This is a genomic window from Enterococcus sp. AZ063 (genome assembly GCF_051715045.1).
GTDB lineage: Bacteria > Bacillota > Bacilli > Lactobacillales > Enterococcaceae > Enterococcus_D > Enterococcus_D casseliflavus.
Map to the genome: position 1 here is coordinate 57672 of NZ_JBIOTA010000001.1, position 230686 is coordinate 288357.

The following is a 230686-nucleotide window of genomic DNA, read 5'->3' on the forward strand; positions in this document are numbered from 1 at the left end:
GGGAACTGGTCCGCTGTCAAAAAGTGTTATTTTTTGCTGAAACTGCTCGGAAAAATAGGTAGTCAAGTTGTTTTTTCGCTCCTCGATTTCCCTTTTTGGCAAAGGTTCGTTAAAAAAGAGCAGTTGTGCTGGAGCTAAAAACAAACTGAACATTTCAGGAAATGCAGCAGACAGTGAAGGGACGAAATCCGGCGCATTCCAAGAATCCAGCGGCCAAGTAACGAGAAAAAAAGAGGGATGAGTCTTAAAAAAATCTTGTGCAACCGATTGCTCTTCCTTCGGCAGTGAATGCCAAGGATAGCCATAAAAAAGTTTACTCAAAATCTCTTTCAAATAATGGGTTTGTGCGATTGTTTTTGTGTAAGAGCGCTGCTTTTGTTGATCAATAAAAAGAATGATTTTATTTATTTGTTCATAAAAATCATCAGGGTCGATTGGTTTTAAGAGGTAGTCAACCGCTTGTAACTGTATGGCTTTTTTTACATAATGAAAATCTTCAAAGCCGCTGATAAACATCACAGGAATTTCAGGAGCTGCTTCTTTGATTCTCGCTACGAGGGCATGTCCATCCATAAAGGGCATCTTTACGTCGGTAATTATCAAGTCAAAGGGCTGTTTCTGAAAAAGTTGCCAGGCTTCGCGGCCATTTTTGGCTTCTTCGATCAGCCATTCTTTTTCATGCTGACTCAAGAAGTATTTGATCACTTCTCTTTGATCGTAGCTGTCATCAGCAATCAGCAGTCGGTACATGGTTTTCGCCGTCCTTTCGTATAGAGAAAATTACACAGTCGCTTCTTCTTTCTATAGTAAGCGATAAACAAAAAAAGCAACAGAACAAATTTGTAAACGTTTTATTTTCTGGAAATCGTGCTATAAATCTGAAAAAAGTGCTATATTTTCTATGGAAGCGATTGCGTATAATAAGGATATCAAAAAAGTTTGAGGAGGAAAACAATGAAATTCAGGCGGGGAACAGCAATTTTAACAGCCATGGCTTCAGCACTTATTATGACAGGATGCAGTTCAGAAGAAGCAAAGACCAATGAAAATGGGGATACCGTGATTACGATCGGACGCCAAACCGCACCGAACTCAAAACTGCCGGAGGGGGACTCTTACAGCAACAACGCGTATACTCGATTGATTCAAGAACGTTTGGGCATCGAACTGGAGAGTGCCTTTGAAGCCCACGGGGAAGATTACGATCGGCAAGTATCGCTAGCGATCGCTTCAGGGGAACTACCGGATACAATGATCGTCGGATCAAGAGATGAATTGGAAGAATTAGTTAACAATGATTTAGTGGAAGACTTGACCGAAGTATTTGAGGAGCATGCCGACGATTTTCTAAAAGACATCTATGATTCGTTTGATGGGATTCAGTTAGAAGCAGCTACGTTTGATGATCGCTTGATGGCGATCCCATCTACTAGCGATGACTTCGGGCCCAATCTTGTCTGGTTGCGCCAGGACTGGCTAGATGAGCTGGGTATTGAACTGGATAAAGATGGCAATCGCTCAATTACATTGGAAGAGTTGAAGGAAACAGCGATTGCTTTTCAAGAAAATGATTTAGCCAACACCGGAAAAGCGGTTGGTTTGCCATTGGCCTTCTGGTTGTCCTCGCCAAATCATGGCGGCACGGCATATACAGGGACAGCCATTATGAATGCGTTTGGAGCCTACCCAAAATCGTATCTCCAAGATGAGAATGGACAGATGTTTTATGGATCCAATACGCCAGAAATGAAAGAAGCACTAACGCTGCTGAAGGAATGGCAAGATGAAGGGTTCATGGATCCGCAATTTGGTACCCGGACGTATGACGATATCCATGCCATGATGGTTAATGGAGAAACGGGCATCGCTTTTGGTCCTTGGCACATGCCTGACTGGGGGTTAGTACAAGCTAAACAAAATGATCCGAATGCTGAATTTGTTCCTTATGCCCTTGAAAATGCTAACGGCGATGGCGAGGTCAATGCCGTGGCTAACCGCGGCACTGGGCAATACATCGTGGTGCGCAAAGGTTTTTCTGAGCCGGAAAAAATCATGGAGATGATCAATCTGATTTATGGTGAAGTTGCCAACTCGGAAGATATTGAAACCGAGTTTCCAGAAATTTATGACTATGCGAAAGTGGATGTCGATGGGACGGTTCGTCCATGGAATGTTGTTTTCTTAAAAGCCTATAGTGAGATTGATGATGCAGTAGAAGCTTCCAAGGCGGCGGTTGGCGAAACATCTATCGATGATATCTCCAACTTCTTCATCAAAGAAAACGCCGAAAAAATCAAGCAATATCTGGATAGCCCTGAAGAAACCGATCCGGTGGACTGGACCCGCTATGCTTCCCGCTATTTAGCCGTCAATAATGTGATGGGCGGTATCAGAGAGCAAGGACGTTTGAATGAAGTGAAACCACCGCGTTTTGATTCGATCAAAGCCAATGAACGAAACGGCGCACAAGTAGGGAAACTGGAGGAAGAGACCTTCATTAAGTTTATCACTGGAGAAGAACCTCTGGAAAACTTCGATAACTATGTTGAAACCTGGAATAGCCAAGGTGGGACAGCCATACTTGAAGAAATGCAAGAAGTAGTAGATCAGCGAGCAGATAATTAAGCGGCCACTCCAGCGGTTCTGACACTCGTCTTTCGAACAAAGAAAAGCAAGATTGTATGCAGGGAAATCGACTGCAGGTGCCTTTTCTTTGTTCGAATTTTTTCATCAAGCGGCTGGTGAGGCAAAAAATTTATGGAGGAGTAAGTAAATGGAACTTTCTGTTGAAAAAGAAAGCAAAAAAGAAAAGAAAAAGTGGTTTTCTCGAGACCAGCTTTTCTTTTTAGGCATGATTTTACCAGGCATCATTTTTATTTTAATTTTTTCTTATGGTCCTATGTTTGGGTTGTTGATGGCATTTCAAGATTATGTGCCAGCGAAAGGTGTATTAGGTTCTGAATTTGTGGGATTCGAGCACTTTCGCTATTTGTTCAGTTTACCGGATATTTTCTTAGTGACTAAAAACACGATTTTTATCGCTTTTTGGAAAATTATCTTTAATACGATCGTACCGATTCTTTTTGCGATTCTATTAAATGAAGTACGTGTAAAGTGGATGAAACGTTCCATTCAGACCATCGTTTATTTGCCCCATTTTCTTTCATGGGTCATACTGGCTTCAGTAGTGGTCAATTTATTCAGCCTTGATGGAACGGTGAATCAGATTTTACAAAACTTTGGTGTAGAACCATTAAACTTTTTGGGTAGTAATCAGTTGTTTCCGCGTTTGCTGATCGGGACCGATGTTTGGAAAAGTTTCGGTTACAGTTCGATCGTGTACCTTGCTGCCATTACCTCGATTGATCCAGGGTTATATGAAGCAGCCACGATGGATGGTGCTTCTTGGTCAAAAAAAGTCTGGCACGTAACCCTGCCTGGGATGATGCCTTTTATTTTGCTGATGACGATTTTGTCGCTGCCTAATATCTTAAATGCCGGCTTCGACCAAATTTATAACCTGTATTCTCCGGTTGTGTATCAAAGCGGTGATATTATCGATACCTATGTCTACCGAATCGGTCTGATCGGTAGAGACTACAGCTTAGGGACTGCCGTTGGTCTGGTTAAATCGGTGATCGGTCTATTCTTGATTTGGTCTTCCAACAAAATTGCGGAGAAGAAGACTGACAGAGTGATGTTTTAAGGAAAGGAAAAAAGAGATGAAAGAAAAATTTAGTATACGGCATGCAGTAATTTATTTGATCGTCATTGTTTTAGCTCTTTCTTGTTTAGTACCGATGTTGAATGTCGTGGCACTTTCTTTAAGCAGCAGCAGTGCGGTCGCGGCAAATGCTGTGGGGCTATGGCCAGTGGATCTGACCTTAGCAGCTTATGAGCGCATCATGAGCGATCAGCAATTTTGGCGTTCCTTTGGGATCTCGGTCATTCGTGTGATCGTTTCGCTGCTGTTGAACCTCTTGATGATCGTAACGATGGCTTACCCGCTGTCTAAATCAAAAAAAGTATTTCGAACGAGAAAATTATTCATGGGCGTGATGGTTTTTGCTATGCTCTTCAGCGGCGGCATGATCCCAACGTATTTAGTCGTTCGCAATCTAGGGTTATTGAATACGATTTGGTCCCTGATTTTACCTAGTGCAGTCCCTATCGGCAGTGTGATCTTGGTGATGAATTTCTTTCGGGGAATCCCCAAATCATTGGAAGAATCTGCTCGGATCGATGGTGCCAACCCACTGCAGATTTTGGGACGAATCTATATCCCAATGTCATTGCCTTGTTTGGCAACAGTTTCTCTATTCAGTATTGTCGGCAGTTGGAATGATTTTTTCAGTGGACTGATCTATATGACCAAGACTGAAAACTATCCTTTAATGACCTATATCCAAACACTATCAGTCAACATTGCTGAAACAATGCAACAAGCCGGAAATTTGACTTCCGAGCAGCTACAAAGTCTACTAGCGGTCTCTGATCGAAACTTGAATGCAGCGAAGATCGTGGTGGCAGTGGTGCCGTTATTGATTATTTATCCGCTTCTACAAAAATATTTCGTTCAAGGAATCGTTGTCGGATCAGTAAAGGAGTAAACCCACATGATACACTTTTTTCATTCAGAAAACTTCTTCGCACGAATCGCTTGGAAATTCAGCCAGTTGCTCCTATTGAATGTACTGCTCTTGTTTTTTAGTTTGCCGCTCTTCACGATCGGCGCAGCCATCACTGCGGGTTCTAAAGTGGCGACTGATCTGATAGAAGGAAAAGCACCGACTGTTGTTCAGCAGTTTTGGTCGGTCTTTTGCCAAAGCTTTCGAAAGAGCACTCTCATCTGGCTTAGTCTACTTTTTTCTTTGTGGCTTTTGACTGCTGATTGGTTGTATTATTTCCAACTAAAAGGGACTCCTGATCTTTTTACCGTAGGCTTAGTAATTTGTACGTTCATGTGGCTTCAGTTTTTCCAAGTTTCGTTTTTCTTACTCGCACGTTACGATAGCGAAATCAAAACGATCCTTTTGAACAGCATCAAAGTCGCCGCAAAGCACCCTTTTAAAATACTTAGTCTTCATCTTCTGACTGCAGCCCCTATTGTCATCATGCTTCTTTCACCCTATGCGCTGGTTTTCAGCATGTACATTGCCTGCTTTTTTGGTCTTAGCTGTTTTTTGTATGTACGCTGTCAGTTATTGTTGGCAATTTTCAAGAAATATGAGAAGGTAGAAATAGCAGAAAAGTAACTGGGTTTTATAGTTAGCAACGTTGAATGGAGGAATTTTGATGGGACAAAACACGCAGTATGGAGAAAAAAAGATTGCGATCGATCGCAGGATCGGTTTTTTAGAAGAACATACGTACCACGGGAATGATCTTGGTGTGACTTTTCAAGGACAGCAAACCACGTTCAAATGCTGGTCACCAGAAGCAGAGGCCGTTTCAGTATTGATTTATCAAAGCGGTGTCGCTGGGGCTGATGATCGCCTGCTGACGCTGCCAATGGTCCAAGAAGACAACTGTTGGCAAGTCACGACGGAAGAAAACGTCAAGGAGCTGTTTTATACCTTTGAGTTTCAACGAGACGGTCAAAAAGTCGAAGCGGTGGATCTTTATGCCAAGGCAGTAGGGATCAACGGAAACCGTGGGGCCATCATTGATTTAAAGGAAACAGATCCTGAAGGCTGGCAGGAGACTCACGGCGTCGGTCAGCAATCGATCACCGATGCCTATATTTGGGAATTGCATGTCGAAGATTTCAGCGGCGCCGAAAACAGCGGGATTTCGCCAGAAAATCGCGGAAAATATTTAGCCTTCACTGAAAAAAAGACCCATCTGGTGGGAGATGAAAGTCAACCAACTGGCATGGCCTATTTAAAAGAGTTGGGGATCAATTATGTTCATCTGCTGCCGATCTTCGATTTTGACAATGATGAAACTTCTTCTGCCTACAACTGGGGCTATGATCCAAAGAATTACAATGTCCCTGAAGGACGATACGCTTCTGATCCTAGTGATCCCAAGGCGCGGATTCGTGAATGCAAGCAAATGATCCAATCGCTGCATGAAGAAGCCATCGGCGTTGTGATGGATGTGGTCTTCAATCACACTGCGATCACAGAAGAATCATGGTTTAATTTGACGGTGCCTGATTATTACTATCGCCAAGATGATGTGGGGAATTTTGCGGACGGTTCTGCTTGCGGCAATGAAGTGGCTTCTGAACGGAAAATGATGCGCAAATTTATCATTGATTCAGTTTTATATTGGGCGCAAGAATACAAAATCGACGGCTTTCGTTTTGATTTGATGGGCTTGATCGATGTGGAAACCATGAACCAATTGCGGCAACGCCTAGATGCTGCCGGCTTCAGCCATGTGATTTTATATGGCGAGCCATGGGATGCCGGTAGCAATCAAATTATTCAGCCGAATATCCCAGCGAATAAAAGCAATGTTTGGGCACTGTCAGAAGGCGTTGCGGTTTTTAGCAATGATTTAAGAGACAGTATCAAAGGCGATGTCTTTGAAGAAACAGACGGCGCGTTTATTCAAGGAATGAATGGTCAACCGCAAGTCAAGCAAACCTTTTATGCAGCAAATTTGGCAACGGCGATTCAAGGAAATACGAAAGTTGCTGGGCAAGAAGGCGCCGAGCACTGGGCAAAATCGCCCCGTCAAGTGATCGCCTATGCGTCAGTCCATGATAATTTGACCTTATGGGACAAACTGGTGGCAACCATGCAGGCTTCAGCGAAGGAAAGAAATTATGATTTTGATCCTGAGCTTTTAGCTCGTAACAAACTAGCAGCAGCCATTTTGTTTACTAGCCAAGGAGCCGTGCTGACCCAAGCTGGGGAAGAATTTGGCCGTACCAAAGAAGGCGATGAAAATTCCTTCCGTTCGCCACTGGCAGTCAATCAGCTGGATTGGGCACGTGCCAAAACCTTCAAAGAATTGCGCGAGCTGTATCGGGGCTTGTGGGCATTGCGGCAGTCCTATGCACCATTGAGAGATGCCACGACCCAAACGGCTGGAAGCATGGTCTTTTATGAGACAAAGGATGAAAATCGCTTGGCGTATCAAGTACCCAATCGTGACGAACAGCATCCATGGCGTTCCTTGTTCGTTTTACTCAACAGCACGGAAGAAAGCTGGTCCTTTGACTTACCGACGGCAACAGAAAATACTTCTTGGCACCTCGTTGCTGACCCCAAAGGAGCTGGGATCGCTTCTCGCGGCGTAGCAGCGTCAAGGATAACCATCGCCCCATTGTCCTTCTGCATTTTGGCGGAACAAAGTAACTAATTAAAGTAGAAGCTAAAACAAACTAAAAATTTTAGTTTGTTTTAGCTTTTTTGGTAGTAAAAAAACAATTCTTTTGCTATACTTTTAACAGAATGAGAAGCAGAAAGCGGTGAGCAAATGAAAGTTGTGATCTCTGATATTGCCCGAAAAGCTGGCGTTTCCAGCGGAACAGTCTCTAATGCGATCAACAATCGTAAGGGGATCAGTGAACAAAAACGGCAAGCGATCTTGAAGATCGCTCGTGAGATGGGGTATTTTGATCAGCGAGAAATTAAAAAAACGGAAAGCCAAAAAATCAAATTTGTCGTAATGAACAAGCAAGGAAATGTCGTAGGGGATACGCCTTTCTTTTCTGAATTGATCCGAGGAATCGAAATGGAGTGCAGTACGTTAGGCTATGAACTGGTCATTTCCCATATCACATTGGCGCCAGAGGAAGACCCGATCGAAAAGATCCGTCCAGAATTAGCAGATGGTTTGCTATTGTTAGGAACGGAATTGGAAAAACAAGATTTAGCAGTCTTTCGCCATTTGGAAGTACCGTTAGTGATTTTAGATACGGTGTTTAATTCGCAGGACTTTGATTTTGTCGCCATCAATAATCGTGACAGTGCCTATGAGATCGTTGAAAAGATGATCGAAAAAGGCCACCGAGACATTGGCATCATCAATTCAACCTTTCAAATCAACAACTTCCGTGAACGCAAGCAAGGGTTCATCCAAGCGATCCAAGAGCATGATCTGATCCATTATGAAGAGACGGAAGCCTTAGTAGAACCCACCTTGGAAGGCTCCTATCAAGACATGAAGGTCTATTTGGAATCCTTGCGTGCCGATCAGCGACCGTTGCCAAGCGCTTTTTTTGCGGTCAATGACAATATCGCCATCGGTGCCATGAAAGCCATTCGCGAAGTGTTTCCCGATCATCCGTTGACCATTGTTGGGTTCGATGATATTCCTTTGGCGGAATTTTGCAACCCACCACTGACCACCGTCAAAGTAGATAAAGTGTACCTTGGTCGCCAAGCCGTGCGACGCTTGATCGAGAAAATCACGAGTGAAGATGAAAACCATCTGAAAATGCTGGTCGCCACGACGATCGTCGAACGCGAAAGCATCAATTAAGAAAAAAAATAAGAAGAAGGACAAAACGTTTAGCAAGCGTTTTGTCCTTTTTTAGTTATTTAACAAAAATATTTATCTAAAACTATTGCAAAATATTTAGCTTGTGCTATATTTAAGGTGTAAAAAGTAAGGGATTACATTTTGAGGAAGTGAATAGATGACACAGATCGGTCTCTTTTGTGCCACTGGGCTCTCCAGCGCACTGCTCGTCAAAGCGATCAAAGAACAACTAGCGGATGATCAGCATTACCAAGTCAATTCCGCGCCTTTTTCAGAAATATTTATGGTGGGGAATGACTATGATTTTTTGATTTTAGCTCCTCAAACCCGCTTCAATCAAGCGAAAGTCGCAGCAGCCTTTCCTGATAAAAAAATCGTTTTACTGACGGATGAGGAATTTCTGAGCAAAAATGTAGCACGAATCGTCGAAGAAATAAAAATTTAGCTAAATATACTAAAACGCAAAGGGTGGTTTTATGGATAAAGTAACCATCGGGTTCGCCCCGACTAGAAGAAATTTGTTTAGTGCAGAAGCAGCCATTGAGTACGCCAATCTGACACGACAAAAAATGGACGAACTGGCCATTGATTATGTAGATATTTTAGATATCAACGAAGACGGCTTGCTATACGATGATGAAGGGGTTGAAAAAATCGCCGAAAAATTCAAAGCAGCAAAGATCGACGGTCTTTTTCTAGCCAATGAAAACTTTGGTACGGAATATGCCTGTGCTCGTTTAGCCAAAAAACTAGATGTCCCCGTCTTACTGTGGGGACCTAAAGATGAGACGCCAGCCGCCGACGGTTCACGTTTGCGGGATACGCAATGCGGTCTTTTCGCTATCGGGAAAGTCTTGCGCCGTTTCAAGGTACCTTTCACCTATGTCAAAAATTCTGATATTGATTCACCAGAATTTACCCGCGGCTTGCAAGACTTTATCAAAGTCTGCAATGTCGTCAAGACCTTCAAACAAACACGAATCTTGCAAGTAGGCCCACGCCCCTTTGATTTTTGGACCGTGATCTGCAACGAAGGCGAACTATTGGAGCGTTTCAATATCTCGCTATCACCAGTACCGATCCAAGAAGTGGTGCAAGAAATCAAGAAAGTCAAAGAACAACAGCCAGATAGATTGCAAGCAGTCATTGATTATTTCGAAACCAATACGGAAGTCCAAATTTCGGCGAAAGATTTGGAGATGGTGGCAGCCCTTAAAGTGGCCTTGCAAAACTTATGTGAAAGCTACGGCTGCAATGCAGGGGTCATCCAGTGTTGGACGGCCTTACAAGACGAAATCGGTATTTTACCGTATGCCTCCTTGTCGCTGTTACAAGAAGAAGGCTTACCTTTTGTCTGTGAGACGGATGTCCATGGGGCGATCTCGGAACTGTTGGTCGAAGCCGCTTCGTTGGGGGAACACCGTGCGATCTTTGCGGATGTCAACTGCCGCCATCCAGAAAATGAGAATGGCGAATTGCTGCAGCACTTAGGAGTTTTTGCTTATTCCACCGCAGAGACCAAACCGATCTTGCCGCAACGACATTTTGTTTTTGACTATCCAGGATCAGTCGCTTTTCGGGCAATCAAAGACGAGTATACGCTGTGTCGCTTTGATGGGGACAACGGCGAGTACTCACTGCTGATGGGTACTGGTAAAGGGATCGATGGACCATACAATCAAGGAACCTATCTCTATCTGGAATTTGCGAATTTGAATCGCTTGGAATTCAAACTCGTTGAGGGCCCTTATATTCATCACGTTGCGGCGGTCAGAAAAAATGTGGTGCCGATCTTGTACGAAGCGTGCAAATACATCGGTGTGCAGCCAGATTTTTATGATCCAATCGAAGAAGACGTCAAAGCATACTTGAGAGGGGATCAATCATGGAAATAAACGAGCTAGAGATGAAGGCTTTAACGATTCGAAAATCCGTGTTAGAGCTGATCTATCAAGCAAAAACGGGTCATACTGGTTCGGATCTTTCTTGTACCGATATTTTAGTGGCCTTGTATTATCGGATAATGAATGTCGATGCGAAAGATCCTCAAAAGCAAGATCGTGACCAGTATATCCAAAGTAAAGGACATGCTGCAGAAGTATTATGGGCCGTTTTAGCGGACAAAGGTTTTTTGCCGAAAGAAGAATTAGCCACCTTTTCGCAATTTGGTTCAAGACTGATCGGTCATCCAAACAATAAAGTAGCTGGTGTTGAGATGAATACTGGTTCGCTAGGTCACGGCTTACCCGTCGCAGTAGGGATCGCTTTGGCAGGCAAACTGGATCACCGCACGTATCAAACCTATACGTTGTTAGGAGATGGCGAATTAGCAGAAGGCTCGGTATGGGAAGGAGCCATGGCGGCTGCCAACTACCAGCTGGACAATTTGACCGCCATCATTGATCGCAACGGCTTGCAGATCACTGGAGCCTCGGAAGATGTGATGGCAGTGGAGCCGCTAGATGAAAAATGGCGTGCCTTTGGTTGGGATGTGCATATCGTTGATGGCAATGATATGGCTGCCTTGGTGGCTGCATTAGAAAAACCGCATCAGCCCAATCAACCGAAGCTGATCATTGCTAAAACCATCAAAGGCAAAGGCTATTCTGCAGCCGAAAATCAAGCGCAATGGCATCATAAAGTGCCAACGGCAGAAGAGCTTGCACAAGCCATTGCCGAACTTGATCAGCAAATGGAGGTTTTGACTCATGGGAAAAAATAATATTGCCAATCGCCAAGCAATGTGCGACGTATTGATTGAAGAAGGAAAAAAGAATCCTGCGATCACGGTGTTGACCAGTGATTCTCGTGGTTCCGCTTCGTTAGCACCTTTTGCCAAGGAATTACCGACACAATTGGTGGAAGTAGGGATCGCAGAGCAAAACATCGTCAGTATTGCGGCTGGCTTAGCCCATATGGGCAAACGCCCTTTCGTTGCCTCTCCAGCTTGTTTTCTCAGCATGCGCAGTATCGAGCAGATCAAAGTCGATGTCGCGTATTCGAATAAAAATGTCAAACTCGTAGGCATCAGCGGCGGTGTCAGCTATGGGGCATTAGGCATGAGTCATCATTCCTTGCAAGACATCGCAGTGGCACGAGCGATCCCTAATTTGCAAGTGCTGTTGCCAGCAGATCGCTTTGAAACGATCCAAATGTTTAAAGCCTTAGCGGCATCAAATGAACCAGCCTATATCCGTCTCGGTCGCAATCCTGTTGAAGATTGTTATGATTCTGCAGATTATCCTTTTGAGATCGGCAAAGCCATTGAGCTGAGAAGCGGCCAAGATGTCGCATTGATCGCCACCGGCGAAACCGTGCGCCAAGCGTTGGATGCTGCTGAGCTATTGGAAAAACAAGGTATCACTGCTGCCGTTTTAAATGTTCATTCCTTGAAGCCCTTTGATTCAGAAACGGTCAAACGAGTGGCGAAAGAAACAGGCACCGTGATCACTGTGGAAGAACATAGCCGATACAACGGCTTAGGAGCTGCCGTGGCGGAAACACTGACAGAAGAAACGGACATTCGACAAAAAATCATTGCTTTTCCGGATGAAGCCTTGATTACTGGTTCTTCGTCAGAACTGTTTGCCCATTATGGATTAGACGGTGCCTCCATAGCGAAAACAGCGGTTGCGTTTCTAGGAGCTTAAGATGGACAAGACCTATCAGCTGGTTTTAGATCAGAGTACATCCGGTACCAAGCTCTTACTGTTTCAAGAAGGGAAAATCCTGCAGCGTTACGATAAAAAACACCGCCAAATTTATCCAAAAGTCGGGTGGGTCGAACATGATCCCCTCGAGATTTGGCAAAATGTCCAAGAATTGCTGGCACAAGTGTTTCAAGAACAAGCGATCACTGCAGGTCAAATCGTTTCCTTGTCCTTGACCAATCAGCGAGAAACGATCGTTGCATGGGACCGATTGACTGGTAATCCCTTGTACAATGCGATCGTGTGGCAATGCAACCGCAGCGCCGCGATTTGTGAAGAATTGACGGCACAAGGCTGGGAAAGGACGATCAATCAAAAGACCGGTTTACGCTTAGACCCGTATTTTTCTGGCACCAAAGTGAAATGGCTGGCACAAGAATTATCGGCTATCAAGGAAAAGTCGGGAACTGGCGAGTTGGCGATCGGTACGATGGACAGCTGGCTGTTGTGGAATTTAACGCAAGGGAAGGTATTTGCGACAGAAGCCAGCAACGCTTGCCGAACATTGTTTTACAATATTGAAGAGGACCGTTGGGATGCAGAACTCGTCAAACTTTTTGGCATCCATTTAGCAGACTTGCCAGCGATCAAACCTGCTGATACGGTTTTCGGTAACTATCACGGAATCCCTATCAAAGGAATCTTAGCCGATTCACAAGCGGCATTATTCGGGGAAGGTTGTCAAAGCCTTGGGGATGTAAAAATCACGATGGGTACCGGTTGTTCGATCATGATGCAAGTGCAGCAGGAGCAGACGTTGCGAGATCGCCGCATTTTGACGACGGTCGGCTGGCAAACTAGCCAGGAAACAGCGTTTGCGCTAGAAGGCATCATCCGTTCCTGTGGTGACGCCATCAACTGGTTCAGTGAGCAAGTGGCTCCGCTACCAGATGTAGCTGAGATCTGTCAAGAAGTGCTGACCAATGACAGTCAAGAAGACATCTATTTTATCCCAGCATTGCAAGGAATGGGTGCCCCTTTTTGGGATAATACGATGACTGCCAGCTTTGTCGGCATGAAACGCACGACGACGACTCATGAGCTGTTGAAAGCCGTTTTAGAAAGCATCATTTTTCAAATCAAAGCAGTGATCGATGTGATGGAAGAAGTCGCTGAACGACTGATCAATCAGGTAATGATCGATGGCGGTGTTTCGAAAAACCGCGCCTTGATGAGCTTATTGGCGACTTTGATCAATAAACCCGTCATCGTCAGCGAAGTCGAAGAATTTTCAGCCATCGGCACGATGCTTGTTGCCAATCCAACCATGAATGAACCAGCTATTCAGCAAACCACGATCGTTCCGCAAGCCGAACAGGCCGTGATCCGTTTGAAATATGAAAAATGGAAACGGTTCATTGAGAAGTCAGCTGCTTTTAGTGAAGGATAAAGGAGGAACTATATGGAGACCCAACGAATCCAATTGAATCAAACGGCTTACGTGGATACCTATTTATTGCACCAATCCAAAGAGTACAATGTCGGCAAGAAACGACCGCTAGTGATCGTCTGTCCAGGCGGCGGCTACGCATTTACCAGTGATCGAGAGGCGGAAGTCATTGCCTTGAAATTCAATAGTATCGGGCTAAATAGCGTTGTTTTATGGTACACCACCGGTGACCAAGTGAAAAACGTTCCCCATAATGCTTTGATGGAAGCCGCCCAAACCGTCAAAATCATTCGTGCGCATGCCCAAGAATGGTTGGTGGATGAGGAGCAAATCATCGTTTGCGGTTTTTCAGCAGGCGGACATCTAGCGTTGCAGTTAGCGACGCGCTGGCACGATGCTGAGCTGGCAGAAGCGTTGGGCGTTAGCAGTGACTTACTGAAAGTGAATCTGGCGATCGCCGGCTACCCATTGGTTTATCAAGAGCACGCCTTCCCAATCGATGAGCTAGGCTTTGCCGCTAGTCTGATCGAAGCACCTTTAACTGCCAACGAACGCTTTTTTGGGAGTAAACAACCGACGGAAGAAGCCATTCAATCCATGAACATTTTGCATCATGTCGATCAGTGGACACCTCCGATGTTTCTCTGGCATACGACGGAAGACGTCTTAGTTGATGTGGCACACTCGTTGAAGCTGGCGGTCAAATTAAGAGAAGCAGAGATTCCATTTGAACTGCATATTTTTGAAAAAGGCGAACACGGACTGGCATTAGCGGATCGAACAACGGCACGCAAGCCAAGTCACCTCAATACCCATGTCGCCAAATGGTTTGAGCTGTGCGAAGGCTGGCTCAGCAGTTATATTGATTAAAAAACCGCCAGTGCACAACTTGTGCCGATGAAAGGAGAGCACCACCGTGAAAATCACCGTAAGCCAAAATAAACGCACCTTATTGCGAGACGGCCAGCATTTCTTTTATTTAGCTGACACTTGTTGGAGTGCCTTTACTAGTATTCAAGAAAATGACTGGATCACTTACTTAGACAAACGCAAAGAGCAGGGCTTCAATACCCTTCAAATCAATGTGTTACCGCAATGGGATCGCAGCCGTGGTCAATTTGACTGCTTGCCGTTTCCTCTTGATGCGGGCGTCTTTGATTTTACTGTTTGGGAGGATGCCTATTTCGAACGGGCTCAGCGTCTTTGTAAAATTGCCGATGAGAAAGGCTTTACTTTAGCGTTGGTCGTCTTGTGGTCAAACTATGTCGCCGGCACGTGGGCTAGCCAGTTGGACAAAGAACGCAACGTGTTGCCGGAGGATTGCCGCCAGGCCTACTATCAAAAAGTGATTGCGACTTTTGATGCCTTCCATCCGATCTACTTTATTGGTGGCGATACGGATTTCCCGACACAGCCAACCATCGATACGTATCTAGAAGCCTTTGCTTTCTTTGAAAAGCATTCGCCCAATACCCTGAAAACGATTCATATCAAGGGACGTTTTGAAGAAATCCCTGAACCTATCGTCGAACAGTTGGACTTATTTTTATACCAATCAGGTCATAACAGCGCCTTTTTGAATATGCCTTATTATTTGGCAGAGCGTTTTTATCAAAGACAACCGCAGCTGCCGATCATCAACTCAGAACCTTGCTATGAACAAATGGGCTATGCCCGTCACGTATACGGCCGATTTGGTCAAAAGGATGTCCGCAAAGCGGCATGGCAATCACTGTTAGCCGGCGGCGCGGCTGGGATCACGTACGGTGCCCACGGCATCTGGAGTTGGCAAACCCCGACGGCAACCTTTGCGGAAGAAATCGGGGAAGCGTTTGATCGTCCGATGATTTGGCCAGAAGCTTTATCTTTTCCTGGGGCAGATGACTATGGCTTTATCAAGCAATTATTCGAATTATTAAATATTCAGGAGCTTGTGCCTTGCCAAGAGCGCTTGATCGATGCAGATGAACAGATTCGTATGGCAGCCATCGCAGGATCGAATGATGCCTTGCTTTACTTGCCAAGCAATACAACAGTTCGCCTGCAAGGAGATCTTTCTACAGCGACCGTCACATTGATCGATTTGAATACCAATCGTTTCTTGAAACCAAAACTGACAGTTACCGATGGTATCACTGTTTTCCATCCCCACAATTGTCATGAAGATGTATTGTTTGTCATCCAAATAAAGGAGTGAAAAGAAAATGGATAAGTATATGGATAAGGTGTTAGTATTTGCAGATAAAATCTCCAACAATCGGTATTTAAAGGCAATTTCAAACGGGTTGATGGCGACGCTGCCGATCAACATTATTGGTTCGATCGCCTTATTGTTAGCAGTTTTGCCGATTCAAGGATGGACAGACTTTATCAATTCGATCAATATTGGCGGCTATTTTTCCGTCGGTTACAGTATGACCGTCGGGGTTATCTCAGTGTACGCTTCCTTTCTGGTCGGTCACCGTTTAGCGACAGAATTTAAGCAATCGGCGGTTCCTGCCGGCATCGTTTCACTGTTTGCCTTTTTGATGATGACGCCAATGGTTACCTTAGAGGAAACAACGACCCTCGACATGAGCAAACTCGGCGCTCAAGGCTTGTTTACCGCTATGATCTGTGGCTTAGTCTTTGCTCGTTTGTACTGCTTTATTTTAGAAAAAAATATCGCCATCAAAATGCCAGCAGGCGTGCCGCAATTTGTGACGGATACCTTCGCCGGTTTGATTCCAGCAATTATTTCTGGGTTTACCGCGATTGTCATTAGCTGGGCATTCAGTTTTACTTCTTATGGCTCATTCTCAGATTTCATCTATCGAATCTTGGCAATGCCGCTGCAAAGCTTGTCTTCTAGTGTAGGTTCGTTGTTATTTATTGTACTGATCCAAATGGTGCTATGGTTCTTCGGTATCCATGGTTCGTTGGTGGTGGGTAGCTTTGTCACCGCTTTGTACTTACCAATGGATGTGGAAAATATGGATGCTTTAGCTAGCGGTGTTGCGCGTTCCGAACTGCCGAATATTTTGAGCAAGTCGTTTTATGATTTGTTTGCTGGTATTGGTGGGGCTGGAGGAACATTGTCATTGATTATCGTTATTTTGCTGTTGGCGAAATCAAAACAATCACGGACAGTCGCTAACCTGAGTGCCGTTCCTGGATTGTTCACCATTAATGAGCCGGTGATTTTTGGCTTACCGCTGATTTTGAATCCAATCATGGCGATTCCGTTCATATTAACACCATTGGTTCAAGTGCTTGTAGCATACCTAGCGATCTGGAGTGGGATCGTCCCACGACTTAGTGGCGTACAAGTTCCCTTTGGCACACCGATTTTTCTAAATGGGTTTCTAGCTGGAGGCTGGCAGGTCGCAGTTTTACAAGTCGTTTGCGTTTTGGCAGGCTGCTTGCTGTACATTCCTTTTGTCAAAATATTAGATAAAGGAAAATTAAAAACAGAAGCAGAAGCAGCGCAAGCAGAGGTTCAAACTGAAAGTATCGATCCAGCTGGAGAAACCGTCTGACTTCAGGGGAACAATGCGTAAAAGGCAGGCCCTTGTTCTTCTTCAACAAGGGACAAGGTGAATTTTTGCACACTTGATTTCTTAAGACGGTGAATCCAGTCAATGATCGGCCATTCCCGAAAGCAGATAGGCTCTGATTGATCTACTTAGTAATCGAATGGTTCGGGGAAACGCCGATGATCCTAATGCAAATGTGACACAAATAGATTTTCTGATTTTTGATTTTACTCAGTATGGGTCTTTTTAAAAAAGATACAAGCTGCTCCCCCACAATTGCTATCAAGACGTTTTGTTTCTCGGACACAGATTAAAAAGGAGTGTATTATATGACTTTCGCAGAGAAGTTCACCGAAAAAGGCCAGTACTACGCAAGTAAGATTCAGCAAAATAAGTATATGCAAGCAATCTCAATTGGATTGATGACCCTACTGCCAATCATGATCATCGGCGCATTCAGTACACTGTTGTCTTCTATGCAAATCGGGGTTTATCAATCAATGATTGCCCCGTTTCGCGATATTATCGCCTTACCGGCTCAATTTACGACAAATGCATTGGCTATTTATGCCGCTTTTTCCATCGCTTACAAATTGGCAGGCTTGTATGGAAAAGAAGGCTTGATCCCTGGTTTTGTTTCCTTGTTCTCCTTTTTAGTCTTAACACCAATCAGTGTTTTTGATGATGGAGAGCTTGTAATCAATGCCTTGACCTTTGACTGGCTGGGGGCTAGAGGGTTGTTTGCGGCGATGATCGTGGGTGTCTTAACTGCCCGTTTGTATGTGTTTTTTGTCGATAAAAACTTGGTTATCACGATGCCGGAGGGTGTACCACCAACGATTGCCAAAACATTTTCGGGACTGGTTCCAGCAGTGTTAGTAGCAGTCTTATTTACGATAACAGCCGGTTTGTGGAAGATGACGGAATTCGGTAGTTTCCATCAATTTGTATACACGATTCTACAAATTCCACTGCAAAGTCTTGGAGGTTCGATTTGGTCGATTTGTATCGCCTTATTGATCATGCAGTTGTTGTGGGTCTTTGGGATTCACGGAGCAATCGTTGTATTAGCGGTTATTCGTCCAATAATGACTGCTCTGGATCTTGAGAATTTGGCTGCTTATCAAGCAGGAGAACCGATGCCTAACTTAGTGACTGGTTCTTTTTGGAGTATTTATGCTAATTTTTCCGCCATGCTTGGTCTAGTAGTAGTTTTACTCTTTTTATCAAAGAGTAAACAATTCAAAATTATCGGGAAGCTGGGAGCACCAGGAGCACTTTTCGGGATTCATGAACCGCTGATCTTCGGATTACCGATCGTAATGAACCCGATTCTGGCGATTCCCTACATTTTAAGCCCAGTTGTTTGCGTGGTGATTGGCTATATCTTAACCATCACGAATATTTTACCAATTCCTATCGGGATGCAAGTGCCTTTTGGTGCCCCGATCGTTCTCTCAGGTATTCTGCAAGGAAGTTGGAAACTCGGGGTAGCTCAGTTACTGATGATTCCTTTGTGTGCCTTGATCTATTACCCATTTGTCCGCATTTTGGATAAGAAAAATGCCGAACAAGAATTGGCGCAAGAAACGCAAGAAAAAGCAGCAGAACAAAGCATGGATCGAGTGATTTCTTGATGGTTGAAGATCAAAGGGAGTTGCTTAAACGTATAGAAAGGGTCAACAGTAATTGTTAGGAAATTGTTTAATGGCTACTCATAAAAAACTCTTTAAAAGAAGCTAATTTGACAGGGTTTACTGGTTAAATTTCCCCTTTTTTCAAAAGATCGCTGGTTAAAAGAAACCGATTTTATGATGACAAGCCAACGAGTTAGTGCTATAGTTAAAGAAAGAAAACCCACGTGGATTGTTACTGACTCGATCAGGCAAGACCTAAATAAGAAAGCGCTCTTCTCGTTTTAGCAGCGGCTCTTATTTAGGTTTTTTGTTTTTTATCGGGGATTTTTCAGTAATCAGATAGGTAGGTTTATCAAAAGAAAACAAAAGGAGAACGAGCAAATGGCAAAATTTCCAGAAAATTTCTTATGGGGCGGCGCGACCGCAGCGAATCAATTAGAAGGGGCGTTCGATCGCGATGGCAAAGGCTTGTCAGTGGCGGATGCAATGCCTGGCGGCAAACAGCGTTTAGCGATTTTAGGCAGTGATACGTTTGATTGGACGATCGATGAGGACAAATACACCTACCCAAATCATCGCGGGATCGACCATTATGACCGTTTCAAAGAAGACATTGCGTTGTTTGCAGAAATGGGCTTCAAGAGCTATCGTTTTTCCATCGCATGGACACGTATTTTTCCAAAAGGCGATGAAACGACACCAAACGAAGCTGGGCTAGCATTTTACGATGCGCTGATCGATGAATGTTTGAAATACGGGATCGAGCCAGTGGTTACGATCTCCCACTATGAAATGCCCTTGCATTTAGCCAAAGAATATGGTGGCTGGAAAAATCGAGCATTGATCGATTTCTATGAACGTTTTGCAAAAGTCGTCTTGGAACGTTTCCACAGTAAAGTCAAATACTGGATGACCTTCAATGAGATCAACTCTGCGTTCCATTTCTCCGCATTGAGTCAAGGAATGGTCAACAGCACGGGTGCCAGCGACTTTACAAACGTGATCCAAGCGTGGCACAACCAATTTGTTGCCAGCAGTAAAGCAGTCAAAATCGGCCATGAATTAAACCCAGAGTTACAGATCGGTTGTATGATCATTTATGCAACGACTTACAGCATTGATGCGAACCCAGTCAACCAAGTGGCGACGATGATTCATAATCAAGCCTTCAACTACTACTGTGCCGACGTGCAAGTACGTGGAAAATACCCATCCTTTACGGATCGTTTGTACAAAGAACACGGCGTCAATAAAGAGGATCTTGAGATTACTGAAGAAGACTTAGCCTTGATCGCTGAACATACTGTTGACTATGTTGGCTTCAGCTATTACATGTCTTCTGCCGTGGATATCACCACAGAAGAAGCCGATGAAGTGCAAGGAAACTTGTTGGGCGGCGTCCGCAATCCATTCTTAGAAGCAAGTGAATGGGGCTGGCAAATCGACCCAGAAGGGCTGCGCATCGCGTTGAATGAATTGTATGATCGTTATCAAAAACCGTTGTTTATCGTGGAAAACGGCTTAGGAGCCATTGATACCTTTAACGAAGAAGGTAAGATCGAAGATGACTATCGTATCGATTACTTGCGCCGCCACATTGAAGCAATGGGGGAAGCGATCGCTGATGGCGTAGACTTGATCGGTTACACGCCATGGGGCTGTATCGACCTTGTCAGTGCTTCAACAGGCGAAATGAGCAAACGCTATGGCTTTATTTATGTTGACTTTGATGACGAAGGCAACGGCACGATGGATCGTTCCAAGAAAAAATCCTTCGATTGGTACAAACAAGTCATTGCAACAAACGGAGAAGAGTTGGCCTAAGTGTTTCGTTAGACTCACGGATGACACAGGATCCGTTATAAAAGAAAACCGATCAACGGTGCTCCTATACAGGCGCATCGTTGATCGGTTTTTTTGATATTTGGTTTTAACGGGTACGTTCATAGCTGTCTCGTAACAAAGATTGGAGTTGTTTTTCTGATACAGAGCCATCTAGTAATGCGGTGAGCCAATGGTTTTTATTCATGTGATAAGCGGGTAAATAGCCGCGACTTTGATTGATGATCGAAACCATTTCGGGCGCTACTTTGACATCTAAAATTTCGATCATTTCCGTTCCTTCCAAGCCTAATTTTTGCTTTTCTACAGTCATCAGCAAGCCAAACCATTTACCGCTTTTACGGTGCCGCAAGACTTGGTACTCGGGAAACTTTGCAAATGGATGGTCGACCTGAACATCATTGAAGGTCTGAGCGAAGGCGATCAGCCGATTTTTAAGATCCATGGGTATCCCTGCCTTTTTATAATAGAAAACTACTTATATTATACCACTGATTCCTTTTACCTAGCGTAACCGTTTCTGATAAAGCATTCGTGCCAAGAACCAGCTCACCACTACGATACCGCCGCACCAGCTAAAGGCACTGATCAAGGTGGTATCTTTTAAGTTTAACAAAAGCCCGCGCAAAGAATGGATGATCGGCGACATTGGTTGGTATTCAGCAAAAATGGCTAACGGACGCGGCATGGTTTCCGTAGGGACGAAACCAGAGCTTAAGTAGGGCAAAAGGGTGATCAAGACAGTAAACAAGGTCGCTGTCTCGGGGCTTTTGGCGATGAGACCAACCAGAACGGAGACCCAAGTAAAAGCAAAGGTGAAGCAAAAGATCAATAGGAAAGCGAGTCCCCAGCCAGCAACTGTGGCTTGGGGGCGAAAACCGATGACCATGGCGACGATCAACACGACCAAGGTGCTGATCAAGCTCCGAAGGGTCGCGGCGAAGACATGCCCGTTTAAAAAGGCTGAGTTAGAGATGTTCAAGGTCATCAGCCGTTCCACCATGCCGGATTTCAAATCTTCCGTCACCGTTACCCCAACGGAGGAGGCGCTTTGGGCGATACATTGGACGAGAACACCAGGAACGACAAAATCGACATAAGAGGTATCGCCGACGTTCATGGCTCCCCCAAAAACATAGACGAAGAGGATCATTAAAATCGCTGGGGTCAAAATCCCACTTAGCAAAGTCTCCATACTGCGAATCGATAGCAAGAGATTGCGTTTGAATAAGGTGTTGGTTTCTATAATTGCTTTCATTGGTTTCCTCCTTGGACAAGTGTTAGAAAAATATCTTCTAACGAAGCATTCTTTTGATTAAAACTAGTGATAGTGATCGGTAGTTGATTAAGTTCCTGCAACAGCGTGAAGGAATGCTGGAAGTCTTGACTGACGGGAAATGCCAGAGAGAGACTGGACTCATTGACTTGCAGCGGAAAATCAGACAGATGCTGACGCACCGTTTGCAAGTGTTCTTTCGTCAATACGCTGATTTCCATCGTTTGCGAAGGGTGCAGTGCTTTGACTTCCGTTGGTGTTCCTTGCAAGATGATTTTCCCTTCATGCAAGATGGCGACTTGGTCTGCTAAAAATTCAGCTTCTTCGAGGTATTGGGTCGTCAGGAAAATCGTTCGTCCTTGAGCGGCGATCTCTTTGATCATGTGCCATGTGGCTAAGCGATTTTGCGGGTCTAACCCGGTCGTTGGTTCATCCAAAAAGAGCAGGTCAGGTTCGCCGATAAAACTCATGGCGATGTCTAAGCGTCGTCGCATGCCACCAGAATAATTTTTGACTAGTCGGTTGCTGGCATCCACCAAATCAAAACGCTCTAACAAATGTTGGACGATAAACTGTTTGTTTTTGACATGGCGCAAGGCAGCAATCATCAGCAAGTTTTCTCGACCGGTCAGTTCTTGATCGACGGCGGAAAATTGTCCCGTCAGACTGATTTTCTCGCGAATCGCTGCTGGATCTTTGGTCAAGTCGATCCCGTCGATCAGCGCGGTTCCTTGGTCAAAAGGTAGGATAGTGGACAAAATTTTGACTAAAGTGGTTTTTCCAGCGCCGTTTGATCCTAGTAAGACAAATACTTCGCCAGGAGTGACGTCAAAAGTGACCTCTTTCAAAACGGTTTTGTCTTTGAAGCTTTTTTGTAAATGTTTCACGTGAAGCATTTTCTTTTTTATATGGGTATCCATAGCTTTTCCCTCGTTTCTATAAGATAATTCAACTATAAAGGCTCTTCGGGAAAAGCAACTGCTTATTTCAATATATTGAAAAAGAAGGTGAAAAAATGAACAATTATGGTGCGACAGTGAAAGAGCTTCGCAAAAGCAAAGGCTTACTATTGAAGGAATTAGTGGATGATCAATTGTCGATGTCTTTGTTATCGCAATTTGAAAATGGCAAAACGACGATCTCCTGCGAACGATTTCATCGCTTGCTAGATAAATTGGAAGTGAGTTTTGCCGAATTTCAGCTGCTACATACGGGGGAGCATCATTCGGAGGCTCAAAAGCTAATGGTTGACTATGTCCGTTCGATGGGGATCGAATCCATTGATGAAGTACCTAAATTAAAAAAGAAATATCAAAAGCTGACCACGTACTTTCAACAGCATTACTCCTTGGAGCTGGACCACTTCTTACAACTGATCCGTTTTGACTACTTGATGAAAGAGGAGCTTTTTAAAGGGGTGCCCATCGAGGAGGCTTACCTGAAACACAATTACTGTTTGGACTCTGCCAAGCATTACTTGCTGAATACCGATACATGGGGTGTTTATGAGCTGCGGCTGTTTGCCCGCGTAGCAATTTCGATGGAGCCAGCTTTGCTTTGGCGCTGCTTGACGATCGCCATCAAAAAGAGTCAGCGCTTTGCAAAAATTCCTGGCAATGAAGATATTTTGTACAACACGTTTGAGACGGTATTTTCTGTCTTTGCTGTTTTCGACGAGGCGAATTATGCGGAAAAGACCTTTCATTTATGGCGAGATCATGTTTATGAAAAAGAACACATTGAACAAGCGATCTTTATGCCGTTTTTTGAAGGCTGGACGCATCTATTAAAACAAAATAAGGCACAAGCGGCGGACTTGATGCAGCAAACGTTAGATCAGCTGGAAAGATTAGGGATGAAGAACACGTTTGCTATGTATCAATTATTAAGCACATCTGTATTGAAAGAAGAGTTTCCAGGGATTTTATTGAGTGATCCATTGCTTTCTGAAGGAACCCGTTTTGGCTGGGAGTAGCTAGAATAAGCTGTATTCCGCTGATGAAAGCGCCTTATGTTTAAGAATCGGAGAGGAAGTGATTAAAAATCAGTAAATGCAAGCAATTTGCTTCTTTTTTACTGATTAGAGGAGTATATTCGAAGTTGGAATTTTTCTTTATTTAGAATTATTTTAATGTACTTTTTTATGAAATAGGAGGATGTAGGATGGATATTGTGACACTAGCGCGAATCCAGTTTGCGATGACGACGATTTTTCACTTTTTCTTTGTACCGTTTTCGATCGGAACTGGTGTCGTCGTTGCAATTATGGAGACACTTTATGTGATCAAAAAAGATGAAAAATATCGCCGAATGACGAAGTTTTGGGGGAATATTTTTCTATTGAGTTTTGCTGTCGGGGTCGTGACAGGGATCATTCAAGAATTTCAATTTGGGATGAACTGGTCAGACTATTCTCGTTTTGTCGGGGATATTTTTGGTGCGCCCTTAGCTTTAGAAGCTTTGTTGGCGTTCTTCTTAGAATCGACGTTCTTAGGACTGTGGATCTTTACATGGGATCGGGTCAGTCCCAAGCTGCACGCCACCTTTTTCTGGTTGGTGACGCTTGGTTCGATGCTATCGGCGTTTTGGATCTTAGCTGCCAATAGTTTTATGCAGCATCCAGTGGGGTATACCTTGAACAATGGCCGGGCAGAAATGACTGACTTCGGTGCATTATTGGCAAATCCACAAGTATGGTATGAGTTTTTACACGTGATCACCGCAGCCATCACGATGGGCGGGATCATTGTTGCTGGTTTATCAGCCTTTCGTCTATTGAAGAAAGACAAAGACATTGACCGCGACTTCTTCAAAAAATCAATGCGGATCGGTTTTGCGGTGGCATTGTTCGGTTCATTCACCGTCTTGCTAGCTGGGGATGAACAAATGAAATACTTGGTTGAAGAACAACCAATGAAATTTGCCGCAATGGAAGGAACTTATGAAGATACCGGGAGTCCTGCGGCTTGGACTGTCGTTGCTTGGGCGAATGAAGCGGAACATCACCAAGTCTTCGGTATTTCGATTCCATATATGTTGAGTATCTTAGCCTTCAATGAACCCTTCGGCTCCATCGATGGGATGGATACGGTCAATCAGCAATTGATTGAAACCTACGGCGACCGCAATTACTACCCGCCGGTCAACACACTCTTTTGGAGCTTCCGAATCATGGCTGGTTTTGGTGCCTTGATGCTGTTGGTTTCTGGTCTGGGGTTGTATTTTACGCGTAAGAAGAAACCGTGGCTCTTTGAAAAACGCTGGCTGCTTTGGGTAGTGGCGATCACTTTGTTCACCCCATTTATTGCCAATACAGCTGGTTGGTTAATCACGGAGTTAGGACGTTACCCATGGACGGTTTACGGTTTGTTTACGATCGAAGATAGTGTGTCACCAAACGTTTCCGTGACCTCACTCTTGATCTCAAACATCGTTTACTTCCTCTTGTTCTCTGGCTTAGGCGGAACGATGGTCTATCTGGTGAAACGGGAAATGGATCATGGACCTGAAAAAGAAGCCTTTGGTGAAATCAGCCAAGGAGACAACCAAGATGGGTACGAAGACCCATTTGATAAGGAGGCGTTTGAAGGATGACCGGTCTGCAATTACTATGGTTCACGTTGATTGGGCTTTTATTTTCCGGATTCTTCTTCTTAGAAGGGTTTGACTTTGGTGTGGGGATGTCCGTGCAGACATTGGCCCACAATGAAGAGGAAAAAGACCAGATCGTCAAAACGATCGGGCCTGTCTGGGATGGCAATGAAGTGTGGCTATTGACCGCCGGTGGAGCGATGTTCGCCTCGTTTCCATACTGGTATGCTTCTTTGTTCAGCGGTTTTTATTTGATTTTGTTATTGATCTTAGTCGGGTTGATCATTCGTGGTGTTTCCTTTGAGTTTCGAGCGAACTTCCCGAAAGAGCACAAAAATATTTGGAATTGGACGTTGACGATCGGCAGTACGATCGTGCCATTTTTCTTCGGTCTGATGTTTGTCAGCATGATCCAAGGAATGCCTTTGGGTGAAGATGGCAACATGACGGCAACCTTTACGGATTACGTCAATCCCTTTTCAATCGTTGGCGGAATCGCGTTGACCTTGTTGTGCTACTTGCACGGATTAAACTATATCGCTTTGAAAACGGAAGGTCCGATTCGGGCACGCGCACGCAACTATGCAAGTATTTTTTATGGCATCTTATATGCAGGCTTAATCGTCTTTGCTGTGATGCTTTACTTCCAAACGGATTTCTTTGAGAATCATTTTGCGACAACGCTTGGTTTGTTGCTGGTGATCGTTGTCCTGACACTGATTGCAAATATCGGCGTCTTTAAAGGCAAAGAAATGATGGCTTTCATTGCGAGCGGCTTGACGTTGATCGCTTTGGTGGCATTGATCTTCACAGGGTTATTCCCAAGAGTCTTGATCAGTTCGATCGATTCAAGCTATGACCTGTTGATCGCTGATGCGTCTTCAAGCCGCTACACATTGAAGATCATGAGTTATCTTTCACTGACGATCTTGCCTTTCGTCTTGGCCTATACGGCTTGGAGTTACTATATCTTCCGTAAACGGATCAGTCATACGGAGGCGTTGGAGGGGTATAAATGATTGATAAACAAATCATGAAGCTCCCAGGAATGAAACAACTTTTAGGGCTGCTTGCGGGACTTTCGTTCCTGCAGGCGCTCTTCATTATTGGGCAGGCGTATGGATTGGCACGTGCCATCACTGGCTTATGGGAAGGACGACCATTAGAGGAACAGTGGGGCTGGATTCTGCTGTTCTTTTGTTCGTTTATCGCCCGACAAGCCGTTATCTATTTCCGTTCCAAAAGACTCGATGATTACAGTTACCAGCAAGCCGCCGATCTGCGGGATCAATTGTTGGAGAAATTGTTTCGGGTCGGTCCTCAGATCGCACAACAGCAAGGGACGGGAAATGTAACAACGATGGTCTTGGAAGGGATCAATCAAGTCGAAAACTACTTGAAATTGATTCTTGCCAAAATCATGAATATGTCGATCATTCCTTGGGTCATTTTGGCACTCGTTTTTTATCTGGATTGGGAATCCGGCTTGGTCTTGCTGTTGGTGTTCCCCTTGATCATCATTTTTATGATCATCTTGGGCTATGCAGCGCAAAGCAAAGCGGAAAAACAATACCGGACGTTTCAATTACTGTCCAATCATTTCATCGATTCCCTGCGTGGGATCGACACGCTGAAATTGTTTGGGGTCAGTAAAAAATATGGCAAAAGTATCTTTGCTTCCAGCGAACGGTTTCGGAAAGCGACGATGGCTTCCTTAAAAGTCGGTATTTTATCGACCTTCGCCTTAGACTTTTTCACGACCTTATCGATTGCCGTCGTGGCAGTCTTGCTAGGCTTGCGGCTGATCAATGAAGGGATCTTGTTGTTTCCAGCGTTAACCATCTTGATTTTAGCACCAGAATACTTCTTGCCGATCCGCGACTTTTCCAGTGATTACCATGCAACCTTAGACGGGAAAAATGCGATGACTGCGGTGACGGAGATCTTGCATCAGCCCGAAGCCCAAGTACCGGCAGTAACGGTGCCTCGTTGGCAGGAAGACGCCCAGTTAACGATCGATCAGCTGACATTTTCCTACGAGGAAAAAGCGGCTTTGACGGATATCAATTTGAACGTGACTGGCTTCAAAAAGATCGGGATCATCGGTCTGAGCGGTTCTGGCAAGTCTACCTTGATCAATACCTTGAGTGGCTTTCTCGTGCCAGACAGTGGCGAGATCACTCTCGGAGGGGCCAAAACCACGGCCTTTCGCCAAGCAAGCTGGCAAGAACAGCTGATTTATATTCCGCAAAATCCTTATATCTATCGGTTGACCTTGCAGGAAAATGTCGCGTTTTATCAGCCGACAGCTACCAAAGAAGCCGTACTGAAAGCCATTGAAGTGGCAGGCTTGACTGAGCTTTTAGCGGAGCTGCCGCAAGGGTTGGACACGATGTTAGGAGAAGGGGAACGGCATCTAAGTGGTGGACAAGCCCAACGGATCGCGTTAGCCCGTGCCTTTTTAGACCAGCAACGAAAGATTCTTTTGTTTGATGAACCAACGGCTCATTTGGATATTGAAACCGAAGTGGCCTTAAAGGAACGGATGCTGCCGCTGATGGAAAACCGGTTAGTTTTTTTTGCAACCCATCGCTTGCACTGGATGGAAGAAATGGATGAAATCATCGTGATGGATCAAGGAAGAATCGTGGAACAAGGAACCTTGGCACAACTGCAGCAAAAGCAAGGTGCTTTTACAGAACTAGTCAATGGAATGAGGAGGGAACAGCTTGAATAAAATCGGCTTATTGCGCTCATTGAAAACTGATACGTGGGTCAAGCCTTTCTTGTCAAAATACAAAAACGTTTTGGCGCTGGCCTTATTCCTAGGCTTCTTGACCTTTTTCTGTGGTGGGGCACTGATGTTTAATTCTGGGTACCTGATTAGCCGCTCGGCATCGATCCCAGAAAACATTCTATTGGTTTACATCCCCATCGTACTGACCCGAGCGTTTGGGATCGGCCGTCCAGTTTTTCGCTATTTGGAACGGTTGACCAGTCATAGCTGGGTCTTGCGCATGACTTCTAATTTACGATTGAAACTGTACAACGTAGTAGAAAAAGATGCGATCTTCTTTAAGCAAGCGCATCGCACGGGGGATATCTTGGGCTTATTGGCAGAAGATATCAACCATATTCAAAACCTGTATTTGCGGACGATCTTTCCTACCGTGATCGCTTGGATCTTGTATGCGTTCTTGATCATTGGACTCGGCTATTTTTCTTGGTGGTTTGCTTTGGTGATGCTGCTGCTATTAGGGATCATCGTCTTTGTCTTGCCGCTTTGGTCGGTGATCATCAACGGCGCGCGGCAAGAAAAGCAAAAACACATGAAAAACAACTTGTATACGACACTGACGGATAATGTATTAGGGGTTTCTGATTGGGTCTTCTCTCAAAGAGGCAGCGAGTACGTGGCTGCCCATAAGGAACTGGAAACACAGTTGCGGGCGGTGGATGAACAGATGCTGTCCTTTGATCGCCGGCGTGATTTTCTTTTACAAAGCATCTTTGGAGTGATCGCTGTCGCATTGCTGCTTTGGACCAGCATTCGCTTTCCAGGTAACCACGGAGGAGCAGCCAACTGGATCGCTGCCTTTGTCCTGTGTGTCTTTCCTTTAGTTGATGCATTTGCGCCATTACCGTCTGCTGCTCAAGAAACCAATCGCTACAAAGACTCCATCGATCGCTTCAATGCATTGCCAGAAGAAAATCGCCAAGTCTCCATGGAGCAACCGTCAGTACCTGAAGTGACGGGCCTCGTGTCGATCACAGTCAAGGACTTGCATTTTCAGTATCCTGAAGGCAAAGAAGTGCTTCATGGGCTGGATCTAACGATTCCTGCGCATCAAAAACTAGCGATCCTTGGTCGCAGCGGTTCTGGGAAAAGTACATTTGCCTCCTTGTTGCGAGGCGATCTGCAACCGACGCAAGGGTCGATCACCTTAAACGACGTGCCTGTGACGGCATTGAGTGAGTCGATCAGTGACTTGATCGGTGTCATCAATCAAAGTCCCTATCTTTTCCATACGACCGTCTTGAATAATATTCGGCTAGGCAATGAGTCGGCTTCGGAAGAAGAAGTCTGGCGCGTACTGGAGCAAGTCGGGTTGAAAGAAATGGTGGCAGCTTTGCCTAACGGCTTGGCGACGATGGTGGATGAAGCCGGCTTGCGTTTTTCTGGTGGAGAACGGCATCGTTTGGCATTGGCGCGGATCTTGCTAAAAGACACCCCGATCATCTTATTGGATGAGCCAACCGTCGGCTTAGACCCGATCACGGAGCAAGGCGTGCTCGAAACCTTTTTCCAAGTGCTGGAGAACAAAACAATCATTTGGATCACCCACCACTTGCAAGGAATTTCGATGATGGACCGTGTGCTCTTTATTGAAGATGGTCAGTTGACCATGAGCGGAACACCTGCCGAATTGGCAGCAGAAAACAAACATTTTCAACACTTATTGGCCATTGACCAAGGACGACGATAAAAAAAGAGCGTCCATCAATCAGTGATGGACGCTTTTCTTCTCATTGCTCTATGGCTCAGTAATTGCGCTGCAAGAGCAGTTCAGTTAATGAACGAATTTTGGCTTTGCTAGGTGCTTCGGGCAGCAGATCGATGTCGTCTAAGGCTTTTTGCGTGTAGGTGACCGCGAAAGCGCGCGCTTTTTCAACACCGCCGTAACGGACGACAAGATCCGCAACTTCTTGGGCTTCTGCCAAGGAGAGTGCTGCTTTTTTATTCAAATAAGGAGCGAATGCTGCAGGTGCCTGTTCTTTGGCAAATAGCAGCGGTAAGGTATAGACTCCTTGTGCCAAATCTTCTAGAATCGGTTTTTTCAAAGTGCCGCTATCAGAGGTGTAGTCGAGAATATCGTCGAATACTTGAAAGGCGATCCCGATGTTGCGACCGATCTCACCCGCCCGCTCTTGGTTTTCTGTGTCGAGGCCGCCAAAATGAGCGCCTTCGAGACAAGCGAGCCAAAACAGTTCAGCGGTTTTGCCGTTGATGCTTTGCAGATAGTCGTCAATCGATTCATGGATGTTGTAGCGAGTGTGCATTTGATCAAGTTCACCTAAAAGGAGTCGTTTCATGGCTTGTGCGTTGGTTTTTAAAAACGGGGAGCCATTCATACTTTCGATCAAAAGCTCAAAAAATTGGGTGAACAAAAGATCACCCGTGTAGACCGCGATATCCTTGCCATATTTGGCTTGAACAGTGACTTGACTACGCCGCAACGGCGAATCGTCAATGATGTCGTCATGGATCAAAGTGGCCATGTGTAAAATTTCTAGAGAAGCAGCAATTTTTGTTAATTGGTCGGTTTTTTTATAATGGGGATCGCCTAAGTCAGCAAACAAAAAAAAGAGCGCTGGCCGCAGCATTTTTCCACCTGAATAAGTAAAGTCGATCAAAACATCTTGTATCTCTTTGTTACGAACAGTAACGTGTTCTTCAATGATGGAACATACGGTTTTCAATCGTTGTTCGATCGTCGGATAATCGATCCAAAAGTCAAACATAGTATAACCCTTTCTAACAGTCATTCAGCCCTTATTCTAGCGTAAAGGGGCGTGATTGACTAGTTTAATGCACTCACTAAAGGAGGTGAAGTTGTGACGCTACCTGTATTTTTAGAACTTGTCGAATTTAAAGCAAAAACCGCCAGTATTTTGCCATTTTTTATTGGTGTCTGCTACAGCTGGTACAATTATCAAACGATTCATCTTGGCTATGTCCTATTGTATTTCATTGCCATGCTGATCTTCAATATGGCGGTGGATATTTTAGATAACTACAACGATTACCATCATGCCACAGAAGGGCATGATTACAAAGAAAAAACCAATATCATTGGTCGGGAACAGTTGTCTGTCAAATTGGTTTTTTGGTTGATGGTCTCCATGATCATCGTTTCCGCCGCCATGGGAATCGCCTTGGCAATGGTGGTTGGTTGGCCGCTCTTTTGGATGGGACTTTATTGTTACCTAGTCGGGATCTTTTATTCCTCTGGTCCACGGCCGCTTTCTAGTTTGCCTTTAGGCGAGTTCTTTTCTGGCTTTACGATGGGCTTTATGATCTCATTGATCTGTGTCTACCTTAATGCCTATCAAACCTTTGAATGGAATATTGCCACGATTGGCAGTATTTTCTTGATCTCATTACCCAACACATTATGGATCGCCAACTTGATGCTGGCAAACAACATTTGTGATCTGGAAGAGGATGAAAAAAATGAGCGCTATACGCTGGTGCATTACCTTGGTAAAGCCCGTGCGTTGAAATTATTTATCGCGATGAACGTCTTGGCGTTTGTTGCGATCATTGCCTCAGTTGCCCTCAACATTGCGCCTTGGTCACTGGTTCTGACCTTTTTCGCGGCGCCCTTTGTCTGGCAACAGACAAAACGATTTATGCAAAAACAAATCAAAAGAGAGACCTTCATTTGTGCCGTTCGGATCCTTGCGGTCGGAGCATGCGTACAAGTGCTGAGTTTTGCGATTGGTTTGATTTTATAATTTTTACAGCAAAGAAAGGAAGTAAGGAAACATGAAGGAAGTTGTCATTTTAGGAGCAGGGTATGCTGGATTGCGAGCATTGCACGTACTGCAAGGAGCAAAAGAAGCGTTTCACATCACATTGATCGACAAAAACGATTATCATTATGAGGCAACCGATCTTCATGAAGTTGCGGCCGGTACGCAACCAAGAGACCGCATTTGCTATCCCATCAATGATGTCGTTCGTCCCCAAAAGACGAGCTTTGTTCAAAAGGAAGTGGCGTCGATCGATCGTAACCAGCAAGTGATCGTTTTTAAAGATCAATCCACGTGCACCTATGATTATTTGATCGTGGCATTAGGCTTTGAATCAGAATCATTTGGGATCCCTGGTGTCGAGGAGCATGCGTTGGAAATGGTGGATGTCGACTCCGCAGAAAACATCTATCATCATTTGTTGAAACAAATGAAGGCATACAAAGAAACACAAAATCCTGACTACCTAAAAATCGTTGTCTGCGGTGCTGGTTTCACTGGAATCGAATTGCTAGGTTCATTGGTGGAAAACCGTAAAACCTTCGCGAAAGCAGCAGGTGTCAAACCAGAAGACATCAAACTGTACTGTGTCGAAGCAGTGACTCGTTTATTACCGATGTTTGATGAAAAACTATCGGATTACGGGATCAAAAATCTCGTTAAATGGGGCGTAAACTTCCTGACTGGTAAACCCATCAAAGCAATCAAACCAGGTGTCGTTGTCTATCAAAATGATGCCGATACAGGAGCAACAGCAGAATTATCAGCCAAAACCATCGTTTGGACAACAGGCGTCAGCGGCAGCCATGTGATGGCTGAATCAGACTTTTCTGCTCGTCGGGGTCGCGTGATGGTCAATCAAGACCTAACAGACCCTGATCATAGTAACGTCTATGTTGTCGGTGATGTTTCAGCAGTCATGGACCCAGCGACCAATCGCCCGTATCCAACAACGGCTCAAATCGCTTTGAAGATGGGGCAGCATGCGGGTAAAAACATCTTACGTCAAATGAACGGGGAAAAACCAGCAGATTTCCACTTTGAATCATTAGGTTCAGTGGCATCGATCGGCAATACCCATGCCTTTGGCTTAGTAGGGAAAATGGGCATCAAAGGCTATCCCGCTTCCGTGGTGAAAAAAGCCATTATGGACCGTTCCTTGTACCAAACCGGTGGGGTCAAAGAAGTATTGGCGAAAGGCCGCTTCGACTTTTATCATTGAGCAATAGAAACAGCAGACTGCGAGGGTGACCTCGCAGTTTTTTTTCAAAAAAAGCAGCAGTGGTATCCCGCAGACTACTTTTTTCTCCCAGAAACTGCTATGATAGCCAAAAGAACAGGACAAAGGAGCAAGGACAATGCCAGAAGGCCAACGAGTGTTACAGGGAATGGGAACGGTGATCACGATTTGGGTGCAGCATGAAACCCCAGAAGTGATCTTAGAGGAAGCAGTCAAAAGAGCTGCGGCCTTTGAACAGCGTTTTAGTGCCAATGACCCGACGTCTGAGTTGATGCAGATCAATCAGCAGGCAGGACAAGGAGCGATCGCTGCCACACAGGAATTGTTTGAATTGATCGCACTAGGGAAAGCCCATAGCGTACCCAAAGATAGCTACTTAAATATTGCCATCGGTCCTTTGGTGCAGGAATGGCGGATCGGGTTCCAAGATGCCCATCTACCAACGCCTGAGAAAATCGCGGAGCTGCTGCCAAAGACTGATCCTGCCAAAATCGTTTTGGATGAAATGCTGCAGACCGTCGAGTTAGCTGCTGGCATGAAGCTTGATCTAGGGGCTGTGGCAAAAGGATATTTTGCTGATTTGTTGATGACCTATTTCAAACAGGTTGGTGTCACAGCCGCTTTGATCGATCTTGGAGGCAATGTGGTGACTTACGGCGATGCCCCGAGCCACCAAGATGGCTATTGGCGGATCGGGATCCAAAACCCTTTCTTACCAAGAGGGAATTTTGTTGCTGCGTTGAAGGTGCATAATCAATCAGTCGTTACATCAGGGATCTATGAACGAACCTATCAGGTAGCGGGCAAGACCTATCATCATATTTTTGATCGAGAAACGGGCTATCCGTTAGAGTCAGCCATTGCCAGTGTCACGATTCTCTCCGACAAATCGGTTGATGGAGAGATTTGGACGACCCGCTTGTTCGGCAAAGAGCCACAAGCCATCTTGCAGGAGCTGGCGCCGTTAGAAGGGATCACTGGATTAGTCATTACAAAACAAGGAGAGCTGATCTATCCGCAAGAATTAGCCCGTTTGATCGAAACGCCAACAGCAGAATGAAAACAAGCAGCGATCACCTAGGAATATAGGTGGTGGCTGCTTGTTTTTTTGTAAAAAGAAAGCTAGACGTGTTGCAAAAAGGTCTCGATCAAGTCGGCTTCGCTGTTTGACAATGCCCGTTCGGCTTGATGGGCAATAAAATAGGTGAGGGACAAGAGTTCCTCTGGCATCGGATAAAGATTAAAAGGAGTCGCAGTCGCTGCTTGTAGCACGCTTTCGGGTACGATCGCAATCCCAAGGTTGTTTTCTGCCAATGCTGCTGCTGTATAAATATTGCTGCTTTCTATGAGAACCGTCGCCTCTACTTTGTATTTTTGCAGCAATTGATCGATTTGGCGCCGAATCGCCGAGCCGCTGGCAGTCAAAATCAACGGACTTTGCAACAAGTCTTTGACTGCCAATGAATCAGGTGCTAAATACCGCTTCTCTGGTTGATACAGGGGAGAACAAGGCGGAATGATCGCTAGATACCGTTCTTGATTGGTACTGTGGACTGTTAGATTCGGTGCGATCGTCTCAGGATTTTGTCCGATAAAAAAGTCCAGCTGCCCATTCAACAGTCGTTTTTCATTGTGCTTCGGCAGGTCTTCCCGCAAGAAAAAGTGCACGTTGGGATAGTGTTCATAATATGCAGGCAAAAAGAGTGGCAGCAGATAGGAACCAAGGCTGGGCAAGATGCCTAAGCGCAAAGAACGCTTCTCGGTCGCGGTATACCAAGACAGCCGACTTTTCAATTTGGCAGACTCTGTTTCCAAGGTTTCCAGATATTGATAATAGATTTTACCAGCTTCCGTCAGTTGAAAATGACCCGGCTGCCGATTGATGATGGGGGTCCCTAGCTCTTGTTCGGCACGTTTCACGGTTTGTGTCAAGTAAGGCTGTGAGATGTAGAGGTCTTTGGCGGCTTTGGTATAGTTGCTATGTTTTAGCAAGGTATCGAGGTATTGCAGCATCAGATGGGAATCTTTAAGTGCCATTGCGTGGTCCTCCTAGTCATTTTTCTTATTATAACAAATTTGTTATCGATGGATAATTAAATAAATATTTCACAAATAAAGAATTCGGTCGTACACTAAATGGGTACTTGGGGAAGATTTTTTTGTTTAGGAAGAAGCCTTTCATCTCAGTAGGTCGTAAAAATCAACTTGAGAAACGATTGAAAAAAGAAATCAAAGCCAATGGTCAAAAACTTTTTATTTTTTGTTAAATGTTAAATTATTCACAATTAGGAGAGATGATAATGAAATTGATTGGAATCGTAGGAACCAACTCGACGCGTTCGACCAACCGTCGCTTACTGCAATTTATTCAAAGCCATTTTAGTGACCAAGTGGAGATCGAACTTTGCGAAATCAGTGATCTGCCGGCATTTAATGAACCAGAAGATCGGACGGCACCAGCGGCAGTCCAAGCCTTGTCAGAGAAGATCGAAGCAGCAGATGGGGTAATCATCAGTACACCAGAATACGACCACTCGATCCCAGCGGTGTTAAAAAGCATGATCGAATGGCTTTCTTATACGACGCGGCCTTTGATCGATAAACCAGTGATGATCACGGGTGCTTCTCTTGGTGCATTAGGTTCATCGAGAGCCCAAGCCCACTTGCGTCAGATCTTAGATGCGCCTGAAGTAAAAGCCCGAATCATGCCGAGTGCGGAATTTTTGTTAGGGCATTCCATGCAAGCCTTCGATGAACAAGGAAACTTGATCGATAACGAAAAAGTTGCCGAACTAGAAGACTGTTTCAATGAATTTGTCTTGTTCGTCGAAATCACGAACCGTCTGGTCAGTGAATATTCAACGGCTAAAGAACGAGCAAAGAAATTTTCGTGGGAACAAGCATAAGAAAGAGAGGAACTAGTCATGAAATTTGTCGGCCTAATCGGAACGAACGCCAAAAAATCGACCAATCGCCAATTAGTAGCGTTTATGCAGCGAGAATTTGCTGCCCTAGCAGAAATTGAACTGCTGGAAATCAAGGATGTTCCAATGTTCAATGAAACACAAGATCAAACCAATAGTGAAGTGATCCAACGGTTAAATAGCAAGATTTTAGCAGCCGATGGAGTGATTATCGCAACACCAGAGCATAACCATTCGATTCCTTCCGCATTGAAAAGCGTCTTGGAATGGCTCTCCTTCAATCTCCATCCCTTTGATGGCAAACCAGTGATGATCGTCGGCGCATCCTACGATGTGCAAGGCTCCTCCCGAGCACAGCTTCATTTGCGCCAAATCCTTGACGCTCCAGGTGTCAATGCGACAGTCATGCCAGGAAATGAGTTCTTGCTGGGGCGTGCGCATCAAGCCTTTGATGAACAAGGCAATTTAAAAGATCAACGAACGATCGACTTTTTGGAAAGCTGTTTCCGCAAGTTCGTTCGGTTTACGGAAGTCGCTAATTTGTTGAACGTACCAGAAGAAGTCGTTTATGAGCCTGGTGAATACACCGTCACAGCACCAGGACATAACGGGGATCTACCAATGGTCGTCAAATTGAGCGAAGAACGGATCGAAGCCATCGATATCGATACGTCTGGTGAATCAGAAGGGATCGCTGATGTCGTTTTCGTACGGATCCCTCAAGAGATTATTGAAGGGCAAACCTTAAATGTCGATGCGATCTCTGGTGCTTCGGTTACTAGTAACGGTGTCGTCGATGGGGTAGCAAAAGCCGTGAAAATGGCTGGTGCGAACCCAGATGTCTTGCGCAAACGTCCAAAAGCCGCCAGTGCTTTACAAACAGAAGATGAAACGTATACTACCGATGTCGTTGTCGTAGGTGGCGGCGGCGCAGGTCTGAGTGCAGCTGCCAGTGTGCTGCAAGCCAATAAAGACGTGATCTTAGTAGAAAAATTCCCAGCGATCGGCGGCAATACCGTACGTACTGGCGGACCGATGAATGCTGCGGATCCAAAATGGCAAAATGGCTTCTCCGCATTGCCTGGCGAACGCAGTGCTTTAGAAGAAGTGCTGACGATCGATGAACAAGACATCGATGCAGAATACTTGCCAGACTTCAAAGCTTTGAAGGCACAAATCACTGCGTATCTTTCAGAAACGACGCCAGAAAAAGAATACTTGTTTGATTCTGCTTTGTGGCATCGAATCCAAACTTATCTAGGCGGAAAACGCAAAGATTTGAATGGGCAACCGATCTATGGGAAGTACGAGCTAGTGAAAATCTTGACGGATCAAGCATTGGCCTCAGTGAAATGGTTAGAAGAAATCGGCGTAGAATTTGATATGAACAATGTCGATATGCCAGTAGGAGCGAAATGGCGCCGTGGGCATAAACCAGTCAAAAACGAAGGGTATGCCTTTGTATCGGCTTTGCATCAATTCGTGAAAGAACATGGCGGAACGATCTTAACCGATACGCCTGTCAAAGAATTATTGATCGAAGATGGTAAGGTTACTGGAATCATCGGGGAAGGCCGTAACGGTCAAAAAATCACAATCCATGCCAAAGCAGTGATTTTGGCTTCCGGCGGGTTCGGAGCGAACACCAAAATGTTGAAACAATACAATACCTATTGGACAGAGATCGAAGACGATATCAAAACGTCAAATTCACCAGCGATCACTGGTGACGGGATCAAACTAGGGGAAAGTGCTGGCGCGGACCTTGTTGGCATGGGCTTTTCACAAATGATGCCCGTATCTGATCCGAACACAGGGGCTTTATTCAGTGGGCTGCAAGTGCCGCCAGCTAACTTTGTGATGGTCAATCAAAAGGGTGAGCGCTTTGTTAATGAGTACGAAAGCCGCGATGTATTGACCCAAGCGGCGATCGATAATGGCGGATTGTTCTATTTGATCGCGGATGAAGAGATCAAGAAAACCGCTTATAATACGAGCCAAGAAAAAATCGATAAGCAAGTAGCTGCTGGTACGCTGTTCCGCAGTGAGACCTTGGCTGGCCTGGCAGAGCAGATCAATGTTGATCCAGCCGTCTTAGAGGCGACCGTTGCGAAATACAACAGCTATGTGGATGCTGGGAAAGACCCAGAGTTTGGCAAAGATGTTTTCGACTTGAAAGTGGAAAAAGCGCCTTTCTATGCCACACCAAGAAAACCAGCGGTTCACCACACGATGGGAGGATTGAAGATCGATCCGCAAACCCATGTGTTGACGAAGGAAGATCAAATCATTGAAGGACTGTATGCAGCAGGAGAAGTTGCTGGGGGGATCCATGCCGGCAATCGCTTAGGCGGCAATTCGTTGACAGACATCTTTACTTTTGGCCGGATTGCTGGAAAGACAGCAGTCGCAGAACATCTCGAATAAAAAGCCTTGCGCGTTGTGACTTGTCACGCGCGCTAGCTTTTGAAAAAACATGTGAATAAAGTAACATGCTTAAAATAAAGGAGAGAAAAAATGGAAACAAAAATCAATCGCTGGCTGATTCTGATCGCTTCGACCGCAGTGTTGCTGTGTACGGGCGCTGTATACGCCTTTAGTGTCTTTGCAGGACCTCTTAGTCAATTAAAAGGTTGGTCCATGGAAGAGATCATGCTAGCCTTTACCATCAATGCCGCAGTTGGCCCGATTACCATGATTTTGGGTGGTTTGCTGACAGACCGAGGAGCCGCTAGATGGGTCATCGCTGGTGGAGGCGTGTTGTTCGGAGCAGGTTTCTTCCTGACGGGTTTGGTCAACTCACCCGCTATGCTGTACCTGACTTATGGAGTCTTTGCTGGTTTAGGGCAAGGCTTTGCCTATTCGGCTTGTTTAAGCAATACGATTCGGTTATTCCCGGATAAACGGGGACTGGCTTCGGGCTTGATCACAGCAGGTATGGGTGGGGCAGCGATTATTGCCGCACCGATTGCGAATCGTTTGATCGAATCACAAGATGTCTTAGCGGCGTTTCGGATTTTAGGAATTGCCTATATCGTGATCGTCTTGGTGGCTAGTCTATTTATTCGTAAAGCACCAGAAAATTACCGTCCAGCAGGTTGGCAACCAGCGGATCAAGGAAAAAATGGTCCTCAAATCAATCTAAATTGGTTGGACATGCTGAAGACACCAACTTTTTACTTGATTATTGTTATGTTAGGGGTAGGGGCTTTCTCAGGTTTGATGATTGCTTCCAACGCCTCAGTGATCGGGCAAAGTATGTTTGGTTTGACGGCAGCGGCCGCTGCCTTTTATGTCAGCTTGTACTCATTGAGCAACTGTTTTGGTCGTGTCCTTTGGGGCACCGTTTCTGATAAAATTGGTCGGACGAATACGTTGATGATCATCTATGGCGTGGTGGCATTGTCCTTATTCTTATTGACGCTTGGTCAAACAACTGTGATCTTCACTGTCGGGATCATCGGTTTAGGACTGTGCTTCGGGGGCGTGATGGGGGTATTCCCATCGATCGTTATGGAAAATTACGGACCGATCAATCAAGGGGTCAACTATGGAATCGTCTTTATTGGTTATTCTACGGCGGCATTCTTTGGCCCCAGAGTGGCAGCAGCAATCGCAGAAAGTAACCAAGGAGATTATACAAAAGCCTTCTATACGGCAATTTTCTTGGCCGTTTTTGGGCTTGTTCTCAACATAGGCTATGCGATGCTAAAAAAAGCCAAAAAGCCCGCACCTGTTATTAAATAACAATTCACCAAAAGTAGTCTTTTTGATAAAGGCTGCTTTTTTGGTGCTAAAACAACTCTTTTTTCTTTTTTTAGAACAGAGTATTGGCTGATGAAGCAAAAGAGAAAACTGTTTCATAGCAAGAATTTATCTCGTTGATTTCACTGTTTTTTCATCTTAACCCCCCATTTTTTAATAAATCGTGTTACAATAAAAAAAGGCTAATACGACGGAGGGATTAAATGACAATTCGTAAAGAACGACGCCGCTTAGAAAAGCGCTTGAAGCGCACGCAATATACCCAAAAAAGTATTACGATGGCTACTACTTTAGTAGCGGGATCAACGTTTATCCCGACCTTAGGGCATGCGGCTGAAACGGCAACGACAGAGACCAGCAATGACCTTAAGGTCGTTGAACAAACAACAAACACTACACCAGAAACCGACAGCACGCCGGTTGAGGAAACGACAGAATCGACGACAGCACCTGTTGTGACCGAAGAAACTTCGGAAATAACGGAGGAGTCAGGAGCTGAAGCAGTTACTGAGGGATCAGAAACAGCGACGACAGAAAGCACAACAGTCGCTAGTGATGAAGTCTTAGAAGCAGATGAAGTACCATCAGCCCTTTCTGATTTGACTAGTCGGGCATTATTTTCACGGGCAACGATCGATCCGGCTGCCTTTATCAGTCAGATTTGCGGCTATGCAACGGAAGTGGCGGCAGCAAACGATCTGTATGCCTCTGTTATGATGGCACAAGCGATTTTGGAATCAGGTTGGGGCGCCTCGACTTTGACGACCACAGCCAACAATATGTTTGGGATCAAAGGCAGCTACAACGGCCAATACGTGACGATGGATACCTATGAAGATGATGGTTCCGGCAATTATTATTTGATCAGCGCTAAGTTTCGGAAATACCCATCATTAAAAGAGTCTTTTGAAGACAATGCATATGTGTTGCGCAACACGAGTTTTTCTAGCGGCAACTACTATTACAGCGGTGCATGGAAAAGCAATACGACCTCTTACACGCAAGCAACCGCTTGGCTACAAGGGCGGTATGCAACCGATACTTCTTATGCCAGCAAATTAAACAATTTGATCAGTACGTATAATTTAACGCAATATGATACTGGCAGCTCAAACACAGGTGGCGGCAATAGCAATGAAACGATCGTCAGTGATGAAACAGCGATCAATCAGCAGATGAAAACCACGTCATCTATGAATATTCGTTCCGATGCTTCCACCAGTGCCTCTATTACTGGTTCGTTAGCAGCTAATACGACGTTTACGGCAACGGCGACCAAAACCGGCACCAGCGTCAATGGCAACACCACGTGGTATAAGATTTCTGGCAAAGGTTGGGTCAGCGGCGCGTATTTGACGAAGGTTTCGACCGACTCTTCAAACAACAATAGCGGATCAGGCAACACCGGTTCTGACAATGGCAATTCCGGTACGACGATCAACAAGCAAATGAAGACGACGGAAGCGATGAATATTCGTTCTAGCGCGTCCACTAGCGGATCAGTGGTAGGGTCACTTAGCAAAGGCACGACCTTTACTGCCACTTCCATGAAAACCGGCACATCAGTCAATGGCAACAAAAATTGGTATTATGTCTCTGGCAAAGGTTGGGTCAGCGGTGCCTACCTTACTGAAGTGACCAACAATAATTCTTCTGAAGCGGAAAAAGAAGACAATGGTTCAAGTATCAATCAACAAATGAAAACGACGGCCGCATTGAATGTCCGCTCCGATGCTTCTACCAGCAGCCGTGTCGTGACAACGCTTGGTCAAGGGGTGACCGTTACCGTGACAGCGAAAAAGAACGGCACTTCAGTGGAAGGCAATAAAACGTGGTACTACGTTTCTGGCAAAGGTTGGGTCAGTGGTGCCTACTTGACAACAACCAGCAGCTCTTCCAATAATAACGGTTCAACAACCACAAATCAGCAAATGAAAACCACCGAGATTTTAAATGTTCGTTCCGATGCTTCTACCAGCAGTAGTATTACTGGTTCTTTAAGTAAAGGAGCAACCGTCACGGTTACCGCAACAAAAACCGGGACGACCGTCAATGGCACGAACAAATGGTATTATGTTTCTGGCAAAGGCTGGGTCAGTGGTGCCTACTTGACGTCTGCTAGCAGTGGGTCTTCTAATACGAATACCAGCAGCAGTTCAACGAAGACGCACACGGTGAAATCAGGGGACAGCTTATGGTCACTGGCACAAAAATATAACACCAGCATCAGCCAACTCGCATCATGGAACAACATCAACAGCAGCTATACGATCTTTGTCGGTCAAAAACTGATCGTTTCCAAGTAACAAGCAAAAAAACCGCGTGCAAGCCATTGGCTCACGCGGTTTTTTTATGATGGATCAAGCTTTTACTAAGCTATTAGCGGTTTTTCAAGAAACTACTTTTTTTTCGTAAGCGCAATCAAACTATTTGGTCAATCATAGAACCCTGCGTTAGAATGAAAGAAGCAATAGAAATTGCTAGTTTTAAAAGAATTGCTTCAGAACCAGAACGATCGAAGCGTACACAAAATAAGGAGGATTTCACATGCACAACAGAAACCTAACGATTATTGGCAGTTACGACACTCGAACAGAAGTATTACCGGTTATTGAGCAATTGACAAACGAAGGCTATGGCAAAGAGGATATCGTGCTGTTTGCGAATCAAACAGTCATCGATCAATTTGGGTTAGAATCCATCGATGATGTGGAAGTGGAGCAGGCAGCTAGTGAGGATGAAGATCGTTCGCTTTGGGAAAAAATCAAAGATGCTTTTTCTTTCGGCGATTCCGATCATAGGCATGATGAGCATGATCCGTTATATGGTTATCGTGATGACCTTGAACGAGACAAACTCGTTGTCGGCGTCTACGATTATCAGCCGATGGACAAAATAACCGATCGTGATGCAGATACTGGTCCGATCATCGATCAACCGTTACCAGGCGAAACAGCAATGCCAGATGAGTCCGTCCATCCAACGCCCCGCATGGGAGACAGCGATATTGAAGCACCGATCCATGACCCCAACCATCTGCGTAACTTATAAATAGAAGGGGTTAAACAATAAAGGAATCATTAAAGCCAGAGGAACAAGCATCCGTCGCCCTCGGGCTTTTTTTGTTGCGCAACGGGCATTCATGTCTTTGTCATCTTTGAAAATAAAACTTAATTTGTTGACGATTGCTTTTTTTTGTATAATATAAGAATGAGATAGAGCGTTATCGGAAGGTCCAACCACATTTTTGGGGAAAGGATGGGGAGTGCGATGAAATTCAAGTTCAATATGCAGTCGGCATTAGTCAGTTGTTTTGTTGCGGTTTTTTTGAGTGTGGCGATCAATCAAGATGCCAATGCCTTTGTGGCCGCGCCCTTTGTACGAGATTCTTCCAGTAGTTCCTCTGAGCCACCTTACCAGACAGCAAGCAGCAGTATCGAAGAAACCTCTGATTCCAGTCAGATTTTTTATGAAGCCAGTGTTAGTTCTTACACACCGTCTTCAACGACTAGTCGCTCGATCGAAGCGTCGACAAATGAAGGCACGTCTGTTTCCGTAAGTGAAGCAGAGACAGAGCCTAGCGTCAGCACTTCTGCAAGTAGCGAAAGCAGTTCGAGTACCGCGCCGAGTGGCGGATCAACCACCACCAGCGATACGTCTAGCAGTAGCGCTAGCAGCAGTTCTTCAAGCTCTTCCAGTACGAGTTCGACCAGTACTACAACAAGCAGCTCCAGCAGTGAAACGACTGAACCGTCTTCGGAAACCTCCAATAGCGATGACGAAGCTGCGGAAGATACGAGTGAAAACGTTGATCTAACAGTCGAAGGGGTCAACTGATCCCAGTTTATAAGGAAAACCAGTCCAATCCAAAGGCACCATTTCAGCTAGGCTTTATGCCTAGCTTTTTTATTTGCTTGTGTGAAGGAGTCCCGCCCCTCCATTGCTATAAACAGGCTTTTTCGTGGCTGCGTCCCCATAAAGCAGCTATCCCTTTTGACTAGTGAAAAAAGCGACTACCCTCAGTCCTGCGTGTTTATTTCCTTCCTTCCTAAAAAAAGCTGCACTTGCAAGCATATCGTAAAGTGATTTTGAACAGTTTCGCTATAATAAGTGCGAGGAGGGGTGTTATGGGAAAGTATTTTAAGCACTTCGAAAAAATGATTAGTGTGATTGTTGATATTATGTTAGGACTGTTGGTTCTTTTGGTTTTGGTGGTGATGGCGGAAGCGATCTACAAAATCGTTGTCCATGTGATCCCACTGCATGAAGTTAGTGATCTTTCCTTATTGATCGAAGAGATCGCGACATTGTTTATTTTACTGGAAATTATTTTGATGTTATTGCGTTACGTAAAAGAAGGTCACCATATTCCGGTGCGCTACTTGATTTTGATCAGTATCACAGCAATTTTAAGAGAGCTGCTTTTGGCACAAGGAAAAGGGTTAGAAACGCTCTTTTTGGCCTTAGCGATCTTGGTCTTGATCATTGTGCTGCAGGCGTTGGAAAAACTCAAAGCCTTTCATAGTTCTAAAGGACTGTAAAAAAAATCATCCGATTGGTTGACGAATGACTCGTCAAGGGATCGGATGATTTTTTAATTCTTCAAAAAGCACTCGGCTTTCTTGCTGCAGCCGCTTGCCGATATCTGTTTGCCCTACCGTTGTTCTTTCGGTTTGCCGCACGACGATTTTTTTCTGAGTGACGATGTCACGTCGCTGATGGATGGCTTGCTGGCGATCTGTAAAGGGTTGATGGGCTGCTAAGGTCATGCCGAAGGAATTTGACAACAGCGTGTAACCGGCAATGCCTGTGACGGATTGGTAGGAGCGAGAGAGTCCGCCATCGATCACCAATAAACGACCATTTGCCTTGATGGGCGTCTCACCTTTACGCACTTTGACAGGGGTGTGGCCATTGATGATGTGGCCTGTCGGCGGCAGATCGAACGAAGCTAGGACACGGCAGCAGAAGTCTTCATTTTCCCTTAAAGAATAATAGGCATTTTTTGGTTCCTTATGGGTGTTGCGATCTGCTATAAAGTAGCGCTCAAAGGTTTTCATGGCTTTTTTGCCGAAGAGGGAAGAGCCTTCGCCGCACCAAAGATACCAGATCATATCGGTGGCAAGGTCTGTTTGCTTTTCTGGTGCGGCAAAGCTTTCCTGCAAACATTGCTGAAAAAAGTCCATCAACGCTTTGCCTGCTAAGGGCTGCTGCTGGAAAGTAAAGGCCAGGAAATCGCCGTTTTCCTGACAAGGCAGGCAGCCGTGATACAGCAGGTTGTCGTTGAAGCGCTGGTACAATGTGCCATGCTCAACTAAAAAGCGCATATGCGCAGCTAAGCGGGGCGAGCGTTGAAATTGGCTCAGCAAATCTTGCAGTACCTCATGTTCTTCTGCTGTCAAACGGTAAGGATCATCGGGATCTACTAGTTGAAAACAGCTGTTGATCAAAGGATAGGTCTGGTCTAGCTGGATTTGTTGCCGATCTTGAGACAAGCGATGCAACAAGCAGCGCTCTGCCATCGCAAATGTTGGACGCCGCTGGATCACGGCTGCTTCGACTTTGAATTGGATGATGGCAAACGCCTGTTGCAAAAGCATGGCTGCTTTTTTTTGCTGGCTTGATAAAGGGTCCACTGTTTTTTGCGGATAAAAGCCTTCATTTTCTGTGTAATATTTTTGGCTAAAAGCCAGTGCTTTTGATAGATCGATGCCATAACCATCTTGTAATAATGCCAGATTGCCGTAGCGAGCAGCGATGCGGATCGTATTGGCCAAACAGGGCAGCGAGCCGCAAAAGCTGCCGATCCACAAAATATCATGGTTGCCTAGCTGAATATCCAGTGAGGGCAAAGTCATCAAGCGATCGACGATTTTGTCTGGCGCTGGTCCGCGATCATAAATATCGCCTAAGACGTGGAGATGATCCACTACGAAGCGCTGAATCAAGTACGCCAGTTCTTGGCAAAAAAGCGGGGCTGCCTCTAATTCAATGATCTTATCAAAAATCGCCCGGTAGTAAGCTTCTTTATTGAAGTCAGCATCATATTGGTACAACAGTTCTTCTAAGATATAAGCAAAAGAAGACGGCAGTGCTTTGCGTACCTTGGAGCGTGTGTATTTACTGGAAGTAAAGCGGGCAACTTTCACTAGCTGTGCCATCTTTAAGCGCCAATCGGCAGGGGTCCAGGTCTGTTCTTGTAATAGCTCCTCTGGATAATAAATGACAAAACAAAGTTCGGTCTGTTCTTCTTTCGTCAAGACGCCAGTAAACAAAATCTCGACTTTTTCTCGGATACTGCCAGAACCATTCCGCAAAATATGGTCAAAGGCATCGTATTCACCATGCAGATCGCTGACAAAGTGCTCGGTGGCTTTCGGCAGCTGCTGGATGGCTTCCAAGTTGATGATCTCGGTCAGGTTTGCCAAGGCGTCTTTATTGAACATGGGCCTGTTCTTTGGCTTGTTCTTCAATCAGCATCGCGCTTTCTTCAATGGAGCGTTTGCTGACATCGATCACCGGAATGTTCAGCTTTTTGAACCATTCATTCGCGTAAGCTAATTCTGCTTCGATTCGTTCACAATTGGTGTAATGGGTCTCTTCTTTTAAGCCCAATGAATGCATTCGGGATCGCCGAATCTCGGTAAGGGATTCTGGATTCGTGGTCAAACCGACCATTTTCCGCGGGTCGACTTGGTGCACTTCGGCTGGCAAAGCAACTTCAGGAATCAAAGGCAGATTTGCCACTTTGTAGCCGCGGTTTGCCATGTATAAACTCAATGGGGTCTTCGAGGTTCGCGAAACCCCTAAGAGGACAAAGTCAGCATCGAGAAATCCCCGTGGGTCTTTGCCGTCGTCGTATTTCACCGCAAATTCCATCGCTGCCACCCGACTGAAATATGCTTGGTTCAAGCGATGCAAGGCACCAGGCTCTTGGACGGCTTCTACACCGAATGTTTTTTCCAGCATCGTGGTCAAGGGCGACATAAAGTCGACATACTGCAAACCAGTCCGTTTGGCAAAGGCATCAACAAAAGCGACTAATTCTTTATTGACTAAGGTGGTAACGACGATCGATTTGTCTAGTAAGGCATCTTTGAGGATCTCGCCTAAGCTCTCTTCATCATTAGTAAAGGGAAAGAGCTGGATATCTGAAAGGTCGATCGTGGGAAACTGCGCGGAAACGGCGGCGATCAGCTTTTGTGCCGTTTCGCCTACGGAATCTGAAATCAAATATATTCGAACGTTCTTCATTGTTTTTGCCCCCTAAAAGTGTGTGTTGTCACTGTCATTACCTGCTTGAATAAAGTAATTCATCAGCCGCGTCTTCGTGATTTTGCCGATGACTTTTTTTGGTTCCTGCGGATCGACCACTGGCAAGGTATCGACTTCATGTCGTCCTAACAACGTACCAGCCGTCAAAATCGTTTCTGTCGGTGTGATGGTCACGATGTTTGGCATGCGAGTCATGATCATCGCTACGGGTGTTTTTTCTGGTGCGGCATTGCTGATCGCAAAGCGCAGTAGATCTTTGCGGGAGAGTACCCCGATCAGTTCGTCTTGGTCATTTTTGACATAGAGGGAACCGACATCGTACATAAACAAAGTCGTGACTGCTTCATAAACGGAGACCGTTTGTGAGATCAGCAACGGTGGGATCATGACTTCTGCAACTTTGGTATGGTAGAGTTTTTCGAAAAGCAAAGGCTCAACGGTTTGTCCTGTATAGAAATAGCCGACTTTCGGTCGGGCGTCTAATAAACCGGTCATGGTCAAAATCGATAAGTCATTCCGCAAGGTTGCGCGGCTCAAACCCAACTGCTTCGCAATGGTCTCCCCACTGATCGGCTGATGCTCTTTGACGATCTCAATGATTTTCATTTGTCTTTGGCTTAATTCCAATGTGTCACCTTCTTTCTTTTATGTGCTATGCTATTGATTATATGATTTTCCGAATAAAAAGGCAATCCTTCTCTTTTAAAAAGGATAAATCCCTTAAAAGTTTTCTTTTTTCAGCTTGACGATTAAATGTGTCATACTATATACTGCTAATTAATCGAAATAGTATATAACATTTAAAAGGAGGAACATGATGGAAAAAGCAGTCGTATGGTTTTCAGAAGGCACAAAAGAGCAAAAAGCACTATTAGGTGGGAAAGGGGCAAATCTTGCGGAGATGACCAATTTGGGTTTGCCTGTTCCCCAGGGATTTATCGTCCCTGCGACTATTTGCCTGACCTATTTAGAAGAACAGGTTCTTCCTGAGGCGATCATCAAGCAAGTCAAAGCTGCCATCGAAGAATTGGCAGTCCGCAGGAACAAAACATTTGGCGGACTGCAATCGCCGTTGTTGGTTTCTGTCCGCAGTGGGGCTAAGTTTTCCATGCCAGGGATGATGGATACGATCTTAAACCTTGGGTTGAATGATGAAACCGTCCAAGGCTTGGCTCAGCAGACGGGGGACCCCGTTTTTGCTTATGATTGTTACCGCCGTTTGATCCAGATGTATGGGGATGTGGTGAAAGGTGTAGCAAAAGAACACTTTGAAGCCTATTTGACAGATTATAAGAAACAGCAAAATTATGCCTCAGACCAAATGATGACCGGCAATGACTGGCAAATGATCTGCCGCGTGTTTCAAAGTATTTATATGGAACATACTCAAGAAGCGTTTCCCCAAGACCCGTTTCAGCAATTGTTGGCAGCCATCACGGCGGTTTTTCGCTCATGGAACAACCCACGGGCCAAGACCTACCGATCTCTCCATCGGATCCCTGACGATCTAGGGACTGCCGTAACGATTCAAGAAATGGTGTTTGGTAACAGCGGGATAAATAGTGGGACGGGTGTCGCCTTCACCCGCAATCCAGCAACCGGGGAACCGGGACTTTTCGGCGAATTTTTAGTGTGTGCCCAAGGGGAAGATGTGGTTGCAGGGATTCGTACACCGCAACCGATCCAAGCGTTGGCACAGCAGCATCCCATGATCTATCAGGAATTAAAGCAACTGGCTGAGCGTTTGGAGGATCACTATCAAGACATGCAAGACATTGAGTTTACCATCGATGACGGCCAGCTGTTTGTCTTGCAAACAAGAAACGGCAAACGAACCGCCGCTGCCGCAGCGCAAATCGCAACGGATATGGTCGCAGAAGGTCGGATCACTATCAGGCAAGCACTAGATCGCATCACACCAGAAATGATCGATCAATTGCTGCACCCGTTATTTGCCCCCGAAGCCTTACAGCAAGCCAAAGCCTTTGCGCAGGGCTTGCCGGCTAGTCCAGGAGCAGCTTCAGGACATGTCTATTTCACTGCAGAGGCGGCGGAAAAAGCCAACCGCGCAGGAGAAAAAGTCCTGCTGCTGCGACAAGAAACCTCACCTGAAGATATTGAAGGCATGGTGGTGAGTGAAGCGATCATTACCGCTCGTGGGGGGATGACTTCGCATGCGGCGGTGGTCGCCCGTGGTCTGGGGGTCTGCTGTGTGGTAGGGTGCGAGGCATTAAGTGTCGATGTATTTTTGAAGCAGGCTCGCTGTGGTGAGCTGCTGATTGAAGAAGGTGACGTGCTTTCGGTAGACGGCAGCACTGGCAAACTGTATCAAGGGCAGCTGCCTATGACCAGTGTCCAGGAGCGGGTCTTGCTGGATCAGCTTTTGACGTGGGCACAAGCCCAGGCAGATCTAAAGGTTTACGCAAATGCGGAAACGAAAAATGACATTGAGGCTGCGCTGGCCTTTGGGGCAGCGGGCATCGGTCTGGCACGGACGGAGCATATGTTTTTTGGGGAAGAGCGTTTGTGGAAAATGCGAGAAGTCATTTTGGCAGAAACGAAGGCGGAACGATTGAAGGCGTTGGCTGAGATCAAGGCTTATCAAAAAGCCGATTTCCAAGAAATGCTGCAGGCCGCGCAAGGAAAGAAGTGCACGATTCGTTTATTAGATCCACCACTTCATGAATTTTTGCCCCATGAGCATGAACGCCTTGAAATGGCTCGCCGTAGTCAAAAATCATTGGCAGTGATCGAGCGGCGAATTGACGAGCTGCAAGAGGTCAATCCCATGATGGGGCATCGCGGCAGCCGTTTAGGACTGAGCTATCCAGAAATTTATGAAATGCAAACAGCGGCGATTTGTGAAGCGGCTGTGGAATTGCGGCAGCAAGGAGTCGAGGTAGAGGCGGCGATCTTATTGCCCCTGATCAGTTTGCCAGCAGAGCTGCAGGTGTTGAAAGCGACGTTGACGCAGGTGATCGCTCAAGCAGAAGCAACCCTGCAGCAACCATTGCACATCGAGATCGGCATGATGATCGAGACACCTAGAGCGTGCTTGATCGCTGGGGAGTGTGCTGAAGATGCGGCATTCTTTAGTTTTGGTACCAATGACTTGACCCAAATGACCTTTGGCTTTTCGCGGGATGATGCAGGCAGCTTTATTCCAGCCTATTTGCAGTCGGGGATCTTACAAGAAGATCCTTACCAGCACTTAGATCAGGCGGGCGTTGGCACATTGATGCGTCAAGCGATCGCTGGCGTAAGAGATTGTCAGCCAGAGCACTCGATCGGTGTTTGTGGCGAAGTCGGTAGTGATCCCTATTCCATTGCTTTTTTGCGAGAGATCGGCATCGACTATGTTTCTTGCTCCCCATACCGAATCCCTGCTGCCTGGTTAGCGATCGCCCAATCCGCCCCCATCATCGAAGAGGCGTCAGTGGGCTCCCGCTAAAATAGGAGAAAAAAATACACCGCAGTCCACTAGCAAGACTCGCTTGCTTGGTGGATTACGGTGTGTTCGTGCAGCTTCGCCTTACAGGGGCTAATCCGTTTTTTGAATCGCGGGTTTGCGTCCTTTTAAATACCAAGTGATCCCAATGACATGGGCGAGGTAGATGGCAGCGAGGACGAAACGTACCAGCAGATTAGGGATCAATAGTGCAGGAATTGCAAAGACTACCAGCATCATGGCAAACATCCGAACCATTCCCTTGGTACTCAGCTGTTTTTGTACGAGTGGTTTTTCAATGTATTTTTGATAATTTTCTGATTGAACCAAGCGTTGATAATAGGTATCGGAACTCCGCAGCCAGAAATAAGCCGTCAGCAAGTAAAAGACCGTTGTAGGTAAGAAAGGCAAGAAGATTCCTAAAGTACCTAGACCGAATGTCAGTGATCCACAAAGAAAAAATAGTGTTTTTTTCAAAAGTAACCCTCCTTATTTGGGTGTTTCGTGTCTTACCCTCAGTATAACGGAGGAGGGGCAGCTTGAACATGCGTTTTGTGTTTTTCCCCGTTTTTTAGCGACAATAAGAGTTTTTCTTCCCCATACTCCTGCTTTTTTGATAGACTAGAAACAACACAAAGGGGGAAGCAGCATGGAAACGATTGAATTGAATACCGGTATTCAGATTCCAGTGATCGGCAGTGGGACGAATACATTTGGGAAAGAAAACCGAGAATACCAAGGTGCGATCAATGATGATACGACAGAGCTGTTGACTGCTATCAAGCTTGGGTATCGGCATTTTGATACGGCGATTTCTTACCGCAACGAAGCCGTGGTAGGCAAAGCCATCAAGGAAAGCGGGATCGACCGCAGCGAATTTTTCCTGACTTCTAAGATTCCTGGCAAACCAGAGCATACGCAAGATGCAGCTGCCGTGAAAGCGTCTGTCGAAGCGAGTTTAGCAGCCTTGCAGACGGAATCGATCGATCTTTATTTGATCCATCATCCGTGGGACAACTTGGCAGAGATCGCCGCTGTCTGGGCGGTTCTTGAGGCTTATGTCGATAAAGGAGTCTTAAAAGCGATCGGGGTGTCCAATTTCCAAGAAGAAGAACTTAGCTATTTATTGGCAAACAGTCGGATCAAACCAGCGGTCAATCAAATCGAATCGCATCCAGGCAAGTGGAACGATGCGATCATCGCCTATTCCTTAGCCAATCAGGTAGTTCCAGAAGCCTGGGGGCCACTTTCACGGATTTCAGAAGCGGCTCGGGAAACCTTGACCCAAATCGGTGAAGCGTATCAAAAAACCTGGAGCCAAGTGGTCTTGCGTTACCAAATCGAGCGTGGGGTGATCGTGATTCCGAAATCCCATTCAGAAAAACATCAAGCCGAAAATTTAGCGCTCTTTGATTTCGCTTTGACTGCGGAAGAAAAAGCCGTCATCAAAGAATTATAGGCAATAAAAAGCAGTCCCATTAAAGGGGCCCCTACAGCCAGTGCGGAAACTTCCGTGCTGGCTATTTTTATGCAGTCGCAACGCTCCTTCATGACTGAGGAGCTTTTCTATTCGTTAGATCAGCAACCGTAAGCCTTAGCAAAAAAGAAAATGCGCTTGCAGCCGTTTCTACCAATGAACCCTCTTAATCATTCAAAGAAATAACCGATTATCCTTACTAAGGGTCGTCTACGGACGAGTCTTCATTGGATCGTGTGAAATTGGAAATGAAGGAGTGGCACAGTTGTGAAAAAAAGAAAAAAGACGATAGGAATTTATGTGATGATCACCTTGATGCTGGTTGCGGGGATCCCGATCATTGTCATGCTGACAAGTTCCTATTTAACCACCAAGAACTTATTGATTGAACGAAATGATTTGAACAAAGAAAGTGCCGTCAATTTGATCTTGGCGGAAGAAAAGAGTTTGCGCCGATCGACGGAAAGCAAATTGAAATCAATGGCTGAACTGCCAGCGATGAAAACAGAATTCAGCATGGGACGCATCCGTTCAGATCTTTCTTTAGCGATTGCTGGAAGCAACAGCTTCTTAGCGGTGACTTTTGGAACAGAAGATGATGAGTATGTGACCTTCAATCCCTTACCAGATGATTATAAGCCTACGATTCGGCCGTGGTACAAAGGGGCCGTAAAAGCCGAAGGAGAAGTGTATTGGACAGCACCTTATTTAGATACAGTGTCAAATCAATTTGTGACGTCGGCTTCGATCAGGGTCAAAAATTCCCATAATCAAGTGGGGGTTTTAAGCGTCGATGTTTCCTATGAAAGCATTCAAAACATCTTGTCTTCCTTTACCGTAGGGCGGACTGGGAATGTCACCTTAGTTTCAGAATCTGGGGTCATCGTGACCTCAAAAAATACCAAACAAATCGGTAAGAATATCAAAGAAGAAGAAGTGTTCCAAAAAATCAAAGAAGCTAAAAACCCGACAGGCATGGTTGGCTTAGGCGACTCGAATAAAGTCAACGATGTGTTGTATGACAAGTCTGCTGATTCCAATGTTTGGGCGTACTCCGAAGTCAAAGCTAGTGATCTAGACAAAGAGTTAGGAGCGTTAGTCCGCACCACCATTATCGTTACGATCTTGATGCTGCTCTTTGTAGGACTGGTTTCTTATGCCGCGATCAAAGTAGTCGCAGCAATCATCGATTGCTTCAATCGCTACTTTAGAAAAGTCGGTGAAGGCAAACTAGAGAAGATGAGCAAAACCAAAAGAGCCAAAGGCGAAAAATGGACATGGGATCAATGGGCACGCCGAGTTGTTTATCCAGACAAAGCAGGCAATGAGATCCAGCAAATGGCGGACAATTACAATGTGATGATCGAAGGCACGGGTGCATTGATCCAAAAAGTACAAAAAGAAAGCAACAGTGTCGCAGGAATGTCGGATTCTTTATTAGAATTGTCAAAACAAACCAATATTGCGACAGAAGAAGTCTCTCAAACCATTACGGGTATTGCTGAAGTGACCGGTGCTCAAGCCCAAGAAACAGAATACAGCGTGTCTCAAATGCAAAATCTGTCGCAAGTCGTGAAAGAATTACGAGAAAATGTTGGCGGCATGAGCAGCAAGTCGCAAGAATCTACGAAGATCAATCAAGAAAACTTAACGATCATGGATCAAGTCGATGACAGTTGGCGACAAGAGTTGGCACAGATGGAGCGCTTGATGTCGAATATGACGGGAATGAATGATAGTATCCAAAATATCAACTCGATCATTGGGGTCATCAACGATATTTCTTACCAAACCAACTTGCTAGCCTTGAATGCATCGATCGAAGCCGCAAGTGCTGGCGAGTCTGGCAAAGGCTTTGCCGTCGTGGCTGCTGAGATCCGTAAATTGGCGGAACAAAGCAAAGCTTCTACCAAAGAAATCGAAGCGATCATTGAAGAAATTCGTGAGCAGTCTAGTCAAATGGTCAAACAAACGTCGGCGTCTGTCAAAGGCGGCGTTCGCCAAACCAACTTGATCAAAGAAGCGATCTCATCTTCAAAAGAAGTTTTCCAACGCAGCAGCTATATGATCGAAGGCATCCATCATATTGAAGCAGCCAGTGCCCGTATCGAAAATATTCAAAACAGTGTACTGGAAAACTTAGAAAACATTTCCGCATCAACGGAAGAAAATGCCGCTGGCACACAAGAAGTTTCCGCAAATGCAGAAGAAGTCTTGGCAACCATGGATGAATTTACCAACCATGTGGCAGACCTCAGAGACATTGCAGAAGAGTTGAAGCGATTGACCAATCGTTTTGAAGTGGAGAAATAAATCAAGCAAAAAAATCACTCATCAGCTATTCGCAAGAATGGCTGATGAGTGATTTTTGTTTGTTGAGGAGGAGACTACAAAAAAGCCAAGACGAATGTTGCTCATCTTGGCTTTTCATAATGATATTTATAAAACCTTATTACGGGCTATTGTGTCGTTTCGGTCCGCTGGATGATCATCTCCACGCGGCGGTTTTCCGAGCGGCCTTGGGGGGTGTTATTATCGGCTTTCGGTTCGGTATCGGCAAAGGCTTGGATGGCAGCATTTTTTTCTAAAACGGCGCCTTTGCTGATGAAGTACTCCATAACGGTAATGGCCCGAGCGGAACTAAGATCCCAGTTAGATTGGTAGCGGCCACTGCCTTTTTCAGGTACGTTATCGGTATGCCCAGCGATCACGATTTTGTTGGCTTTTAATTTTTTTAGTGAGTCCGATAGCAGATCCAGTGACTGACGAGTGGTGTCCGTGATCTCGGCGCTGCCAGAGGCAAACAAGATACTGCTGGCAAGCGTGATATGCAAGCCATCGGATTCCAAGCGGACTTCTGTCTGCTCTTTTAAGCCAGAAGCTGCCAGCTCTTGTGACAGCTGGTCGCTGATTTTTTCTAGTTGCTGATTTTCCAGTTGGGTCCGAACCGCTGCTTCTTGCGCTTGTGCTTCGGCAGAAGTGGCTGCTTTTTTTCGCGGCGTGGTCTCGCCCATATCGATCACCGACCCAATCACAGATGAATTGCTGTGGTGGCTGGAAAGGATGGTGCCAAATTCGCTTTTGATTTCTTGGAACTTCTCATCATCGACTTTCGCCATGGCAAACATGACGATGAACAAAGCCAGCAGCAAGGTCAACATATCCGAGTAAGGCAAAAGCCACGCTTCGTCTACATGTTCTTCATGTTTCTTTTTTCGCTTCATGTCGCTTCACCCTTTATAATTGTTCTTGCCGTTTTTTCGGATCGATCAAGCTGTATAATTTTTTCTCAATGCTTTTCGGCGATTGCCCGGCTTGGATCGCCAAGACCCCTTCCACGATGATCGACATCATTTGGACCTCTTGCTCCGATTTTAAGGTCAGTCGTGAGCTAAAGGGAATGAACAGGACATAGCCGAAGAAAATACCATAAAGGGTCGCCACAAAAGCCGCCGAGATCATATGACCCAGTGCTTCTACATCCTCTAAATTGCCTAGCGCCCCAATCAGCCCGATCACGGCTCCTAACACCCCTAAGGTCGGGGAACTCGTGCCGGCGGTTTTAAAAATAGCCGAGCCGATGCGATGCCGTTCTTCGATCCCATAGATCTCATTTTCCATGATTTCTTGGATCTGTTCGGCAGCGATACCATCGACCACCATTTCTAAGCCCTTTTTTAAAAAAGGATCTTCTAAGTTTTGGATGGCGCCTTCAAGAGATAACAAGCCATCGCGCCGGGCTTGGTTGGCCAATTCAACGATGGTATTGATGGTTGTTTTTAAGTCGTATTCTTTATTTTTCAGCAGAACGCCGAAGATCTTCGGGATTTTTTTGATATCACTGCTGGGAAATGAATTGATAACGGCTGCGATCACACCGACGAAAATGATGATCGCGGCTGCCGGATTGATCAAAACGGCCACATTGGCACCTTTTACAATCATCCCAACCACCACAGATATCAATCCTAAAATAATACCGATCAGCAAGAAAAAATCCATTTGTTGCGTCCTCCTAAATTCTATTTCCAGGTTTTAAACCCTCATTTATTTTATCGGTGAATTAAAATCATTCTTAATAGCAAAAAAAAATAATCCTAAAAATAACTAAAATAAATTTTCAACTTCTTCTTTTTTTGTTGTTTTTTGGACAAGTTGCGGCAAATTTTTGAAATGGTACAGCTTGCAATTTTTGTGAATATTTATAGATGGTACCGTTTTTTTTCGTGAAGCGTTTCTCAGGGTTTGTCATGTCATTCAGCACAAATGAAAATGTTTTAATCAATTTTTCGAATAATGCTTGTTTTTTTATCAAAAAACTGATTTTGATCAAAAGGCATAGATATGCTTGTAAAACGCTTTATATCGATCGTTTGCTTTTTATAACTGGGGACGAAATTGCGATGAAACAGTGTTTAACAAATAACATAACATGCTTGTAACTTAAATGTCATATCCGTAAAGTTGCAAAAATCAAATTGTAAAATAAAAATAATTCTACTATAATGACATCACGTCTTCTTGTTTTTTTAATCTATAACAAAAAAATAAATAAATATATTTGTTTCTGTTCCATCGCTGAAAAAAACGTTTGGTACAGAAGGTGGAAGGAGCAATTATTATTGGATACCTATGATTTATTAAAAACAGCCATGAACGTTTCTGCCCAACGCGCAGAATTGATTTCGTCTAATATCGCCAATGTCAATACGGATGGGTACAAAGCAAAACGCATCGTGTTTGAAAGCGAATTAAAGCAGGCACTCACTTCATCAGGGACGGACGCTGCAACCGAAGCGTCAGTTTCTCAAGTAAAACCGAAAATCACTGAAAATGCAACTACCAGCATCAAAGACAACGGCAATAACGTGGATCTTGAAGTGGAGATGTTGGATCAAGCAGCCAATGGGTTATATTACAGTGCATTGACCGCACAAGTCAACGGTCGCTTGCAAATGATGAACCTTGTATTGAGTAATTGATAGAAAGCGCAGGAAAAACAAATGGGTATGTTTAATGGACTAACGATCAACGCCAGCGGTCTAGCATTGGAACGGTTAAAACTAGATACGATCTCCAGCAATATCGCAAATGTAAATACGAATCAAACACAAACAACCGCTGCTTATCAAAAAAAGAGTATTCTTTTTTCAGAAAATTTAAAAAATAGTCGCGAAGGAACACCGGCTACATATGGTGTCAAAGTGACGGGGATCGCTGCCGATGAGACGGAAAAACTGACCTATGATCCTACCAATCCCGCTGCCAACGATGAGGGATATGTCGGTCAATCAAATGTGGATATTGCCGATGAAATGGTGGCAATGTTGCAAGCGGTTCGAACGTACGAAGCCAATGTTTCTGCTTCAGAAATGAATAAAACGATCTTGAAAAAAGCATTAGAAATATCAAAGGGGTAACGAGAAAATGGATGGACTTTTAACGACAGGATTAACGGACTACCAAAACGTTTTGCGGACACTAGGCACGGGGGCTGCTTCAAACGAGACCAGTGCTGCAGGCGCCGAGGAAAATCAGTTTTCTTCTTACTTGACCAATGCGGTCGATCAGTTGAATCAAAAAACGGCGGTCATGGATCAAGATACTGTAAATTTGATCACCGGCGATGAAAGCGATCTAGGGAATGTGATGATTCGCATGACGGAGGCGCAACTGGCGCTACAAACAGCCGTTCAAGTACGAAACAAGTGTTTAGAAGCTTACAATGACGTGAAAAATATGCAGTTTTAGCAGTGGGTGAGGGAATAAGGATAAATGATGGATAAAGTGAAAGAATGGACAGAACAACTCAAAGACCGTTGGCAAATGCAAAGCTCTTTAAAGAAAATGATCGTTGTTCTTTCCGTTATCAGCGTTCTCGGAATCACAGCAGCTGTTTATTATTTAAATACGCGAATTGAATACGGTATCTTGTTTACGGATCTAAGCGATGCCGATGCGGGAACGATCAGCAAGGATTTGGAGGAACAGCAGATCGCCTACAAATTAGCCGACAATGGGACGACTATTTTGATCGATAAAGACCAAGTCGATGAATACCGCATCAATCTTGCCGTGGACAATAAATTACCAAATACCAGTACGGGCTTTGAATTATTTGATGATGCCAACATGATGACAACCGACGAAGACCGCAAGATCATGTATCAGCGGGCAGTAACGGGCGAACTGCAACGAGCGATCGAGTCGATCGATGCGGTCAAATCCGCCAAAGTTTTACTCGTAATGCCAGAAGAAAGTGTCTTTTCTTCTGAGGAAAGTGCGCCAACTGCTTCTATCGTGTTGACCTTGAAAAATCAGCAGATTGCAGACGAGTCCGTGCAAGGGATCGTTACCTTGACTTCAGGGGCAGTGGAAAAGCTGAAGCCAGAAAATGTAAAAGTCGTTGATAGCGCGGGCAATACCTTGACGAGAACCGAAGATGAAGCCAGTCAATTAAGTGGCCTGAACATTAAATACATTGCCATCAAAGATTCCTATGAAAAAACACTAGAAGAAAAAGTAGCGAAGCTGCTGACACCGATCTATGGCGCAGACAAATTCCAAGTGTCGATCAATTTAGACTTGAATTTTGACTCGATCGAGCGGAAGAAAGTTACTTATGATGACCCAGAGATCAAGAGTGAGACAGTGCAGGCTGCTGGTTCGCAAGGGACCGTCCAAGAAGCCCAAACAGGGACGGTGGATGACAATGTCTCCAATGTGACGGGCACGGATGGAGAGGGAAACAATTCCTACAGCCGTTCGGTGGAAAACGAATTGGATACCGAGACCACCACGACCATTACGGCCCCTGGCATGATCGAACGAATGACCAGCTCGATCGTGATCAATGCGAACCTTTCGCAAGCGGATCAAGCAGAATTGCAGCAGTTGATTGCTAGTGCCGTCGGCTATGACAATGACCGTGGTGATCAAATCGCGATCCAAGGATTTGACTTTGCCCAAGCAGAGGTTGATCCAGCCGTTGATCCGCAAGGGAATGAACCGATTGCAGCTGCCAAAGGTTATCTCAAGTATGCCATCATCGGCGGCATCGTGTTGACCTTGTTCTTAGTGATTTTAATGATCGTTGGCGTGATCCGACGTCGTCGTAAAGAAGACGAGCTGGAAGTCGATGTGACGGAGGAAATGGTCACTTTTGCACAACCGTCAGCAGTTAGCACTGGAGCAAGTCCGTCAGTTGCACAAGAAGTCGTTTTTGGCGGTGTCGGCAATCGGTCTGCTGAAACGAAACCAGCGGTGCCAGAAGCATCCACACAAGAAGCCGCAGCAGAACATTCAGGAGAACCAACATTGGATCAAACGGCTAGAAATTATGCCGAAAGCAATCCTGAAGTAGCGGCGGAATTGATCAAAGCTTGGATGAAAGAAAAATAAGGGGGCAGCCATGGATACAATAGACGGGGTAAAAAAAGCAGCGATTCTTCTGATCTCTCTAGGATCAGATACCTCTGCAAAGATCATGAAGCTGCTGCCAGAATCATTTATACAAAAGGTGAGCTATGAGATCGCCAATATCGACTTTGTCAGTCCCGAAGAGCGGGATCAAGTGTTGGAGGAATTTTCTCATACCGCAACGGCCCGCAAATATGTCTTAGACGGCGGGATCGATTATGCCAAAAATTTGCTGAACCAAGCATTAGGCCCTCAAAAAGCCAAAGAAGTCATTGACGTATTGACTCAGATTCAGCTGCGGGAACGGCCCTTTAATATCGCTCGCAAAGCCGATGTTCAACAGTTGACCAATCTGTTGATCGGTGAACATCCGCAAACGGTAGCGTTGATTTTGTGCTACATGCAGCCGGACAAAGCGGCCAGCGTCTTGTCGCAGTTTCCCGATCATTTGCAAGTGGAGATCGCTGAACGGATCGGGACGATCTCCAGTACGTCGCCTTTGGTGATCGAACGGATCGAAAAAGTGATCGAGAACAAATTCTCGAATTACATTGAGAACGATACGGAAAATGTCGGTGGTGTGCATACTCTGGTTGAGATCTTGAACTCAGTCAGCCGCAGCACCGAAAAGAACATTTTGAACGACTTAGAAAAGCGGCAACCAGAACTCTCCAACGAAGTGAAATCCAGCTTGTTTACTTTCGAGGATATCGTGACCCTCGATCGCTTGGATGTTCAAAAAGTCTTACGAGATGTTCAAAACGATGTGTTAGTCTTAGCGCTTAAAGGCACGACCGATGACATCAAGAACTTTATTTTCTCCAACCTCTCATCACGGGCGGTGGAAAATCTGCAAGAAGAAATTCAATTTATGGGTCCTACCCGCTTGTCTGCTGTAGAAGAAGCCCAACAAAGTGTGGTGGCTGTGATTCGACGGCTAGATGAAACCGGTGAGATCTACATCGGAAGGGGCGACCAAGATGCAGTGGTCAAATAGCAGTTTATTGAAGCAGCAGGCGGTCAAAACGACCGAAGCTGCGCGCAGTATTTTGACGGATACGACCATCAAAGCGCCGATTGAGAAACCAAGCTTAGACCCAGAACTGCAAGCGGCTAGACGTGCACGCCAGTTGGAGCAGGAACGGCATCTGCAGCAAATGGAAGCCTTGAAGCAGCAGATTTTGACCGATGCACAAGAACAAGCAACGCAAATTCTAGCAGAAGCGAGAACGGAAGGCTTTCAAGCAGGACAAGCAGACGGCTTTCAACAAGGCTATCAAGAAGGACTCAATGCCAGCAAAGAAGCCGCGCAAGCATTGATGGCACAAGCCCAAGCCAATGTCGCTGAAGCCGTTTCTGAGATCAATACCTTTCGCTCAGAGAAAAAGCAAGAAATGATCGCTTATGGCACGACAATCGCTGAAGCCTTGATCAATCAACGTTTTACAGATGAGCAAGCAGGCTTCTTGCCTTTTGTGGAGTCTGTGCTATGGCAATTTGAACAACCCGATCAATTTGTGACTGTTCGCAGCCAAGAGCAGCATCTTGCAGGATTGCGAGAATTGTTGGAAACCAAAAAGCAGACGATCAGCGGGTTTCGCTATTTACTCATGGCAGATGACAGCTTGGCGGAACACGATTTTTGTATCGAATCTGAAAATGCCTTGGTGGTTTTTGAACTGAGGAAAGAAATCGCTCGCTTTTTGAGCCAATTTCTAGAAAGCAGTGTGAAGGAATGACGTTTGAATTACCGATCACAGCGCTGCGCAAAACGGCGCAAGCACAGCCGTTTTTTACCACCTACGGCAAAGTCAGCGAAGTCGTAGGTCTACTGATCAAAGTCGAAGGGCTGGCGGTTTTCATAGGGGAAATCTGTGAAGTCGCATTGCAAAACAAGACACATACAGCCTTAGCTGAAGTCGTAGGCTTTGTGAAAAAAACCGTGCTCCTGATGCCCCTTGATCAGCTAGAAGGCATCGGACCGGGCTGTTTGGTGCGGCCAACTGGCAAATCATTGACGGTAAAAATCGATGATACGCTGCTAGGGCACACCTTAGATGGACTAGGGCGACCGTTAGATATGGCGCTGGAGCTGGAAAGTGCGCCAGAATATCCAGTTAGTCAAGATTCTCCTGACCCCTTTCGCCGTCAAAAAATCGCTGAGATCATGCCGACAGGTGTCCGGGCGATCGATGGTCTTTTGACCGTCGGCCTTGGCCAACGGATCGGCATTTTTGCCGGCAGCGGGGTCGGTAAGAGTACTTTATTGGGGATGTTGGCTCGTTATTGCGAAGCCGATGTCATCGTGATCGGCTTGATCGGCGAGCGGGGACGAGAAGTCAAAGAATTTATTGAAAATGATCTAGGCCCAGAAGGTTACCGCAAGTCGGTCGTTGTCTGTGCTACCTCCGATATGCCGCCCCTCGTACGATTAAAAGGGGCTCATGTGGCAACAGCGATCGCTGAGTATTACCGCGATCAAGGGAAGAAAGTCGTATTGATGATGGATTCGGTGACCCGTTTTGCGATGGCGCAGCGGGAGATCGGTCTATCGACAGGCGAGCCGCCGACGACCAAAGGTTATACCCCTTCTGTGTTTACAGCTTTACCGAAGTTGTTAGAACGCAGTGGGATGTCGGACAAAGGCTCGATCACGGCCTTTTATACTGTCTTGGTAGAAGGGGATGACATGAATGAACCGATCGCTGATGCGGTGCGGGGAATTCTTGATGGACATATTCTGTTGTCCCGAAAAATCGCCGCTCAAAATCATTATCCTGCCATCGATATTCAAAACAGCCTCAGCCGCTTGATGAAGACCCTTGTTTCTGAGGAACAGCATAAACATGCGGGGGAACTAAAAGAAAACATGGCCGTTTATGCAGAGGCCAAGGATTTGATCGATATCGGTGCCTACAAAAGCGGCAGCAATGCGTTGACCGACCAAGCGATCGCGCTGCATCACCCCATCCTGCGGTTTTTACAGCAAAAAGTGGATGAGCGGATCCCATTTGAACAAGCGATTTTTGAACTGGCGCATTTGTTCAGTGAAGAAGCGCTGATCGAGCGCCAGCGTTCGACCATGTAAAACAGATCATAAAGGAGCAGCTATGCAAGCATTTCACTTTTCCTTAGAAAAAGTATTGGATCACCGAAAAACCATTGAGCAAGAAGCCAAACGCGCTTACGCCCAAAAACAACAATTGTTGATTCAGCAAGAACAGCACCTGAATACGCTGACACAGGAAAAAGCCCAACTTTTTGATGTCAATGAGATGACCATTGGGCGGATGCAAGTGCAGCAACGCTATTTGCTTGCGTTGAATGCCACTATCGATGAGGTTCAGAACAAAATGTTTCACGTGAAGCAAGAATTGGCAGAGTCTTTATCGGTGGTGGTAGAAGCGCAGCAGGAACGCAAGATCGTGGAAAAGCTGCGAGAAAAACAATTTGCTGAATACACCTATGAACAGCAATTGGAAGAGCAAAAACAATTGGATGAGTTCGGCAATCGCGCCATATTTTCTTAAAGCACTAATGGTTTTAGTGATGAGACGACCTTGGTTTCAAAGCATCAGCTGAGAGGAGGTGAACAATGAAAGAGATCACAACAAGTGCCGCAACCGCTGTACCTGTCGGTAGCAAATCAAAAAAGACGGAGGCGTCACCAGAAGTCTTCAGTTTGCTGATGCAACAGCTGACGGAACAGAGCGCAAGCAACCTGTCAGCATCCTTCGAACCATCAGGTATGTCGGAGCAAACCGCCACCGCACCAGAAAAGGGGATTGCCAGCAGTATGGAACATCTGCCACAGGAGCCAGAAATCACTCCAGCAGTCGAACAACCTGCAACGACACAAGCGCCAGAAATGAGCCAGATCAGCCAGGCACCTTTTGCAGGCTTGGTTCAAGAAGCGCCACAGGCATCAATGGCAACGACGGAGCAGAACCAAACGAGCGCCACAGCAGCTTCTCTCGACAGTGTTTCAGCAGCTTTTCCAGCACCAATAGACGTAGCCACCACAGTCATCAACCCCTCCGAGCCTGCGCTTGAAGGTCTAGCTTTGATGACAAATGACAGAAGTGAAGCCGCTGCACCAACGCTTGAAACGCCTTTGCCAGAAGACTTAGTAGGCGAAGAGCAGTCCACGGCAAAAGGGATCGCGACTTTCAAGGAAATCGATTCAGTAACAAAAGCCGCGATTGCGCAGACGACAGCAGCACAGCTGAAACAGTCCACCGAAGGGACCGCGCAATTGGGCCAAACGGGACCATTGGATCAAGTGTCGCCAGTGACCAACCAAGCGACGGATACGACTAGCACCTTGCAACGCACGAATGAAATAGTTGCCAAAAAAGCGGAAGCTGTTTCTGCACAAGCCATTGCTTCTTCAGCAGTAACTGACAATGAAATGGCGGCATCAGCACCGCAGCTGCTTGATGTTTCTCCCTTTTTGACCAAGCAAGGACCGGCGCCAACAAAAGCGAGTATGGAACAAGCGGTCCTACCCTTAGCAAAAGCGACTGCCCAACTCGTCCAAACGAGCAGCACGGCAAGCGAGAAAAAAATCACGCTGCAATTCGTTCCCGAAAAATTAGGCACGATCCAGCTTTCCCTAGAAACGAATGCCCAAGGCAGCCGCTTAGAACTGACCGTTCAGCAGCCGCAAGCCAAAGAATTATTGCTGTCCATCAAGCATGAGCTAGAGCAAGTTTTGCAAAAGCAAGAGCAGCCGATCCTAGCGATCAAAGAACCTACATTAGCTTCTGTCCAGCAGGCTAGTCCGCTGTCAAATCAATCCTTTGCCGGCAGTATGATGGCAAGTGACAGTCAGTTAAGCCAACAGCGTTTTTTACAGGCTCAAAAAGGACAAAGCAAAAAGCCATTTCATCAAAGCAATACGGCTGAAGAAGAGCCGCAATTAGCACCGATCGATCATGCGATCAGTATTTTAGTGTAAAGGAGGAGACCTATGGCAGATGAAATTACAGCAGCTGCGGCCGGTATTGCCAATACATCGGCATTAACGCAAACAAAAAAATCTTCAGATATCTCCATGGATGATTTTTTGAAGATCTTAGCCGCATCTATGAGCAACCCATCGATGGGAGGCAGCGATTCTTCTGGTGGTGGTAGCACCGACTATATCTCGCAACTGGTTCAATTTACGACCTTAGAGAGCTTGAATGAATTGAGCGAAACGTTGACGACCTCGGTGATTTTACAGCAACAGCAGCAAGCCTTTAGCTTGATCAATAAACAAGTCACTCTGATGGACGGCACAGAAACATTGTCAGGAACCATCGAAAAGGTCCGCTTTGCCAATGGCTACGCCACGATCGTCGTAAATGGCAAAGAATACAGTATGAGTGCGATCCAAGAGATTGGCGGCGAAGCAAAATGAGTTTGACGATTCAACAGGGGCTGCAAAAAGTTGCCGGGGAGCCTTATCAACATCCCCGCAAAGCCGTGGACAAACAAGCCTTCTCTTCAATGCTTGAACAAAAACAAAGCGACATCAAAGTCTCCCATCATGCGCAAAAGCGTTTGACCGCAAGAGAATTGACCTTACAAGACGATGATTACCAATCCCTTTCAACGGCGCTTAGTGAGCTCGCGGAAAAAGGCAGCAAAGAATCACTGCTCGTGTACAAAGATATGGGCTTGATCGCCGATGTCCATTCACGAACCATCATTACGGCGATGGGGATGAATGAGCTTCACACCGTCACCAATATTGACAGCGCCACATTTATCAAATAGCAGCTGGACTGAAAAGGGGCTGCAAGTATTTTCTGAATGACAGAGGAAAATACGCCAACCATAAGGAGGAAAACAAGCATGTTACGATCATTATATTCAGGTGTCAGTGGAATGAAAAATCTTCAAACGAAAATGGACGTGGTTTCCAATAATATCGCCAACGTCAATACGGTTGGATTCAAATCAAGTCGAGTCCTTTTCCAAGACATGATGAGCCAAACGATGTCTAACGCAACTGCGCCAGGCAACGGCTTAGGCGGGATCAACGCAACGCAGATCGGTTTAGGGGTTCAGACGGGCTCCATCGATACTATCAATACAGTCGGTGCCCCGCAATCGACAGGTCGCAGCATGGATTTTTATATCAGCGGACAGGGTTACTTTATGGTACAAGGACCAGGAGCAAATGGCGAAACCTATTACACACGAGATGGCGCATTCGTGCGCGACAGCAACGGAACCTTGACCAATAGTGATGGGATGCAAGTCTTAGGTCGTTCAGTCAATGGCGGTCAACCAGTTGTCTATGATGACAACTTTGATGAAAACACGGCATTGAGCGGACAAGGTGCGGTATCTCCCTTGTCGATCCCAAGCACACTGACCGTCAATGGGGAAACCTTGACCTATAACTCCATGGCGATCGATGCCAATGGCTTAGTGTTGGCAAAATACGGCAATCAAACCTTTGTGATGGGAAAAGTCGGTGTCGCAACCTTCAATAACCCAGAAGGCTTAGAAAAAGTCGGCGGCAACAACTATATCCAAACCAGCAACTCAGGGAATCCGATCGTTGCAGGACCTGGCAACAATGGCGCAGGAACGCTGCAAGCAGGTGCCTTGGAAATGTCCAATGTCGATCTTTCGACAGAATTTACCGAAATGATCATTGCGAGCCGTGCCTATCAAGCAAATTCAAGAAGTATTACGACTTCTGATGAAATGCTGCAAGAATTATTGAATCTAAAACGTTAAGAACGTGACGCTTCATCATTGAGAGGAGTTTGACCATGATTCTAGTGACAGCATTGAATGGCAAGCCATTCTATTTAAATCCAACATTGATTTATCGGATCGAAGAAATGCCGGATACATTGATCACACTGACAGATGGCAAAACATTAGTGGTGACGGAAGCTGCGCAAGAAGTTGCGCAGCGGGTGATCGAGTATCATACGGTGATCCATTCGAACCAAGTGAAAACGTAAGGGTGGGAAAGATGGCAAAAGAAGAAAAAGCACCAAAAGCAGAAAAAGAGAAAAAAGGCTTGAGTATGGTTGTTTTACTGCCGATCCTCTTGATCGTGGTAGTCGGCGGCAGTATCGGCGGGACCTTAGTGACGAATCACTTTTTGACGGGGGAAAAAACAGCAGCTGCTGAAACAGCAAAAGACAGCAGCAAAATCTCCTCAGACGAAGCGATCGTGGCATTGGATGAATTTTTAGTCAATCTGGCCAAAGAAGACAACCAAGAGCAGCAATACATGAAGGTCAATTTATCGATTTTAGTGGCGGATGAGGAAAAAAGCGCGGAAGCCACGAAAAATGTGGCCGTCATTCGTGACAGCGTCGTGAATTTATTGCGCCAACAAAAGGCCAGCGGTATTTTGAGCTCCGCCGAAAGTGTACCGAATTTAAAAAAAGCATTGAAAGAAACAATTAATCAGGAATACGGATCAGAAATCGCCAAGGATGTTTATGTGACGGATTTAGTGATCCAATAGAAAGAGGCATGTTGATGGAAACATTTTTATCGCTGGTCAAAATGATTGGGTTTTTGCTGCTTATTCTTTATTTGATCAACATCAGTTTGAAATACTTGAATCGTTACACGAACCAGCACAATCACCAGCTGCGTATTTTGCAAAAAATCGCCGTCAGCAAGTCGTCTTCGATCGGGATCGTCCAAATCATGGACAAATGTTATGTCATGAGCTTTTCTGAACAGCAAAACCAAATCATCAAAGAGTTGACGCCAGAAGAAACGGCCGCTTTTTTACAGCAAAGCCTAGAAAGCACCCAAGTGCAAGCTGGCAAAGACTTTTCTGAATGGCTCAACAAAGCCAAGGCGGAAATTGCTGGAAAACGAGGCAAGCAAAAATGAAGATCAAAGGCAGAGATATCAAGATCATGGCTGCGGTCCTTTTCAGCAGTCTGATGCTTCCGCAGACGGCATTTGCGCTAGACACGGAAGACGTCAGTTCCACCATCAACAATTTATTGTCGAATGGGAATGGCTCAAGTGATACGATCAATACCTTCTTGTTGCTGACGCTGCTTTCCCTTTTACCAGTCTTGCTGATCATGATGACTTCTTTTACTCGTATCATCATGGTCTTGTCCTTTGTGCGCAGTTCGTTAGGTACACAGCAAAACCCGCCCAATCAAGTGTTGATCGGGTTGGCCTTATTCTTGACATTTTTTATTATGAAACCTGTGTATACCGACGTCTACCAGCAAGCGATCGAACCGTTTGATCGCCAAGAGATCAGCCAAGCCGAAGCCTTTGACCGTTCAGAAAAACGGATCAAGGCCTTTATGATGGTACAGACACGGGAAAAAGACATTGCCTTGTTTGCGGAAGCTGATGGGGAGACCGAAAAGTATCATTCTTCTGACGATGTTCCTCTGACCGTTATGGTACCGGCGTTTATTATCAGTGAGTTACGAACGGCTTTCAGTATCGGCTTTTTGATTTTTATCCCCTTTTTGATCATTGATCTGGTCGTCTCCAGTATCTTGATGTCGATGGGGATGATGATGCTGTCGCCGATCATGATCTCACTGCCCTTCAAGATCTTACTATTTGTTTTAGTGGATGGCTGGTATCTGATCGTGGAGTCGCTGATCAAGAGCTTTCAATAGCCGCTAAGAAAGGAGCCAAGAGGAAATGACAGTAGAAATGGTACTTGATGTGCTAAGGGAAGCCTTTCTTCGAATTTTAGCGATATCTGGTCCTGCCTTATTGGTCGGCATGCTCGTCGGATTGGTGATCAGTATTTTTCAAGCCACTACCCAAATCCAAGAACAAACGTTGAGCTTTGTGCCGAAACTATTAGCGATTTTTTTGACCTTGATCTTGGCGGGGAATTTTATGCTGAATCTCTTGTTGAATTTTACCAAAATGATCTTCAAGATGATTGCGGCAATGTAAGGAGGAAACCTGATGGCGCCGATTCAAGCGACGGTGTTGATTTTTTGTCGAATATTGGCGTTTGTTGTCCTTTGTCCGATCTTCTCACAGCAAAATTTTCCGTCACTGGCAAAAATCGTGATCGGCATGGCGTTGACGGTCCTATGTCTGCCGACGGCACCTGCGATTCCCGAGCTTTCCCTCTTTATGCTGACGGTTTTCGTCATCAAGGAAGTACTGTTTGGGATGGCGATGGGCTATTTGAGTCAGCTGGTCTTTACTGGTGTGGAAATTGCGGGGCAACTGATCGACTTTCAAGTAGGCTTTTCGATGGCGCAAGCCTATGATCCGACGTTGCAAATCGCCTCTTCCCAGTATGGCAAAACGTACTATTGGCTGACGATCGCTGTGTTTTTTGGTCTTGATCTGCATCATCGACTGATCACAGCACTGCTGTTGTCTTTTCGGATCGTGCCCTTAGGCTCTGTGGTGATCCAAGGCACGACGGTTGAAGGCATCGTCAAACTTTTCAGCCAAATGATGGTGATGGCAGTCAATCTTGCGGCACCAATGATCATTGCGCTGCTGTTGGTGGACCTGGTGCTAGGTGTGATCTCTCGTTCGATCCCCCAGATCAATATTTTGATGATGAGTCTCTCGATGAAAACTGCCATCAGTTTTGTGGTGTTTCTCTTGCTATTACCCAATGTCCTTTCGTACTTAGGCAAACACTTGCCAGATACGGTCCGCTACTTGCAGGAGTTTATCGAGTCCTTTCAATAAAGTAACAGGTAGCCAGCAGGAGGTGAGAAGATGGCAGAAAAAGATGGAAAAACCGAACTACCTAGTGCCAAGCGGCTGCGGGATGCCCGCAAACGCGGGGAGGTCCCTAAGACCCAGGAATTAGCAGCAGCTGTTTCGCTATTGGTCTTCTCGTTTTTGATCCTGTCTTTATGGCAGTTTTTCGCCGCTTCTTTTTTGCCTTATTTTTCCCAAAGTTTGGCGCAGCTGGCTGATTATCAAACCAGCTTGGCGGATCTGCCGAAACTGGGGGTGCAGAGTATCTTGCTGCTGCTTTTGTTGTGTGCGCCCGTCTTTTTGGTCGCGCTTGGAGTCGGGCTTATCACGAATTATGCCCAAGTCGGTCTGTTGTTTTCTGGCAAGGCCGTCAAACCAGATTTTAAAAAGCTCAACCCTATCAGCGGGATCAAGCAGCAATTCAGTTTGCGCTCGTTGATGAATTTAGGCAAAACATTGGCGAAATTTGGCGTGATCGTCTACTTGTGCTATCAACAATTTTTAGCCGCCGTCCCTGTTTTACTGGGTTTGAGTGAAGTGGGGTTGGAAAAAACGATCCTGTTCATGCTACTGCGTGCCAAAGAATTGTTTTTACAGATTTCGATTTTTTTGATCATTTTGGCCGTAGTCGACTACGGCTACCAACGCTATAGCCATCGTAAGAACTTGATGATGAGCAAGCAGGAAGTCAAAGAAGAGTTCAAGCAAATGGAAGGTGATCCGCAAGTCAAAGCACAGCGCAAAGCGAAATACCGTGCGATGACCCAAAATGCCATCGCCAACGTCAAAGAAGCGACGGTTTTGATCACCAATCCGACCCATTTCGCCATTGCGATTCGTTACGATGCCAGCAGTGAAGGGGTGCCGCGGGTCTTGGCCAAAGGGGCAGATCAGCTGGCGCAGCGGATGAAAGCAGAAGCCCTGAAAGAAAATATCCCACAGATCGAAAACCGTGAAGTGGCACGGGCCCTTTATCGTCAAGTAGAACCCGGGGATCTGATCCCTGTTGAAATGTATGAAGCCATTGCCGAAATCATCGCTTTGGTCTATCAGTTAGAAGAAAGCCAACGCGGCAAGATTTAAGGAAACAGGAGGAACAAAAATGAATGAGGCTGCCTCAAAACCGAAAAAAGGCATTGGTCTGGCGGATATCTTAATCTCGGTGATCGTCCTAGCTATTATTGGTTTGATTATTATTCCATTACCGAGTGCATTATTAGATATTTTGATCATTATCAATTTGACGATCGCGATCAACATTTTACTGATCACCCTGTTTACCAAATCAGTGTTGGAATTCACTACGTTTCCAACCTTGTTGCTGATCACAACGATGTTTCGTTTAGGTTTGAACCTATCTTCCACTCGTTTGATCTTGACCCAAGGAAATGGCGGACACGTGATCGATGCCTTCGCCAATGTCGTTGCCGGCAGCAATTACATCGTGGGGATCATTTTGTTCGTGATCATCATGGTGGTTCAGCTAGTCGTCGTGACCAATGGTGCAGGGCGTGTCTCAGAAGTGACTGCTCGCTTCACATTAGATGCGATGCCCGGCAAGCAAATGGCGATCGATTCCGACCTAAATGCCGGTTTGATCACGGAAGCGGATGCCCGCAAACGACGAAAAGATCTGCAGCGAGAAGCTGATTTCTTTGGTTCGATGGATGGTGCCAGCAAGTTTGTCAAAGGGGATGCGATCGCAGGGATCTTGATCACTGTCATCAATTTAGTCGGCGGGGCGATCATTTTCTCCATGGGGGGACAAATGACCGTCATGGAAGCCTTCGCCCAATTCGGGAAACTGGCGATCGGGGATGGCTTGGTCAGCTCGATTCCCTCGTTATTGATTTCGATTGCTTCTGGGGTGATCGTGACTCGTTCTGATAACGATAGTTCCTTTGGTTTAGATATTGCGGCAGATGTGATGCGTAATCCCCAACTGTTTCGGATCGTGGGGGCGATTCTCTTCGTCTTAGCCTTAGTTCCTGGGTTTCCTTTTGTGCCTTTTGTGTTGATTGGCTTAGGCCTTTTCGCAGCCAGCTTTCTGGTTACGCAAAAAGAAGAAAAGCAGCGAGTGGAACAAAAACAATGGGAACAAAAATTGGCACTGGAACGCAAAAAAGAAGCACAGGAAGAAGACGATTCCGTGGCTTCCTTCCAAGTGGAACCAATCTCAGTGGAAATCGGGTATGGTCTGATCCCTATCGTGGATAGTTCGATCGACAACAGTTTGATGAACCGCATCGTGGCGATCCGTAAACAGAGTGCTAGAGAATTAGGGATCTTAGTCAGTCCCGTTCGTATTCGCGACAATCTCTATTTGGATGCCAACGATTACGTGATCAAGATCCGCGGCAACGAAGTCGGCCGCGGCGATATTTACCCGAATAAAGTCATGGTGATCAGTCCGAATGAAGAGCCGTTTCCTTTTCAAGGAATCGCAACAAAAGAACCAGCCTTTCATCTGGATGCTATGTGGATCGATGAATCCGATAAGGAGATGGCGGATCTGCAAGGGTTTACGATTATCGAGCCGTTGACCGTGATCGCAACACACTTAAAAGAAATCATCTATGCCCATGCACCAGAGCTGTTAGGTCGCCAAGAAGTCAAGAAATTATTGGAGGGCATCAAAGAGCAGTACAATGTTGTGATCGATGAATTGATCCCTGATATTTTGCGGCTCGGCGAGGTCCAAAAAGTTTTACAAAATTTATTGGATGAACAAATTCCCATCAATGACTTAGCAACGATCTTAGAAACCTTAGCCGATTACGGCGTTGTCACGAAAGATGTAGAAGTTTTGACAGAATATGTCCGCCAAGCATTGAAACGGACGATCGCTGCCAAGTATGCCAATGAAAACCACGAGCTGCAAGTGGCGGTGATCCAGCCGAAACTAGAAGAAATCATCGCTCAAAGTATCCAAAAAACCGCAACTGGCTCGTACCCGGTCTTAAAACCAGATACCGTGACCAAGCTGTTGGATTCCATCAGTGGGATCCAACATGCGGCGATCGCTCAAAATATCAATTTCGTGATTCTGGCATCGCCTAAGATCCGGTTAGCATTCAAAAAAATGATCGTTTTTAATTTTCCAGATATCGCCGTTCTTTCTCTAAATGAGATTCCCAATGAAATTGCGATCGAAACGGTGGGCAGTATTGACATTTAAGCAGAATTTTCTTAGGAAGGGGCATCGCCGATGTATGAAGTCGATCGAGAAGCGGAGATCATCAAGTATCTGCCGCTAGTGGAACGGGTGGTTCAGCGCCTGTCTATCAAAACCGCCGATTATGAATCAGGCGATCTCTATAATATTGGGGTGATTGGGCTGATGGATGCCTTGCGGAAATTCGATCCCTCAAAAAAAGTTCCTTTTGAAAGCTATGCAGCGATTCGCATCAAAGGGGCAATTATTGATGAAGTACGCAAGCACGCCAAAATCTCCCGATACAAAATGGCGGCAGTCAATCAGTTTTATCAAGCACGGCAAGAGTTGGAGCAAAGCCTCAAAAGAGAAGCGACCGACACCGAGATCTGCAAACAGCTGGGAATCAACCAAAGTCAACTAGCGGATATTTATGAGAGTCTGCACTACTTAGCCAGCGTCTCTTTGGAAGATACCTTGTTTGCTTACCAAGAAGAAGGCATGACCTTAAAAGATATGGTTCGGGATCCAGCCGAAAATGTCGAAGAGACCTTGGTCGCTGAAGAAAAACGCACCGCATTGGTGGCGTGCATCAAAAAATTAGGGGAACGGGAACAATTGATTTTAAGTTTGTACTATACCGAAGAACTGACGTTAAAAGAAATCGCTGAAATCTTAGAAGTCTCGATTCCGCGAGTTTCACAAATTCATGGCAAAACGATTGCCAAATTGCGCACATTGATTGAGGAGGAACTGGCATGATTCGAGGATTGGATGTCTTATCACGGAACATTTCATTATTACAAAAGCGACAAGAGACGACGAGCGGCAATATTGCCAATGTCAATACAACAGGGTATCAAGCAAAAACTTTGTTCCAGTCGGCGCTAGATGAAGTCGCATTGCATAATTACCAAAGCGGGCCCAATGCGGATACCCGCCGTGATATCGGTGGATTGTCTTTAGGGACCCAATTGGCAGGCAGTACCATCAGTCAAGACCAAGGTGCTATCAAACAGACGGGACAAGCCAGCGATTTTGCACTGCTTTCCGAAGGCTACTTTGTCGTTCAAAACAATGCGGGGCAGCGGTTGTATACGAGAAATGGCGACTTTACCGTCAATCAGCAGAATCAATACGTGACACAAGAAGGCTATCTTGTCTTGGGTGCCAATGGACAAGCAGTCAGCGCCTTGGGACCAGCGAACTTTCAGATCCAAACATTCCCCCCAGAAGCATTGACTACAGCTGGTCAAAACTATGTGACTAGCAACGCAGCAGGAACCACGGTGAATGCACCCGTGATCCAGCAAGGTGCCTTAGAACAAGCCAATGTAGCGGTTGCCGATGAAATGGTGGCGATGATCCAGACTTCTCGCGAATTTGAAGCCAATCAGAAAGCCTTGAGTTCAACGAATCAGACATTGCAAAAAGCGGTCAACGAATTAGGAAAGATTTGAGGATGAGTCAATGAATATCAGTGGATTATTAGGAATCAGCCGTTCTGGGTTGAATCATTTGCAGACAAACTTAGACACGACAGCCAACAACATCGCCAACGTCAATACCAATGGCTACCAAGCACAAACGACCCATTTTCAAGCATTGATGGAAAATGCCATCGGTGCAGAAGAAACGCTATTTAATGGCAACGCCGCCCAATATGGTGCGTCAATGGGGGCAAAAGCGACTACGACTACCAGTTTTGCCCAAGGCAATCTGGCGGGCACCACTCAGCCATTAGATCTCGCGATCCAAGGCAATGGCTTTTTCGGGGTCCGGGACCAAACTGGTCAATTGCTGCTGAGTCGAGCAGGCAATTTTCATTTAAGTGAGAACAAGCAATTAGTCAATAGTGAAGGGTACCCTGTGGCAATGACCACAAACGTACCGACCCCTCAGTGGCCAGATGCGCAGCAAATCGCAATAGATGCCAGCGGTCAGCTGACGACGGAAGAAAATGGTCAGACTCGCGTGTTGGGACAGCTGACCCTTTATCAGCCGACGAATACAGGAAACATCACGCCAGTAGGCAACCAACTGTATCGTGCCGGTGATCAAGCGTTGCTTACTTCGCAAACCAATCCGGCAGCCTTTGGCAGCGTCTTGCAAGGACAGTTAGAACAGTCGACGGTGGATCTAGCGACTTCCATGACAGACTTGTTAACGACCCAGCGTGCGTATGGATTGAACACGAAAGCCATGCAGACATCCGATGAGATGTGGTCCGTGATCAATCGTTTTACAGATTAGAGGAGAAAGAACATGATTCGCTTAACCAAGGTCAGTAAAAAATTCAGCAATGGCACGTTGGCATTGGCCGATATTTCTGTTGCGATCCCTCAAGGAGAATTTATCTATGTGGTGGGTCCCAGCGGTGCGGGCAAATCGACCTTATTCAAATTGCTCTTGAAAGAAGAAGAGCTTTCGGCTGGTTCTATCCAAGTCGGCAATGTCTTGTTGGAACAACTCAAAGACCGTCATCTCTATATGGTTCGACGACAAGTCGGTATCGTCGGACAAGAAGATCTTTTGCTTCCTTATCTGACGGTTGCCAAAAACGTCGATTATGCGCTGCAAGTACTAGGCATTCCCCGCAAGCTGCGTCAGGAAAAAACCGCCAAAGCGCTGCAACTGGTGGGCATGTTTCCTCAAAAGGATCACTATCCTGAAGAGCTTTCCGTGGGACAGCGCAAAAAAGTAGCGATTGCGCGGGCGATCGTCACAGAGCCAGCAGTCTTGATCGCCGATGAGCCCACCGCCAATCTGGATGCGAAATCAGCCGTTGAAGTCATGAAACTGCTCTTGCGGATCAATCAAGTCGGTGCCACGATCCTCTTGGCGACTCACGACAGCACGATGGTCAATACGGTCCGTAATCGGGTGGTCGAGCTGCAAAACGGTCGCTTGGTTCGTGATGAATATCAAGGCGGCTATACGCGCTTTGCTGATCCAAAAGATACATATGTCTGGTGAAGATGCTTAACTTTTCTAGCAAAAGATCCGATTAAAGAACTAGAAGATTGTTTTCATAATCGGATAAAGAAGGAGTGACCCAACGATTATCAAGTGAAGAGCGAATCTTGATAAACAGCACGACTGATCATTTTGCATAGGAAAGGATACTGTTATGAAGAAGAAGGTACAAGCTATCATCAAAAAAATCCGCTTGGCGGCGTTGATTCCGCTAGGATTTACCCTGATCGTATTATTAGGATGCTATTTCTTCGTGATCCGCACCCACGGAGACGGACAAGCAGCAAAAAGTTTTTTTATTTTTTCAGTAATCGTACTGCTGCTAGAAATCGCAGTGTTAGTAGGAATGACCTATTTGGTAAAAAAAGAGACCCACTCGGGCATGGATACGTTATTGACAGAACTAGAAGCAGTCGGTTCTGGCGATCTGTCGCATATCGATGAGATCGGCAGCAGCGACCAGACTTCTCTTTTTGGGCAAGTTCAAAATCGTTTTCAAGGGGTTTTAAACACCTTCAAAGCGGTGATCGTTGGCATGCACGAAGAAAGTAGCCGAATGGAAAAAATGGTAGGCGGCCTAACGACAACCTCAAAAAATGCCAAAAATTCAATTGAAAATGTGCGTCAGACGATGAATGCCATCGCAGATGCCACTAGTTCACAAGCCTCCGAAGCGGAACAAACCTCCTTTGATATGGACGAGCTAGCCTTAAGTATCGAAGAGATCCACAAAGAGATCGAATTGATGAACGGCTATGTCGGTCAATCCCAAAGCAGCAATGTCCACAATTCAGAAATGATGTTCCATGTGTTTGAAAGCTGGGAGATCGAACGGCAAAACCAAGCAGAATTAGTAGAAAGCATGAACGACATGAACGAAGATGTCCAAAGCATCGGTAAGATCGTTCAGCTGATCAATGACATTTCTGATCAGACCAACTTACTGGCATTGAATGCATCCATTGAAGCAGCTCGAGCTGGAGAAGCGGGCCGAGGGTTTGCTATCGTTGCGGAAGAAGTCCGCAGCTTGGCGGAACAAAGCAGTCAATCAACGAAAAGCATTCGTTCGATCATTGAAACGATCCGCAAAAAATCGGAAAAAGTGGTCTCTGCAGTGACGGATTCCTTTGAAAGCGGCGAAAAACAAACCAACAATATCAACAAAGCGATCGAGTCAGCCAATGAGATCTCTGATATTGTCGAAAAATTGGTTTCAAGTATTCAAGCCGTGGAAGCCCATATTACCGGGATCGTTGAGAAAAAAGACATGGTTCAAGTTTCCGTCAGCAACATTTCGGCTGCTGTTTCGGAAACCTCTGCCGGCACCCAAGAAGTAACGGCAAACTTAGAAGACTTCTACTTAGTCATCGAAGACTTTGAACGGAATGTGCAAGAGATCGAAACGATCGCCACTATCCTTAAATTCCAAGTGGATAGTTTCAAATTCTAAAAAGGAGCAGTGACGCCAATGGAACAATACGTTGTATTTAAAAGTCATCAACAACTCTTTGCCTTGCGTATCGACTATGTGGTACGGGTCATTGAGGCTGCTTCTTTTACCCAGCTGCCGGAAGTGGCGGATTTCGTGCTGGGGATCCAGCCTTTTGAAGAGGCAATGGTTCCGATCATTGACATCCGCAAAAAGCTGTTTGATGAATTTACACCGGAAACTGGGCAAAATGTGGTCTTGTTGTGTCACTGGCAAGAGCAGGCGATCGGCCTTTACGTGGAAGAGATCGTCGGCATTTTACCGCTAGTTGAAAGTCCTAGCAATGCGGAACTAAATACATCAGGACTCAAGCAAAACTATATCGAAGCCTTTCTGAAAAAAGACGATGAACTTGTGCTGGCATTGGAGCTGCCGTTTCTCTTCAGCTATGAACAAGCCGCTGAGATGACGGCGGAGTTAGACGCCTATCAGACAGAGGAATTGGCAGCCGTCAATGACCATGACAATGATGACCGTGAATGAGGAACTGCATGTGGGGATCTCGGAGTATAAGATCGCCCAAGCGCCGACGCGTTTGATCACGGTGGGTTTAGGTTCTTGCATCGGCACGATCATTTACGATGAAGCCAGTCATATCGGCGGCTTGAGTCATATTATGCTGCCAGATAGTCAGCCTTTTTTGCACAAGCGGGAAATCAAGCCCGAGAAGTTTGCGGACTTGGCATTGCCAGCGATGGTGGCTGAGCTGGAACAAAAGATCCGTCGGCCTCGCTTTCAAGCGAAAATCGTTGGCGGCGCCAATATGTTTCAGTTCCAGACGCTTAACGCTGCCAGCAATATTGGTCAGCGCAATATTGAAGCCGTCGAGGAAGTCTTGGCTCGGCTAAACATTCCGATCGTAGCCAAACATGTTGGCGGCAGCGCTGGTCGAACGATGATCGTGGATCTTCAGGATTTCAAGACCATGGTTCGGCAAGTCAAACAAGAAATCGTTTATTTGTAAAAGGAGTACAGGGACATGAAAAAAGTAATGATCGTCGATGATTCGGCATTCATGCGGAAAGTAGTGACAGATTTATTGAATCAGCTGCCTGATATCGAGGTGACCGTCGCTGCCCGCAATGGCAAACAAGCATTGGACTATCTGACCAAAGAAGCGATCGATTTGGTAGTAATGGATGTGGAGATGCCAGTGATGAACGGATTAGAGACCTTGCGGAGGATGAAACAGCAATCAGCCATTCCCGTCATCATGCTTAGTTCATTAACCAATCAAGAAACCACGATTGAGGCTTTGGCGCTTGGCGCCCGAGATTTTGTGGAAAAACCCGTCAGTCTATCGATGATCGAAAAAGAATGGATCGCTGAATTTCATCAAAAGATTTTGGCGATGGATCATGAAGTCGGTACGGTTCACCCGCCAGTACCAACGATTGCCCAGCCCACTAAGCTGACACAAAACAGCTTGCCGGTATCACTTGATGCGCTAGTCATTGGTGCTTCAACAGGCGGACCCCGTGCTTTGCTGGGAATTATTCGCCGTCTGCCTGCACGTTTGCGTTGCCCGATTTTGATCGTTCAGCATATGCCAGCGGGCTTCACGGCTTCCTTTGCAAAACGCTTAGACACAGAGACAACCGTCCGAGTACAAGAAGCAGTCGACGGCATGCGGATCGAAAATCAAGTGTATCTTTGTCCAGGGGATTACCACATGACGGTCCAACAAGGGCACCTGCAGCTGGACCAGCGAGAAAAACGGCATGGGACGCGGCCAACCGTCGATTATCTTTTTTCCTCAGCAGCTGACTACTATGGCCCGCAACTAGCGGCAGTGGTTTTGACGGGGATGGGAAAAGACGGCACCGCTGGCTTACGACAGATCCAAGCGGCTGGGGGCTATACGATCGTTCAAGACAAAGAAACGTGTACAGTCTTTGGGATGCCGCGGTATGCCATTGAACAAGGAGTCGTAGATGAAGTCCTGCCATTGCAGGGCATTGAAGCAAAAATTGCACAGATGGTCAGGTGAAGAAGATGGAAGAAGAATTTGCCTTATTTAATGCGTGGGTGGATCGCCGATTAGGGATTCCCTTAGCCGCATACAAAGAAAATCAAATGCAGCGCCGCATCCTTACGATCATGGAAAACAGCGGGGCAAAAACGTTGAGGGAATACCAGCAATTGATCGAAGGCGATGACGGGGTGCGGGCGGCTTTTTTAGCCCATATCACCATTAACGTAACGGAATTTTATCGCAACAAAGAACTGTTTGACGCCTTTGAACGCGTCTTGAAAACCATTGTTCTCCCGAAAACCACGCTGCCCAAAATTTGGAGTGCCGCATGTTCGATTGGGGCAGAACCCTATACGATCGCGATGCTGCTAGAAAAAAACCAAATTGCCGCAGCCAATGTCTTGGCTACCGATATCGATACGCAAATTTTGGCAAAAGCCAAGCAAGGACTCTATCGAGACCACGAATTGCGGAATGTCTCAGCGGCAGAACGTACCCGTTTTTTTGATGCAAAAGAAAAGAACCAGTATCAGATCAAACCGGAAATCAAACGGCGGGTTCATTTTAAGCAACACGATCTTTTGAAAGACCCGTACAATGGGCCTTTTGATGTGATCGTTTGCCGCAATGTGACGATTTATTTCAAAAGTGATGCTCGGGATGCCGTCTATCAAAAATTCAGCGATGCATTGGTCCCAGGGGGCATTTTGTTTACGGGAGCGACAGAAACGATCAATTTTGCGGAACAATTCGGCCTCAAGAAAATCGATTCGTTTATCTATCAAAAAGTATAATTTTGTAAAGGAGGGACCCATTTGGATGACAATAGTGTCTATCGTACCCTTTTCTTTGAAGAAACAGACGATCATTTAGCACAGTTGAATGATCATGTCTTGCAATTGGAAAACGATCCAAAAGATAGCGCCTTGCTGAATGATATTTTCCGTTCTGCCCATACCCTTAAAGGGATGGCGGCAACGATGGGCTATGACGTCATGACGCAGCTGACCCATAAAATGGAAAATATTTTTGAGTTATTTAAAACTGGGACCTTGCAAGTGACCCAGCAATCGATCTCATTGATTTTCAAATGTCTGGATCGCCTGTCAGAACTTGTGGAGGACTTGCGGGAAGAACGCGACCTGCAGCCAGCTCAAATTGCCGATTTATTGGCCGAACTTGATCAAACGGAACATTCTGGCGGTATATCAACCGAGACAGAAGCAAGCCAAAACCCCACCGCAGTGGGCGCGTTAACCCCACAGCTTCAACAGATCGATCCTTCTGATCTGTATGTGATCGAGCAAGCGGCTGGAGATGGCTATCAAGCGGTCCAAATTGCTGTTCGCTTAGATGCCCAATCCATGTTAAAAGGTGCTCGTGCCTTCTTGATCATGGAAAAGCTTGGCCAAGCAGGGGATGTTCTCTATACAGAACCAGATGCCCAAACACTTGAAGAAGGCACCTTTGAATCAGATTTTTCACTGCTGTATTTGACGCAGCAAACACTGGCTGATGTCGAGCAAAACATCGCCAGCAACAGTGAGATCGAAGCCTTCGTGGTGGCACCGTTTGATCCTTCAGCTGCTGTGTTGGAGGAGGCAGAAGAGCTGCTTCAACCAGTGCCGACCCCAGAGTCAGAGACTTCTGCTCTTCAGCAAGCGACAACAGAAGCGAAAGAAAAATCGCCGGCGCCCGCGCATCATGCGTCCGCCCAAAATCAATCGATCCGAGTCGACTTGAATCGCTTAGATTCATTCTTGGATCTCGTGTCCGAATTGGTGGTCTATCGCAATCAATTGGAAGATGTCAGTGAGCGGGAAAACATCGAAGCAGTCAAAGACCCCTTAGAGCAAGTTTCGCGATTGACCTCTGAGCTGCAAGATTTGGTCTTGCGGATCCGCATGCAGCAAGTCAATGTCGTCTTTAGTCGCTTTCCACGAATGGTTCGGGACTTATCCAATGAACTGCAAAAGGAAATGGAACTTGTCATTTTTGGGGAAGAAACGGAATTGGATAAAACAGTGGTTTCTGAATTGAGCGAACCTCTGGTCCATCTGTTACGTAATTCTGTCGATCACGGCATCGAAGCACCCGATGTTCGGGAAAAACTGGGCAAACCGCGCAAGGGCACGATTCGCTTGGCGGCCTATCAAGAAGGCAATCGCGTGATCATTACTTTAGAGGATGATGGCAAAGGCCTTGATCCGCAAGTAATCAAAGCAAGTGCTGAAAAGAAAGGCTTAGCAACGGAAGGTCTTTCCGATGAAGCGTTGCAGCAGCTGATTTTCCATCCTGGTTTTTCAACGGCACAAGAAGTGACTAACATTTCTGGGCGCGGTGTCGGGATGGATGCCGTGCAATCCAAGATCACCCAACTAGGGGGCACGATCGAAATGAAGAGCCAGCCAAATAAAGGCACGCAGTTTGTGATCAAACTGCCATTGACTCTGTCGATCATTCAAGCGTTGATGGTTCGCGTCGGAGCAGAAACCTTTGCGATCCCACTAAATCTCGTCGAACGCGTGGTGATGGTCAAAGAAGAAGAGATCATCCAGACGGTCTCGGATGAGGTCTATCGTTTTCAAGAGGAGTTGATTCCGTTGGTTCGGACCGATCAACTCTTAGCGATCGAAGGCGATCCATCTGAGAAAAAATTCGCCATCATCGTCAACAATGACCAGCAATTTCACGGCATTTTGGCAGATGAGCTGATCGGCCAGCAAGAAATCGTCATCAAGAAAATTGATCCGCTGCTGCAAAAGCTGAATCGCTATCAAGGGGCAACGATTATGGGCAACGGCTCGATCGCACTGATCCTAGACATTCATGCCATCTGTCAGGAAAAAAAGGATGACCGCTTATGATTTATACAGCGCTGCAGATCGATGGCCTAAAAGAACTGATCAATATCGGCGGTGGTCACGCTGCGACTAGTTTATCAAAGCTCGTCCAACAACCAATCGATATGCGGGTACCGGAAGTCGAGATTCTAGCTTATGAGGACCTGTATCAGCAGATCATGGCGGAAGACAAAGAAGTTCATGTGGTGATGAGCCAGATCGAAGGGGCATTTCGAGGGATCTTCTTGTTTGTCTTAACGGATGAATCCGCCGCAAAATTGCGTCAGTTGATGATCCAAGAAAGCGATCCGTCTGAAGAATTGAAGCAATCGGTCATCAACGAGTTGACCAACATCCTTACCAATTCTTTTTTGATCGCGATCGGGCAACTGTTGGAAACCCAGCTGAGTGCGTCTTTACCAAGCGCCAGCTATGATTTCTTTGGCGCAGCGATCAGCTCCATCTATTTGGCGATGGCCCAGTATGATGAGCAGGTGATGGTGATCCGTAATGAGTTCGTCTACGCCAAAGAAACATTAGACGCATCGTTATTTTTGATTCCAGAAATCGGTGTACTAGAAAACATATTTGATTCATTAGGAATTTGAAAGGGGCAAATACAATGTCAAAAAAAGTATTGATTGTGGATGATGCGGTATTTATGCGCATGAAATTAAAGGATATTTTAGAAAAAAACGGCTATGAAGTCGTGGGGGAAGCCCAAAATGGCCAAGAGGCTTTTGAAAAATACCAAGCAACGACACCAGACTTAGTGACTATGGATATCACGATGCCAGAAGTGGACGGCTTAGAGGCATTAAAAATGATCCGCACGTTTGATGCGCAGGCCAAAGTCGTAATGTGCAGTGCCATGGGACAACAAGGAATGGTGATGGATGCGATTCGCGCCGGTGCGGTGGACTTTATCGTGAAGCCCTTTGACACGGACCGCGTAATCACTGCCATCGACAAAGCCTTTGCCTAATGCCTAGGAGGATAGCGACATGCAGATGATTCTTTTCAAAATGGCCCAGCAGTACTATTTGATCTCGGCGGACTCGGTGGACGAGGTCATTGATGCCCCTTCCTTTACGAAGGTGCCCTTAGCACCAGAGTGGGTGGAAGGGTTGATCAATCTGCGGGGGTCTGTCGTAACGGTGATTCGTTTGGCAAAATTGATTCCCATCATGGAACCAGCCTACGAAAAAAACATATTGATCATGAAGAAGCAAGAGGAGACCAAAGGGGTCCTCGTAGAAGAAGTAATTGAAGTACTTGATATCACTGAAGACGATATCCAACTGGGCAATCAAGAGACAGAACATGCCGTTGGGGTCGTGACGATCGGTGAAAAAGTAGCCAGTGTGATTCAAATCGATCACATGATTTTTTAAAAAAATGGGGGATTAGTGTGGATCAGGTATTGACGCAGCAAGAGATTGATTTATTGTTGAATGCGATGAGCAGCGGAGAGATCGATCAAGAAATTATTGAGATAGAAGACAAACAAGCCAAAGTGAAAGCCTACGATTTTCGCCGACCAACAAAGCTGTCGAAAGAATACGTCAATACCCTGCACATGATCTTCGAGGATTTCTCGAAGATGAGCAGCAGCATGCTTTCTACCCAACTGCGGACCAATGTTTCTTTGCAGTTGGCAGCTATCGAACAAGTCAGTTATGACGAATTTATCCATTCGATACCAAAATTTACTTTGTTGGGGCTCTTTCATTCGCAGCCTTTGAGCGGGATTCAAATGATCGAGATGAACCCACAACTGTGTATGATGTTGGTGGAGTTGTTGTGCGGCGGCTTGGATGTCTATCAAAACAAGCCGATCGAAATGGATTTTAGCGAGAAAAAAAGTTTTACTGATATTGAAACAGCAATCTTGGAAGAAGTGGTGGCACAATTTGTACGGGTCTACCAAAATGTTTGGAAGGACATCGTTGCCTTGGATTCGGTTTTGGATGGAATCGATACGAATCCGCAATTGATGCAAAACATGTCGCCCAACGAACCCGTCGTGTTAGTGACCTTTACTATCAAAATTTTTGAAGTGAAACATTTTATCAATCTATGTATCCCTTATGTCTTCTTTGAAGGGATCATTGATAAATTAAGTTTCCGCAATTGGTTTGATAGCAATCAGCCAGTCAACCAAGACGATAGCCGCGAGTTGCAAAAAAGTTTGAATGGCGTCGGTTTGAATTTAGAAGTTCTGCTGGGCCATGCTCAAATGAGTCTTTCTGAGTTTCTCCACTTAGAAGAAGGCGATGTCATCAAACTAGACAAAAAAATTACTGAACCATTGGAGACTTTCATCGATGGAAAACCTTACTTCCGAGCAAAACCTGGGAAGCAAGAGGACCGTTTAGCCATTGAATTATTAGACAAGTTAGAAGAGGAGCAAGAACTATGAGTGAACGTTTATCCCAAGCAGAAATCGATGCATTGTTGAATCAAAGTGCCCCAGCCCAGCCACAAGGATTAGAAGAGCAAGTCAAAGTCGACATTATCGGCGAAGTTGGCAATATCTCCATGTCGCAAGCGGCGACGACGTTGTCTTCCATTCTTGATCGTCGGGTCAGCATCACGACTCCCCGGGTGTCTAAAATCAAATTTGGTGAGATCTTAAACGACCTCGTTGCACCAAAAGTAGCGACGACAGTTGAATTTAAAGAAGGCCTTTTAGGCAGTAATTTGATGCTATTAGAAGTCAAAGATGCCATCGTGATCGCCGATTTGATGATGGGTGGAACTGGTGAAACCAGCAACACTCAATTTACGGAATTAGAGCTAAGTGCTGTGGCAGAAGCTATGAACCAAATGATTGGGACTGCCTCGACTTCGATGGCAACGATGATCAGCCGCAAAGTGGATATCTTGCCGCCGATCGTCAAACTATGGGAGACACCAGAAAACATTGAGTATAGCGGGATCGAGGCAGAGGAAGAGATTTACTGTATCTCATTTTCTTTGCGCGTCGAAGGTTTGATCGAAAGCAAAATCATGCAGATCTTTACGGATCCTGTGGTCAACGATATCGCCAGTGCGATGCTCTCAGACGAAGCGACTGTCGTTACTCGGGAAACACCAACACCGCAGCCAACGGCACCCGTTGCTGCGCCTACGCCAGAACCAGCGGCTGCATCAAAGCCCGTGGAAGTCAGCAAACCGGCGTTTCAAACATTGGCCTCTAGCGGGGTGAGCGATGGGGACAATTTGGACTTGATTCTTGATGTGCCACTGGATCTAAGTGTCGTGTTAGGCCGCAGCAAAAAAACCATTAAAGACATTTTATCTTTCAATACGGGGTCCGTCATCGAGCTGGAAAAACTGACGGATGAACCGCTAGAGATTTTGTTGAACGGCAAACTGATCGCCACTGGGGAAGTCGTGGTCATCAATGAAAACTTTGGTGTGCGGATCACCAACATTCTTTCGCAAAAACAACGCATCCACAATTTGCATTAATTTGAAGAAATCGCAAAAAGTTAAACATATGGGTTTAACTTTTTTGTGATTTGACCGATAGTAGAGGGTAGAAGAATGAGAACGGAGGAGAACCTATGAAAATCGAAAGAGGTTACGCAGAATACAGCGACAAGGCCATCAAACGTGAAGCGGTCAAACAAGAAAAGCCATCTGCTGCTCAGACAGAAAAAACCGTCGATGTTCAATTGTCCGAAACAGCTCAAGCCATTCAAAAGAGTGCCAATCAAACAGCCAGTCGCAGTGAGCGAGTGGCAGAATTGAAACGAGCGATCAAAGAAGGCACCTACCAAGTTTCTGCCGAAACGATCGCAGATAAAATGCTGCAACAAGATGAAAAGCAGGTCGACTAGATGACAGAACGGGAATTTGAGCGTCAGCTTCAGCAGTTCTTGCGGTTGCTGCAAAAAGAAAAGACCTGCTTGATCAAAAATCAAGCAGAAAAATTACCAGAACTCGTCGAGAAAAAAACCGCCTTCGTACCCATTTTTTCCACGTATGAAGGAACTCTTTCAGTGGCGATCAAAGAACTCATCCGCCAGATCCAAGTGCAGCAAGCCGAGAATCTCCTGCTGACGGAGCAAGCCATTAGTTTCCAAACTGTTTTGATGGATGCAGTCAAAGAAAATATCAAGACACCGGCAAATACGTATTCGAAATACCAAGAAAAACAAGCTGTCTCAACAGCGATCATCGATCAAAAAATGTAAGGAGTACTTCTATGACAGGACTATTTGGTTCATTAGGCACCGCAACCCGGGGCATGACCGCCAATCAAGCAGCGTTGCAAACCAGCAGCCATAACATTGCAAATACCAATACAGACGGCTACTCTAGACAACGAGTCAACTTGCAAGCCGAAGCGTCTTATCATTTAGCGGGTGTCGGCAGCATCGGTATGGGTGTGAAAGTCGGCAGTGTCGAACGGATCGTCGATGATTTTGTCATTGGACAAGTACGCAATGCCAATTCTACCTATACATATTATGAACAAAAAGCAGACATATTAGGACAGCTGGAAAGTTTAATGAATGAGCCTTCTGACAACGGACTGTCCAAACAGCTGGCAACGATGTTTGATTCTTGGACCGCATTAGCCAACAATCCTGAACTGGATACGTCTAAGACCCTTGTGCTGGAAAACAGCAGTACGTTTGCCGATACCATCAACCAAATGGGCAAACAAATGACGCAGCTGCAAAGCGATACGCTGGATACCATCGAAAAATCCGCGCTGGACTTCAATGAGAAGGTCAAACAGCTACAATCCTTGAATGAACAGATCTATGGGTTGACGACAAGTGGTGAGACACCCAATGATCTTTTAGATCGTCGAGACAGTCTGTTGAAAGATCTCTCGGGTCTAGCAGGGATCGAAACCAAGACCGATCAGTATGGCCGTGGGTTTGTATCCATGAGCGGACAAACGATTTTAAGTGCGGAGGAACGCAATACCCTTAGTGTGGTGGTGGGACAAAGCGAGACAGGCGCCTTGGTTTCCAAAGATGGCAACGCCTTGAATCCTGCCGAAACCATCACAGGGTCTTATCCAGCTGGAACCGTCTTGTTGACGAAAACCACCGACAAGGGCGAAACCGCCTATACAGAATTGCCAATCAAAGAAGGCGCGATCGGAGGCCTGCAAGCATCATCTGGGGAGATCGGCAGTCGCCTGACGGAATTGAACAACTTTACGTCGACGATCGCGCAAGCCATGAACATGGTCTTTACCGGCGGCGCTTCTCGTACAAGCGGACTATTTGAGATCGGCCAAGATGATACTGGTACAGCGACGACGATTCGGGTCAGCCAAGCACTGTTAGATAACCCAAGTCTGGTGACCGGCGGAACGAGCAATGCAGCAGGAGATGGTTCAAGAGCTGCTGCAATGGCGAAACTCAGCAGTGCCAAATTGGACTTCCCGTTGTCAGAAAAGACGATCGCTTCTTTTGATTCTGAGACATTGACGTTTGCCAATGCAGCATCTGGCATGAGTGTCAGCAGCTACTTTAACAGCATCGTCACCAAAAACGGGATCTCAAAACAGCAAGCCGACAATACAGTCAGTGCCCAATTGTCGCTGCTGAATCAACTAGAATACAAAAATCAATCGGTGTCTGGGGTTTCATTAAATGAAGAAATGTCAGATGTGATTCGTTTCCAACAAGGATTTCAGGCCAATGCCCGCATATTATCGGTCGTTTCTGAAATGTTAGACACATTGATCAATCGAACAGGAGTGTAGACCATGCGTATTTCCAATTCAATCACCTACAATGATTTTTTACGAAATCTAGGAACCAACGCCTCCAAAGTCCAATCCACGTTGAATCAGCTATCGAGCTTAAAAGAAGTCAGCAAGTCCTCGGATAATCCGCTGCTGGTTTCAAAAATCATGGATCTCAATGTGTCGTTAAATCAAAACAAAACTTACAACAATACGATCAAAGACAGTATTTCTTGGACAAAAGCCCAAGATTCTGCTTTAGAAAGCGTCAGTACTTCGATGCTGCGGATTCGCTCGTTGGTTCAATCTTCTGCCAATGCGACAGCTGGCAGTGAGGAATTAGGGGCAAATCGTTCAGAGATCGAGCAAGAGATCGAAGGCATCGTTGAATCATTAAACACCAACTTTGATGGCCGCTATCTATTTAGCGGAACGAATACGACGACGGCGCCTTTTGAGATCGTCAAAGAAAATGACGCCATCGTCGGTATCAAATACAATGGCACCAGCGAAGACTTGCCGCGAGAAATCGCAAATGGGGTCTCAGTGGATCTGTTAGCCAGCGGTGATCGTCTGATGAACGAGACGGGCACAGCTGCGGATCCCCAAAATTTAAGCACCTATTTCAATGATTTGTTGTCTGCATTGCGCAGTGATGATAAAGATGCCTTAGGGGGCGAGCTTTTAACCGCTCATGACCAGCATGCCACTAATGTGGTGAATGTACGGGCGCAGATCGGCACCCTCTACAATCGCTTGGAGGCGGCAGCTGATCGAAATGAGACGGAAAAGCTGAACTTGACCGAAACACTGTCCAACAAACAAGACGTCGATATTGCGGAAAAGTATATGGAATATCAAAATCAAATGACTGCCTACCGTTCAACATTAGCGATGGGAACAAAGATCATGCAGATGTCCATTCTAGATTATTTAAATTAACCCAAAAACTTTTGTTCTTTGCTGAGAGCAAAAGTTTTTTATTTTTTTTAGAAAAAAGGCTTAACCCTGAACGGTTTCTTCCGATAAATAGTAGCAGAGGGAAACCTTAGCGAATAAAAATTAGGAGGAACTACACATGAGAATCAATACAAACGTTTCAGCATTGAATACTTACTCACGCCTAACGGCAGCAAATGCTTCTAAAAGCAATTCTTTGTCTAAATTATCTTCAGGCTTACGCATCAACAAAGCTGGGGACGACGCAGCTGGCTTAGCAATTTCTGAAAAAATGAAAGGCCAAATCGGCGGTTTGTCACAAGCAAAAAGCAACGCACAAGATGGTATTTCATTGATCCAAACAGCAGAAGGTGCATTAAATGAAACCCACAGCATCTTAGGCCGTATGCGTGATCTTGCGGTTCAAAGTTCAAATGGTACGTTAAGTGATGACGACCGCAGTGCGATCAACAAAGAATACACCGCATTGTCTGATGAAATCGACCGTATCAGCAATACCACTGAATTCAATACAAAAAGCTTGTTGACTGGTGAAGGCGACGATGCGAAATCATTCACTTTCCAAATCGGTGCCAACGCAAACCAAACAATGAGCGTTTCGATCAACAACATGAGCTCATCTGCCTTGAAAGTAAAAGGCTTAGATTTAACACAAGCCATTGATACAAGCGATGCCAAAGCTGTTGCTGCAGCAAAAGATAAAGCAGTAGCGACTGCCTTCAAAGCAGATGCTACAACAAAATATGCAGCGGACGGAACAGTTGATGCGGCTGCTGGTAAAACAGTTGCTGAATTACAAACAGCCATCGATACAGCAGCGGATGATACAGCAAAAGCAACAGCTCAAAAAACATACGATGATGCTTTAGCAACATTTACCGCTTCTGATGAAGGCAAAGCAGCAGCGGCAACTGTCAGCGTTGAAAACAACCCAATCACAAAAATCGATGAAGCGATCAAAGCAGTTTCTGCACAACGTGCGGATCTTGGTGCGGCGCAAAACCGTCTAGAACACACAATCAACAACTTAGGTACAACGCAAGAAAACTTATCTGAAGCAAACTCACGTATCCGTGACGTTGATATGGCGCAAGAAATGATGAGCTTTACGAAGAGCAACATCCTTTCTCAAGCAGCAACTTCAATGTTGGCACAAGCAAACTCAATGCCTAACAGCGTATTGAGCTTGTTACAAGGATAATTTTTGATCAAGTGAACCACTGACACAAGGACTGCCTAGGGGAAGCGCAGTTCTTGTGTTTTACATAGCAGCACAAAAACGCTTAGAAATGAGGAAGCTCTGATGGATATTCAGCCAATGTCAGGAATACACCCGATCGAAGCCGTTGCGTCGGTCGCTAAAGCACGTCCGATCGAATCCCTAGATCAAGAGAACGCCAACCTTCAGCCGCAACACCAAGAGGGGAAACTGGCGGAGAAAAAGGAACAGACAGTGGCCACTGAACCGCCGATCCACTATTTTTCAGTAGCCGATCAGCACAAGATCGCAGCCTCCGTGGAGGAAGTGAATCAGCGACTACTTGGCAAAGATATGAAATTGGCTTATGAAGTACATGAGCGCACAGGGCGTACGATGGTGCGTTTAGTGGATATGCAGACCAACGAAGTGATCAAAGAGATCCCGCCCGCCAACATGCTAGACGTGATTGGGAAAATATGGGATGACATGGGCATCGCGGTCGATCGAAAGGGATGAAAACATGGCAAGTGTAACCAGCAGTTCAGGAATCAGTACAACGCTAGGGAGTTATTCTGGCGTGACTTCAGAAGATATTGAAAAATTATTGGCGGCAGATGCGATCAACAAGACCCGCGCTGAGAATAAAATCACGTCGCTAAAAGCACAAAAAACGGCGTGGAGTGATATCAGCACTCGCTTGACTAACTTTTTGTCAAAAGTCGATGCATTACAAAAAGATGATGCTTATCAAACGAAAAAAGCGACGACCACCAATAGCAGCATCGCTTCAATTGCAGGAACAACGGAAGCTCCAGAAGGCACCTATGATCTAAAAGTCAACCAACTAGCAACAGCCACGAAGGTGACGGGGAGTCAAGTAGCTCAAAGTAGCAAAACGGCCCTAAATGTCAGTGGTCAGCTGTCATTGACCAGTTCGGAAGTCGATGAAGATGGCAAACCGATCACCGCTTCGATCGAGATCACGGCCGAAGACAGCTTAAAAGATGTGGCAGCCAAGATCAATAGCCAAAGCAAGACGACCTTCGTCGCGGCGAGCATCGTGGATAACCGTTTGATTTTAACGAATACCAAAATGGGCGACAAAAATTTCTTGATCGACGGCAATGCCGCCGAAGGGTTAGGGATCGGTTCAACTGCGACAACGACGCAAGGCCAACCGGCTATTTTTGAGCTAGACGGCATGAAGATCACTCGCGACAGCAACAGTGTGACGGATGTTATCGATGGTGTCACTCTGACGTTAGCGAAAAAAAGCGAGGAGCATGTGACGCTTTCTTTAGCCAATGATACCTCGAAAGTCGTTGATGCAGTGCAAGGATTAGTGGATCAATACAATAGCTTGATGAGTTTTATCGGCGACAATTTGACCGTGGGAGATCCTAGTAGTGAAAACAACAAGACGGGGACCTTGGTGGGAGACAGTGCGTTGACCCGTCTACAGACTCAATTGCGAAATTTGATCACCATTCCAGCCGTCAGCGGCTCAAAGCTGACCGCTAATAAGCTAGGCATCTCCACCGTCGATAATGATGGTACATTGGGACTGGATACGACCAAGTTAAAAGAAGCCCTAGCGGAAGATCCCGCTGCTGTGAAGTCCTTCTTTTATGCAAGTACGAAAACCAAAGAAGCCGATGGCACTGCGAGTACGAAAGAGACCGGCTATACATTAGCGCTAAAAGAATTAGCCAACAGTTATGTCGTCAATACTTCAGCCAATAAAGGGATCATTGCCACCAAATCTGCGACCTATGACAGTACCATCAAGGATTTAAACAAACAGATTACACGGTTTGATGATATTTTAGCAATGAAAAAAGAGCGTTACATCACAATGTTTACCAAATTAGACTCCGTGATGATGGAGGCTGAAAATCAGCTGAGTTACCTAAGCAATCAGTTTGCCAATACGTCAAACTAGGCAGGATATCCGATTAAAGCAGTCATTTTTTCATTCGCATAAGAAACCCTCGTCAACAAGAAAGGAAACAACCTATGGAGCCACACGTATCATTAGATGAACGTTTGAATCAGATTTTAACTGGGTTTGCAAAATGGCGCGGCGACAGCGAAGAAGCCGGTCGTTTGATGGCAGCCAATGCAGCGGTCATAGCAGCCATGCAAGCAGAAGAACAGAGCCATAGTCCACAAACCAGTGCACTGGCGCAACAAGTGATCCAAGCGTATCAAGCGTTCCTAGACCAGGTCAAAGCCCAGCAGCAAGAGATCAAACAAGAATTGGGGCGTTTGAACCGCAAAAACAATCTTGTCAAAACGTATTTGCAGCAAGAAGACAGTGCCGCCTTCGTCGAATTTGATTTATAGTGAGGAAAAAAAGATGAATTATCAAAAAATGCAAAACAACTATTTGCAGAACCAAGTAATGAGTGCCTCCCCCAACAAACTGATTGAAATGCTGTTGCAAGCAGCGATCAAAAATATCAAATTAGCAGTGATCGCATTGGAAAAAGAAGATTTGAGCCAAGCTCATCAGCAATTTGTCAAGGCGCAGAATATTTTATTGGAATTACGGGTCTCTTTAGACCGTGAGCAAGGTGGCGCTATCGCTGAAGATCTCGATTCTCTGTATGGCTATATGTACGATCAGCTAGTCAGTGCCAATGTCCAAAAAGAGGCAGCCCCTGCAGAAACGGTCGTCCCGCTTTTAAGCGAACTACTGGAAAGCTGGCAAACGATCACCCAATAAATTTGAGAAAAAGCAAAGAAATGACCACCTAAAACCTAGAAAAGTTTAGTAATTGGTTAAATTTTTACCATGTATCCCTTTTCACTAAGCTTTCTTTTTCCCCTCCTCGTCCCTATCTGGTACTCTTTTTATGAGCGTACCGAAAAGGTGCAAGGAGGTTTTTTTTTGAAACAAAAAATAGTACAAAAGCCGCTTTTCTGGCAAGTGGTGATTCTGATTGCAATGAGTGGTGTTTTTTTATTACCGCAGATCTTAGGCCAAGGCATGATTTTGGGCTCTGATGTGGTCTTTCACTTCAATCGTTTTTATGAGACCAGCCAGCAGATCAAAGAGGGCAATTTTCAATATTTTCTTTCTATTTACGGGTTTCAGCAATCTGCTCGTATCGTCAATGCATTATACGGGCCCTTTTTTGCTTATTTCCAAGGACTGCTGGTCTTGCTGAGTCCTTCGTGGTTTTCCTACCAGCTGCTCGCCAACGGGCTGCTCTATTTGTTAGCAGGGTTTTCGATGTTTGGCTTATTAAAGAAATTACGAGTCAATGGTTGGCTGTCAGTGGGGATGAGCGTCCTGTTTATGGCGACCTATTCTGTCCAGTATTGGATTGAGCGACAGGGCTTTTCTGCTTGGGGGGCGGCTGTGCTGCCGCTGTGCCTGATTCCACTGATCGCACTAGGGGAACATAAACGGTTACGGCCTTTTGCGGTAGGGGTTTCCGTGGCGGTCTTATTTCAAATCCATGTGTTTTCAAGCATCTTGTTAGTGTTCTTATACGTGCCCTTTTTCTTACGCGCCTTTTTTGTTGGGACTTCTGGCGAAGAAAAACGACAATTGGTGCTGCGCTTAGCAGGAGCGATCGGGATCTTCTTGCTACTGACCGCCAATATTTGGTTAGGGATGTTGGATCTTTATACGAGTAACACGTTGATCGCGCCTTTTGTGAATCGCAACATGCAGAACAATACCATTACTGGAACCAGCAGCTATTGGTGGACGACTCCGTACCTGCTGCCCATCTTATGTGCCTTGTTCTTTTGCGGTGCGATCCGTGTATGGCCACGTCTATCTGGCGGCTTCAAATTAATGACGGCAGCTGCAGCAGTCTTTTTCGTTTTATCATCGAACGCTGTTCCTTGGCAATGGCTAGGCAGTCTGGACAATGGTGTGATCAATTTACTGCAATTTCCTTTTCGGTTCTTTGTTCCTGCCACGATTTTGATCTTAGTCGGTTTGTGCCTGCTAGTTCCTTATTATCGGGGCAAGCCATTGGCAAATCCGCGTTGGTTTGTCCTCGTTTTAGTCTTGAGTGTTGGTCAAATCCTGATCCAAAACACGGTCAAAATGCAGGACTGGCACTCCGATGAAGCTGCGGTTTCACTGCGAAACCACACCTATCTGTCGGCGGAATCTGAAGCGCAATTGAAGGAAGCCTATTTTAGTAAAGACAAGTCCTTAGCATTAGCGCTGTATCAACGTTCTACGCCAGATTATCTGCCCCTCTATCAAGAAACCAAGAAGAACAAGTACAATTTGTACGGGGAAGAAATCATTGAAAAGAATGATACCGTGGCAAAAACCGTAGAAAACGGGAAGCTTACTTTACGTTGGCAAGGTGATCAAGAGACGTGGAAGGCGTTACCGATCATCAATTACCGATATACTGAATTGACCCTCAATCAGCAGCCACTAACTGAAAAAGATGTCTCTTTGAGTGCCATTGGTGCCGTTTCTGTCCAACAGCAAGCAGGGGAGAATGTCTTAGTCGTTGATTACGACGCGCCTTGGTTTTTCGACGGAGCTTTATGGCTGACGATCATTTCTTGGCTCGCTTTACTCATCGGCTTTATCAGCTGGAAAACCAGACAGCTGTACCGTCGTCGTAAGGTCGTACAAGCTTTATTGAAAGAATCTGAATAAAATGAATCAGAAAAGAACTTCAGCGAGAGGGCTGAAGTTCTTTTTTTGCTGATCAACAACAGTGGACCTGTTGCTTTTCGTCAGAAACAATAATCGTTGCGCACGCAACGATTATTCCTTATAATAGATTAGACACTTTGAAGAACTAAGAAAGGCAGGAGTGCTCATGGAAGCCATTATCCGCTCAATCAATCATATTGCCCGTCTCGCCACCCTTTATCGGGAAAAAGAACTGAAAAAATTTGGTTTAGGCGGGATGCATCATACCTATATCTTAAACATTTGCCGCCAACCGGGGATCAGTCAAGAAGCATTAGCCAAGAAGATTTTTGTGAATAAAAGCAATGTTGCCCGTCAACTAGCAATCCTAGAAGAACGAGGATTTGTCACTAGAACCAGCAGTCCCACCGACAAACGACAATTACTGGTTTATCCAACCGAAAAAGCACTCGCCGTCCAACCAGCGATCCAACAGCTGCTTCAAAGCTGGAATGAACAAGTCGTAGCAGGTTTTTCTGCTGCCCAACAGCAGCAGTTGATCGCCGATCTGGAAATCGTCAAAGAAAATTCCCAGCGGCTTTTAGCGAAAGATGAGGCGATGGAATGAATCTTTTGACTCAATATTTAAAACCCTATATCGGCCGCATCTCCCTTGGCGTCAGTATCAAATTCTTCGGCTCCCTGATGGACTTGCTATTGCCTTGGATTTTGGCGTATATCATCGATTCTGTGATCCCCACGAAGCAGGTATCTGCGATTTTTGCTTGGGGTGGGGCGATGGTGGTCTGCTCCATCATCGCAGTCGTCACCAATATCATCGCCAATCGGATGGCCTCCAGTGTTGCTCGCGATACCACCGGCAGTATACGCCATGATTTATTTGAAAAAGTTTCCTATCTGTCGATTCCGCAAGTCGAAGAAGTCGGGATCCCTTCCTTGGTGTCTCGCTTGACGACAGACACTTACAACATCCATCAAACGGTAGGCATGATCCAACGGATGGGGATTCGTGCCCCGATTCTGTTATTAGGGGGGATCATGATCACTGCCACATTAGATCCCGTGTTGACGCTGGTCTTAGTAGGCGTCTTGCCCTTCACTTTAGTGGCGGCAGTCACGATCTCGAAACGGGGGATCCCCTTGTTTGCCTCATTGCAAAAGCAAGTGGATGTGTTGGTGCGAACTGTCCGTGAAAATGTGACTGGGGCTCGGGTGATCAAGGCCTTGTCCAAAGCAGATTACGAGAAAAAGCGCTTTGACCACGTCAACCAAGACGTAGTAGCTGCGGAAACTACCGCTAATCGAACGATGGCTGCGACACCGCCCCTGATGGACCTATTTTTGAATATCGGACTGACGCTAGTGATCGTCGTCAGTGCCTTTCGCGTCAATCAAGGATTGACCCAACCAGGCGTCATCATCGCCTTTTTGACTTATTTTACGATCATTTTGAATGCCATGCTCAGTATCACGCGCATCTTTGTGATCGTGTCGAAGGGGCTGGCTTCTGCCGATCGAATCCAATCCGTCTTGCGCCTGCCGCAAAATATGCAAGTCATTGAGGCGCCTGTCAAAGAAGAGTCTGCGCATATTGTTTTTGAAAAAGTTTCCTTCACCTATCCTAACGGTACCCAGGTGCTGAAAGACATCGATTTTTCCTTGCAGCCGGGAGAAACCTTAGGGATTATCGGTGCGACTGGTAGTGGAAAATCAACGATCGTCAAACTACTGCTGCGGCTCTATGACCCAACGAAGGGCATGATTCGCATCGCTGGTCGCGACATTCGCTCCATCGATCCGACGGAGCTGCATCAGTTATTCGGTGTCGTCTTACAAAAAGACGTGCTTTTTGCGGAAACGATCGAAGAAAATATCGCTTTTGGTCGGCGGTTTTCTAAAGAACAGATCGAAGAAGCGGCGGCTCGCGCCCAAGCCAAGGAGTTTATCAATCAACTACCCAAGCGCTTAGCTCATCCACTGCATGCTAAAGGCAGCAATTTAAGCGGGGGTCAAAAGCAGCGGGTCTTGTTATCGCGGGCCTTGGCGGGGGATCCAGAGATTTTGATTTTGGATGATTCTGCCAGTGCGCTGGATTATCGGACCGACGCTCAGTTGCGCAAGGTCCTGAGACAGCAGTTTCAACAGACGACGACGGTCTTGATCGCGCAGCGGATCAGCTCGATCCAGCATGCCGACAAAATTTTGGTACTGGAAAACGGGCAAATGAACGGCTTTGGCAGTCACCAAGAATTACTAGCAGAAAATGCGATCTACCAAGCCATTTATCAAGGTCAGACAGGAGGTGCCGACGATGCCGAAGAAAAAAACGGAAAAACCGCAGGATAGTAAGAAAACACTACGGCGTTTGTGGGGCTATCTCTACGAGTACAAAGGTCTCCTGCTGGCAGCCGCTGTATTGATGATGGCCAGCAACATTTTCGCCTTGGTGGGACCGTTGCTTTCAGGGTACGCCATTGATGCCATTCAACCGGGTCCCGGCAAGGTCATTTTTGACCGAGTCTTCTTTTATTGTGGGCTGATGCTGCTGTTTTATCTTGCGTCTTCCCTTCTTAGTTATCTGATTTCGCTCATGATGATCCGCTTGAGTCAGCGGGTGGTGGCAGCGATGCGCAAGGCGATTTTTGATAAAATCACCGAACTGCCGGTTGGGTATTTTGACCGAGTCGCCACTGGGGATATCATCAGCCGCATCAGTTATGATGTCGATACCATCAATACGTCATTGGCCAGCGATGCCATTCAAGTCCTCAGCAGTCTTGTGACGATCATTGGTTCGTTTGTGATGATGGTTTTGATTTCGCCGCTGCTGGTGCTGATTTTTGTCGTAACGGTTCCCGCTTCGATCTTTTTGACCCGCTTTTTGATGAGCAAATTTCAACCATTGTTTCGCCGTCGTTCTCGCAAATTAGGCGAACTGAACGGCTTTGTGGAAGAGATTATTTCTGGTCAGCAAACGATCAAGCTGTATAACCAAGAAGAAGCGATCATCAGCCGTTTTGACGAAAAAAACCAAGAAGCGGTGGATGCCTATTACAATGCTGAGTACTACGGCAGTATGACTGGTCCTTCCATCAACTTTATCAACAATCTGTCGTTGTCCTTGATCAGTATGTTTGGCGCTTTGCTGTTTTTGTTCGGTCATCTGACATTAGGGAATGTTTCTTCCTTTGTTCTTTACTCCAGAAAATTCTCAGGACCAATCAATGAGTTAGCCAACATCTTCAGCGATTTGCAATCAGCATTGGCGGCGGCAGAACGGATCTTCCGTTTGCTGGATGAAGAACCTGAAGTTTCTGATGTTCCTGGAGCCTACGAATACCACGAGGTGTCTGGTGATGTCGCCTTTGACCATGTGACCTTCGGCTATCAAGCACAGCAGCCCATCATCAAAGACCTTTCGCTACAAGTACCAGCTGGCAGCTTGGTCGCGATCGTCGGACCGACCGGAGCCGGGAAAACCACGATCGTGAACCTCTTGATGCGGTTTTATGACCCTGACCAAGGAGCGATTCGGTTAGACGGTAAAAATATCCGCCAAGCGACACGTCGCAGCCTACGGCAAAGCTATGCGATGGTGCTGCAAGATACCTGGTTGTTCACGGGAACGGTTTTCGACAATTTGGCCTACGGCAAGGCGAATGCGACGTTGGCAGAAGTCCAAGCTGCTGCACAAGCCGCCCATATCCATGACTTTATTATGAGCCTGCCAAAAGGCTATGATACTTTGATCTCTGAAGACGGAACCGGTATCTCACAAGGGCAAAAACAGCTGTTGACGATTGCACGAGCAATGCTGTTGGATGCCGATCTGTTGATTCTTGATGAAGCCACATCGAATGTCGACACGCAAACAGAGCTGCTGATCCAAGCAGCGATGACCAAATTGATGAAAGGCAAAACCTCCTTTGTGATCGCCCATCGCTTGTCCACGATTCGACATGCTGATACGATCCTCGTGGTGGAACAGGGGAATATCGTAGAGCAAGGGACCCACGAAGAATTAGTAGCCAAAGAGGGGCGTTACGCCGCACTCTATCAGGCACAATTTGATGCATGATCCATAGCTAGTCCACATCCTTGCAAGGAGAACGCCACTGCTTGCAAGGATGTTTTTTGCGTGCCATCGACTTTCTTGGCATAGGTACAAAATCTTCTTATGACAAATCAGGCAATTATCGGTATACTTAAGAAAGGGGTATCATCAAACAGAAAGAAGGGAAACAATTGGATCACAAACAACTAAAAGAATTCCCCAATGATTTTTTATGGGGTTCAGCATCAGCAGCCTATCAAGTAGAAGGCGCATGGCAAGAAGACGGCAAAGGAGCTTCGGTTTGGGACGATTTTGTCCGCATTCCAGGAAAAACCTTTAAAGCAACTAACGGAGATGTCGCAGTCGACCATTACCACCGCTTCAAAGAAGATGTTGCCTTGATGAAAGAACAAGGATTGAAAACCTATCGTTTTTCCATTGCTTGGACACGGATTTTTCCAGAAGGACGAGGAGAAGTCAATCAAGCAGGGTTAGACTTTTATTTAGCATTGATCGATGAACTGATAAAAGCAGGGATCGAACCGATGGTGACCTTGTACCATTGGGATCTGCCACGAGCTTTGCAAGAAGAATATGGTGGCTGGGAATCTCGCAAAATCATTGAAGATTTCACCAACTATGCGGCCGTATTGTTTGAAGCCTTTCGCGGCAAAGTCCACTATTGGGTCAGCTTGAATGAACAAAATATCTTTACTTCGTTAGGCTATCTTTTAGCTGCCCATCCACCAGGAGTGACCGATCCTAAACGGATGTATGAAGTCAATCATATCGCTAACTTGGCGAATGCTTCGGTGATCAACAAGTTCCATGAGATGAAAATCCCAGGGAAAATCGGACCAAGTTTCGCCTACTCACCGAACTACCCAATCAACAGCGACCCGAAAAATATTTTGGCAGCTGAAAACGCGGAAGACTTGATGGCGCATTATTGGTTAGACGTCTATCTATGGGGCGAATACCCGATTGCGGCAATGAATTACTTGAAAGAGCAAGGGATCGCACCAACGATCGAACCAGGAGATATGGACTTGCTGCGTTCAGCAAAACCAGATTTCTTAGGGATCAACTATTACCAAACAGCAACAAATGCCTACAATCCATTAGATGGAGTCGGAGCGGGGAAAATGAACACCACTGGGAAAAAAGGCAGCTCCGAAGAAACCGGGACACCAGGAATGTTCAAAAAAGCCGAAAATCCATTTGTGGAACGGACGAATTGGGATTGGGAGATCGATCCTCAAGGGCTGCGGATCGCTTTACGACGAATCACTAGCCGTTATCGGGTGCCTGTGATCATTACCGAAAACGGACTTGGTGAATACGACAAACTAACCGACGATCATCAAATCCATGACCAATACCGCATCGATTATTTAGCAGGGCATGTCCATGCCATTAAAGAAGCGATCAGCGACGGCGCGGAAGTTCTTGGCTATTGCACCTGGTCCTTCACTGATTTGCTAAGCTGGTTGAACGGCTACCAAAAACGCTATGGCTTTGTCTATGTTGACCAAGATGAAACGCAAGAAGGATCTTTGGCACGCTACAAGAAAGACAGCTTCTACTGGTACCAAGAGCTGATCAAAACCAACGGGCAAGAGTGCTAGCCTCCTAAAACCAATACCTGAATAAGCGAAACGACCCCTGCAACGGCAGTGATCGTTTCTTAGAAAAAAGTACGTTCCACCTGTAGCGACCGCCCAAAGGTAGACCAAAAGTCTCGCGTTTTGGGCCGCTTCAAAGGAGAACGTCCTTTTTTTGAGTATTATCGTTGACAAGTGTAAACGATAATTGTAAAGTAGAAGAAGATTACAACTGTAAACATAAAAGGTTAATGGGTTTGCATAGCAAGCAAGGAGGAAGGAAACAATGATCGAAAAGAATTATGGAGTAAAAGGGATGACCTGTGCGTCTTGTTCCCAGACCGTCGAAAAAACTGTCAGCAAGCTGGCGGGGGTCGACCAAGCAGCTGTCAATTTGGCTACTGAAAAATTACATATTCGTTATGATGAGCAGCAGCTCACCGAAGAAACACTCGCTGCGGCCATCAAAGCAGCGGGCTATCAACTGATCGGCTCTCAAAGACAAGAGACCTTTGCCATCTCGGGCATGACCTGTGCGTCTTGTGCCCAAACAGTAGAAAAAGCTGTCCAAAAATTAGCGGGTGTGGAGCAAGCCTCCGTCAATCTGGCAACAGAAAAACTGACGGTCAGCTATCAACAAGATCAAGTGACCGCCGCGAAGATCGCAGCTGCCGTGAAAGAGGCGGGCTATGATGCACAGCTGCCGACCGCTTCTGCCGACAAGGCGGATTCAAAACAGGCAGAGATTCGTGCTTTATGGCAACGGTTTTGGCTTTCAGCGCTCTTTACGATCCCCTTGTTCTATTTGACGATGGGGGAAATGATCGGTTTGCCGATCCCTGGCTTTTTAGATCCGATGGCCTATCCAGTCAATTTCGTTACCACTCAATTGCTTTTGGTCTTACCGGTGATGGTCCTCGGTCGCGCCTTTTACATTGCTGGTTTCAAAGCGCTTTGGAAAGGCCATCCCAATATGGATTCCCTCGTCGCATTGGGAACCAGTGCTGCCTTCTTTTATAGTATTTATGGGACCGTGATGGTCTACCTGGGCACGACCCACTATGCGATGCACTTGTACTATGAAACGGCCGCCGTTATTTTGGCATTAGTTACTTTAGGAAAATACCTTGAGTCGGTCTCGAAGGGCAAAACCTCCGAAGCTATCAAGAAGTTGTTGGATCTCGCACCGAAAAAAGCCCGCGTGCTCCGCGGCAGCGGGAATCAAGCCGAAGAAGTCGAAGTGGGTATTGAAGAAGTCGCAGCTGGCGATATCTTAATCGTACGACCTGGTGAGAAGATTCCTGTGGATGGGATCGTTACCCAAGGCCGCTCTGCCATCGATGAATCAATGATTACTGGAGAAAGCTTACCTATCGAAAAACAAGTCGGTGATCGCGTGATCGGCGCCAGCATCAACAAAAACGGCTCCTTTCAATATGAAGCCACCAATGTGGGAGAAGATTCAACGTTAGCGCAAATCATTCAGTTAGTAGAAAATGCCCAAGGCTCCAAAGCGCCGATTGCTCGCATGGCTGACAAAGTTTCGGGTGTGTTTGTCCCGATCGTCATGGTCTTGGCGGTTTTTGCAGGACTTGCCTGGTTTTTCTTAGGACAAGAAACCTGGATCTTCTCATTGACCATTACGATCTCTGTATTAGTGATTGCCTGTCCGTGTGCCTTAGGATTAGCGACACCGACCGCCATCATGGTGGGTGCGGGCAAAGGGGCAGAAAATGGCGTCTTGATCAAAAGCGGCGATGCGTTAGAAACAGCTAGAAACGTGACGACGATCGTCTTTGATAAAACGGGCACGATCACAGAAGGCAAACCAGTCGTAACAGATCTCCTGCCTGCAGGCAATCACACGCCGACGGAATTGCTGCAGCTGGCGGCTTCTGTTGAAAAAGGCTCAGAACATCCATTAGGCGAAGCCATTGTGATCGAAGCCCGAACGCAAGCTCTCGCCCTACAAGAAGTTGACGGGTTTGAAGCGATCCCAGGGCATGGGATTCAAGGAACGATCGCTGGCAGTCCAGTCCTATTAGGCAACCAGAAATGGTTGGAAAAACAAAACGTTGCCATCGATGGCCTGATCGAGCAAGCCCAACAATTGGCTCACGAAGGGAAAACACCGATGTATGTTGCCAAAGACGGCGAAGCGATCGGGATCATCGCTGTGGCAGATACTATCAAAGAAAGCAGTCGAAAAGCCATTGAACGGTTGCATCAAATGGGCTTGTACGTAGCAATGATCACGGGCGACAATGCCCGAACGGCCCAAGCCATCGCCAAACAAGTCGGTATCGATGAAGTGATCAGTGACGTCTTGCCAGAAGATAAAGCCGCCAAAGTAGCTGGCCTGCAAGCCAAAGGCCAAAAGGTTGCGATGGTAGGTGACGGGATCAATGATGCGCCCGCGTTAGCCCAAGCCGATGTAGGGATCGCGATCGGCTCTGGTACCGATGTCGCCATCGAATCGGCAGACATCGTACTGATGCGCAGCGATCTAATGGACGTCCCATCCGCGATCGAGTTAAGTCGGGCAACAATCAAAAACATCAAAGAAAATCTTTTCTGGGCTTTTGCTTATAACGTCTTAGGCATCCCTGTTGCAATGGGTGTGCTGCATCTTTTCGGCGGCCCCTTGCTCAATCCAATGATCGCTGGGGCGGCCATGAGCTTCAGCTCGGTATCCGTTTTATTAAATGCCTTGCGGCTGAAACGATTCCAACCCTCAGCGAAAAAATAACCGAAGCAACGAATGCACCAACAAAAAGACCTGCCCACGGTTTCTGATGGAAGAAAACCGTGGGCAGGTCTTTTTAGTGCTGGACATCTAAATAAGAGTAGGCCCGCACGTCATAACGGTTGCGACTACGGGAAAATTCGATGGGTGAGCCATTTTTCTGATAGACGATCTGTTCGATCTCTAAGACCGGATCATCGGCTTTACAGTCCAAATACTGTTGATCGTACGCAGTACTTTTATCAGCGGCGATGGTGCGGTAGGCGCCAGCAAACTGGACCCCTAGTTCCTCTTTGACATAACGATAGATAGAACTTTCTAAATGGCCACGAGTTAAATTGGGCACCAAATGGACGGGCATATAGGTATATTCTAAAATAAACGGCTGGTCTTCAAGAATCCGCAAGCGGACAATACTATAGATCGGTTGTTCTTCCGTTAACATCAACTTTTCTTGGATCGTTTGGTCAGGAAATTCGACTTGAAAATCGATGACCTGACTGACTAGCTTGCGGCCAGCTTTGCCCATTTCCGTTGACAAGCCTTCATAGACCGTTAAAGCAGTGGTGTCTTTTTTTAAGAATGGGTGGTTCAATATTTTTGTTCCAGCGCCCCGCTGAGAATAAACCAGTCCTTCCATGGCTAAAATACCGATGGCTTTTTTGACGGTCATCCGGCTGACTCCGAATTCCTCGACTAAATCAGTTTGATTCGGCAGTAAGCTGTCAGGCGGATACGTTTTGTTTTTGATACGTGTGCGTAAAATATTGGCAATTTCTTGGTATTTTGGCATCTGATCACCTCGCAAGAAGTATAGCTGAAAAAAGCGGTTTCGACAATCAAACCTTGGTTTTTTTATAAAAAGAACGGCTGACTGAAAAAATTCAGCCAGCCGTTGCGCTTAATCGATTGATGGTTCTGCTTGACGATCTAACACACGTAAGAATGGATACCAGATCAAGCCGACGATCACCACGTCAATGACTTGCAGCAAACCACCTAACCAAGAGTTGGTTGCTAAGACACCACTGAAGACCACTGGAACGGTCCAAGGGACAGAAACACCAGTTGGTGCAGGAACAAGTCCAGCCGCCATCACTAAGTAGTTGAAGGTCGTTACCACAAGAGGTGCCACGACCCAAGGAATCAGGATCGTCGCATTCAAGACGATCGGCATACCGAAGATGGCTGGTTCGTTAACGTTAAAGATCCCTGGTGCTAAAGCCAAACGACCCACATCGCGGTATTGTTTTTTCTTCAATACGAAAGCCATCAAGATAACAACGGCTAACGTCATACCAGAACCGCCTAATCCAACAGTAAAGGTTTCCATAAATGGTTTTGTGACGATATGCGGCAGTGCATCCCCATTTTGATACGCTTCTAAGTTGTCTAACATCAATGTATTCCAAATCGGGTCCATCACAGAGTTGACGATGATTTGACCATGTAGACCGAAGAACCAAAGGAATTGAACAAAGAACAAAGCCAATAGAGTTGCTGGCAAGCTGCTGCCTAGTCCAGTCAATGGTTTTTGGATCAATTCATAAACCAGGTCATGCAAGTTGGCATTGAAGACACCCGTCATGATGGCATTGATCACTAAGAATACCGTTAAAGTGATAATTGCTGGAATCAAAGCGGCAAAAGATTTAGAAACTGCTGGTGGTACCCCATCAGGCATTTTGATCTGCCAGCCGCGTTTTGTGATGCGGCAATAGATTTCAGCTGCCAAAAATGCTGCGATCATCCCGATAAACATCCCTTTTGCGCCAAGACGATCAAGAGACAGCACACCGGAGATCGTTTCGCCAGATTCAGTAGTCATAAAGAAAGGAGTCAAGATCAAAAAGCTGGCAAACGAAACGGCACCACCAAAAATCCCTTCCACATCATATGATTTTGATAAATAATAGCCAATACCGAAAGTAACGAAAACAGTCATGATACTCATTGTTGCATTTTGCCCATTGCCAAACAGTGTTCCTAATGTTCCTTTAGTGGCATCACTGAAGAAGGGCAGGTTGTTTAAAACGACCACGATCGATCCAAACATAGTGATTGGGAACGAAAGCATAAACGCGTCCCGCAAGACGGTCAGGTAGCGATTTTGTCCTAAGGCATTCGCCAAGGGCAAAATCTTTTCAGATAACTTGTCCATAAAACCATTCATTATTATTTCACTCCTTAAATTTCTTTTTGCAATCGATTACATTGATAATGTATCATGTTTTATTTTAAATGTCTATACATTTATTTTAAAAAAGATTGATTTTTGTAACTGCTTCCTTTATGATTAGGGCAGCAAAGAAAAAATGAGGAGTGAATGAAGATGGATTATCAATTTCCAGCAGGCTTTTGGTGGGGGTCAGCCGCTAGTGGCCCACAAACAGAAGGTGTATTTGAAGGCGATGGCAAAGGGGCAAGCATCTGGGATTACTGGTATCAGCAAGAACCAGAGAAATTTTTCAATGAGGTAGGTCCTGAAAAAACCTCGCAAGTCTATACACGCTATCAAGAAGATATTCAACTAATGAAAGAAACCGGCCATACGACGTTTCGGACGTCGATCCAATGGAGTCGTCTCTTCCCGCAAGGCAAAGGAGAAGTCAATCAAAAAGCCGTTGATTTTTACAATGCCTACATTGATGAGTTGATCGCCAACGGGATCGAACCTTTCATGAACCTTTACCACTTCGATATGCCGATGGCGCTGCAAGAAAAAGGCGGCTGGTTGAACCGAGAGACCGTGGATGCCTATGTCGCATTTGCGCAAACCTGCTTTACATTATTTGGTGATCGTGTCAAGAAATGGTTCACTCATAATGAACCGATCGTCCCTGTTGAAGGCGGCTATCTTTACCAATTCCATTATCCAAATGAGATCAACATGAAACATGCAGTCCAAGTTGGGTTCCACGAAACGTTGGCGAGTGCTAAAGCCATCAAAGTCTATCATGAGATGAACCTTGATGGGGAGATCGGCATCATCTTGAACTTGACGCCAAGCTATCCAAGAGATGAGAACGATCCAGAGGATGTCAAAGCAGCGCAAATCGCGGATGCCTTCTTTAATCGTTCTTTCTTAGACCCTGCGGTCAAAGGCACGTTCCCAGAAGAATTAGTGACCATCGTCAAGGAATTGGATATGGTACCAGCGATGGAAGCCGATGATTTACAAACGATTCGCGAAAACACGATCGACTTGTTGGGGATCAATTATTACCAACCTCGTCGTATCATGAAGAAAGAATCACCGATCGATGAAGCGAAAAGTCCAATGCCTGATGATTACTTTGATAACTATGATATGCCGAACAAGAAAATGAACCCGTATCGTGGATGGGAAATCTATGAAAAAGGGATCTATGATATTTTGACGAACACGCGAGAAAACTATGGCAATATCAAGTGCTACATTTCTGAAAATGGCATGGGTGTCGAAGGAGAAGAACGTTTCGTTAATGCTGATGGCGTGATCGAAGATGATTACCGCATCGAATTTGTCTCTGACCACTTGAAGTACGTCCACCAAGCGATCCAAGAAGGAACCAATTGTGTTGGCTACCATATGTGGACCTGCATGGACAACTGGTCATGGACCAATGCTTACAAGAACCGTTACGGATTTATCTCCGTTGACTTAGCAAATGATGCTAAACGAACGGTGAAAAAATCAGGTCGTTGGTTTAAAGAAGTATCAGATAATAACGGCTTTTAATAACAATGAAAAAAGCAATGCTGTTGGAATCAGCATTGCTTTTTTTGTGTAAAATCGCGGATTTTTTCTGGCTGATTTCAAAGGGGGGATTCTATTAAAAAACCACCTGTTTTTGCAAATGATAAGCTGGGTTAAATAAAAGCACAGTTTTGATAAAGAAAAGACTAGACATGGAAACGTTCTCGTGGTATTCTTTAGTAGAAATCGGTTTCATTATTTTGTTTAGGGTTTGAAAGGAGAAAAAACAATGGATAAATTTATTGGATTTATGGAGAAGCACTTTATTCCGATCGCTTCTAAAATAGGCTCTCAAAGACATCTAGTGGCCATTCGTGACGGATTTATCGTAACGATGCCGTTGATGATCTTAGGCTCTTTTGGGGTATTGATCAACAACTTACCAATCCCTGCCTATATTGATTTTATGAATGGCATTTTTGGTGAAGGAACATGGCAAGCCTTTGGGAACAACTTGTCAGCAGGTACTTTTTCAATACTTGGTCTGTTAATCGCTTTCACAGTAGCGTATAATTTAGCTAAAAGCTACAATCAAGACGCATTAGGTGCTGGGGCGATCTCAGTTGCAAGTTTCTTCGCATTAGGTGCAATGGCGACAGGCCCAGATGGTTTGTTAACAGCTGCCGGACTTGGTTCTCAAGGATTATTTTTAGCATTAATCGTATCGATCATTTCTACTGAGATCTTCCGTCGTCTAGCTGGCAACCCACGCTTAGTCATCAACATGCCTGATGGAGTACCACCAGCAGTCTCACGTTCATTTGCTGCATTATTCCCAGCAATGATCACCGTATCGATCTTTGCTTTGTTTACAGCAATTTTCCAAGCATTTGGTGTGACAAGTATCGTATTGTCCTTCTATGAATTGGTGCAACAACCATTCATGGGCTTGGCAAACTCTTACCCAGCTGCTTTGCTATTAGGTTTTATCTCTGCATTCTTATGGTTCTTTGGTTTACATGGTGCCAACATCATCGACCCGTTCATGCAAACGATCAATGTGCCAGCGATCGAAGCAAACGCACGAGCATTAGAAGCAGGAACAGATTTGCCTTATATCGTGAACAAACCATTCTTTGATTCTTTCGTGAACATCGGCGGAACAGGTGCGACACTAGGTCTTTTGATTGCGATCTTTTTAGTTGCTCGTCATCATAAAGCATATATGACTGTCGCAAAACTATCCGTTGCACCAGGTGTGTTTATGATCAATGAACCAGTGATGTTTGGGTTACCAGTTGTCTTAAACCCAATCTTGTTCATCCCATATGTGTTGACCCCACTTGTTTTAGTAACGACTGCTTATTTTGCAACCGCAACTGGCTTAGTTCCTGCAAGTACCGTCATCGCACCATGGACGACGCCACCAATCATCGGCGGTATTTTGTCGACACAAAGTATTGCTGGCGGAATCTTGGCAGCTGTTAACTTGATCTTGTCAATCGTTATCTACTTGCCGTTCGTGAAAATGGCGCAAATTCAAGAAACACGCCGTTTAAAAAATGCGTAATGTCTGATCGAGTCGATTAGAAACAAGCGCCAAACGTAATAGACCTTATCCGGCCGCGATCAGAGTGCAATACCCCTTATCACACTGCTTCATTGGAAGGTGCAGTGGTGTGATGACACTCTTTTCGTTTGGCCGGTTCTTTTATCGTTTTTCAATCAATACAATACAACACACGTTTTGGAGGTGGCAAAATGCCCAAATATATGGAGATCGCAGATGTTCTGCGTAAAAGAATCAAGGACGGAACTTATCCGAAAGACAGTCTTTTACCTTATCAAACAGAGTTAGTGGAAGAGTTTGGCGTCAGCCGAATGACGATTAAAAATGCGGTGAATATCCTGATTATGGAAGGCTTGCTGCTGACAAAGCGCGGCTTAGGGACCAAAGTTTTGAATCATTCCTTTTGGGGCAAAGATACCTCATCGGTGACAGAATACAAAGGCCTGAGCTATCAGATGAAACAAGAAAAACGGACATTGACTAGCCAAGTCATCACCTTTGAAGTCTGTTTTCCTACAACAAGAATTCAAGAGATGCTTCAGATCACTGCCGAACAACCAATCTATCATGTGATCCGTTTGCGGATCTTAGAAGGCAATCCATACATACTCGAGCATTCCTATATGCCGTTGGATCTGGTCAGCGGTTTGACGAAAGAAATCTTGGAAGAATCCGTCTATGACTATCTACTGCAAGATTTAGGCTACAAATTTGCTGGTGCTTATCGGACCTTTCAGGCTGCCAAAAGCGATGAATACGATCAAACCTATTTAGCGTGCCAAGCAGATGACCCAGTATTGGAATTAGAACAGATCATCTATTTAGAATCGGGACGTCCAGTGGACTATTCCTGCAGCCGCAATCGGTATGATGTTCGTGGCTATTCCATGTTAGACATGAAGCCTGATCTGTTACAGCACCGCAAAAAGTAACGGCTTACAAAATGCTTCTTCAATGAAAAAACGCTTCATAGCTACTGTTGGCTATGAAGCGTTTTTGTTTTGACTTAAGAAGTGGGTTGATTTTGATCGCCTAGTTTGGCTAAGATAGTTTCCGCAACGGCTTTGGGGATGCCAGCTTGCTGGATCTCTTCCACGGAAGCTGCTTGGATGTTTTTTAACGACTTGAAGGTTTTCATCAGCTGTTGCTTGCGTTTTGGTCCTAAGCCAGGAATTTCATCCAGTTTGGAAGAAAAGCTGTTTTTACTGCGCAATTGGCGATGGAAGGTGATCGCAAAACGATGGACCTCATCTTGGATCCGTTGCAGCAAAAAGAATTCCACAGAATTGCGTTCCAGCTGGATCGGATCTAAAAACTCCCCGAAAATCAACTCGCTGGTTTTGTGTTTGTTGTTCTTCACTAAACCGGCAACGGGAATATCTAAACCTAGCTGGTTATACAGCACTTCTTGGGCAGCACCGACTTGGGCTTTCCCACCATCGATGATGATCAGATCAGGAAAAGGCAGGTTTTCTTTTAGGACACGAGAGTATCGGCGATAGATGACTTCTTGCATAGAGCCATAATCGTCGCCGCCTTGTGCGGTACGGATCTTATATTTCCGATAATCATCTTTAAACGGCTTCCCGTCGACAAAAACCACCATTGCAGACACCGGGTCGGTCCCCATGATGTGGGAGTTATCGAAGGCTTCGATCCGATAAGGTGTCGCGATCCCCATGGCTTCGCCTAGACGATCCACTGCACCGATCGTCCGTTCTTCAGTACGCTCGATCAACGCAAATTTTTGTGCCAAGGCAATGCGGGCATTTTTATTGGCCAAATCGACCAATTTCTTTTTGTCGCCTCGTTGGGGCTGCAGGACTTTGGTTTCCAGCAGCGCTTCTAATGGGGCAGCATCGACATTTTGCGGAACAAAGACTTCTTTGGGAATGAAGTGCTCATTCTTTTGGTAAAACTGGCCGACGAAGGTCAAGAAATCCTCATCCGCTTCATTGTAGAAAGGAAACAAAGAGACTTCTCGTTCGATCAGCTTTCCTTGACGGATAAAAAAGACTTGGACACACATCCAGCCTTTGTCGACACTGTAGCCAAAGACATCACGGTCCATCAGATCTGTCAGAGTCATTTTTTGTCGCGTCATGACGGTATCGATTGCTTGGATCTGATCCCGCAGCTCAGCCGCTCGTTCAAACTCTAACGTTTCAATGGCTTCGCCCATCTTCTCTTTCAGGTCTTTCAAAATATCGACGTGACCGCCGTGGAAAAAGTGTTTGACTTGATCAACGATCTTCTGATAATCCTTGGGATCTACATTGTTGACATAAGGACAGACGCATTGACCCAAATGATAATAAAGACAAGGCCGCTTTTGAGAAGGACCGCATTTTCGCAATGGAAAGAGGCGATCCAGCACCCGTTTGGTTTCGTTGGCTGCTCGTGCATCAGGATAGGGGCCAAAATATAAAGCCCCGTCTTTTAAAACTTTACGAGTGATGATCAGACGCGGATAGCGCTCTTTGGTCACTTTAATAAAAGGATATGACTTGTCGTCCTTTAGCATGATATTGTATTTCGGTTTGTTTTTTTGAATCAAATTGATTTCCAGCAATAAGGCTTCCGTATTTGATTCGGTAACGACGTACTCAAAATCATTGATTTCTTGAACGAGCCGTTCGGTTTTCGTATCGTGACTGCCGGTAAAGTACGAACGGACACGATTTTTTAAAATTTTGGCTTTCCCAACATAGATGATTTTGTTATTTTTATCTTTCATTAAATAACAACCGGGTTGGTCAGGAAGCAGCGCTAATTTGTTCTTGATTTGTTCGTTCATTTCAAGATCCTTTCTTACTGGTTTGCTCACGAACTGCAAAAGTAGTCAAAGGGCGGTCTAAGATCCACCGAAAAGGGGAACGTTAGAGCCCATAGCCAGTACTCTTCATTTTAGCACAAATTTCTTAAGAAACAATCAAACGGGCCAGATCGGCAGCGAGGAAGCGTAATCGTAAGAAAAGGTTAAGAAATCCCACGAGGCGGTGGTTTCCTCCCTTAAAAACAAGTGAATTTATTTGCTTTCTGCTTGTGAGGAATCCTCTTGCGACCACTCCTGAATGAAGGTCCGCAATCCCTCGATGGCTGGTTCTGTGACGGCTTTGCGCTGGATGAGGTAAAATTGCCGCTCAAAATTTTTATCCAGCAGTTGATAGCCAATGCCGTGGGCGGCTCGCTTGGAAAGGATCGAACAGCCGAAGCCTTGTTTCAGTAAAGCGACGATCAATTCATTGCTGGCGATCTCAATGATCGGTCCTTGAATATTTTGTTCCTCTAGATAGCGCTTAGTGTAATAGTAGACACCAGAACTCGCTTCTCGGACGAGCCAAGGACCGACTTGGGGATCACCAGCTAAGACGAGCTGATCTTTCAAAATCGGGAAACGCAAAATACTTGGTGCAGATAAGGGTTTTTCAATGATCCCTAAATCTAGTTGATGTTGCTCAAGCGCTGTTAAGACTTCAGCGGAGTTCATCATCGATACCCGAAAACGCACCGTGGGAAAGGCGTTGTATAAAGCAATCATCAAGTCAGGCATCAAGGCCATCGCATAGGTATGAGAGATGCCTAGGGCACAGTGGCTTTGATGCTGCGTGTTGGTATGGATCTCGCTGGCGATCGTCGACCACTCATCCAATAAATTCAGTGCCTTTTCGTAAAGGTACTCTGCTTGGGGCGTGGCGATCACGTTTTTGCGACCATTGCGTAAAAAAAGCGGTGTATCCAGGTCTTGTTCCAACTGCTTGATCTGAGCAGAAACCGTGGGCTGCGAAATAAACAGCAATTCGGCAGCTTTCGAAAAATTTTTTGTTTCATAGACCATCTTGAAGGTCTCCAGTAATTTTAACATTGCAATCCCTTCCATTAGAAAATTCAATCATAACTATTATACCAATAAATCCTACTGATCGGTCAATCTGTGTATAATGGATGTTATATGAAAGGATGAAAGCAATGAAGCAACGACAAACAGCTTTGATACTTCCCGGTTTGTTCCTATCCTTTTCGGTAGCCGTCATCGCCCGAATCATGGCTTTGGCTGTGCCAAAATTAGGAGGAGCAACCCTTGCTATTTTATTAGGAATCATTTTAGGAAATACACTGTTCAAGCAAGAACGCTATCAAGTCGGAACGAAGGTTGCGGAAAGTCGGCTCTTGGAATATTCGGTGGTTTTGCTGGGCTTTACCGTCACTTTCCAGACCATCAGTGAAATGGGCCTTCGGGGCTTTCTCTTTATATTGCTGATGATGAGTTTGGTCATTACCGCTGCTTATTTGATAGGGAAAAAAATGGGCTTTAATCAAAAGATGAGCCTGATGATGGCAGGCGGCAACGCTGTCTGCGGGTCCTCTGCGATTGCGGCGATCGCACCAGCCATTGATGCCGATGATGAAGAAAAAGGGCAGATCATCACCTTGGTCAATCTTTTAGGAACAGTGATGATGCTGACGCTGCCGTTTTTAGGATTGGCCTTATACGGCGATGATCTGTTGCAAAAAAGCGCCTTACTTGGTGGCACGCTGCAATCCGTCGGACAAGTCGTGGCGGGGGCTAGTTTGATTGATGCCGACACCGTCAAATACGCGATGCTCTTTAAAATCGCGCGCATCATCATGTTGGCAGTCGTCGTCATTGTTTTTGAACGAATGACGACAAAGACCCCCACCAAAACCAAAGCCAAAGGCAAGCTGCGGCTGCCGATCCCTTGGTATGTGTTGGGCTTCTTGACCATCTGTATCTTGAACAGCTTCTTGCCGCTGCCTAGCTGGTTGAATGAGGGCGCTCATTTTATCAGTACGTGGTTTGAAACGACGGCGTTGGCAGCCATCGGTTTGCGCCTGGATTTCCGCAAGTTTTTAAAAGAAGGCCCGCGCTTTTTATTCTATGGTCTTTCCGTTGGCGCCGTCCAAACCGTGGGTGCTGTTGCATTGATTTGGTTGCTGCGGCTCTAGTGTTTTCACATAAAAGCGATCCATCGTGGTATGCTGTGCCGCCAATAGTGGCTGGGACAATGCGCGATAGCCGGCTTTTTGATAGACATGCAAGGCAGCTTCTAAAGAATGATGGGATTCTAAATAGAGTTGCCGATAGCCTAGTTCAAAAGCTTTGGCCTCGATCTTCGCCAGCAGGGGATAGCTGAGGCGCTGCCCTTTGGCGGCATCACTGAGATAAAATTTTTGCAGCTCGGCGATTTGCCCTTCTGAATCATAAGTGGCAAGACCACCGCCGCCTAAAAGGATACCCGATTCATCGGTGACGACAAAATAATGGCGGCTAGCAGGATCTGCTGCATAAAATTCACTTAAGTGGTCTAACTCGGGATCAAAATAGGCAGTTCCTGGAACCGCCAACTGGTGGTCGGTCAAGCTTTTGCGAATGATAGCAGCTAATGGCGCATCATCTTGAGATTGGATCGGACGAAATATCGGCTTCATGCAGTTCCTCCTTAACGTAAAAGTAAATGAATAGCTATAGTGTACCACAAGCATCGAGGTAGTGTTTAGTGATGATAAGAAAAGCCATCCTCGCAATGGCGCACCTCTTTAATAAAAAAAACGCCCCTCGTTGCCAGGCTCCTAATGTAAAAAGGAGGATGGCGAAACGAGGGGGCGGTTTTTGTGTTAGTCATGGAAGCAGTAATTAGAGCGTTTCACCATTAGAGGCGATTACTTGCTGGTACCACGCAAAGGAATCTTTTTTCAAACGATTCAAGGTTCCTTTGCCGGTATTGTCTTTGTCGACATAGATCATGCCATAGCGTTTCTCCATTTCGCCGCTGCCGAAGCTGACGATATCAATGATCCCCCAAGGCGTATAACCTAATAGCGGTACACCATCTTCAACCACCGCTTTTTCCATCTGTTCGATATGCTCTTTCAGGTAAGTGATGCGGTAATCATCATGGACTTGCTGTTCATCGGTTAATTGATCGTAAGCACCAAAGCCATTTTCTACGATAAATAGCGGCAAGTCATAGCGTTGATAGATCGTATTTAACACATAGCGCAACCCGACTGGATCGATAGGCCAGCCCCAATCAGAAGCACTGATATAAGGATTACTCACGATTTTTGCTCCCGGGATATCCTCAGTTGGTGTGCCAGCCACTTCATCAAGGGTTGAGATCGTTCCTGACATGTAATAGCTGAACCCAATATAATCAACGGTTCCTGCTTTTAATAGCGCTTGTTCCTCGGGCGTGATCTCAATCGTGATGCCTTTTTTTGCCCAATATTTTTGCACATAGGTTGGGATCTTGCCTCGTACGTGGACGTCGCTGTAAAAATAGCGCCGTTCATTGGCTTTGACGGATGCCATCAAATCAGCTGGCGCACAAGAGTAGGGGTAGACCGGGACATAGGCCATCATACAACCAATCTGAAACTCTGGATTGATTTTTTTGCCTTCGATCACGGCTGCCGCGCTGGCAATCAACTCATTGACGCCCGCTTGAAAGACGAGTGCTTCTTTTTGACTGTCATCCTCGATGATCATGGCAGAATTGGTCCAAACGTGCAGCGGCTCTTGCCCATCTGCTTGATTATTGATCTCATTGAAAGTCATCCAATACGTCACTTTGTCATGATACCGTTGAAAAACAGTCTTAGCGAATTTGACAAAGAGGGGAATCACTTCTTTGTTAGCAAACCCACCAAATTCTTCATAGAGGGCATAAGGCATTTCAAAGTGAGACAAAGTGATGACGGGTTCGATGCCATTTGCCTGCAATTCGTCGAAAAGATCATCGTAGTATTGGAGACCGGCTTCATTTGGTTCTTCTTCTGTTCCAGTTGGATAGATCCGGCTCCAAGAAATCGATGTCCGTAGACATTTCAAGCCCAGTTCTTTGAATAACTGGATATCTTCTTTGTAACGGTGATAAAAGTCAATGGCTTCATGGTTCGGGTAATATTCCCCTTCAATGACTCCTTTGGTGATTTTACGGGGAATACCGTTGCCACCGGCCGTCATGACATCGGCGGTACTCATTCCACGGCCAGCAACATTCCAAGCGCCTTCCGCTTGATGGGCAGCGATCGCGCCGCCCCATAAAAAATCTTTCGGCATTTTTGCGGACATAAATTTCATTCCTCCTCGACTCATTCGTTTGCTTATAATTCTACTTTCTGGGAACGGTTAGAGGCGATCACGAAAGGCAAATAGATCAAGACCGAAATCGCAAGACAAACGACACCGACAACCGCAGCGATCGCATTTCCTCCAGTTCCTAAAAAGAGATTAATGATTCCTGGGGTCGTCCATGGTACCCCAATCGCTGGGGTCGGCATGATCGGCCAGACAACAGTGACAAAATAACCCACCAAAATATTGACCATTGGTGTCAAAATAAACGGAATGATCATGATTGGATTCAAGACGATCGGTAGACCGAAGATCATCGGTTCATTGATTTGGAAAATTCCTGGAACTAAGGACATCTTAGCGATCTCACGTTGTTCTGGACGTTTTGAAGCGATGAAGATCGCAATGATCAAGCCCAATGTCATACCAGTTCCGCCCATATTTGCGAACATATCATTTAAAACGCCCCAGGTTTCTTTGTAAGGAACGTCCCACAAGGAGCCGCCCTGGTTGATAAAGTCTAGGTTAGCTAGATCTTGTTCGGTAAAAATCGCTGAACGAACCGCATTCAATGTGTTTGGTCCATGGATCCCGATCGCAAACAACGTGGTTTGCAAGAATGCCAAGATCAAGACACCGACGACATTGCCCCCCAGATCCCGCAATGGACTTTGGATCCCGTTGTAAATCAGTTCATTGATGCCTTCTGGTGCAATCATTAAAACTAAGAAATTGATCAAAGCAGTGACTGCCACGATGATCACGATCGGAATCATACCAGAAAAGGAACGAGAAACTGCTGGTGGTACCATTTCAGGCATTTTGATCTGCAATCGTTTGACCTTGAAAAGCTTCGGCAAGAATTCACCGACCAAACAAGCCACGATCATAGCTACAAACAACCCTTGGGCGCCTAAATATTGTGTGGAGATCACATTGACATCATCTACTGCAAAGGAGGTCGGGTACAAGATCATAAAGGCAGCGACACTTGTCAAACCAACTAGCGTAGCATCTGCTTGGAAATGCTTGGCTAAAAGTTGGGCAACAAGAAACGCAATGAATAAACTCATGATGTTGATGGTCCCGTTCGCCACGGAAGCTAGAACTTGCTGGGCGCTTTCCAGATTAGGAAAAAGCCGATTCAGTTGAAATAATTGCACGATGAAACTTTCATTGGAAAATAAAATATTGTTGACCAAAATAACGAGAGAAGAAGCGATGGTCAGTGGGAAAATCAGCATGAATGCATCCCGGATCGCTGCTACGTGGCGTTGATTGTTCAACTTTGTTGCGATTGGTACCAACGAGCGGTCTAACAGGTCATTGAATTTTTGCATAATAATAACACCTTTCATTAATTGATGCCATCATTATAGCGAATGAAAACGACTAAAAGTAAGCGGATACGGATTCCGTACATATCTCTCAAGAAATGAAAAAAATTCCGCAGATGGAACACAGTGTTACAAAAAAAGATGGTTCAGTAAACTGAACCATCAAGAATGGGTACGATAATCTTGCAAATAGCCGATCAGCGTTTCTAAAATCGCTACTGAAGGCAGTTGACTAGTCAAATCAAGAAAGATGTCTTTGCGTTCCTCTTTGATCGCATACTCGATCGAATAATCGCACAGGCGTGCCAACGTACTTTCCCGATTTGGGGTAATGCAGTACTTCTGCACGATCGCCTGATTGTCTAAACCGGTAATGACTTCGATCAGTTCTTTGGTTTCACCAGAGACACTCAAAAAAACCAAAACATTCTTTTGATCTTTTCGTAAAAAGCTTTTGATCGGGTAGGTCAGCTCATCAATGCTGATGCTAAAGTAACCGAGGCTGGCTAGTTTGCGGGCAACGTATTGCGCGATCGCACCAGATGCCCCCATCCCCATAAATAAGATCAAATCGGCATCCCGCATCGCTTCGGCGAGTTTTCGTATTTGGTATTCCGCATCAGGGTGGAAGATCTGCATATTCAAGCCTTTGATGCGCGCTTCTAAACCTAAGTGTTCAGGGTGCGCATCAAAATGGGCTTTTTCTAAATGATTTTTGATATAGAAGCGAAATTCTGGAAACGACTGAAAGCCGACTTTTTGAATAAAACGAAAGACCGAAGTCGAAGAGACATGAGCATCATCGGCAATGTCGCGCACACGCATATACGGGATCTTTTCTAAGTGATTGACGATAAAACGGTAGATTTCTTGTTCTACCGCAGAGAGCTTGTTCAAGTTTAATTGTTCAAAAAGCGCCATGCTGGTTCCTCGCTGTCCTAGATAATCAATTTACACCAGTATAGCATATCCGAACTTTTAACGGTGCAGCTGTTGATGGATCTGATAGACTGCGCCGATCAAGCCGGCGTCGTTTTTCAGCTTCGCTGGACGCACAGGTGCGATGGTTTGTCCGCGCAAATAATTGATCGCTTCATGCCGTGTTTCCGTGATCGTCAAGCGAGCCTGCAGTCGTTCCCAGAAATAAGGATTGGCACTGATGCCGCCGCCGATCAATACCAATTCTGGGTCAAAGCAGCTGATCAAATTGATCAGCCCTACAGACAGATCCGTCAGAAATTGGTCCGTCAGCTTCAGCGCCAACGCTTCGCCTTGCTGTGCGCGGTCAAAAATTTCTTTGGCGTCTTGGGTGGGTTCAAAGCCAGGAACTGCTGCCCCCGCTAAATTGTAGAGGCGAATCAAGCCGCCTACGACGGCAGTTTTTTTATTGATGGAACTTTCCTCGATATTGCCTTCTTCTGGCAGCTGATCGATCACCATCCAGCCAAATTCACCCGCCATGCCATGAGCACCTCGGTAAACTTGATTATTGATCACGATCCCACCGCCTACACCAGTGCCTAGGACAAGACACAAATAGTTGGCAGCCTCTTGCGCATTGCCGATCCATTTTTCAGCGATCGCTGCTGCATTGGCATCATTTTCCACCGCCACAGGCAACCCTGTACGCGCTTCCAAGACTGCTTTGAAATTTTCGCCATATAACGATTTGATGGCGCCCGCCGTTAACATAAAGCCGTCTTTTTGAACGATCCCCGGGGCGCTGATCCCAATGCCATCAATCGTGTGGCGGTTCTGGGCATCTTCGATGATCGTGAGTAGATCCTGATAAAACTGGGCTGGTTCATAGCTAGTAGGGATCGCTGATTTTTCAAGGATCACTCCGCTTTCATCTAAAACACCATATTTAATACTTGTTCCGCCAATATCAAATCCTACGTACATTCTTCTTCCTCACCTTCTAAAACATTGTTGCCTTAAGTGTACCATCTGGCAGGAGGAATTTTTTTCTTTTTTCAGCTATTTTTTGACAGCTGTTTCCGCTGCATCCAAATAAAACAAAATATCACTTTTGCCTTCCTGATTGGTTCCTTTGTACACCTCCGTATCCAGGCCTCCGATACGAAAGCCTGCTCGCAAGTAGAACAGACAAGCAGAAGGATTGTTGTCCTGCGCTTGTGTATAGATGCCGCGATAGCCTTTGGCAAGGGCCGCTTTCAGTGCCTGTTGGATCAACAGTTGACCGACTCCTTGCTGGCGGTAGTCTGTGTTGACTTTTAAGTCATAGAGGTACAGATACTTGAAAAAAGCGTCTTGAACGATCGCTAAGCCGATACATTTTCCATCATCATAAGCACCGATAAACAGACTGTTTCGGCTCATTTCATCATAGCAATAATTTTCATCTGGGAAACGCATCGTCTGAATGTCTTCAGGTGCAAATTTACAGATTGTGTACTGCCAGTTGCCATCATTATAAGACGGCAACATTTTCCCCCATAAGGAGAAGGGTTCGTTTTTCAAGCGAATGTCAGCTTGGTGTTCTTGATCGATCAGTTTGATTTCTAGCATGGGGCACCTCGATTTTTTATAGATTCTCTTAATTATTAATGACTGGATAAGCGCCATTGTTTTTTCTAGTTTCTTACGATCTGTTGAACTCGATGCATTTGTGTCATCACAATATTGGATTTTTATTGGTCATCTCATGGTATTCTTCATGAGAAGACCAGCGAATGTTTTTGGCTTCCTAAAAAACACGGATCAATGCGCAACATTCTATTCAAAATCAATAACATCTAATTCTTTGATTTGGTTAGTATTTTTTCTTTCATAGGTCATTGGAGCGCGACATGAAATAGGGTTTAATGGTGTTGTTAACGTTATCATAAAAAGGAGGATGTAACATGAATGGATTTACAGAACGAATAGAGAAAATCGTTTCCCCCGCTGCTTCTTGGCTAAACAACAACAAAGTGATCCAAGCCATCTCAAAAGGGTTAATGATGTCTATGCCTATCATCATGGTAGGCGCAATTGCTTCGATTTTTCAAAATTTTCCCTTGGCAGCGTATCAATCTTTTCTTTCCGATTCTTACTTTGGTCAATTATTGACAACGATCGTCAATGTGACCACGAATATGTTAGCGGTTTATGTGGTGGCAGCGATCAGTTATACCTATTGTAAAATTTTAGGAAATTCTGATGGATTTATTTGTTCCTTATTAGCTTTGATGAACTTTTTCTTATTGACACCCATGATCGTTATTGGTGAAGGATTTGCTGCAGCAACGAATCTACCGATTGAATGGTTAGGGGCAAAGGGACTGTTTACGGCAATGCTCGTTGCCATTTTGACAACCAGATTATTTGATCTCAGTGTCAAGAAAAATTGGACGATCAGACTGCCTGAGTCAGTACCTCCCTTTGTATCAAAAGCATTTGCAGCTATTGTTCCTGGTTTTTTGATGGTGATTCTTTTTGGATTGATTGCATTTCTATTTTCATTGACACCATACAATGATGTCCATCATACCATTTATTCACTGATTCAAGAACCACTAGGCAATATCGGAAATAATGTTTGGACAGCGGCGCTTATTTATTTTCTCTCTGGTTTGTGTTGGTTCTTTGGTATCCATGGGATTGCAGTGATTGGGGTAGTGATGCCAATCTGGATCGCAGCCGATGCAGCGAATATTTCTGCGCTGGCTGCAGGAGAGGCAGCGCCTAATATTATTACTTTCTCATGGATCAACATTGTTTCTTCACCAGGAGGCGGGGGCGCAACGATTGGGTTAATTGTATTAGCGACCTTTTTCAGCAAAAGTCAGCGTTATCGATCAATGGGAAAGATTGCGTTTGTCCCCTCTTTATTTAATATAAACGAACCAGTCATTTTTGGGTTTCCAATGGTATTGAATGGCTTGATGGCGATTCCGTTTATTTTTACTCCAGTGATCAATATTTTGTTAGGTTATGCCCTAACAGTCATGGAGATTCTCCCACCGTCAAACGGTGCTGGTTCCATGGGGATGCCTATTTTCTTAAATGCACTTCTTAATGGCGGTTGGCGTCTATTGGCCTTTCAGATCGTAGCGACCCTGTTATCGATTGCGATCTATTATCCGTTCTTTAGGATATTGGATCAAAAAGAATACCAACTAGAAAATCCCGACCCAAAATAGTTCATAAGATACCCACAATCCACTTTCATGGGTTGAGGGTATCTTATTGATCGCTATGAGGAGACGTCGTTTCTAGCCGTTGCTGACTTGCCAAGCGATAATCCCGAGGTGTCATCTGCGTTTGAGCATAAAATTTCTTATAAAAAAAACTGAGATTATGGTAGCCAACCTCTTCAGCGATGTTCTGAATCGTTTCATCTGTATAGGACAATAGGTACTTGGCTTTTTTGATCTTTTGCGCCACGACCAACTCTTGGTAGCTGCTGCCCGTGTGATCTTTTAGCAATTTAGAGATGTAATTCGGATGATAGCCAAAAAGATCTGCAATACGTTGCAGCGTACAGTCCGCAGCATGATCGGCGATATATTTTAAGATCGGTAAGATGATCGTATGATCGGATCGGTCAAAACGTTCATTCGTAGTCACGTGATCTAATCGGCGAATCAAGGTAGTTAAGAATAAAAAGAGGTACGATTTCAACATTTCTGCAGTATAGCTATCATTTCGAAAATATTCGATCAACATTTGTTCCATCAAGCCGTGAAGCTCTTGCGGAACGATGGAGCGAAAAAGCAAAAAATTTTCCTGTTGGTTTTCTGATAGCGCTTGAATGATGAATTGTGACAAGATACTATGCTCCGATAAGCGATTTAAAAAAGAATCAGTGAAGAACTGTTTTTGCAAAACGATATTGATGATGATGTCTTCTTCTTCGACATCATAAAGCGTGTGGACGATGTTGGAGTCTAAAAGACAAAAATCTCCCTCCGTTAATTCATACGTTTTATCCATAAAGACTTGTTTACAACTTCCACGATAAACATAGGTCATTTCGAGATGATCATGCTTATGTAGGGGAGGATTACTAAAACGCGTATGTTGGACAAACTCGATCGTACTATTTTTAAAAAGGCTGCGCTTGTCATTCGCAAAAAATTTATTGTTATGACCGGCATTCATCAAGTTAAACGTAGGGATCTCTTCATCAAAGCGTTGGAAAAACGGGGCACTCTTTTTCGGCTGTTGTTGATAATTCAATTCACTTTCCGTCATGGAAAAAAGCAATTCGCGCAACTGCTGTTTATTCATATACACAACTCCAATTTTTAGTAAAAGGCGATGATAACATGGAAATCAATCAAATGACAATCAATTATTACACTGAACCGCTCGGCTATGATCTAAGCGATCCTGTCTTTCGGTATCAAGTAACGGACCAATCAAAAGCAGTCTTTCATGCCTTAGAAGTGGCGCTAGATGCTGATTTTCAAGCAATCGTTAGCCAAGTACCGAAACAAAAGCTCGCTGCGTATCGCTTTTCCTGCACCTTTCCAATGCAACCTCGACAGCGCTATTTCTGGCGTGTCACGATCTGGGATGCAGCAGGTGATCGGTATCAAAAGACGAGCTGGTTTGAAACAGGGAAGCTGCAAGAAGCGTGGCAGGGTAAGTGGATCACGCCTGTGACAACGCCACTTGAATCAGCGATCTTTTCTTATCAAGGAGACTTCGCTAAACCGATTAAGCAAGCCCGTTTGTATATTTGTGGGCTAGGTTTGTACGAAGCATACTTGAATGAGCAAAAAATTGGAGACGAGTTTTTTACTCCCGGTTACACCAATTATCACGAATGGCTCCAATATCAAACCTATGATGTGACTGATGATCTAGTTGATTCACAGTATACAATAAAGGTTCTCGTGGGAAAAGGCTGGTATCAAGGAAATTTTGGGTTTCATGGCGGGAAAGAAAACATCTATGGCGATGCCTTTTTATTAAGGGCAGAGCTGCATCTAGAATACGTGGATGGCACACAAGAGGTCCATGGAACCAATCAGGAATGGCACGTTCGCACCGGTTCGATTGGGAAAAACAGCATCTATTATGGCGAAGATATCGATGAAACGATTCCTCACCAGTCTATTCAAGCGGTGAAGGAACACCAAGGCCCACAAGGGAAGCTAACTGAACGGTTTAGCTTGCCTGTAAAAATAAAAGAAGAGCGCCCAGCGATTGCTTGTTGGCAAGAAGATGGGGATTGGGTGTTGGACTTTGGTCAAAATATGGTCGGTTGGGTCACGTTTTATGATCAGTTACCACCCGACGCTCAAATCAAACTCGAGCATGCCGAGCTATTGGTCAATGGCAAGTTTTATCGGGAAAATTTACGAGCCGCCCGAGCAGCATTCACGTATCGTTCCAATGGCAACCGACAGTGGGTTCGTCCGCACTTCTCATTCTTTGGGTTTCGCTATGTTCGGATCAGTGGCTGGCCGTTAGAGTGTCCCTTTGCTAAAGACGCCTTTATCGGACAGGTGATCTATACGGATCTAGAAACGACAGGGGATTTTCGCACGAGTAATGAAAAAGTGAATCGATTGTACCAGAATATTTTGTGGTCACAAAAAGGCAACTTCTTTGATGTGCCGATGGATTGTCCTCAACGCGATGAGCGCATGGGGTGGACAGGAGATGCACAGCTCTTTTCCCAGACAGCGATGTATACAATGGACACGTATGCGTTCTTTCGGAAATATTTACATGATTTAGCTAGCGAACAACCACATTTTAATGGTGCGCCACCAATGACTGTGCCGCATGTTCCGACAGATATCCAGCAGTCTGGGGCAGCAGTGGGCGTTTGGGGGGATGCCGCCACGATCATACCTTGGCATTTATACCGCTATTATGGTGAACCACAAATTCTCAAACAACAATTTTCTAGCATGCAAGCGTGGGTCGAATACATTGCCCGTAAGACGCATATCAACGGTTTATGGGACAAACAATTTCAATTTGGGGACTGGTTAGCTTTAGATGGTGATGATCCAGCTTCTCCGATTGGAGGGACCGAAGCAAAGTTTGTTGCGAATATATTTTACTGGCATTCCTTGAAAATCGTGGCGCAGGCTGCAGCTATTTTGGGCTATACTTCTGAAGCTAAGCAATATGATCAGCGTCAAAGAATGCTCAAACAAGCCTTGCGAGCAGAATATTTCACGCCGAATGGGCGCCTTGCACTCGATACGCAAACGGCTTATGTGTTAACACTGGCATTTGATTTGGCTGCCGATCATGAAGTTGCGGGGATCGTGGAGAAGTTAAAAGAGAGACTAAAACGAGATGACTATCATTTGAAAACAGGTTTTGTTGGAACGCCTTTTTTAAATTTAGTTCTTAGTAATTATGGATTAAACGAGATAGCCTACACGCTCCTGTTAAATAATGATTATCCCAGCTGGCTTTATGCGATCGATTTAGGCGCAACGACGATTTGGGAACGCTGGAATTCGCTGTTACCAGATGGGTCGGTCAATCCTCAAGGCATGAATTCGTTCAATCATTATGCTTATGGAGCAATTGGCCAGTGGTTCTTTGAGGGTGTTTTAGGCATTCAACAAGCATCATCCAGCAGCGGGTTTCGGCACGTCCACATACAGCCCCAGATCCATTGGAGTATCAATCATGCCTCCGGCGGCATCGCCACACCGAATGGACGGATTGAGGTCGCTTGGGCTTACGTTGCCAAAGATATCGTGAAATTAGACGTTACCTTACCGACACTTACGCAGGCAATCCTTCATCTACCGGAAGTGGAGATTTACACCGATGAAGCGCTGACTGACCGCTGGTCTGAAGAAACACCCTTAAAAGCAGGGCAAAATCATTTTTATTTAAAAGCCACAGCCTATCAAAAACCAATCATTTCTGCTGAAACTACGTTAGGGGAGATCCAACAAACCCCCTTGATGTATGTGCGAGCAAAGCAACGATTTGCTGAGTCAAAATTATTTTCCAGCAGCAACGTAAGGGACCATCAAAAGCGATCACTAGCTTATTTTGTCAATCAAGAAGTGATTTCTCAGACGCAGTTGGCTGGTTTTATCGATGAAATGACGGCATTGATCAAAGGAGACAAGAACTGAGCCCGTTATTCGGGGAACTGACTGGTCACAAGTCAAAGTGGTATCTATCGCTGAAGAAAAAAGCAGACGGATAATCTTTCCGTCTTAACGCAAAACCTATACCGATGCGTATCATTATTTGCGGACGATTGGTGTCGCACAAGAGACCCTCGTTCATTTGCAAAGCAAGTTGATCGATGTGGCAGTGACGGTTTAAAGGTCACTAATAAACGGAACATCTAAGTGAGGGACTACTGCTTCTTTTGAAAAAGTAGTCCCTTTTTGTCTTAGTCACAATGACCGACGGAAAAATACGCCTTAAGTTTGATTATATTTATCGCTTGTTTTTTTATACTGAAGGTAGATAGAAAAAACGGAGGACAATCACTTGAAGAAAGCAATTAGTATGATCCTGCTCATGTTAACGATCGGGACCGTCACATTGGTTACATGGTCTTATTTTACGAAAGATGATTCCAGCGAACTGGTTCAGCTGGTGGATCGTTTCAATCCGTTCGTACCGGAGAAAAAGGTCTATGTCAAAACATCCGACGAGTATGGCGTGTTGCAAGAACACGATTCCTACGAATATACACAAGAAGGGGTCAATGAAGATGGGCAAAAGATCAAAATCACGTTTTGGGCACCACAAAAGCTAAAAGAAAATGCCTACCTAGAGCTTGATGCAAAGGGCAAACATGTGGAGTCGTATCAAGAGGTGACCGAACAAGATCTCCCTGACGCCGTCAAAGACGAGTTGGTTACGACTGATTGATCATCAAGCCTGCTTGAAAAAACGGACAGAAAGTCATTTCCCACAAGTCGGGAGATGGCTTTTTTCGTGCATTCACTTAGATAAAAGGGCTCTTTGTCAATAAGGACTGATGAGTTGTGCAAAATCAAATCTGGGTCAGAATGAACCACATTCTGGCTCAGATTTTTTGTTATCTTACATTGATTAATTTATTGATCAAAAAGATTCTAATTCTCATGTTCTCGAATGATTTAAATCCGTAGGATACTCGTTTCATTGTCTTTATGTGGGTATTCTTCGCTTCTATTTTTCCATTGGAATAAGGATAGATCATTGCGTTGGTGATGCCTTCTTCATAGGTCAGAAGGTTTTGAAGCTTCTCCCGAAAGCCGTCATCTAACGTTTTGGGAAGTTCTGCCAATATGCAGAAAAATAAGTCAGGGTCTTTGTCTCGAAAGGCTTCAACTAATTCATGAAAAAAGGGATACGCCTCCTTCAGGGGCGTAGAAAACTCAAGCAATCGATCAATCATCATTGCTTCAGTAAGAAATGGGTATTTTGGTGCTCGGAAACTTTTCCATGTTTTGTATTCATAATGGTTGATGTTTGCACGATTTTTTAGCAAAAAGCGCCAGTTCTTTTTCAGTTTTTCTGCCTGGCTTTTCTGTCCTGCTTTACGAAGTTCATTCATTTCACGGATACGCAACTCATTGAACGCTTGATTCATGTGTTTGACAATATGAAACCGATCAATCACTACTTTCGCATTTGGCAGAACACGTTTGGTGAGCTGGAAGTAGGCGGCGTTCATGTCTGTCACCAAGAATTCTACTTCTTCTGGATTGGTACAACCTAAGAAATAGCTTGTTAATCGAGGTAATTTACGCGTAGGCAAAACATCTATTAATTTTCCTGTTTCGCCATCTGCGCAAATAAAGCTCATTTTATCTTCTATGGAAGCATGCGAACGAAATTCATCAACCATCAATACTCTGGGGAGAATCTTCTTGGATTGCTTTGGTAAATAGCTTTTAAACTCTTTCAATGTACGAATAACGGTGGTCAAAGATACCTGACAGCTTTTCGCAATAAAAGATAAAGATACTTTTTCAGTCAGTAAAGAAGCAATTTTATATCTAACATGATTTGCGATTGAATGTCTGGGTTGGACAAAATAACTTTGAGCAGTCCAATGGGTTCGGCAGTTTTTACAGGTATAGCGCTGCTTTTTTAGGCGCATAACCAAAGGCATATGATTGTATTGTTCAAAACGGACAATCGTTTCCTTCTTCCCATTTTTCACTATAATTGCTTTCCCGTTTCCATCTACCACAGTAGAACCACAACTTCTACAAGCACGAGGAGTAGGCGAGAGAACAGCATCGACGACCAACGTCTTTTTCTTCTGAAGGGTCTCGTAAGAGACCTCTGTAATCATCAAATCTTTCTCTATTATTCTCAGCATTTTTTTGATAGAATCATTCATATAGCATATCGTCCTCTCAGTTGTTTATTTTGTGGTGATTTAATCATACTAGAGAACGATATGTTTTTTAATACCTAAAATGAAAATGGGACTGAAGAATCAATTCTGATTCATCAGTCCCATAAATTATAGAGCCGATAAAAGCTCGCCAAGATTTGATTTAGGTGAAAAAGATTAGAGGAAGATAGAATTTTCAGAAAAAATAGATAATTTTTTCAATTCTTAGTTGCAATAGTAGAAACCTCTGGTATTCTCTATGGGGTAGTTTAAAAAAATCATTCATATAATTAAAAATAGCGCCAGGGAGAGAATCACCTTGTATGGAGGATCAATGGTTTTCAAGGAGGAACGTATGACAGAAAAAAATCAATTAAAAAAGCAGATGAAAACCAGACATATCACTATGTTGGCACTAGGTGGCGCCATCGGTGCTGGCCTATTCAAGGGCAGTGGTGAAGCGATCCAGTTAGCGGGGCCTGCGGTCTTGCTGGCGTTTATTTTTTGCGGGCTGATCTTATTTGTCGTTATGACAGGACTGGGACAGTTGGTCTTATCTGACCAAAAACAACATGGCCTTTCGGGCTTAGTCCAGCCATATCTTGGCGTGCATACAGCCGATTTCATCGACTGGATCTACTGGTCAATGTGGATGATCAACATCATCGCCGAAGCAGTTGCTGCCGCAAGCTTTTTGCAGTTGTGGTTTCCCAATATTCCAGCTTGGATCTTTGTTTTTATTTTGGCACTACTCACGACCATCATCAATTTGTTTTCGGTTCGCTTGTTTGCGGAAACAGAATATTGGCTTTCCTGGGCCAAAATCAGTGTGGTGATTGCGTTGATCTTGGTGGGTCTATATCTGGTTGTCACGCAAGTCTTTGATTTGGGCTTTTTCCCGACGATGAGACAAATGACAGATTATGGTGGTTTTGCCCCCCATGGTATCAAAGGGTTTATCAATTCTTTACTGGTTGTGATCTATTCGTACGGCGGTTCTGAATTAGTAGCCATTACGATCAGTGAAGCGGAAAATCCCAAAAAAGCGATCCCGCAAGCAATCAAAGGAGTGATGACTCGGATTGCCGCTTTTTACATCATTCCCTTGTTTCTTTTACTGATCATTTATCCGTGGAATCAATTAGCCGATCCAAATGTCAGTCCTTTTGTGATGGTGTTTCAAAAAATCCATGTCCCACTTGCCTCCGACATCGTCAATTTAGTGATTATTTTGGCTTTGTTTTCGTCAATCAATTCTGGAGTCTATGCTTCTTCAAGAACGTTGTTTTTCCGATTAAGCAACAATGGCCAGAAAAAAAGCCGCTTTACGATGCTGAATAAAAACAGCGTGCCCCAACGAGCGATCATGTTTTGCAGCGGTACTTTATATCTTGGGGTCGTTCTTTCTTACTTTTTAGGCGACAAACTCTTCAATTATCTAGCAGGCTCCCTGTCTTATACTGTATTGCTGATTTGGTTGCTGATCAGTGCGGCGGCGTTTGTTTTGGTACGCAAGCAGAAGAAAATGGGCTATACGATTTTCTTGAGTGGGGCGATCCTTGCGTTGCTTTTGCTGTTTGCCGGTATCTTGATCACTAACCCATTGGCGGTCACTGGCTTCACCGCACTATTGTATACGATCATTTTTCTTAGTTTTTATTGGAACCATCGAAAAATAGAGGAAACCAGTGAAAAAAGTTGAAGAAACGTCCCTTAAGACATAAACTGATGGGGAAGGAACCCCGCGTTCGGTTGTTTCTTCGGTTCTCAGGAATGTGACGATAAAATAAAGTGTAGGAGAAAATGAAAATGGTTAATTTTTGGACATTGATTTTCGGCACCCTCAGCTGGGTCGTGGTGGAAAGTCTGCTTTACAATCCGATGCATAAGTGGGGCAAGTTTTGGGCGAAAGAATCAGGAATGGCAGAGAAGGTGGCTGATCAGCAGATGACGACCGGTGACATGCTCTTTACCTTTGGCGGCACGATCGTTGGTGGGATTCTCTTATCAGCAGCGACCTATCAAGTCGTCTATTGGTTTGCAACATTCGATCATGATGGTTGGCTGATGACCTCTTTGCAAGTCGCTTGCTTATTGTGGTTAGGGGTTTATGGGGTCGCCACCTTCGTGATGGCTGTTTACTCGGGACAGTCCCGCAAATTAGTCGGGCTGCACCTTGTGAACGGGTTTCTAGGAGTGATCGTTTTAGGACTTGTTGTCGGCTTGATTGGACAGTAGGCAACGATCATACCCCAGCGAGAGCGTTCAAAGGTCTCAACGAATCAATCCTAAAGAAAGCCGATCTTGTTTCAACAAGGTTGGTTTTTTTGTGCGTAAAATTATCCTTACTATAAAAAAAGGCTATAAAAGCAAATAATTTGTGCTATACTAAAAGCACTTTAATCTGTAGAAAACCAAATCCGCGGATTGCGGAAAAATCATCAAAGAAGCAAAATTAGGGGCAACGAGGAGGAAAAAATGAAAACGAAAAGCATGTTAGGTAGAGGAATATTTGCTGCCGTTTGTTTAGCGACACTATTTTTCTTGACAAGCTGCAGTAGCTCAGGGGTTGACTCTGCAGCTGCGAATCAAGTGTTGACCAATACCAACAGTCATCAGCAAAATGCCTTGTACGTTTTGGAAGATGGAAAGCTCACTGTCAATAAAACGCTGAGTTTTTTGGTCGATCCGAATCAGGAACCTGCGGACTTGGTAAAAGAACAAGAGACGCAATTAGTGCAGATCAACGAAACACTGCAAGCAGAGTTTCCCAAAAGCAAAGCACTGACTGCGGCAGACATCGGTCCTATGCACACCTTTGAAGTGACAAATGCCCAAGTGATCATTGATCAAGAGAAAAGGGAAGTGCGCATGACTGGCGATGATTTTGAGAAAATATTCAAAATGGCGGACAACAATGACAAGCGTCTGATCGATGACGAACAAAACGAGTACGAGTTTTCGTATGAGGAAAACTAGCAAGTGACAAAAAACGGCTGCCTCCGACGAGACAACCGCTTCAGACAGTAGACAAACCTTAGACAAAAATGAGGTTTGTCTTTTTTTCGTTGCAAAATTTAGTGGCTATTACGGAAAACATTTTGCGCAAGGAGTAAGTCCGCGACTTTGCGCTTCTGCTAAAGTTGCAGGCGTGTAGGTACCGTTGCCGCATTTTCTCGTATGGTATTTCGAACCTGTTGGTGTCACGAGGACCGACGTTTGGGCTTGATTGCTAGCAGCGGCTGGCTGGTTTTCTTCTGGCACAGCTGCCGCTGCTTGTCGTTCTTCCTCCGCCTTGGCTTGGGCGGCTGCTTGTTCGTTGGCAGTGATCGTTTGCGCCACTGTTTTCGTTCGAGCAGCTAATTCCTCATCGGGGGTCTTGAGACGAGCGACAGCATCTTCTGCACGAGCAAGGGTATCTTTTGTCGGCTCCGCCTCTGCTGCTTCCACCGCTTGGACAGCTTCTGCAACGAGGGCTTCTGCTTCTTTCTCAGAAATCTTGGTTTCTACAGTGGATAACCGACTTTCAAACGTTTCCTTGTTCAAAACCGCTTGTGCGACCAATTCTTTTGCCTGATCGAAATCACTGCGTTCAAGAGAAGCTTCAGCAGTATCAAGGGCTTTGCCGATGGCAAGATGGTCTTCAACTACCGCGAGCCGAGTAGCGAGATCTTCGTAGGTTTTACTTAAAGCATGAATCAGCGTCACGGCTTCGTCGTAATTCTTTTGGTTTGGCTGGGTTTCGGCAAGAGCCAGTGCCGTCTCGGCTTTTACCAGTGCTTCTTGTTCTTGTTTTTCAGCTTGCAAACTCGCTAGAAATGCGCGAGAAGGTTTGACGGTGACGACCTCTTCTTTAGTGATTCCACCCATGGAGGCTTGGAGAGTAAATTCCTGTTCCTCTTCATCTTCCAGTTGGACAGCATAAGAAAATGTTTCGTCCGCCAGCGAAACCTCCACCCCGTTGATCGTCAGTTGCGCTTCTGGGTTGGTTCGCCCAGTGATCGCCGCTTCGCCTTGCTCATTCGTAACCAGTTCTGCTTCATCTACGTGAAGCTCCGGTGTTGCTGCAGGAGTCAATAGTGCCCCGCCAATCAATAAGAGAAAACCACCCATAAAAATAACGATTTTGTTGCGAAGCGGCTTTTTCTTGATCAATCCAAGAATAAAAAAGATTCCGCTTACAACCATTGTCAAAAAACCAACAACAAAAATAAATATCCCCATACTTTTTTCATTTCCTTTCTTGTGAATAATTTAATTATAACATTTTTACTAACGTATCCGCCATTAATAACTGGGATCAATAGTGATGAGAGTAGTAGGGAGGACTAATCGCAAATCAATATTTATTTTTTATCAATAATAAATAGATTTACATTATTTTTTATTATAAAATGATACATAAAGGGCTATCTTTGTTTATGCTGCCTTTTTCAAAAAGACACTTGATACCAATACACTTGTTTGCTTTATCACTAGAAACAGACGCTTGAACCAAAAGGATTGAAACGAGCAAACATCTGCAAATCAGCAGTTTCCTTTTGTTCCTTCCCCCAAATAACACCATAAAAAAGAGATTCCCCCTCACTTGCAACCAAGCCATTTCATTGATAAGAAAATCAGTATGCGCAAAAGGAGAAGCAATGAAAATCACACAAATCCAATGTCCCAGCTGCTTGGGTCAGTTAACCGTTGAATGGGAGACAGGAAAAGCAGTCTGCCAGTATTGCTTAACGAAGTCAGTCCTACATTCGCCGCCAAAACAAACGCAAGCAGCTTCGAATGAACAGGTTCCCGTAGTTTTTCAAGAAGTCAAAGAAGGGTTTTATTCGTTTACCTTTAATGAAGACGAGGTAGCAAATGCCTTGAAAAAATGGCTGATCCAACAGGAATCAGTTCCTGAGGACATTGTCGTTCATCTTGAAGTCAGCGAGGTAAAACGATATTTTATTCCGATTTATGAATTTCAGGTGACCTATACGATGCACTGGGAGGGGACCTTTGGCTACGATACCCATTCCATTGCATGGGAAGGCTCGCATACGACCACATGGGAAAAGAAGCGCGGCGACCATCCAGATGAGACGGTCATACTCTATCAATGCGGCAGTTCGGAGGTGATCGAGCAAGAAATTCCTCAAAGCTTCGAGGTCAATGATGAAATGAAAAGAAAACCGCACTTTAGTACCGATCAAAAGGAATTTCAACAGCTAGTCTCAGCACATGCTATTCATGCTTTTCCCTTTGATATTGAGCAAGAGCAGGCGCTCTTTGGTTCTGAAAAACAAGCGGAATTGAGAGCCCATGCGAATGCGGTGATCCAGAAGAAAGAATCTGCCGATCATCTAAAAGAGCTGCACCTAGATCTTTCCCTGATCAGCTGTGCTACAGAAAAGCTCTACTTTCCCCTGTATATGGGCACCTTCAAGTACCAAGAGCAATCCTTTGAATTTGCGATCGACGGCAAAGATCCTGACCGAATGAAGCTGCCGATTATCCCACAGTGCCAAGAAACCTTACAAACGGTTGCGAATTTTTCAAAAGCTCGTAAGGTTTTTGGCTGGTCCTCCGTACTCTTTTTTACGTTAGGTGTGATCCTGATGATCTTGGCGCTATTCATTTCTGAATGGATCCCTCTAGGAAGAGTATTTAGGGCTGTCATAGGGGGGATTGTCATGAGTTCTCTGCCAACTGCAATCTATTGGGTAGTATCGGGGATATTGTTGCACTTTCTAAAAGAACAGTACCTCAAAACAGTCCAAAAATTTAGAGATGAGCTCCAAAGAGAATTATTAGGTAAGAAAACAGTTGGGACCGCTTTGTTAGCAAACTATGAGAAGCGTGGGAAGCACCTTGCAAGAATCAGGAAATTTTATGAATGGCTCGATACGCTCGCTTATGTGGTCGTGATCGCTACCCTTATTTGGAACATTCGTCGGTTTTTTTGATAAGCCATCTTGTTGAAAAAAATGATTCATAAAAAAGGAGAAAAAATGAAAATCACACAAATCCAATGCCCCAGTTGCTTAGGGCGTCTAGAAGTTGATTGGGACTCAGGAAAAGCAGTCTGTCAGTATTGCTTGAATGAGCTGTTGATCAAACCGGAACAAAAAAACCAGGAACAAACAAACCAAGTCGTCTCGCTGAAAGAGTTGCCACGCATTCAAGGGACCGTCAAAGAAGGGTTTTATCCGTTTGCCTATGATGAAAAGGCATGTGAAGCGGCGTTGAAAAATAAACTAGCTTGGCAAGAGACCATCTCGGAAAGTATTTTTTTTGAGCTAGAGATGGTTCATCTAAAACGTGTGTTTATCCCGATGTATTATTTTCAAATTGCTTATGATGCGCAAGTGAGAGGGAGCTATGTCCATGAGGAACAACAGAGGGGGAGTGGGCGCATTACTGCCGACATTTCTTTACATAACAGCGGGAACACAACGGTTTTCAATGAATATTTCCCTACGGATACCCAAAAAGAAGCAGATTACAGCATAAATGGCAAGCTGCCGCTGCATCTTCAAAAAGGCGCTGCCTATTGCACGGATATGCAGCAGTTTTCGGCACTTAGCCAAGACGCTCAGGTGCTGCCCTTTGATATTTCCAGAGAAGCGGCACTTGCTGATACCCATCTAATGGAAGTCTTTGAAGCAAAAGCCAAAGACCATTTGGTGGGAGCAGATGTTGCCAATGAGGTTCAACTGACTCTTTTTCCGAAACAATGTGATACGGAAAAACTGTATTTTCCTTATTACATTGGCGAATTCAAGTACGGAAACCAAACCTATTCTTTCGTGGCTGATGGCACCGATGCTGAACGCCTTTTTCCAACCCAGCTCCCTGAATGTGAACAGCTCGTGCAAGTGAAAAAAAGTTTTTCGAAGACCAGTAGTGTCCTTTGGCAGTTCTGCTATACCTTTTTTTCATTCGGAATACTTTCAGGGACCCTTTTAAATTTTATTTTTGGTGGATTTTTAATGCCTGCCGTTGCCTTTAGTTTGATTGGCACATCGATCGTGCTTTTTGTCATTTGGCTAGTAGTTTCATTTTTTTTGATTACGCAAAAAATCAACTTCTTTAAAGAACATAAAAAGTTTAAAAAGGATCTGAATCATGCACTCAGTCAGCCACAGGCAGATCAAATAGCTATTTTGCAGACATTTGAAGCTCGAAAAAAGAAACTCGTCCGAAAAACAGTATTTTACAGTGGTCTGGAAAATATGGCGTATGAATTCGCATTGATTCTCTTTTTAGCAACACTGGCTTGGTATTTCGGTTTTTATGGCATATCGCTTCTAGTGCTGCTGGCGTTTGTCAGCTGGAATACGATCCGTATCTTTACCACGGATAGCTCCGATACCTGTATCGAAACGAAAGGATGATTCAATGGATATTATTCCGATTCAATGCCCCCACTGCCTAGGAGAACTAGAAGTCAATTGGGACGCTGGCACGGCGATTTGTCTGTATTGTCGTGGGAAAATGGTGATCAAACGGTCCTTCGATCCTACCAAAAGCCCGCATGCCAATCCTATGACAGCAAAACAGCTTTCGTTGACGCATCTTGCTTTTTTGCTGAAGAAAATCAGTCAATCAGCTGCTGCCGACACAACGATTGATCCTCTTCCCCTGGGAAACTCGCCAGCGACTGGGGTATCAAGTGATCACAAGCAGTCAAAACAAGCGGCAATGAATCAGACGTCTTTGATTCAGCGGGCGCCACGCGATCCAGTCAAGGAGCGGCAATATCGTTTGACTGTCTTTTTACAAAAACAAAATTTTTTGTTCTATTTTTCTGGAGAAAGACAAGTGCTGCCACGGCAATGGCAAAGACAAGTCCTTGCTAGTTTTGAAGTGCCTGAAACGGAGACCCCTCTTGCGCTGCTAACGGCAAAGATGACTGGCAAGAAAGCGAATGTGGGGCTGCTTTTTGGCGTTGAACGAGTGTATTTGTGCACGTACGAAAAGAAAGAAAAACGAATAGCCAGTTTTTCCTGGAGTGTTTGGAAAAACCTCAGTTTTGAGGTCCAGCATAAAATGTTTAGTAGCTTTTTGGTGATTCAACAGGAATACCGCATTCCTCTCCAAGCATTGGGCTTTGCGACCCAATCATTTTTGCAAGAATTACAGCAGTTGTTGCAAGAGTGGGAGACTGGCTAGTGCTGAGTATCGATGAAATCAAATAGGGAATCAATTTATTGGTCAAAAAAAAGAGAGCGTCGCAAACAGCGGCGCTCTTTTTCACTTCATGTGGTTTCCAACTCAGCGTCGTTGGTTTCTGATAAATACTCGGCTTCATCGTTTAAAAGACTGGCAGTCGTTCGCAGCGTGTCGTAAGAATGCAAAACGGCAGCGAGGCTTTTTTGCGAATCACTGATTTTCATGGTCGTCGAATCGGCACTATCTAACACGACTAAGGCTTGTTGGTTGATGGCTTGCATGGTTGCGGCAATGGTTTGGGTCAACTGCTTGGTCTGTTCAGCTAATTTTTGCATTTCATCCGCAACCACCCGAAAGCCAGCTGCCTGTTCGCCGATCCGTGCCGTTTCGATGGAGGCGTTGAAGGAAAGCAGTTTGGTTTGTTGTGCAATGCGGTCGATGTCATGCAGCACCGCTGACACCTGTTGGCTATCCATTTCTAAGGCATGGGTCGTTGCTTGATTTTGATCAGACAGCTGTTTGACTTGCGCCAAGTTCTCTGACAAATGATCGACTTGCTGGTGTCCGTTGGCAGAAAGTCGTGTCAGGGAAGCCGCACTGTCTTGTACTTTTTTGATAGTGACCGCTAAGGCTTGTTCTCTTTGGGTAATGTCAAAAGCGATTTTGACGACATTGACGACTTCTTGCTGCTCATCGAGGACGGGGAAGTAGATCCCTTCTAAAATCAGTTTTTCTCCTTGTTTGTTTTTCCGAATGATTTTGTCTTGAAACCGTTGCTTTGAGTAAAGTAGTTGATTCCAGAAAGCCTGGTAATCCGTACTGGCAGCATAATGGTCAAAACAAAAGGTCCGATGCGGCAAGCCAATGATTTCTTCTTGGCTGTAACCTAGGATATCCGTCATGTTGGCATTGGCGAAAACAACTTCTTTTTGCGGATCAAAGACTATGACAGCGAGTTCTTGAAAAATAGCAGCGAGCAGACGGTTATTTTGTGTTTCATCTAATGTGAATTTCATACGTACTTACCTACGCCTTTCAGTTTTTTGGGAAGTTTACACAGCGAGTGTCTTACAGTTATCGGTGATGAAGGCAAGGCAGTTAAGAGTGCAAAAATCACCTTTTTTGTCGAGCGAAATGCCTGGAAGCAGAAGGAAGCAAGATTCTTTGCATCAGAATGACTTGGTGGTACCCTTAAGGTCAACACGAACGATTTCAAACAAAAGGAGAGAATCGTATGACAGATAGAATTTCGTTGGAAAAAGCAGCCGTTGAATTTAGTGAGGCAAATGCACCGCACCCACGGATCTATGAATTACCGCCAGAAGAAGGGCGCGCACTATTGGAACAAGTCCAAGAGTCACCCGTCAATAAATTGGCGGTTGAGATAGAAGATCAGACCGTAGATACAGGCGAATGGGGGACCATCAATGTTCGTTTTGTTCGTCCTGAAGGAAATCATGCGATTCTCCCTGTCATTTATTATCTCCATGGCGCGGGCTGGGTCTTCGGCAGTGCCGCGACTCATGATAAATTGATCCGTGAATTGGCGGTACGAACCAACTCGATCGTCATTTTTCCTGAATATAGTCGTTCACCAGAAGCAAAATACCCAACGGCGATCGAACAAAATTATGCGGTCTTGCAGCAATTACCGGGATTTGTCGATGTCAAAGGCTTAGACCTTAGCCGTTTGACCGTGGCTGGCGATTCCGTAGGTGGGAACATGGCGACGGTTATGACCTTGTTGACGAAAGCCCGTGGCGGCATTCCGATCGCACAGCAATTATTGTTCTATCCTGTGACAGATGCCCGCTTTGATACGCCTTCGTATGAAGCATTCGGCGAAAATTATTTTCTGACCAAAGAAGGGATGCAATGGTTCTGGGATCAATACACGACGGATGAAACACAGCGGAATCAAATTACCGCTTCTCCTCTACGAGCGACCAAAGAGGAGTTAGCCGATCTGCCACCAGCGTTGATCATTACGGGGGAAGCAGATGTCTTGCGGGATGAAGGGGAAGCCTATGCGCAGCATTTACGAGCAGCTGGTGTGGAAGTCACCCAAGCGCGTCTGCAAGGGATCATCCATGATTTTGTGATGGTCAATGCGATGGATCAGACCAAAGCCGCACGAGCGGCCATGACACTGGCTGTCGGTTGGCTGACGGAAAAAAATGTCCCCGCAGAATAAGAAACCGACGAAAGAAGCTTCTTTTTAAGCGGTGTTCTGATACAGAAAAGGATGTATGGAGTGGAGCGATCCACTCCTTTTTTTGTCGGAAAAATTGAAAGACGTACACCTGCAGTCTGAAGCAGATGCAAACGCTCTCTAAAAAAACTCGTTTTTATAATACAGATTTTAATAAGTGTTTTTCGTTGATAAATAAATAAAAAATGCTATTATATGTATTGTGATTAATACAGTTTTTGAAAAGAGGTAATACAGTGAGTGCAAAAGGATCAGAAATCATTGTTGAAAGTTTAGAGAATCATCGGGTGCCTTATATCTTTGGGATTCCCGGTGCAAAAATCGATGGCGTATTTGATGTGTTGAGTGATCGGGGACCAGAGTTGATTTTGGCGCGACATGAACAAAACGCGGCATTTATGGCACAAGCAATCGGTCGCCTGACAGGAGAGCCAGGAGTCGTCATTGCGACAAGTGGACCAGGAGCCAGTAATTTAGCGACTGGGTTGGTCACGGCAACTGCCGAAGGTGATCCCGTCCTGGCACTAGCAGGCCAAGTGAAGCGTTCTGACCTTTCAAAATTGACCCACCAAAGCATGAATAATGCGGCATTGTTTGCGCCGATCACGAAATTCAGCAGTGAAGTCCAAGATCCTGAAACCCTTTCTGAAAGTATTGCCAACGCCTTTCGCATCGCAAAAACAGCGAAAAAAGGGGCGAGCTTTTTATCCATTCCTCAAGATGTGACAGATGGAACCGTTCAAGGGGCAGCGATCAAACCGCTATCTTCGCCTAAATTAGGCAGTGCCGATGCAGAAGATATCCAGGCACTCGTCGATCGGATCAAAGAAGCCAAACTGCCTGTCCTACTCTTAGGGATGCGGGCTTCAGGCGTGAAAGAAACACAAGCGATTCGTCATTTAGTTGCAAAAACTGGGTTGCCTGTCGTAGAGACCTTCCAAGGCGCCGGGATCATTTCTCGTGAATTAGAAGAGCATTTCTTTGGCCGCGTCGGCTTGTTCCGCAATCAGCCTGGTGATATGCTGTTGAAACGCAGCGACTTAGTGATCGCTGTGGGGTACGACCCGATCGAATACGAAGCTCGCAACTGGAATGCGGAAAAAGATGCCCGCGTGATCGTCATCGATGAAGTACCGATGGAGATCGATCCATTTATGCAGCCAGAAGTTGAACTGATGGGCAGTATCGCGAAAATTATTGAACAACTATCAAAAGCCATCGATCAGTATCACTTGACCGAAGACGCTCAAAACTATTTAACGACGCTGCAAACCAAACTCAATGAAAAACCAGCGGATGTCGAAGGCAGCAACAATACCTTGCATCCCCTGGAAATCATTGATGCTTTGCAACAAGAAGTGACCGATGACATGACGGTGACGGTGGATGTCGGCAGCCACTACATTTGGATGGCCCGTCATTTCCGCAGTTATGAGCCACGGCATCTGCTCTTTAGTAATGGCATGCAGACTTTAGGGGTCGCTTTGCCATGGGCGATCGCGGCAGCGCTCGTGCGACCAAATACTCAAGTGATCTCTGTATCTGGCGATGGTGGCTTCTTGTTTTCTGCCCAAGAGTTAGAAACAGCCGTCCGTTTGAAACAAAACATCATTCACTTGATTTGGAATGACGGTACCTACAATATGGTGAAATTCCAAGAAGAAATGAAATATGATCGTGCTTCTGGGGTTGATTTTGGACCAGTTGATTTCGTGAAATATGCCGAAGCGTTTGGTGCCAAAGGCTTACGGGCAACCACCAAGCAAGAATTGATGGCAGCCATCGAAGAAGGCTTTGCAACGGATGGTCCAGTGATCATTGATATCCCTGTGGATTATTCAGACAATGCCGATCTTGGCAAAACGATCCTACCTGATCAATTTTATTAAGACCAAAGGAGCATCAAGATGAAAGTGAAAAACAAAAGTTATTTATATCAGCATGGCACCCTAGGTGGGTTGATGCAGGATTTAATGGATGGCACGGAGCAAATCGGCAAAATGCTTGAATATGGCAATTTTGGGATTGGTACTTTGGCTGGTTCCAATGGTGAAGTGATTATTTTAGATGGTGAAATCTACCATGTAGACGAGTCGGGCAAGGTACAAGTGCTCCAAGGAAATGAAGGAACCCCCTATGCGGCAGTCGTTGATTTTTCTGTGGCGAAGCACCTGCAGGTCAGCCAAGAAATGACCGATGAAGAAGTGAAAAACCACGTCCTGACAGAAGTCAGCCCGAATTTGTTTTCCGCTGTCAAAATCCATGGGGTATTTACCAAGATGCACGTCCGCGTTGCCCCAAAGCAAGAAAAACCGTACCCAAAATTCATTGAGATCATCCAGCATCAGCCGGAATTTCAAGCAGAAGATATCAGCGGAACGATCGTTGGGTTCTTTACCCCGTTGTTGTTCCACGGTGCTGCGGCCGCCGGTTTCCATTTGCATTTTATTAGTGATGATCGCACATTTGCTGGTCATGTCTTAGACTTTGAAGTGGCAGCTGGTGAAGTCGAATTGATGGAACTAGCCGAATTTCGTCAGCATTTTCCTATCGACAACCAAGACTACTTGCAGCGGGAGATCGATGTCGCAAAAATCGCCAAGGATATTGAAGCTGCCGAATAAGCAGCAGGCAGCAAAAAATAATTGATCGCCAGTAGAGTGGTCTCGGATCGAATTGAACGCAAAGCAGCAGTGAAGCCAACGCTTCACTGCTTTTTTGTGCTTCCTTCTATTCATGAGGCTTGCTGCAAAACCTGGATGCTTCGATAGAAAAGTTGGGAAATTGTCAAAAATCTGAATTAATTCTTATTTTCGAGCAAATAAATTGATATATTTTAAGAATAATGATAATTTTTGTACTAATTAGAAGTATTTTGTTGAGAGTAATTGCACTTGACTGATTTTATAGAGAAAAGAGGAAAGATATGAAAAAAAAGTTGACGACTGCGCAAGGAGCCAGTGTAGCGGATAACCAGAATTCTTTGACAGCGGGGCGCCGTGGCCCAGTGTTGATTCAAGATGTCCATTTGCTAGAAAAACTGGCACATTTTAATCGTGAGCGGATTCCCGAACGGGTCGTTCATGCGAAAGGTGCGGGGGCTCATGGGGTCTTCCGAGTAACAAACGACGTAACGATGTACACGAAAGCGGCGTTTCTTTCAGCCATCGAGAAAGAAACGGAGATGTTTATTCGCTTTTCAACGGTTGCCGGAGAACTAGGGTCTGCGGATACGTTGCGCGATCCACGAGGGTTTGCGGTTAAATTTTACACGGAAGCGGGGAATTATGACCTCGTGGGCAATAATACCCCGATTTTCTTTATTCGTGATCCGTTGAAGTTTCCTGATTTTATCCATACCCAAAAAAGAGACCCGCGAACACACTTGAAAAATCCAGAGGCGGTATGGGATTTTTGGTCCCATTCACCGGAATCCCTCCATCAAGTCAGCCTGTTGATGGGGGATCGGGGCTTACCGGCAACCTTTCGTCATATGCATGGGTATGGGAGCCATACATTCGCTTGGCTCAACGCAGAGGGAGAACGCTTTTGGGTGAAATATCATTTTCGGACGGATCAAGGCATTATGAACATGAGTGCGGTACTCGCAGCAGAACTTGCGGGAAGCAATCCTGATTATCATATTGAAGATCTATATAAAGCGATTGAGGCAAAGGAGTATCCTTCTTGGACACTCTATGTTCAAATCATTCCCTTTGAAGAAGGTTGGTCAGCTGCCGTCAATCTTTTTGATGTGACCAAAACAGTCTCACAAAAAGACTACCCGCTCATTGAAGTGGGACGAATGACTTTGAATCGCAATCCAGAGAACTATTTCAACGAAGTCGAGCAAGTCACTTTTTCACCGGGCAATATCGTTCCAGGGATTGATTTTTCTCCGGACAAACTATTGCAAGGTCGGCTGTTTGCTTACGGTGATGCGCATCGTTATCGAGTTGGACCCAACAGCAGCCAGTTGCCGATCAATGCGCCAAAAGCGCCTGTCCATAATCACCAACAGGACGGTTTCATGAATACCAAAACGAATTCTTCAGGGATCAATTATGAACCGAACAGTTTCGATGGCATCAAAGAAAACCCGCATGCCAAGGGCATCCACTATTCGTTAGAAGGAGAGATCGGTTCCTTTGATTACGATGAAGACTATTATAGCCAAGCAGGTGATTTTTATCGTTTGCTCTCAGAAGAAGAACGAACACGTTTAATTCAAACGATTGCGGGAAGTTTGGGACAGGTTCAAAATCAACAGATCAAAGAACGGCAGGTCATGCATTTTTACCGTGCGGACCCAGAATACGGCAGACGAATCGCTGAAGCGATCGATGTGAACATTTAAGAAAGGAGGAAAAAGAATGTTACTGTTACATGTAGTTTTTGGTCTTTTATCTTTTGTCGGAGCAATGATGCTGGGGGTGGCCTTTAAAGGGCAGCTGCGAGAGCTTTCAAGGCTTCAGCAATGGGCAGTCGGTTTGAGTTATACGGGCACGCTGTTGACGGCGATTTTGGGGATCTTGTCTGCATCTTCTCATCCAATCATCGTACTCATGACCCTCGTAGGCGCACTGGCTTTTACGAAACGGACATTTTTAAGTGCCGATCAATCCAAAGAGCAATGATTGCTGATAGTAGCGGCGTAGAAGGAAAAAGCGTACTTGATTCACTGGAAAAGTCCCATATAAAGCTGCTTCCACTAAAAAAGAACAGCTTTATATGGGAGGATTAGTCAGGCGTTCGTTTAAAGGCGACAAGGAAATATCAATTCTCTTTCTTTGGAGAAGCGGCGTGAATGATTGGAATTACTACGTATTATCAAGAACGACCAACCGCAAAATTCTCGGATTGATTCGATTCAAAAGATAATTCCAATCGGCAGCGTCGGGTATTGATTTTAATAAGACACTTTCAACATCCAGTAAGTATTCAGTGGCGTATTCGGAGTAGTTAGTAATGAGAAAATTAATGTTTTTTTCTTTTAAATACTCGTGGGAGAGTTCGTTTGAATCAGGGTAGTACATTTCATGATAAACGCCAAGATATTTTCGGATAATACTTTCGGCGTACTCACAAACATATTCATTGCCTTCAAAAATAACAGCTATAGTTCTCCGCGTGCCCCAATTCTCTTCAATGATGGCTTCCATGTGGAAGGTGAGGCTGGCACAAAAATCATCCAAATGGTCGAAAGAATAGAGTGTTTTCACAAGAGGATGTGAGAGCAAAAACTGGCGATTTTTTTTATATTCAGCCGCAAATTTCTCTTTGACGAAAGCATTCAAATCATCGATGTTGACGTTCATCGTTGGCGATAACAACTCACGAAGCTTGAAAATAGTGAAGAATGACTCTAACCAAAGCAAATCTTTTTGTTCATCAAAGCTGTTGCCGCGATTTTGGACATAAAAATCAGCAGTGATCTGTTTGATCGCGGGCCAGTGGTTATAGTTAAGACAAAACGCTTTGCTTGTTTCTATATCGGTGTTGAGTTTGCGACGACAAATGATGCAAGTCAAAAGATAGATTGCTTCTTCTTGAGGAAACTCAAAGGTAAAATAACGCTGGATAATCTTTTTAAGGTCCTCATAATTTGAAAGTAAACCATTTTTTTTAACTAACTCGCTTAGTTCTGGAGAGGGGGCAGCAAGTAAACCGCGTTTGCTGCGCTCCACGCTAATATAAAGGATATAAGCAAAATAAGAAAACGAAGAGCTCTGTAAGGCCTTCGTTTCCAAAAGGTCAGTGATTTCCATCACCGCATCTTGTACATGGATCGAGGGAAATAACGTGTGGACATTAATGTCAGACTCGTAGTAAAAAAGACAGAAAAATTTTCGTATATCGATCTCCGAACCTGCCAAAGAGACGGGATCCGTTTTGATTTTTAAACAGAAAGGGGATAAAAATGGCTGTATTTTCCGGAAGTAGCTGATCAGCGCTTGTTCAGAAATATTAAGCGTTAAGCTCCAATCAAAGAGGGTTTGCTGCTCATCATAAAAAATACTTTCTAAAATCTGGAAAATCGGTTCATCTTTTATCAATTCTTGCTTTTGCTTTCGATACCTATCATGATCGATTTCTTCAAAAAGATACCCGATTTTTGCTGTATGGATCGCCATAGCCCCTTTAAAATACTCTCGCAAGCTAGCAATGTCAGTAATCAACGTACGCGTACTGCTCTCGGTCACTTCAGCGAGTTCTCCCAATGTACGGGTGGGACTTTTCTCAAATTCATTTAACAATTGCAGCCAGCGAATCAACGTGCGGTTTCGCATGAATTTTAATTGAAATGTTTTCATGTCAGCCTCCAACAAAATAAGTTTCAATAATTATAGCATAATCATTTACACAGAGAATGAAACGTTCAACTGTTAGGCGTTCTTGCCACAGTGCCTTGAAGGCTCTGACTACCAGCAAAACATTTCCGGGAATATCAATCGTTCACGGTAAGTATAGCAAGGACCTGAGAAACCAATTGCCAAAAATCATACATAAAGGAGGAAAAAGAAATGGACCGTCGAATTATTTTTTTAGCAAGTACCTATGTTGTATTGGGGATGGTGAAGGTTCCACTGGCTTTTCCTCATATAGAACATTCTTTTGGTTCCCAAGTCAATATAGTAAAAAACATGTCCGATTTTGCTGATCGATCCGCCGATGCTGCTTCTTTGATTGATGAAAAACAACCCGAACACGAAAATGACTTCTCCGCAGAAAGAGCGAGACCATCTGTCGAGTCCTTCCAGCGAATCATGCTAGAGGAGGTTTTTGAGAAGGGAAAGATGGCACCAGCTTCCCAAAAGATGACCGATCAGATGATGCGAAGCAACTACCCGATGACCTATCATGGTCAGCTCAGCATGGTGTTATCTGGAATCACCCTTTATGGACAACGAGGCGAGGAGGCTTCCATTTGTGTTTACAACGTTTTTGAATAAAAAAGATCAGCGTAAGTTGAGTGTTTACAAAGAACTGGAGCATGCGCCCTTCATGACACGATCGAGGGAGCAAATGATGGATCGTTTAGGCATGTCTCCATTTTTAGTAGGCAAAACGGTAGAAGAATTAGCTGCTGATTTCGTTCAGTCTGGCTTACAAAAAGAAGTAGCACTCAGCTGGGATGGTGAGACAATAGAACTGCACACAAATGGGCGATTTACTTCTGAGCTCCTCTTTTCTTACTATGCTGAGAAATCTATCAAATTTTCACTGTTTACGGCCATTTTTTGTGAACGCCTCCATTCCATCAACAGCTTTGCTTTGGATCACTTTTTAAGTCATACAACCGTTTATAATGAATTTAAGGAGCTGAAAAAAGCGCTGCAGGCATTGGCGATTGACATCAATAAAGAGTTTAAGTTAGTAGGGGATGAATGGCGCATCCGAGAAGTTGCCTTGCTTTTTTTTAGTATGATGAAGCGCTTAGACCCATTACGGACCCTTCAGAGCGCGAAAGAAATCAATCATTTTGCGCAACTCTTTTTCGGGTCAGCTTTTTCCGATAACTATTCTTCGTCTCTGGCTTTACGATTGAAGATATATTTAGGGATTGTGACGGTTCGAATTCGAAATCAGCATTATTTAGCGAAACTTTCAAACACTTCTTTAGCAAATCAAGTGGCGAGCCAGAAACTTCCAACGATACAAACATGGTTGCGCAGTAGAAAGACCATGGAGGAAGATTTCATCAAACAAGAAAGTCTCGGATTGTTAAACTATTTGATTGTGGAAGGTTGGCTTGAGGAGGAACGGTTCATGCAAGACTCTTGCCCAGAGATTCTTCGCTTCAATCAGCTGTTTATGGATTTTTTGACGCCACGATTGAAAGAAAACAGTCGCCAATATGAGGTTCGCCTAAAAGATCAGCTAATGAAGATCCACTATGAGTTGGTTCATTTTCCTTTGTACGTGAAATACAAGTATACGATGACAGAGGTGACGTACTTTTTCGAAGCGTATCCTGAATATGTGGAATGGTGTCGGACATTTTTGGAAAAAAATAAAAAGGAGCAGGTTCTATGGGAAGCAAAGGAATTTTTATTTTATCGTTACTTGCTCTTACTAGTTACCACGATTCCGATGAATGAAATTATTGAACCATTGTATGTCTGCGTCGACTTTTCATTCGGGGAAGCCTACAATCACTTTATTAAAGAATCGATTTCCCGTATCGTCAATCTGAATATTTTATTCCAACGTAGCCCCACGTTGCAAACCGATTTGATACTTTCGGATATTGTTTTGGCAGAAAACAGCAGCATCGATCAAGTTTGCTGGTTAACACCACCAAGGCCGACAGATTGGGCGATTCTCACAGAAAAAATCCTCGATTTGCGAAAAATGAAGTACGAATAGGGAGGCACTCAGTACAAGATTGAAAGCAAAGGACAAAAAAAACGATTGAAACACTGTTTTTCAACTGGCAGCCACCCATTTGAAAAACAGTGTTTTTTTCTGATGACGCCAGAGGATCTTAGGCAACACAAAAAAACTGCTGAAGCCGAGGATCGACAATGCGTTGGATGCAAAACGTGGTCCTTTATCAGTAGACCCATTCTTCCAACAACTCGTTCTCGTTGACAAGCAAGGGAGTCATTTGCTTGAGTCGAAAAAACGAAGCGTAGTATAATAAAAGAGAATTGATATTTATTTACTAATTGGATGGCAAGATGTTTTTTCAATAGAGGTTGTTAAGAGGAAAAAGGAAGAGAAAGGATTTCGCCTATGAAGCATTCGCAAAAAGGGGTAGCGCTTCTTTTGGTTTGCGGACAACTTTTAGCTGGTGTGCCAGTTTCAGCTGCGGTTGTTGCATCGGAAAGTACGATCGTTGCCCAAACATCAGAAACAGCTGCACAAGCAAGTGACAGTAGCAGCACAGAAGTGACTAGCGAAGAAACTGCTCCAGCAGTGGAAGGACAAGTGTCCGATTCTGAGCAAGGATCGGCACCTGTAGAAAGTGTACCAGAAGGATCTGAGACAGCGCCGGAGGGTACGGAGCAAACCGAAGAACCAACTTCAAATCCCCAACCGACGCCAGAGCCAGAACCGACGCCAGCACCGAAACCAGAACCAGAACCAGAGCCAGAGCCAGGGCTACCGAGTAAGCCAGAGCCTTCTCAGCCAGAAGAACCAACGCCAGCACCCAAACCAGAAGAACCAACACAGCCTGTAGCACCCAAACCTGAAACGCAGCCAGAGAAGCCCAAACCGTCAAAACCTGTAGAAACGAAACCGACACCAGAAGCAAACAGTGAAGCAAGTCAAGCAACACCGGCGGCTGTGTCACCGATCATGCCACCAAGTACCCAAGCTCCAAGCGGGCCAAGTCAATCCGATCCGACACCGCAGCAAGGCAGCGAAACGAGCTTGACGGTCACACCAGTAAAAGAAGTGTGGGATTTTATCCAAGAAATCGGCGAAGATGCTCGGGAAATCGGCTTGAAAAATGATTTGTACGCTTCTGTCATGATTGCCCAGGCTATTTTAGAATCAGGTGGCGGGCAAAGCAGACTGAGTCAGGCGCCGTACTTCAATCTCTTTGGCATCAAAGGAACCTATCAGGGACAGGGTGTCGCTTTTCGGACACAAGAAGATGATGGTTCGGGAAATCATTATACAATCACAGCAACTTTCCGCCAATATACTGGCTACAAAGAGTCATTGATGGACTATGCTCGCTTGTTGAAAGAAGGGGTCGGGCAGCAGTCTGATTTTTATAAAGGCGTATGGAAATCAGAAGCGGCTTCTTATCAAGAGGCTGCCAGCTATTTGACTGGTCGGTATGCCACAGATACGACGTATGATCAAAAGCTGAAAGCATTGATCGAAGCCTATGCGTTGACCCGTTATGATCAGAAAAAACCTGATGTGACCGCAAGTGAGACGTATCTTTTTCCTGTTGAAAAAGCCGTTGTCACTTCTACTTTTGGTCCACGTTGGGGAAGCTTTCATCGAGGTGTTGACTTTGCCGCAGCGTTTGGGACCCCAATCCTGGCGAGTCAATCTGGAACGGTCATCCGTTCAGAGGTTCATCCTTCTTGGGGGAATTATGTAGCGATTCTCCATGAGGACGGGATGACGACACTCTATGCCCACAATCAACAGAACCTTGTGAAGGTTGGTCAACAAGTGGAACAAGGAGAAACGATTGCCCTCATGGGTAGTACGGGCAATAGCACAGGCGCACACCTGCACTTTGAAGTCAGTGCATCGCCTAGCTTGAGCCAAGCGCAATTGGTCGATCCAATCGCTTTTTTAACAAAATAAGAATAGTCAAAAAAGAGAGTATCATGGATGCTTTCTTTTTTTGTCTTTTTCTAGTCATTGTTAGAATCGCCACTTTTTAAAATTTTTTTCACAAAAATAAAAAAAATATTTAAAAAAGGCGTAAGCGGATTCTTTATAATTTTTCACATAACAAGAACAGTTGCTATTCCAAGCTAGTTTAGATGGAACGTGGTTGTGATTGTTATCAAAGAAGTGAGAGAGGAGGATGAGCTATTGCTTCAAAGAAATTAAAGAAGAGCATTGTTTTTAGTTTGTGCCTGTCTGCACTACTGCATCCCTTATTGACGACGTCAACTCTCCAAGCTTATGAAGGAGAAACGGAAGTTTTAAGTGAGCAGGTCGATCCGCAAGCAACAGGAACACCCGATTCGGAAAATTGGCTGCCTAGCAGTGAGACTGATGATACCGCCAGTGATGATCAGTCAGAGCAAGTGTTGCAGCCAGAGACACAGGAAAGCAACTCAAACAATGATAAAAGCAGTCAAGAAGCACCAGAAAATGAAACGGATGAGTTTTCTCAGCTGCCGTCAGAACCAGAAAATGATGACCTTGAAACGGTAGAATCAACCGATTCGTGGGAAGAACCAGAAGATTCGGAAGAACCAGAACTTTTTTCTGAAAATGAAGCTGTTCTGCATATTACGATTGAAAACCAGCAGCATCTCCGAGCAGTTTTATTAGGAGAAACTTACACGTTAGGGAGCGGCAGCAGTCAAAATTACAGCTCAATTGATGATGAGACCCATCTTGTACTGACGTTCCTCCAAAGTCTGCAATTGACCGAGCCGATTAGCGGAATCGCCAGAAAAGCTATCACATTTGCTGGCGGCAATGAAGGAGTCACCATTTCTCAAGCAGCTGCGCAAAACAATACTGAAAACACGATGGTCTTTCTTGGTGCACAACGACTAGAATTTGAGAATCTGACCTTCTCAAATATTACGAGCGCCGGCGGACTTGTTCAAACGCAAGGATCGGTAAACCTGTTGTTTACGAACGTGAATTTTGTGAGCAGCAATGCGACTGGTCGATTCAGTAGCAACAATCAAGCGACGATCACCTTCACGGGGAATAATCGCTTAACGACTAGTACAACAGCGATTCCCGTATTCTTTTCTGCCAATCGGATCATGGTCAATGATCATTTTCACGCAACGATCGCCGGCAGCGGATCGAATCCATTTTTCGAAGCGAATCAAATTGTTTTTGCAGAAGAAGCCGATTTTCGCTTGGAAAAGAACAACAATGCCAACAATGGCGCAGTCGTTCGGCTAACAGGCAGTGCGCCTGTGATGACGCTGGGACAAGACAGTCACGTCTACGTCCGACAAACAGGAATGTTTGTGACGGTAACGAACACAACACAAGACAGCATCGTTCATCTGGAAAACGGGGCGCACTTCGACGGTGGGTTAGGCCAAGGATTTTCGGGAAACACTACATCAACAATTGGCGAACTGCACTTAGCCAGTCGTAGTAAACTAACTTTTAGTGAATTTGGCTCTGTGTCTGCTTTTCCAGCAATCAATATCGGACGAGTATTTAAAACTGAAGCAGCCTCGTCAGAAGCTCAAGCAGTCACCCTTGAGGGGAATCGCTCCGGAGGAACAACTGGGGCATTTGTTCACTTGCGAAGTGCCAATTCAATTGCTGAATTAGGCAGTTACACGAAAACGACGATTCAACAACAAGGCCCCATGTTTACAGGGGTCGCCACCAGTACGATCACCATCGGCGACCATGCCGTGATCGATAATACCCATAGTTTTGGCTTCAACGGGAGTGTCAATGTCAATGCGATCGATATTGGGAATCACGTTTCATTGAACATTCAAGAACCGACAAATGCAACGACAGGTTCCGCCTACAATACCTTTTTTGCTAGAAGCCGTTTTACGGTCGGCGAGCACAGCAGCATTAGTGTTCCACGACGAAGAACGGTTAGTACCTTAACAACGAATGCTGTGATCCGCTTAAACCTTGCTGGCGGCAGGATCGTCTTTGGCAAATACAGTACACTGGAAGCAAACCATCGCGGCGCTTTGCTTCATGCGCAGCAAGCCGAAGTTGTTTTTGAGGAAAATAGTCGTGTCGAAGCGGCCCTGAGCAGAGGGGTCACCAACGGCACTGCAGTCAGAAACTTCACCTTGAAGCAAGGGGCGGAAATGGTGCTTTCAGAGCACACGGCCAATCAACAAGCTGTAGCAAGATTCAATGTGCAAAGTAGTTTTCTGATGGAGCGAGGAGCCAAACTGACATCCACCCGCAGTTCTACAGGAACTCAGGGCATGGTGCAGTTTTCCTCGGCTAATGCCCGTTTTGTGACAGAAGAAGAGGCGCAGATCCATCTAACGCAAAGAGGACCATTGGTCATTGGAAATACCTCCTCGGATGCCTTCATTGGGGCACGATCAGAAGTGACGCTCAATACAACAAGCGGGTTTACTGGAAATACAACGATGCGTCGTTTAGACGTAGGACCAGGTGCGAAGATCAACGTGACTGAACCGTCTACTAGTGCACTGAATCTGCAATATTTTACCTTTACCACAGAAATTTTGATTCGAGAAGAAGCGGAAGTGACTGTCACACGAACCAGCAATGTGAATGGTCCAGCCTTTCGCTTAACCGGATCAAGTTCACGCTTTACGACATTAGAGGGAAGTAAATTGACAGTCAGTCAATTAGGAATGGCGTTGCGTGGGGTAACAACGACCGATGTATCTCTTGGGAAGCGTTCCATCAATACGATCCAAACGGGTTGGGGGTTTACCGCCAATTATACAATTCGTTCGTTCGTCTTAGAAGATCAAGGAACGTATCGTTACACACAGCCAACGAGTGGTAGTACCGCGCCGGCTGTAGGAACCAATTACGCTTCTATTCGAGTCGCACAACGCTTTGTACTTGGAGAAGAGGCAGATTTTCAAGCAACGAGAGCGAGGACGACTGCGGATTCACGTTTTATTCTATTGAATTCAGCGAATTCTACGGTCTTCCTTGGCAAAAATTCTACATTCGACATTAGCCAATCGGGTGGCGTTTTCCAAGTACAGGCCACCTCAACCTTGACTTTAGACGAGGGCGCTAAGCTCAATGTATTGACGGAACGTGGGTTGAATACAGCGACTGGTGGTGCTGGTGGTTTCAATCTAACCAATGCTTTTGGGACGATCAACGTTGGGAAAAATGCGGAGTTTATTGTCAGAGATGGCTACCAAAACCAACGAACGACAGCAGAATTTACGAATCGGCCCTTAGTAAATGTTGGTCGTACCTTTAATGTTGGAGAAGATGCAACGGTGTTGATTGAAACGACGATCAATAAATCCCTGTCAAGTGCAGTGCTGTTTTTCCGACAAGCGAATGCCCAGTTGAATCTATCGAATGTAAAATCTTTCGAATTAGCGCATCCAAGTGCAGTGTCGGGGGGAAGCAACGGCAATCTGCAACGGTTGATTCGTTCCCAAACAAACTTCTTAGCAAATGGGCTACGCATCAATGTGATGCATCAAAAACTCACGCTATGGCAAGGGGCGAATCAGACAGCCGCTTCGTCACCAGCTGAAGAGTTTATTAATCTGTCTGGTGTGTTCCGTATCAACAGAAATAATGGGACAAATGCGAATGGGTTGCCAGCAGGCGTCTGGTCAGGCGCAATGAATGCTGTTTCGCAGGCTTTTCTGATGACCGCTGAATCAGTAACGGGGTCAGTGACCTCCACTGGCAATAATACACCGATTGAAACGGCGATCGCCCGCAACAATTTTAGTCGGTTACGCTTTTCTGAACCGGAAGGCTTGATGGCTCGGATCGATCCCTTGAGTGACCAATCCACGGAAATCACCGGGTTCATGTATGAGGATGCTCAAGCACGAATCACTTATCAGAATACTGAGGGAGAAACGGTGATCATCACCAATGAGACGGTTTCTGAAAGTGGCGAACGCATGATCCAATGGGGAGATTATCGTGATGAAAATCAGTTTTATCGCTACTTTACGATCAAACTAGCAGAAAATGAACGGTTAGAAACGGGCAGCAAGCTGAATGTTTTTCTTACAAAACCGGACCACGATTTTTACATTGATATTGATGTAGAGGTAACCGTCATCCAAGGGGTAGAATACCAGGCATTTAACATCACCCTCGATCGGCAGACGATCAACCAATTGAGCACGGAAGAAGAATTGCATAAATTGATTGTTGAAGAAAGTGAAGCTTCGGCACGCGATGTACTAAGCGATGCAGATTTGTCTGAAGAGATTCGTCTGGCGAAAACCAATCTAACAACAGACGTGACGGAAGATGGTACGTATTTTGCCGTATTAGAAGTCGGTAGAAAAACCTATGAGTTTACGGTTGGGATCGATGTTACAAGTAGTTTAGAGCAACTGTCCGTGCGGATACCGACTCGCATGCTCTTTGAATCAATGTATGACAGTCAAGAAAGCAATCGTGTCTTCACGAGCCCTGAATACGAAATCCGCAACAACTCGTATGTAGGGGTAGATGTCAAAGTCAACCGACTAATTCTTGAAGATTCTGCTGGGATCGTACTGTTGAAAGAGGAAGAAGATCCATTGGATTATGCTGAGCCAGATCCAGACTCGGAAGAAGAACACCCAATCTTGACAGAACAAGATATTTCGCAACCGTTGTTGGCGTTGAATTTAATGACAGAGCAAGCGACGGTTCGCCTATACGATCAGATGCCTGAAGCGGACTTGCTTTCCATGCCTGCCCGCAATCAATCAGCGATGACCTTAGGCGGAACCTTTTACGGCAATTACCCGCTTTGGATCGTTGATTCAGAATACGAAGAAGGCGGGTACTACGAGGACAATCTACGCCCTCAATATCGCTTTGTTTTAAGATTCGTTCCTAAATAATACAAAGGAGTGGTTGTAATGACAATGGAAAATCCAAAGAGAAATAAGCTGTTTTTCCTTTTGTTACTGCTCTCCTTTCTGGGCGGTATCGGTTTTTATTACTTGAATCAGCAACAAGTGAATGTTCCTGTGATCAGCGCCGATCTTTTACCGGAAATCGGCGATGCTTCCGATCGTGAAGTAGCTGAAAGAGCGCAAGAGGTAGCAGATGCGAATTATTTTACGCTGACTATCAATCCTTCTGCGGTTTTTGAAGCAGGCGATCGCGAAGGATCCATTGAGATCATCAATCCGGCAACTAATGTCTATCCGATCGCAGTGGATATTCATTTAAATGAAACCGGAGAAATGATCTATTCTTCGGGTGCAATTTATCCAAATCAGCAGATTTTGACTGCTAAGCTTGCTCAACCCTTAGAAAAAGGCGAATATGCAGCCACAGCAACAGTCAACATTTATGACCCAGAAACACATGAAAAACAAGGAGTCACAGAAGCAGCAATAACGATAAAAATTCAGAATTAATTGAAATCAAAAGGAGAATGAAAAATGAAAAAAATCAACGCAATTGTATCAGGAAGCATCGCAGTATTGACTTTATTAGCTGGAGGTGTAACCGCGGCAGCGACGACACAATCCATCAATGCAGAAACCAGCGGGGATGTTCAAATCAACGGGATCATCGGCAGCTTTGACAACACAACCCCTGGACCAAACCCTGGTGACCTTAATGAGTGGATCAATGTAACGATTCCAACGACCGCTTTGTTCTATACGACGCAAGAATCAGGACATCAAGAAATCGTGTCTCCGACCTATACGATCACCAATAATTCTGCAAAAGGAGTGATCGCTACAGTGGCGGATGTCATTGACCCGGTAACAATCGAGCCAATCAAACAATTAGCAGTCAATGAGATTGACTTGATTACCGATGGAGTCGTGGATGTGTTAGAAACCGACCTATTTGAATTAGGATCAAATCAAACATCTGGAAATGTAGGTGAGTTTACTTTTTCTGGAACGGCGACGCCTCAACAAGATGAAAAAGAGGTCAATCCAAGTTTTAAATTGGTTCTAAACTTTGCCCCAGTGGTTGAGTAAGACAAACGGAAACGCGAGGAGGGAACTGTGTAAACATGGTCATTGGAAATATGTACTAATCGTCCTCCTGTTTGTTTTGTTTGTGATACCTAGCCAAAGCTTTGCACAGACTGCGAGTGGCAATGCAGGCACTCGTTCTGTGCAAGTCCAAGGGCGTATCGGAGAAACTGACGACAAGCTGGATGAAGAACAGCTAGATTCGGATGCCGTTGGAGACGATGGGAGAACCAAAATCGTCGCAGATGTTTCGGCTATTAACAAAGGCTCACTACCTAAAACGGGAAGTGAGCAAGCAAAAATAGCATCAATCGTGGGTTTATTTTTATTAATCATTTCTTTTTACTTGTTTAGTAGTAGGCAATTAAGAAGGAACTAAAAAGAGATGACTGTCCGAAATCAAAAAAGAAGCAGTAGCAACAACCAAACTGCTTCTTTTTTTCGGTCAAAACGAATCCAAGATGACAAGTGTTGATGGAAAAATGAAAGAGGAGAACAACGGATGAGAATAAATAAAACGGATTTTGAAACAGTGATGGCTAATAGTGAATTTTTAGACTATTACTGTCAATTATTTGAACGAAACGGTGAACGATCCGTCACGGATACGCAATTAGAAAAATTACACTATTTGATTCAAAAGCAGGTGGCACTAACGATTCAAAAGAATGCGAGTTATTCCTTTTTTACACAAACATATAAATTACCTGAAACACTCGTAAAGGATTACCAACTGTTAGCGGAGTGTACCGAGCGGCTTTCAAAAATAGAAATGGATCAGTTGATACCCAAACAATTTATTGAGCAAGACTTTAACGTACGGGTGAAAAAAGCAAGTCAAGAATCTCAATATGAGCAGCTTTTAAACATCATGTCAGACACATTTAGACAAATAAAGAAAACATAGGTGGTTTTTCACGCAGTAGCTTTTTCAAACATGAAGCAAGATGCGTATCCGCTCTAGGTGGTCTCTAATGAAAGCAAAAGCGAAATCCTTGCACTATTTTCAATAGCCGATAAAATAATTGTTATACAACAGTAGTCTGGAACCCACGCTTTTTTTCATCAGGCTATGAAAAAACCGATTTTTTATGTAGGATGAAAACCGATATAATGAGACTGCTTAGGCGCCTTTCATGCGTAATTTAGCCGCAAAAAAGAAACTTTTTAGTAAGGAGCTTATGTTTGAAAAATTTTCAATTGAGTTTTGTCACAAGCAAATCGACCGTCCGATGGCTGCAGATTCTAAGTGAATTTGAAAAAAATGAAATTTGTAGTGCCAGTCAATTGGCTGAAGTAACAACTAGTACCACGAGGACGATTGGCAAAGACATCAGTCAGATCAACGAGTATTTCTGTGGGCTGATCCTGATCACTTCCACCAATCAAGGCTATTCGTTTGAACTATTTGATTATTCACAGTATGAAAAGAAAAAAGCCTCGCTTTTAGCGAATGAACCGCTCTTTATTTTATTGGAAAATATTTTTATTGGAGAGTTAAAGACGATCGATGAGTGGGCGGACTGCTTGTTTTTATCCAAGAGTACCTTATCGAAGTACTTGCAGCGCATTCATGAACAACTGGCACGTTTTGATCTCCAGCTAGCATTAGATCCTGTGAATATCGTTGGGGAAGAAGCAGATATCCGCAATTTCTTCTGTACCTTTTTTTATGAAACGGACAGCACACCCCATACTGTATTTCCGCCAGCTGCGGTCCAGCAGGCAGTAACGGAAATCGGCAGGATGTTTGACAAAAATAGTTACCACACCGTTTCGTTTTCACAATACACGTATCTGCTCTATATTTCGCTTGAGCGATTTATGCAAGGTAAGACTGTGCAAATCAACGCTGAATTGTACCACGCCTTGCGACACAGTATTCAGCTGATGCATTTTCAACGAATCAATGGGGTCATTGAAAAGTACTTTCAATATCGATTGACGAACGATGAACTTATCTTCTTATTTGTTAGTATTATCACAAAGAAAAAACTGCAAAATGTGATCGTCGAACAAAAGTTTTGTCTTTCTTATAATCATTGGACAGAGATCCGCACGTTGACCAACGATTTTTATCAGATGTTGAAGGTATCGTCGAAAAAGCCCAAAGAAGATCGGATTCTGATCGAATCTTTTTTTACCTCTGCCAAATTGAAGGAGTGCTTATCCACTTCTGCCAATCGCAATATCTATGATGTGAATGCGTTTATTAAGAGAACCTTTCCTAAGGAATTTGCTGCTTACCGAGAGTTTTTAGAAAATAGTCGCGAGTACCACAACCTTTATTCTGAGGAGTATCTGACGGATTTTTGTGCAAACTTAGTGATTTATATCGAATCTGTTCGAGAACGTCATTGGTTTCCCCGGAAAAATATCGCCTTTATCTTCGAAGGAAATAACAATATCGTTCAGTACATTGAAGGCTGGTCTAACCGCTATTTTAGCCGATCCCATCAAGTCTTTTATCCTGACTCAGGGGAAGTCAATGCCCAGTATTTAGAACAAAATACCATTGATCTGCTAGTGACGAACTATGCCGAGCATGCGACTGAATTTCGAGATATCGTTGAATGTATCGTCTTCAAAACGATCCCGTCTTCTTCTGACTGGAATCGGCTGCTTGAACGGATCAATCCTAACGTCACCCGCCAATTTGCCCTAAAAGACCTCTTCTAGTTTCCCATTATGTTTTGACCTAAAGAGTTGCTAGAAAGGGCCTTTTACATGAAAAGAAAGCATTTTTCCTTCACTGCATAGACAGACGTAAGGAAAGATGCTTTCTTTTTTAATGGCTTGACTTTCCGCAGCTGTGCAGGAGTGTGGGGAGGGGAAGTGGGGAGTGCATCAGGTACGGATGCAAGCCTTTGGAACCAGCAGTTTTCAATTCAATCGATCGATTTGGGCGGAATCATTGGGCTTCACTTAAGTAAATCAAACTCCAAGGCGCCTTTTGGTTTAGCTGAAGACCGGTCAATTCCCGATAGAAACAGGTTTTGTCTTTGACCGTCAGCTGAATGATTTCTTCTTCCGTATACTCGTTTAGAGAAGAAATTTTTAAAACATAAAGTTCTTTTAGTATTTGCAGTTGTGCGTCGATATCTAATAGCAACGACATTTTTTCGAAAAAAGTACCCTCGTCTTGTTCATAGATCGCTAAGAATCGTTGGCGCAAAGAGAGATAAAAATTAAAGATTTTTGGGTGTGTATAAGAACAGGGCGAGTGGATAAATTCTTCGTCAAAAAAGTTTAAATATTCTTCGGCTGATTGGATCGTTTTTAAGTTCATATCAATACTCCTTATAAGTGTTAGGAAAAGGCGACAATACGTGTCATTATCAAAAAGAGTCACTGTTAAGCAATGTCTTATTGAGAAGGCCCTTTTGTTTTTTTATGATTGGGGGAAGGACTTTCGCTACATCCAATGTACAGGATATTCCAAATCGGCTCAAACGCGTTTTTTCGTAACCATACGAAGATTTGTTTTTCGCTGGTATTAACGTCAAAAAAGTTTAAATATTCTGGTAATTATTGTTATAAAAAGAATATTTCTTAAATGAGCGAGATTGCTGGGTTTCCATTCTTTGCCAGCGGGTTGTTTTTTCATTTGCTTAAATCATGGTTGAGAAAAAAAACAGCATCAGTTGACCGATAGGCTCATCCCCGTCATTTTTTCAAAGGTGTGATACTATAGAATTATCTAGAAAAACGATCCTTTGATTCAAGCTGCCAATGCCAAAACAGTGCCAAGACACGCAGTTGCAGTGAGACGCAACCGTCAGTTTTGACGAGAAGGTTTGGCTAAATAGGGTCGTTCATTAAAGCAAACGAGGAGCAATTCAATGAAAGAGAAAAAAACAGTTGTAGTGATCGGCGGCGGACTTGGTGGTCTATCAGCGGCGGTCTCATTAGCCCAAAATGGCTTTGATGTATCATTATATGAAAAAAATCAACACTTAGGCGGCAAGTTGAACCGACTGGAAACAAACGGCTTCGGCTTTGACTTAGGTCCTTCGATTTTGACGATGCCGCAGATTTTCGAAAAGTTATTTACTGGCAGCAATCGCGATATGGCGGATTATGTTGCGATTCGCCGATTGCCATTGGAATGGCGCTCCTTTTTTCCTGACGGAACAAAGATCGATCTCTATGGCGATCTTGCACGCATGGCAAAGGAAAACCCGCACTTGTCGGAAAAAGACATGGCCGAGTACCAAGACTTTTTGGACTATGCGCAAAAGATTTATGCAATCACAGAAAAAGGCTATTTTGAGAAAGGCTTAGATACCACGAAAGAAATCTTGAAGTATCATGGCGTGATCAAAGCGCTGAAAGGCTTTGATTATTTCTCTTCGATGCATGATGCCATTCAAAAACGTGTCAGCAATCCGCAGCTGCAAGACATGCTGAGCTATTTTATCAAGTATGTCGGCTCATCTCCTTATGACGCTCCAGCCGTCTTGAACATGATGATCTATATGCAGCATGCCCAAGGTGTCTGGTACGTGCCAGGCGGGATGCATCGTTTAGCCGAAGGCATCGTTCGCTTAGCAAAAGAGATCGGTGTGACCTTCCACACGGGACACAAAGTGGAAAAATTGATCGTTGAACAGGAACAGATTCGTGCCGCTCGTTTGGATGATGGCACGTTGATCGAAGCCGACTATTTTGTTTCCAACATGGAAGTGATCCCGGCCTATGAAGAGTTGTTAGAAGAAGCGCCGACCTTTACTCAAAAACTGGAAGAAAAATTTGAACCAGCAAGTTCTGGTTTTGTCTTGCACTTAGGGGTCAAAACCTCCTATCCGCAATTGGCCCATCACAACTTTTTCTTTTCAAATGCCTCAAAAGAAAACTTTGATCAAAATTTCCATCAGCATCAGCTGCCAGAAGATCCAACGATCTATTTGGTCAATGCCAACAAAACCGATCCTTCGCAAACAGTGGCAGGGCATGAGAACATCAAAATCTTGCCTCATATCCCTTATTTGCAGGATAAGCCCTTTACGGAAGCGGAATACGATGCTTTTCGTGAACGGATCTTGATCAAGCTGGAAAACATGGGTTTAACGGATCTACGTAAGCACATCGTGTATGAAGACCGCTGGACACCCGAAGACATCCAAAAGAATTATTTGTCACATCGCGGTGCCATCTACGGCACGGTCTCTAATCGCAAGAAAAATCATGGCTTTAAACACCCGAAACACAGCGAACGCTACGACAATCTATACTTCGTTGGCGGTACGGTCAATCCAGGTGCCGGCATGCCGATGGTGACCCTCAGTGGCCAGCAAGTCAGTGAGATGATCACCCAAAGAGAACACTAAGACAAGAAAGGATGATGACTGTGTACCTGCTGCTCGCTGGTATTTGCGTTGCTTGGCTGGCAGGCTGGCTGATTTTTTTCCGCCTGCCGACGATACCCACCCGCAAGGAGACAGCCGCATCCAAAGACTTGACGGAGAGGGGAGAACTGTCGATCATCATTCCCGCCCGCAATGAAGCAGAAAATTTGCCGCAATTGTTGGCGTCCTTGCAGCAGCAAACCCTTCATCCTGTGGAGATTTTGGTGGTTGATGACGGATCGGAAGACGAGACGATCGCCTGTGCCAAGGGCTTCGGTGCGACGGTCTTGCAAACCACTGCTGATTCTGCTGGGAAAGCGGCGGCTTGTTGGTTAGGCGCCTCACAAGCGGTGGGCAAGTATCTATTATTTTTGGATGCCGATACCTTCTTTCTAGCAGAAGATGGCTTAGAGCGTCTTTTCGCTGCGTATGAGGAGCGATCGGGACAAGGACTGCTCTCGGTGCAGCCCTATCATCAAACGAAGCGCCTGTATGAACAACTGTCTGCCGTCTTTAATGTCGTCTTACCTGTCGGGTTGAACCGCTTTTCTATCGTAGGCGAAAAACTCTCAGCTGGCGGCGCCTTTGGTCCGTGTATTTTGTGCAGCAAAACTGCGTACCTTCAAGCCAATGGACATCAGGACATGCCACAAGGAATCTTAGATGATCTAGCATTAGCGAGACGCTTTAAGAAAAAACGCTTGCCGATCGCCTTGTATGGTGGAAAAGACTTGGTGGCCTTTCGGATGTATCCAGCTGGTGTTCGTCAACTTGTTCAAGGCTGGACGAAGGACTTTGCCACTGCTTCGCAATCCACTCACCCTTTGATTATGGCGGGCGTCATCTTGTGGATCAGCGGCGGCATTGGGGTACTGGCGGCACCATTTCTGATGGAACCGCTTTGGCTAGGACTGCTTTTTTATGCTGCTTATTTTGGACAAACTCTGCGCTTTGCCCGCCGTGTCGGCAACTTCAACCGAATCCTGCTGCTTTTTTTCCCATGTTACTTTCTTTTTTTCCTAGGCTTATTTGGTTGGTCGTGGATCCAAACCCAATTGTTGAAATCCGTGACCTGGAAAGGACGCAAAATCAATTTATAGGAGGCGATGCACATGCCGCTGATCACCTTATCTCCCCTGCTCTTGCTCATTACAGACAGTTTGGCTTGGCTGCTGTTTCATCTAGGCATCTCCTTTGGCTTGCGCAAAGTCAGCGATGCCTTTTTTGAACGTCATGCCAACTGGTTCCGTTCTTTTGCCTTTGAAAAAGGCGGTAGGATCTGGTCGGAGGTGTTTCGTATTCGTCAGTGGAAAGACAAATTGCCCGACGGCACTGTGATTGCCAAAAAAGGCTTTGACAAATCCCGCTTGGCTCAACAGCAAAAGGACTATCTGGAAAAATTCGTCATTGAGACACGCCGAGCAGAGCTGACCCATTGGCTGCTGATGGTTCCAGCACCGTTCTTTTTCCTCTGGAATCCTGCGTGGGCGGGCTGGGTGATGATCGTCTATGCGTTATTGGCTAATTGCCCATTCATCATGATCCAACGCTACAATCGCCCCCGTTTGGAGCGAGTCTTGCGGAAAAAAAGTGCCCTGCAAGTCAAGCAGAAGGCGACGGTCTAGGTTCCTGTAGGTGCCGCTTTAAGATTCGCTGAAAAATAGGCAAACTGGAAATCAAAAGGATCGGAGGGCAACTGCCTTCGATCCTTTTTAAAAAATTGGTGTTAATTTTTATGGGATGTGCCAAGTCCATTTTTTGTACACTAAGGTCATTCAAAGGAAAGGGTGATCGTATGTCATCAGAAGGATGTGGGCAAATTTTCGAACTGCCATTGCAGACTGCTGCATTGGTTGATCGTGTGTTTGGACAGGCACGAAGTATTTTTGTAAGTGTAGAAAAGAGGGAGGGATACGCAAGGTGATTGAAGATAGCCGACAACGGGACCACTATTACGACATGTTGATTGAAAAAAATTCCCAATATGAAGGGATTTTTTACGTTGGGGTAAAAACCACCGGCGTCTTTTGCCGTCCCACCTGCCCAGCGAAAAAACCGCTCAAAAAAAATTGCGATTTTTTTCAGACGGCACAAGAAGCGCTGCTGGCGGCGTATCGTCCCTGCAAACGATGTCGCCCGCTCAGCTCGCCTAGCCACTTATCCCCTGACGTGAAAAGCCTGGTGGAAGCCGTGGAGAGTAACCCAGAGAAAAAGTGGACCGACAAAGATTTTGAAGCACTAGCGATCCATCCCAATACCGCACGCCGACAATTCAAAAAATATTTTGGCATGACCTTTATCGAATACTCCCGTGCACGCCGCTTAGGATTAGCGTTTAAGCAGATTCGTGAAGGAGAACCGCTGATCCAAGCGCAATTAGAAGCCGGTTTCGATTCTGGCAACGGCTTTCGAGATGCGTTTTCTCGGATTATGGGGGAGTTGCCTTCCAACAGCCGCGAAAAAACGATTCTTTCTTCTTCTTGGCTTGAGACCAAGCTGGGGTCGATGTTGGCGATCAGCGACCAGCAGCAGCTTTACTTGTTAGAATTCGTGGATCGCAGAGGGCTAGAAACGGAGATTGCTGTTTTGAGAAGCCGCTTGAATGCAGTGATCATTCCCCAGCAAACAGCAATCATCCAGCAGCTTAAGCAAGAACTGACGGAATATTTTGAAGGAAATCGAACTGTTTTCACGATACCAATTGCATTGATCGGCTCCGATTTTCAGAAAGCCGTCTGGCAGCAGCTGTTGGCGATGAAGATCGGAGAAACATACTCTTACAAACAATTGGCACAGCGAATCGGCAATGAAAAAGCCACCCGAGCTGTTGCCAATGCCAACGGAAAAAATCAATTGGCGTTGATCGTTCCATGCCACCGTGTCATCAATAGCGATGGCAGTATCGGCGGCTATGGCGGCGGTGTCGAACGCAAAAAGTGGTTGCTGGCTTTGGAAAAGCAGGTGCAGCCGACTGTAAAGGTTTGAAAAAGAGATAACTATGCGTGGGAATCAGCGCTTCATCGATCAGTACATGGAATGGATCGAATCCTTTTCATTGAAATATATATTTAGCGGAACTTATGGAACCTTTCATGAGTTCCGCTTTTTTTCTTAGATTTGGCGGGTTCATAGAGAAAAGGCGGGACCGTCGTTAGTGTCTAAGTGTTCTTTATCTTTACAAAAATAAGCAATGAATTATTTTCTTAAATACCCAAAGCATATCCTTTTACAACTTACAAAAAGTAAGTTATGATTATCTCGAATTCGAAATAAAGAGGTGAGGAAAATGGCGCATCAAGAAGAAGCGCTCAAAGCATACATCGGTTTGCTGCGTACGGCAAGTCGTTTGGAACAAGTGGCAAAAAAAGATGTCCGTTGTTATGGCTTAAATATCACAGAGTTTTCCGTACTGGAATTGCTTTACCATAAAGGCACCCATACGACGCAAGCCATCAAGGAAAAAATCTTGATCGCCAGCAGCTCCACAACCTACGTGGTCGATCAATTAGTCAAAAAAGGCTGCGTGCAACGGGAACCTAGCCAAGAAGATCAACGGGTAACATACGTCAGTATTACGGAAGCAGGCAGGGCGTTGATGGAGAAAATTTTTCCCAGTCATGCACAAAAGATTGCGGCGAGTTTTTCCGAACTTAGCAGTGAAGAATTGCAACAATTAAAAACAATTTTACGAAAAATAACTTACGATCAGAAATGAGGAAAAGAAAATGAGAAAACAAGACCAATTATTAGGGGTACACCATGTGACGGCTATGACAAGTGATGTGGAACGGAATTACCATTTCTTTACAGATGTGTTAGGGATGCGTTTAGTGAAAAAAACAGTCAATCAAGATGACATTTATACGTACCATACTTACTTTGCGGATGATTTAGGTACACCGGGAACGACCATGACGTTCTTTGATTTTCCCAATACCGCTCGTGGTAGCAAAGGAACCAACTCGATCACCCGCACCAGTTTTCGAGTACCCAGTGATGCAGCCCTTGATTATTATGCCGCACGCTTTGATGAATTTGAGGTAAAACACGAGGCAATCACCACCGAATTTGGGAAAAAAGTGTTGCGCTTTTGGGATTTTGATACGCAAGCCTATCAACTGATCTCTGATGAACACAATACTGGCGTGAAAGCTGGTATCCCTTGGAAAAAAGGACCCGTTCCTACTGAATTTGCGATTTACGGCTTAGGTCCTGTTGAAATGTCTGTTTCTTATTTGGCAGATTTCAAAGGACTACTGGAATCCGTCTTTGATTTCAAAACCATTGATCAAGTAGACAATCGCTATTTGTTAGAAGTCGGTGAAGGCGGCAATGGCGCCCAAATCGTTTTAGTGGAAGATACCACGAGCCCACAAGCACAACAAGGGGACGGCGAAGTGCATCATGTCGCTTTTCGCTTAGCCCACCATGACTCATTAGCAGTCTGGCAAGAAGTCTTTGATAACTTGGGATTGGCCAACTCTGGCTATGTCGATCGCTACTATTTTGAGTCGTTGTATGTGCGCATCGGCCATATTCTTTTTGAACTAGCGACAGATGAACCAGGGTTTATGGGGGATGAGCCGTATGAAACATTGGGCGAGTCCTTATCATTGGCACCATTTTTAGAAAATCGCCGTGAATACATCGAAGGAGTCATCAAACCCTTCAATACAAAACGCGCCTAAGGAGGCACATAGTATGCAACCCATTCAACAAATCCACCATATTTCAGCCATCGTAGCCGATCCGCAAACGAACGTTGCCTTTTACCGTGACGTGTTGGGGTTACGTCTGGTCAAACAAACCGTCAATTTTGATGATCCCTACACGTATCATCTTTATTACAGCAATCAAGCGTTAGAAAATGGGACCATCATCACTTTCTTCCCTTGGGCAAATGCCCATCCTGGACGAGTAGGAAGCGGACAAGTCGGCACGATCGCCTTTCGTATTCCTAAAGGCAGCAGTGCCTATTGGCAAGAACATTTGGCGAAACATCAAGTAACTGTCCAAGAAAGTACATTGTTTGATCGGCCAACTTTAGAACTTCATGATCAGCATGACCTGTCTTTGGCGTTAGTCGAAGCCGAAGAATCGGCGGAAACACCAGCGATTGTAGGCTTTCATGGGGCCGTCTTGCTTTCGGCACAACCAGAAGCGACCATTCAAACGCTGGCAGATGATCTAGGACTGAACATTTTTAACAAAACAGAGAAAAGCACCCATCTTCATACCGCAGGCACCCTCGCTCATGAGATCGTCGTGCCCCATGAAGCACTGCCAGCAGGACGCTGGGGTGTTGGCACCGTCCATCACATCGCGTGGTCTGTGCCAACGGAAGCAGTGCAAAAAGAGTGGCAAGAGTACTTGTACGATCAAAGATACGGAGTCACTGAAATCAAGGACCGCAACTATTTCAAAGCCGTCTATTTCCAAGAGCGGGGCAACATCGTCTTTGAGATCGCAACAGAAACCCCAGGCTTTTTAGTTGATGAACCATTAGAAACGTTAGGACAGCAGTTGATGCTGCCAGCCCAATTTGAAAGCCGCCGTGTAGAGATCGAGGATCGCTTGCCAGACTTATCGGTTTAGAAAAAAGGAGACGCTGTATGCACTATTTAGATCCCAAGGATTTGACCCAACGAGAAAATTATAAACTACTGATTGGCTCCATCATTCCACGGCCAGTGGCAGTGGTCAGTACGCAATCAGCCGATGGTATCGTCAACATCGCCCCATTCAGTTTTTTTAACATCGTCAGCTCAGAACCCGTGATCCTCTCGTTGGCTATCCAGCGCAAAGAGGGGGAACTGAAAGACACCGCCCGCAATCTGTTGGCGACGAAAGAAGCCGTCGTGCATATTTTGGATCAAACAAATGTCCAAGAGGCCAATAAAACCGCGGCATTATTGCCCGCAGACCAAAGCGAGTTGACGGTTTCTGGGTTTACCACAACGACATCGAAAACGATTGCCGTTCCTGGCTTGAACGAAGCCAGTGTACGCCTAGAAACGATTCTGCATCAGCACGTACCCATCAAAAAAGACCAGCAGACCACTGCCGATCTCTTATTGTTGGAAGTCGTCGGCTACCAGATTGCAGAGGATGTCTATCAAGACGGCAAGATCGATCCCCGTGCGTTACAAGCAGTCAGCCGGCTAGCGGGAAATTCTTACGCAACGATTGGGGAGATTTTCGATATCAAACGACCAAGTTAAAGGAGGAACTTCGATGAAAGCAATCTACCAACAAGGAGCAGCCGATGCACCAGCTTTGGTGCTGCTCCACGGCACTGGTGGCGACGAACAGTCGTTGCTGGAAGTAGGCAAAGCCCTTGATCCCCGAGCATCACTATTAGGTATTCGTGGGAACGTTTTAGAAAACGGCATGCCTCGTTACTTCAAACGTCTAGCTGAAGGGGTGTATGATGAAACCGACTTAGCACTTCGCGGCGACGAATTAGCCGATTTCATTCGGCAAGCCGCCAAAGAATACAACTTTTCATTAGCCCAAGTGGTACTGGTGGGTTATTCCAATGGCGCCAACATTGCCATTCGCTTATTACTAAATGATAGCGACCACTTCAAAAAAGCGATCCTCTACCACGCCATGTATCCAGTCGAGAATTTACCGACGAATTCCTTGCCTGACACTCATGTGTTTCTGAGTTTTGGCAGAAACGACCCGATCGTTTCCCTAGCTGACAGTGCTTACGTCCAAGAGATCTTCACCTCCCGGGGTGCAGTCCTTTCAACCGTTTGGACCCCAAGTCATCAGTTAACGTATGAAGAAGTCGAACACTCGCGCAAGTGGTTGACCGAACAATAAAGCAGTGCCTCTTTCCTAATCAAACAGCGATCCTGCTGGTTGGTTAGGTTTTTTTGTTTCACGTGAAAACAATTCGAAAGAGTGAGAGGGGATACATTACTAGGGGCGCCTAGTTCAATAGCAGCCCACTAAGGATTTACCAAATAATCCTTTTTCTGAAACGAATAGAGTCAAATCAGCATAATCAGTGAATCAAGACAATGTGTTTTAAAATAATCCATAAAAAATCAATTTATTTCAAATGATTTCAAAAGTGAATTTTAACAAAATAGATGCTTGAAAATCACTTTTTTGAAGTATTTCTTTCAACAAAAGCAATGCTTCTTAGTGAATTAATTTGAAATAATATGAAATAAAGTGGTTGTAAATGAAAAAATTTTGTGCTATTCTGGGTCTATAATAAATGGCTAAGGAGAATGAAGATGAAATTAGCAACGAGAATCAATTCATTTTTATCAATTTACGAAAATGATTTAGACAATGTATTTGGCGCATTCAAAGAATTGGGGCTTGATTATGTAGATTTAAATTATCCGGAGCACGTCGGTGGGACGGCTGCCTCTGAAATGAAAGAGAGATTGGAACAAGCTGATTTGAAATTGAATGGTGTTGCATTGCGATTTAGAGAAGAATTTATCAACGGTGAATTAGGCAATGCTAACTCACAGGTTGCGCAGCATGCCTTAACGTTATGCAAAGAAGCTGCTGATTATTGTCGTGCAGCAGGTGGAGAAGTCGTAACCATTTGGCTTGGTTTTGATGGCTTTGACTATAGTTTTCAAATCAATTACCAAAAGGTTTGGAATCAGATTCGAGATGCCTTTATTGAAATTGCTGACTACGCACCAGATTTGAAAATCAGTATCGAGTACAAACCATTTCAACCAAGAGCCTATGCGTTCATTGATAGTATGGGTATCACTGGAATGATGCTTAATGAGATCAACCGCAAAAATGTAGGTGTGACCCTTGATTATTGCCACATGCTAATGAAACACGAAAACCCTGCTTTTGCTGCGGATCTGTTCGCTGGAAAAGGGTTATTATACGGTGTGCATCTGAATGATGGGTATGGGTTAAACGACGATGGATTGATGATCGGTTCAGCAACACCCTTCAAAACATTAGAATTCTTGTATTATGTCAAAAAGCATAACTATGATGGTGTGATTTATTTTGATACGTTCCCTGTAATTGAACATGCATCAAAAGAGTGCGAACAAAACATGAAAATGATCAAGCAAATGGATCAAATGATCGATAACGTAGGCTTGGCTGCGATTCAAGCTGTGATCGATCAAAACGATGCAGTCGCAGCCAATCAGTTGCTGCTTGAATTTTTGTCACCAACAAATCAATCAAAATAAAAGGAGTGGGGAAGATGGATTACAAAGTGATGGCAAAAAATATTTTAGAAAAAATAGGCGGAGCGGAAAATGTTCGCAATATGACACATTGTGCCACCCGGTTGCGCCTAACGTTACATGACACCGCAAAAGCGGATGATCAAGCCGTCGAGAATATCGACGGAGTGATCAATGTCATTAATAAGGCGGGCCAGTACCAGCTTTTGATTGGGACAGAAGTTGGAAAGCTCTATGATGAGTTTGAGCCGTTAGTTAAAGGTAACGAAAGTTCTGGTAGCCCTACCACGGAAGAACAAGCTTCTGGCAGTATTATCAGCAATATTTTTTCTGCCGTATCTGCTATTTTTGCGCCACTACTCCCAGTTTTGGCGGGCTCAGGGATTTTAAGAGGACTGCTGATTTTGTTTGTTCAGCTCGGGTTGATCAGTGAAGACAGCGGCACTTATTCGATTTTATTTGTTGCTTCTATGAGTGTATTTTATTTCTTGCCCGTATTGTTAGCGTTTACTTCGGCGCGGCGGTTTGGTGCCAGCCCGTATATCTCGGCATTGATCGGGGCTGCGTTAATCAATCCTGATTTTATTGCATTGATGGGAGGAGCAGGCAACGGTGCAACGACGGAGTTCTTTGGGATTCCAGTCGTTTTGATGAACTACAATTCGACTGTCGTACCAATCATCCTTTCGATTTGGGCTTTTTCATATCTCTACAAATTCTTAGACAAACACATACCGGAGACTTTAAAATTAGTGGTCGTTCCGTTAGTCTCACTAGCGATTATGGTTCCATTGACAGTGATCGTTATTGGACCAATCGGGGTCTATAGTGGCGAAGCAGTTGCTAATGTGGTGAATTGGTTGATCGAGCGTAGTAGTGTGCTAACTGGAATCTTAGTTGGTGGTGGTTGGAGTGTTCTCGTAAGTTTGGGCATCCACTGGGCAGTCAATCCAATCATGATCAATAACGTTTCGACCTATGGCTTTGATTACATCGTTCCTTTTACTTTTGCATGCAACTTCGCCGTGATAGGTACAACGATTGGCGTTTACTTTAAAGCGAAAGATAAAAAACTGCGAAGCTTTGCTTTAACTGGCTTAGTCACGATCGCATTATCAGCGATTATCGAAGCTACTTTGTTCGGCTTACTTGTAAAAAATAAAAAACTTTTCTTAGCGCAAATTATTGGTGGTGCTGTGGGTGGTGCCTATTTAGGGTTGATGCAAGTTGTAACGAATGCCTTTGTCTTTGGTAGTGTCACCACTTTTCCCGCCTTTGTAGGCTCAACTTCCTCGAATTTCATACAAGCGATGATCGGTTTACTGATTTCAATGGTGGTTTCAGCAGTCTTAGCATTTGTATTTACCAATCGAGACGAGACATTGGCGTAGAAAGCAGGGGGAATATGGGTCTATTTAAGAAGAAAAATGTTATTTACGCACCAGCTAAGGGTGTGGTGAAAAGTATTGAACAAGTGGAGGACGAGATGTTTTCAACCAAACTATTAGGCGATGGGTTTGCTGTGGTACCAACAGATGATCTTGTTACAGCACCGATTGAAGGAACAGTGGTCTCTGTGTTTCCTACAAAACATGCGATTTCGTTAAAAGCCAAAAATGGCTTAGAAGTTCTAGTCCATATTGGGATCGATACTGTGGAGCTAAATGGCGCAGGGTTCGATACCAAAGTTTCTGAAGGTGACAAAGTTACTGCCGAGAGTGTGCTGGCAAAAGTTGATTTTCCGTTTTTGGCATCACAGGGCAAAGAAACGGATGTAATCGTTGTTTTCACTAATTCCGCACAGCGAACCTTAGTGATGACAGAGAAGCAAGGGCGTTGTGGACAAGCGATTGGCGTTATTAATGAGTGAGAGCATTTGCTGACAGGAGGTAGTGTTTTGAAGAAAAAAATCTTGTGTCCATCTATGATGTGTGCTGATTTTTCAATGCTAAAGGACGAGGTTGCCGCTTTACAAGCGGCGAAAATCGATATTTTTCATCTTGATGTTATGGACGGACGATTTGTTCCAAATTTTGGTATGGGACTTCAAGATATCGAAGCTATTTGCAAATGGTCAGAAACCTTAGTTGATGTCCACTTGATGATTGAAGATCCGGGAGCGCATGTAGAGAAATTTGCGGATATGGGTGTAGATATCATTTATTTTCATCCTGAAGCAGATCGCCATCCTACAAGAACTATCAACAAAATCAAGCAAAAGGGAAAACAAGCCGGAATCGCCATCAATCCTGGAACAAGTGTAGCAATGATCGAAGAACTGCTGCCATTGATCGATTACGTGATGGTAATGACTGTTGATCCCGGTTTTTCAGGTCAAGCATATTTGACACACGTGGAAGGGAAAATAAAGCAGCTTGCTGCAGTTAAGGAACGTTATTCCTACCAATTGATGGCAGATGGAGCGATTTCGCCTGCCGTAATGACTCGCTTAAGCGCCTTAGACGTTGATGGGTTTGTTTTAGGGACCTCCGCTCTTTTTGGAAAAGAAGAATCGTATCAAGAACTGATTTCAATATTTAAAGAGGAGGATCAAGCATGAAACTAGCAATCGGTTGTGATCATGTTGGGTTTGAATTAAAAACTGATATCATTACTTATTTGGAGTCGTTGGGGCACACGGTACAAGATTTTGGGACACAAAGTGCTAAACGCGTTGACTATCCCAATTATGCGGCGGCTGTTGCAGAAGCGGTGGTAACCCAAAAGTGTGATTTGGGAATCTTGATTTGTGGCACAGGGGTTGGTATCTCAATTGCTGCCAACAAAATCAAGGGCATCCGAGCCGTGGTGTGCAGCGAACCCTATAGTGCTAAGCTCTCAAGAGAGCATAACAATACCAACGTACTGGCGTTTGGTTCGCGCGTCGTGGGCATCGAACTAGCGAAAATGATTACTAAGGAATGGCTGGCTGCTGAGTTTGAAGGTGGTCGTCACCAAAAACGGGTAGGAATGATTGGTCAGTTAGAAGTAGAATGATCAAAGGTTAGAGGATTCGCATTAGCGAATCCTCGTCTTTTTTTGTTAATGAGAAATTTATTTTATAATCGAGATCAAATTGACGAACAATGAAAGTCCTTGCTCATGACAAGAGAAAAAGTATGGTATAATTTGAAAAAAAGTGAAGTTGACCAATTAATGGAGGTTGCTATGATTCCATATGAAAGACAAGAAAGAATTTTAGAAGCTTTGGCTCAAGATGAACTGTTAAAAATAGAGCAATTGCAAAGCATTTTGCCTACTGTTTCTATCTCAACATTGAGGCGGGATTTAAAAGAATTAGAAAAATCAGGAAGGGTTGAATTGTTGGCTGGTGGCGCAGTGAAGATTTGTTCAACGGCTTCCGAAATGCCGATTGCAGCTAAGGCTGCTTTGTATTCCCAAGAGAAAGAAGCGATCGCTACTTTGGCTGCTGAGTTGGTTCACGATGGCGATGTGATCTACCTAGATTCTGGTTCGACTTGTACAGCGTTACTGCATAAAATCATTAATAAAAAAATCACGATTATTACTACCAATACGAGTGTCTTTACAATTCAACAAGAAACTCCTGCCGAGATTTTACTTCTTGGTGGCCGATACAATCCCGTTATTTCATCCTTGAATGGTCCATTGACGGATGCAAATTTACAAACGTTTAACTTTCAAACGGCTTTTTTAGGTGCTAATGGTATTGATGCTGAAAAAGGTGTAAGCACCCCCAACTTGGTAGAGGCGAACAAAAAGCGTGAAATTCTAAATAATGCCAAAACCGCCTATTTATTGTGTGACAGCTCGAAATATGGACAAGTCGCCGCGGTAAAAGCTTTTAGTACAGAAGACGTTGTCATTATTTCTGATGCTTATAACGATAAGATTGGAGAACTGACGCAAATCATCTATCCGAATTAAAAACAGGATGGCATCTGAGTGGTATTGGTAATGTTGGAAATACAATTTAATAAAACGCATAATGGAAAATGAGTTTGGCGATGATCAAAACCAGTTAGGGATTATACCTAACTGGTTTTTTTATTAAGGCAGCAAATTTGTTGATAGTTCCTTTATTTAACAACGTTGATTGTTGTATCGGTGAATGGTGGAGTGACTCATGGTTCTTTAGATACCAGGGCGCAAAAATCAGTGGATTTATTAGTTAAAAATAACGTTGTTATCGTACTATTGATGAATTTCAATACCTTTATCAAGTGGTTTGTTGTTTTAAAATCATTGTTTTGGCGCTATTTTTCGTATTTAAAGATAACAAAGACATTTTTATATAAAAACAAAAATTTTGTTGACAGACAAAATGAAAGCGTTTATATTGGATATGTGGTTACTACCAGTTGAGAGTAAGGGGAGGACATAAGATGCTTGGTTTGGTTTTAACAGGTCATGGAGGATTTGCGCAAGGGATGGAAAATGCGCTTGCGATGATTGCAGGGCCGCAAGAACAGTTTCTAACAGTGCCGTTTTTAGAGGAAAATCCGTTAGCTGACTTTGAAAAAGAGTTGCAAGGAGCAATCGATCAATTAAAGGAAACCTGTGATGGGGTCGTGATTTGTGCAGACCTTGTGGGCGGGACCCCTTTTAATGTTGCGATGACCGCTGCCAATGAGGACCCGCAAGTCGAGGTCATCGGCGGTAGCAATCTGCTGATGCTAGTGGAAGGTTCGTTGACTAGATATACAGCAGCTGATCCAGAGCGTTTTTGCCAAGAGCTGGCAGAGATTGGCAAGACCGGTATTTTTCACGGAAAGATCAAAGGCCATGAGGAAATCAATGAGGAAGAAGGGATTTAACGATGTGGGAAATGATCTTAGCAGCCTCAATCGTGGTACTTGTTTTTCTCTTTCTCTTTTTGGCGGTCTCGTCTTTCTTGAATGGGAAACATCTGAAAAAGCAAAAAGGCTATTTCGCTGAATTGCAGCAGTCCTTGAAAAAGGGGCAGAAAATCAAATTATACGGCGGCATTATTGGGGAGATTCAAGCACTTGGGAAAGAGACAGTGGATCTAAGGGTGAAATCGGGAACGGTGATCGAAGTAGAACGTAGTGCGGTTGCAGAAATCATGCAGTAAATAAAAGGAGGAAATATTTATGGGAGAACCAAATATTTTATTGACGCGAATCGACAATCGGTTGATTCATGGGCAAGTTGCCACCCAATGGAACGGTACGTTGGGGGCAAATCTAATTTTAGTGGCAAATGATAAGGTCGCCAAAGACAAAGTCAGACAAGGGTTGATGGATATGGCGGCGCCAGCTGGCGTCCAAACGAGGTATTTCTCGCTTCAAAAAACCATCGAGATCATTCATAAAGCATCGCCAAAACAAAAGATTTTCATGGTGGTTGAAAATCCGCAAGATGCGTTGAAATTAGCTGAAGGTGGGGTGCCGATCAAGAAACTGAACATTGGGAATATGCATATGTCAGAAGGGAAAAGACAGGTTGCTACGACAGTTGCCGTCGATGAAGCAGATGTCGATGCCTTTAAAAAACTGAAGGAAATGGGGGTGCAATTAGTGATCCAGCGGGTTCCAACGACACCTGTTGAAGATGAAAAGAAATTATTTCAGTAATGCAGAGGTAAGGAAGGAGAAAGAAAATGGATTACACGATTTTTCAAATCATTTTAGTCTTCATAGTCACATTCATTGCCGCGATCGATCAATTTAGTTTTTTAGAATCATTGTACCAACCCATTGTTACTGGGATGGTTATCGGACTTATTCTTGGAGATCTTCAAACCGGCTTGATCGTTGGCGGAACGTATCAGTTAATGACGATCGGCAATATGCCAGTGGGCGGCGCGCAACCGCCAAATGCGGTGATTGGCGGAATTATGGCAGCAATCTTAGCAATCACGCTGCAGCTGGAACCCACAGTAGCGGTTGCTACGGCGATTCCGTTTTCTTTGCTGGGGCAATATGGGGTGACGATTATCTTCTCACTAATGTCGCCAGTGATGTCAAAAGCCGACAGCTACGCCCATGATGCCAATACGAAGGGCATTGATCGAATCAATTATTTAGCGATGGCGGGTCTTGGAACGATCTTCGGCTTGATCGTGGTCTTATTCTTTATCGGCGGTGCTGCCTTCGGGAATCAGGCGGTCGCAGCGATCCCTCAATGGTTGATGGGTGGGCTCGGCGCAGCTGGGGGCATGATGCGGTATGTCGGTTTTGCGATTTTACTAAAAGTGATGGTTTCCAAAGAAATGTGGGGCTTCTTCTTTATGGGGTTTGGTTTAGCCACGATCGTGATGGCGGCACCTTCCTTGCAAGGACCCGCCTTGATCATTCTAGCCTTTATCGGCTTCGCATTAGCCTTTTGGGATTATCAAATCCAGTCCAAATTTAAAGTAGCAGCAGCCAATACCTATGATTTCGGAGGCGATGAAGATGGCATATAATATTCCCGATTCTTATAGCGAACAAGCGCCCGCAGAACAACTGGATAAAAAGACCTTGAACAATATGGTCTGGCGTTCCTTATTTCTACAAGCCTCTTTCAACTATGAGCGAATGCAAGCAGGAGGCTGGTTATTCAGTATTTTACCGGGATTGAAAAAGATCCATAAAAATGAAAAGGATTTGGCTGCTTCAATGAGCCATAACTTAGAGTTTTTCAATACTCATCCATTTTTGGTGAACTTTGTGATGGGGATCATTTTATCGATGGAACAAAACAAAGCCGATATTCCCATGATTCGGGCAGTGCGAGTCGCCGCGATGGGACCGTTAGGCGGGATCGGTGATGCGTTGTTCTGGTTTACCTTGGTACCAATCACGGCGGGTATCACAGCCAATATGGCGATCAGCGGCAATATCGCTGCACCGTTTATATTCTTACTAGTATTCAATGCGGCCCAATTTGGTTTGCGGTACTTCTTGATGCACTGGTCCTATCGTTTAGGGACAGATGCAATTGGCATCTTAACGGAAAATGCCAAAGAGTTTACCCGAGCAGCGAGTATTTTAGGGATTTTTGTTGTCGGTTCCTTGACCTGCGTGTATGGAGCGACGTCTTTGGATATTCAGATCCCTAACGGCACTACCAATGAAGTGACGCAAGCGACGACGATCGTGGATGATCAAGCAGCCATTGCCGCTTACGAAGACATGCTGTATACCACGGATGAGAATGGTCAATTGACCGACACATTGCAAGAAAATGCTGCGGTCAATGAACTGGCTAACGGCAAATATGAATTGACGTTTAACAAAGTCAACGAAGTGCCTGTGACGATCGATATTCAAAAAATCCTCGATGGGATCTTGCCGCAAGTGATTCCATTGACCATCACATTGATGCTGTATTTCTTCTTATCAAAACGCGGCTGGACGCCGTTGAAATGTATCGCTTTGCTGCTAGTGATCGGCTTGATCGGTTCTGGCTTTGGCCTGTATCCATCCATTTGGCCGCAATAAGCAAGCTAGCAGAAGAAACGACGCAACACGTAGGAGGAGTTTTGCTAAGCAAGCAACAGCTGACTTTTCAGCTTAGCTCGTGCTGGCAATTGGTTCATTTTCCTGCGTGAAAAGACGTAAATTCAGGAAACAGAGCCCCTGTAGACGATTGTTTGACACGCCTATCGGGAAATAGTACACTCGTTATGTGGTAGTAACCAGTTTGGAGGGGCTTATGAATATCAATAAAAATCGACAACCATTATACGATCAATTGTTAAATTTACTGATTGAAAAAATCGAAAATGAAATGGAAGCAGACACAATGCTTCCCTCAGAAAGAGAGCTGTCAAAGCGCTACGGATTAAGTCGGACCACCGTTCGCTTGGCTCTACAGGAGTTAGAAAAATTAGGCTATATTTATCGCCAACATGGCAAAGGCACCTTTGTCTCGGATATCCGCAAGCAGGCAACCAATTTATCAGGTTCGTATAGTTTTACCGAACAGATGAAAGCACTGGGGAAACAACCGGAAACTAGAGTATTGGCATTCAAAAAAATGGAAGCGACAAAATATTTTGCCACTCAGTTGCAAGTTTCCATCGGCGAGCCGATCTACAAGTTAAAACGATTGCGTCTTGCTGATGGCCAGCCGATGATGATCGAGCGTTCTTATCTGCCGGTCAAACGCTTCATGCATTTAACGAGTGAGATGATCGAGCAAAAACCATTGTACGATATCTTCCATGAAGATTTTCATCAAGTGATCCGCCTCGCGGACGAAGAATTTTTTGCCAGCATTGCCAGTGCAAAAGATGCGGCATTGCTAAAAATCCACGAAGGTGCGCCGGTGTTGAACCTGGTACGCAGCACGTTCAATATTGAAAATGAAGTGATCGAATACACCTTGAGTGTTGCCCGAGCAGACCAATTTAGATACAAAGTCCGCCACTTGCGTAACGACGAGTAGCGCATTTCCTAGACAGTCTGAAATGATCCACTCGAGCAAAGAAAAGGCGTGTATTAAAAACCAGTGAGGTCGAGGAAGTTTGCCCTTTGGGTGATCGCTAAGCATTCATCCAAGACAAGCGCTCCTCGCACCGTCACTGGGAATACATACTGGAAAAACAGTAGCTAGGAGGAAGAAAGATGTTTCAACTGTCAACAAAGGAATTAGCAGAATTAGGTGCGGAGATTACAACAAGAGAAATCAAACAACAGCCAGAACTTTGGCAAGAAACCTTGACGATCTATCAAGAAAAGCAAGAGGCGATCGCGACTTTCTTACGTACCATCAAGCAAAAGACGGATAAACGCATTCGGGTGGTCTTCACGGGAGCGGGGACGTCGCAATATGTTGGAGATACGATCGTTCCTTACTTGAATAAGACCGGCGCAACTGCGGATTATCTTTTTGAAAGTATTGCTACGACGGATATTGTCGCAGCTCCAGAACAAGTTTTATTTGCGGATGAACCAACACTGCTCGTTTCTTTTGCTAGAAGCGGCAATTCACCAGAAAGTTTAGCAGCGGTCAAAATCGTCGATCAATTCGTTGCCGATAGCTATCATTTGACGATCACTTGTGCAGCCGACGGATCTTTGGCACAACAAGCTGCCGCTGATGAAACGAGCTATCTGTTATTGATGCCTGAGAGGTCAAATGATGCTGGCTTTGCAATGACGGGAAGTTTTTCTTGCATGGCTCTTTCCGCACTGCTGATTTTTGACCAGACGCCTCTGACAGAAAAGAGGCATTATGTTGAAACCCTTAGCCGGTTGGGGCAAGAAGTGATCGACAGAGAAACAGAACTCCAAGTACTGACGGACCGTTCCTTTAAGCGGATCGTTTACCTTGGGTCAGGCACGTTGTCGGGGTTGACCAGGGAAGCACAGCTAAAAGTATTGGAACTGACTGCGGGAAAAATCGCCACCGTGTTCGATTCTTCGATGGGCTTCCGTCATGGACCGAAATCATTCGTAGATGATCAAACCCTCGTCTTTGTCTTTGTCAGCAATACGTCCTATACGCGGCAGTATGATCTTGATATGTTGGAAGAATTAAAGAGCGACGGCATCGCCGCCGCAGTGACTGCTATCGGACAGCCGACAGCTGTGAATTTCTCAGGAACAAACTTTTTCTTTCCAGATGACACATCATTGCCAGACGGTTATCTTGCCTTAGCAGACATTGTCTTTGCACAAACGATCGCACTGCTGGCATCGATCAAAGTCGGGAATACACCCGACACACCTTCGCCAACGCGTACCGTCAATCGGGTGGTCAAAGGCGTGACGATTCATCCGTATAACAACTAACGATGACTGAGAAAGCCCACCACGAGCACGTATCTTTTCGTGTACGAAGTCGATACGTGCGGTGGTCAATCAGTCGAACGGCTTCATCAATAGACATTTTTATACGTGCTGACAACCGTTTCGCCAACGCTGAAAAAAGTGAAAGCGGTTGATTCTTTGGCATGGACAAAAAAGGAGGAATTTTAATGAAAGCAACCGTAACGAAAGCCAAAAAAGCAGCGATGGATCGCCTGTCAACGAAAGAAGGAGTGATCGCAGCTTTAGCGATCGACCAACGAGGTGCCTTGAAAAAAATGATGGCAGCACTTGGCGTGGAGGCTGATGCAGAGAAAATCAGCCAGTTTAAAACGCTAGTCTCACAAGAATTGACCCCTTACGCGTCTTCTATTTTATTAGATCCAGAATATGGGTTGGCAGCTGCGCAAAGCCGTGATCCAGAGGCGGGGCTTTTGCTGGCGTATGAAAAAACCGGCTATGATGCGACTACGCCGGGACGTTTGCCTGATTTATTAGGGGAATGGTCGGTTGAGCGATTAAAAGCAGCTGGCGCAGATGCCATCAAATTTTTGCTTTACTATGATGTAGATGAAGATGCCCAGATCAATCAGTTGAAACATGTCTTTGTGGAACGACTCGGCAGTGAATGCCAAGCGGCTGATCTGCCCTTCTTTTTAGAAGTCCTTTCCTATGATGCTAAGCTGCCTGAAGTCGACTCAAAAGCATATGCGCAACGCAAACCAGAAAAAGTCATTGGATTGATGAAGGAATTTTCAAAACCGCAGTACAAAGTCGATGTGTTAAAAGTGGAAGTACCAGTCAACATGAATTATGTGGCAGGTTTTGCTAAGGAAGAAGCCGTGTATACCAAGGAAGAAGCTGCCGCGTATTTCAAAGCGCAAAGCGACGCGACGCATCTGCCGTTTATTTTTCTCAGTGCAGGCGTATCAGCCAGCTTATTCCAAGAAACGCTGGTTTTTGCCAAAGAAGCTGGCTCCACCTTCAATGGCGTCTTGTGCGGCCGGGCAACGTGGAAAGATGGTGTTGAACCCTTTGTAAAACAAGGAACAGAAGCAGCCAAAGAATGGCTAGCAAGTACTGGAAAACAGCACATCGAAGACTTGAATGAAGTGATCCAAAAGACCGCCACTTCTTGGTGGGACAAAGTCACGGTCGAAGAATAGTTTTTTCGCTGTTTGACAAGAGAAATGGCCAGTAATCAGACATCTTAAGGGCTTTTGAGAAGAAGTGGTAGGCTTCTGACTTAAGGCTCTAGGGTGTCTTTTTCTAGTGAAAAAAGGTTGATAGTATAACGGACGCTGCCCTCATCTAGACAAAAAAGGGTTAGCAAAAAATTATGAAAAAAAGTCAGAGCACTATGGATGATTTATCATAATTTTTTCATATAGACTAAGTTAACTTTGCTAGTTAAAAGAAAAAGAAGGGAAGAAAATCAATCCTAAAAGATTTGTTAACAGGTTAAGTCAAAAATCCCTCGAAATCTTTTCTCATTTTTCAGCAGTATTGCCAGTAGAAGATCGCTTGATAAAAAAGCCGTGGCTTGCTATTCTGTTCTGTAAATTGACAGAAGGAGATGGCATATGAAGCAAATGGCAATCAAAGAGAATCCGTTTTTGACGCGTCTGGATTATCAGCGGGCATTGGAAGACATGATCGCTCCTTTGCAAGCAGCGATCTTGGCAGATGACTATCCAGGATTGAATCTAGGTAGCAGTGGGGCCGTGTATGACCGAACACGGGCTGAGATGGAAGCGCTTGTGCGTCCTTTGTGGGGGCTCGCGCCTTATTGGAGAGGTTGCCCAGATGATCCGTTACGAGCAGCTTACGTAGAAAAAGTGATAGCAGGGACAGATCCTGAACACGCGTTTTACTGGGGAAGGATCACGGATTATGATCAATACATCGTGGAAGCAGCCGCATTGTCATTGACCCTATTGTTGCAAAAGGACGCTTTTTGGACAGCGTTGCCGCAGAAGAACCAGCGAAAGCTAGTGGCTTGGCTTTCCCCAGCACTTGAGTGCAAGATTCCTAAGAACAACTGGACATTCTTCAAAGTGTTGATACGCGTTGCCTTGTTTCACTGTGGGGAACCGTTGGCAAAAGAAGAATTGTCCCAAGAGTTGGCATTGATCGATTCCATGTACGTTGGCGATGGTTGGTACGTAGACGGGAAAACGACGCAGCGAGATTACTACATTCCTTTCGCGTTTCATTATTATGGCTTGATTTACGCTACATTTATGCAAGACGAAGACCCAGAATGGGCGCAGCGTTTTAAAGAGCGAGCCACATTATTTGCGCAAGACTTCGTCTATTATTTTGATGAAGACGGCGAAGCCTTGCCCTATGGCCGCAGCTTGACTTATCGGTTTGCACAAGGGGCGTTTTTCTCGGCACTGGTTTTTGCAGATGTCGAAGCGATCCCATGGGGACAGGTGCGAGGACTACTGGCGAAGCACTTGCGCAATTGGATGGCACAAGAAATTTTCACTTTCGATGGTCGCTTGTCTATCGGGTACCACTATGAAAATCATGTGATGGCAGAAGGGTACAATGCACCAGGCTCGCCTTATTGGGGGCTGAAGACCTTTTTGCTTTTAGCGGTCGCAGAAACGCATCCTTTTTGGCGGGCTGAACCTGAGCCAATCAAAAGAGAGCCGCAAAAACGGATTGAAAAAGGCAATATGTTGCTGGTGCACAACGAAAAAAGCCATCATCTGTTGGGGTATCCTGCAGGCTTGATGCTTGAACAGCAAGCCCATGCTCAATCAAAATACAGCAAATTCGTCTATTCGAGCAAACTTGGTTTCAGTGTGCCGAAAGCTGGCGTCACGTATGCCGAAGGCGCCTTCGATAGCACATTAGCTATTGCTCGAGATGGCAGCTATTTTCGCACGAAGGGCGCAGTCAGGGATTATCGAGTGACGGAAAAAGGGGTCTTTTACCAATGGGCACCCTTTGAAGAGGTAGTGATTGAAACTGAGATTTATCCCTTTGGTCAGTGGCATGTGCGCGTGCACGAGTTGACGACGACGATTTCGTTGGACCTCCGTGAGGGCGGGTTTAGTGTACCGCTGACTGGACGGTTGCCTCAGGCCCAAACAGGACCGACCTGGAGTCGAGTCAGTGAAGGAGGCTTTTGTTCTCAAATCATCAACATCGAAGGCTATCAACAAGCCAGTATTGTTCAGCCAGAAGCCAATACCTCCGTCTTTTTTCCAAGAACTAGTTTTCCATACTTAGCACAACATATTCCACCAGGGAAGCACCGTTTGATTTGTTTAGTCGGTGGTATCGTAGAAAAAGAAAGGAGCGATCCAAATGATTACGCTAGCAATAAAAAATAAGCAGGACCAGGTGATCGTCGGTCGCATCGACCATGAAAAAGAACCCGCGCTGTTTCAAGTTTCTGGTGATGATTTGGCCGTATTAGCCATTAAAAACTATCCCTATGAGGAAGGGGATAAGATCGTCGTTGAGGTGACGGGGGAAAATCCGTATTATGTCCTTCAGCTTGATGAAACCTTAGCGCCATCACTGATCTATCTTTCCCAATCCACTTGGGAATATCAGATCCCTTGGACGGAATCTCATCGAAAGTCCTCGGTGGAAACGGCCTTTGCCTCGCAGCGCCATCACCTGATGGTGCGTAAAGCCCATGCGTTTGAGATCACGAATTATCAAAATTTATCTTTCAATGCCCATGATCAAAAGTCAGCGACAGGGGCGTATCCTCATGCTTCAGCGAATGTGGAGACGCGAGATGATTCCGTCTTTTTTGCCAAGAATGCGATCGATGGAAAATATGGCAACCGATCCCACGGGTCGTATCCGTTTGCTTCTTGGGGCATCAATCAGCAAGCCGATGCTGCATTGACCATTGATTTTGGTCGTCCCGTCTTGATCGATCGGGTTCGTTTTCTATTACGGGCAGATTATCCCCATGATAGCTATTGGACCAAAGGGACCTTGGTCTTTGCTGATGGAGAAGAGCTGGTGGTGGAAACGACAAATACGGCGTCTTTTCAAGAAGTTCGTTTTCCGAAAAAAGAAACGACTAAGCTAACCTATAAAGAGCTGCAAAAAGCAGAGGATGATTCCCCATTTCCAGCTCTTACACAAATCGAAGTATTTGGTTGGAACTGTTAAAAAAAAGAGGACAAGAGCATGACAGGTCTGCATTTGTGGGCAGCTGTCATGCTCTTTTTTTAGGAATCAATGAAGGAAGGTCGCTTTTTTTGTTCGTTTACGTTATAATGATTTAAGTTAATATGTTAACAAGTTAAGAGGAGGGGAAACATGCGTCTGCAAGAGAACAAACAACGCTTGATCCTGTTAGGAGAAAAAGTGACCGATGTGTGGTTAGCGGATAAAATCACCGCGTGCATCCAACAGATCGAAAAAAATAGTCAGCGCTTTGGCACACAGTTTCCTTCAGCCTGTGCCACCAATGGCAAATATCGGCTGAAAGGCAACGATGATTGGACCAATGGCTTTTGGACGGGGATGTTGTGGCTCGCCTATGAGTGGACCAAAGAGAAGAACTTTTTGACTCGAGCAATGGAGAATATCGACAGTTTTCAAACGCGCTTAGACGACCATTTTGTATTAGATCATCATGATATTGGATTTTTATATAGCTTATCTGCCGGTGCGGGCTACAAGATCACTGGCGATGAACACTGCAAGCAAGAAGTCATTCAAGCAGCAGATGTTTTGTTGGCACGTTTTCAAGAAAAGGGGGAATTTATTCAAGCTTGGGGCACTTATGGCGACCCACAAGAATACCGCTTGATTATTGATTCGCTACTGAACTTGCCGCTTTTATTTGCAGCAACCCAATTATCGGGAGAGACTCGCTATGCAGAGGCCGCGAGTAAGCATTATCAGACAGTCCGAAAGACTGTCATCAAAGTTGACGCCACCACCTTTCATACGTACTATTTCGATCCAGAGACGGGGCAGCCAAGTCACGGTGCGACGCATCAAGGAAACAGCGACCAATCGATTTGGGCACGAGGGCAAAGCTGGGCGATTTTAGGGCTTCCTTTGAATGAAAGCTACTTGCATAGCCAGCCTTTTCCAGAAAATTATCCGCAGATCGTGGAGGTGTTTTTGGCTCATTTACCCGCAGATCTCGTGCCGTATTGGGACTTTGATTTTAACGACCAACATCCTGCTGAAAAAGACAGCTCAGCTTTAGCGATCGCGGCTTGTGGCTTGTTGGAAGCAGAGAAAATGGAGGCATATCCTGATGCCCAAAAAATCGCTAAAGGGATGCTTTACCAATTAGGCGAGCAGTATGCAGCGAGCCAAGTGCCAGAAAATGAGGGCTTATTGCTGCATGGTGTGTATGCTCATGCGAAAGGCAAAGGCATCGATGAACCCAATCTTTGGGGTGATTATTTCTATTTAGAAGCATTGATCCGATTGGCATTGCCTAATTGGCAAAGATACTGGTAAAGGGGAAGACGACATGCGAACGTTTGAGATAAAAGAAGATTTCTTGTTAGATGGAAAACCAATCAAATTGATCAGCGGAGCGATCCATTATTTCCGTATGACACCGGCGCAATGGACAGATAGCCTCTACAATCTAAAAGCACTGGGAGCCAACACAGTTGAGACCTACATTCCTTGGAATCTCCACGAACCTCGTGAAGGAGTCTACGACTTTGAAGGAATGAAAGACATTTGTGCTTTTGTAAAGCAAGCCCAAGCGCTAGGCTTGATGGTCATTTTGCGGCCTTCCGTCTACATTTGTGCTGAATGGGAATTTGGCGGGCTGCCAGCTTGGCTGTTAAACGAACCGATGCGGTTGCGCTCAACCGACCCACGCTTCATGGCAAAGGTGCGTAACTATTTCCAGGTCTTGCTGCCAAAGCTTGTGCCGTTGCAGATCACCCATGGGGGACCAGTGATCATGATGCAGGTGGAAAATGAGTACGGCTCTTATGGCATGGAAAAAGCGTATTTGCGCCAGACCAAGGAGTTGATGGAAGAATACGGCATCGATGTACCCTTGTTTACTTCAGATGGGGCATGGGAAGAAGTCTTGGACGCTGGGACATTGATTGAAGACGACGTCTTTGTCACAGGCAATTTCGGCAGTCGCTCCAAAGAAAATGCGGCTGTGATGAAAGAGTTTATGGCAAAACATGGCAAAAATTGGCCCATCATGTGCATGGAATATTGGGATGGCTGGTTCAACCGCTGGGACGAGCCGATCATCAAGCGAGACGGTCAAGACTTAGCCAATGAAGTCAAAGAGATGTTAGCAGTCGGTTCCTTGAATCTTTACATGTTCCATGGAGGCACGAACTTTGGCTTTTACAATGGCTGTTCCGCTCGGGGGGCGCTGGATCTACCACAAGTGTCCAGCTATGATTACGATGCTTTACTGACAGAAGCAGGAGAACCTACCGACAAATACTATCAGGTACAAAAAGCCATAAAAGAAGCCTGTCCCGAAGTGTGGCAAGCCAACCCACGGACCAAGCAATTAGCCGCATTAGGAACCTTTCCCATCGAAAACAGTGTCTCGTTATTGGCCATCAAAGACCAGCTGATGATACCGCAAGAAAATATGTATCCACTAACAATGGAAACTGCCAGCACAGGCTACGGCTATTTGCTCTATTCGGTTCAGTTAAAAAACTATCATCGAGAAAACAAATTAAAAGTGGTAGAAGCTAGCGATCGGTTGCATATTTTTACCGACGGCCAATTACAGGCGATCCAATACCAAGAAACGCTAGGTGAGGAGCTGTTGATCCAAGGGACACCAGATAAAGAAACCATCGAGCTAGATGTCTTAGTAGAAAACCTAGGGCGCGTGAATTACGGGTTTAAATTGAATGGGCCTACACAAGCCAAAGGTATCCGTGGGGGCATCATGCAAGACATTCATTTCCACCAAGGCTATCGTCATTACCCATTGACGCTTTCCGCAGAGCAGCTACAAGCCATCGATTATCAAGCAGGAAAAAATCCGACACACCCCTCCTTTTATCAAACGACCTTCACGCTGACAGAGGTAGGAGATACGTTCATCGATTGCCGTGGGTATGGCAAAGGCGTCGTTATCGTCAACGGTATCAATCTTGGTCGCTATTGGCAACGTGGCCCCGTGCATTCCTTATACTGTCCGAAAGAATTTTTGAAAAAAGGCAGCAACGAAGTCGTAGTATTTGAAACCGATGGCGTGGAGATCAAGGAGCTCGTTTTCTGTGATCAACCTGTCGTGGAATAAAAAGATAGAAGTAGAGACCCAAATTTACGCGGGCTCTACTTCTATTTTTGTTTTGAAATATTTCCAATGCTTGTAGCTGACGATGTATTCAGCGACACTTCCATCTGCTAAATAGGAGTGCTTGACTTGTTTGACCGCAGGCTCTCGGAAGCTCAGTTGCAATAAGTTCAACAATTCAGCATCATCAGGAAAGACGATTTCATTGGTCTCAACAGAAGCCAATGAGAAAAGGTCGATCGCAAAGTCTTTCCGGACCCGCTCATAAACACTGGCATACCGGTTGAGGTTTTTGGCGATCGGTTCTTTCATCAGTTTCTTCGGAAGATGAGTGATGTGAACCAAGAAAGGAACATCGCCAAAATAGCGGACTCGTTTGATTCGGTAGTAGGAAGCACTGGCAGCCAACCCTAATTCTTTCAAAATCTCGGGGTCATTTCCTTCTTCCACCGCAAGGACCTTGACCTTTTCTTGGTCCAGTGAATGCAGCTCGATGTCGGAAAACTTCACACTTTGAGATACTTTTGCTTTTGAAACAAAGGTCCCTTTGCCTTGGATGCGATACAGATAGCCAGCACTCGTCAATTCATTCAATGCTTTGACTGCCGTGATCGAACTAACAGAATACCTTCGCTTGATATCCGCCTCTGAATAAAACTTATCGCCGGGAATGAATTTATGGTCTTTGATTTCTTGTAAAAGATCTTGCTTGATCTGCTCATACTTTGGCAACACAGTGGTTTCCCTCCATTCCATATGAATACATCAAGCATAACATGTTAAATCCTTTCCTGCCACTTAATTATTGTAGAAAATATGTTGTTTTCCAGTCTGTACAGGCCTAAAAAATAAAATTCAATATGTTAAGATATTAGGTTTACGGATGGCTTGCCATGTGGTATAGTATGCTTACAAGGAACATAACATGTTAAGTAGGGCGACCTACGGAGTAGGAGGGAAATTAGTGGAAAACATTGTATTGATCAGTCATGGAGGCATGGCAGAAGGGGTCAAAAGCAGTCTGGAGATGATCGTAGGCCAGCAAGCAAACGTTCACACCGTTTCATTACGACCAGATAGTGACAATCTGCAGTTTGAAAAAGATTTGAACGAGAAAATGAAAGCCCTTAACGGTTCAACATTGATTATTGCGGATCTATTAGGAGGAACCCCGTGCAACGTTGCAGTCAAGAATTATTTAGAGGATGACGAAGTGGCGATTTTCGCTGGAATGACATTGTCCGTAGTGATCGAGGCAGTCGTCAATCAACGAGCGACGATCAACGAGCTGCTTTGCTTAGCCAAAGAAAACATCGTTGATGTCAAAGCAGGGATGAACCAGGCAGAACAAGAAATTTTAGAAGAAAAGCAAGAGGAACTAGGGGATTACAGTGCGTATGCTGGACAAGAAAATATTGTCAATAGTCGGATCGATGAGCGCTTGATCCATGGACAAGTTGCTGGTATCTGGTCCACCAGTTTAAACACGCAACGGATCATCGTGGCCAATGATGAAGCCGCCGCAGACCCATTACAAAAATCTTCTTTACGAATGGCAGCGCCAACTTCGATGCGACTTTCCGTCCTTCCAGTGGCAACTGCAGCCAAGAATATTCGCGCTGGTCGTTACGGCAAGCAACGGTTGTTTTTACTTTTCAAAAATCCCCAAGATGTTTTGCGTTATATTGAAGCAGATGGACCGATCAAAGCGATCAACGTCGGCAACATGAGCTACAAAGAAGGCGCACGGGAAGTGACCAAAAGCATTCAAGTGCTGCCAGAAGAAGAGCCGATCTTTGAAGCGATCGCCGCAAAAGGAATCACCGTCACGGCACAGCTTGTACCCAATGAACCATCGATCGACTTTATGAAGAAATTACGAGGATAAATCGGGCAGCGCTTCGATCGAGGAGAATATGTAGCAGAAGATTTGTCGAAAAACGAGTGTTTTTCACGATTTATCTGAGGCGACACAACGATCGATAACCAGCCAGTTAAGACTCGTTCATACAATTAGGAGGAAAATTCATGCATTTAGCAGCGTATCAAATCATTCTTATTACTGTTTATGCTTTTATTGCTATTAATGATTCACTTATTTCCAATACGTTGACCCAACCAGCGATCGCCGGAATGATTTCTGGAATGATCATGGGGGACTTGAAGACCGGTTTGATGGTCGGCGGTACCTTGCAGTTGATGCGTTTAGGGATCGCCGCATTTGGTGGTGCATCCGTCCCAGATTATTTTACCGGCGCAGTACTGGGAACGGCGTTTGCCGTGATCTCAGGAAACGGCGCGGAATACGGCATTGGCTTAGCAGTTCCAGTGTCCTTACTGATGCTGCAACTGGACGTCGTGGCTCGTTTTTGTAACGTATTTCTACTACACCGAATCGATAGAGCCATCGACAACATGCAAGTCAAACGAATCCCACGGTTAGTTTTATCGGGTTCTTTCTTATGGGGATTGTCACGGGCGATTCCGATTTTATTGATGCTTTTAGCTGGAGATGCAGTCGTTACGACGATTACCGATAACACGCCAGAATGGCTGATGACTGGACTAAAAACCGCTGGTGGCGTCTTGCCAGTCGTCGGGGTAGCGATCTTATTGCGCTACTTGCCAACAAAGCACTATATTCCTTATTTGTTATTAGGCTTCTTTTTAGCTGCGTATCTGCAAGTGCCAATGCTCGGCGTTTCCATCATTGGGCTCGTAGCAGCAATGTTAGTCTTTAAACGAGATAGCGAAAAAGGCACCGTTGCAACGGCAGCTGCTGGAGATTTTGAAGGAGGATATGATGGCGATGAGTGATCAAAAACTGACAAAAAAAGAGTTGAATACCATTAGCTGGCGCTATATTTTGGCAAGCCAATTAAACTGGAACTATGAGCGAATGATGAGTTCAGGCTACCTTTACGGCATCCTGCCCGTCTTGAAAAAATTCTATGGCCACGATGAAACCCAGCTGCAAGATATGCTGCGGACCCACAATCAATTTTTCAATACCAATGCGATCTTTGGGAACTTGATCATGGGGATCGATGTCGCGATTGAAGAACAAGACGGACACAAAGCCAAAGAAACGATCATCGCCTTGAAAACGGCCTTGATGGGTTCCTTAGCCGGTGTCGGTGACTCCTTGTTCCACGTGATTTGGGGAACAATCTTTGGCTCTGTTGCCGGCACATTGGCGCAAAATGGTTCCGTCGTTGGCTGTGTCATCTGGATCATCGCCAACATCGCGTTACTTTTCGGTCGGGCAGCGTTGCTACCTCTAGGTTACAAACAAGGGGTCAAATTAGTGACGACCTTGAAAGACAAATTATCTGCCTTCACCAATGCCGCAACCGTTTTAGGGGTTACAGTGATTGGTGCCTTGATTCCCTCTGTGGTCAAAGCAACTGTTCCTTTTGTCTATAAAAAAGACGGTGTCGAATTAGTGATCCAAGACACGTTGGATGCCATCTTGCCATCCCTTGTACCTATCTTGCTCGTCTTGCTGACCTACTGGATGTTAGGCCAAAAGAAACTAAATTCCACTCGAGTAATTTGGATCATCTTGATCTTATCGATCGTTTTGAGTGCGTTTGGTATTTTGGGTTAGGATTAGCAGTAATAACTGATAGATAAGAATATGTAAATAGAAAAAGAGTGTGGAATATTTTTCCGCACTCTTTTTTTATAAAATAATTTGTACGTTTTTACTCGTAAAGAATTTAATTCAATTGGAAACATAGAAAAAAATAAAATTGTCATTCCCTTTTTGCTCGTCTACTAATATTTTGATGTGTATTGATTATCTGTTGAACAGAATCAAAATAAAACAAGACAGAAACCCTTGATACAGAGGGTTTCTGTCTTTTTGAAGATTATTCCCACTCCACAGTAGCAGGTGGTTTGCTCGTAATATCGTACACGATCCGATTGACGTGTGCGACTTCGTTGACGATGCGGACGCTGATTTTTTGTAGGACTTCCCATGGGATGCGGGCAAAGTCAGCGGTCATGCCATCGATTGAAGTGACTGCACGGATGCCGACGGTATAATCGTAGGTCCGGCCATCACCCATGACACCGACGGAGCGGATGCCTGGTAAGACGGTGAAGTATTGCCAAATGTCGCGGTCTAAGCCGGCATTTGCGATTTCTTCCCGCAAGATGGCGTCCGAGTCGCGGACGATCGTTAGTTTTTCTTCTGTTAATTCGCCAAGGACACGAATGCCTAGACCTGGTCCAGGGAATGGTTGGCGCCATACGATGCTGTCTGGCATACCAAGTTGAGTCCCTAATTCACGGACTTCGTCTTTGAACAAGGTGTTCAATGGTTCGATCAATTTGAATTGCATGTCTTCAGGTAAACCACCCACATTGTGGTGTGATTTGATGGTTTGAGCAGTCTCGGTCCCTGATTCGATGACGTCGGTATAAAGGGTTCCTTGGGCAAGGAAAGAAACGCCTTCTTCGCCAGCTAGTTTGGTTGCTTCATCATCGAAGACGTACACGAATTCATTTCCGATGATCTTGCGTTTTTCTTCAGGATCAGAAACCCCCGCAAGTTTTGATAGGAAACGTTCTTTGGCATCAACTTTGATGATGTTCAAGCCGAATTTGCCGCCTAAGCTTTCCATTACTTGCTCGGCTTCACCTTTACGCAAGAGGCCGTGGTCAACAAAAATACAAGTCAGTTGATCGCCGATCGCTTTTTGTAAAAGAACACCAACGACAGAAGAATCGACCCCGCCTGAAAGACCAAGCAAGACTTTTTTGTCGCCCACTTGTTCGCGGATTTTTGCGATTTCCATATCGATGAAGTTGTCCATTGTCCAATCACCTGTACATTGACAAACGTCAATGGCAAAGTGACGCAATAAGTCGTTGCCGTATTCTGAATGGCGAACTTCTGCGTGGAATTGGATGCCGTACATTTTGCGCTCGGCATCTTGGATAGAAGCGATCGGGCAATCTTTGCTCGTTGCCACGACATCAAAGCCTGCAGGTGCTTGAGTGACCAAGTCTCCGTGGCTCATCCACACGGTTTGGGTTGCGGGCGTGTTTTGGAAAAGGGCCGCTGCATCAGAAGTGACTTCCAATTCTGCTTTGCCGTATTCACGGTTTTTGGCAGGTTCAACTTTTCCGCCTAATTTATAAGTAATCAACTGCATGCCGTAACAGATCCCTAAAACTGGGATGCCTAACTCAAAAATTTTCTCGTCGATGCCGAAAGAGTTCTCGTCGTAGACGCTGTTTGGTCCGCCAGATAAGATGATCCCTTTTGGGTTCATCGCTTTTACTTCTTCAGCGGTAATGCGGTGGCTCAATAATTCTGAGAAAACACCGAACTCACGAATACGGCGTGTAATCAGCTGGTTGTACTGACTACCGTAATCAAGTACGATAATTTTTTCGACGTTTGGCAGAGTGTCAACGTTTGTCACAATAAATTACCTCAATTCTTTTAGTTTTTATTGAAAAAAGGCTGGGCCTTTTCAACAGCATAATCATAAAAATGAAGCGGTCAATACTTGCGCAAGAACACTTCATCAATCAAATGGTGCTTTGTTTTATGAAGAATTATATCGGCTCTGCTGCGTGTAGGCAAGATATACTCGTGTAAATTCTTTAAATTCACATTTTTCCATACTTCTTTTGCCATTTTAATCGCTTCCTTGCGATCCCCGATCGCATATTGGTAATAATAATTGCTGGGATCTTGAAAGGCCGTGTCTAGTAATGATTCAAATCGTTCCAAATACCATTTTTCGATCAGTGCTGGTTGGGCATCCACGAAAATTGAAAAATCAAAAAAGTCGCTGATATAGATTTGTTGGTTGGCAGGCAGTTGTAGGGTATTGATGCCTTCTACGATCAAGATATCTGGTTGACTGATCGTTTCATACGTATCAGGAATAATATTGTAGACTTCATGGGAGTAGACAGGGATCTGAATGTCTGGTTCTCCTGATTTGACCGCATTCAAAAAGTTGATCAAGGCTTCCATATCATAACTTTCTGGAAATCCTTTGCGATTCAAGCTGCCGCGTTCTTCCAAGACTTCGTTTGGGTACAAAAAGCCGTCAGTGGTGATCAGTTGGACGGTTCTACGGGGAAACAAACGGGCCAACAAATTTTGGACGAGCCGTGCGGTGGTGCTTTTGCCGACGGCGACACTTCCAGCGATGCCGATGATAAAAGGCGGCATTTTAACATAGCGGTGTAAAAAGAGTCCCTTGCTGAGGGTCAATGATTCAAACTCTTTCATATAAAGATGGATCAGATGGCATAAAGGCACATAAACATCTTCCACATCTTGGACCGAGATCCGGTCGTTCAAACTTTTGATATTATCCAATTCTTCTTGAGTGAAAGGCATCATGCCATTCGTATAAAACCCTTGCCATTGCTCACGAGGAATTTGATAAAAATTCATGGTTTCTTGCATAGTAGGCTCCTTTTTTGCGGCATCATCGGTTTCTATTAGAAGCGATAGGCCACTGTTCGAAAGTATTTTACCATAGAAACCCACAGAACTTGGAAAAAAGACATGATTTCCTTTGCAGAAACAACAAAAAACTGTTTTTTCGTTGTTTTTTTGCTGGGCGTTTACTTCTGGCTGTTTTTCGGTATGATTAGAAAGAAGCAGCAGGCAAATCTTGAACGGCTTTTTTACTGGTGTTTTCACTACGTTCACTCGTTCTAATAGAAGAAACAAGGAAAAAACCAGTAGAAGCCAGTAGAAAAAACAAGCGAAGAGGAAATAGAAGAAAGGAGCATAAACATGAGTAATCATTACTATACAGAAAATCCTGATACGGCCCATGATTTTGAACAGTGGTCGTTTGAATTAAGAGGAAAGAAGTTTCATTTTGTGACAGATAGCGGGGTGTTTTCCCGTGACACGGTGGACTACGGCTCGCGGGTGCTGATCGATGCGTTTGAGTGGGGGGAGCTGCCAGAAGGAAGTCTGCTGGACGTTGGTTGCGGCTATGGACCTGTTGGTTTAGCGTTAGCTCATGCGAGTCAACGACCTGTCGAGATGATCGATATCAATCAGCGGGCAGTGGATTTGGCAAAAGGCAATGCCCAGCGTAACGGCATTGAACAGGTAGATATCCATCAATCCAATGTCTATGCCCAATTAAATCAACCTGCTTATGCGGCGATCCTCAGCAATCCGCCGATTCGGGCAGGAAAAGAAGTCGTTCATGAGATTTTGACGGGGGCGTTTCCTTTGCTTAAAGCAGGCGGGACTTTAACGATCGTGATCCAAAAGAAACAAGGGGCGCCCAGTGCTCAAAAGAAAATGCAAGAGACCTTTGGCAATGCCGAAATCATCAAAAAAGACAAAGGCTATTACATCATTCAAAGCGTAAAAGAAGCGTAGCTGCTCTTTGATTCTCAATAGATCAAAGGCATCGCCAAGACAAGCGCTGGTTAGCGGCAACTGGGCAGTTGGTTTCTCAAAAAGCCTGTTGTCATCAGCCTTTCGGGCAATCGCAGCTCCGCTAAAAGAGCTGTCTGTATCGTCAGGCTATTTTTGAACAACGAAAAAGAAAGTCGCACACTTGTTGAAAGTGTGCTATTTTTTTTGAGAAAAATTTGCTACACTTTAGGCAAGAGAGGAGAGAAGCAGATGAAATTGACGATTAAACAGATTGCTGAAATGGCTGGCGTCTCTGTCACGACCGTGTCGCAGATCCTAAACAATAAAGGCAGCCGTTTTAGTGAAGAAACCCGAAAGAGGGTCTTAGGTATCGTAAATAAATATCACTATAAGCCGGATTTTTTTGCTTCGAATCTTATCAACCGCCATTCAAAAACGATCGGAATGATCGTGCCTGATGTGACGGATTTCTTTTTCTCTAAAGTCATTGAAGGGGCGGAAAGTTATTTCAATCCACTAGGTTACATGTTAGTGTTATGCAATTCGCGCCACAGCCAAGAAAAAGAGGTTCAATATTTGAATGAACTGTCTCATCGTTCGGTAGATGGCATCTTGTTAGCGACGCCGCATTTGCTGCCAGAGGATTATTCTTTGAAGAGCGGGTTCTTTGATGACCGACCAATTATTTTAGTTGATCGTGGGATCAATCAGCGGGACAATGGTCGTTTGATCGTGAAAGAATACGAAGGCGCCTACCAAGCTGTTAGCTATTTGATCAAAAATGGTCACCGCAACATTGCGATGCTCAAAGAAATCACCGGCTACTATCAATTAGAGGAACGGTTCAATGGCTATCGCCATGCCTTAAAGGATCATCAGATCCCTTTTAAAGGCCGATATGTAGAAAATGCTGAATTAACGGTTACCGGCGGGTACGAAGCAACGAAGGAATTATTGAAGTATAAAGAGATCACAGCGTTCTTCTGTGGCAACGATGCCATGGCGATCGGCTGTTATCAAGCGATTTATGAGGCGGGCAAAAAAGTACCAGAAGACTACTCGGTGATCGGCTTTGATGCCTTGAAATTATCGGAATACATCACACCACCGCTTACCACGGTCATGCAGCCGACTTTTGAGATCGGGTTTACCGCAGCGAAGTTTTTAGTGGACGCCATTGAGTTTCCGACACGGCGAATTCCAAATAAGATTTTTGATACAAAATTAATTATTCGTGAGAGCGTGAAGACATTGACAAGCGAGAAATAATGCGGTATATTTCTTCTTGTAAGTGTTTTCATAGTTTTGCGATATTTAGTAAACTGTTTTACTAAAGTGGTTTACCCTACGAAAAATTATTGTATAATGTTAAAGGAAGCGAGGGTCATTTCGATGCGAATGGTGGATTTAATTGAAAAGAAACGTGACGGCAAGTCATTGACGAAGGAAGAAATTGACTACATTGTAACTGCGTATACTGAAGGAAGTATTCCAGATTATCAAATGAGTGCCTTGTTGATGGCTATTTTTTATGTAGATATGACAGATGAAGAGATCACGAACTTAACGCTAGCAATGGCAAATTCTGGTGAAGTGATCGACCTATCTTCAATTGAAGGAATCAAAGTCGATAAGCATTCGACTGGCGGTGTCGGGGATACGACCACATTGATCTTAGCGCCATTAGTGGCTAGTGTTGGCGTACCGGTTGCGAAAATGTCTGGCCGCGGCTTAGGCTATACCGGTGGGACGTTAGACAAGCTTGAAGCGATCCCTGGATTTAAAATCGAGCTTTCTGAAGCTGACTTTATCCGATTAGTCAACGAAAGCAAAGTGGCCGTGATCGGTCAATCAGGAGATTTAGCTCCTGCAGACAAAAAACTGTATGCCTTACGAGATGTGACGGCAACGGTTAGTTCGATCCCATTGATCGCCAGCTCGATCATGAGTAAAAAAATCGCGGCAGGTGCCGATGCGATCGTGTTAGATGTAACCACAGGCGATGGCGCCTTTATGAAAAACTTGGAGGATGCCAAACGCTTAGCCCAAACGATGGTCCGCATCGGAAAATTGGCAAATCGCCAAACGATGGCAGTCATTTCTGATATGTCACAACCTTTAGGGGAAGCGATCGGCAACAGTTTGGAAGTGGTGGAAGCTATTGAGACGCTGCAAGGAAAAGGACCGAAAGACTTGGAAGAAATGTGCTATGCACTGGGCAGTCAAATGGTCGTTTTAGCGAAAAAAGCCGATTCATTGGAAGAAGCACGCCAACTGTTGGAAGAAGCCCTGCATTCAGGCAAAGCGTTGGAAAAATTCAGACAGATGATCACAGACCAAGGCGGAGACGCTACAGTGATCGATGACCCGAGCAAGATTTTGACAGCGAAATATGAAGTGGAAGTCCCAGCGAAAACTAGCGGTGTGGTGACGAAATTAGTTGCCAATGAGCTAGGGATCGCGGCGATGATGTTAGGGGCAGGTCGTAAGACCAAAGACGAAGACATCGACCATGCCGTGGGCATCAAATTGCATAAGAAAGTTGGCGAATCCGTAAGCAAAGGGGAATCGCTATTGACGATCTATAGCAATACCGAAGCAATCGAGGATGTCAAAGCATTGATCGACCAAAATATTGAAATTGGGGAAGATGGCGCAGAACCGCCATTGATCCATGACATTATTACAGAATAAGGAGCGAATAAAAATGGAATTGAATCGCATGATCGACCACACGATTTTGAAAGCAGACGCAACGGAGGAAGATGTTTTACGAATCATCGAAGAGGCAAAAACCTATCACTTCTATTCTGTCTGCATCAATCCAACGTGGGTTTCATTAGCAGCAGAAAAATTACAAGGCGAACCAACGGCTGTTTGTACCGTGATCGGTTTTCCTTTAGGGGCAAACACATCTGAGGTCAAAGCTTATGAAACAACTGATGCGATCAAAAACGGCGCAGATGAAGTCGATATGGTAATCAACGTAGGTGCCTTGAAATCAAAACAATACAAAAAAGTTCAAGCAGACATCGAAGCAGTCGTTGAAGCAGCCAAAGACAAAGCGCTTGTCAAAGTAATCATTGAAACAGCGTTATTAGACAACGAAGAAATCGTCAAAGCCTGTGAATTAGCCAAAGCAGCTGGTGCAGATTTCGTGAAAACCTCAACTGGCTTTTCAACTGGTGGGGCAGTCGTTGAAGATGTTCGCTTGATGCGTGAAACAGTAGGACCAGAAATGGGTGTCAAAGCTTCTGGTGGTATCCACAACGAAGCAGAAGCTGCAGCTATGGTCGAAGCGGGGGCAAATCGCTTAGGAACAAGCGCAAGTGTTGCTATCGTGACTGGCTCAACAGGTGCTGGCTACTAAGCTTAGCATTATTAAGTAAAGTAGCAAAAAATAAAAACAAGAGCGGGGAAGACAATGACAACAGCGAAAAAAGAGTGGATCGACACCGCCGTTTCCGCCTTAGATAAAGCGTATGTGCCGTACTCTAAGTTTCCGGTCGGTGCTTGTCTCGTTGCCAAAAATGGTACGATATATCAAGGGATCAACATTGAAAATGCCTCATATGGCTTAACAAATTGCGCAGAACGAACCGCTTTTTTCAAAGCCGTTTCTGAAGGCGAAAAAGAGTTTCAACATTTGGTTGTGGCGGGTCATACGCCAGAACCGATCTCTCCTTGCGGTGCTTGCCGCCAGGTCATGGTGGAATTTTGTGCGCCAGATATGCCGGTGACCTTAGTCGGCGATGATGGTGTCATCAAAGAAACCACGGTAGAAGGTCTATTGCCTTATTACTTCACGAACAAAGATTTATAAACCATGTTCATTCAGTCGATGCGGCTGTTGAAAAAAACTATATTTTTAGGGGGCTTTACAGCAATGAAAAAAGCAAAATTATTTAGTTTAGGTATTGTTGCAGTAGCTGGGTTGACTTTACTTGGTGCTTGTGGCGGAGGAAATTCAGGTTCAACTGATTCAACTGGCGGCGGTTCTGCAGACGGTACGACTGATGCAGCGCATAGTGTCGCAATCGTTACCGATATCGGTGGGGTGGATGACCGTTCATTCAACCAATCAGCGTGGGAAGGCTTAGAAGCATGGGGTGAGGAACACGGGATCGCTCGCGGTGCTGGTGGTTATGACTACGTGCAATCAAATGAAGCTTCAGAATACACAACCAACGTAAATGGTGCCGTTCAAAATGGTTTCAAAACAGTTTTCGGTGTAGGTTACTTATTGAAAGATTCAATCGCAGCAGCAGCTGACCAAAACCCTGATACACAATTCGGGATCATCGATGATGTGATCGAAGGCAAAGACAACGTTGTTTCAGCAACATTTAAAGATAACGAAGCAGCTTACTTAGCTGGTTTTGCCGCAGCGTATACAACCAAAACAAACAAAGTCGGCTTCATCGGTGGTGAAGAAGGCGTCGTTATCGACCGTTTCGAAGCTGGTTTCATGAAGGGCGTTCAAGACGCAGCTGAAAAATTAGGCAAAGAAATCACGGTTGATCCTCAATATGCAGCATCATTTGGTGATCCTGCTAAAGGGAAAGCATTGGCTGCTTCAATGTACCAAAGTGGCGTTGACGTAATCTTCCACGCATCTGGTGGTACTGGTGCAGGTGTCTTCCAAGAAGCAAAAGCAATCAATGAACAATTGAACGAAGCAGATCTAGAAGACAAAAAAGTTTGGGTCATCGGTGTGGATAGCGATCAACAAGACGAAGGAAAATACACAACTGCTGACGGCAAAGAAGATAACTTCACATTGGCTTCAACATTGAAAGGTGTTGGCGCAGCGGTACAAGATATCTCAACTCGTGCGTTAGAAGACAACTTCCCTGGCGGCGAACATATTGTTTACGGCTTGAAAGATGGCGGTGTAGACATTACTGAAGGGTTCCTTTCAGATGATGCCAAAGCAGCGATCGAAACAGCGAAACAAGACGTGATCGACGGCAAAGTAGAAGTACCAGAAACACCTGAAAAATAAAGTTGTGCTTTTCGGTTATCTTGCCCTAGTTTAGGGCAAGATGATCGTTGTTGGATTACTATGTTGATGAAAGCTACGGGTTTTCATGAGGATAGTAATCATCCTAAGCAATAGCAATTATTTTTTTGACATGATGAATGGTTTGTATAAGCGAATTAGAAAGTAAGGATGTGAGTAATTTGGCTGAGGAAAAATATGTTGTAGAAATGCGTCATATCACCAAAGAGTTTGGAACGTTCAAAGCCAATGACGATGTCAACTTGCAAGTAAGGCCAGGAGAAATCCACGCATTGCTTGGTGAAAATGGAGCGGGCAAGTCGACCTTGATGAATATGCTGTCAGGATTATTGGAACCAACATCTGGTGAAATCTGGATGAATGGTGAAAAAGTGAATATCACGAGTCCGACCGCAGCAAACAAATTGGGGATCGGGATGGTGCATCAGCATTTCATGCTGGTAGACGCCTTTACTGTAACAGAAAATATCATTTTGGGGAGCGAACCACATCATCTCGGTGTGTTAGATCGCAAGAAAGCCCGCAAAGAAATCAAAAAAGTTTCTGAACAATATGGTTTATCGGTTGATCCAGATGCTTATGTGCGTGACATCTCTGTCGGGATGGAACAACGGGTAGAGATTTTGAAGACTCTTTACCGCGGCGCAGATGTACTGATTTTTGATGAACCAACGGCAGTTTTGACACCGCAAGAAATCGAAGAGCTGATCGAGATCATGCGCGGATTGGTGCGTGAAGGCAAATCGATCATCTTGATCACCCACAAACTGGATGAGATCAAAGCGGTGGCAGACCGTTGTACAGTTATCCGTCGGGGACAAGGGATCGGCACCGTCAATGTCAAAGACGTCAGCTCGCAACAGTTGGCCGATATGATGGTTGGTCGTTCTGTGTCCTTCAAGACACCGAAGAAAGAAGCGTCACCAAAAGAAGTCGTGCTTTCTGTTGAAAACTTAGTTGTAAAAGAAAACCGTGGCTTAGAAGCAGTCAAAAACTTAAGCTTAGAAGTACGTGCAGGTGAAGTATTGGGGATTGCTGGGATCGATGGCAATGGGCAATCAGAGCTGTTACAAGCCATCACTGGTTTACGGAAAGTCGAAAGCGGCAAGGTCTTGCTGAATGGTGATGACATCACTAACTTCAAGCCTCGGAAAGTCACCGAAGCCGGCGTTGGTCATGTGCCAGAAGACCGCCATAAATACGGACTTGTCTTGGATATGATGTTATCAGAAAACATCGCCTTGCAAACCTACTACAAAAAACCTTTGAGTAATGCAGGTGTCTTGGATTACGGAGAGATCAACGAGTTTGCTCGTGATTTGATTCAAGAATTTGACGTACGAACAGTCAACGAGATCGTACCAGCACGGGCATTGTCCGGCGGGAATCAACAAAAAGCGATCATCGCACGAGAAATCAGCCGCGATCCTGATCTATTGATCGTTGCCAATCCGACCCGTGGGTTGGATGTTGGAGCGATCGAATTTATCCACAAACGCTTGATTGAACAGCGGGATAAATTCAAAGCGGTGTTGTTAGTCAGCTTTGAATTAGATGAAATTTTGAATGTATCAGACCGCATTGCTGTTATTCATGCTGGTGAGATCGTTGGGGTCGTTGATCCGAAAGAAACATCAGAGAAAGAGCTTGGCTTGTTGATGGCAGGGTACTCCTTGGAGGAAGCAAGACGAGAGCTGCAAATGGAGGAAGTAGGTGGTTCGGTTGAATAACCGCAAAGAAAAGATCCGCAATATATTAGTGCCGATCATCGCTGTCTTGTTGGGATTCGTCCTTGGCGGGATCATCATGGCGGCCTTCGGCTACAGCCCAATCACAGGGTATACACAAATGTTTCGGACCGTTTTTATCAACGGACAAACAGGTGGGTTAAATGCCCGCAACATTGGTGAGATTTTTGTTACAGCAGGACCATTGATCTTTACCGCTCTGGGGTTTGCCGTTGCAAACTCAGCCGGATTCTTCAATATCGGTCTTTCTGGTCAAGCGTTAGCAGGTTGGGTTGCCAGTATCTGGGTCGCACTAGCGATGCCAGATGCGCCTCGGTTGGTGGTCTTGCCATTAGCCGTGATCGTAGGGGCTTTATGCGGGGCGATCGCAGCTGCGATTCCTGGTTTCCTACGGGCATTCTTTGGAACAAGTGAAGTCATCGTGACGATCATGATGAACTATATCTTGCTTTATACGGGGAACCATTTAGTCAATAATGTGATGAGCGAATCCATGATCACGACAAAAGGGGTCACAAAAATGGTGGGGGAAAATGCCTCCATGCAGACGCCGTTTCTAGCAAGCATCACGAGCAACTCTCGCTTGAACTTAGGGATCTTCTTAGCCTTGATCTTCTTAGTTTTGGTTTGGTTCTTGATGAAAAAAACCACTCTTGGTTATGAAATCCGCGCGGTGGGCTTGAACCCAAGCGCTTCTGAATATGCGGGGATGAGCAGCAAACGGACGATCATTATCTCCATGATCATCTCTGGAACGCTTGCTGGATTAGGTGGAGTCGTTCAAGGACTAGGAACGTTTGAAAACTTCTTCGTTCAAGGGTCATCATTGAGCATCGGGTTTGACGGTATGGCTGTATCCTTGTTAGGAAGCGGCTCATCGATCGGAATCTTGCTTTCAGCCCTCTTGTTCAGTATTTTGAAATTAGGTGGACAAGGCATGCAGTTTGCAGGTATTCCATCTGAATTAGTCGATGTCAATATCGCAATTATTATTTTCTTCGTAGCGATCAGCTTTGTGATTCGTTTCTTGTTGGCAAAAATCTTTGACGGCAAAAAAGAAGCGCTGGTCGTACAGGAGATTGAAGCCCAACCAAACGATCAAGATCAGGAAGGAGGAACCATCTAATGGATATTAGTTTAATTTCTTCGATCGTCACTCAAACATTGATTTATGCGTCTCCTCTGATTTTGACGGCGCTAGGTGGCGTGTTCTCAGAGCGCAGCGGGATCGTTAACGTGGGTCTTGAAGGAATCATGGTTATGGGTGCTTTTAGCTCGATTGTTTTCAATATTGAATTTGCGTCACAATTTGGTGCGTGGACACCATGGTTAGGGATGCTCGTCGGCGGACTTGTCGGTGTGGTTTTCTCCTTGCTGCATGCGGTGGCAACCATCAATTTCCGTGCCGACCATATCATCAGTGGTACGGTGATGAACTTGATGGCACCAGCTTTGGCCGTGTTCTTAGTCAAAGCGATCTACAACAAAGGGCAAACGGATAACATCCAACGGACATTGGGGTATTTCAACTTCCCGATTCTTAAAGATATTCCTATCATTGGCCCGATTTTCTTTAATCAAACGTTCCTACCGGCGTACTTCGCCATTTTGATCTCAGTGATCGCGTGGTTCGTGATTTTCAAAACACGCTTTGGGTTGCGTCTTCGTTCTGTCGGTGAGCATCCTCAAGCAGCGGATACCTTAGGGATCAATGTTTACGTGATGCGCTACTCAGGCGTCTTGATCTCTGGATTCCTTGGTGGGATGGGCGGTGCCTTGTTTGCTCAATCGATCGCGGGTCGCTTTGCCGTGACAACGATCGCCGGTCAAGGGTTTATCTCGATGGCTGCGATGATCTTTGGTAAATGGAATCCACTTGGTGCGATGGGCGCAGCGATTTTCTTCGGTTTCGCGCAAAACATCAGTATCGTAGGTGGCCAGCTGCCAATCATCTCTTCCATTCCAGCGGTTTACTTACAAGCTGCGCCTTATGCCTTGACGATCATCGTGCTCGTTCTTTTCCTTGGAAAAGCTGCTGGTCCGAAAGCTAACGGGAAGAACTACATTAAATCTAAATAATTTTTTCAGTATGAAAGGGTGGGGCTATGGGACATGAATGTGTTGCTGTGTCCTGCCCTTTTTCTATCCTCTGGGTGAAAGGAACGCGTCAGGAAATTTCCAAAGCAACCCAGCGCAATTTTTGCTTAAGTTTAGTATGATAGAGGTAGTAGATCCGCTTGTAAAAGCATAAAATAAAGAAAGTAGGGAATAGAATGTTTAAACGTGTACACTTGATCGTGATGGATTCAGTCGGAATTGGTGAAGCACCTGATGCGGCAGCTTTTGGTGATGTGGGTTCAGATACATTAGGCCATATTGCAAAAGAAGCAGGCTTAACGATCCCTCACTTGGAACAATTAGGCCTAGGTACGATTCGTCCTTTAGAAGGCGTAAAGGCGGTAGCTGACCATGATGGGTATGCAACCAAATTGGAAGAAGTTTCTGTTGGGAAAGATACGATGACGGGGCACTGGGAGATCATGGGCTTGAATATCCAAAAGCCTTTCCGCGTATTTCCAGATGGGTTTCCCGATGAATTATTGCAACAGATCGAAGAGTTCTCTGGACGCAAAATCGTCTGCAATGCGCCGTATTCTGGGACAGCAGTCATTGATGACTTCGGCGAACATCAAATGAAGACCGGCGATTTGATCGTTTACACCTCGGCTGACCCAGTGTTGCAGATCGCTGCGCATGAGGAAATCATTCCATTAGAAGAATTGTATCGTATTTGTCAGTACGTTCGGGACATCACGAAAGATGAGCCATATATGATCGGCCGCATCATCGCGCGTCCGTATGTCGGTGAGCCTGGAAACTTTACTCGTACGAGCAATCGTCATGACTACGCACTCGATCCATTTGGCCATACAGTATTAGATTCCTTGAAAGAAGCTGGAAAAGACGTGATCGCCGTTGGGAAGATCAATGATATCTTCAACGGACAAGGAATCACCGATTCTGTACGGACGAAGAGCAATATGGACGGTGTGGATCAGTTACTGAAGGTGATGAAACAAGACTTTACGGGTCTAAGCTTTACGAACTTGGTCGACTTCGATGCGCTTTATGGTCACCGTCGCGATGTCGTAGGGTATGCCCATGCCATTGAAGATTTTGATTTGCGTATTCCAGAACTTTTAGAAGCAATGGGAGACGAGGATCTGTTGTTGATTACAGCTGACCACGGCAATGACCCAACCTTTACGGGAACGGATCACACGAGAGAATATGTGCCATTATTAGCGTACAGCAAGAAATTCCAAGGCCAAGGCCAATTGCCACAAGGCTACTATGCGGATATTTCCGCAACGATCGCTGAAAACTTTGGTGTTTCAGCTACAGAAAACGGAACAAGCTTTTTACAACATTTAAACTAGAGGTGATGAAATGACAACGTTACATGAGAAATTACAAGAAACAACGACATTTATCCAAGAAAGCGGCGTCGGTGAAGTGGAATTTGGGTTGATCTTAGGATCTGGCTTAGGTGAATTAGCCGATGAGATCGAAAACCCAATCGTGTTGCCTTACAACGATATCCCGCATTTTCCTGTTTCGACAGTGGTCGGTCATGCAGGACAATTGGTCTATGGAACATTAGCTGGGAAAAAAGTCTTAGCGATGCAAGGACGATTCCATTATTATGAAGGCCATTCGATGCAGACGGTCACTTACCCCGTCCGTGTGATGGCGGCATTGAAAGCTCACTCTTTAGTCGTGACCAATGCCTGTGGCGGCGTAAACGAAAGTTTCCAGCCGGGAGACTTGATGTTGATCACCGATCAAATCAACTTTATGGGGGACAACCCACTGATTGGTGAAAACGAAGAAGAAATGGGTCCACGTTTCCCAGATATGAGCCAAGCCTACCATTTGCCTTATCGGGAAGCGGCACAAAAAGTTGGTGCATCAAAAGGATTGCACTTAAAAGAAGGCGTTTATATGGGCTTCTCAGGTCCTACGTATGAAACGCCAGCAGAGATCCGCTTTGCTCGGACGATCGGTGCCGATGCTGTCGGTATGTCGACTGTCCCGGAAGTGATCGTTGCTGTTCACAGTGGCTTGAAAGTCTTAGGTGTTTCTTGTATCACAAACTTGGCTGCTGGTATGCAAGCGAGCTTGAATCATGAAGAAGTCGTGGAAACGACGGAACGGGTCAAGGCAGAATTTAAAGCGTTGATCAAAGAAACGTTAGCAGTACTATAAAAAGCAGACCAAAGGAGAAAAACGAATGAGCGTTCATATCGAAGCAAAAGCAGGCGAGATCGCAGACAAAATCTTGTTACCAGGTGATCCACTGCGGGCAAAATATATTGCTGAAACATTTTTAGAAGACCCGATCTGTTACAACAACGTTCGGGGGATGTTGGGCTATACAGGCGTTTATAAGGGCGAGCGGGTCTCTGTCCAAGGAACCGGCATGGGCATGCCTTCAGCGAGTATTTATGCCCATGAATTGATCAACTCTTACGGCGTGAAGAAATTGATTCGGGTCGGTACGTGTGGTGCCATCTCAAAAGATGTCCACGTGCGTGATCTTGTGATTGCCCAAGCGGCAGCAACAAGTTCCTCGATGGTGGCAAAAAACTTCCAAAGTTTCCATTTCCCACCAATCGCTGACTTTGCACTGCTGCGTAAAGCCTATGATACAGCGATTGAATCAGGATTTACGACCCACGTCGGCAACATCTTATCTGAAGATACCTTCTACAAAGATGACATGACGGAAACGTTACAGTTGGCAGACCTTGGGGTGATGGGTGTTGAGATGGAAGCCGCAGCCTTATACTATTTAGGGGCGAAATTCCACGTTCAAACCTTAGCGATCTGTACCGTCAGCGACCACATCATCACTGGAGAAGAAACAACGCCAGAAGAAAGACAAACGACGTTTAACGACATGATCAAAGTTGGCTTAGAAACAGCGATTGCGTAAAAAAGATACCACAGGATCGGTGCATGAACGATGCGAGGGCTGCTTGCTTTTGATAGAGCAAGCAGCCAAATCGTATTGGTTTGCATGCAACCGAGAATGTGTTATCTTTTTTTGTTGGCAAAAAGCCACGAAGAAGCGTTGCACTTTTGCCAGAAAATGGTTTAATGAAAAGAAAAGGTGTAAAAAGGAGACGAGACAATGAATAATTTTACGTTTCATGTAACGACGGACATTCGTTTTGGGAAAGACCGTCTGAACGAATTGCCAGAAGTACTGAATACATTTGGAAAAAACGTCTTGCTAGTCTATGGTGGCGGCAGTATCAAGAAAAACGGCTTGTACGATGCAGTCATGGCGCAATTGACTGCCAACGGCAATCAAGTCACTGAATTGACTGGTGTCGATCCAAATCCACGAATCGAAACCGTTCGTCAAGGAGCCGCTCTTTGTCGTTCAGAAAAGATCGACGTCATTTTAGCTATTGGCGGCGGTTCTGTAATTGATTGCAGCAAAGTGATTGCTGGGGCGGCTTGCAGTGAGCAAGAGCCTTGGGACTTAGTACTTTCCAGAAGCTATCAAGGACCAGCGATTCCATTAGTAACGATCTTGACCCTTGCAGCTACCGGCAGTGAAATGAATCGCGGCGCAGTGATCTCTAATCTAGAAACGAAACAAAAACTTGGCGTTCACGGACCCGAATTTTTACCGAAAGTATCCTTTTTAGATCCAACAACGACCTTTAGTGTCAGTCGTTATCAAACGGCTGCCGGTTCAGCGGATATCATGAGCCATCTGATTGAAAATTATTTCAGTAAAACAGAAGGAACAGATGTCCAAGACGGTGTAGCAGAAGGATTGCTAAAAGCAGTCATTAAAAATCTGCCCATCGCATTAAAGGATCCCTCGGACTATGACGCACGGGCGAATTTGATGTGGGCGAGCACCTTAGCCTTAAATGGTTTGACTGGAAGCGGCAAGGGTGATGCATGGTCTTGTCATGCGATGGAGCATGAGTTGAGTGCGTTTTATGACATTACCCATGGCATCGGCTTAGCGATCCTGACCCCACGCTGGATGCTTCATGTATTGAATGAAGAAACGGCGCCGAAATTTGCGCGTTTTGCTAGAGAAGTCTTTGGTGTCCAAGAAGCAGTGCCAGAATTAGCTGCCCGAATGGGGATTCAAAAACTGTATGACTTTTTTGCTTCTTGCGATATTCCGATGACTTTGCCAGAAGTGGGGATCGCCGATGACACCCATTTTGCTGAAATGGCGGCTCAAGCAGTTCAATTCAGCTCTATTGCAACAAATGCGTATGTACCGCTGCAAGAAGAAGACGTGATTGCAATCTACCAAGATTCCTTGACTCCTTCAACCTATCTTTAATCATAAAAAAGACAGTTCCTGCGACTTGGTTGTCGCGGAGCGGTCTTTTTATTTACCCTTCAGAAGAAAAAGCCAAACGGGCCATTAGCTGATCTGCAATCAAGGCGTGTCCAGCAGGAGTGGGGTGCACCCCGTCATCGCCTGTCAGTGCCTGCGGGGAGCTAGCAACGGCTGCTTCGGCAAACAAGCCATCCAGCGGCAGCAGCTGACAATGAAAGGCGGCAGCTAAGCGACGAACGATTTGGATTTTCGGATCAAGATCGATCCGCCAAGTTTGGCGATCCTCAGGATATGGCAAAACAAAAGGTTCCAGCAAGAAAATACGCGTGATCCCCTGTTGGGTCACTTGTTCCAGAATTTGACGGTAGGTTGCCTCAAAGGACGTTGCCGCAGCTTCTGAACCAAAATCGGGACCACCGGCATTGTGCCACGTGTCGTTGATCCCAATCATAAAGACCAAGACGTCAGGCGCTAATTGGAGGCAATCTTCTTGAAGACGGGCTAAGACATCGGCAGCTTTGTTGCCACCGATCCCGCGGTTATAAAAGGTAAATCCTGCAGTGGGGAATGTTTCTGCCAACTGAGCGGCAACGAGACGGGCAAACCCATGTCCTAAATCGTGGGGATCTTGGCGATCACGATCGCAATCTGTGATGCTGTCACCTAAAAATAAAACGGTATCATTTTTGACTAGTTTCATAATAAGCTCCTTTCGAGTACGCCCTCAATTATAAAAGAGGGGGGAGGAAATGCCAATAAAAAAAACTGCCCTTTTTTTAAAAAGGGCAGCGATAAGCGAAGCTTATAAGTAGTATTTTTTCGCAACAGTCAAATCATCGTTCAATTCATAAACAAGTGGTTGACCAGTTGGGATCTCAAGATCCATGATATCTTCGTCAGAAATACCTTCGATATGTTTTGCTAATGCACGTAGAGAGTTTCCGTGAGCCGCAACTAAGACAGTTTTGTCGTCTTTTAATGCTGGGGCGATTTCATCTTGCCAGAAAGGCAATGCACGTTCTAAAGTAACTTTTAAGTTTTCTCCACCAGGTACGTCGCGAGGGTCAAGCATTGCATAACGACGGTCGTTTGCAGCAGAACCTTCATCTGAAGCTTCCATCAATGGAGGTAAAACATCGTAAGAACGACGCCAGATGTGTACTTGTTCGTCACCGTATTTTTCAGCAGTTTCTTTTTTATTTAAACCTTGTAATTTACCGTAATGACGTTCGTTTAAGCGCCATGATTTGATCGTTGGTACCCAAAGTTGATCAGAATATTCTAAAATGTAATTACAAGTTTTGATGGCACGAGTTAAAACAGATGTGTAAGCAACGTCAAATTCGATGCCTGCTTCTTTGATTTTACGTCCGCCTTCGATTGCTTCTTCGACACCTTCTGGCGCTAGATCAACATCAGCCCAACCGGTAAACTGGTTTAATTTGTTCCATTCGCTTAGTCCATGACGAGAAAATACTAATTTTGGCATGTAAAACTCTCCTTTAGATATTCGATATTTTTCTGAAATTTTCAATTCCGTATTTATTGTACACTCTTTCTCAAAGAATTTCCATGGTTTTGGAGGAAAAGCTGGGGGAAAACGCCATTCTTAAGGAAAAACAAAAGGGGATCATTAAAAAGAGGACCGCTTTTGTTTCATGCTGTTCTAGGGGGAGTCGACAACTATGAACGTAACTTGTTCCATTCTTCTTCGGATAATTTTATGTATTTATAGCATGTACCTACAGAAACACCGCACTTTTCAGAAATATATTGAATCGTTTCTTTTTTCTCGTAGTACAATTGACGGATTTTTTTGATCGTTTTCGGATCGATTTTTGGACGACCGCCAATTTTGCCTTTTTTGCGGGCTTTATTTAAGCCGACCAGCGTGCGCTCTTTGATGAGTGAGCGTTCCATGATCGCAAGTCCTTCCATTAAATTGAAGTAAACCTGTCCCATCGGACCGCGGGTATCGATTTGTTCTGCCAGTGAAACCAGATGAAGCTCTCGCTGTTTTAATAGATCAGTGAGATCGGTCAGCTGTCTGGTGGTTTTCCCTAAACGATGCAGTTCCGTAACGACTAAGGTGTCGCCGGGCTGCATTTGTGCCACCACTGACTCCAATGAATGATTTTCTTCACTTTCTTCCACGCTAAATGTCTCATGGAAAAATTCATGACACCCGAATTCTTCGAGCTTGTTTAATTGTTCACTTGTTGAGTTGTCGGTGATCGTTGAACGAGCATAGCCTATGATTTTCATAAACCCTCCTACCTTTCCCTTTTTATTGAATGTATCATAATTATTTCTTAAATGATAGGGTAATTTGCACAAAAAATAATAAAAATTAAGTCGATTGAAGAAAAATAACGAAAAAAAGAGAAGCGATATCGCTCCTCTTTTTTGTTTCCTTTATCTAACGTGCTTGGTACTCGGGCCTTCAGGCAATCCGACAATGATCGTGTGGACCATATCCAAAAACAGACCGTGTTCAACCACGCCCACTGTAGCATCTAATTCCTGTGCCAACTCAGTAGGGGCGGTGATCGTTTCTAGATGAAGATCGATGATGTAATTGCTGCAATCGGTTTTTAACGGTTCGCCTTCTTCATTCAGACGCAGTTTTGGATGGTAGTTTTTCTTCTCGAACAGACGCAACAGCTGTTGGCTGCCATAAGGGATCACTTCCACTGGCAACGGGAAGGCACCAAGTGTTTCGACCATTTTCGATTCATCAACGATCCACAAGACTTTTTTGGAGTTAGACGCCACGATTTTTTCGAATAAAAGGGCTGCACCGCCGCCTTTGATGCCATGATAATCCTGGCTGATCTCATCTGCACCGTCGATCGTTAGATCCACAGCGTCCACTTCATCGATGGTGCGAATCGGGATACCTAATCCTTCTGCTTGTTTTTTCGATGCCCAAGAAGTTGGGACACCCGTGATCGATAGACCTTCTTCTTTTACACGTCGACCCAGTTCTTCAATCATGTAGTAGGCTGTTGAGCCAGTGCCCAAGCCAACCACCATGCCATCTTTTACATAACTAGCCGCTTCAATGCCGACCATTTCTTTTAGGTTCATTTTCTTCCCGCCTTTTTTAAATAAATGCTTTGTCTCTATTATATAGGAAGAAGCGCAAAATTTGCGGATTTTTTCGTAACAGATTTCTTTTGAAAAAAGCCTAGGAGGATACTTGACAGGTAAGAATAAGCATGATATTCTATCAAAGGTGCTTTATCTACAGGTCTCTCGTTGGAGACGTGCTGACTGTCTATCAAAGCATAGTTGATATGAATGCAGAGAATGCATTATTTTTTATCGCAAAAAAAGAACCACCTGGATGTGTGGGACTATAAAGCGAATCAAGGAAGGAGGACAACTAGGGATGCCTACAATTAATCAATTAGTACGTAAACCTCGTAAATCCAAGGTTGAAAAATCAAATTCACCAGCATTGAACAAAGGATATAACAGTTTCAAGAAAGCTCAAACGAATGTTAACTCACCTCAAAAGCGTGGGGTAGCTACTCGTGTGGGAACTATGACACCGAAAAAACCGAACTCAGCTCTACGTAAATATGCGCGTGTTCGTTTGTCAAACTTGATTGAAGTGACAGCTTATATTCCAGGTATCGGACACAACTTACAAGAACACAGCGTGGTCTTGTTACGTGGTGGACGTGTAAAAGACTTACCAGGGGTACGTTACCATATCGTTCGTGGTGCATTGGATACTGCCGGTGTTAACGATCGTAAACAATCTCGTTCTAAATATGGTACAAAACGTCCTAAAGCTTAATCTTTAAGACAAACAGATCAAATGAATCTTATTTAAATCAGAACTGATATCTCGGAAGGAGGAGTTACGGATGCCTCGTAAAGGTCCTGTTGCAAAACGTGATGTTTTACCAGATCCTATTTATAACTCAAAATTAGTAACTCGTTTGATCAACCGTGTAATGGTTGATGGTAAACGCGGTGTTGCTGCAAATATTATCTACAATGCTTTTGGCATTATCAAAGAATCTACAGGAAATGATCCATTGGAAGTTTTCGAACAAGCAATGAAAAACATTATGCCTGTATTGGAAGTTAAAGCTCGCCGTGTCGGTGGTTCTAACTACCAAGTACCAGTAGAAGTACGTCCTGAACGTCGTACAACTCTAGGTCTTCGTTGGGTGGTAAACTACGCTCGTTTGCGTGGCGAACACACAATGGAAGAACGTCTTGCAAAAGAAATCATGGATGCAGCAAACAACACTGGTGCTTCTGTGAAAAAACGCGAAGACACACACAAAATGGCGGAAGCCAACCGCGCATTTGCTCACTATCGTTGGTAAGATCCTCACTGCTTTTTATTGGAAGGTACTGAGACAACCTTAGCTTAAGTTAAGTAAGAATGAGAGGGGAACAACCTAGAATGGCAAGAGAATTTTCGCTAGAAAAAACTCGTAATATCGGGATCATGGCCCACGTTGACGCTGGTAAAACAACGACAACTGAACGTATCCTTTATTACACAGGTAAAATCCATAAAATTGGTGAAACACATGAAGGTGCTTCTCAAATGGACTGGATGGAACAAGAACAAGAACGTGGGATCACAATCACTTCTGCTGCGACAACTGCGCAATGGAAAGAAAACCGCGTAAATATCATCGACACACCAGGACACGTGGACTTCACAATCGAAGTGCAACGTTCATTGCGTGTACTTGATGGTGCTGTAACTGTGTTGGACTCACAATCAGGTGTAGAACCTCAAACAGAAACAGTTTGGCGTCAAGCGACAGATTACCGCGTACCGCGTGTTGTATTCTGTAACAAAATGGACAAAATTGGTGCAGACTTCTTATACTCTGTATCAACTTTACATGATCGTTTACAAGCAAATGCTCACCCAATCCAATTACCAATTGGTGCGGAAGATGACTTTACTGGTATTATCGACTTAGTAAAAATGAAAGCTGAAATCTACACAAATGACTTAGGAACTGAAATCCAAGAGACTGAAATTCCTGAAGAATACGTAGAATTAGCTGAAGAATGGCGCGAAAAATTAATCGAAGCTGTTGCTGATACTGATGAAGAACTAATGATGAAATTCTTGGAAGGTGAAGAAATCACTGAAGAAGAATTGAAAGCTGGTATTCGTCAAGCAACATTGACTGTTGACTTTTTCCCTGTTCTTTGCGGATCTGCCTTTAAAAATAAAGGGGTTCAATTGATGTTGGATGCAGTCATCGACTACTTGCCTTCACCACTTGATGTTCCTGCGATTAAAGGGATCAATCCTAAAACAGACGAAGAAACTGATCGTCCGGCTGACGATGAAGCACCATTTGCTTCATTAGCATTTAAAGTAATGACTGACCCATTCGTAGGTCGTTTGACATTCTTCCGTGTGTATTCAGGTATCTTGAACTCTGGATCATACGTATTGAATGCTTCAAAAGGCAAACGCGAACGTATCGGTCGTATCCTACAAATGCACGCCAACACTCGTGCTGAAATCCAAACAGTATACTCAGGCGATATCGCCGCTGCTGTTGGTTTGAAAGACACAACAACTGGGGATACACTATGTGATGAAAAATCACCAGTAATCCTTGAATCAATCGAATTCCCAGAACCAGTTATCGAAGTCGCTGTTGAGCCTAAATCAAAAGCTGACCAAGATAAAATGGGGGTTGCTTTACAAAAACTTGCTGAAGAAGATCCATCATTCCGTGTGGAAACAAACGCTGAAACAGGCGAAACTGTTATCGCTGGTATGGGAGAACTTCACTTGGACGTCTTAGTTGACCGTATGCGTCGCGAATTTAAAGTTGAAGCAAACGTAGGTGCGCCTCAAGTTTCTTATCGTGAAACATTCCGTGCAGCAACACAAGCGGAAGGTAAATTTGTACGTCAGTCTGGTGGTAAAGGTCAATACGGTCACGTATGGGTCGAATTTACACCAAACGAAGAAGGTAAAGGCTTCGAATTCGAAAACGCGATTGTCGGTGGTGTGGTTCCTCGTGAATACATCCCAGCAGTTGAAAAAGGACTTGAAGACTCAATGGCGAACGGTGTCTTAGCCGGTTACCCATTAGTAGACATCAAAGCAAAACTTTATGATGGTTCATACCATGATGTCGATTCAAGTGAAACTGCCTTCCGTGTTGCAGCTTCTATGGCTTTACGTGCTGCAGCGAAGAAAGCAAACCCAGTAATTCTTGAACCAATGATGAAAGTAGTTATCACTGTACCAGAAGATTACTTAGGTGATGTTATGGGTCACGTAACTGCTCGTCGTGGACGCGTAGAAGGAATGGAAGCACACGGTAACTCACAAATCGTGAACGCAATCGTGCCATTAGCTGAAATGTTCGGTTACGCAACAACACTTCGTTCATCAACACAAGGTCGCGGTACGTTCATGATGACATTTGATCACTATGAAGATGTACCTAAATCTGTTCAAGAAGAAATCATCAAGAAAAACGGCGGCAAAGCTGAATAATTGATGGAAGTATAGGAAATTAAGTAAAAAGCTATATTTTTTTCTGAGTTTCGTGTACAATATTATCGATGATAAGGGATGGGGAGCTGCGGCTCCCTACCTATCAAATATAAAAAATAAACTGCATTTTTAGGAGGAACATTTTAAAATGGCAAAAGAAAAATTTGACCGTTCTAAACCCCACGTAAACATTGGTACGATCGGACACGTTGACCATGGTAAAACTACACTTACAGCTGCTATCACAACTGTATTATCTAAAAAAGGTTTGGCTCAAGCTTCAGCTTACGACCAAATCGATGGCGCTCCAGAAGAACGCGAACGCGGAATCACTATCTCAACTGCTCACGTTGAGTACGAAACTGAAGCACGTCACTATGCTCACGTTGACTGCCCAGGACACGCGGACTACGTTAAAAACATGATCACTGGTGCTGCTCAAATGGACGGCGCGATCTTAGTAGTATCTGCTGCTGATGGCCCTATGCCTCAAACACGTGAACACATCTTGTTATCACGTAACGTTGGTGTACCATACATCGTTGTTTTCTTAAACAAAATGGATATGGTTGATGACGAAGAATTACTAGAATTAGTTGAAATGGAAGTTCGTGACTTATTGTCAGAATATGACTTCCCAGGCGACGATGTTCCTGTAATCGCTGGTTCTGCTTTGAAAGCTCTTGAAGGCGATGCTTCATACGAAGAAAAAATCATGGAATTAATGGCTGCAGTTGACGAATACGTTCCAACTCCAGAACGTGACACTGACAAACCATTCATGATGCCAGTCGAAGACGTATTCTCAATCACTGGACGTGGTACTGTTGCTACAGGCCGTGTTGAACGTGGACAAGTTCGCGTTGGTGACGAAGTTGAAATCGTTGGTATTGCTGAAGAAACTGCTAAAACAACTGTAACTGGTGTTGAAATGTTCCGTAAATTGTTAGACTATGCTGAAGCAGGGGATAACATTGGTGCATTGCTACGTGGTGTTGCTCGTGAAGACATCCAACGTGGACAAGTATTGGCTAAAGCTGGTACAATCACACCTCATACAAAATTTAAAGCTGAAGTTTACGTTTTAACAAAAGAAGAAGGTGGACGTCACACTCCATTCTTCACTAACTACCGTCCTCAGTTCTACTTCCGTACAACTGACGTAACTGGTGTTGTTGAATTACCAGAAGGAACTGAAATGGTTATGCCTGGTGATAACGTAACAATCGACGTTGAATTGATCCACCCAATCGCTATCGAAGACGGAACTCGTTTCTCAATTCGTGAAGGCGGACGTACTGTTGGTTCAGGCGTTGTAACTTCAATCCAAGCTTAATTTGATTGATCGAAGAGCAAAAGCGTACGCGCTTTTGCTCTTTTTTTTTCGACTCGTAGAACCAAAAAAAGCCGCTCTCTCTAGCGTTGATGAATCCGTTACGGTTCATCGCAGCTAAAGAGAGCGGTGCTTTTTATTTTATTAGTTTTTGCTTCTTTAAAAAGGCGTCAAATCCTTGGTCAGGACGATTGCTGTAAAACCCAGCAAATTTTTCTGACCACGGTTTGGTCTCACGGGCTTCTCCAAAAGCAGTCATTGTTTGATCGTAGGCTTCGATCGACTCATAAGAATAGTCCTGATAGTGGTTGTAATGAATGACCGCTTCTTCTGGCAAGCGAGGCTTGACCTTCATTTCTACGATTGGTTTACCGATGCTCAAGCCAGCCACAGGATAGACATATTCTGGTAAGTGCAGCAATTCAGCGATTTTGGCGCTGTCTTTGCGGACGCTGCCGGAAATGACGGTGCCTAAGCCCAGTGATTCAGCAGCGATCGCACCAGATTGCAAAGCAATGCTGGCATCAGTGGTGGCGATCAATAATGGCTGATAGCCCTCATCGATTGGATAAGGGGTCTGTTTTTCGGCAGCAACTTTTTTGGTTCGGTTTAAATCTGCGAGAAACAGCAGAAAGAGCGAACTTGCTGCGATATGAGGATTGCCAGGATTCCATTCGACCATTTGTTGGCGAATCTGCGGGTCGTCGATCACTAAGATCGAATAGGCTTGCCCGTTCATCCAGCTAGGTGCTTGACGAGCGGCAGTCAAAATCGCGGTTACTTGTTCTTGGCTCAAGCGGTAGTCAGGGTCAAATTGTCGGTAAGTGCGATGATTGTGCAAAAGCTCAATGGTTTCGTTCATAGAGTTGCTCCTTTAACTGTTGGGTTATTTTTGTGAATCGTTCTTGAAATAGCGGTAAATCATCTTTGGCTAAGCGGGTATAGTTCAAACGCAAGCCATTCGTATCGTTACTGAAAAGAAACGCAGGTGCTACTAAGCAATCGTTCGCCAAAAAGAGCGACCAATCTTTGCGAGTCAACGTGCGGTGACGCCAAGTCAACCACAGGTAAAGACCACCTTTCGTCGGCTGCCATTGCCAATCCTCTTGAAATGCCTGCAAGAGTTGGAGTAGGTCTTGCTGGCGCTGGGCCATTTCTGCAAGCAGTGTCCGCTGCTGTTGGTGGTAATCAGAGGAGCGTAAGGCGATGTTGGCAAGGACTTGCGGGAAGATCGTGGTATCGATCGCCATCCGTTTTTTCGCTTGGGCAAATTGGTCGGCTAACGCTTCTGGCACCAAAAGCCAGCCGATTTTGATGGATGATCCTAGTAATTTTGAAAGCGAGCCTAAATAAATGACGGTTTCGGGCGCCATGGATTTTAGCTTGGGCGGTATTTCATCAAAAGCCAACTCGCTAAAAACATCGTCTTCTATGATCGGTACTTGGTAGGTCTGGCAAAGGCGGATGATCGCTTGGCGCCGATGCTCACTCATAGTATGGCCCGTTGGATTTTGGAAGGTGGGGTTCAGATAGACGAATTTGATTTTCTTTTCCTTCAACACTTTTTCCAATGCCGCAGGCCGCATCCCTTCGCTATCTTGCTTGATCCCGATCAGCTGGACATTCATCGTGGAAAACAAGGGGAGAGAGAACAAGAAAGAAGGGTCCTCTGTCGCAATACAATCCCCCGCCTGCAATAAGACTTGCATCAGCAAGGTGATCCCTTGTGTCGACCCAGCAGTGATCACTAGTTTTTGACCGTTGGTGGGCAAGTTGAAAGAATCAGCAAGGTGCTGCAATAAGATTTCTTGCAAAGGTTCATAACCCGTCGGTAATACTTTGGTGCTTTCCTTGCGAATCTCTTCCCAGGTAAAGGCAGGAAACGTGAAATCGGGGATCAGATCGGCAGGTAGATCACCTGTGTACAGATCCAGCACATCCTTCTCGGTGCGCAAATGCTGAATCTGTTGAACGTAAGGGTCTTGCTGCAGATAAGGGCTGCTTAAAGACGAGCGCAAATAAGAAAGTGGCGTTTGACGGTTCCCCCAACGACCTTCCAATACACGAGAGCCGCTGCCTTGTTTTCGTTCGATCCATCCTAAGCTTTTCAATTCATCTAACGCTTTGACGACGGTGGAACGATTGACGCCAAAAGTCTGGGCGAGGCTGCGCTCTGGTGGCAAACGATCCCCAGGTCCGTAGGTTCCCGCTTGGATCTCTTCGATAAAATGAGTCACGATCTGCTGGTAAATCGGTTGTTTCTTCTGTTTGTCGATACTTGATGAAGCCATCCTGCACCACCTTTTTCAATTGGATGGTTTAAAAATAAGCCAAATGGCTCTTTTCGTCAAGGGGAAGATTGACTATACTTAGCAAAAAGCACAAGGAGATGAGGAAGATGGAAAAAGTCCTATCAATTGCTGGGTCGGATTCAACCGGAGGTGCCGGTATCGAAGCAGATTTAAAAACATTTCAGGAATATGGTGTCTTTGGTTTTGCCACGATCGCTTCGATCGTCACGATGGACCCGCAAGCAGGTTGGAGCCATGAAGTAACGGCGATGGAAACAGCGCTTGTCGAAAAACAATTGATCGCTGCTTTTGCAGGTGATCCGATGGATGCTCTAAAAACGGGCATGTTAGGCAATGAAGACAATATTGTCCAAGCTGCGCAGATGATCCAACAGCAGCAAGTCAAAAATGTGGTGATCGATCCTGTCATTGCTTGCAAAGGGACTGCAGAAATCTTACAGCCAAAAAGCGTCGATGCCATCATCACGCATTTGTTGCCGTTAGCAGATGTTGTCACCCCTAATTTAGTAGAAGCGGGGATTCTTTCAGGTTTGGGTGATTTGACGAGTGTGGAGGCCATGAAGCAAGCTGCTGAAAAAATCCATGAATTAGGTGCTAAATACGTCGTGATCAAAGGGGGGCATCGCTTGCCAGGAGCAAAAGCCGTTGACCTCGTTTATGATGGGCAATCCTTCCTCTTGTTAGAAAGTGAAAAAATCGCTACCGATTTCAATCACGGGGCAGGCTGCACCTTTTCAGCTGCGATCGCTGCGGGTCTTGCAAAAGGCAAACCCGTCGTGGAAAGCGTTCGGTTAGCGAAAGCCTTTGTCACAGCGGCAATCAAAGAAGGAGTGGTGATCAATCCTTATGTGGGTCATGTGTGGCATGGTGCCTATACCCACGCCCGAGACCGTATGCAGGAGGAAGCGCCGCAATAGCAGGTTTTCTTCTATAATAAATAGGAAATGAAGAAGTGCTTAAAAGAAGCGGTCAACGCTTCTTTTTTTGTGTTACGAAACCAAAAGAAAATTTTCTGAAAGAAATGCAAAAGAATCCCGGTTTTTCCATAAAAAAAGCTTGCAATCAATGTTTATCCGTAATATAATCATAAAGGTGCTGTTTACGTAAATACGTAAGTCACACTGGCAGCAAAGAAATTTTCTGCCGGCTACGAAACGAGAGGTTGCGACACGCCCGGACGCTTTGCCATGGACGAGCGTGACGGAAAATTTTCGTGGAGCTATGTCTACTTTTCAAAATAGGCGAAGGAGGGAAAACAATGGCAAAACAAAAAATTCGTATCCGTTTAAAAGCGTATGAACATCGTATTTTAGATCAATCAGCGGATAAAATCGTAGAAACTGCAAAGAGAACTGGAGCTGGCGTATCTGGTCCAATTCCATTACCAACGGAACGCAGCTTGTACACGATCATCCGTGCGACGCACAAATACAAAGATTCACGCGAACAATTCGAAATGCGTACACACAAACGTCTAATCGACATTGTGAATCCAACACCAAAAACTGTTGATGCTTTAATGAAGCTAGACTTGCCAAGCGGTGTTAATATCGAAATCAAACTATAATAATTAAGATGGAGGTGTAATCATGACCAAAGGAATCTTAGGGAAAAAAGTGGGAATGACTCAAATCTTCACTGAATCTGGCGAATTGATTCCAGTAACTGTAGTAGAAGCTACACCAAACGTAGTGCTACAAGTGAAAACAATCGAAAATGACGGCTACGAAGCAATTCAAGTCGGCTACCAAGATATGCGTGAAGTTTTGTCTAACAAACCTGCGAAAGGTCATGTTGCAAAAGCAAACACGGCTCCTAAGCGCTTCATTCGCGAATTCAAGAATGTAGAGCTAGAGGGCTTAGAAGTAGGATCAGAAATCAAAGTTGATATTTTTGAAGCAGGAGACATCATCGATGTAACCGGCACTTCGAAAGGTAAAGGATTCCAAGGCGTTATCAAACGTCACGGACAAAGCCGCGGACCAATGGCTCACGGTTCTCGTTACCACCGTCGTCCTGGATCAATGGGTCCAGTTGCACCTAACCGTGTATTCAAAAACAAACGTCTTGCTGGACGTATGGGCGGAAATCGCATCACGATCCAAAACTTGGAAATCGTACGCGTAGACGCAGAACGCAACGTTATCTTGATCAAAGGTAATGTACCTGGCGCGAAAAAATCATTGATTACAATCAAATCAGCTGTGAAAGCTAAATAAGTAGATAGGAAGAAAGGAGGAACTAAGGAATGCCGAATGTAGCATTATTCAAACAAGATGGAAGCCAAAATGGCGAAATTACATTGAACGAAGAAATCTTCGGAATCGAACCAAATGAATCAGTTGTCTATGATGCAATCATCATGCAACGCGCTTCATTAAGACAAGGAACACACGCTGTGAAAAACCGCAGTGCCGTTCGTGGCGGTGGCCGTAAACCATGGCGCCAAAAAGGAACTGGACGTGCCCGTCAAGGTTCAATCCGTTCACCACAATGGCGTGGAGGTGGCGTAGTCTTCGGACCAACACCACGTTCATACAGCTACAAACTTCCTAAAAAAGTTCGTCGCTTAGCAATGAAATCTGTATTGTCAGAAAAAGTTGCTTCAAATAACTTGGTAGCAGTAGAAGGATTAAGCTTTGATGCTCCAAAAACAAAAGAATTCAAACAAGTTTTAGCTAACTTGACAATTGACTCTAAAGTATTGGTAGTTTTAGAATCTGAAAACGACTTTGCCGCTTTATCTGCGCGCAACTTGCCAAAAGTTTCTGTAGTTACTGCTGATAACATTAGTGTTTTAGACATCGTTTCTAACGACAAAATGTTAGTGACACAAACTGCTCTTACTCAGATCGAGGAGGTGCTTGCATAATGAACTTACTAGACGTTATTAAACGCCCAGTGATCACTGAAAAATCAATGCTTGCCATGGATGACAAGAAATACACTTTTGAAGTGGACACAAAAGCTAACAAAACTTTAGTAAAACAAGCTGTAGAAGCTGCCTTTGACGGAGTGAAAGTGGCAAACGTGAACATCATCAACGTTCGTCCAAAATTCAAACGCATGGGTAAATATGCAGGATATACAAAAAAACGTCGCAAAGCTGTTGTGACTTTAACTGAAGATTCTAAAGAAATCCAAATTTTCGAAGCTGCTGAATAAGCAACTCACGCATAAACTTTACATGGGAGGGAAAAAGACGTGGCGATTAAAAAGTACAAACCTACCACGAACGGCCGTCGTAATATGACAAGTTCTGATTTCGCTGAAATCACAACTTCAACACCAGAAAAAACATTGTTAGCTCCTTTGAAAAACAATGCTGGTCGTAACAACAACGGACGTATCACGGTTCGTCATCAAGGTGGCGGTCACAAACGTCAATACCGTTTGATCGATTTCAAACGTAACAAAGACAACGTCGTTGCTACGGTTAAAACGATTGAATATGATCCAAACCGTTCTGCTAACATTGCGTTAGTACATTACGAGGATGGAGTAAAAGCATACATCTTAGCACCTAAAGGATTAGAAGTTGGCATGACTGTCGTTTCTGGTCCAGATGCAGATATTAAAGTAGGGAATGCATTACCACTAGAAAACATTCCAGTCGGTACTGTTATCCACAACATCGAAATGAAACCTGGTAAAGGTGGACAATTGATTCGTTCAGCTGGAACAAGTGCTCAAGTACTTGGTAAAGAAGGCAAATACGTATTGATCCGCTTGAACTCTGGTGAAGTACGAATGATCTTAGCATCATGTCGTGCAACAATCGGTTCTGTTGGTAATGAACAACACGAATTGATCAACATCGGTAAAGCCGGTCGTTCTCGTTGGATGCGCAAACGCCCAACTGTACGTGGTAGCGTAATGAACCCTAATGATCACCCACACGGTGGTGGTGAAGGTAAAGCACCAATCGGACGTAAAGCACCAGTTTCTCCTTGGGGACAACCTGCACTTGGTTACAAAACACGTAACAAAAAAGCAAAATCAGACAAACTTATCGTTCGTCGTCGTAAAACTAAGTAATATACTTGACCGTGTGTCGCACATTTTGAGAGGAGGTACACCATGGGTCGTAGTTTGAAAAAAGGACCTTTTGTCGATGACCATTTGATGAAAAAGGTCGAAGCACAAGAAGGCGCTGAAAAGAAAAAAGTGATCAAAACTTGGTCACGTCGTTCTACAATTTTCCCTAATTTTATCGGATTTACAATTGCTGTGTATGATGGACGGAAACATGTACCAGTTTACATCCAAGAAGACATGGTAGGACACAAATTAGGTGAATTTGCACCAACAAGAACTTATCGCGGACATGCTGCCGATGATAAGAAAACAAGACGCTAATTTTGAGGGGAGGATATCCAAAAATGGCAGAACAAATCACATCAGCGAAAGCAACTGCTAAAACAGTCCGCGTTTCTCCTCGTAAATCTCGTCTAGTTATTGACTTAATCAGAGGGAAAAGCGTTGCTGAAGCAATCGCGATCTTAAAGTTCACACCAAATAAAGCAGCTGGAATCATCGAGAAAGTCTTGATGTCAGCTATTGCCAATGCAGAAAATAATTTTGACTTAGATGTTGAAAACTTGATTGTTTCTGAAGCATTCGTAAACGAAGGACCAACGATGAAACGTTTCCGTCCACGTGCGAAAGGTTCAGCTTCACCGATCAACAAACGTACAAGTCATATTACTGTAGTCGTATCAGAAAAATAAGGAGGGACAATCAGTGGGTCAAAAAGTACATCCAATTGGAATGCGTGTAGGCATCATCCGTGACTGGGATGCTAAATGGTATGCTGAAAAAGAGTATGCTGAATTTCTACATGAAGATTTGAAAATCCGTAAATTTATCGCATCTAAACTTGCTGATGCCGCTGTGTCTACAGTTGAGATCGAGCGTGCAGCAAACCGCGTGAATATTTCAATCCACACAGCTAAACCAGGTATGGTTATCGGTAAAGGCGGATCTGAAGTCGAAAACCTAAGAAAAGAATTAAATAGCCTAACTGGCAAACGAGTTCACATCAACATCGTTGAAATCAAAAAACCAGATTTAGATGCTAAATTAGTAGGCGAAGGAATCGCACGTCAATTAGAAAACCGTGTTGCTTTCCGTCGTGCTCAAAAACAAGCGATCCAACGCACAATGCGTTCTGGCGCTAAAGGAATCAAAACACAAGTTTCTGGCCGTCTAAATGGTGCGGATATCGCTCGTTCAGAAGGTTACTCAGAAGGAACCGTTCCACTTCATACATTACGTGCGGACATTGATTACGCATGGGAAGAAGCAGATACAACATACGGAAAACTAGGAGTTAAAGTGTGGATTTATCGTGGAGAAGTTCTTCCAACTAAAAAGAACACTGAGAAAGGAGGGAAATAAACATGTTAGTACCTAAACGTGTAAAACACCGTCGTGAGTTCCGCGGAAAAATGCGTGGCGAAGCGAAAGGCGGAAAAGAAGTAGCATTCGGTGAATACGGCTTACAAGCTGTCGAATCACACTGGATCACAAACCGTCAAATCGAAGCTGCCCGTATCGCAATGACTCGTTATATGAAACGTGGCGGGAAAGTATGGATCAAAATTTTCCCTCACAAATCTTATACTGCCAAAGCTATCGGGGTACGTATGGGTTCTGGTAAAGGGGCTCCTGAAGGATGGGTATCACCAGTTAAACGTGGTAAAATCATGTTTGAAATTGCCGGTGTACCTGAAGAAGTTGCGCGCGAAGCGCTACGTCTTGCTTCTCACAAATTACCAGTGAAAACGAAGATCGTAAAACGTGAGGAAATGGGTGGTGAATCGAATGAAGGTTAAAGAAATCAGAGAATTAACCACTGCCGAAATGCTAGATCAAGAAAAACAATTGAAAGAAGAATTGTTCAATCTTAGATTCCAATTAGCAACAGGTCAATTAGAAAACACTGCACGTATCAAAGAAGTACGTAAATCGATTGCACGCATTAAAACAGTATTGCGTGAACAAGCTAAGTAATAGTGGAAGGAGGCCATTTAGCGTATGACTGAAGAAAGAAATCAACGCAAAGTTTACCAAGGTCGCGTGGTATCAGACAAAATGGATAAAACTATCACTGTTGTCGTTGAAACAAAGAAAAACCACCCTATCTACGGCAAACGTCTGAACTATTCTAAGAAATACAAAGCACACGATGAAAACAACGAAGCAAAAGTTGGCGATATCGTGAAAATTATGGAAACTCGTCCATTATCAGCTACGAAACGTTTCCGTCTAGTAGAGATTGTTGAAAAGGCAGTGATTATCTAATCACACGAGATTTTCCTATATAGATTGTGAATTGCAAAATCTGAAAGGAGGATACACATCGTGATCCAAGCAGAAAGCCGATTAAGAGTGGCGGACAACTCAGGTGCCCGTGAAATTCTAACGATCAAAGTCCTTGGCGGATCTGGTCGTAAAACTGCCAATATTGGTGACGTGATTGTTGCTACGGTTAAACAAGCAACGCCAGGTGGGGTTGTCAAAAAAGGTGACGTCGTTAAAGCCGTTATCGTTCGTACTAAATCAGGAGCTCGTCGTACAGACGGTTCATACATCAAATTCGATGAAAATGCTGCGGTTATTATCCGTGACGATAAGAGCCCTCGTGGAACTCGTATCTTTGGCCCAGTTGCCCGCGAATTGCGTGAAGGCAACTTTATGAAGATCGTTTCCCTAGCACCAGAAGTATTGTAATAGTGATTCTTATCTAAAGGAGGTGCGAAACAAACATGTTTGTTAAAAAAGGCGATAAAGTTAAAGTTATCACTGGTAAAGACAAAAACAAAGAAGGCGTTGTGCTAGCAGCGTTTCCTAAAAAAGACAAAGTCGTTGTTGAAGGTGTCAATGTTGTCAAAAAACACCAAAAACCTTCTCAAACTGCTCCTCAAGGCGGAATCGTTGAAATGGAAGCACCAATTCATGTTTCTAACGTGATGGTGGTTGATCCATCGAACGGTGAAGCTACGCGTGTCGGTTACAAAGAAGTTGACGGCAAAAAAGTCCGCGTTTCTAAGAAAACCGGAGAAGTTCTTGATAAATAATCTGATGAAGGAAGGAGGGGCTAACAGATGAACCGCCTTAAAGAAAAATATTCAAAAGAAGTTGTCCCATCATTAATGGACAAATTTAACTACAGCTCAATCATGGAAGCACCAAAAGTTGATAAAATCGTTATCAACATGGGTGTCGGTGACGCTGTTTCTAATGCTAAAAACTTAGACAAAGCTGTTGAAGAATTACAATTGATCTCAGGTCAAAAACCATTGATCACAAAAGCGAAAAAATCTATCGCAGGATTCCGTTTACGTGAAGGAATGCCAATCGGTGCGAAAGTAACACTACGCGGCGAAAGAATGTATGAATTCTTAGATAAACTAGTAAGTGTGTCATTGCCACGTGTCCGTGACTTCCACGGTGTGAGCAAAAAAGCGTTCGACGGACGCGGAAACTACACTTTAGGTATCAAAGAACAATTGATTTTCCCTGAAGTAGATTATGATTTGATCGACAAAGTACGTGGTATGGATATCGTGATTGTAACAACAGCAAACACAGATGAAGAATCTCGTGAATTGTTGACACAATTAGGCATGCCATTCCAAAAATAAAAAAAGGAGGCGAACTACGTGGCTAAAAAATCAATGATTGCTAAAAACAAACGCCCTGCTAAATTCTCAACGCAAGAATACACTCGTTGTGAACGTTGCGGACGTCCACATTCAGTTTATCGTAAATTTCATCTTTGCCGTATTTGCTTCCGCGAACTTGCCTATAAAGGACAAATTCCCGGCGTGAAGAAAGCTAGCTGGTAAACTATACTCGCATAAAGGAGGTAAATTATCCCATGGTCATGACAGATCCAATTGCAGATTTTCTAACGCGCGTGCGTAACGCAAACATGGTTAAACACGAAAGCCTAGAAGTACCTGCTTCAAAAATCAAACGTGATATCGCTGAAATCTTGAAACGTGAAGGTTTCGTCCGCGATGTTGAATACATTGAAGATGACAAACAAGGCGTGATCCGCGTATTTCTTAAATACGGTAAAAACGGTGAACGTGTTATCACAAACTTAAAACGTATCTCTAAACCAGGCTTGCGTGCTTATGTCAAAGCTGACGAAGTACCAAAAGTATTGAATGGTCTAGGAATCGCGATTATCTCAACTTCTGACGGTGTAATCACTGACAAAGAAGCTAGAGCAAAAAATGTTGGCGGCGAAGTAGTCGCTTATGTATGGTAATTTAAAATATTCCACAAGGAGGTGCCTCTAAGTGAGTCGTATCGGTAATAAGATCGTCGTTCTTCCTGCTGGTGTTGAAATCAAGCAAAACGGAAACGACATTACAGTTAAAGGACCTAAAGGTGAATTAACACGTACTTTCTCTTCTGATATCACAATGAATATCGAAGGAAACGAAGTAACATTCACTCGTCCAAATGATAGTAAAGAAATGAAAACTATCCACGGAACTACCCGTGCAAACTTCAACAACATGGTTGTTGGTGTTTCTGAAGGTTTCCAAAAAGCGTTAGAATTAATCGGGGTTGGGTACCGTGCTCAATTACAAGGGAAAAAACTTGTATTGAACGTTGGTTACTCTCATCCAGTTGAAATCGAAGCGCCAGCTGGAATCGAAATCGAAGTTCCTTCAAACACTTCTGTGATCGTTAAAGGATCAGATAAAGAAGTCGTTGGCGAATTGGCTGCCAATATCCGTGGCGTTCGTCCTCCAGAACCTTATAAAGGCAAAGGAATTCGTTATGTTGGCGAATTTGTACGCCGTAAAGAAGGTAAAACTGGTAAATAGTCGTAATTCTTTACGACTAGCAGCTTAGGCTAGCAAAATTAAAAGAGGTGACAAATTGTGATTACAAAACCAGATAAAAACAAGACACGTCAGAAAAGACATCGTCGTGTACGTAACAAAATCTCTGGTACTGCTGAGTGCCCACGCTTAAACGTGTTCCGTTCGAACAAAAACATCTACGCACAAGTAATTGATGACGTAGCGGGTGTGACGCTAGCAAGTGCCTCTGCCTTAGACAAAGAAGTTTCAGGTGCAACAAAAACTGAACAAGCACAAGCTGTCGGTAAATTAGTCGCAGAACGTGCAGCAGCAAAAGGTATTAAAGTAGTAGTCTTTGACCGTGGTGGATACCTTTACCATGGCCGTGTAGCAGCTTTAGCTGAAGCAGCTCGCGAAAATGGACTGGAATTTTAAGAGAAGGAGGAACACCATTCATGGTTTATATTGATCCAAAACATTTGGAATTAGAAGACCGCGTTGTTGCGATCAACCGTGTAACTAAAGTTGTTAAAGGTGGACGTCGTCTACGTTTTGCTGCATTAGTTGTTGTCGGTGACAAAAACGGACACGTAGGTTTCGGTACTGGTAAAGCACAAGAAGTACCAGAAGCAATCCGTAAAGCAATCGAAGACGCGAAGAAAAACTTGGTGGAAGTACCAATGGTTGGTTCTACAATCCCTCACGAAGTTATCGGTGTATTCGGCGGCGGACGCATCCTTATGAAACCTGCTGTAGAAGGTTCTGGGGTAGCTGCTGGTGGACCAGTTCGTGCCGTATTGGAATTAGCTGGGGTAGCTGATATCACATCTAAATCTTTAGGTTCTAACACACCAATCAACGTTGTTCGCGCAACAGTTGAAGGTTTAAAACAATTAAAACGCGCTGAAGAAGTGGCAGCACTTCGCGGCAAATCAGTAGAAGAATTAATCGGTTAAGGAGGACACTATAATGGCTGAATTGAAAATTACTTTAAAACGCAGTATTATCGGACGTCCCCAAAACCAACGTGATACTGTAAAAGCGTTAGGTCTTACAAAGTTGAATTCAACAGTTGTAAAACCTGCTAATGATGCAATCAAAGGCATGGTTAACACTGTTTCTCACTTAGTGGACGTTGAAGAGGTCTAAGGATCAGCAGATCTAGTTTGATTAAGGAGGTGCCAAACCTATGAAACTTCATGAATTAAAACCATCAGAAGGCTCACGCCAAGTACGTAACCGTGTCGGTCGAGGAACTTCATCTGGTAACGGTAAAACAGCTGGACGTGGACAAAAAGGTCAAAAAGCTCGTTCAGGCGGCGGAGTACGTCTAGGATTCGAAGGTGGACAAACACCATTGTTCCGTCGTTTACCAAAACGTGGCTTTACAAATGTGAACCGCAAAGAATATGCAGTCATCAATCTTGATGTCTTGAACCGCTTTGAAGACGGTGCTGAAGTAACACCTGTTGCTTTACACGAAGCTGGAATCGTCAAAGACGAAAAAGCTGGAATCAAAGTATTAGCTAACGGAGAATTAACGAAGAAATTGACTGTGAAAGCAGCTAAATTCTCAAAAGCAGCTGAAGAAGCAATCGTTGCTGCTGGTGGATCAATCGAGGTGATCTAATGATCAGACTATTGAAGGATGCCTTTAAGGTTAAGGATATTAGATCCAGAATATTGTTCACCGTCTTAATCTTGTTTGTCTTTCGTCTGGGAACACATATTACTGTGCCAGGCGTAGACGCAAGTCGCCTAAACACCATCGCGGATCTACCATTTTTAAACATGTTAAACTTGGTAAGTGGTGGCGCCATGCAACAATTTTCGATTTTCTCGATGGGGGTTTCGCCTTACATCACTGCCTCAATTGTTATTCAGTTGTTGCAGATGGATATCGTCCCTAAATTTGTTGAATGGTCGAAACAAGGTGAAGTGGGTCGTAAGAAACTAAATCAGGCAACACGTTACTTGACGTTGGTATTGGGCTTTGTCCAATCCATGACATTAACGGCTGGATTTAACTATTACACTCAACTCGGGTTTGTAAACAATCCTAATATGGCAACCTATATCGTGATCGGTCTGATTTTAACAGCCGGAACGATGTTAGTCACTTGGTTAGGAGAGCAGATCACCGAGCGTGGTATCGGAAACGGTGTGTCAATGATCATCTTTGCAGGGATCATTTCACGCTTACCAGCAAGCATCAAAGAATTGATTGAAGATTACTTCATTAACGTGGATCAATCGGATATCTGGCTAAATGCTATCTTTATGGCGCTACTTGTGATCGCTGTGTTGATCGTCATTACTTTAGTAACGTATGTTCAACAAGCAGAACGCAAGATTCCGATCCAATATACAAAACGGGTAGCAGGAGCGCCTACCAGCAGTTACCTTCCTTTGAAAGTAAATGCTGCCGGGGTTATCCCAGTTATCTTTGCCAGTTCTTTTATTACAACACCAAATGCGATCATTCAAGCATTAGGTAGTTCATATAGAGGAGAAACTTGGTACGAAGTGGTGCAAACGATCTTTAGTTACAACACTGTACCGGGTGCGATCATCTATACTGTCTTGATCGTTGCGTTTACTTTCTTCTACGCATTTGTTCAAGTGAACCCTGAGAAATTAGCGGAAAACTTGCAAAAACAAGGAAGTTACATTCCGAGTGTGCGTCCTGGTAAAGGAACCGAAGAATATGTATCACGTTTGTTGATGCGATTAAGCACGGTTGGATCGATCTTTTTAGGATTGGTTGCTTTACTTCCAATCATCGCTCAGATGGCTTGGAATCTACCGCAATCGATCGGTCTAGGTGGAACGAGTCTATTGATCATTATCGGTGTGGCACTTGATACTGCCAAGCAGTTAGAAGGGCTTATGCTGAAACGGAAATATACTGGTTTCATCAATTAAAGTTATTGAAGTGTTGAGGATTTCCTCAACACTATTCAAAAACTTACAGGAGGAATTAGAATGAACTTCATTTTAATGGGATTACCTGGTGCTGGAAAAGGTACTCAGGCAGAACGTATCGTTGCTGAATACGGTCTTCCTCATATTTCAACAGGCGATATGTTTCGGGCTGCGATGGCGAACGAAACAGAACTAGGCCTTAAAGCAAAATCATACATGGATCAAGGCGCATTAGTTCCTGATGAGGTTACAAATGGGATCGTTAAAGAACGTTTAGCTGAACCTGATACCGAGAAAGGTTTCTTATTAGATGGTTTTCCTCGTACATTGGATCAAGCAAAAGCGTTAGATGAGATGCTAGCTGACCTTAACAAAAAACTTGATGCCGTTATTGATATTCATGTTCCTGAAGAAGTTCTTGTAGAACGTTTAGCCGGCCGCTTCATGTGCCGCAATTGTGGGGCAACTTATCATAAATTGTTCAATCCTCCAAAAGAGGAAGGAACATGTGATCGTTGTGGAAGTCATGACTTCTACCAACGTGAAGATGATAAGCCTGAGACGGTCAAAAATCGTCTAGCTGTCAATATCAAAAGCAGTGAACCAATTTTGACTTATTACAAAGACAAAGGGTTATTGCAATCGATTGATGGGGATCGCGACATCGACGCTGTATTCGAAGATGTTCAAAAGATCATTGACTAATCATAGATTGCCCGAGTCCAACTTGCAGCTTAAAACTTTCTCTTGAAATCTTTGACAGGATATGATAGAATATGTCAGTCCGACTTCTACTTTTTATTAAGTAGGAGCATAGTTTGAGAATATCAGGTGGGAACCGAGTTTCCGCCATTTTATCGTGTGAAAATCACAAGTACAAGGAGGTACTGTGCGTGGCAAAAGAAGATATGATTGAAGTCGAAGGTACAGTCGTCGAAACTTTGCCGAATGCAATGTTTAAAGTAGAATTGGAAAACGGACACCAAGTTCTAGCGACCGTTTCTGGTAAGATCCGGATGCACTACATTCGTATTTTACCTGGAGACAAAGTGACGGTGGAATTATCCCCGTATGATCTGAACCGTGGCCGCATTACTTATCGCTTTAAATAATTGTACTCCGTAAAACCACAGGAGGTATTATCATGAAAGTAAGACCATCAGTAAAACCAATGTGCGAACATTGTAAAGTAATTCGTCGTAAAGGACGCGTTATGGTGATTTGCCCAGCAAATCCAAAACATAAACAACGTCAAGGATAATCGGAGGTGTAACAAATATGGCTCGTATTGCAGGAGTAGATATTCCTCGTGATAAACGTGTGGTCGTTTCACTTACTTATATCTATGGTATTGGTAACACGACTGCAAAACAAATTTTAGCTGACGCTGGCGTGTCTGAAGAAGTTCGCGTTCGTGATTTAACGAATGAACAAACAGATGCTATCCGTGCGGAAGTTGATAAATTAAAAGTTGAAGGTGACCTTCGTCGTGAAGTGAACTTAAACATCAAACGATTGATGGAAATCGGTTCTTACCGTGGAATCCGTCATCGCCGTGGATTGCCAGTTCGTGGACAAAACACGAAAAACAATGCACGTACTCGTAAAGGCCCGTCTAAAACAGTCGCAGGCAAGAAAAAATAATTCCTAAGTGAAGGAGGTTAAAACTTCATGGCAGCAAAAAAAGTGAGTCGTAAACGCCGTGTGAAAAAGAATATTGAAGCGGGTATTGCACATATTCACTCAACATTCAATAATACAATCGTAATGATCACTGATACTCATGGTAATGCATTAGCATGGTCATCAGCTGGTTCATTAGGTTTCAAAGGAAGCAAAAAATCTACTCCTTTTGCCGCTCAAATGGCAGCAGAAACAGCTACCAAAGCAGCAATGGAACACGGATTAAGAACTGTTGAAGTAACAGTTAAAGGACCTGGTTCTGGACGTGAAGCAGCAATTCGTTCATTACAAGCAGCAGGTTTGGAAGTGAGTGCGATCCGTGACGTGACTCCAGTCCCTCATAATGGATGCCGCCCTCCAAAACGCCGTCGTGTTTAATGAGTGCTGCTCATTTTGAGTGTAACAAATACGTCATTGAACAAGACACTTTTCGTTTTGAAAGGGGTAATAGATAAGAATGATTGAATTCGAAAAACCAAGAATCGCAAAGATTGATGAAGACAAAGATTATGGCAAGTTCATCGTGGAACCTCTTGAAAGAGGCTACGGAACTACACTAGGAAATTCCCTACGTCGTATTTTATTATCTTCTTTACCTGGTGCGGCAATCACCAATATTCAAATCGATGGAGTTTTACACGAATTCTCAACTGTTAAGGGTGTTCGGGAAGACGTTGCTCAAATCATCTTGAATATTAAAGGTCTTGCATTGAAAATGTACGGGGATGAAGAAAAGACCCTTGAAATTGATATTTCAGGACCTGCTACAGTAACTGCTGGCGATATCATCGTTGATAGTGATGTAGAAATCCTTAACAAAGATATGTATATCTGTACCGTTTCTGAAGGTGCTACGTTCCATGCTCGCTTAACAGTGAAACCTGGCCGCGGCTACGTTCAAGCGGACGAAAACAAAAAAGAAGACATGCCGATCGGCGTTCTTCCAGTCGATTCAATCTATACACCAGTACGTCGTGTCAACTACCAAGTAGAAAACACACGTGTCGGTCGTCGGGATGATTTCGACAAATTAACGATGGAAATATGGACTGATGGCTCAATCGAACCATTGGAAGCAATGAGTTTGTCTGCGAAGATCATGACTGAACATTTAGACATCTTTGTTAACCTAACAGATGAAGCGAAAAACGCTGAAATCATGGTTGAAAAAGAAGAAACACAAAAAGAAAAAATGTTGGAAATGACGATCGAAGAATTAGACTTATCTGTTCGTTCATACAACTGTCTAAAACGTGCAGGAATTAATACTGTACAAGAATTGACAAACAAATCTGAACCAGAAATGATCAAAGTAAGAAACTTAGGCCGTAAATCTCTTGAAGAGGTCAAAGTGAAATTACATGATTTAGGTTTAGGACTACGTAAAGACGATTAAACCGTTTTCGATTACGTTAGTTCGGTTCGTCTGACCGATACAACATTCGAAAGTGAAGGAGGGAAACCACGTGAGTTATCGTAAACTAGGACGCACATCTAGCCAACGTAAAGCGATGTTGCGTGATTTGACAACTGATTTATTCATTAACGAACGTATCGTTACGACTGAAGCTCGTGCGAAAGAAGTTCGTTCAACTGCAGAAAAAATGATCACTTTAGGTAAACGTGGTGATTTGCATGCACGTCGTCAAGCAGCAGCATTCGTTCGTAATGAAGTTGCAAGTGTACGTGAAGAAAACGAAGAAGTAGTTATTGAATCAGCATTACAAAAATTATTCAATGATATCGCTCCTCGTTACACAGATCGCCAAGGTGGATATACTCGTATCTTGAAAACAGAACCAAGACGCGGAGATGCTGCACCAATGGTTATCCTAGAACTTGTTTAAAATCACACTTATCATCACTTTATAGATGTTTACTAAGAGTGTTATGATGTTGGAAGAAACTTTCCGAGTCTAGCTCAGCGCCTACACCTCGATGTATTTCGAGGTGTACGCACTCATCATAAAGTGCTTTTTTTTTACTTTCGATTACCTGTCAAGACAGGTAATGGCAAGTGAAAAAAAGATCTGGAGACAAATCGTGCGTGAATCATTGAAAAACGTGCGCTTTTTTGGTAGTGTTAGAAAGAATTAATCGCAAATGAAGGAGTCTATCATGAAGCCAATCATTGAATTGAATGCTATTACTGTGCGTTATAGCGAAGAAGAGCGTGCCGCGTTAAATAACGTATCCTTTTCCATCAACAAAGGGGAATGGGTGGCGTTGATCGGCCATAACGGCTCTGGTAAATCAACTTTAGCAAAAACCATCAATGGCTTGATCTTGCCGCAAGAAGGCAGTGTTTCTGTCGGCGAATTGCCTTTGAATGAAGAAAATATCTGGAATATTCGAAAAATGGTCGGTATGGTCTTTCAAAACCCTGACAATCAATTCGTTGGTTCGACGGTGGAAGATGATGTGGCTTTCGGTTTGGAAAATCAAGGAATCCCACGTGAAGAAATGCTGGTTCGTGTCAAAGACGCTCTGGAACAAGTACGGATGAGCGAGTTTGCGACCCGGGAACCCGCGCGTCTTTCTGGTGGTCAAAAACAGCGGGTAGCCATTGCGGGCGTCGTTGCATTGCGCCCAGATATCATCATTCTTGATGAAGCCACTAGTATGCTAGATCCAGAAGGTCGTGAAGAAGTGATCGCAACGATCAAAAAAATCAAAGAGAAAAACAATTTGACCGTGCTATCGATCACCCATGATATCGATGAAGCCGCCAACGCCAATCGGGTGCTGGTGATGCGTCAAGGAGAGCTCGTCCGCGAAGGGACACCCGCAGAGATTTTTTCTGCAGGTCCAGAACTG

The 230686-nt window shown here is 44.8% G+C and carries 226 protein-coding genes (2 of these 226 only partly in view); 189 read left to right on the forward strand and 37 right to left on the reverse strand.

The annotated features are described in order from the left end of the window. Positions 1-750, reverse strand: the start of a protein-coding gene (locus tag IGK61_RS00265; protein WP_074535569.1) for a response regulator transcription factor. Its footprint begins 756 nt before the window's first position; the window shows 750 of its 1506 coding nt (coding positions 1-750); the start codon lies at positions 748-750; its stop codon lies off the left edge, out of view. A 204-nt stretch (positions 751-954) separates the two neighbouring features. Here IGK61_RS00265 and IGK61_RS00270 point away from each other — a divergent pair, with 204 nt between their 5' ends. The 16 genes from IGK61_RS00270 to IGK61_RS00345 all read left to right on the forward strand — a co-directional run bounded on the left by IGK61_RS00270 (position 955) and on the right by IGK61_RS00345 (position 20518). Then, on the forward strand, positions 955-2625 hold the full coding sequence (locus IGK61_RS00270; protein ID WP_074535571.1) for an extracellular solute-binding protein: 1671 nt from the start codon (positions 955-957) through the stop codon (positions 2623-2625). A gap of 148 nt (positions 2626-2773) precedes the next feature. Then, positions 2774-3706: an ABC transporter permease gene (locus tag IGK61_RS00275; protein ID WP_005232878.1), complete on the forward strand. Its 933-nt coding sequence runs from the start codon at positions 2774-2776 to the stop codon at positions 3704-3706. A 16-nt stretch (positions 3707-3722) separates the two neighbouring features. Beyond that, the gene (locus tag IGK61_RS00280; protein WP_015508704.1) at positions 3723-4610 is read left to right on the forward strand and encodes a carbohydrate ABC transporter permease; all 888 of its coding nucleotides are present in this window, start codon (positions 3723-3725) and stop codon (positions 4608-4610) included. 6 nt (positions 4611-4616) lie between these two features. Next, on the forward strand, positions 4617-5255 hold the full coding sequence (locus IGK61_RS00285) for a DUF624 domain-containing protein (RefSeq protein ID WP_074535573.1): 639 nt from the start codon (positions 4617-4619) through the stop codon (positions 5253-5255). Between the two features lie 40 nt (positions 5256-5295). Continuing rightward, complete coding sequence (gene pulA, locus IGK61_RS00290; RefSeq protein ID WP_074535574.1) at positions 5296-7317, forward strand: type I pullulanase; 2022 nt, start codon at positions 5296-5298, stop codon at positions 7315-7317. 117 nt (positions 7318-7434) lie between these two features. Beyond that, complete coding sequence (locus IGK61_RS00295) at positions 7435-8442, forward strand: LacI family DNA-binding transcriptional regulator (RefSeq protein WP_074535575.1); 1008 nt, start codon at positions 7435-7437, stop codon at positions 8440-8442. 157 nt (positions 8443-8599) lie between these two features. Next, a complete protein-coding gene (locus tag IGK61_RS00300) occupies positions 8600-8887 on the forward strand; it encodes a hypothetical protein (protein ID WP_005226498.1) in 288 nt (95 codons plus the stop codon). Between the two features lie 31 nt (positions 8888-8918). Beyond that, the gene (locus IGK61_RS00305; protein ID WP_074535577.1) at positions 8919-10337 is read left to right on the forward strand and encodes an L-fucose/L-arabinose isomerase family protein; all 1419 of its coding nucleotides are present in this window, start codon (positions 8919-8921) and stop codon (positions 10335-10337) included. Next, on the forward strand, positions 10328-11164 hold the full coding sequence (locus tag IGK61_RS00310; RefSeq protein WP_005231740.1) for a transketolase: 837 nt from the start codon (positions 10328-10330) through the stop codon (positions 11162-11164). The genes IGK61_RS00305 and IGK61_RS00310 overlap by 10 nt, the downstream gene beginning before the upstream one ends. Continuing rightward, complete coding sequence (locus IGK61_RS00315) at positions 11151-12092, forward strand: transketolase family protein (protein WP_074535578.1); 942 nt, start codon at positions 11151-11153, stop codon at positions 12090-12092. Before IGK61_RS00310 ends, IGK61_RS00315 begins: the two co-directional genes overlap by 14 nt. A 1-nt stretch (position 12093) precedes the next feature. Then, a complete protein-coding gene (locus tag IGK61_RS00320) occupies positions 12094-13542 on the forward strand; it encodes an FGGY-family carbohydrate kinase (RefSeq protein ID WP_074535579.1) in 1449 nt (482 codons plus the stop codon). Between the two features lie 12 nt (positions 13543-13554). Beyond that, positions 13555-14412: an alpha/beta hydrolase gene (locus tag IGK61_RS00325; protein WP_005226509.1), complete on the forward strand. Its 858-nt coding sequence runs from the start codon at positions 13555-13557 to the stop codon at positions 14410-14412. Between the two features lie 46 nt (positions 14413-14458). After that, positions 14459-15739 (forward strand): apiosidase-like domain-containing protein, encoded by a 1281-nt coding sequence (locus tag IGK61_RS00330; protein WP_074535580.1) that lies wholly within the window; start codon positions 14459-14461, stop codon positions 15737-15739. A gap of 7 nt (positions 15740-15746) precedes the next feature. Continuing rightward, positions 15747-17060, forward strand: coding sequence for a PTS sugar transporter subunit IIC (locus IGK61_RS00335; RefSeq protein ID WP_074535581.1), 1314 nt, complete (start codon positions 15747-15749; stop codon positions 17058-17060). 326 nt (positions 17061-17386) lie between these two features. After that, positions 17387-18694 (forward strand): PTS sugar transporter subunit IIC, encoded by a 1308-nt coding sequence (locus IGK61_RS00340; protein WP_074535582.1) that lies wholly within the window; start codon positions 17387-17389, stop codon positions 18692-18694. Between the two features lie 381 nt (positions 18695-19075). Next, positions 19076-20518, forward strand: coding sequence for a glycoside hydrolase family 1 protein (locus IGK61_RS00345; RefSeq protein ID WP_005226517.1), 1443 nt, complete (start codon positions 19076-19078; stop codon positions 20516-20518). A gap of 106 nt (positions 20519-20624) precedes the next feature. Here the strand turns inward: IGK61_RS00345 and IGK61_RS00350 are convergent, their stop codons facing one another. From IGK61_RS00350 to IGK61_RS00360, 3 genes are read right to left on the reverse strand one after another with little or no spacing between them, the layout of a single operon-like run. Next, positions 20625-20981, reverse strand: coding sequence for an MmcQ/YjbR family DNA-binding protein (locus tag IGK61_RS00350; RefSeq protein WP_074535583.1), 357 nt, complete (start codon positions 20979-20981; stop codon positions 20625-20627). 60 nt (positions 20982-21041) lie between these two features. Next, positions 21042-21794, reverse strand: coding sequence for an ABC transporter permease (locus tag IGK61_RS00355; protein ID WP_008376673.1), 753 nt, complete (start codon positions 21792-21794; stop codon positions 21042-21044). Further along, a complete protein-coding gene (locus IGK61_RS00360; protein WP_015508713.1) occupies positions 21791-22732 on the reverse strand; it encodes an ABC transporter ATP-binding protein in 942 nt (313 codons plus the stop codon). Before IGK61_RS00360 ends, IGK61_RS00355 begins: the two co-directional genes overlap by 4 nt. A 95-nt stretch (positions 22733-22827) precedes the next feature. Between IGK61_RS00360 and IGK61_RS00365 the strand changes: the two genes are divergently transcribed. The 5 genes from IGK61_RS00365 to cydC all read left to right on the forward strand — a co-directional run bounded on the left by IGK61_RS00365 (position 22828) and on the right by cydC (position 29890). Next, positions 22828-23787, forward strand: a complete 960-nt coding sequence (locus tag IGK61_RS00365) for a helix-turn-helix domain-containing protein (RefSeq protein WP_074535584.1) — start codon at positions 22828-22830, stop codon at positions 23785-23787. Positions 23788-23975: 188 nt separating this feature from the next. Continuing rightward, complete coding sequence (locus IGK61_RS00370; RefSeq protein ID WP_005232838.1) at positions 23976-25406, forward strand: cytochrome ubiquinol oxidase subunit I; 1431 nt, start codon at positions 23976-23978, stop codon at positions 25404-25406. Then, positions 25403-26422 carry a cytochrome d ubiquinol oxidase subunit II gene (gene cydB, locus IGK61_RS00375; RefSeq protein ID WP_005232836.1) on the forward strand — a complete coding sequence of 340 codons (1020 nt, stop codon included), beginning with the start codon at positions 25403-25405 and terminating at the stop codon, positions 26420-26422. Before IGK61_RS00370 ends, cydB begins: the two co-directional genes overlap by 4 nt. Next, the gene (gene cydD, locus IGK61_RS00380) at positions 26419-28140 is read left to right on the forward strand and encodes a thiol reductant ABC exporter subunit CydD (RefSeq protein WP_074535585.1); all 1722 of its coding nucleotides are present in this window, start codon (positions 26419-26421) and stop codon (positions 28138-28140) included. The genes cydB and cydD overlap by 4 nt, the downstream gene beginning before the upstream one ends. Further along, positions 28133-29890 carry a thiol reductant ABC exporter subunit CydC gene (gene cydC / locus IGK61_RS00385; RefSeq protein ID WP_010748518.1) on the forward strand — a complete coding sequence of 586 codons (1758 nt, stop codon included), beginning with the start codon at positions 28133-28135 and terminating at the stop codon, positions 29888-29890. Before cydD ends, cydC begins: the two co-directional genes overlap by 8 nt. Before the next feature lie 55 nt (positions 29891-29945). Here the strand turns inward: cydC and IGK61_RS00390 are convergent, their stop codons facing one another. Next, on the reverse strand, positions 29946-30926 hold the full coding sequence (locus tag IGK61_RS00390; RefSeq protein WP_005226544.1) for a polyprenyl synthetase family protein: 981 nt from the start codon (positions 30924-30926) through the stop codon (positions 29946-29948). A gap of 93 nt (positions 30927-31019) precedes the next feature. On the opposite strand from IGK61_RS00390, the gene IGK61_RS00395 reads away from it, so the two are divergent. From IGK61_RS00395 to IGK61_RS00405, 3 genes are all read left to right on the forward strand, one after another. Continuing rightward, positions 31020-31922 carry a prenyltransferase gene (locus IGK61_RS00395; protein ID WP_074535586.1) on the forward strand — a complete coding sequence of 301 codons (903 nt, stop codon included), beginning with the start codon at positions 31020-31022 and terminating at the stop codon, positions 31920-31922. Positions 31923-31953: 31 nt separating this feature from the next. Then, positions 31954-33162 carry an NAD(P)/FAD-dependent oxidoreductase gene (locus IGK61_RS00400; protein ID WP_015508719.1) on the forward strand — a complete coding sequence of 403 codons (1209 nt, stop codon included), beginning with the start codon at positions 31954-31956 and terminating at the stop codon, positions 33160-33162. A gap of 136 nt (positions 33163-33298) precedes the next feature. Then, positions 33299-34240, forward strand: a complete 942-nt coding sequence (locus IGK61_RS00405) for an FAD:protein FMN transferase (protein ID WP_074535587.1) — start codon at positions 33299-33301, stop codon at positions 34238-34240. Between the two features lie 62 nt (positions 34241-34302). On the opposite strand, the gene IGK61_RS00410 is transcribed toward IGK61_RS00405, so the two are convergent. Beyond that, on the reverse strand, positions 34303-35217 hold the full coding sequence (locus IGK61_RS00410) for a LysR family transcriptional regulator (RefSeq protein ID WP_010748521.1): 915 nt from the start codon (positions 35215-35217) through the stop codon (positions 34303-34305). A 263-nt stretch (positions 35218-35480) separates the two neighbouring features. Between IGK61_RS00410 and IGK61_RS00415 the strand changes: the two genes are divergently transcribed. The 7 genes from IGK61_RS00415 to IGK61_RS00445 all read left to right on the forward strand — a co-directional run bounded on the left by IGK61_RS00415 (position 35481) and on the right by IGK61_RS00445 (position 44410). Next, the gene (locus tag IGK61_RS00415) at positions 35481-36086 is read left to right on the forward strand and encodes an NADPH-dependent FMN reductase (protein WP_074535588.1); all 606 of its coding nucleotides are present in this window, start codon (positions 35481-35483) and stop codon (positions 36084-36086) included. A gap of 18 nt (positions 36087-36104) precedes the next feature. Next, positions 36105-38531: a flavocytochrome c gene (locus IGK61_RS00420; RefSeq protein ID WP_074535589.1), complete on the forward strand. Its 2427-nt coding sequence runs from the start codon at positions 36105-36107 to the stop codon at positions 38529-38531. Positions 38532-38621: 90 nt separating this feature from the next. Next, positions 38622-39851, forward strand: coding sequence for an L-lactate MFS transporter (locus IGK61_RS00425; RefSeq protein ID WP_061053544.1), 1230 nt, complete (start codon positions 38622-38624; stop codon positions 39849-39851). 221 nt (positions 39852-40072) lie between these two features. Beyond that, the gene (locus IGK61_RS00430; protein ID WP_016611624.1) at positions 40073-42175 is read left to right on the forward strand and encodes an SH3 domain-containing protein; all 2103 of its coding nucleotides are present in this window, start codon (positions 40073-40075) and stop codon (positions 42173-42175) included. A gap of 241 nt (positions 42176-42416) precedes the next feature. Further along, positions 42417-42920 carry a general stress protein gene (locus IGK61_RS00435; RefSeq protein ID WP_008376644.1) on the forward strand — a complete coding sequence of 168 codons (504 nt, stop codon included), beginning with the start codon at positions 42417-42419 and terminating at the stop codon, positions 42918-42920. A gap of 219 nt (positions 42921-43139) precedes the next feature. After that, the gene (locus IGK61_RS00440) at positions 43140-43706 is read left to right on the forward strand and encodes a hypothetical protein (RefSeq protein ID WP_074535591.1); all 567 of its coding nucleotides are present in this window, start codon (positions 43140-43142) and stop codon (positions 43704-43706) included. Between the two features lie 290 nt (positions 43707-43996). Further along, positions 43997-44410: a phosphate-starvation-inducible PsiE family protein gene (locus tag IGK61_RS00445; protein WP_010748527.1), complete on the forward strand. Its 414-nt coding sequence runs from the start codon at positions 43997-43999 to the stop codon at positions 44408-44410. Positions 44411-44443: 33 nt separating this feature from the next. Here the strand turns inward: IGK61_RS00445 and IGK61_RS00450 are convergent, their stop codons facing one another. Genes IGK61_RS00450 through IGK61_RS00460 form a run of 3 tightly spaced genes read right to left on the reverse strand, consistent with a single transcriptional unit; the run spans position 44444 to position 47771 of the window. After that, positions 44444-46315, reverse strand: coding sequence for a fructose-1,6-bisphosphatase (locus tag IGK61_RS00450; protein WP_074535592.1), 1872 nt, complete (start codon positions 46313-46315; stop codon positions 44444-44446). Next, positions 46305-47123: a pyruvate, water dikinase regulatory protein gene (locus IGK61_RS00455; protein ID WP_005226564.1), complete on the reverse strand. Its 819-nt coding sequence runs from the start codon at positions 47121-47123 to the stop codon at positions 46305-46307. Before IGK61_RS00455 ends, IGK61_RS00450 begins: the two co-directional genes overlap by 11 nt. Before the next feature lie 12 nt (positions 47124-47135). Next, the gene (locus tag IGK61_RS00460) at positions 47136-47771 is read right to left on the reverse strand and encodes a helix-turn-helix transcriptional regulator (protein ID WP_074535593.1); all 636 of its coding nucleotides are present in this window, start codon (positions 47769-47771) and stop codon (positions 47136-47138) included. A gap of 190 nt (positions 47772-47961) precedes the next feature. Here IGK61_RS00460 and ppdK point away from each other — a divergent pair, with 190 nt between their 5' ends. After that, entirely contained in the window at positions 47962-50595 is a 2634-nt protein-coding gene (gene ppdK / locus IGK61_RS00465; RefSeq protein WP_074535594.1) for a pyruvate, phosphate dikinase, read from the forward strand. Positions 50596-50685: 90 nt separating this feature from the next. On the opposite strand, the gene IGK61_RS00470 is transcribed toward ppdK, so the two are convergent. Continuing rightward, positions 50686-51069 carry a YbaN family protein gene (locus IGK61_RS00470; protein WP_074535595.1) on the reverse strand — a complete coding sequence of 128 codons (384 nt, stop codon included), beginning with the start codon at positions 51067-51069 and terminating at the stop codon, positions 50686-50688. A 172-nt stretch (positions 51070-51241) separates the two neighbouring features. Here IGK61_RS00470 and IGK61_RS00475 point away from each other — a divergent pair, with 172 nt between their 5' ends. Both IGK61_RS00475 and IGK61_RS00480 read left to right on the forward strand, forming a co-directional pair. Continuing rightward, a complete protein-coding gene (locus IGK61_RS00475; protein WP_005226570.1) occupies positions 51242-52051 on the forward strand; it encodes an aldo/keto reductase family protein in 810 nt (269 codons plus the stop codon). Positions 52052-52336: 285 nt separating this feature from the next. After that, on the forward strand, positions 52337-54382 hold the full coding sequence (locus IGK61_RS00480; RefSeq protein ID WP_074535596.1) for a methyl-accepting chemotaxis protein: 2046 nt from the start codon (positions 52337-52339) through the stop codon (positions 54380-54382). Between the two features lie 146 nt (positions 54383-54528). Here IGK61_RS00480 and IGK61_RS00485 read toward each other — a convergent pair whose 3' ends face one another. Beyond that, positions 54529-55293, reverse strand: coding sequence for an OmpA/MotB family protein (locus IGK61_RS00485; protein ID WP_074535597.1), 765 nt, complete (start codon positions 55291-55293; stop codon positions 54529-54531). Positions 55294-55306: 13 nt separating this feature from the next. Next, positions 55307-56071, reverse strand: a complete 765-nt coding sequence (motA, locus tag IGK61_RS00490) for a flagellar motor stator protein MotA (protein WP_005232810.1) — start codon at positions 56069-56071, stop codon at positions 55307-55309. A gap of 620 nt (positions 56072-56691) precedes the next feature. On the opposite strand from motA, the gene flgB reads away from it, so the two are divergent. From flgB to IGK61_RS00740, 50 genes are all read left to right on the forward strand, one after another. Continuing rightward, positions 56692-57051 carry a flagellar basal body rod protein FlgB gene (flgB, locus tag IGK61_RS00495; protein WP_074535599.1) on the forward strand — a complete coding sequence of 120 codons (360 nt, stop codon included), beginning with the start codon at positions 56692-56694 and terminating at the stop codon, positions 57049-57051. Between the two features lie 21 nt (positions 57052-57072). Then, positions 57073-57489, forward strand: coding sequence for a flagellar basal body rod protein FlgC (gene flgC, locus IGK61_RS00500; RefSeq protein ID WP_003129038.1), 417 nt, complete (start codon positions 57073-57075; stop codon positions 57487-57489). 7 nt (positions 57490-57496) lie between these two features. Next, the gene (gene fliE / locus IGK61_RS00505) at positions 57497-57820 is read left to right on the forward strand and encodes a flagellar hook-basal body complex protein FliE (RefSeq protein WP_074535600.1); all 324 of its coding nucleotides are present in this window, start codon (positions 57497-57499) and stop codon (positions 57818-57820) included. A gap of 27 nt (positions 57821-57847) precedes the next feature. Then, complete coding sequence (gene fliF, locus IGK61_RS00510) at positions 57848-59470, forward strand: flagellar basal-body MS-ring/collar protein FliF (protein ID WP_175445281.1); 1623 nt, start codon at positions 57848-57850, stop codon at positions 59468-59470. A gap of 10 nt (positions 59471-59480) precedes the next feature. Then, positions 59481-60485: a flagellar motor switch protein FliG gene (fliG, locus tag IGK61_RS00515; protein ID WP_005226586.1), complete on the forward strand. Its 1005-nt coding sequence runs from the start codon at positions 59481-59483 to the stop codon at positions 60483-60485. After that, complete coding sequence (locus IGK61_RS00520; protein WP_074535602.1) at positions 60469-61227, forward strand: hypothetical protein; 759 nt, start codon at positions 60469-60471, stop codon at positions 61225-61227. The genes fliG and IGK61_RS00520 overlap by 17 nt, the downstream gene beginning before the upstream one ends. Then, positions 61224-62576, forward strand: coding sequence for a flagellar protein export ATPase FliI (gene fliI / locus IGK61_RS00525; protein WP_074535603.1), 1353 nt, complete (start codon positions 61224-61226; stop codon positions 62574-62576). The genes IGK61_RS00520 and fliI overlap by 4 nt, the downstream gene beginning before the upstream one ends. A 22-nt stretch (positions 62577-62598) precedes the next feature. Then, positions 62599-63018 (forward strand): flagellar export protein FliJ, encoded by a 420-nt coding sequence (fliJ, locus tag IGK61_RS00530; RefSeq protein WP_074535604.1) that lies wholly within the window; start codon positions 62599-62601, stop codon positions 63016-63018. A gap of 65 nt (positions 63019-63083) precedes the next feature. Next, complete coding sequence (locus IGK61_RS00535; protein WP_074535605.1) at positions 63084-64448, forward strand: flagellar hook-length control protein FliK; 1365 nt, start codon at positions 63084-63086, stop codon at positions 64446-64448. 12 nt (positions 64449-64460) lie between these two features. Further along, positions 64461-64892 carry a flagellar hook capping FlgD N-terminal domain-containing protein gene (locus IGK61_RS00540; RefSeq protein WP_003129052.1) on the forward strand — a complete coding sequence of 144 codons (432 nt, stop codon included), beginning with the start codon at positions 64461-64463 and terminating at the stop codon, positions 64890-64892. Continuing rightward, positions 64889-65251 carry a flagellar protein gene (locus IGK61_RS00545; RefSeq protein ID WP_074535606.1) on the forward strand — a complete coding sequence of 121 codons (363 nt, stop codon included), beginning with the start codon at positions 64889-64891 and terminating at the stop codon, positions 65249-65251. Before IGK61_RS00540 ends, IGK61_RS00545 begins: the two co-directional genes overlap by 4 nt. A gap of 78 nt (positions 65252-65329) precedes the next feature. Then, entirely contained in the window at positions 65330-66226 is an 897-nt protein-coding gene (locus IGK61_RS00550) for a flagellar hook-basal body complex protein (RefSeq protein WP_074535607.1), read from the forward strand. A 35-nt stretch (positions 66227-66261) separates the two neighbouring features. Beyond that, positions 66262-66459, forward strand: coding sequence for a flagellar FlbD family protein (locus IGK61_RS00555; protein WP_005226609.1), 198 nt, complete (start codon positions 66262-66264; stop codon positions 66457-66459). Between the two features lie 11 nt (positions 66460-66470). Beyond that, on the forward strand, positions 66471-66974 hold the full coding sequence (locus IGK61_RS00560; RefSeq protein WP_005472968.1) for a flagellar basal body-associated FliL family protein: 504 nt from the start codon (positions 66471-66473) through the stop codon (positions 66972-66974). Positions 66975-66988: 14 nt separating this feature from the next. Continuing rightward, complete coding sequence (locus IGK61_RS00565; protein ID WP_005231716.1) at positions 66989-67354, forward strand: flagellar biosynthetic protein FliO; 366 nt, start codon at positions 66989-66991, stop codon at positions 67352-67354. Further along, positions 67351-68115: a flagellar type III secretion system pore protein FliP gene (fliP, locus tag IGK61_RS00570; protein ID WP_005232783.1), complete on the forward strand. Its 765-nt coding sequence runs from the start codon at positions 67351-67353 to the stop codon at positions 68113-68115. The genes IGK61_RS00565 and fliP overlap by 4 nt, the downstream gene beginning before the upstream one ends. Before the next feature lie 25 nt (positions 68116-68140). Continuing rightward, complete coding sequence (gene fliQ, locus IGK61_RS00575; protein ID WP_005226613.1) at positions 68141-68404, forward strand: flagellar biosynthesis protein FliQ; 264 nt, start codon at positions 68141-68143, stop codon at positions 68402-68404. A gap of 12 nt (positions 68405-68416) precedes the next feature. Then, positions 68417-69166 (forward strand): flagellar biosynthetic protein FliR, encoded by a 750-nt coding sequence (fliR, locus tag IGK61_RS00580; protein WP_005232781.1) that lies wholly within the window; start codon positions 68417-68419, stop codon positions 69164-69166. 30 nt (positions 69167-69196) lie between these two features. Beyond that, positions 69197-70264, forward strand: coding sequence for an EscU/YscU/HrcU family type III secretion system export apparatus switch protein (locus IGK61_RS00585; RefSeq protein ID WP_074535608.1), 1068 nt, complete (start codon positions 69197-69199; stop codon positions 70262-70264). A 19-nt stretch (positions 70265-70283) separates the two neighbouring features. After that, on the forward strand, positions 70284-72359 hold the full coding sequence (gene flhA / locus IGK61_RS00590) for a flagellar biosynthesis protein FlhA (RefSeq protein ID WP_005232779.1): 2076 nt from the start codon (positions 70284-70286) through the stop codon (positions 72357-72359). Positions 72360-72389: 30 nt separating this feature from the next. Then, positions 72390-73097 carry a sigma-70 family RNA polymerase sigma factor gene (locus IGK61_RS00595; protein ID WP_005226623.1) on the forward strand — a complete coding sequence of 236 codons (708 nt, stop codon included), beginning with the start codon at positions 72390-72392 and terminating at the stop codon, positions 73095-73097. Continuing rightward, positions 73094-73795: a flagellar hook-basal body protein gene (locus IGK61_RS00600; RefSeq protein ID WP_074535609.1), complete on the forward strand. Its 702-nt coding sequence runs from the start codon at positions 73094-73096 to the stop codon at positions 73793-73795. Before IGK61_RS00595 ends, IGK61_RS00600 begins: the two co-directional genes overlap by 4 nt. A gap of 10 nt (positions 73796-73805) precedes the next feature. Continuing rightward, positions 73806-74588: a flagellar hook-basal body protein gene (locus IGK61_RS00605; RefSeq protein WP_074535610.1), complete on the forward strand. Its 783-nt coding sequence runs from the start codon at positions 73806-73808 to the stop codon at positions 74586-74588. A gap of 12 nt (positions 74589-74600) precedes the next feature. Continuing rightward, positions 74601-75311 (forward strand): cell division ATP-binding protein FtsE, encoded by a 711-nt coding sequence (locus tag IGK61_RS00610; protein ID WP_074535611.1) that lies wholly within the window; start codon positions 74601-74603, stop codon positions 75309-75311. Positions 75312-75465: 154 nt separating this feature from the next. Further along, positions 75466-76761, forward strand: coding sequence for a methyl-accepting chemotaxis protein (locus tag IGK61_RS00615; RefSeq protein ID WP_005226627.1), 1296 nt, complete (start codon positions 75466-75468; stop codon positions 76759-76761). A gap of 18 nt (positions 76762-76779) precedes the next feature. Continuing rightward, a complete protein-coding gene (locus IGK61_RS00620; protein WP_074535612.1) occupies positions 76780-77283 on the forward strand; it encodes a chemotaxis protein CheW in 504 nt (167 codons plus the stop codon). Then, the gene (locus IGK61_RS00625) at positions 77255-77764 is read left to right on the forward strand and encodes a chemotaxis protein CheD (RefSeq protein WP_005226629.1); all 510 of its coding nucleotides are present in this window, start codon (positions 77255-77257) and stop codon (positions 77762-77764) included. Before IGK61_RS00620 ends, IGK61_RS00625 begins: the two co-directional genes overlap by 29 nt. Before the next feature lie 15 nt (positions 77765-77779). Beyond that, entirely contained in the window at positions 77780-78790 is a 1011-nt protein-coding gene (locus IGK61_RS00630) for a protein-glutamate methylesterase/protein-glutamine glutaminase (RefSeq protein ID WP_016609024.1), read from the forward strand. A 5-nt stretch (positions 78791-78795) separates the two neighbouring features. After that, positions 78796-79569 carry a CheR family methyltransferase gene (locus IGK61_RS00635; RefSeq protein ID WP_074535613.1) on the forward strand — a complete coding sequence of 258 codons (774 nt, stop codon included), beginning with the start codon at positions 78796-78798 and terminating at the stop codon, positions 79567-79569. A 21-nt stretch (positions 79570-79590) separates the two neighbouring features. Then, on the forward strand, positions 79591-81642 hold the full coding sequence (locus IGK61_RS00640; RefSeq protein ID WP_074535614.1) for a chemotaxis protein CheA: 2052 nt from the start codon (positions 79591-79593) through the stop codon (positions 81640-81642). Continuing rightward, complete coding sequence (locus IGK61_RS00645; protein WP_074535615.1) at positions 81639-82226, forward strand: chemotaxis protein CheC; 588 nt, start codon at positions 81639-81641, stop codon at positions 82224-82226. The genes IGK61_RS00640 and IGK61_RS00645 overlap by 4 nt, the downstream gene beginning before the upstream one ends. A 14-nt stretch (positions 82227-82240) precedes the next feature. Next, positions 82241-82603, forward strand: a complete 363-nt coding sequence (locus IGK61_RS00650) for a response regulator (protein WP_003129084.1) — start codon at positions 82241-82243, stop codon at positions 82601-82603. Positions 82604-82622: 19 nt separating this feature from the next. After that, complete coding sequence (locus tag IGK61_RS00655; RefSeq protein WP_005232757.1) at positions 82623-83012, forward strand: chemotaxis protein CheW; 390 nt, start codon at positions 82623-82625, stop codon at positions 83010-83012. Between the two features lie 17 nt (positions 83013-83029). Beyond that, the gene (gene fliM / locus IGK61_RS00660) at positions 83030-84040 is read left to right on the forward strand and encodes a flagellar motor switch protein FliM (protein ID WP_005232756.1); all 1011 of its coding nucleotides are present in this window, start codon (positions 83030-83032) and stop codon (positions 84038-84040) included. Then, positions 84037-85095, forward strand: a complete 1059-nt coding sequence (gene fliY, locus IGK61_RS00665) for a flagellar motor switch phosphatase FliY (protein WP_005226637.1) — start codon at positions 84037-84039, stop codon at positions 85093-85095. The genes fliM and fliY overlap by 4 nt, the downstream gene beginning before the upstream one ends. Positions 85096-85190: 95 nt before the next feature. Next, a complete protein-coding gene (flgM, locus tag IGK61_RS00670) occupies positions 85191-85466 on the forward strand; it encodes a flagellar biosynthesis anti-sigma factor FlgM (RefSeq protein ID WP_005226638.1) in 276 nt (91 codons plus the stop codon). After that, positions 85467-85823 (forward strand): hypothetical protein, encoded by a 357-nt coding sequence (locus IGK61_RS00675; RefSeq protein ID WP_074535616.1) that lies wholly within the window; start codon positions 85467-85469, stop codon positions 85821-85823. A gap of 11 nt (positions 85824-85834) precedes the next feature. After that, positions 85835-87358, forward strand: coding sequence for a flagellar hook-associated protein FlgK (gene flgK / locus IGK61_RS00680; protein WP_074535617.1), 1524 nt, complete (start codon positions 85835-85837; stop codon positions 87356-87358). Between the two features lie 3 nt (positions 87359-87361). Then, the gene (gene flgL / locus IGK61_RS00685) at positions 87362-88282 is read left to right on the forward strand and encodes a flagellar hook-associated protein FlgL (protein ID WP_005226641.1); all 921 of its coding nucleotides are present in this window, start codon (positions 87362-87364) and stop codon (positions 88280-88282) included. Positions 88283-88418: 136 nt separating this feature from the next. Continuing rightward, positions 88419-89501, forward strand: a complete 1083-nt coding sequence (locus IGK61_RS00690; protein WP_005226642.1) for a flagellin N-terminal helical domain-containing protein — start codon at positions 88419-88421, stop codon at positions 89499-89501. A gap of 102 nt (positions 89502-89603) precedes the next feature. Then, the gene (locus IGK61_RS00695; protein ID WP_005226643.1) at positions 89604-90017 is read left to right on the forward strand and encodes a flagellar protein FlaG; all 414 of its coding nucleotides are present in this window, start codon (positions 89604-89606) and stop codon (positions 90015-90017) included. 4 nt (positions 90018-90021) lie between these two features. Next, positions 90022-91443 (forward strand): flagellar filament capping protein FliD, encoded by a 1422-nt coding sequence (fliD, locus tag IGK61_RS00700; RefSeq protein ID WP_005226644.1) that lies wholly within the window; start codon positions 90022-90024, stop codon positions 91441-91443. Positions 91444-91517: 74 nt separating this feature from the next. Continuing rightward, entirely contained in the window at positions 91518-91847 is a 330-nt protein-coding gene (locus IGK61_RS00705; RefSeq protein WP_008376569.1) for a hypothetical protein, read from the forward strand. Between the two features lie 13 nt (positions 91848-91860). After that, positions 91861-92229 carry a flagellar export chaperone FliS gene (gene fliS, locus IGK61_RS00710; RefSeq protein ID WP_074535618.1) on the forward strand — a complete coding sequence of 123 codons (369 nt, stop codon included), beginning with the start codon at positions 91861-91863 and terminating at the stop codon, positions 92227-92229. A gap of 165 nt (positions 92230-92394) precedes the next feature. Beyond that, entirely contained in the window at positions 92395-94146 is a 1752-nt protein-coding gene (locus IGK61_RS00715) for a hypothetical protein (RefSeq protein ID WP_081343868.1), read from the forward strand. Between the two features lie 166 nt (positions 94147-94312). After that, positions 94313-94753 (forward strand): MarR family winged helix-turn-helix transcriptional regulator, encoded by a 441-nt coding sequence (locus tag IGK61_RS00720; protein ID WP_010748552.1) that lies wholly within the window; start codon positions 94313-94315, stop codon positions 94751-94753. Further along, positions 94750-96492: an ABC transporter ATP-binding protein gene (locus tag IGK61_RS00725; RefSeq protein ID WP_005226665.1), complete on the forward strand. Its 1743-nt coding sequence runs from the start codon at positions 94750-94752 to the stop codon at positions 96490-96492. The genes IGK61_RS00720 and IGK61_RS00725 overlap by 4 nt, the downstream gene beginning before the upstream one ends. Further along, complete coding sequence (locus tag IGK61_RS00730) at positions 96458-98224, forward strand: ABC transporter ATP-binding protein (RefSeq protein WP_060791647.1); 1767 nt, start codon at positions 96458-96460, stop codon at positions 98222-98224. Before IGK61_RS00725 ends, IGK61_RS00730 begins: the two co-directional genes overlap by 35 nt. Before the next feature lie 167 nt (positions 98225-98391). Then, positions 98392-99828 (forward strand): glycoside hydrolase family 1 protein, encoded by a 1437-nt coding sequence (locus tag IGK61_RS00735; protein ID WP_005226667.1) that lies wholly within the window; start codon positions 98392-98394, stop codon positions 99826-99828. Between the two features lie 262 nt (positions 99829-100090). Further along, positions 100091-102553: a heavy metal translocating P-type ATPase gene (locus IGK61_RS00740; RefSeq protein WP_167826592.1), complete on the forward strand. Its 2463-nt coding sequence runs from the start codon at positions 100091-100093 to the stop codon at positions 102551-102553. A gap of 73 nt (positions 102554-102626) precedes the next feature. Here IGK61_RS00740 and IGK61_RS00745 read toward each other — a convergent pair whose 3' ends face one another. Both IGK61_RS00745 and celB read right to left on the reverse strand, forming a co-directional pair. Next, positions 102627-103343, reverse strand: a complete 717-nt coding sequence (locus tag IGK61_RS00745; protein WP_005226669.1) for a GntR family transcriptional regulator — start codon at positions 103341-103343, stop codon at positions 102627-102629. Positions 103344-103451: 108 nt separating this feature from the next. Next, the gene (gene celB / locus IGK61_RS00750; protein ID WP_005226670.1) at positions 103452-104723 is read right to left on the reverse strand and encodes a PTS cellobiose transporter subunit IIC; all 1272 of its coding nucleotides are present in this window, start codon (positions 104721-104723) and stop codon (positions 103452-103454) included. A gap of 159 nt (positions 104724-104882) precedes the next feature. Here celB and IGK61_RS00755 point away from each other — a divergent pair, with 159 nt between their 5' ends. The 3 genes from IGK61_RS00755 to IGK61_RS00765 all read left to right on the forward strand — a co-directional run bounded on the left by IGK61_RS00755 (position 104883) and on the right by IGK61_RS00765 (position 108731). Then, positions 104883-106271, forward strand: a complete 1389-nt coding sequence (locus IGK61_RS00755; protein WP_015508750.1) for a glycoside hydrolase family 1 protein — start codon at positions 104883-104885, stop codon at positions 106269-106271. 247 nt (positions 106272-106518) lie between these two features. Further along, positions 106519-107799 (forward strand): PTS sugar transporter subunit IIC, encoded by a 1281-nt coding sequence (locus tag IGK61_RS00760; RefSeq protein WP_005232725.1) that lies wholly within the window; start codon positions 106519-106521, stop codon positions 107797-107799. A 191-nt stretch (positions 107800-107990) separates the two neighbouring features. Continuing rightward, positions 107991-108731, forward strand: coding sequence for a GntR family transcriptional regulator (locus IGK61_RS00765; RefSeq protein ID WP_008376546.1), 741 nt, complete (start codon positions 107991-107993; stop codon positions 108729-108731). Between the two features lie 74 nt (positions 108732-108805). Here the strand turns inward: IGK61_RS00765 and uvrC are convergent, their stop codons facing one another. Both uvrC and IGK61_RS00775 read right to left on the reverse strand, forming a co-directional pair. Continuing rightward, positions 108806-110596: an excinuclease ABC subunit UvrC gene (gene uvrC, locus IGK61_RS00770; RefSeq protein ID WP_005226686.1), complete on the reverse strand. Its 1791-nt coding sequence runs from the start codon at positions 110594-110596 to the stop codon at positions 108806-108808. Positions 110597-110827: 231 nt separating this feature from the next. Beyond that, positions 110828-111679, reverse strand: coding sequence for a LysR family transcriptional regulator (locus IGK61_RS00775; protein WP_034870186.1), 852 nt, complete (start codon positions 111677-111679; stop codon positions 110828-110830). A 65-nt stretch (positions 111680-111744) separates the two neighbouring features. Between IGK61_RS00775 and IGK61_RS00780 the strand changes: the two genes are divergently transcribed. Beyond that, on the forward strand, positions 111745-112767 hold the full coding sequence (locus tag IGK61_RS00780) for a YeiH family protein (protein WP_060791641.1): 1023 nt from the start codon (positions 111745-111747) through the stop codon (positions 112765-112767). Here IGK61_RS00780 and IGK61_RS00785 read toward each other — a convergent pair. The 6 genes from IGK61_RS00785 to IGK61_RS00810 all read right to left on the reverse strand — a co-directional run bounded on the left by IGK61_RS00785 (position 112693) and on the right by IGK61_RS00810 (position 118767). Further along, entirely contained in the window at positions 112693-113250 is a 558-nt protein-coding gene (locus IGK61_RS00785; RefSeq protein WP_074535621.1) for a GNAT family N-acetyltransferase, read from the reverse strand. The two genes, IGK61_RS00780 and IGK61_RS00785, sit on opposite strands and share 75 nt — an antisense overlap. 205 nt (positions 113251-113455) lie before the next feature. Continuing rightward, entirely contained in the window at positions 113456-114895 is a 1440-nt protein-coding gene (locus tag IGK61_RS00790; RefSeq protein WP_008376521.1) for a 6-phospho-beta-glucosidase, read from the reverse strand. Between the two features lie 32 nt (positions 114896-114927). Then, complete coding sequence (locus tag IGK61_RS00795) at positions 114928-116238, reverse strand: PTS sugar transporter subunit IIC (RefSeq protein ID WP_008376519.1); 1311 nt, start codon at positions 116236-116238, stop codon at positions 114928-114930. A 159-nt stretch (positions 116239-116397) separates the two neighbouring features. Beyond that, positions 116398-117156, reverse strand: a complete 759-nt coding sequence (locus IGK61_RS00800; RefSeq protein ID WP_010748570.1) for a MurR/RpiR family transcriptional regulator — start codon at positions 117154-117156, stop codon at positions 116398-116400. Positions 117157-117213: 57 nt separating this feature from the next. Further along, positions 117214-118140, reverse strand: a complete 927-nt coding sequence (locus IGK61_RS00805) for an ROK family protein (RefSeq protein WP_074535622.1) — start codon at positions 118138-118140, stop codon at positions 117214-117216. 75 nt (positions 118141-118215) lie between these two features. Beyond that, a complete protein-coding gene (locus tag IGK61_RS00810; protein WP_074535623.1) occupies positions 118216-118767 on the reverse strand; it encodes a GNAT family N-acetyltransferase in 552 nt (183 codons plus the stop codon). 335 nt (positions 118768-119102) lie between these two features. On the opposite strand from IGK61_RS00810, the gene IGK61_RS00815 reads away from it, so the two are divergent. Then, positions 119103-120383 carry a PTS sugar transporter subunit IIC gene (locus IGK61_RS00815; protein WP_074535624.1) on the forward strand — a complete coding sequence of 427 codons (1281 nt, stop codon included), beginning with the start codon at positions 119103-119105 and terminating at the stop codon, positions 120381-120383. Between the two features lie 43 nt (positions 120384-120426). On the opposite strand, the gene IGK61_RS00820 is transcribed toward IGK61_RS00815, so the two are convergent. Beyond that, positions 120427-121473, reverse strand: a complete 1047-nt coding sequence (locus IGK61_RS00820; protein ID WP_074535625.1) for an AraC family transcriptional regulator — start codon at positions 121471-121473, stop codon at positions 120427-120429. 38 nt (positions 121474-121511) lie between these two features. Here IGK61_RS00820 and IGK61_RS00825 point away from each other — a divergent pair, with 38 nt between their 5' ends. Next, positions 121512-124310 carry an alpha-L-rhamnosidase gene (locus tag IGK61_RS00825; RefSeq protein WP_074535626.1) on the forward strand — a complete coding sequence of 933 codons (2799 nt, stop codon included), beginning with the start codon at positions 121512-121514 and terminating at the stop codon, positions 124308-124310. Between the two features lie 385 nt (positions 124311-124695). Continuing rightward, the gene (locus tag IGK61_RS00830) at positions 124696-125064 is read left to right on the forward strand and encodes a YxeA family protein (protein WP_074535627.1); all 369 of its coding nucleotides are present in this window, start codon (positions 124696-124698) and stop codon (positions 125062-125064) included. Positions 125065-125233: 169 nt separating this feature from the next. Here IGK61_RS00830 and IGK61_RS00835 read toward each other — a convergent pair whose 3' ends face one another. Next, complete coding sequence (locus IGK61_RS00835; RefSeq protein ID WP_074536952.1) at positions 125234-126529, reverse strand: ISL3-like element ISEfa11 family transposase; 1296 nt, start codon at positions 126527-126529, stop codon at positions 125234-125236. Between the two features lie 352 nt (positions 126530-126881). Between IGK61_RS00835 and IGK61_RS00840 the strand changes: the two genes are divergently transcribed. From IGK61_RS00840 to IGK61_RS00850, 3 genes are all read left to right on the forward strand, one after another. Beyond that, entirely contained in the window at positions 126882-128228 is a 1347-nt protein-coding gene (locus tag IGK61_RS00840) for an amino acid permease (RefSeq protein WP_074536613.1), read from the forward strand. A gap of 107 nt (positions 128229-128335) precedes the next feature. Further along, complete coding sequence (locus IGK61_RS00845) at positions 128336-128764, forward strand: DUF1761 domain-containing protein (protein WP_074536614.1); 429 nt, start codon at positions 128336-128338, stop codon at positions 128762-128764. Between the two features lie 240 nt (positions 128765-129004). Then, complete coding sequence (locus tag IGK61_RS00850; RefSeq protein WP_074536615.1) at positions 129005-129505, forward strand: hypothetical protein; 501 nt, start codon at positions 129005-129007, stop codon at positions 129503-129505. Positions 129506-129613: 108 nt separating this feature from the next. Here IGK61_RS00850 and IGK61_RS00855 read toward each other — a convergent pair whose 3' ends face one another. Further along, positions 129614-130750, reverse strand: coding sequence for a serine protease (locus IGK61_RS00855; protein WP_074536616.1), 1137 nt, complete (start codon positions 130748-130750; stop codon positions 129614-129616). Positions 130751-131169: 419 nt separating this feature from the next. Between IGK61_RS00855 and IGK61_RS00860 the strand changes: the two genes are divergently transcribed. Genes IGK61_RS00860 through IGK61_RS00870 form a run of 3 tightly spaced genes read left to right on the forward strand, consistent with a single transcriptional unit; the run spans position 131170 to position 134683 of the window. Next, positions 131170-132474 (forward strand): hypothetical protein, encoded by a 1305-nt coding sequence (locus IGK61_RS00860; protein ID WP_074536617.1) that lies wholly within the window; start codon positions 131170-131172, stop codon positions 132472-132474. A 45-nt stretch (positions 132475-132519) separates the two neighbouring features. After that, a complete protein-coding gene (locus tag IGK61_RS00865; RefSeq protein WP_275853267.1) occupies positions 132520-133905 on the forward strand; it encodes a hypothetical protein in 1386 nt (461 codons plus the stop codon). A gap of 4 nt (positions 133906-133909) precedes the next feature. After that, positions 133910-134683: a hypothetical protein gene (locus IGK61_RS00870; RefSeq protein ID WP_074536618.1), complete on the forward strand. Its 774-nt coding sequence runs from the start codon at positions 133910-133912 to the stop codon at positions 134681-134683. Positions 134684-134769: 86 nt separating this feature from the next. Here the strand turns inward: IGK61_RS00870 and IGK61_RS00875 are convergent, their stop codons facing one another. Continuing rightward, positions 134770-135699, reverse strand: a complete 930-nt coding sequence (locus tag IGK61_RS00875; protein WP_074536619.1) for a methyl-accepting chemotaxis protein — start codon at positions 135697-135699, stop codon at positions 134770-134772. 218 nt (positions 135700-135917) lie between these two features. On the opposite strand from IGK61_RS00875, the gene IGK61_RS00880 reads away from it, so the two are divergent. The 5 genes from IGK61_RS00880 (at position 135918) to IGK61_RS00900 (ending at position 141532) form a co-directional block, all read left to right on the forward strand. Beyond that, positions 135918-136877: an alpha/beta hydrolase gene (locus IGK61_RS00880; RefSeq protein ID WP_074536620.1), complete on the forward strand. Its 960-nt coding sequence runs from the start codon at positions 135918-135920 to the stop codon at positions 136875-136877. A 254-nt stretch (positions 136878-137131) separates the two neighbouring features. After that, positions 137132-138784, forward strand: a complete 1653-nt coding sequence (gene alsS / locus IGK61_RS00885) for an acetolactate synthase AlsS (protein ID WP_005232673.1) — start codon at positions 137132-137134, stop codon at positions 138782-138784. An 18-nt stretch (positions 138785-138802) separates the two neighbouring features. After that, a complete protein-coding gene (gene budA, locus IGK61_RS00890; protein WP_074536621.1) occupies positions 138803-139519 on the forward strand; it encodes an acetolactate decarboxylase in 717 nt (238 codons plus the stop codon). Between the two features lie 302 nt (positions 139520-139821). Next, entirely contained in the window at positions 139822-141252 is a 1431-nt protein-coding gene (locus IGK61_RS00895; protein ID WP_074536622.1) for a catalase, read from the forward strand. A gap of 16 nt (positions 141253-141268) precedes the next feature. Beyond that, complete coding sequence (locus tag IGK61_RS00900; protein WP_005232670.1) at positions 141269-141532, forward strand: hypothetical protein; 264 nt, start codon at positions 141269-141271, stop codon at positions 141530-141532. Between the two features lie 183 nt (positions 141533-141715). On the opposite strand, the gene IGK61_RS00905 is transcribed toward IGK61_RS00900, so the two are convergent. Continuing rightward, positions 141716-143209, reverse strand: coding sequence for a helix-turn-helix domain-containing protein (locus tag IGK61_RS00905; RefSeq protein ID WP_074536623.1), 1494 nt, complete (start codon positions 143207-143209; stop codon positions 141716-141718). A 210-nt stretch (positions 143210-143419) separates the two neighbouring features. On the opposite strand from IGK61_RS00905, the gene IGK61_RS00910 reads away from it, so the two are divergent. The 9 genes from IGK61_RS00910 (at position 143420) to IGK61_RS00950 (ending at position 155869) form a co-directional block, all read left to right on the forward strand. Further along, positions 143420-143848 carry a hypothetical protein gene (locus tag IGK61_RS00910; protein ID WP_074536624.1) on the forward strand — a complete coding sequence of 143 codons (429 nt, stop codon included), beginning with the start codon at positions 143420-143422 and terminating at the stop codon, positions 143846-143848. Next, positions 143826-145265: a helix-turn-helix domain-containing protein gene (locus tag IGK61_RS00915; protein WP_074536625.1), complete on the forward strand. Its 1440-nt coding sequence runs from the start codon at positions 143826-143828 to the stop codon at positions 145263-145265. Before IGK61_RS00910 ends, IGK61_RS00915 begins: the two co-directional genes overlap by 23 nt. Before the next feature lie 369 nt (positions 145266-145634). Then, entirely contained in the window at positions 145635-147176 is a 1542-nt protein-coding gene (locus IGK61_RS00920) for a peptidoglycan DD-metalloendopeptidase family protein (RefSeq protein ID WP_074536627.1), read from the forward strand. Between the two features lie 272 nt (positions 147177-147448). Beyond that, the gene (locus tag IGK61_RS00925) at positions 147449-152089 is read left to right on the forward strand and encodes a hypothetical protein (RefSeq protein WP_438844660.1); all 4641 of its coding nucleotides are present in this window, start codon (positions 147449-147451) and stop codon (positions 152087-152089) included. Between the two features lie 18 nt (positions 152090-152107). After that, positions 152108-152614 (forward strand): hypothetical protein, encoded by a 507-nt coding sequence (locus tag IGK61_RS00930; protein WP_074536629.1) that lies wholly within the window; start codon positions 152108-152110, stop codon positions 152612-152614. A 24-nt stretch (positions 152615-152638) separates the two neighbouring features. Continuing rightward, positions 152639-153193 carry a hypothetical protein gene (locus IGK61_RS00935; RefSeq protein ID WP_074536630.1) on the forward strand — a complete coding sequence of 185 codons (555 nt, stop codon included), beginning with the start codon at positions 152639-152641 and terminating at the stop codon, positions 153191-153193. Between the two features lie 82 nt (positions 153194-153275). Further along, positions 153276-153569, forward strand: coding sequence for an LPXTG cell wall anchor domain-containing protein (locus IGK61_RS00940; RefSeq protein WP_438844661.1), 294 nt, complete (start codon positions 153276-153278; stop codon positions 153567-153569). 123 nt (positions 153570-153692) lie between these two features. Next, positions 153693-154097 carry a hypothetical protein gene (locus tag IGK61_RS00945; RefSeq protein ID WP_074536632.1) on the forward strand — a complete coding sequence of 135 codons (405 nt, stop codon included), beginning with the start codon at positions 153693-153695 and terminating at the stop codon, positions 154095-154097. 278 nt (positions 154098-154375) lie between these two features. Continuing rightward, positions 154376-155869 carry a helix-turn-helix domain-containing protein gene (locus IGK61_RS00950; RefSeq protein WP_074536633.1) on the forward strand — a complete coding sequence of 498 codons (1494 nt, stop codon included), beginning with the start codon at positions 154376-154378 and terminating at the stop codon, positions 155867-155869. Between the two features lie 232 nt (positions 155870-156101). Here IGK61_RS00950 and IGK61_RS00955 read toward each other — a convergent pair whose 3' ends face one another. Further along, positions 156102-156479, reverse strand: a complete 378-nt coding sequence (locus IGK61_RS00955; RefSeq protein WP_074536634.1) for a DUF7006 family protein — start codon at positions 156477-156479, stop codon at positions 156102-156104. Between the two features lie 553 nt (positions 156480-157032). On the opposite strand from IGK61_RS00955, the gene IGK61_RS00960 reads away from it, so the two are divergent. The 27 genes from IGK61_RS00960 to IGK61_RS01090 all read left to right on the forward strand — a co-directional run bounded on the left by IGK61_RS00960 (position 157033) and on the right by IGK61_RS01090 (position 183731). Continuing rightward, a complete protein-coding gene (locus IGK61_RS00960) occupies positions 157033-158520 on the forward strand; it encodes a phytoene desaturase family protein (protein ID WP_074536635.1) in 1488 nt (495 codons plus the stop codon). Positions 158521-158531: 11 nt separating this feature from the next. After that, positions 158532-159638, forward strand: a complete 1107-nt coding sequence (locus IGK61_RS00965) for a glycosyltransferase (RefSeq protein ID WP_074536636.1) — start codon at positions 158532-158534, stop codon at positions 159636-159638. A gap of 12 nt (positions 159639-159650) precedes the next feature. After that, positions 159651-160163, forward strand: coding sequence for a hypothetical protein (locus IGK61_RS00970; RefSeq protein ID WP_015508786.1), 513 nt, complete (start codon positions 159651-159653; stop codon positions 160161-160163). A 295-nt stretch (positions 160164-160458) separates the two neighbouring features. Continuing rightward, positions 160459-161523 carry a bifunctional transcriptional activator/DNA repair enzyme AdaA gene (locus tag IGK61_RS00975; RefSeq protein WP_074536638.1) on the forward strand — a complete coding sequence of 355 codons (1065 nt, stop codon included), beginning with the start codon at positions 160459-160461 and terminating at the stop codon, positions 161521-161523. Between the two features lie 301 nt (positions 161524-161824). Next, positions 161825-162253 carry a MarR family winged helix-turn-helix transcriptional regulator gene (locus tag IGK61_RS00980; RefSeq protein ID WP_010748593.1) on the forward strand — a complete coding sequence of 143 codons (429 nt, stop codon included), beginning with the start codon at positions 161825-161827 and terminating at the stop codon, positions 162251-162253. 10 nt (positions 162254-162263) lie between these two features. Further along, a complete protein-coding gene (locus tag IGK61_RS00985; protein WP_074536639.1) occupies positions 162264-163226 on the forward strand; it encodes a ring-cleaving dioxygenase in 963 nt (320 codons plus the stop codon). A 13-nt stretch (positions 163227-163239) separates the two neighbouring features. After that, positions 163240-164133 carry a VOC family protein gene (locus tag IGK61_RS00990; protein WP_074536640.1) on the forward strand — a complete coding sequence of 298 codons (894 nt, stop codon included), beginning with the start codon at positions 163240-163242 and terminating at the stop codon, positions 164131-164133. Between the two features lie 17 nt (positions 164134-164150). After that, entirely contained in the window at positions 164151-164759 is a 609-nt protein-coding gene (locus IGK61_RS00995) for a flavin reductase family protein (protein WP_008376465.1), read from the forward strand. A 13-nt stretch (positions 164760-164772) separates the two neighbouring features. Further along, positions 164773-165369, forward strand: coding sequence for an alpha/beta hydrolase (locus IGK61_RS01000; protein ID WP_074536641.1), 597 nt, complete (start codon positions 164773-164775; stop codon positions 165367-165369). A gap of 422 nt (positions 165370-165791) precedes the next feature. Next, positions 165792-166736, forward strand: a complete 945-nt coding sequence (locus tag IGK61_RS01005) for a sugar phosphate isomerase/epimerase family protein (protein ID WP_074536642.1) — start codon at positions 165792-165794, stop codon at positions 166734-166736. Between the two features lie 14 nt (positions 166737-166750). After that, on the forward strand, positions 166751-168124 hold the full coding sequence (locus tag IGK61_RS01010) for a PTS transporter subunit EIIC (protein ID WP_016609112.1): 1374 nt from the start codon (positions 166751-166753) through the stop codon (positions 168122-168124). A gap of 14 nt (positions 168125-168138) precedes the next feature. Beyond that, complete coding sequence (locus tag IGK61_RS01015; protein ID WP_074536643.1) at positions 168139-168603, forward strand: PTS sugar transporter subunit IIA; 465 nt, start codon at positions 168139-168141, stop codon at positions 168601-168603. Between the two features lie 27 nt (positions 168604-168630). Continuing rightward, positions 168631-169293 (forward strand): ribulose-phosphate 3-epimerase, encoded by a 663-nt coding sequence (locus IGK61_RS01020; protein WP_074536644.1) that lies wholly within the window; start codon positions 168631-168633, stop codon positions 169291-169293. Next, complete coding sequence (gene rpiB, locus IGK61_RS01025) at positions 169290-169730, forward strand: ribose 5-phosphate isomerase B (protein ID WP_074536645.1); 441 nt, start codon at positions 169290-169292, stop codon at positions 169728-169730. The genes IGK61_RS01020 and rpiB overlap by 4 nt, the downstream gene beginning before the upstream one ends. 159 nt (positions 169731-169889) lie before the next feature. After that, entirely contained in the window at positions 169890-170642 is a 753-nt protein-coding gene (locus IGK61_RS01030) for a DeoR/GlpR family DNA-binding transcription regulator (RefSeq protein ID WP_074536662.1), read from the forward strand. 458 nt (positions 170643-171100) lie between these two features. After that, complete coding sequence (locus tag IGK61_RS01035; RefSeq protein ID WP_074536647.1) at positions 171101-171532, forward strand: PTS sugar transporter subunit IIA; 432 nt, start codon at positions 171101-171103, stop codon at positions 171530-171532. A 2-nt stretch (positions 171533-171534) separates the two neighbouring features. Further along, entirely contained in the window at positions 171535-171810 is a 276-nt protein-coding gene (gene yajC, locus IGK61_RS01040; RefSeq protein ID WP_008376459.1) for a preprotein translocase subunit YajC, read from the forward strand. A gap of 19 nt (positions 171811-171829) precedes the next feature. Then, entirely contained in the window at positions 171830-172312 is a 483-nt protein-coding gene (gene agaV / locus IGK61_RS01045) for a PTS N-acetylgalactosamine transporter subunit IIB (RefSeq protein ID WP_005226769.1), read from the forward strand. A 26-nt stretch (positions 172313-172338) separates the two neighbouring features. Then, the gene (locus IGK61_RS01050; RefSeq protein ID WP_005226770.1) at positions 172339-173145 is read left to right on the forward strand and encodes a PTS mannose/fructose/sorbose/N-acetylgalactosamine transporter subunit IIC; all 807 of its coding nucleotides are present in this window, start codon (positions 172339-172341) and stop codon (positions 173143-173145) included. Then, positions 173135-174163, forward strand: a complete 1029-nt coding sequence (locus IGK61_RS01055) for a PTS system mannose/fructose/sorbose family transporter subunit IID (RefSeq protein WP_005226771.1) — start codon at positions 173135-173137, stop codon at positions 174161-174163. Before IGK61_RS01050 ends, IGK61_RS01055 begins: the two co-directional genes overlap by 11 nt. A gap of 214 nt (positions 174164-174377) precedes the next feature. Then, the gene (locus tag IGK61_RS01060) at positions 174378-175112 is read left to right on the forward strand and encodes a GntR family transcriptional regulator (protein WP_005226773.1); all 735 of its coding nucleotides are present in this window, start codon (positions 174378-174380) and stop codon (positions 175110-175112) included. A gap of 179 nt (positions 175113-175291) precedes the next feature. Continuing rightward, positions 175292-176461, forward strand: a complete 1170-nt coding sequence (locus tag IGK61_RS01065) for an SIS domain-containing protein (protein ID WP_074536648.1) — start codon at positions 175292-175294, stop codon at positions 176459-176461. Between the two features lie 185 nt (positions 176462-176646). Next, positions 176647-177642 (forward strand): tagatose-bisphosphate aldolase, encoded by a 996-nt coding sequence (lacD, locus tag IGK61_RS01070; RefSeq protein WP_318248576.1) that lies wholly within the window; start codon positions 176647-176649, stop codon positions 177640-177642. A gap of 417 nt (positions 177643-178059) precedes the next feature. Continuing rightward, the gene (locus IGK61_RS01075) at positions 178060-179826 is read left to right on the forward strand and encodes a DUF2264 domain-containing protein (RefSeq protein WP_074536650.1); all 1767 of its coding nucleotides are present in this window, start codon (positions 178060-178062) and stop codon (positions 179824-179826) included. Continuing rightward, on the forward strand, positions 179801-180628 hold the full coding sequence (locus IGK61_RS01080) for a DUF7402 domain-containing protein (protein ID WP_074536651.1): 828 nt from the start codon (positions 179801-179803) through the stop codon (positions 180626-180628). Before IGK61_RS01075 ends, IGK61_RS01080 begins: the two co-directional genes overlap by 26 nt. 150 nt (positions 180629-180778) lie before the next feature. Then, a complete protein-coding gene (locus IGK61_RS01085; protein ID WP_074536652.1) occupies positions 180779-181942 on the forward strand; it encodes a glycoside hydrolase family 88 protein in 1164 nt (387 codons plus the stop codon). A 13-nt stretch (positions 181943-181955) separates the two neighbouring features. After that, positions 181956-183731, forward strand: a complete 1776-nt coding sequence (locus IGK61_RS01090) for a glycoside hydrolase family 35 protein (RefSeq protein WP_074536653.1) — start codon at positions 181956-181958, stop codon at positions 183729-183731. 24 nt (positions 183732-183755) lie between these two features. Here IGK61_RS01090 and IGK61_RS01095 read toward each other — a convergent pair whose 3' ends face one another. Further along, positions 183756-184463, reverse strand: coding sequence for a GntR family transcriptional regulator (locus IGK61_RS01095; RefSeq protein ID WP_010748602.1), 708 nt, complete (start codon positions 184461-184463; stop codon positions 183756-183758). A gap of 190 nt (positions 184464-184653) precedes the next feature. Here IGK61_RS01095 and IGK61_RS01100 point away from each other — a divergent pair, with 190 nt between their 5' ends. The 3 genes from IGK61_RS01100 to IGK61_RS01110 all read left to right on the forward strand — a co-directional run bounded on the left by IGK61_RS01100 (position 184654) and on the right by IGK61_RS01110 (position 187338). Continuing rightward, on the forward strand, positions 184654-185616 hold the full coding sequence (locus IGK61_RS01100) for a PTS mannose/fructose/sorbose transporter subunit IIAB (RefSeq protein ID WP_167826622.1): 963 nt from the start codon (positions 184654-184656) through the stop codon (positions 185614-185616). Between the two features lie 140 nt (positions 185617-185756). Then, positions 185757-186545: a PTS mannose/fructose/sorbose/N-acetylgalactosamine transporter subunit IIC gene (locus IGK61_RS01105; protein WP_005226797.1), complete on the forward strand. Its 789-nt coding sequence runs from the start codon at positions 185757-185759 to the stop codon at positions 186543-186545. Continuing rightward, on the forward strand, positions 186529-187338 hold the full coding sequence (locus IGK61_RS01110; RefSeq protein WP_005226799.1) for a PTS system mannose/fructose/sorbose family transporter subunit IID: 810 nt from the start codon (positions 186529-186531) through the stop codon (positions 187336-187338). Before IGK61_RS01105 ends, IGK61_RS01110 begins: the two co-directional genes overlap by 17 nt. A 265-nt stretch (positions 187339-187603) precedes the next feature. Here IGK61_RS01110 and guaA read toward each other — a convergent pair whose 3' ends face one another. After that, on the reverse strand, positions 187604-189169 hold the full coding sequence (gene guaA, locus IGK61_RS01115; RefSeq protein ID WP_008376418.1) for a glutamine-hydrolyzing GMP synthase: 1566 nt from the start codon (positions 189167-189169) through the stop codon (positions 187604-187606). A gap of 80 nt (positions 189170-189249) precedes the next feature. Then, on the reverse strand, positions 189250-190173 hold the full coding sequence (gene coaA / locus IGK61_RS01120; protein WP_005226828.1) for a type I pantothenate kinase: 924 nt from the start codon (positions 190171-190173) through the stop codon (positions 189250-189252). 336 nt (positions 190174-190509) lie between these two features. Here coaA and IGK61_RS01125 point away from each other — a divergent pair, with 336 nt between their 5' ends. From IGK61_RS01125 to IGK61_RS01185, 13 genes are all read left to right on the forward strand, one after another. Beyond that, positions 190510-191115 carry a class I SAM-dependent methyltransferase gene (locus IGK61_RS01125; RefSeq protein ID WP_074536656.1) on the forward strand — a complete coding sequence of 202 codons (606 nt, stop codon included), beginning with the start codon at positions 190510-190512 and terminating at the stop codon, positions 191113-191115. Between the two features lie 249 nt (positions 191116-191364). Further along, the gene (locus tag IGK61_RS01130; protein WP_074536657.1) at positions 191365-192384 is read left to right on the forward strand and encodes a LacI family DNA-binding transcriptional regulator; all 1020 of its coding nucleotides are present in this window, start codon (positions 191365-191367) and stop codon (positions 192382-192384) included. A gap of 123 nt (positions 192385-192507) precedes the next feature. After that, entirely contained in the window at positions 192508-193809 is a 1302-nt protein-coding gene (locus IGK61_RS01135; protein WP_005226834.1) for a pyrimidine-nucleoside phosphorylase, read from the forward strand. A gap of 13 nt (positions 193810-193822) precedes the next feature. Next, on the forward strand, positions 193823-194485 hold the full coding sequence (gene deoC / locus IGK61_RS01140; protein ID WP_005226835.1) for a deoxyribose-phosphate aldolase: 663 nt from the start codon (positions 193823-193825) through the stop codon (positions 194483-194485). Between the two features lie 54 nt (positions 194486-194539). Further along, entirely contained in the window at positions 194540-194938 is a 399-nt protein-coding gene (locus tag IGK61_RS01145) for a cytidine deaminase (protein WP_008376409.1), read from the forward strand. A gap of 63 nt (positions 194939-195001) precedes the next feature. Continuing rightward, on the forward strand, positions 195002-196120 hold the full coding sequence (locus IGK61_RS01150) for a BMP family lipoprotein (protein WP_015508805.1): 1119 nt from the start codon (positions 195002-195004) through the stop codon (positions 196118-196120). 137 nt (positions 196121-196257) lie between these two features. Beyond that, complete coding sequence (locus IGK61_RS01155) at positions 196258-197868, forward strand: ABC transporter ATP-binding protein (RefSeq protein ID WP_005232559.1); 1611 nt, start codon at positions 196258-196260, stop codon at positions 197866-197868. Continuing rightward, positions 197861-199012 carry an ABC transporter permease gene (locus IGK61_RS01160; protein ID WP_005226844.1) on the forward strand — a complete coding sequence of 384 codons (1152 nt, stop codon included), beginning with the start codon at positions 197861-197863 and terminating at the stop codon, positions 199010-199012. Before IGK61_RS01155 ends, IGK61_RS01160 begins: the two co-directional genes overlap by 8 nt. Continuing rightward, complete coding sequence (locus IGK61_RS01165; RefSeq protein ID WP_005232556.1) at positions 199012-199965, forward strand: ABC transporter permease; 954 nt, start codon at positions 199012-199014, stop codon at positions 199963-199965. The genes IGK61_RS01160 and IGK61_RS01165 overlap by 1 nt, the downstream gene beginning before the upstream one ends. Positions 199966-200159: 194 nt before the next feature. Then, positions 200160-201326, forward strand: coding sequence for a phosphopentomutase (gene deoB, locus IGK61_RS01170; protein ID WP_074536658.1), 1167 nt, complete (start codon positions 200160-200162; stop codon positions 201324-201326). Positions 201327-201336: 10 nt separating this feature from the next. Continuing rightward, positions 201337-202155, forward strand: coding sequence for a purine-nucleoside phosphorylase (locus IGK61_RS01175; RefSeq protein ID WP_074536659.1), 819 nt, complete (start codon positions 201337-201339; stop codon positions 202153-202155). Positions 202156-202180: 25 nt separating this feature from the next. Beyond that, positions 202181-202885: a purine-nucleoside phosphorylase gene (gene deoD, locus IGK61_RS01180; RefSeq protein ID WP_005226852.1), complete on the forward strand. Its 705-nt coding sequence runs from the start codon at positions 202181-202183 to the stop codon at positions 202883-202885. A 198-nt stretch (positions 202886-203083) separates the two neighbouring features. Continuing rightward, positions 203084-204271: an iron-containing alcohol dehydrogenase gene (locus tag IGK61_RS01185; protein ID WP_074536660.1), complete on the forward strand. Its 1188-nt coding sequence runs from the start codon at positions 203084-203086 to the stop codon at positions 204269-204271. 52 nt (positions 204272-204323) lie between these two features. On the opposite strand, the gene IGK61_RS01190 is transcribed toward IGK61_RS01185, so the two are convergent. The 4 genes from IGK61_RS01190 to rpiA form a co-directional block, all read right to left on the reverse strand. After that, positions 204324-204971, reverse strand: coding sequence for an SGNH/GDSL hydrolase family protein (locus IGK61_RS01190; protein WP_074536661.1), 648 nt, complete (start codon positions 204969-204971; stop codon positions 204324-204326). Between the two features lie 102 nt (positions 204972-205073). Beyond that, positions 205074-205760, reverse strand: a complete 687-nt coding sequence (gpmA, locus tag IGK61_RS01195) for a 2,3-diphosphoglycerate-dependent phosphoglycerate mutase (protein WP_005226871.1) — start codon at positions 205758-205760, stop codon at positions 205074-205076. A gap of 194 nt (positions 205761-205954) precedes the next feature. Continuing rightward, positions 205955-206536: a recombinase family protein gene (locus tag IGK61_RS01200; RefSeq protein ID WP_005226873.1), complete on the reverse strand. Its 582-nt coding sequence runs from the start codon at positions 206534-206536 to the stop codon at positions 205955-205957. A gap of 150 nt (positions 206537-206686) precedes the next feature. Continuing rightward, positions 206687-207361: a ribose-5-phosphate isomerase RpiA gene (gene rpiA / locus IGK61_RS01205; RefSeq protein ID WP_010748612.1), complete on the reverse strand. Its 675-nt coding sequence runs from the start codon at positions 207359-207361 to the stop codon at positions 206687-206689. A 304-nt stretch (positions 207362-207665) separates the two neighbouring features. On the opposite strand from rpiA, the gene rpsL reads away from it, so the two are divergent. The 4 genes from rpsL (at position 207666) to tuf (ending at position 212121) form a co-directional block, all read left to right on the forward strand. After that, positions 207666-208079, forward strand: coding sequence for a 30S ribosomal protein S12 (rpsL, locus tag IGK61_RS01210; protein ID WP_003127956.1), 414 nt, complete (start codon positions 207666-207668; stop codon positions 208077-208079). Between the two features lie 70 nt (positions 208080-208149). Next, on the forward strand, positions 208150-208620 hold the full coding sequence (rpsG, locus tag IGK61_RS01215; RefSeq protein ID WP_003127957.1) for a 30S ribosomal protein S7: 471 nt from the start codon (positions 208150-208152) through the stop codon (positions 208618-208620). A gap of 80 nt (positions 208621-208700) precedes the next feature. Then, a complete protein-coding gene (fusA, locus tag IGK61_RS01220) occupies positions 208701-210785 on the forward strand; it encodes an elongation factor G (RefSeq protein ID WP_005226900.1) in 2085 nt (694 codons plus the stop codon). A 148-nt stretch (positions 210786-210933) separates the two neighbouring features. Beyond that, a complete protein-coding gene (tuf, locus tag IGK61_RS01225) occupies positions 210934-212121 on the forward strand; it encodes an elongation factor Tu (RefSeq protein WP_005226902.1) in 1188 nt (395 codons plus the stop codon). Between the two features lie 133 nt (positions 212122-212254). On the opposite strand, the gene IGK61_RS01230 is transcribed toward tuf, so the two are convergent. Further along, positions 212255-212980, reverse strand: a complete 726-nt coding sequence (locus tag IGK61_RS01230) for a nitroreductase family protein (protein ID WP_074535398.1) — start codon at positions 212978-212980, stop codon at positions 212255-212257. Beyond that, entirely contained in the window at positions 212964-214409 is a 1446-nt protein-coding gene (locus IGK61_RS01235) for a PLP-dependent aminotransferase family protein (RefSeq protein WP_438844662.1), read from the reverse strand. Before IGK61_RS01235 ends, IGK61_RS01230 begins: the two co-directional genes overlap by 17 nt. A 107-nt stretch (positions 214410-214516) precedes the next feature. Here IGK61_RS01235 and thiD point away from each other — a divergent pair, with 107 nt between their 5' ends. From thiD to IGK61_RS01390, 31 genes are all read left to right on the forward strand, one after another. Continuing rightward, positions 214517-215347 (forward strand): bifunctional hydroxymethylpyrimidine kinase/phosphomethylpyrimidine kinase, encoded by an 831-nt coding sequence (thiD, locus tag IGK61_RS01240; RefSeq protein ID WP_074535396.1) that lies wholly within the window; start codon positions 214517-214519, stop codon positions 215345-215347. A gap of 341 nt (positions 215348-215688) precedes the next feature. Then, the gene (gene rpsJ / locus IGK61_RS01245) at positions 215689-215997 is read left to right on the forward strand and encodes a 30S ribosomal protein S10 (protein WP_003127966.1); all 309 of its coding nucleotides are present in this window, start codon (positions 215689-215691) and stop codon (positions 215995-215997) included. Positions 215998-216019: 22 nt separating this feature from the next. Beyond that, the gene (rplC, locus tag IGK61_RS01250; RefSeq protein ID WP_003127967.1) at positions 216020-216649 is read left to right on the forward strand and encodes a 50S ribosomal protein L3; all 630 of its coding nucleotides are present in this window, start codon (positions 216020-216022) and stop codon (positions 216647-216649) included. Between the two features lie 29 nt (positions 216650-216678). Next, the gene (gene rplD / locus IGK61_RS01255) at positions 216679-217302 is read left to right on the forward strand and encodes a 50S ribosomal protein L4 (protein WP_005226910.1); all 624 of its coding nucleotides are present in this window, start codon (positions 216679-216681) and stop codon (positions 217300-217302) included. Further along, positions 217302-217595 (forward strand): 50S ribosomal protein L23, encoded by a 294-nt coding sequence (locus tag IGK61_RS01260; protein WP_005226911.1) that lies wholly within the window; start codon positions 217302-217304, stop codon positions 217593-217595. The genes rplD and IGK61_RS01260 overlap by 1 nt, the downstream gene beginning before the upstream one ends. Positions 217596-217634: 39 nt before the next feature. Next, positions 217635-218468, forward strand: coding sequence for a 50S ribosomal protein L2 (gene rplB / locus IGK61_RS01265; protein ID WP_005226912.1), 834 nt, complete (start codon positions 217635-217637; stop codon positions 218466-218468). 42 nt (positions 218469-218510) lie between these two features. Beyond that, positions 218511-218789 (forward strand): 30S ribosomal protein S19, encoded by a 279-nt coding sequence (gene rpsS, locus IGK61_RS01270; protein ID WP_005226914.1) that lies wholly within the window; start codon positions 218511-218513, stop codon positions 218787-218789. A gap of 23 nt (positions 218790-218812) precedes the next feature. After that, entirely contained in the window at positions 218813-219160 is a 348-nt protein-coding gene (gene rplV / locus IGK61_RS01275) for a 50S ribosomal protein L22 (RefSeq protein ID WP_003127973.1), read from the forward strand. 13 nt (positions 219161-219173) lie between these two features. Then, a complete protein-coding gene (gene rpsC / locus IGK61_RS01280; protein WP_005226916.1) occupies positions 219174-219830 on the forward strand; it encodes a 30S ribosomal protein S3 in 657 nt (218 codons plus the stop codon). A gap of 2 nt (positions 219831-219832) precedes the next feature. Next, complete coding sequence (gene rplP / locus IGK61_RS01285; RefSeq protein WP_005226918.1) at positions 219833-220267, forward strand: 50S ribosomal protein L16; 435 nt, start codon at positions 219833-219835, stop codon at positions 220265-220267. Then, the gene (rpmC, locus tag IGK61_RS01290) at positions 220257-220445 is read left to right on the forward strand and encodes a 50S ribosomal protein L29 (protein WP_002288664.1); all 189 of its coding nucleotides are present in this window, start codon (positions 220257-220259) and stop codon (positions 220443-220445) included. Before rplP ends, rpmC begins: the two co-directional genes overlap by 11 nt. Positions 220446-220469: 24 nt before the next feature. After that, positions 220470-220736 carry a 30S ribosomal protein S17 gene (rpsQ, locus tag IGK61_RS01295; RefSeq protein WP_003128005.1) on the forward strand — a complete coding sequence of 89 codons (267 nt, stop codon included), beginning with the start codon at positions 220470-220472 and terminating at the stop codon, positions 220734-220736. A 60-nt stretch (positions 220737-220796) separates the two neighbouring features. Beyond that, on the forward strand, positions 220797-221165 hold the full coding sequence (rplN, locus tag IGK61_RS01300; RefSeq protein ID WP_003128006.1) for a 50S ribosomal protein L14: 369 nt from the start codon (positions 220797-220799) through the stop codon (positions 221163-221165). A gap of 35 nt (positions 221166-221200) precedes the next feature. Then, positions 221201-221512 carry a 50S ribosomal protein L24 gene (gene rplX / locus IGK61_RS01305; protein ID WP_003128007.1) on the forward strand — a complete coding sequence of 104 codons (312 nt, stop codon included), beginning with the start codon at positions 221201-221203 and terminating at the stop codon, positions 221510-221512. 27 nt (positions 221513-221539) lie between these two features. Continuing rightward, positions 221540-222079, forward strand: coding sequence for a 50S ribosomal protein L5 (gene rplE / locus IGK61_RS01310; RefSeq protein WP_005227088.1), 540 nt, complete (start codon positions 221540-221542; stop codon positions 222077-222079). An 18-nt stretch (positions 222080-222097) separates the two neighbouring features. Beyond that, entirely contained in the window at positions 222098-222283 is a 186-nt protein-coding gene (locus IGK61_RS01315) for a type Z 30S ribosomal protein S14 (RefSeq protein ID WP_003128010.1), read from the forward strand. Between the two features lie 32 nt (positions 222284-222315). After that, on the forward strand, positions 222316-222714 hold the full coding sequence (rpsH, locus tag IGK61_RS01320) for a 30S ribosomal protein S8 (protein WP_005227093.1): 399 nt from the start codon (positions 222316-222318) through the stop codon (positions 222712-222714). Positions 222715-222745: 31 nt separating this feature from the next. Next, positions 222746-223282 carry a 50S ribosomal protein L6 gene (gene rplF, locus IGK61_RS01325; protein WP_005227095.1) on the forward strand — a complete coding sequence of 179 codons (537 nt, stop codon included), beginning with the start codon at positions 222746-222748 and terminating at the stop codon, positions 223280-223282. Positions 223283-223339: 57 nt separating this feature from the next. After that, on the forward strand, positions 223340-223696 hold the full coding sequence (rplR, locus tag IGK61_RS01330; protein WP_005227097.1) for a 50S ribosomal protein L18: 357 nt from the start codon (positions 223340-223342) through the stop codon (positions 223694-223696). A gap of 20 nt (positions 223697-223716) precedes the next feature. Next, complete coding sequence (rpsE, locus tag IGK61_RS01335) at positions 223717-224217, forward strand: 30S ribosomal protein S5 (protein WP_003128014.1); 501 nt, start codon at positions 223717-223719, stop codon at positions 224215-224217. A 13-nt stretch (positions 224218-224230) separates the two neighbouring features. Next, positions 224231-224410 (forward strand): 50S ribosomal protein L30, encoded by a 180-nt coding sequence (gene rpmD / locus IGK61_RS01340; RefSeq protein WP_003128015.1) that lies wholly within the window; start codon positions 224231-224233, stop codon positions 224408-224410. A gap of 40 nt (positions 224411-224450) precedes the next feature. Next, complete coding sequence (gene rplO / locus IGK61_RS01345) at positions 224451-224891, forward strand: 50S ribosomal protein L15 (RefSeq protein WP_003128016.1); 441 nt, start codon at positions 224451-224453, stop codon at positions 224889-224891. Further along, a complete protein-coding gene (secY, locus tag IGK61_RS01350) occupies positions 224891-226186 on the forward strand; it encodes a preprotein translocase subunit SecY (protein ID WP_005227099.1) in 1296 nt (431 codons plus the stop codon). Before rplO ends, secY begins: the two co-directional genes overlap by 1 nt. Before the next feature lie 60 nt (positions 226187-226246). Then, a complete protein-coding gene (locus IGK61_RS01355; RefSeq protein WP_005227100.1) occupies positions 226247-226891 on the forward strand; it encodes an adenylate kinase in 645 nt (214 codons plus the stop codon). 188 nt (positions 226892-227079) lie between these two features. After that, positions 227080-227298 (forward strand): translation initiation factor IF-1, encoded by a 219-nt coding sequence (gene infA, locus IGK61_RS01360; protein ID WP_002288695.1) that lies wholly within the window; start codon positions 227080-227082, stop codon positions 227296-227298. A 32-nt stretch (positions 227299-227330) separates the two neighbouring features. After that, positions 227331-227447, forward strand: coding sequence for a 50S ribosomal protein L36 (gene rpmJ / locus IGK61_RS01365; RefSeq protein ID WP_002288710.1), 117 nt, complete (start codon positions 227331-227333; stop codon positions 227445-227447). A gap of 17 nt (positions 227448-227464) precedes the next feature. Then, complete coding sequence (gene rpsM, locus IGK61_RS01370; protein ID WP_005227102.1) at positions 227465-227830, forward strand: 30S ribosomal protein S13; 366 nt, start codon at positions 227465-227467, stop codon at positions 227828-227830. A 27-nt stretch (positions 227831-227857) separates the two neighbouring features. Next, positions 227858-228247, forward strand: coding sequence for a 30S ribosomal protein S11 (gene rpsK / locus IGK61_RS01375; protein ID WP_005227104.1), 390 nt, complete (start codon positions 227858-227860; stop codon positions 228245-228247). Between the two features lie 79 nt (positions 228248-228326). Continuing rightward, positions 228327-229265, forward strand: coding sequence for a DNA-directed RNA polymerase subunit alpha (locus tag IGK61_RS01380; protein ID WP_008376367.1), 939 nt, complete (start codon positions 228327-228329; stop codon positions 229263-229265). A 70-nt stretch (positions 229266-229335) separates the two neighbouring features. Next, a complete protein-coding gene (gene rplQ / locus IGK61_RS01385; RefSeq protein ID WP_003128038.1) occupies positions 229336-229716 on the forward strand; it encodes a 50S ribosomal protein L17 in 381 nt (126 codons plus the stop codon). 271 nt (positions 229717-229987) lie between these two features. Continuing rightward, a protein-coding gene (locus IGK61_RS01390; protein WP_005227109.1) for an energy-coupling factor ABC transporter ATP-binding protein crosses the window boundary here: on the forward strand, positions 229988-230686 show its 5' portion. It continues 138 nt past the right edge of the window; only the first 699 of its 837 coding nucleotides appear in the window; its start codon is at positions 229988-229990; the stop codon falls past the right edge of the window.

Bases quoted from the DNA above. Each gene is read 5' to 3' on its own strand.
- IGK61_RS00765 (WP_008376546.1), top strand. From the start codon at position 107,991: ATGCCCAAATATATGGAGATCGCAGATGTTCTGCGTAAAAGAATCAAG.
- IGK61_RS00905 (WP_074536623.1), bottom strand. From the start codon at position 143,209: ATGAAAACATTTCAATTAAAATTCATGCGAAACCGCACGTTGATTCGC.
- IGK61_RS00540 (WP_003129052.1), top strand. From the start codon at position 64,461: ATGGCAGATGAAATTACAGCAGCTGCGGCCGGTATTGCCAATACATCG.
- fliI (WP_074535603.1), top strand. From the start codon at position 61,224: ATGACGTTTGAATTACCGATCACAGCGCTGCGCAAAACGGCGCAAGCA.
- rplE (WP_005227088.1), top strand. From the start codon at position 221,540: ATGAACCGCCTTAAAGAAAAATATTCAAAAGAAGTTGTCCCATCATTA.
- IGK61_RS00450 (WP_074535592.1), bottom strand. From the start codon at position 46,315: ATGTTCAATAAAGACGCCTTGGCAAACCTGACCGAGATCATCAACTTG.
- IGK61_RS00345 (WP_005226517.1), top strand. From the start codon at position 19,076: ATGGCAAAATTTCCAGAAAATTTCTTATGGGGCGGCGCGACCGCAGCG.
- IGK61_RS00550 (WP_074535607.1), top strand. From the start codon at position 65,330: ATGTTACGATCATTATATTCAGGTGTCAGTGGAATGAAAAATCTTCAA.
- fliQ (WP_005226613.1), top strand. From the start codon at position 68,141: ATGACAGTAGAAATGGTACTTGATGTGCTAAGGGAAGCCTTTCTTCGA.
- IGK61_RS01190 (WP_074536661.1), bottom strand. From the start codon at position 204,971: ATGAAACTAGTCAAAAATGATACCGTTTTATTTTTAGGTGACAGCATC.
- IGK61_RS00405 (WP_074535587.1), top strand. From the start codon at position 33,299: ATGCCAGAAGGCCAACGAGTGTTACAGGGAATGGGAACGGTGATCACG.
- IGK61_RS00295 (WP_074535575.1), top strand. From the start codon at position 7,435: ATGAAAGTTGTGATCTCTGATATTGCCCGAAAAGCTGGCGTTTCCAGC.
- IGK61_RS00870 (WP_074536618.1), top strand. From the start codon at position 133,910: ATGGATATTATTCCGATTCAATGCCCCCACTGCCTAGGAGAACTAGAA.
- IGK61_RS00815 (WP_074535624.1), top strand. From the start codon at position 119,103: ATGAATGGATTTACAGAACGAATAGAGAAAATCGTTTCCCCCGCTGCT.
- agaV (WP_005226769.1), top strand. From the start codon at position 171,830: ATGGGAGAACCAAATATTTTATTGACGCGAATCGACAATCGGTTGATT.
- thiD (WP_074535396.1), top strand. From the start codon at position 214,517: ATGGAAAAAGTCCTATCAATTGCTGGGTCGGATTCAACCGGAGGTGCC.
- IGK61_RS01125 (WP_074536656.1), top strand. From the start codon at position 190,510: ATGAGTAATCATTACTATACAGAAAATCCTGATACGGCCCATGATTTT.
- IGK61_RS00820 (WP_074535625.1), bottom strand. From the start codon at position 121,473: ATGAATAAACAGCAGTTGCGCGAATTGCTTTTTTCCATGACGGAAAGT.
- IGK61_RS01355 (WP_005227100.1), top strand. From the start codon at position 226,247: ATGAACTTCATTTTAATGGGATTACCTGGTGCTGGAAAAGGTACTCAG.
- IGK61_RS01165 (WP_005232556.1), top strand. From the start codon at position 199,012: ATGGATATTAGTTTAATTTCTTCGATCGTCACTCAAACATTGATTTAT.
- IGK61_RS00370 (WP_005232838.1), top strand. From the start codon at position 23,976: ATGGATATTGTGACACTAGCGCGAATCCAGTTTGCGATGACGACGATT.
- IGK61_RS00310 (WP_005231740.1), top strand. From the start codon at position 10,328: ATGGAAATAAACGAGCTAGAGATGAAGGCTTTAACGATTCGAAAATCC.
- IGK61_RS00275 (WP_005232878.1), top strand. From the start codon at position 2,774: ATGGAACTTTCTGTTGAAAAAGAAAGCAAAAAAGAAAAGAAAAAGTGG.
- IGK61_RS00760 (WP_005232725.1), top strand. From the start codon at position 106,519: ATGGATAAATTTATTGGATTTATGGAGAAGCACTTTATTCCGATCGCT.
- rplO (WP_003128016.1), top strand. From the start codon at position 224,451: ATGAAACTTCATGAATTAAAACCATCAGAAGGCTCACGCCAAGTACGT.
- IGK61_RS00625 (WP_005226629.1), top strand. From the start codon at position 77,255: ATGACCATGACAATGATGACCGTGAATGAGGAACTGCATGTGGGGATC.
- IGK61_RS00555 (WP_005226609.1), top strand. From the start codon at position 66,262: ATGATTCTAGTGACAGCATTGAATGGCAAGCCATTCTATTTAAATCCA.
- IGK61_RS00980 (WP_010748593.1), top strand. From the start codon at position 161,825: ATGGCGCATCAAGAAGAAGCGCTCAAAGCATACATCGGTTTGCTGCGT.
- IGK61_RS01080 (WP_074536651.1), top strand. From the start codon at position 179,801: ATGATTACGCTAGCAATAAAAAATAAGCAGGACCAGGTGATCGTCGGT.
- IGK61_RS01380 (WP_008376367.1), top strand. From the start codon at position 228,327: ATGATTGAATTCGAAAAACCAAGAATCGCAAAGATTGATGAAGACAAA.
- flgL (WP_005226641.1), top strand. From the start codon at position 87,362: ATGCGTATTTCCAATTCAATCACCTACAATGATTTTTTACGAAATCTA.
- IGK61_RS00360 (WP_015508713.1), bottom strand. From the start codon at position 22,732: ATGGATACCCATATAAAAAAGAAAATGCTTCACGTGAAACATTTACAA.
- IGK61_RS00900 (WP_005232670.1), top strand. From the start codon at position 141,269: ATGTTACTGTTACATGTAGTTTTTGGTCTTTTATCTTTTGTCGGAGCA.
- IGK61_RS00840 (WP_074536613.1), top strand. From the start codon at position 126,882: ATGACAGAAAAAAATCAATTAAAAAAGCAGATGAAAACCAGACATATC.
- IGK61_RS00705 (WP_008376569.1), top strand. From the start codon at position 91,518: ATGGAGCCACACGTATCATTAGATGAACGTTTGAATCAGATTTTAACT.
- IGK61_RS00825 (WP_074535626.1), top strand. From the start codon at position 121,512: ATGGAAATCAATCAAATGACAATCAATTATTACACTGAACCGCTCGGC.
- yajC (WP_008376459.1), top strand. From the start codon at position 171,535: ATGTGGGAAATGATCTTAGCAGCCTCAATCGTGGTACTTGTTTTTCTC.
- rpsK (WP_005227104.1), top strand. From the start codon at position 227,858: ATGGCAGCAAAAAAAGTGAGTCGTAAACGCCGTGTGAAAAAGAATATT.
- IGK61_RS00435 (WP_008376644.1), top strand. From the start codon at position 42,417: ATGCACAACAGAAACCTAACGATTATTGGCAGTTACGACACTCGAACA.
- uvrC (WP_005226686.1), bottom strand. From the start codon at position 110,596: ATGAACGAACAAATCAAGAACAAATTAGCGCTGCTTCCTGACCAACCC.
- tuf (WP_005226902.1), top strand. From the start codon at position 210,934: ATGGCAAAAGAAAAATTTGACCGTTCTAAACCCCACGTAAACATTGGT.
- flgM (WP_005226638.1), top strand. From the start codon at position 85,191: ATGAAAATCGAAAGAGGTTACGCAGAATACAGCGACAAGGCCATCAAA.
- fliG (WP_005226586.1), top strand. From the start codon at position 59,481: ATGGATACAATAGACGGGGTAAAAAAAGCAGCGATTCTTCTGATCTCT.
- fliJ (WP_074535604.1), top strand. From the start codon at position 62,599: ATGCAAGCATTTCACTTTTCCTTAGAAAAAGTATTGGATCACCGAAAA.
- rplX (WP_003128007.1), top strand. From the start codon at position 221,201: ATGTTTGTTAAAAAAGGCGATAAAGTTAAAGTTATCACTGGTAAAGAC.
- IGK61_RS01050 (WP_005226770.1), top strand. From the start codon at position 172,339: ATGGATTACACGATTTTTCAAATCATTTTAGTCTTCATAGTCACATTC.
- fliR (WP_005232781.1), top strand. From the start codon at position 68,417: ATGGCGCCGATTCAAGCGACGGTGTTGATTTTTTGTCGAATATTGGCG.
- IGK61_RS00850 (WP_074536615.1), top strand. From the start codon at position 129,005: ATGAAAACGAAAAGCATGTTAGGTAGAGGAATATTTGCTGCCGTTTGT.
- celB (WP_005226670.1), bottom strand. From the start codon at position 104,723: ATGAATGGTTTTATGGACAAGTTATCTGAAAAGATTTTGCCCTTGGCG.
- rplV (WP_003127973.1), top strand. From the start codon at position 218,813: ATGGCAGAACAAATCACATCAGCGAAAGCAACTGCTAAAACAGTCCGC.
- rpsG (WP_003127957.1), top strand. From the start codon at position 208,150: ATGCCTCGTAAAGGTCCTGTTGCAAAACGTGATGTTTTACCAGATCCT.
- IGK61_RS00605 (WP_074535610.1), top strand. From the start codon at position 73,806: ATGAATATCAGTGGATTATTAGGAATCAGCCGTTCTGGGTTGAATCAT.
- IGK61_RS00645 (WP_074535615.1), top strand. From the start codon at position 81,639: ATGATTTATACAGCGCTGCAGATCGATGGCCTAAAAGAACTGATCAAT.
- IGK61_RS01055 (WP_005226771.1), top strand. From the start codon at position 173,135: ATGGCATATAATATTCCCGATTCTTATAGCGAACAAGCGCCCGCAGAA.
- rpmC (WP_002288664.1), top strand. From the start codon at position 220,257: ATGAAGGTTAAAGAAATCAGAGAATTAACCACTGCCGAAATGCTAGAT.
- IGK61_RS00955 (WP_074536634.1), bottom strand. From the start codon at position 156,479: ATGAACTTAAAAACGATCCAATCAGCCGAAGAATATTTAAACTTTTTT.
- fliD (WP_005226644.1), top strand. From the start codon at position 90,022: ATGGCAAGTGTAACCAGCAGTTCAGGAATCAGTACAACGCTAGGGAGT.
- cydD (WP_074535585.1), top strand. From the start codon at position 26,419: ATGATTGATAAACAAATCATGAAGCTCCCAGGAATGAAACAACTTTTA.
- motA (WP_005232810.1), bottom strand. From the start codon at position 56,071: ATGGATTTTTTCTTGCTGATCGGTATTATTTTAGGATTGATATCTGTG.
- IGK61_RS00650 (WP_003129084.1), top strand. From the start codon at position 82,241: ATGTCAAAAAAAGTATTGATTGTGGATGATGCGGTATTTATGCGCATG.
- fliF (WP_175445281.1), top strand. From the start codon at position 57,848: ATGGATAAAGTGAAAGAATGGACAGAACAACTCAAAGACCGTTGGCAA.
- IGK61_RS00985 (WP_074536639.1), top strand. From the start codon at position 162,264: ATGAGAAAACAAGACCAATTATTAGGGGTACACCATGTGACGGCTATG.
- IGK61_RS00410 (WP_010748521.1), bottom strand. From the start codon at position 35,217: ATGGCACTTAAAGATTCCCATCTGATGCTGCAATACCTCGATACCTTG.
- IGK61_RS01150 (WP_015508805.1), top strand. From the start codon at position 195,002: ATGAAAAAAGCAAAATTATTTAGTTTAGGTATTGTTGCAGTAGCTGGG.
- IGK61_RS00970 (WP_015508786.1), top strand. From the start codon at position 159,651: ATGCCGCTGATCACCTTATCTCCCCTGCTCTTGCTCATTACAGACAGT.
- rpmJ (WP_002288710.1), top strand. From the start codon at position 227,331: ATGAAAGTAAGACCATCAGTAAAACCAATGTGCGAACATTGTAAAGTA.
- IGK61_RS00880 (WP_074536620.1), top strand. From the start codon at position 135,918: ATGACAGATAGAATTTCGTTGGAAAAAGCAGCCGTTGAATTTAGTGAG.
- IGK61_RS01130 (WP_074536657.1), top strand. From the start codon at position 191,365: ATGAAATTGACGATTAAACAGATTGCTGAAATGGCTGGCGTCTCTGTC.
- IGK61_RS01075 (WP_074536650.1), top strand. From the start codon at position 178,060: ATGAAGCAAATGGCAATCAAAGAGAATCCGTTTTTGACGCGTCTGGAT.
- IGK61_RS01005 (WP_074536642.1), top strand. From the start codon at position 165,792: ATGAAATTAGCAACGAGAATCAATTCATTTTTATCAATTTACGAAAAT.
- IGK61_RS00960 (WP_074536635.1), top strand. From the start codon at position 157,033: ATGAAAGAGAAAAAAACAGTTGTAGTGATCGGCGGCGGACTTGGTGGT.
- IGK61_RS00725 (WP_005226665.1), top strand. From the start codon at position 94,750: ATGAATCTTTTGACTCAATATTTAAAACCCTATATCGGCCGCATCTCC.
- IGK61_RS00600 (WP_074535609.1), top strand. From the start codon at position 73,094: ATGATTCGAGGATTGGATGTCTTATCACGGAACATTTCATTATTACAA.
- rpsE (WP_003128014.1), top strand. From the start codon at position 223,717: ATGGTTTATATTGATCCAAAACATTTGGAATTAGAAGACCGCGTTGTT.
- IGK61_RS01145 (WP_008376409.1), top strand. From the start codon at position 194,540: ATGACAACAGCGAAAAAAGAGTGGATCGACACCGCCGTTTCCGCCTTA.
- rplC (WP_003127967.1), top strand. From the start codon at position 216,020: ATGACCAAAGGAATCTTAGGGAAAAAAGTGGGAATGACTCAAATCTTC.
- IGK61_RS01175 (WP_074536659.1), top strand. From the start codon at position 201,337: ATGACAACGTTACATGAGAAATTACAAGAAACAACGACATTTATCCAA.
- IGK61_RS01100 (WP_167826622.1), top strand. From the start codon at position 184,654: ATGTTAAGTAGGGCGACCTACGGAGTAGGAGGGAAATTAGTGGAAAAC.
- IGK61_RS00390 (WP_005226544.1), bottom strand. From the start codon at position 30,926: ATGTTTGACTTTTGGATCGATTATCCGACGATCGAACAACGATTGAAA.
- IGK61_RS00455 (WP_005226564.1), bottom strand. From the start codon at position 47,123: ATGAAGAACGTTCGAATATATTTGATTTCAGATTCCGTAGGCGAAACG.
- IGK61_RS00270 (WP_074535571.1), top strand. From the start codon at position 955: ATGAAATTCAGGCGGGGAACAGCAATTTTAACAGCCATGGCTTCAGCA.
- IGK61_RS00990 (WP_074536640.1), top strand. From the start codon at position 163,240: ATGCAACCCATTCAACAAATCCACCATATTTCAGCCATCGTAGCCGAT.
- rpiA (WP_010748612.1), bottom strand. From the start codon at position 207,361: ATGAACCTAAAAGAAATGGTCGGCATTGAAGCGGCTAGTTATGTAAAA.
- IGK61_RS00635 (WP_074535613.1), top strand. From the start codon at position 78,796: ATGGAAGAAGAATTTGCCTTATTTAATGCGTGGGTGGATCGCCGATTA.
- IGK61_RS01010 (WP_016609112.1), top strand. From the start codon at position 166,751: ATGGATTACAAAGTGATGGCAAAAAATATTTTAGAAAAAATAGGCGGA.
- IGK61_RS00535 (WP_074535605.1), top strand. From the start codon at position 63,084: ATGAAAGAGATCACAACAAGTGCCGCAACCGCTGTACCTGTCGGTAGC.
- flgK (WP_074535617.1), top strand. From the start codon at position 85,835: ATGACAGGACTATTTGGTTCATTAGGCACCGCAACCCGGGGCATGACC.
- IGK61_RS00740 (WP_167826592.1), top strand. From the start codon at position 100,091: ATGATCGAAAAGAATTATGGAGTAAAAGGGATGACCTGTGCGTCTTGT.
- IGK61_RS00415 (WP_074535588.1), top strand. From the start codon at position 35,481: ATGAAATTGATTGGAATCGTAGGAACCAACTCGACGCGTTCGACCAAC.
- IGK61_RS00315 (WP_074535578.1), top strand. From the start codon at position 11,151: ATGGGAAAAAATAATATTGCCAATCGCCAAGCAATGTGCGACGTATTG.
- IGK61_RS00560 (WP_005472968.1), top strand. From the start codon at position 66,471: ATGGCAAAAGAAGAAAAAGCACCAAAAGCAGAAAAAGAGAAAAAAGGC.
- IGK61_RS01015 (WP_074536643.1), top strand. From the start codon at position 168,139: ATGGGTCTATTTAAGAAGAAAAATGTTATTTACGCACCAGCTAAGGGT.
- IGK61_RS01235 (WP_438844662.1), bottom strand. From the start codon at position 214,409: ATGGCTTCATCAAGTATCGACAAACAGAAGAAACAACCGATTTACCAG.
- IGK61_RS01155 (WP_005232559.1), top strand. From the start codon at position 196,258: ATGGTTTGTATAAGCGAATTAGAAAGTAAGGATGTGAGTAATTTGGCT.
- IGK61_RS00920 (WP_074536627.1), top strand. From the start codon at position 145,635: ATGAAGCATTCGCAAAAAGGGGTAGCGCTTCTTTTGGTTTGCGGACAA.
- IGK61_RS00785 (WP_074535621.1), bottom strand. From the start codon at position 113,250: ATGAAGCCGATATTTCGTCCGATCCAATCTCAAGATGATGCGCCATTA.
- rpiB (WP_074536645.1), top strand. From the start codon at position 169,290: ATGAAACTAGCAATCGGTTGTGATCATGTTGGGTTTGAATTAAAAACT.
- IGK61_RS00475 (WP_005226570.1), top strand. From the start codon at position 51,242: ATGGAAACGATTGAATTGAATACCGGTATTCAGATTCCAGTGATCGGC.
- IGK61_RS00610 (WP_074535611.1), top strand. From the start codon at position 74,601: ATGATTCGCTTAACCAAGGTCAGTAAAAAATTCAGCAATGGCACGTTG.
- fliS (WP_074535618.1), top strand. From the start codon at position 91,861: ATGAATTATCAAAAAATGCAAAACAACTATTTGCAGAACCAAGTAATG.
- IGK61_RS00730 (WP_060791647.1), top strand. From the start codon at position 96,458: ATGCCGAAGAAAAAAACGGAAAAACCGCAGGATAGTAAGAAAACACTA.
- IGK61_RS01110 (WP_005226799.1), top strand. From the start codon at position 186,529: ATGATGGCGATGAGTGATCAAAAACTGACAAAAAAAGAGTTGAATACC.
- IGK61_RS00910 (WP_074536624.1), top strand. From the start codon at position 143,420: ATGGACCGTCGAATTATTTTTTTAGCAAGTACCTATGTTGTATTGGGG.
- IGK61_RS00775 (WP_034870186.1), bottom strand. From the start codon at position 111,679: ATGGAAGGGATTGCAATGTTAAAATTACTGGAGACCTTCAAGATGGTC.
- IGK61_RS01230 (WP_074535398.1), bottom strand. From the start codon at position 212,980: ATGAACGAAACCATTGAGCTTTTGCACAATCATCGCACTTACCGACAA.
- IGK61_RS00800 (WP_010748570.1), bottom strand. From the start codon at position 117,156: ATGGCGCTTTTTGAACAATTAAACTTGAACAAGCTCTCTGCGGTAGAA.
- IGK61_RS00720 (WP_010748552.1), top strand. From the start codon at position 94,313: ATGGAAGCCATTATCCGCTCAATCAATCATATTGCCCGTCTCGCCACC.
- IGK61_RS00860 (WP_074536617.1), top strand. From the start codon at position 131,170: ATGAAAATCACACAAATCCAATGTCCCAGCTGCTTGGGTCAGTTAACC.
- IGK61_RS01035 (WP_074536647.1), top strand. From the start codon at position 171,101: ATGCTTGGTTTGGTTTTAACAGGTCATGGAGGATTTGCGCAAGGGATG.
- IGK61_RS01185 (WP_074536660.1), top strand. From the start codon at position 203,084: ATGAATAATTTTACGTTTCATGTAACGACGGACATTCGTTTTGGGAAA.
- IGK61_RS00430 (WP_016611624.1), top strand. From the start codon at position 40,073: ATGACAATTCGTAAAGAACGACGCCGCTTAGAAAAGCGCTTGAAGCGC.
- rpsQ (WP_003128005.1), top strand. From the start codon at position 220,470: ATGACTGAAGAAAGAAATCAACGCAAAGTTTACCAAGGTCGCGTGGTA.
- IGK61_RS00365 (WP_074535584.1), top strand. From the start codon at position 22,828: ATGAACAATTATGGTGCGACAGTGAAAGAGCTTCGCAAAAGCAAAGGC.
- IGK61_RS00420 (WP_074535589.1), top strand. From the start codon at position 36,105: ATGAAATTTGTCGGCCTAATCGGAACGAACGCCAAAAAATCGACCAAT.
- rpsH (WP_005227093.1), top strand. From the start codon at position 222,316: ATGGTCATGACAGATCCAATTGCAGATTTTCTAACGCGCGTGCGTAAC.
- lacD (WP_318248576.1), top strand. From the start codon at position 176,647: ATGAAAGCAACCGTAACGAAAGCCAAAAAAGCAGCGATGGATCGCCTG.
- rpsL (WP_003127956.1), top strand. From the start codon at position 207,666: ATGCCTACAATTAATCAATTAGTACGTAAACCTCGTAAATCCAAGGTT.
- rplD (WP_005226910.1), top strand. From the start codon at position 216,679: ATGCCGAATGTAGCATTATTCAAACAAGATGGAAGCCAAAATGGCGAA.
- IGK61_RS00855 (WP_074536616.1), bottom strand. From the start codon at position 130,750: ATGGGGATATTTATTTTTGTTGTTGGTTTTTTGACAATGGTTGTAAGC.
- budA (WP_074536621.1), top strand. From the start codon at position 138,803: ATGAAAGTGAAAAACAAAAGTTATTTATATCAGCATGGCACCCTAGGT.
- IGK61_RS00835 (WP_074536952.1), bottom strand. From the start codon at position 126,529: ATGAATGATTCTATCAAAAAAATGCTGAGAATAATAGAGAAAGATTTG.
- IGK61_RS00285 (WP_074535573.1), top strand. From the start codon at position 4,617: ATGATACACTTTTTTCATTCAGAAAACTTCTTCGCACGAATCGCTTGG.
- IGK61_RS01105 (WP_005226797.1), top strand. From the start codon at position 185,757: ATGCATTTAGCAGCGTATCAAATCATTCTTATTACTGTTTATGCTTTT.
- IGK61_RS00695 (WP_005226643.1), top strand. From the start codon at position 89,604: ATGGATATTCAGCCAATGTCAGGAATACACCCGATCGAAGCCGTTGCG.
- deoD (WP_005226852.1), top strand. From the start codon at position 202,181: ATGAGCGTTCATATCGAAGCAAAAGCAGGCGAGATCGCAGACAAAATC.
- IGK61_RS00440 (WP_074535591.1), top strand. From the start codon at position 43,140: ATGAAATTCAAGTTCAATATGCAGTCGGCATTAGTCAGTTGTTTTGTT.
- IGK61_RS00945 (WP_074536632.1), top strand. From the start codon at position 153,693: ATGAGAATAAATAAAACGGATTTTGAAACAGTGATGGCTAATAGTGAA.
- IGK61_RS00325 (WP_005226509.1), top strand. From the start codon at position 13,555: ATGGAGACCCAACGAATCCAATTGAATCAAACGGCTTACGTGGATACC.
- IGK61_RS00280 (WP_015508704.1), top strand. From the start codon at position 3,723: ATGAAAGAAAAATTTAGTATACGGCATGCAGTAATTTATTTGATCGTC.
- IGK61_RS00810 (WP_074535623.1), bottom strand. From the start codon at position 118,767: ATGCTAGAAATCAAACTGATCGATCAAGAACACCAAGCTGACATTCGC.
- IGK61_RS00805 (WP_074535622.1), bottom strand. From the start codon at position 118,140: ATGTACGTAGGATTTGATATTGGCGGAACAAGTATTAAATATGGTGTT.
- IGK61_RS00690 (WP_005226642.1), top strand. From the start codon at position 88,419: ATGAGAATCAATACAAACGTTTCAGCATTGAATACTTACTCACGCCTA.
- IGK61_RS01085 (WP_074536652.1), top strand. From the start codon at position 180,779: ATGCGTCTGCAAGAGAACAAACAACGCTTGATCCTGTTAGGAGAAAAA.
- IGK61_RS00425 (WP_061053544.1), top strand. From the start codon at position 38,622: ATGGAAACAAAAATCAATCGCTGGCTGATTCTGATCGCTTCGACCGCA.
- IGK61_RS00795 (WP_008376519.1), bottom strand. From the start codon at position 116,238: ATGCAAAAATTCAATGACCTGTTAGACCGCTCGTTGGTACCAATCGCA.
- fusA (WP_005226900.1), top strand. From the start codon at position 208,701: ATGGCAAGAGAATTTTCGCTAGAAAAAACTCGTAATATCGGGATCATG.
- IGK61_RS01200 (WP_005226873.1), bottom strand. From the start codon at position 206,536: ATGAAAATCATAGGCTATGCTCGTTCAACGATCACCGACAACTCAACA.
- IGK61_RS00335 (WP_074535581.1), top strand. From the start codon at position 15,747: ATGGATAAGTATATGGATAAGGTGTTAGTATTTGCAGATAAAATCTCC.
- IGK61_RS00845 (WP_074536614.1), top strand. From the start codon at position 128,336: ATGGTTAATTTTTGGACATTGATTTTCGGCACCCTCAGCTGGGTCGTG.
- IGK61_RS00445 (WP_010748527.1), top strand. From the start codon at position 43,997: ATGGGAAAGTATTTTAAGCACTTCGAAAAAATGATTAGTGTGATTGTT.
- deoB (WP_074536658.1), top strand. From the start codon at position 200,160: ATGTTTAAACGTGTACACTTGATCGTGATGGATTCAGTCGGAATTGGT.
- IGK61_RS01000 (WP_074536641.1), top strand. From the start codon at position 164,773: ATGAAAGCAATCTACCAACAAGGAGCAGCCGATGCACCAGCTTTGGTG.
- fliP (WP_005232783.1), top strand. From the start codon at position 67,351: ATGAAGATCAAAGGCAGAGATATCAAGATCATGGCTGCGGTCCTTTTC.
- IGK61_RS00755 (WP_015508750.1), top strand. From the start codon at position 104,883: ATGGATTATCAATTTCCAGCAGGCTTTTGGTGGGGGTCAGCCGCTAGT.
- IGK61_RS01030 (WP_074536662.1), top strand. From the start codon at position 169,890: ATGGAGGTTGCTATGATTCCATATGAAAGACAAGAAAGAATTTTAGAA.
- IGK61_RS00615 (WP_005226627.1), top strand. From the start codon at position 75,466: ATGAAGAAGAAGGTACAAGCTATCATCAAAAAAATCCGCTTGGCGGCG.
- IGK61_RS01135 (WP_005226834.1), top strand. From the start codon at position 192,508: ATGCGAATGGTGGATTTAATTGAAAAGAAACGTGACGGCAAGTCATTG.
- IGK61_RS00630 (WP_016609024.1), top strand. From the start codon at position 77,780: ATGAAAAAAGTAATGATCGTCGATGATTCGGCATTCATGCGGAAAGTA.
- IGK61_RS00675 (WP_074535616.1), top strand. From the start codon at position 85,467: ATGACAGAACGGGAATTTGAGCGTCAGCTTCAGCAGTTCTTGCGGTTG.
- IGK61_RS01260 (WP_005226911.1), top strand. From the start codon at position 217,302: ATGAACTTACTAGACGTTATTAAACGCCCAGTGATCACTGAAAAATCA.
- ppdK (WP_074535594.1), top strand. From the start codon at position 47,962: ATGGAAAAAGCAGTCGTATGGTTTTCAGAAGGCACAAAAGAGCAAAAA.
- flhA (WP_005232779.1), top strand. From the start codon at position 70,284: ATGAATGAGGCTGCCTCAAAACCGAAAAAAGGCATTGGTCTGGCGGAT.
- secY (WP_005227099.1), top strand. From the start codon at position 224,891: ATGATCAGACTATTGAAGGATGCCTTTAAGGTTAAGGATATTAGATCC.
- rpsJ (WP_003127966.1), top strand. From the start codon at position 215,689: ATGGCAAAACAAAAAATTCGTATCCGTTTAAAAGCGTATGAACATCGT.
- IGK61_RS00965 (WP_074536636.1), top strand. From the start codon at position 158,532: ATGATGACTGTGTACCTGCTGCTCGCTGGTATTTGCGTTGCTTGGCTG.
- cydB (WP_005232836.1), top strand. From the start codon at position 25,403: ATGACCGGTCTGCAATTACTATGGTTCACGTTGATTGGGCTTTTATTT.
- IGK61_RS00400 (WP_015508719.1), top strand. From the start codon at position 31,954: ATGAAGGAAGTTGTCATTTTAGGAGCAGGGTATGCTGGATTGCGAGCA.
- IGK61_RS00520 (WP_074535602.1), top strand. From the start codon at position 60,469: ATGCAGTGGTCAAATAGCAGTTTATTGAAGCAGCAGGCGGTCAAAACG.
- rpmD (WP_003128015.1), top strand. From the start codon at position 224,231: ATGGCTGAATTGAAAATTACTTTAAAACGCAGTATTATCGGACGTCCC.
- IGK61_RS00595 (WP_005226623.1), top strand. From the start codon at position 72,390: ATGTATGAAGTCGATCGAGAAGCGGAGATCATCAAGTATCTGCCGCTA.
- IGK61_RS00340 (WP_074535582.1), top strand. From the start codon at position 17,387: ATGACTTTCGCAGAGAAGTTCACCGAAAAAGGCCAGTACTACGCAAGT.
- IGK61_RS00585 (WP_074535608.1), top strand. From the start codon at position 69,197: ATGGCAGAAAAAGATGGAAAAACCGAACTACCTAGTGCCAAGCGGCTG.
- deoC (WP_005226835.1), top strand. From the start codon at position 193,823: ATGGAATTGAATCGCATGATCGACCACACGATTTTGAAAGCAGACGCA.
- IGK61_RS01065 (WP_074536648.1), top strand. From the start codon at position 175,292: ATGTTTCAACTGTCAACAAAGGAATTAGCAGAATTAGGTGCGGAGATT.
- fliE (WP_074535600.1), top strand. From the start codon at position 57,497: ATGGATGGACTTTTAACGACAGGATTAACGGACTACCAAAACGTTTTG.
- IGK61_RS00935 (WP_074536630.1), top strand. From the start codon at position 152,639: ATGAAAAAAATCAACGCAATTGTATCAGGAAGCATCGCAGTATTGACT.
- IGK61_RS00545 (WP_074535606.1), top strand. From the start codon at position 64,889: ATGAGTTTGACGATTCAACAGGGGCTGCAAAAAGTTGCCGGGGAGCCT.
- IGK61_RS00655 (WP_005232757.1), top strand. From the start codon at position 82,623: ATGCAGATGATTCTTTTCAAAATGGCCCAGCAGTACTATTTGATCTCG.
- rpsM (WP_005227102.1), top strand. From the start codon at position 227,465: ATGGCTCGTATTGCAGGAGTAGATATTCCTCGTGATAAACGTGTGGTC.
- IGK61_RS00930 (WP_074536629.1), top strand. From the start codon at position 152,108: ATGACAATGGAAAATCCAAAGAGAAATAAGCTGTTTTTCCTTTTGTTA.
- IGK61_RS00790 (WP_008376521.1), bottom strand. From the start codon at position 114,895: ATGTCCGCAAAAATGCCGAAAGATTTTTTATGGGGCGGCGCGATCGCT.
- IGK61_RS00320 (WP_074535579.1), top strand. From the start codon at position 12,094: ATGGACAAGACCTATCAGCTGGTTTTAGATCAGAGTACATCCGGTACC.
- IGK61_RS00895 (WP_074536622.1), top strand. From the start codon at position 139,822: ATGAAAAAAAAGTTGACGACTGCGCAAGGAGCCAGTGTAGCGGATAAC.
- fliY (WP_005226637.1), top strand. From the start codon at position 84,037: ATGAGTGAACGTTTATCCCAAGCAGAAATCGATGCATTGTTGAATCAA.
- IGK61_RS00350 (WP_074535583.1), bottom strand. From the start codon at position 20,981: ATGGATCTTAAAAATCGGCTGATCGCCTTCGCTCAGACCTTCAATGAT.
- IGK61_RS01060 (WP_005226773.1), top strand. From the start codon at position 174,378: ATGAATATCAATAAAAATCGACAACCATTATACGATCAATTGTTAAAT.
- pulA (WP_074535574.1), top strand. From the start codon at position 5,296: ATGGGACAAAACACGCAGTATGGAGAAAAAAAGATTGCGATCGATCGC.
- coaA (WP_005226828.1), bottom strand. From the start codon at position 190,173: ATGCAAGAAACCATGAATTTTTATCAAATTCCTCGTGAGCAATGGCAA.
- gpmA (WP_005226871.1), bottom strand. From the start codon at position 205,760: ATGCCAAAATTAGTATTTTCTCGTCATGGACTAAGCGAATGGAACAAA.
- flgC (WP_003129038.1), top strand. From the start codon at position 57,073: ATGGGTATGTTTAATGGACTAACGATCAACGCCAGCGGTCTAGCATTG.
- IGK61_RS00300 (WP_005226498.1), top strand. From the start codon at position 8,600: ATGACACAGATCGGTCTCTTTTGTGCCACTGGGCTCTCCAGCGCACTG.
- rpsS (WP_005226914.1), top strand. From the start codon at position 218,511: ATGGGTCGTAGTTTGAAAAAAGGACCTTTTGTCGATGACCATTTGATG.
- IGK61_RS00565 (WP_005231716.1), top strand. From the start codon at position 66,989: ATGGAAACATTTTTATCGCTGGTCAAAATGATTGGGTTTTTGCTGCTT.
- IGK61_RS00780 (WP_060791641.1), top strand. From the start codon at position 111,745: ATGTTATATGAAAGGATGAAAGCAATGAAGCAACGACAAACAGCTTTG.
- IGK61_RS00620 (WP_074535612.1), top strand. From the start codon at position 76,780: ATGGAACAATACGTTGTATTTAAAAGTCATCAACAACTCTTTGCCTTG.
- rplP (WP_005226918.1), top strand. From the start codon at position 219,833: ATGTTAGTACCTAAACGTGTAAAACACCGTCGTGAGTTCCGCGGAAAA.
- IGK61_RS00745 (WP_005226669.1), bottom strand. From the start codon at position 103,343: ATGCCAAAATACCAAGAAATTGCCAATATTTTACGCACACGTATCAAA.
- IGK61_RS00875 (WP_074536619.1), bottom strand. From the start codon at position 135,699: ATGAAATTCACATTAGATGAAACACAAAATAACCGTCTGCTCGCTGCT.
- IGK61_RS00485 (WP_074535597.1), bottom strand. From the start codon at position 55,293: ATGAAGCGAAAAAAGAAACATGAAGAACATGTAGACGAAGCGTGGCTT.
- IGK61_RS00995 (WP_008376465.1), top strand. From the start codon at position 164,151: ATGCACTATTTAGATCCCAAGGATTTGACCCAACGAGAAAATTATAAA.
- IGK61_RS00355 (WP_008376673.1), bottom strand. From the start codon at position 21,794: ATGAAAGCAATTATAGAAACCAACACCTTATTCAAACGCAATCTCTTG.
- IGK61_RS00305 (WP_074535577.1), top strand. From the start codon at position 8,919: ATGGATAAAGTAACCATCGGGTTCGCCCCGACTAGAAGAAATTTGTTT.
- IGK61_RS00830 (WP_074535627.1), top strand. From the start codon at position 124,696: ATGATCCTGCTCATGTTAACGATCGGGACCGTCACATTGGTTACATGG.
- IGK61_RS01090 (WP_074536653.1), top strand. From the start codon at position 181,956: ATGCGAACGTTTGAGATAAAAGAAGATTTCTTGTTAGATGGAAAACCA.
- IGK61_RS00865 (WP_275853267.1), top strand. From the start codon at position 132,520: ATGAAAATCACACAAATCCAATGCCCCAGTTGCTTAGGGCGTCTAGAA.